172 protein-coding genes, 4 tRNA genes and 3 pseudogenes (2 of these 179 running past the window's edge) are annotated in these 230,686 nt (G+C 42.3%); 84 read left to right on the forward strand and 95 right to left on the reverse strand.

The genetic code is table 11. The features are described from left to right. Positions 1 to 278 carry the 3' end of an endopeptidase La gene (gene lon / locus BQ7394_RS05810; RefSeq protein ID WP_374048198.1) on the forward strand. The gene continues 2,182 nt to the left of window position 1, outside the view, so only the last 278 of its 2,460 coding nucleotides appear in the window; its start codon lies off the left edge, out of view; it ends in the stop codon at positions 276 to 278. A gap of 66 nt (positions 279 to 344) precedes the next feature. Here lon and BQ7394_RS05815 read toward each other — a convergent pair whose 3' ends face one another. The 5 genes from BQ7394_RS05815 to nusB form a co-directional block, all read right to left on the reverse strand. After that, positions 345 to 794, reverse strand: coding sequence for a DUF5606 family protein (locus tag BQ7394_RS05815; RefSeq protein ID WP_075556504.1), 450 nt, complete (start codon positions 792 to 794; stop codon positions 345 to 347). 114 nt (positions 795 to 908) lie between these two features. Then, positions 909 to 1,499 carry a dephospho-CoA kinase gene (coaE, locus tag BQ7394_RS05820; protein ID WP_075556505.1) on the reverse strand — a complete coding sequence of 197 codons (591 nt, stop codon included), beginning with the start codon at positions 1,497 to 1,499 and terminating at the stop codon, positions 909 to 911. Then, positions 1,492 to 2,505: a YbbR-like domain-containing protein gene (locus BQ7394_RS05825; protein ID WP_075556506.1), complete on the reverse strand. Its 1,014-nt coding sequence runs from the start codon at positions 2,503 to 2,505 to the stop codon at positions 1,492 to 1,494. Before BQ7394_RS05825 ends, coaE begins: the two co-directional genes overlap by 8 nt. Positions 2,506 to 2,517: 12 nt before the next feature. Beyond that, positions 2,518 to 2,829: a preprotein translocase subunit YajC gene (gene yajC / locus BQ7394_RS05830; protein ID WP_075556507.1), complete on the reverse strand. Its 312-nt coding sequence runs from the start codon at positions 2,827 to 2,829 to the stop codon at positions 2,518 to 2,520. Between the two features lie 60 nt (positions 2,830 to 2,889). Then, entirely contained in the window at positions 2,890 to 3,816 is a 927-nt protein-coding gene (gene nusB / locus BQ7394_RS05835) for a transcription antitermination factor NusB (RefSeq protein ID WP_075556508.1), read from the reverse strand. Positions 3,817 to 4,040: 224 nt separating this feature from the next. Here nusB and BQ7394_RS05840 point away from each other — a divergent pair, with 224 nt between their 5' ends. Next, the gene (locus tag BQ7394_RS05840) at positions 4,041 to 4,406 is read left to right on the forward strand and encodes a DUF3276 family protein (protein WP_075556882.1); all 366 of its coding nucleotides are present in this window, start codon (positions 4,041 to 4,043) and stop codon (positions 4,404 to 4,406) included. A 94-nt stretch (positions 4,407 to 4,500) separates the two neighbouring features. Here BQ7394_RS05840 and BQ7394_RS05845 read toward each other — a convergent pair whose 3' ends face one another. Then, positions 4,501 to 4,671: a DUF362 domain-containing protein gene (locus BQ7394_RS05845; RefSeq protein WP_007658993.1), complete on the reverse strand. Its 171-nt coding sequence runs from the start codon at positions 4,669 to 4,671 to the stop codon at positions 4,501 to 4,503. Positions 4,672 to 4,782: 111 nt separating this feature from the next. Between BQ7394_RS05845 and porT the strand changes: the two genes are divergently transcribed. Then, a complete protein-coding gene (gene porT / locus BQ7394_RS05850) occupies positions 4,783 to 5,484 on the forward strand; it encodes a type IX secretion/gliding motility protein PorT/SprT (protein ID WP_075556509.1) in 702 nt (233 codons plus the stop codon). Here porT and BQ7394_RS05855 read toward each other — a convergent pair. The 3 genes from BQ7394_RS05855 to rsfS form a co-directional block, all read right to left on the reverse strand. Further along, complete coding sequence (locus BQ7394_RS05855; RefSeq protein ID WP_075556510.1) at positions 5,471 to 6,304, reverse strand: phosphatidate cytidylyltransferase; 834 nt, start codon at positions 6,302 to 6,304, stop codon at positions 5,471 to 5,473. The genes porT and BQ7394_RS05855 overlap by 14 nt on opposite strands. 137 nt (positions 6,305 to 6,441) lie before the next feature. Then, positions 6,442 to 8,475 (reverse strand): ATP-dependent zinc metalloprotease FtsH, encoded by a 2,034-nt coding sequence (gene ftsH / locus BQ7394_RS05860; protein ID WP_075556511.1) that lies wholly within the window; start codon positions 8,473 to 8,475, stop codon positions 6,442 to 6,444. A 29-nt stretch (positions 8,476 to 8,504) separates the two neighbouring features. Continuing rightward, positions 8,505 to 8,864 carry a ribosome silencing factor gene (rsfS, locus tag BQ7394_RS05865; protein WP_075556512.1) on the reverse strand — a complete coding sequence of 120 codons (360 nt, stop codon included), beginning with the start codon at positions 8,862 to 8,864 and terminating at the stop codon, positions 8,505 to 8,507. 226 nt (positions 8,865 to 9,090) lie between these two features. On the opposite strand from rsfS, the gene BQ7394_RS05870 reads away from it, so the two are divergent. Continuing rightward, a tRNA-Gln gene (locus tag BQ7394_RS05870) sits at positions 9,091 to 9,161 on the forward strand. A gap of 39 nt (positions 9,162 to 9,200) precedes the next feature. Here the strand turns inward: BQ7394_RS05870 and BQ7394_RS05875 are convergent. Both BQ7394_RS05875 and BQ7394_RS05880 read right to left on the reverse strand, forming a co-directional pair. Further along, positions 9,201 to 10,154, reverse strand: coding sequence for a helicase associated domain-containing protein (locus tag BQ7394_RS05875; protein WP_075556513.1), 954 nt, complete (start codon positions 10,152 to 10,154; stop codon positions 9,201 to 9,203). Between the two features lie 731 nt (positions 10,155 to 10,885). Then, the gene (locus tag BQ7394_RS05880) at positions 10,886 to 12,379 is read right to left on the reverse strand and encodes an IMP dehydrogenase (protein ID WP_075556883.1); all 1,494 of its coding nucleotides are present in this window, start codon (positions 12,377 to 12,379) and stop codon (positions 10,886 to 10,888) included. Positions 12,380 to 12,557: 178 nt separating this feature from the next. Between BQ7394_RS05880 and BQ7394_RS05885 the strand changes: the two genes are divergently transcribed. Further along, positions 12,558 to 13,265, forward strand: a complete 708-nt coding sequence (locus BQ7394_RS05885) for a pirin family protein (protein WP_075556514.1) — start codon at positions 12,558 to 12,560, stop codon at positions 13,263 to 13,265. Between the two features lie 68 nt (positions 13,266 to 13,333). Here BQ7394_RS05885 and BQ7394_RS05890 read toward each other — a convergent pair whose 3' ends face one another. Continuing rightward, positions 13,334 to 14,620, reverse strand: a complete 1,287-nt coding sequence (locus tag BQ7394_RS05890) for a M64 family metallopeptidase (protein ID WP_075556515.1) — start codon at positions 14,618 to 14,620, stop codon at positions 13,334 to 13,336. 80 nt (positions 14,621 to 14,700) lie between these two features. Here BQ7394_RS05890 and BQ7394_RS05895 point away from each other — a divergent pair, with 80 nt between their 5' ends. Continuing rightward, the gene (locus BQ7394_RS05895) at positions 14,701 to 15,180 is read left to right on the forward strand and encodes a pyridoxamine 5'-phosphate oxidase family protein (protein WP_075556516.1); all 480 of its coding nucleotides are present in this window, start codon (positions 14,701 to 14,703) and stop codon (positions 15,178 to 15,180) included. Between the two features lie 322 nt (positions 15,181 to 15,502). After that, positions 15,503 to 15,880 carry a sensor histidine kinase gene (locus BQ7394_RS26620; protein ID WP_082211668.1) on the forward strand — a complete coding sequence of 126 codons (378 nt, stop codon included), beginning with the start codon at positions 15,503 to 15,505 and terminating at the stop codon, positions 15,878 to 15,880. Here BQ7394_RS26620 and BQ7394_RS05905 read toward each other — a convergent pair. Beyond that, a complete protein-coding gene (locus BQ7394_RS05905; protein ID WP_075556517.1) occupies positions 15,864 to 19,808 on the reverse strand; it encodes a hybrid sensor histidine kinase/response regulator transcription factor in 3,945 nt (1,314 codons plus the stop codon). The genes BQ7394_RS26620 and BQ7394_RS05905 overlap by 17 nt on opposite strands. A 269-nt stretch (positions 19,809 to 20,077) precedes the next feature. Between BQ7394_RS05905 and BQ7394_RS05910 the strand changes: the two genes are divergently transcribed. From BQ7394_RS05910 to rseP, 7 genes are all read left to right on the forward strand, one after another. Continuing rightward, complete coding sequence (locus BQ7394_RS05910) at positions 20,078 to 21,892, forward strand: glycoside hydrolase family 2 protein (protein ID WP_075556518.1); 1,815 nt, start codon at positions 20,078 to 20,080, stop codon at positions 21,890 to 21,892. A 184-nt stretch (positions 21,893 to 22,076) separates the two neighbouring features. Continuing rightward, the gene (locus tag BQ7394_RS05915) at positions 22,077 to 22,679 is read left to right on the forward strand and encodes a DUF4290 domain-containing protein (protein ID WP_075556519.1); all 603 of its coding nucleotides are present in this window, start codon (positions 22,077 to 22,079) and stop codon (positions 22,677 to 22,679) included. Continuing rightward, positions 22,676 to 23,980 (forward strand): UDP-N-acetylglucosamine 1-carboxyvinyltransferase, encoded by a 1,305-nt coding sequence (gene murA, locus BQ7394_RS05920; protein WP_075556520.1) that lies wholly within the window; start codon positions 22,676 to 22,678, stop codon positions 23,978 to 23,980. The genes BQ7394_RS05915 and murA overlap by 4 nt, the downstream gene beginning before the upstream one ends. A gap of 11 nt (positions 23,981 to 23,991) precedes the next feature. Beyond that, complete coding sequence (rimM, locus tag BQ7394_RS05925; RefSeq protein ID WP_075556521.1) at positions 23,992 to 24,513, forward strand: ribosome maturation factor RimM; 522 nt, start codon at positions 23,992 to 23,994, stop codon at positions 24,511 to 24,513. Positions 24,514 to 24,584: 71 nt separating this feature from the next. Then, on the forward strand, positions 24,585 to 25,457 hold the full coding sequence (locus BQ7394_RS05930; RefSeq protein ID WP_075556522.1) for a M23 family metallopeptidase: 873 nt from the start codon (positions 24,585 to 24,587) through the stop codon (positions 25,455 to 25,457). A gap of 6 nt (positions 25,458 to 25,463) precedes the next feature. Next, positions 25,464 to 26,627, forward strand: a complete 1,164-nt coding sequence (locus BQ7394_RS05935) for a 1-deoxy-D-xylulose-5-phosphate reductoisomerase (protein ID WP_075556523.1) — start codon at positions 25,464 to 25,466, stop codon at positions 26,625 to 26,627. A 56-nt stretch (positions 26,628 to 26,683) separates the two neighbouring features. Then, positions 26,684 to 28,018, forward strand: a complete 1,335-nt coding sequence (gene rseP / locus BQ7394_RS05940; protein ID WP_075556524.1) for an RIP metalloprotease RseP — start codon at positions 26,684 to 26,686, stop codon at positions 28,016 to 28,018. Positions 28,019 to 28,540: 522 nt separating this feature from the next. On the opposite strand, the gene BQ7394_RS05945 is transcribed toward rseP, so the two are convergent. From BQ7394_RS05945 to BQ7394_RS05975, 7 genes are all read right to left on the reverse strand, one after another. Continuing rightward, a complete protein-coding gene (locus BQ7394_RS05945) occupies positions 28,541 to 29,260 on the reverse strand; it encodes a tetratricopeptide repeat protein (RefSeq protein ID WP_075556525.1) in 720 nt (239 codons plus the stop codon). A 185-nt stretch (positions 29,261 to 29,445) separates the two neighbouring features. Then, positions 29,446 to 30,552, reverse strand: coding sequence for an alanine dehydrogenase (ald, locus tag BQ7394_RS05950; RefSeq protein WP_075556526.1), 1,107 nt, complete (start codon positions 30,550 to 30,552; stop codon positions 29,446 to 29,448). A 76-nt stretch (positions 30,553 to 30,628) separates the two neighbouring features. Beyond that, the gene (locus BQ7394_RS05955; protein WP_075556527.1) at positions 30,629 to 31,777 is read right to left on the reverse strand and encodes a glycerate kinase family protein; all 1,149 of its coding nucleotides are present in this window, start codon (positions 31,775 to 31,777) and stop codon (positions 30,629 to 30,631) included. Positions 31,778 to 31,861: 84 nt separating this feature from the next. Continuing rightward, positions 31,862 to 35,233 (reverse strand): preprotein translocase subunit SecA, encoded by a 3,372-nt coding sequence (gene secA / locus BQ7394_RS05960; RefSeq protein ID WP_075556528.1) that lies wholly within the window; start codon positions 35,231 to 35,233, stop codon positions 31,862 to 31,864. 111 nt (positions 35,234 to 35,344) lie between these two features. Then, the gene (locus BQ7394_RS05965) at positions 35,345 to 36,934 is read right to left on the reverse strand and encodes an alkaline phosphatase family protein (protein ID WP_082211670.1); all 1,590 of its coding nucleotides are present in this window, start codon (positions 36,932 to 36,934) and stop codon (positions 35,345 to 35,347) included. Between the two features lie 16 nt (positions 36,935 to 36,950). Then, on the reverse strand, positions 36,951 to 38,132 hold the full coding sequence (locus BQ7394_RS05970) for a lipoprotein N-acyltransferase Lnb domain-containing protein (RefSeq protein ID WP_075556530.1): 1,182 nt from the start codon (positions 38,130 to 38,132) through the stop codon (positions 36,951 to 36,953). A 137-nt stretch (positions 38,133 to 38,269) separates the two neighbouring features. Next, positions 38,270 to 38,512, reverse strand: coding sequence for a GlsB/YeaQ/YmgE family stress response membrane protein (locus BQ7394_RS05975; RefSeq protein WP_075556531.1), 243 nt, complete (start codon positions 38,510 to 38,512; stop codon positions 38,270 to 38,272). Between the two features lie 400 nt (positions 38,513 to 38,912). Here BQ7394_RS05975 and BQ7394_RS05980 point away from each other — a divergent pair, with 400 nt between their 5' ends. From BQ7394_RS05980 to BQ7394_RS06075, 20 genes are all read left to right on the forward strand, one after another. After that, positions 38,913 to 39,692, forward strand: coding sequence for a type III pantothenate kinase (locus BQ7394_RS05980; protein ID WP_075556532.1), 780 nt, complete (start codon positions 38,913 to 38,915; stop codon positions 39,690 to 39,692). Beyond that, positions 39,679 to 40,965 carry a BamG family beta-barrel-assembly machinery protein gene (locus tag BQ7394_RS05985; protein WP_075556533.1) on the forward strand — a complete coding sequence of 429 codons (1,287 nt, stop codon included), beginning with the start codon at positions 39,679 to 39,681 and terminating at the stop codon, positions 40,963 to 40,965. Before BQ7394_RS05980 ends, BQ7394_RS05985 begins: the two co-directional genes overlap by 14 nt. Before the next feature lie 31 nt (positions 40,966 to 40,996). Continuing rightward, on the forward strand, positions 40,997 to 42,361 hold the full coding sequence (locus BQ7394_RS05990; RefSeq protein ID WP_075556534.1) for a tetratricopeptide repeat protein: 1,365 nt from the start codon (positions 40,997 to 40,999) through the stop codon (positions 42,359 to 42,361). Between the two features lie 2 nt (positions 42,362 to 42,363). After that, entirely contained in the window at positions 42,364 to 43,032 is a 669-nt protein-coding gene (gene lptC, locus BQ7394_RS05995; RefSeq protein WP_075556535.1) for an LPS export ABC transporter periplasmic protein LptC, read from the forward strand. Between the two features lies 1 nt (position 43,033). Next, complete coding sequence (locus tag BQ7394_RS06000; protein WP_075556536.1) at positions 43,034 to 44,290, forward strand: hemolysin family protein; 1,257 nt, start codon at positions 43,034 to 43,036, stop codon at positions 44,288 to 44,290. 97 nt (positions 44,291 to 44,387) lie between these two features. Beyond that, a complete protein-coding gene (locus tag BQ7394_RS06005; protein ID WP_075556537.1) occupies positions 44,388 to 46,526 on the forward strand; it encodes a peptidylprolyl isomerase in 2,139 nt (712 codons plus the stop codon). A 123-nt stretch (positions 46,527 to 46,649) separates the two neighbouring features. Then, positions 46,650 to 47,681 (forward strand): dual-specificity RNA methyltransferase RlmN, encoded by a 1,032-nt coding sequence (gene rlmN, locus BQ7394_RS06010; protein WP_075556538.1) that lies wholly within the window; start codon positions 46,650 to 46,652, stop codon positions 47,679 to 47,681. 54 nt (positions 47,682 to 47,735) lie between these two features. Continuing rightward, positions 47,736 to 48,773 (forward strand): DUF4837 family protein, encoded by a 1,038-nt coding sequence (locus BQ7394_RS06015; RefSeq protein WP_075556884.1) that lies wholly within the window; start codon positions 47,736 to 47,738, stop codon positions 48,771 to 48,773. Between the two features lie 13 nt (positions 48,774 to 48,786). Then, on the forward strand, positions 48,787 to 49,905 hold the full coding sequence (gene pdxA / locus BQ7394_RS06020; RefSeq protein WP_075556539.1) for a 4-hydroxythreonine-4-phosphate dehydrogenase PdxA: 1,119 nt from the start codon (positions 48,787 to 48,789) through the stop codon (positions 49,903 to 49,905). 78 nt (positions 49,906 to 49,983) lie between these two features. Beyond that, the gene (locus BQ7394_RS06025; protein WP_007658908.1) at positions 49,984 to 50,451 is read left to right on the forward strand and encodes an FAD synthase family protein; all 468 of its coding nucleotides are present in this window, start codon (positions 49,984 to 49,986) and stop codon (positions 50,449 to 50,451) included. 9 nt (positions 50,452 to 50,460) lie between these two features. Further along, positions 50,461 to 51,189: an SDR family NAD(P)-dependent oxidoreductase gene (locus BQ7394_RS06030; RefSeq protein ID WP_075556540.1), complete on the forward strand. Its 729-nt coding sequence runs from the start codon at positions 50,461 to 50,463 to the stop codon at positions 51,187 to 51,189. A 7-nt stretch (positions 51,190 to 51,196) separates the two neighbouring features. Beyond that, positions 51,197 to 52,084 carry a CDP-alcohol phosphatidyltransferase family protein gene (locus BQ7394_RS06035; protein WP_075556541.1) on the forward strand — a complete coding sequence of 296 codons (888 nt, stop codon included), beginning with the start codon at positions 51,197 to 51,199 and terminating at the stop codon, positions 52,082 to 52,084. Between the two features lie 9 nt (positions 52,085 to 52,093). After that, the gene (locus tag BQ7394_RS06040; protein ID WP_075556542.1) at positions 52,094 to 52,921 is read left to right on the forward strand and encodes a lysophospholipid acyltransferase family protein; all 828 of its coding nucleotides are present in this window, start codon (positions 52,094 to 52,096) and stop codon (positions 52,919 to 52,921) included. A 100-nt stretch (positions 52,922 to 53,021) separates the two neighbouring features. Beyond that, a complete protein-coding gene (locus BQ7394_RS06045; RefSeq protein WP_075556885.1) occupies positions 53,022 to 54,206 on the forward strand; it encodes a sigma-54 interaction domain-containing protein in 1,185 nt (394 codons plus the stop codon). Between the two features lies 1 nt (position 54,207). Next, a complete protein-coding gene (locus BQ7394_RS06050; protein WP_075556543.1) occupies positions 54,208 to 54,720 on the forward strand; it encodes an LptE family protein in 513 nt (170 codons plus the stop codon). Between the two features lie 3 nt (positions 54,721 to 54,723). Next, on the forward strand, positions 54,724 to 55,494 hold the full coding sequence (locus BQ7394_RS06055; protein ID WP_075556544.1) for a hypothetical protein: 771 nt from the start codon (positions 54,724 to 54,726) through the stop codon (positions 55,492 to 55,494). A gap of 7 nt (positions 55,495 to 55,501) precedes the next feature. Continuing rightward, positions 55,502 to 55,876 (forward strand): preprotein translocase subunit SecG, encoded by a 375-nt coding sequence (gene secG / locus BQ7394_RS06060; RefSeq protein WP_075556545.1) that lies wholly within the window; start codon positions 55,502 to 55,504, stop codon positions 55,874 to 55,876. 1,244 nt (positions 55,877 to 57,120) lie between these two features. After that, positions 57,121 to 62,925, forward strand: a complete 5,805-nt coding sequence (locus tag BQ7394_RS06065; RefSeq protein WP_075556546.1) for an Ig-like domain-containing protein — start codon at positions 57,121 to 57,123, stop codon at positions 62,923 to 62,925. 246 nt (positions 62,926 to 63,171) lie between these two features. Beyond that, complete coding sequence (locus BQ7394_RS06070) at positions 63,172 to 63,477, forward strand: DUF4491 family protein (protein WP_075556547.1); 306 nt, start codon at positions 63,172 to 63,174, stop codon at positions 63,475 to 63,477. Positions 63,478 to 63,512: 35 nt separating this feature from the next. Further along, entirely contained in the window at positions 63,513 to 63,761 is a 249-nt protein-coding gene (locus BQ7394_RS06075; RefSeq protein WP_075556548.1) for a hypothetical protein, read from the forward strand. A gap of 25 nt (positions 63,762 to 63,786) precedes the next feature. Here BQ7394_RS06075 and BQ7394_RS06080 read toward each other — a convergent pair whose 3' ends face one another. Beyond that, on the reverse strand, positions 63,787 to 65,340 hold the full coding sequence (locus tag BQ7394_RS06080) for a M28 family metallopeptidase (RefSeq protein WP_075556549.1): 1,554 nt from the start codon (positions 65,338 to 65,340) through the stop codon (positions 63,787 to 63,789). A gap of 144 nt (positions 65,341 to 65,484) precedes the next feature. On the opposite strand from BQ7394_RS06080, the gene BQ7394_RS06085 reads away from it, so the two are divergent. From BQ7394_RS06085 to BQ7394_RS06120, 8 genes are all read left to right on the forward strand, one after another. Continuing rightward, positions 65,485 to 65,832 carry a hypothetical protein gene (locus tag BQ7394_RS06085; protein WP_235848678.1) on the forward strand — a complete coding sequence of 116 codons (348 nt, stop codon included), beginning with the start codon at positions 65,485 to 65,487 and terminating at the stop codon, positions 65,830 to 65,832. Positions 65,833 to 65,883: 51 nt separating this feature from the next. Next, positions 65,884 to 66,993, forward strand: a complete 1,110-nt coding sequence (locus BQ7394_RS06090; protein WP_075556550.1) for an efflux RND transporter periplasmic adaptor subunit — start codon at positions 65,884 to 65,886, stop codon at positions 66,991 to 66,993. Between the two features lie 5 nt (positions 66,994 to 66,998). Beyond that, positions 66,999 to 70,109 carry an efflux RND transporter permease subunit gene (locus tag BQ7394_RS06095; RefSeq protein WP_075556551.1) on the forward strand — a complete coding sequence of 1,037 codons (3,111 nt, stop codon included), beginning with the start codon at positions 66,999 to 67,001 and terminating at the stop codon, positions 70,107 to 70,109. 185 nt (positions 70,110 to 70,294) lie between these two features. Beyond that, on the forward strand, positions 70,295 to 71,551 hold the full coding sequence (locus tag BQ7394_RS06100) for a TolC family protein (RefSeq protein WP_075556552.1): 1,257 nt from the start codon (positions 70,295 to 70,297) through the stop codon (positions 71,549 to 71,551). A gap of 47 nt (positions 71,552 to 71,598) precedes the next feature. Then, complete coding sequence (locus BQ7394_RS06105) at positions 71,599 to 72,381, forward strand: EFR1 family ferrodoxin (RefSeq protein WP_075556553.1); 783 nt, start codon at positions 71,599 to 71,601, stop codon at positions 72,379 to 72,381. 10 nt (positions 72,382 to 72,391) lie between these two features. Then, positions 72,392 to 73,375, forward strand: coding sequence for a TlpA disulfide reductase family protein (locus BQ7394_RS06110; RefSeq protein ID WP_075556554.1), 984 nt, complete (start codon positions 72,392 to 72,394; stop codon positions 73,373 to 73,375). Positions 73,376 to 73,377: 2 nt separating this feature from the next. After that, positions 73,378 to 74,007 carry a hypothetical protein gene (locus BQ7394_RS06115; RefSeq protein WP_075556555.1) on the forward strand — a complete coding sequence of 210 codons (630 nt, stop codon included), beginning with the start codon at positions 73,378 to 73,380 and terminating at the stop codon, positions 74,005 to 74,007. A 57-nt stretch (positions 74,008 to 74,064) separates the two neighbouring features. Then, positions 74,065 to 74,922, forward strand: coding sequence for a TIGR01777 family oxidoreductase (locus BQ7394_RS06120; protein ID WP_075556556.1), 858 nt, complete (start codon positions 74,065 to 74,067; stop codon positions 74,920 to 74,922). 82 nt (positions 74,923 to 75,004) lie between these two features. Here BQ7394_RS06120 and BQ7394_RS06125 read toward each other — a convergent pair whose 3' ends face one another. From BQ7394_RS06125 to BQ7394_RS06150, 6 genes are all read right to left on the reverse strand, one after another. Next, positions 75,005 to 78,385 carry a glycoside hydrolase family 2 TIM barrel-domain containing protein gene (locus BQ7394_RS06125; protein ID WP_075556557.1) on the reverse strand — a complete coding sequence of 1,127 codons (3,381 nt, stop codon included), beginning with the start codon at positions 78,383 to 78,385 and terminating at the stop codon, positions 75,005 to 75,007. Between the two features lie 101 nt (positions 78,386 to 78,486). After that, positions 78,487 to 79,041, reverse strand: coding sequence for a DUF3332 domain-containing protein (locus BQ7394_RS06130; protein ID WP_075556558.1), 555 nt, complete (start codon positions 79,039 to 79,041; stop codon positions 78,487 to 78,489). Then, a complete protein-coding gene (locus BQ7394_RS06135) occupies positions 79,038 to 80,534 on the reverse strand; it encodes a TolB family protein (protein ID WP_075556559.1) in 1,497 nt (498 codons plus the stop codon). The genes BQ7394_RS06130 and BQ7394_RS06135 overlap by 4 nt, the downstream gene beginning before the upstream one ends. Next, entirely contained in the window at positions 80,509 to 82,065 is a 1,557-nt protein-coding gene (locus tag BQ7394_RS06140) for a DUF6057 family protein (protein WP_075556560.1), read from the reverse strand. Before BQ7394_RS06140 ends, BQ7394_RS06135 begins: the two co-directional genes overlap by 26 nt. A gap of 91 nt (positions 82,066 to 82,156) precedes the next feature. Continuing rightward, positions 82,157 to 83,821: a RagB/SusD family nutrient uptake outer membrane protein gene (locus BQ7394_RS06145; protein WP_075556561.1), complete on the reverse strand. Its 1,665-nt coding sequence runs from the start codon at positions 83,819 to 83,821 to the stop codon at positions 82,157 to 82,159. 23 nt (positions 83,822 to 83,844) lie between these two features. Beyond that, positions 83,845 to 86,922 (reverse strand): SusC/RagA family TonB-linked outer membrane protein, encoded by a 3,078-nt coding sequence (locus BQ7394_RS06150; protein ID WP_075556562.1) that lies wholly within the window; start codon positions 86,920 to 86,922, stop codon positions 83,845 to 83,847. Between the two features lie 408 nt (positions 86,923 to 87,330). Between BQ7394_RS06150 and BQ7394_RS06155 the strand changes: the two genes are divergently transcribed. The 6 genes from BQ7394_RS06155 (at position 87,331) to BQ7394_RS06180 (ending at position 95,890) form a co-directional block, all read left to right on the forward strand. Continuing rightward, complete coding sequence (locus BQ7394_RS06155; protein ID WP_075556563.1) at positions 87,331 to 88,302, forward strand: alpha/beta hydrolase; 972 nt, start codon at positions 87,331 to 87,333, stop codon at positions 88,300 to 88,302. 36 nt (positions 88,303 to 88,338) lie between these two features. Then, a complete protein-coding gene (locus tag BQ7394_RS06160) occupies positions 88,339 to 90,285 on the forward strand; it encodes an ABC-F family ATP-binding cassette domain-containing protein (RefSeq protein ID WP_075556564.1) in 1,947 nt (648 codons plus the stop codon). Positions 90,286 to 90,441: 156 nt separating this feature from the next. After that, on the forward strand, positions 90,442 to 91,608 hold the full coding sequence (nagA, locus tag BQ7394_RS06165) for an N-acetylglucosamine-6-phosphate deacetylase (protein WP_075556565.1): 1,167 nt from the start codon (positions 90,442 to 90,444) through the stop codon (positions 91,606 to 91,608). A 34-nt stretch (positions 91,609 to 91,642) separates the two neighbouring features. Continuing rightward, positions 91,643 to 92,809 (forward strand): N-acetylglucosamine-6-phosphate deacetylase, encoded by a 1,167-nt coding sequence (gene nagA / locus BQ7394_RS06170; protein ID WP_075556566.1) that lies wholly within the window; start codon positions 91,643 to 91,645, stop codon positions 92,807 to 92,809. Positions 92,810 to 92,981: 172 nt separating this feature from the next. Further along, complete coding sequence (locus BQ7394_RS06175) at positions 92,982 to 93,755, forward strand: hypothetical protein (protein ID WP_075556567.1); 774 nt, start codon at positions 92,982 to 92,984, stop codon at positions 93,753 to 93,755. Positions 93,756 to 93,895: 140 nt separating this feature from the next. Further along, a complete protein-coding gene (locus tag BQ7394_RS06180; RefSeq protein ID WP_075556568.1) occupies positions 93,896 to 95,890 on the forward strand; it encodes a glucosamine-6-phosphate deaminase in 1,995 nt (664 codons plus the stop codon). Between the two features lie 55 nt (positions 95,891 to 95,945). On the opposite strand, the gene BQ7394_RS06185 is transcribed toward BQ7394_RS06180, so the two are convergent. Further along, entirely contained in the window at positions 95,946 to 96,536 is a 591-nt protein-coding gene (locus BQ7394_RS06185) for a DUF4251 domain-containing protein (protein WP_075556569.1), read from the reverse strand. A 235-nt stretch (positions 96,537 to 96,771) separates the two neighbouring features. Here BQ7394_RS06185 and BQ7394_RS06190 point away from each other — a divergent pair, with 235 nt between their 5' ends. Both BQ7394_RS06190 and BQ7394_RS06195 read left to right on the forward strand, forming a co-directional pair. Beyond that, a complete protein-coding gene (locus BQ7394_RS06190; protein WP_075556570.1) occupies positions 96,772 to 97,500 on the forward strand; it encodes a 2-phosphosulfolactate phosphatase in 729 nt (242 codons plus the stop codon). 25 nt (positions 97,501 to 97,525) lie between these two features. Beyond that, positions 97,526 to 98,551: a Gfo/Idh/MocA family protein gene (locus BQ7394_RS06195; RefSeq protein ID WP_075556571.1), complete on the forward strand. Its 1,026-nt coding sequence runs from the start codon at positions 97,526 to 97,528 to the stop codon at positions 98,549 to 98,551. A 196-nt stretch (positions 98,552 to 98,747) separates the two neighbouring features. Here BQ7394_RS06195 and BQ7394_RS06200 read toward each other — a convergent pair whose 3' ends face one another. After that, on the reverse strand, positions 98,748 to 100,013 hold the full coding sequence (locus tag BQ7394_RS06200; protein ID WP_075556572.1) for a DUF3843 family protein: 1,266 nt from the start codon (positions 100,011 to 100,013) through the stop codon (positions 98,748 to 98,750). Between the two features lie 231 nt (positions 100,014 to 100,244). Between BQ7394_RS06200 and BQ7394_RS06205 the strand changes: the two genes are divergently transcribed. The 3 genes from BQ7394_RS06205 (at position 100,245) to BQ7394_RS06215 (ending at position 105,016) form a co-directional block, all read left to right on the forward strand. Beyond that, positions 100,245 to 103,040 carry a TonB-dependent receptor gene (locus BQ7394_RS06205; RefSeq protein ID WP_075556573.1) on the forward strand — a complete coding sequence of 932 codons (2,796 nt, stop codon included), beginning with the start codon at positions 100,245 to 100,247 and terminating at the stop codon, positions 103,038 to 103,040. Positions 103,041 to 103,075: 35 nt separating this feature from the next. Beyond that, on the forward strand, positions 103,076 to 104,428 hold the full coding sequence (locus tag BQ7394_RS06210; protein ID WP_075556574.1) for a hypothetical protein: 1,353 nt from the start codon (positions 103,076 to 103,078) through the stop codon (positions 104,426 to 104,428). Positions 104,429 to 104,542: 114 nt separating this feature from the next. Further along, complete coding sequence (locus tag BQ7394_RS06215) at positions 104,543 to 105,016, forward strand: toxin-antitoxin system YwqK family antitoxin (protein WP_075556887.1); 474 nt, start codon at positions 104,543 to 104,545, stop codon at positions 105,014 to 105,016. A gap of 298 nt (positions 105,017 to 105,314) precedes the next feature. Here the strand turns inward: BQ7394_RS06215 and BQ7394_RS06220 are convergent, their stop codons facing one another. The 13 genes from BQ7394_RS06220 to BQ7394_RS06280 all read right to left on the reverse strand — a co-directional run bounded on the left by BQ7394_RS06220 (position 105,315) and on the right by BQ7394_RS06280 (position 117,986). Further along, a complete protein-coding gene (locus BQ7394_RS06220; protein WP_075556575.1) occupies positions 105,315 to 105,743 on the reverse strand; it encodes an RNA-binding S4 domain-containing protein in 429 nt (142 codons plus the stop codon). An 89-nt stretch (positions 105,744 to 105,832) separates the two neighbouring features. Then, on the reverse strand, positions 105,833 to 106,396 hold the full coding sequence (pth, locus tag BQ7394_RS06225; protein ID WP_075556576.1) for an aminoacyl-tRNA hydrolase: 564 nt from the start codon (positions 106,394 to 106,396) through the stop codon (positions 105,833 to 105,835). Between the two features lie 115 nt (positions 106,397 to 106,511). Beyond that, positions 106,512 to 107,099 (reverse strand): 50S ribosomal protein L25/general stress protein Ctc, encoded by a 588-nt coding sequence (locus BQ7394_RS06230; RefSeq protein ID WP_075556577.1) that lies wholly within the window; start codon positions 107,097 to 107,099, stop codon positions 106,512 to 106,514. Between the two features lie 131 nt (positions 107,100 to 107,230). Beyond that, on the reverse strand, positions 107,231 to 108,082 hold the full coding sequence (locus BQ7394_RS06235; RefSeq protein WP_075556578.1) for an SDR family oxidoreductase: 852 nt from the start codon (positions 108,080 to 108,082) through the stop codon (positions 107,231 to 107,233). Positions 108,083 to 108,084: 2 nt separating this feature from the next. Beyond that, positions 108,085 to 109,311: an NADH:flavin oxidoreductase gene (locus BQ7394_RS06240; protein ID WP_075556579.1), complete on the reverse strand. Its 1,227-nt coding sequence runs from the start codon at positions 109,309 to 109,311 to the stop codon at positions 108,085 to 108,087. Positions 109,312 to 109,368: 57 nt separating this feature from the next. Further along, entirely contained in the window at positions 109,369 to 110,130 is a 762-nt protein-coding gene (locus BQ7394_RS06245; RefSeq protein WP_075556580.1) for a DUF1295 domain-containing protein, read from the reverse strand. Further along, the gene (locus BQ7394_RS06250) at positions 110,127 to 110,825 is read right to left on the reverse strand and encodes a response regulator transcription factor (protein WP_075556581.1); all 699 of its coding nucleotides are present in this window, start codon (positions 110,823 to 110,825) and stop codon (positions 110,127 to 110,129) included. Before BQ7394_RS06250 ends, BQ7394_RS06245 begins: the two co-directional genes overlap by 4 nt. 13 nt (positions 110,826 to 110,838) lie before the next feature. Then, positions 110,839 to 111,396 (reverse strand): STM3941 family protein, encoded by a 558-nt coding sequence (locus BQ7394_RS06255; protein ID WP_075556582.1) that lies wholly within the window; start codon positions 111,394 to 111,396, stop codon positions 110,839 to 110,841. 6 nt (positions 111,397 to 111,402) lie between these two features. Further along, positions 111,403 to 111,696, reverse strand: coding sequence for a PG0541 family transporter-associated protein (locus BQ7394_RS06260; protein WP_075556583.1), 294 nt, complete (start codon positions 111,694 to 111,696; stop codon positions 111,403 to 111,405). A gap of 55 nt (positions 111,697 to 111,751) precedes the next feature. Continuing rightward, positions 111,752 to 114,877, reverse strand: a complete 3,126-nt coding sequence (locus tag BQ7394_RS06265) for an efflux RND transporter permease subunit (protein WP_075556584.1) — start codon at positions 114,875 to 114,877, stop codon at positions 111,752 to 111,754. A gap of 13 nt (positions 114,878 to 114,890) precedes the next feature. Then, the gene (locus BQ7394_RS06270; RefSeq protein ID WP_075556585.1) at positions 114,891 to 115,913 is read right to left on the reverse strand and encodes an efflux RND transporter periplasmic adaptor subunit; all 1,023 of its coding nucleotides are present in this window, start codon (positions 115,911 to 115,913) and stop codon (positions 114,891 to 114,893) included. 40 nt (positions 115,914 to 115,953) lie between these two features. Then, positions 115,954 to 117,336, reverse strand: coding sequence for a TolC family protein (locus BQ7394_RS06275; protein WP_075556586.1), 1,383 nt, complete (start codon positions 117,334 to 117,336; stop codon positions 115,954 to 115,956). A 44-nt stretch (positions 117,337 to 117,380) separates the two neighbouring features. Beyond that, positions 117,381 to 117,986, reverse strand: a complete 606-nt coding sequence (locus tag BQ7394_RS06280) for a TetR/AcrR family transcriptional regulator (protein ID WP_075556587.1) — start codon at positions 117,984 to 117,986, stop codon at positions 117,381 to 117,383. 234 nt (positions 117,987 to 118,220) lie between these two features. On the opposite strand from BQ7394_RS06280, the gene BQ7394_RS06285 reads away from it, so the two are divergent. Then, positions 118,221 to 119,123 (forward strand): helix-turn-helix domain-containing protein, encoded by a 903-nt coding sequence (locus tag BQ7394_RS06285; RefSeq protein ID WP_075556588.1) that lies wholly within the window; start codon positions 118,221 to 118,223, stop codon positions 119,121 to 119,123. A gap of 8 nt (positions 119,124 to 119,131) precedes the next feature. Here the strand turns inward: BQ7394_RS06285 and BQ7394_RS06290 are convergent, their stop codons facing one another. Further along, positions 119,132 to 119,650, reverse strand: coding sequence for an HdeD family acid-resistance protein (locus BQ7394_RS06290; protein WP_075556589.1), 519 nt, complete (start codon positions 119,648 to 119,650; stop codon positions 119,132 to 119,134). A 216-nt stretch (positions 119,651 to 119,866) separates the two neighbouring features. Between BQ7394_RS06290 and BQ7394_RS06295 the strand changes: the two genes are divergently transcribed. The 5 genes from BQ7394_RS06295 to map all read left to right on the forward strand — a co-directional run bounded on the left by BQ7394_RS06295 (position 119,867) and on the right by map (position 123,813). After that, positions 119,867 to 120,892 carry an AI-2E family transporter gene (locus BQ7394_RS06295; protein WP_075556590.1) on the forward strand — a complete coding sequence of 342 codons (1,026 nt, stop codon included), beginning with the start codon at positions 119,867 to 119,869 and terminating at the stop codon, positions 120,890 to 120,892. Positions 120,893 to 121,006: 114 nt separating this feature from the next. Beyond that, on the forward strand, positions 121,007 to 121,633 hold the full coding sequence (locus tag BQ7394_RS06300; protein WP_075556591.1) for a TetR/AcrR family transcriptional regulator: 627 nt from the start codon (positions 121,007 to 121,009) through the stop codon (positions 121,631 to 121,633). Beyond that, a complete protein-coding gene (locus BQ7394_RS06305) occupies positions 121,626 to 122,354 on the forward strand; it encodes a T9SS type B sorting domain-containing protein (RefSeq protein ID WP_075556592.1) in 729 nt (242 codons plus the stop codon). The genes BQ7394_RS06300 and BQ7394_RS06305 overlap by 8 nt, the downstream gene beginning before the upstream one ends. After that, the gene (locus tag BQ7394_RS06310) at positions 122,351 to 122,881 is read left to right on the forward strand and encodes a hypothetical protein (RefSeq protein WP_075556593.1); all 531 of its coding nucleotides are present in this window, start codon (positions 122,351 to 122,353) and stop codon (positions 122,879 to 122,881) included. The genes BQ7394_RS06305 and BQ7394_RS06310 overlap by 4 nt, the downstream gene beginning before the upstream one ends. A gap of 80 nt (positions 122,882 to 122,961) precedes the next feature. Further along, positions 122,962 to 123,813, forward strand: a complete 852-nt coding sequence (map, locus tag BQ7394_RS06315; protein WP_075556594.1) for a type I methionyl aminopeptidase — start codon at positions 122,962 to 122,964, stop codon at positions 123,811 to 123,813. Between the two features lie 61 nt (positions 123,814 to 123,874). Here the strand turns inward: map and BQ7394_RS06320 are convergent, their stop codons facing one another. After that, positions 123,875 to 124,198: a hypothetical protein gene (locus BQ7394_RS06320; protein ID WP_075556595.1), complete on the reverse strand. Its 324-nt coding sequence runs from the start codon at positions 124,196 to 124,198 to the stop codon at positions 123,875 to 123,877. A gap of 356 nt (positions 124,199 to 124,554) precedes the next feature. Continuing rightward, positions 124,555 to 124,627: transfer RNA gene (locus tag BQ7394_RS06325), tRNA-Trp, on the reverse strand. Positions 124,628 to 124,808: 181 nt separating this feature from the next. On the opposite strand from BQ7394_RS06325, the gene BQ7394_RS06330 reads away from it, so the two are divergent. The 8 genes from BQ7394_RS06330 to BQ7394_RS06365 all read left to right on the forward strand — a co-directional run bounded on the left by BQ7394_RS06330 (position 124,809) and on the right by BQ7394_RS06365 (position 138,064). Then, positions 124,809 to 126,311, forward strand: coding sequence for a glutamine synthetase family protein (locus BQ7394_RS06330; protein WP_075556596.1), 1,503 nt, complete (start codon positions 124,809 to 124,811; stop codon positions 126,309 to 126,311). A 375-nt stretch (positions 126,312 to 126,686) separates the two neighbouring features. Next, entirely contained in the window at positions 126,687 to 127,310 is a 624-nt protein-coding gene (locus tag BQ7394_RS06335; protein ID WP_075556597.1) for an RNA polymerase sigma-70 factor, read from the forward strand. 104 nt (positions 127,311 to 127,414) lie between these two features. Continuing rightward, positions 127,415 to 128,398, forward strand: a complete 984-nt coding sequence (locus tag BQ7394_RS06340) for a FecR family protein (RefSeq protein ID WP_082211673.1) — start codon at positions 127,415 to 127,417, stop codon at positions 128,396 to 128,398. 212 nt (positions 128,399 to 128,610) lie between these two features. Beyond that, positions 128,611 to 131,919, forward strand: a complete 3,309-nt coding sequence (locus tag BQ7394_RS06345) for a TonB-dependent receptor (RefSeq protein WP_161951779.1) — start codon at positions 128,611 to 128,613, stop codon at positions 131,917 to 131,919. A 20-nt stretch (positions 131,920 to 131,939) separates the two neighbouring features. Then, positions 131,940 to 133,598, forward strand: coding sequence for a RagB/SusD family nutrient uptake outer membrane protein (locus BQ7394_RS06350; RefSeq protein WP_082211677.1), 1,659 nt, complete (start codon positions 131,940 to 131,942; stop codon positions 133,596 to 133,598). 92 nt (positions 133,599 to 133,690) lie between these two features. After that, positions 133,691 to 135,175: an FAD-dependent oxidoreductase gene (locus BQ7394_RS06355; protein WP_210436521.1), complete on the forward strand. Its 1,485-nt coding sequence runs from the start codon at positions 133,691 to 133,693 to the stop codon at positions 135,173 to 135,175. Between the two features lie 3 nt (positions 135,176 to 135,178). Continuing rightward, on the forward strand, positions 135,179 to 136,459 hold the full coding sequence (locus tag BQ7394_RS06360; RefSeq protein WP_082211679.1) for an MFS transporter: 1,281 nt from the start codon (positions 135,179 to 135,181) through the stop codon (positions 136,457 to 136,459). A gap of 15 nt (positions 136,460 to 136,474) precedes the next feature. Continuing rightward, positions 136,475 to 138,064: an alpha-L-arabinofuranosidase C-terminal domain-containing protein gene (locus BQ7394_RS06365; protein ID WP_075556600.1), complete on the forward strand. Its 1,590-nt coding sequence runs from the start codon at positions 136,475 to 136,477 to the stop codon at positions 138,062 to 138,064. A gap of 45 nt (positions 138,065 to 138,109) precedes the next feature. On the opposite strand, the gene BQ7394_RS06370 is transcribed toward BQ7394_RS06365, so the two are convergent. The 12 genes and pseudogenes from BQ7394_RS06370 to BQ7394_RS06425 all read right to left on the reverse strand — a co-directional run bounded on the left by BQ7394_RS06370 (position 138,110) and on the right by BQ7394_RS06425 (position 145,875). Further along, positions 138,110 to 138,685, reverse strand: a complete 576-nt coding sequence (locus tag BQ7394_RS06370) for a uracil-DNA glycosylase family protein (RefSeq protein WP_075556601.1) — start codon at positions 138,683 to 138,685, stop codon at positions 138,110 to 138,112. Positions 138,686 to 138,698: 13 nt separating this feature from the next. Then, positions 138,699 to 139,048, reverse strand: a pseudogene (locus tag BQ7394_RS26210) (DUF3795 domain-containing protein). Between the two features lie 21 nt (positions 139,049 to 139,069). Beyond that, the gene (locus tag BQ7394_RS06380; protein WP_075556602.1) at positions 139,070 to 139,384 is read right to left on the reverse strand and encodes a cupin domain-containing protein; all 315 of its coding nucleotides are present in this window, start codon (positions 139,382 to 139,384) and stop codon (positions 139,070 to 139,072) included. Positions 139,385 to 139,388: 4 nt separating this feature from the next. Beyond that, a complete protein-coding gene (locus tag BQ7394_RS06385; protein ID WP_075556603.1) occupies positions 139,389 to 139,745 on the reverse strand; it encodes an arsenate reductase family protein in 357 nt (118 codons plus the stop codon). 12 nt (positions 139,746 to 139,757) lie between these two features. Beyond that, on the reverse strand, positions 139,758 to 140,393 hold the full coding sequence (locus tag BQ7394_RS06390) for a hypothetical protein (RefSeq protein ID WP_075556604.1): 636 nt from the start codon (positions 140,391 to 140,393) through the stop codon (positions 139,758 to 139,760). A 63-nt stretch (positions 140,394 to 140,456) separates the two neighbouring features. Continuing rightward, a complete protein-coding gene (locus BQ7394_RS06395) occupies positions 140,457 to 141,119 on the reverse strand; it encodes an MgtC/SapB family protein (protein WP_075556605.1) in 663 nt (220 codons plus the stop codon). Positions 141,120 to 141,138: 19 nt separating this feature from the next. After that, a complete protein-coding gene (gene nhaD, locus BQ7394_RS06400) occupies positions 141,139 to 142,569 on the reverse strand; it encodes a sodium:proton antiporter NhaD (RefSeq protein WP_075556606.1) in 1,431 nt (476 codons plus the stop codon). A gap of 342 nt (positions 142,570 to 142,911) precedes the next feature. Beyond that, a tRNA-Pro gene (locus tag BQ7394_RS25780) sits at positions 142,912 to 143,018 on the reverse strand. Positions 143,019 to 143,214: 196 nt separating this feature from the next. Next, entirely contained in the window at positions 143,215 to 144,606 is a 1,392-nt protein-coding gene (locus tag BQ7394_RS06405; protein ID WP_075556607.1) for a hypothetical protein, read from the reverse strand. A 375-nt stretch (positions 144,607 to 144,981) separates the two neighbouring features. Further along, positions 144,982 to 145,083, reverse strand: a pseudogene (locus tag BQ7394_RS26215) (site-specific integrase); the annotation flags it as partial. Positions 145,084 to 145,131: 48 nt separating this feature from the next. Further along, a pseudogene (locus BQ7394_RS25370) lies at positions 145,132 to 145,686 on the reverse strand (phage integrase SAM-like domain and Arm DNA-binding domain-containing protein); the annotation flags it as partial. 116 nt (positions 145,687 to 145,802) lie between these two features. After that, positions 145,803 to 145,875: transfer RNA gene (locus BQ7394_RS06425), tRNA-Gly, on the reverse strand. 71 nt (positions 145,876 to 145,946) lie between these two features. Between BQ7394_RS06425 and argB the strand changes: the two genes are divergently transcribed. After that, a complete protein-coding gene (gene argB / locus BQ7394_RS06430; RefSeq protein ID WP_075556609.1) occupies positions 145,947 to 146,720 on the forward strand; it encodes an acetylglutamate kinase in 774 nt (257 codons plus the stop codon). Positions 146,721 to 146,767: 47 nt separating this feature from the next. Here argB and BQ7394_RS06435 read toward each other — a convergent pair whose 3' ends face one another. Then, a complete protein-coding gene (locus tag BQ7394_RS06435; RefSeq protein WP_075556610.1) occupies positions 146,768 to 147,436 on the reverse strand; it encodes a 3-keto-disaccharide hydrolase in 669 nt (222 codons plus the stop codon). A 424-nt stretch (positions 147,437 to 147,860) separates the two neighbouring features. On the opposite strand from BQ7394_RS06435, the gene BQ7394_RS06440 reads away from it, so the two are divergent. The 3 genes from BQ7394_RS06440 to BQ7394_RS06450 are packed head-to-tail and all read left to right on the forward strand — an operon-like array spanning position 147,861 to position 152,541. Beyond that, a complete protein-coding gene (locus tag BQ7394_RS06440) occupies positions 147,861 to 149,306 on the forward strand; it encodes an ATP-binding cassette domain-containing protein (RefSeq protein WP_075556611.1) in 1,446 nt (481 codons plus the stop codon). A gap of 12 nt (positions 149,307 to 149,318) precedes the next feature. Continuing rightward, positions 149,319 to 151,070 carry a DUF6057 family protein gene (locus tag BQ7394_RS06445; protein WP_075556612.1) on the forward strand — a complete coding sequence of 584 codons (1,752 nt, stop codon included), beginning with the start codon at positions 149,319 to 149,321 and terminating at the stop codon, positions 151,068 to 151,070. Between the two features lie 10 nt (positions 151,071 to 151,080). After that, positions 151,081 to 152,541 carry a TolB family protein gene (locus BQ7394_RS06450; RefSeq protein WP_075556890.1) on the forward strand — a complete coding sequence of 487 codons (1,461 nt, stop codon included), beginning with the start codon at positions 151,081 to 151,083 and terminating at the stop codon, positions 152,539 to 152,541. A gap of 145 nt (positions 152,542 to 152,686) precedes the next feature. On the opposite strand, the gene BQ7394_RS06455 is transcribed toward BQ7394_RS06450, so the two are convergent. From BQ7394_RS06455 to BQ7394_RS06525, 15 genes are all read right to left on the reverse strand, one after another. Further along, positions 152,687 to 154,255 carry a SusD/RagB family nutrient-binding outer membrane lipoprotein gene (locus BQ7394_RS06455; RefSeq protein ID WP_075556613.1) on the reverse strand — a complete coding sequence of 523 codons (1,569 nt, stop codon included), beginning with the start codon at positions 154,253 to 154,255 and terminating at the stop codon, positions 152,687 to 152,689. 18 nt (positions 154,256 to 154,273) lie between these two features. After that, positions 154,274 to 157,237, reverse strand: a complete 2,964-nt coding sequence (locus BQ7394_RS06460; RefSeq protein WP_082211681.1) for a SusC/RagA family TonB-linked outer membrane protein — start codon at positions 157,235 to 157,237, stop codon at positions 154,274 to 154,276. Positions 157,238 to 157,326: 89 nt separating this feature from the next. Next, positions 157,327 to 157,932: an acyltransferase gene (locus BQ7394_RS26550; protein WP_075556615.1), complete on the reverse strand. Its 606-nt coding sequence runs from the start codon at positions 157,930 to 157,932 to the stop codon at positions 157,327 to 157,329. 123 nt (positions 157,933 to 158,055) lie between these two features. Further along, a complete protein-coding gene (locus BQ7394_RS06470; protein WP_235848679.1) occupies positions 158,056 to 158,949 on the reverse strand; it encodes a sulfotransferase family protein in 894 nt (297 codons plus the stop codon). Between the two features lie 22 nt (positions 158,950 to 158,971). Then, complete coding sequence (locus BQ7394_RS06475) at positions 158,972 to 160,363, reverse strand: replicative DNA helicase (protein WP_075556617.1); 1,392 nt, start codon at positions 160,361 to 160,363, stop codon at positions 158,972 to 158,974. Then, on the reverse strand, positions 160,363 to 160,857 hold the full coding sequence (locus BQ7394_RS06480) for a hypothetical protein (RefSeq protein ID WP_075556618.1): 495 nt from the start codon (positions 160,855 to 160,857) through the stop codon (positions 160,363 to 160,365). The genes BQ7394_RS06475 and BQ7394_RS06480 overlap by 1 nt, the downstream gene beginning before the upstream one ends. A gap of 316 nt (positions 160,858 to 161,173) precedes the next feature. Then, positions 161,174 to 161,623 (reverse strand): hypothetical protein, encoded by a 450-nt coding sequence (locus BQ7394_RS06485; protein ID WP_075556619.1) that lies wholly within the window; start codon positions 161,621 to 161,623, stop codon positions 161,174 to 161,176. A gap of 162 nt (positions 161,624 to 161,785) precedes the next feature. Beyond that, the gene (locus tag BQ7394_RS06490; protein ID WP_075556620.1) at positions 161,786 to 162,772 is read right to left on the reverse strand and encodes a glycosyltransferase family 10 domain-containing protein; all 987 of its coding nucleotides are present in this window, start codon (positions 162,770 to 162,772) and stop codon (positions 161,786 to 161,788) included. 11 nt (positions 162,773 to 162,783) lie between these two features. After that, positions 162,784 to 163,938, reverse strand: a complete 1,155-nt coding sequence (locus tag BQ7394_RS06495) for an OmpA family protein (protein ID WP_075556621.1) — start codon at positions 163,936 to 163,938, stop codon at positions 162,784 to 162,786. A 12-nt stretch (positions 163,939 to 163,950) separates the two neighbouring features. Next, positions 163,951 to 164,868: an alpha-1,2-fucosyltransferase gene (locus BQ7394_RS06500; protein WP_075556622.1), complete on the reverse strand. Its 918-nt coding sequence runs from the start codon at positions 164,866 to 164,868 to the stop codon at positions 163,951 to 163,953. Positions 164,869 to 164,872: 4 nt separating this feature from the next. After that, entirely contained in the window at positions 164,873 to 165,817 is a 945-nt protein-coding gene (locus BQ7394_RS06505) for a glycosyltransferase family 52 (RefSeq protein ID WP_161951781.1), read from the reverse strand. 59 nt (positions 165,818 to 165,876) lie between these two features. Next, on the reverse strand, positions 165,877 to 167,019 hold the full coding sequence (locus BQ7394_RS06510; protein WP_139317681.1) for a glycosyltransferase family protein: 1,143 nt from the start codon (positions 167,017 to 167,019) through the stop codon (positions 165,877 to 165,879). 8 nt (positions 167,020 to 167,027) lie between these two features. Continuing rightward, on the reverse strand, positions 167,028 to 167,696 hold the full coding sequence (locus BQ7394_RS06515) for an acylneuraminate cytidylyltransferase family protein (protein WP_075556625.1): 669 nt from the start codon (positions 167,694 to 167,696) through the stop codon (positions 167,028 to 167,030). A 500-nt stretch (positions 167,697 to 168,196) separates the two neighbouring features. Beyond that, positions 168,197 to 169,168, reverse strand: coding sequence for an Rpn family recombination-promoting nuclease/putative transposase (locus BQ7394_RS06520; RefSeq protein ID WP_075556626.1), 972 nt, complete (start codon positions 169,166 to 169,168; stop codon positions 168,197 to 168,199). Positions 169,169 to 169,285: 117 nt separating this feature from the next. Beyond that, positions 169,286 to 169,528, reverse strand: coding sequence for a DUF4248 domain-containing protein (locus tag BQ7394_RS06525; RefSeq protein ID WP_075556627.1), 243 nt, complete (start codon positions 169,526 to 169,528; stop codon positions 169,286 to 169,288). 241 nt (positions 169,529 to 169,769) lie between these two features. Here BQ7394_RS06525 and BQ7394_RS06530 point away from each other — a divergent pair, with 241 nt between their 5' ends. The 3 genes from BQ7394_RS06530 to BQ7394_RS06540 are packed head-to-tail and all read left to right on the forward strand — an operon-like array spanning position 169,770 to position 170,967. Further along, complete coding sequence (locus BQ7394_RS06530) at positions 169,770 to 170,225, forward strand: HU family DNA-binding protein (RefSeq protein WP_075556628.1); 456 nt, start codon at positions 169,770 to 169,772, stop codon at positions 170,223 to 170,225. A gap of 2 nt (positions 170,226 to 170,227) precedes the next feature. Continuing rightward, complete coding sequence (locus BQ7394_RS06535; RefSeq protein ID WP_075556629.1) at positions 170,228 to 170,674, forward strand: glucosaminidase domain-containing protein; 447 nt, start codon at positions 170,228 to 170,230, stop codon at positions 170,672 to 170,674. Between the two features lie 26 nt (positions 170,675 to 170,700). Then, a complete protein-coding gene (locus BQ7394_RS06540; protein ID WP_075556630.1) occupies positions 170,701 to 170,967 on the forward strand; it encodes a hypothetical protein in 267 nt (88 codons plus the stop codon). Between the two features lie 78 nt (positions 170,968 to 171,045). On the opposite strand, the gene BQ7394_RS06545 is transcribed toward BQ7394_RS06540, so the two are convergent. The 7 genes from BQ7394_RS06545 to BQ7394_RS06575 all read right to left on the reverse strand — a co-directional run bounded on the left by BQ7394_RS06545 (position 171,046) and on the right by BQ7394_RS06575 (position 179,194). After that, positions 171,046 to 171,807, reverse strand: a complete 762-nt coding sequence (locus BQ7394_RS06545) for a glycosyltransferase family 25 protein (RefSeq protein ID WP_075556631.1) — start codon at positions 171,805 to 171,807, stop codon at positions 171,046 to 171,048. Positions 171,808 to 171,816: 9 nt separating this feature from the next. Next, entirely contained in the window at positions 171,817 to 173,547 is a 1,731-nt protein-coding gene (locus BQ7394_RS06550; RefSeq protein WP_075556632.1) for an ATP-binding cassette domain-containing protein, read from the reverse strand. Between the two features lies 1 nt (position 173,548). Further along, complete coding sequence (locus tag BQ7394_RS06555) at positions 173,549 to 174,736, reverse strand: O-antigen ligase family protein (protein WP_075556633.1); 1,188 nt, start codon at positions 174,734 to 174,736, stop codon at positions 173,549 to 173,551. Beyond that, the gene (locus BQ7394_RS06560; protein ID WP_075556634.1) at positions 174,733 to 175,773 is read right to left on the reverse strand and encodes a glycosyltransferase family 4 protein; all 1,041 of its coding nucleotides are present in this window, start codon (positions 175,771 to 175,773) and stop codon (positions 174,733 to 174,735) included. The genes BQ7394_RS06555 and BQ7394_RS06560 overlap by 4 nt, the downstream gene beginning before the upstream one ends. 2 nt (positions 175,774 to 175,775) lie before the next feature. Continuing rightward, the gene (locus BQ7394_RS06565; protein WP_075556635.1) at positions 175,776 to 176,960 is read right to left on the reverse strand and encodes an MraY family glycosyltransferase; all 1,185 of its coding nucleotides are present in this window, start codon (positions 176,958 to 176,960) and stop codon (positions 175,776 to 175,778) included. 632 nt (positions 176,961 to 177,592) lie between these two features. Beyond that, on the reverse strand, positions 177,593 to 178,546 hold the full coding sequence (locus tag BQ7394_RS06570) for a tyrosine-type recombinase/integrase (protein WP_075556636.1): 954 nt from the start codon (positions 178,544 to 178,546) through the stop codon (positions 177,593 to 177,595). 159 nt (positions 178,547 to 178,705) lie between these two features. Next, the gene (locus BQ7394_RS06575; protein ID WP_048318171.1) at positions 178,706 to 179,194 is read right to left on the reverse strand and encodes a Dps family protein; all 489 of its coding nucleotides are present in this window, start codon (positions 179,192 to 179,194) and stop codon (positions 178,706 to 178,708) included. A 462-nt stretch (positions 179,195 to 179,656) separates the two neighbouring features. Here BQ7394_RS06575 and BQ7394_RS25375 point away from each other — a divergent pair, with 462 nt between their 5' ends. The 4 genes from BQ7394_RS25375 (at position 179,657) to BQ7394_RS06595 (ending at position 190,751) form a co-directional block, all read left to right on the forward strand. After that, positions 179,657 to 184,024: a T9SS type A sorting domain-containing protein gene (locus BQ7394_RS25375; RefSeq protein WP_082211687.1), complete on the forward strand. Its 4,368-nt coding sequence runs from the start codon at positions 179,657 to 179,659 to the stop codon at positions 184,022 to 184,024. 12 nt (positions 184,025 to 184,036) lie between these two features. Next, a complete protein-coding gene (locus BQ7394_RS06585) occupies positions 184,037 to 185,125 on the forward strand; it encodes an outer membrane beta-barrel protein (protein ID WP_075556637.1) in 1,089 nt (362 codons plus the stop codon). 151 nt (positions 185,126 to 185,276) lie between these two features. Beyond that, entirely contained in the window at positions 185,277 to 189,650 is a 4,374-nt protein-coding gene (locus tag BQ7394_RS06590) for a T9SS type A sorting domain-containing protein (RefSeq protein WP_075556638.1), read from the forward strand. 12 nt (positions 189,651 to 189,662) lie between these two features. After that, positions 189,663 to 190,751, forward strand: a complete 1,089-nt coding sequence (locus BQ7394_RS06595) for an outer membrane beta-barrel protein (protein ID WP_075556639.1) — start codon at positions 189,663 to 189,665, stop codon at positions 190,749 to 190,751. An 88-nt stretch (positions 190,752 to 190,839) separates the two neighbouring features. On the opposite strand, the gene BQ7394_RS06600 is transcribed toward BQ7394_RS06595, so the two are convergent. The 8 genes from BQ7394_RS06600 to BQ7394_RS06635 form a co-directional block, all read right to left on the reverse strand. After that, positions 190,840 to 192,951, reverse strand: coding sequence for a S9 family peptidase (locus BQ7394_RS06600; protein WP_075556640.1), 2,112 nt, complete (start codon positions 192,949 to 192,951; stop codon positions 190,840 to 190,842). Between the two features lie 26 nt (positions 192,952 to 192,977). Beyond that, positions 192,978 to 195,374, reverse strand: coding sequence for a glycoside hydrolase family 127 protein (locus BQ7394_RS06605; protein WP_075556641.1), 2,397 nt, complete (start codon positions 195,372 to 195,374; stop codon positions 192,978 to 192,980). A gap of 207 nt (positions 195,375 to 195,581) precedes the next feature. Continuing rightward, the gene (locus tag BQ7394_RS06610) at positions 195,582 to 198,035 is read right to left on the reverse strand and encodes a glycoside hydrolase family 127 protein (protein ID WP_075556642.1); all 2,454 of its coding nucleotides are present in this window, start codon (positions 198,033 to 198,035) and stop codon (positions 195,582 to 195,584) included. A gap of 33 nt (positions 198,036 to 198,068) precedes the next feature. Further along, complete coding sequence (locus tag BQ7394_RS06615) at positions 198,069 to 200,066, reverse strand: glycoside hydrolase family 97 protein (protein WP_075556643.1); 1,998 nt, start codon at positions 200,064 to 200,066, stop codon at positions 198,069 to 198,071. A 17-nt stretch (positions 200,067 to 200,083) separates the two neighbouring features. Continuing rightward, positions 200,084 to 201,316, reverse strand: coding sequence for a glycoside hydrolase family 27 protein (locus BQ7394_RS06620; RefSeq protein WP_374048156.1), 1,233 nt, complete (start codon positions 201,314 to 201,316; stop codon positions 200,084 to 200,086). A 116-nt stretch (positions 201,317 to 201,432) separates the two neighbouring features. Further along, complete coding sequence (locus BQ7394_RS06625; RefSeq protein WP_075556644.1) at positions 201,433 to 202,800, reverse strand: DUF6055 domain-containing protein; 1,368 nt, start codon at positions 202,798 to 202,800, stop codon at positions 201,433 to 201,435. 67 nt (positions 202,801 to 202,867) lie between these two features. Further along, complete coding sequence (locus tag BQ7394_RS06630) at positions 202,868 to 204,559, reverse strand: RagB/SusD family nutrient uptake outer membrane protein (RefSeq protein WP_235848680.1); 1,692 nt, start codon at positions 204,557 to 204,559, stop codon at positions 202,868 to 202,870. Positions 204,560 to 204,572: 13 nt separating this feature from the next. Continuing rightward, positions 204,573 to 207,815 (reverse strand): SusC/RagA family TonB-linked outer membrane protein, encoded by a 3,243-nt coding sequence (locus BQ7394_RS06635; protein WP_075556645.1) that lies wholly within the window; start codon positions 207,813 to 207,815, stop codon positions 204,573 to 204,575. A gap of 981 nt (positions 207,816 to 208,796) precedes the next feature. Between BQ7394_RS06635 and BQ7394_RS06640 the strand changes: the two genes are divergently transcribed. From BQ7394_RS06640 to BQ7394_RS06665, 6 genes are all read left to right on the forward strand, one after another. Next, positions 208,797 to 212,837 carry a hybrid sensor histidine kinase/response regulator transcription factor gene (locus BQ7394_RS06640; protein ID WP_075556646.1) on the forward strand — a complete coding sequence of 1,347 codons (4,041 nt, stop codon included), beginning with the start codon at positions 208,797 to 208,799 and terminating at the stop codon, positions 212,835 to 212,837. 6 nt (positions 212,838 to 212,843) lie between these two features. Continuing rightward, complete coding sequence (locus tag BQ7394_RS06645; RefSeq protein ID WP_075556647.1) at positions 212,844 to 213,770, forward strand: hydrogen peroxide-inducible genes activator; 927 nt, start codon at positions 212,844 to 212,846, stop codon at positions 213,768 to 213,770. A gap of 263 nt (positions 213,771 to 214,033) precedes the next feature. Next, on the forward strand, positions 214,034 to 214,879 hold the full coding sequence (locus tag BQ7394_RS06650; protein ID WP_075556648.1) for a prephenate dehydratase: 846 nt from the start codon (positions 214,034 to 214,036) through the stop codon (positions 214,877 to 214,879). Beyond that, positions 214,854 to 216,044 (forward strand): pyridoxal phosphate-dependent aminotransferase, encoded by a 1,191-nt coding sequence (locus BQ7394_RS06655; RefSeq protein ID WP_075556649.1) that lies wholly within the window; start codon positions 214,854 to 214,856, stop codon positions 216,042 to 216,044. The genes BQ7394_RS06650 and BQ7394_RS06655 overlap by 26 nt, the downstream gene beginning before the upstream one ends. 12 nt (positions 216,045 to 216,056) lie before the next feature. Then, complete coding sequence (locus tag BQ7394_RS06660; RefSeq protein WP_075556650.1) at positions 216,057 to 217,124, forward strand: bifunctional 3-deoxy-7-phosphoheptulonate synthase/chorismate mutase type II; 1,068 nt, start codon at positions 216,057 to 216,059, stop codon at positions 217,122 to 217,124. A gap of 73 nt (positions 217,125 to 217,197) precedes the next feature. Next, the gene (locus BQ7394_RS06665; protein ID WP_075556651.1) at positions 217,198 to 217,971 is read left to right on the forward strand and encodes a prephenate dehydrogenase; all 774 of its coding nucleotides are present in this window, start codon (positions 217,198 to 217,200) and stop codon (positions 217,969 to 217,971) included. Between the two features lie 131 nt (positions 217,972 to 218,102). Here the strand turns inward: BQ7394_RS06665 and BQ7394_RS06670 are convergent, their stop codons facing one another. From BQ7394_RS06670 to BQ7394_RS06700, 7 genes are all read right to left on the reverse strand, one after another. Next, the gene (locus BQ7394_RS06670; RefSeq protein WP_235848681.1) at positions 218,103 to 220,607 is read right to left on the reverse strand and encodes a carboxylesterase family protein; all 2,505 of its coding nucleotides are present in this window, start codon (positions 220,605 to 220,607) and stop codon (positions 218,103 to 218,105) included. 112 nt (positions 220,608 to 220,719) lie between these two features. Further along, entirely contained in the window at positions 220,720 to 222,306 is a 1,587-nt protein-coding gene (locus BQ7394_RS06675) for a sulfatase family protein (protein WP_075556652.1), read from the reverse strand. Positions 222,307 to 222,325: 19 nt separating this feature from the next. Further along, the gene (locus BQ7394_RS06680) at positions 222,326 to 223,735 is read right to left on the reverse strand and encodes a sulfatase family protein (protein WP_075556653.1); all 1,410 of its coding nucleotides are present in this window, start codon (positions 223,733 to 223,735) and stop codon (positions 222,326 to 222,328) included. Between the two features lie 105 nt (positions 223,736 to 223,840). Beyond that, entirely contained in the window at positions 223,841 to 224,899 is a 1,059-nt protein-coding gene (locus tag BQ7394_RS06685) for a metallophosphoesterase (RefSeq protein WP_394333690.1), read from the reverse strand. A 55-nt stretch (positions 224,900 to 224,954) separates the two neighbouring features. Further along, positions 224,955 to 226,568 (reverse strand): RagB/SusD family nutrient uptake outer membrane protein, encoded by a 1,614-nt coding sequence (locus tag BQ7394_RS06690; RefSeq protein WP_161951782.1) that lies wholly within the window; start codon positions 226,566 to 226,568, stop codon positions 224,955 to 224,957. Between the two features lie 12 nt (positions 226,569 to 226,580). Further along, the gene (locus BQ7394_RS06695; protein WP_075556656.1) at positions 226,581 to 229,901 is read right to left on the reverse strand and encodes a TonB-dependent receptor; all 3,321 of its coding nucleotides are present in this window, start codon (positions 229,899 to 229,901) and stop codon (positions 226,581 to 226,583) included. Positions 229,902 to 230,097: 196 nt separating this feature from the next. Next, positions 230,098 to 230,686, reverse strand: the 3' portion of a protein-coding gene (locus BQ7394_RS06700) for a FecR family protein (RefSeq protein WP_075556657.1). 392 nt of this gene lie beyond the right edge of the window; 589 of the gene's 981 nt are visible here — the last part of the coding sequence; its start codon lies beyond the right edge, outside the window; its stop codon occupies positions 230,098 to 230,100.

Consider the following 230,686-nt stretch of genomic DNA (forward strand, 5'->3'; position numbering starts at 1 on the left):
CTGCGTTTACCCAGCGTAAAGTGAAAAAGAACCTGGCAATGACTGGAGAAATAACGCTTCGTGGTAAAGTTCTTCCGGTAGGTGGAATCAAAGAAAAGATTCTGGCAGCTAAACGAGCCGGTATCAAGGAATTGATCTTGTGCAAAGAGAATCAGAAAGATATCAATGAGATCAAAGCGGAATATGTGAAAGGTCTGACTTTCCACTATGTGGAGGATATTCGTCAGGTAATAGATCTTGCCTTGTTGAAAGAAAAGGTGGATAATCCGTTGTTTTGATAATACATTATGATATAAAAAAGCGATGCATTTAATTATGCATCGCTTTTTTATGCTGATTTGTTTTTATTCGGCTTTTTCTTCAGCGCTTGTTTCTTCTTCCGCTTTCACTTCTTCTGCTGTCGGTTCTTCTTCCGGTGTGAAGTCGGTAATCTCGGCTCCGATCAGGATATTATACCATGTCAGCAATTTCTTAATATCGCTTGGATATACTCTTTCGCGGTCGAAATCAGGCAATACTTCTGCAAAATAGTTACGCAGTTCTTTGGTATCGGAAGGAACTGTTACTTTTGCTCCGTTTTCTTTATTTTTTACGCTGGTGAGTACTTCATGTAAAGGAACTTCCGTCTCGGTTGTATAAATAGCAATATCACCTAACGAGATTACTTTATCTTTTGCATACGCAGGTACTCTTTTCTTATCTGTCAGCGATTCGACAATCAGCATGTTCTTTCCGTGGGAAACCAATTTAAATAATCCCGGTTTTCCCGAAATAGACAAAATAGTCTTCAACATAATACTTCGTTTTCTAATAGTGTTAAACTTTAAAGCTGCAAATGTAGCATAACTATACGATTTAACCGTTACAATCGGAAAGAAAAATATGAAAGAGAATGTGAATTAAATCACTTATCCGGTTGCAGAAGTTCGGAGAGAGCTCAGAAATTTCTCGATCTGAGGCAATAACGCTTGTCGGTTGTCATTATGGATAACATAATCAGACCATTCCTTTTTTGTTTCATCCGGTAATTGGCTATTGATACGGTTTACGATATCTTCCCGGGAGGTGTTGTCGCGTTGTAAAGCTCGTTCGATACGAAGCCCCAGTGGCGCATATACCATAATGCTTTTATCTACCATTTTATTAAAGCCGGATTCAAAAAGAATTGCAGATTCTATCGCACAGAGTTCAGACGACTGGCTTTTTGCCCATTCCGTAAAATGGCGGTTTACTTCCGGATGTATTATGGCATTAACCTGCTTGAGATGTTCAGGATTTCCGAATATATGTGAAGCTAATAGCTTTTTATTCAATTCTTGTTCTGTATAAAGATCCTCACCGAATAAGTCTATCAACTGTTTTTTGATGATAGGGGATGTGGCTGTAAGTTTCTTACTTTCAGTATCTGCCACGTAGACAGGTATTCCGTATAAGTTGAATAAGGAAGCTACAACCGATTTGCCGCTTCCAATACCTCCGGTTATTCCAATTTTAATCATGAAGATTGTTTTGCTCCAGAATGAATTCTATTTTATCAGGAACAAGTGTCGCGGAACTTACCCAATCCGGTTTTTTTGTCAGGTGAATGGGAAGTGTTCCCGATGCGTTTTGTTCCAGATCTTTAAATGAAAATTTGATTTCAAATGCATCCTCCGATAAATCCTTGAAACGGGATAGCGGGATACTGCATGTTACTTTTGCAATAGCAGGGAAAGTACGCAAGGTGTAATGTGGAGGTAAATCAGTACAGAGTACAGGTATCTCCAGCGTTTTTTCCGTGAATTCTTCGATTGGGATCGTTACAGTAACACTTGTCGGATCATAAGTCGCTTCATCTACTTTTTGTAGCTGTATGGTCTTAGTGATCGTTTTATTTCCTTTTTTTATCTCTGTAAATACAGTTTTTGCCTGATTCAATGTATCCAGCACTACATCACTGGCATATACGCTGATATTTGCTGGGGAAATTGTAATATTTCCGGATATGTGAAACCCAGGATTAGTCTGTATTGCCCCATCGAAGACAACAGGTATCTCTTTTTTTATACGTTTACTATAAGCTGCATCGATATGTTGCGGTTCGAACCCTGTTAAGGAAGTTGTCGCTAACAGTTGTTTTTGGATATCGCTTTGTATTGTCTTTTTGGCGATAGATAAAGAACCACTCTTCTCCGTTTGATTTTTCATATTCGCTTCGATCGGGGCAAACGAACGGCCGAAGGAATAGTTAAGCAAAACACTTCCTTTATCTTTTACTCTTGCAACAACCTCTTGTGGAGGTGTTTCAGTAAAGGAAACATCCGGAGGAATATTTTTGTATCTGACCGGAATACTGATTTCTATTTCATATTCCTGTTGCAGGCTTTGTAATAACCAAAAGCCAAAAGCCAGTAGTACGAAAGAGAAAAAGATTAATGCTTCTTTCCATCTTTGACGACGCAGAAAAGCATTAATCTTCATCCGGGCAGACTTGAATGAGTAATTTATTCTATCAAGCTGCGACATATTTATTGTTTCTTATTTTTGCTGTGCGTCTTCTGAAGAAGCAAAGATAGAAGTCTTATCTACACGTATACGAACACCGTCTGAAATTTCGATTAGCATATAGGTGTCACCGATTTCTTTGATCTTACCATAGATGCCTCCTGCTGTGATTACTTTATCACCGGTTTTTAAGGCTTCGCGTGATTTCTGGATCTCTTTTTGCTTTTTCTGTTGCGGACGGATCATGAAAAAATAGAAGATTGCAACAATAACAACCATCATAAGGATACCTGACCACTGTGACTGGCCTCCGGCAGCCTGTAGGAAAATACTAACTAAGTTCATATACTATATTCGTTTATAAATTTATACCTATTTGACTAGGTACAAATGTAAGTATAATAATTAATCTTTGAGCAATACCTTTTCTTTTTTTAACTCCGATACGATAGAATCTAAAATTCCGTTGATGAAGTTACCACTTTTAGGTGTGCTATAGTATTTTGCAGTATCGATGTATTCGTTTAGTGTTACATTAATAGGGATCGATGGAAAAGTCATGATTTCAGCCAGAGCAACCTGCATGATGATCAGATCCATATTGGCAATACGCTCTGTTTCCCAATTTTTCATATGCTTGTTGATGCGTTCGCGGTATTCGTCACCTTTCAATAATGTCTGGCGGAATAGTTTGATAGCAAAGGAATGATCTTCCAAGTCTTTGAACATTGGTAATAATTCTTGCTTGCTTCCGTTCTTTTCCTCAAATTTTTTGATTGTTTTTAAAGTGAACGTTTCAACAATTTCGATATCATCATTCCAGTAGATACTCTTATCTTCCAGGAAATCTTCGATAACTTCGTTTCCACAAATCAGTTTTTTGAATACGCAACGCCAGAATTCCTTATCTGTTTCATAAGAATCATTCTCGTTGTCAATATATTCACTGTATAAATCAGAAGTCAGAATGATGTCGAGTATATTTTTAATGAACTCTTCATCGTTTGCCCAGGATATGCCTTGCTCTGCCACATACTTCTGAAGTGCTGCGTTTTCGGCAATCTGAGCCGCGAAGCGATTGTCTATCAGACGAGTGTTGGGATTCAACTCCGCATGAGTCGGCATGTACTTGCTCTTTTTAGCGTCAAGTGTCCGCTTCTGTAAATTGGTGACTTCAATAATAAGGAGGAGGAAATAATGATACAAATCATACGATTTCCGTAAGCTGAAAAGCAATTCATTTTCCGCAACTTTGAGGTCACTGTTTCCATTTTGATAGAATGAGTATACTATCTGTAAAACTTTAATGCGGATTAAAATTCTGTTGATCATCGTTTGAAGGAACTACTTGTTATAAATTTAGGCTGCAAAGGTAGTCATTCTTTTGATAAATGAGTTCGGGTTTACTTAATTTTATGTGTGTTAGCTGTTATTTTACAATTTGAAACGTAAAATCATACATTTTGATGCGTTAAAATAGTTGTTGTTTAAAAAAAAATGCACATATTTGAAGCAAGTTATGATAAATGGGTCGGTATTTAACAAAAGTTGGCTATATGGATGAGTCGGTGAAGAAAACACAGGTTGAAGGTGGCGATAAAGAGATTCTGTACTCTAAAGCTATAAAGGCAGGTAAGCGGATTTATTACCTGGATGTGAAGAAGAACTTAAAAGACGATTTGTTTCTGGCTGTAACCGAAAGTAAGAAGGTGCAGCCGAAGAATGGAGCACAAGTGTCTTTTGAGAAGCATAAGATTTTCCTTTATAAGGAGGATTTTGAAAAGTTTATGGAGGGAATGAATGATGTGATCAATTACATCAAACAGCGTAACTCTGACGGGTTGGACGCTAAGACCCCGGATATGGAGGCGAAGGCAGATGATGATTCGGATGATGAAATAAAACTGAATATCGATTTTTGAAGGGGGAAAAATAATAACGGGCAGTTTCTTAAATAAGAAAAACTGCCCGTTATCTTTTATAGGTATCCTTATCGGTTGCCTATTTTACTTCGGTTTATGCAACCGGATGAATTGCTTCAGTAGGACAAGCGTCTGCACAAGTACCACAATCTGTACACATTTCAGGATCGATATGGTAGATATCGCCTTCTGAGATAGCTCCTACCGGACACTCGTCGATGCAAGTACCGCAAGCAATACAATCTTCACTAATTAAATAAGCCATTTTCTTAAACGTTTAAATTGATAACTATTAGTTGGTGCAAAAATAGAGTTTTATTTGTATTTCTGCAATAAGTTCCTATCTTTTTCGTTATAATTCAAAATTGATTGAGAGTTGAGACGTCTATTATTTCTATTATTGGTATGTAGCCTTGCCTTACCGAGTGTAATGGCGCAAAAAGAGAAGGTTAAGAATCAGCCGTATGCCGATTTGAAATGGCTCCATCTGGGGTTTCATGTCGGATTACATGCGCAGGATTTGTTGTTGACAAATACGGGTGTTACAACTGACGGTGAAACCTGGTTCGCTGAAATACCCAGTTATTCGCCGGGATTTAGTGTCGGAGTAATCGGGGATATGTATCTGAATCCCTATTTTAACCTGCGTTTTGTTCCTACTGTCCATTTCGGGGATAAGAAGTTTCTTTTCCGGGAGCAGGCGACAGGAGAGGAGTTTACTACCTCTGTTCGTTCTACCATACTAAGTTTTCCGTTGGATGTGAAGTATTCGGCTCTCCGGTTAAATAATTATCGACCTTACCTGATTGGCGGAGTATATGGAGCCATGGACCTCGGACGTAAGAAAGGAATGCCGATTTTACTTAAAGGAGCCGACTTCGGGTTGGAGTTTGGTATCGGGTGCGATATCTATCTGCCATTCTTTAAACTTTGTCCGGAATTGAAGTTTTGCTTCGGATTAGTGGATTTGTTGGCTAAAAACCGCAACGACCTGACTGATCAGGAACTGATCAAATACCCCAATTCATTATCGAAAGCGACCTCCCGTATGGTGGTATTGACGTTTAATTTCGAATAAAGAGTTCTATATAAATGTAGGCTGCAGGAGCTGCCAGCATCAGGCTGTCGAACCGGTCAAGCATACCGCCGTGACCGGGGAGGAGATTACCGGAATCTTTTACTCCTAATGTTCTTTTTAACAGCGACTCGATCAAATCGCCCCAGGTTCCGAATATAACCACTGTGGCCGATAGTCCTAACCAATTATACCAGCTGATTTCAGGTGCATACCAGGCCAACGCCTGTGATGCCCCCAGTACAACCGCTAATCCGCCAAAGAAGCCTTCCCATGATTTTTTAGGTGATATGCGTTCAAATAATCTCCTTTTACCAATTAGAGAGCCGACCAGGTAAGCTCCTGTGTCGTTCAGCCAAATAAAAATAAAGATAGCCATAACGAACAGTGGAGAGTAAACAATCGTTCCCGGTGTATCGGGTATGGCGGCAATGAAGTTCAACATAGAGAATGTTCCTGCACAATAGATCTGTGCAAAAAAAGTAAAAGACCAGTTATTGATTGGATTCGGGGCTTTATAATACAGTTCGGCTACGAATGTGTATATAAGGAATAATAGGTAAGGGAGAAAAACAATTCCATCTGCCAACTGGTTGGTGTAAATGAAGGTGGCAGCAAATAAATAGACTCCTCCCAGCGAACCAATAAATCGTTTGATGGAAGCATCCTCATAATGTTTTACAAGACCATAAAACTCCCATAACGTTAATCCGGTGATCAAACTGAATATAACAAGGAAAGAGATTGAATGGTAGCATATAGCTCCGACAAGGATTGTGACGAAGATTATACCCGTAAGTGCTCGTATTATCAGATTTTTCAAAGCCGTATTATTTAGTTCGTTTGTTGATTTATTTTTCGTGCAAAGATAAAGAATAAATCCAAATATAAACAGAGAGGCCGGATAGTATCTTTTAATAAAGAACTATCCGGCCTTTTTATTTTTTAGAGAAGAACAGGTCAGACCTTTTTTTCTGCCGTATTGTCATCTGCAGGCGAAACCTGTGTGTCATTTTCGTCGACAGTTGTCTGTTCTTGTTTACTGTTGTTTGCTTTTTCCTGTAATTCCAGAATCTCTTCCGAACGCGAAACCCAGGCTCGTTTTCCAAAAATATGTTCCACGTCTTCTGTATAAATTACTTCACGTTCCAATAATACCTGTGCCAGTTTGTTGTGTCCTTCTGTATTGTCGGACAAAATTTTCTTTGCACGTTCATATTGTTCGTTGATGATCTTCTGTACTTCCTGGTCGATCATACGGGATGTTTCTTCACTATATGGTTTAGTGAATCCCCAGTCTTGACCGGTTGAGTCGTAATAATTTAGGTTAGGAAGATTATCACTCATGCCAAAGTAAACAACCATAGCGTAGGCCTGTTTCGTCACACGTTCCAGGTCATTGGATGCTCCGGTCGATATTTTACCAAGGAATAACTCTTCCGCCGCACGTCCTCCCAGTGTTGCACACATTTCGTCGAGTAACTGTTCGCGGGTGGTGATCTGACGTTCTTCCGGCAAATACCATGCAGCACCCAGCGCTTTGCCTCTTGGAACAATGGTAACCTTTACTAACGGATTGGCGTGTTCAAGCAGCCAGCTTAAGGTTGCGTGGCCAGCCTCGTGATTGGCTATACAATTCCGTTCGTCGGCAGTCGTTATCTTGGTTCGTTTTTCCAAACCACCTACGATACGGTCGACAGCGTTCATAAAGTCTTCTTTCTGAACAAATTTCTTACCACTGCGGGCGGCAATTAATGCCGCTTCATTACAGACATTAGCGATATCGGCACCAGAAAATCCCGGAGTCTGGCGAGCCAAAAATTCCGTATCGACACTTTCGTCTATTTTGATAGGACGTAGGTGCACTCCGAATATCTCTTTACGCTCGTTCAGGTCGGGCAATTCTACGCTGATTTGACGGTCGAAACGTCCGGCACGAAGTAAGGCCTTGTCCAAAATATCGGCGCGGTTAGTCGCTGCCAGAATGATTACACCGCTGTTGGAGCCGAAACCGTCCATTTCTGTCAATAACTGATTCAGCGTATTTTCCCGTTCATCGTTACTGTTCATGTTTACGTTTTTGCCACGCGCACGGCCTACGGCATCAATTTCGTCAATGAACACGATACAGGGTGATTTTTCTTTTGCCTGGCGGAACAGGTCACGGACACGTGACGCTCCTACACCGACAAACATTTCAACGAAATCGGAACCGGAGAGAGAGAAGAACGGTACATCAGCTTCACCAGCTACGGCCTTTGCCAGTAACGTTTTACCTGTTCCCGGAGGACCGACTAATAAAGCTCCTTTAGGAATCTTACCTCCCAATTCCGTATATTTTTCCGGACTTTTAAGGAAGGAAACGATTTCTTCTACCTCTTGTTTGGCTTCAGATAATCCTGCTACATCCTTAAATGTTACTTTCCGGTCATTATCTTTGTCGAATAATTGTGCTTTAGCTTTGCCTACGCTGAAAACTCCACCGGGACCTCCACCTGCACCTCCGGACATTCTCCGCATCAGGAAAATCCATACGGCAATAATAAGGATGATCGGTCCGAATGAAACAAGAAAGTTCCATATGGCATCATCTCCTTCTTCGAAGCGTACTTGGGTGTCAATGTGGTTATCGGTAACCGCTTTATCGTAAAAATCGGAAAATTTGTCTGCCGATGGTATTTTTACATATACCTTCGGGTTTGTTCCTAAAGCTGAACTGTCGCTTTTAAAGACTAATCCTTTTTGTCCGCTTTTGACTGTCGCTTCAACCAGGTTTTTCTTGTTATAGACAACCATTTTGTCAAATACGTTTTCCTGAGCCAGCTTCTGAAATTCCGTCCATCCCAGTTCTTTTGACGCCGAAGAATCGTTAGTCAGATACAAAGCAATAAGCATCATGAAAATTAACCCGTACATCCAGTACAGGTTAAACCGGAACATTTTAGGCTTATTGTTCTTCGGTGTTTTATTAAACATGTCGTTTTTATTTTCCATACTTTGAATTCGATAATATTAATCCGGCTTTAGTCGAGATTCGGAATCTGGGTGACTTTAGCGTCAGACCATAGGTTATCCAGATTATAGAACTCACGTTGTTCCGGCGTAAATATGTGTACAAGAACCGTGCCATAATCCATACCTATCCATAGGGAGCTTTGATTGCCGTCGATAGATAGTGGTTTTTCACCCGCATTTCTACGCGCAAAATCCCATACTGAATCGGACAGGGCTGATACTTGGGTAGGAGTATTACCTTCACAGATAACCATGTATTGGCATACTGCCCCAGATAGCTGGGTTAAATCTACGGTTACAATATTTTTGCCTTTTTTTTCTTGTAGACCTTCTACAATTGTTTGTACTAATTCTTTTGTTTGATCCATCTATTTTTTATTGAATAATATTTCGGAGATGCAAATATACTTCTTAAATTTATTATGTACATGCTTTATCTGTTTAATATATGTATAAACCCTGTAATTTCAAAACAGGGAAAAGAAGAAAATGTTTATTTTGATGAAATTTTTTTGCTGAATATTTGCAGATATGAAAAATGTCCGTATCTTTGCACCCGTAATCGAGAAACATACTACTCGAAACAACAAAAACTGTTCTATGGTGTAATGGTAACACGTCAGATTCTGGTCCTGAAATTCCAGGTTCGAGCCCTGGTAGAACAACAAAAAGGTTTGAAATTATTTCAAACCTTTTTTTGTGTCTTATTCGTTCTTCCCTTTACCCCATTTAAATCCTATACTGTTCAATAATTGGATACGGTCATTGCTTAGTTTTCCTTTTCTTCTCAAGTATGCCATTCTCATCCACCAGGAATAAAGAGGTTTTTCTTCCTCTGTTGTTGTGGAAGGATATCGTTTGTGGGTGGTGATGAAGTCACAAAATTCGGTATATCTGCCAAACCATATTCTGTTTAACTGTTCTTCCGTACGACCATTGTTTGTTACATTGATTTCCCATTCAAAACCTAAGTCGGTTAATTTTTTAATTTGTGAAGAAGTCAGTTTACCGGTTTTGTCTGTTCCATTTTTATAGGCTCTCATTTTACTGCACCATTTGGCTAACCGTGTTTCTTCTGAGTCTGTAGCATGAGCCGGCCATCTTCCGTTGTGGATATAATATTTCTTGACCATGTTGAATGATTCATTCCAGCTTCTTTTTTTTCTGTTTTTATTCCATAAAAATCCGATAGCATCCAACATTTGAATACGTTCATCACTCAAACGACCTTGCAATATACCGTTTCTCACGCTTTTCTGGGTAGTACACCAGTTGTATAGTTTGTTCTCTTCCGGATTTGTTGAACTAGGCAATGGCCAACGTTTCTCATTCTTTACGAAATCTTTCAGTTTATAATAATTATTTTCCCACTGTTCAGTGCTTTTTTGTTGTTTATCGGCATCGATTCTGTCTACCAGCTCAATGATTTTCTCTGGTAATCTTTCGGGAAAATGATTTCTGAGATATCTGATTCGAACGATCCATTGTCCCAAAGGCAGTTCTTTCGGGTCTTTGGCAGTGGGTGAAGGCCATTTGTTGTTTTTTTCAAAAAAAGCAATAGTAGAACGATATTTATTATTTCGTTTTTTACTGACTTTATTTGGTTTACGTGTTTTACGAACTTTGCTTTTTTTATCAATCTTACCTCTTGGTTCCATCTAACCTTTTTATTTTATCAATGTTTTTTATATGAATGATCTGAGATGTTTTTCTCAGTTTTCAAAGATATTCAAATATTTGATTTTTAGATATATGTAGTTCGTGTTATTTTGTTATTTTGACAAAATGATATTTTTACAGGTCTATATGTGCTTTGTATGGATTCTGTTCTTGCTCGTATGTAAATATTTGATTGTACGGTAGTTTTGAAATGTCTTAATGATGTGTTTTTTTTGATGTTTGTAAATAATGGTCGATATTTGGGTTATGGATGATTAATTTGTTTTGTGTTTTGTTTATATAGGTGTGATTATAGTATATTAAAAGAGTACGAGCTTTACTCTGCTCTGGAGAGAGAATATGTTGTTTGGCATAGGTTTTGAGGCGTAAAAGTATGCTTTCTGATTTTTATTTATCTTCTTTTAACATGAAATTCGGCTTAACCAGAATATGATTTCGTTTAAAAGAATTTTTTTTTCGTTTAAAACGAGTTGTAATTTCTTTTAAACGAATTTTATAATGAGTTGTTGATGGCTTATTTGTTAATATATGTGTATTTTCTTTCTCTGGAATGAGATGTTTGTATGTGTGTTGTGTTTTTGTTGCAGGGTTATTTGTAGCATATTGATTGTTGTAGGGGATGTCTTGGTTATAATATGTAAATATAAAACATCCGCAAAATCTCGGGTCAAGAGATATTTGCGGATGTTTTATTAAATATCAAATCTAATTAATTCTGTTCCTTCAGTATTACATCGTGTGCACCGCCTTCTACGATACTGGTAGAAGATACCAATGTGATTTTTGCATTCTTTTGCAGGTCAGGGATTGTAGTTGCTCCGCAGCTACACATAGTAGCTTTGATTTTACCTAAAGTAAGGTTCAGGTTATCCTTCATCTTTCCTGCATAAGGAACGTAGCTATCTACGCCTTCTTCGAATTTGAGTGATTCAGTTCCACCCATATCGTAACGCTGCCAGTTCTGGGCACGGTTTGAACCTTCACCCCAGTATTCCTTCACATAATTGTTTCCGATACGTAGTTTTTTTGTAGGAGACTCGTCGAAGCGGGCAAAATAACGTCCCATCATCAGAAAGTCGGCTCCCATGGCAAGGGCAAGAACCATATGGTAATCATGTACCAGACCTCCGTCGCTGCAAATAGGAATATAAACACCTGTTTTTTCTTTATATTCATCGCGAGCCTGGGCTACATCGATTAGGGCGGTAGCTTGTCCGCGACCGATACCCTTTTGTTCGCGGGTAATGCAGATAGAACCGCCACCGATACCAACTTTGATGAAATCGGCTCCGGCTTCCACCAGATACATAAAGCCTTCCCGGTCTACTACATTTCCGGCACCGACTTTAACTTTGTCACCGTATTCTTTCTTAATCCACTGCAGTGTTTCGTACTGCCATTCGGAATAACCGTCGGAAGAGTCGATACACAGTACATCTACTCCGGCTTCAACAAGAGCAGGTACACGCTCCATATAGTCGCGGGTATTGATGCCTGCACCTACTAATAACTTTTTATCAGCTCCTGACATTTCGTTGGGATTGTCGCGGTGGCTGTCATAATCCTTACGGAATACAAAATAAGCCAGATTCTGATCTTTATCTATGATCGGTAATGTATTCAGTTTATGATCCCAGATAATCTGGTTGGCTTCTTTCAGTGTGATACCAACTTCTCCAACAATCAGTTTAGAGAAAGGGGTCATGAATTCTTTAACCTTTGTACGGGGATCGTCTTTTTCTGCGCGGTAGTCGCGGCTGGTGACAAGTCCCAGCAGTTTACCATTAGGCGTTCCGTCGTCGGTAACTCCGATTGTGGAATGTTCTGTTTTGCTGACCAGGGCGATTACATCGGCCAGTGTGTTTTCCGGTGTCAGGTTTGAATCACTGATTACAAATCCGGCCTTAAATTTTTTCACTCTGCGTACCATATCTGCCTGGCTGGCGATAGGCTGTGATCCGAAAATAAATGAAAGTCCTCCGTTACGGGCTAACTCGATGGCCAGTTCAGGACCGGATACCGATTGCATGATAGCCGAAACAAACGGGATGTTTAGTTCGATAGAGGACTTTTCGTTGACATTATGTTTCACAAGTGCTGTTTTCAGTGAAACGTTTGAAGGTACGCACTGTTTAGTGGTTAAGCCGGGAATAAGCAGGTATTCTCCGAAGGTTCTAGATACATCGTTTAAGTAAACTGCCATATGATTAATATTTACTGGATGAATTTTGTGCAAAAGTACTGAATTCTCTTCAGATATGTTTTTATTTAGGAGCATTTTTCATACTATTTAAAAGGATACTGTCTTGGGGGATATGCAAACCGGAACTTTTTCAATGAGTAATATGTTATATAGATGAATTAAAGAGGAGGAATTATTTATGAAAATGGTAGTAGACAAGGCGAACTCTCGCGGATATGCAAACCATGGATGGCTTAAAACACATCATACATTTAGTTTTGCTAATTATTATAATCCCAAGAGGGTACATTTTGGCAAACTACGCGTCCTGAATGACGATACGGTAGCTCCAAGCGAAGGTTTTGATACCCACCCGCATAAAAATATGGAAGTAATCTCTATTCCGCTGAATGGTTATTTGCGGCATGGCGACAGTATAAAGAACAGTAAAACTATCACTCCGGGCGATCTTCAGGTGATGAGCGCCGGAACGGGTATTTTCCATAGTGAGTTCAACGACAGTGCTGAACAGCAGCTTGAATTTCTGCAGATCTGGGTTTTTCCACGTGAAGAAAATACGGCTCCGAAGTATAATAACTATGATATACGTCCGCTATTGAAAAAGAACGAATTGTCGCTGGTACTTTCGCCGGACGGGGAAACACCTGCTGCGATCAATCAGGATGCTTGGTTTTCGATAGGAGAACTGGATGCCGGGCAGATTAAAGAATATAAGTTCCACCGTCAAGGTATGGGAGTATATCTTTTTGTCATTGAAGGAGAAGTAGAAGTAAGCAATACCGTTCTTTCCAGACGTGATGGTGCCGGTTTTTATGATACGGACAGCATTACCATAGAGGTGTTGAAAGATGCGAAGATTTTGTTAATGGAAGTTCCGATGCAGTAATAGCATCAGGTTAATAATAAAAAAGGTTCCGGTTGTCTGACCGGAACCTTTTTTTATGAAAGATATTTTTAATAACTTCTGTCTGATAAGAAATCAATCATTCGCAAAATAGCACGGCTACATGCCGGGCAGAAAGGAGCGTAATCGCGCATCATGCAATGATCCATCGGGCGATAGATTCCTTCCGAAATATAACCACCTCCTTCAAATACGCCGGCTTTATCCTTATGTGCATCATCAAGTGGTGTCGGGATCGGAGTGTTAGCGGGTAATAGATCTTTCCATTTGCTTTCAAAATCAACTAGTGTCGTAATGTTAGGCTCCCAAGGCTCATATTTCAAATTGTAAAAATCCTGATAAGCCACCTCAGAAGAAAAATATTCATCAGCCAGCCCTGCAAAGCTATGTCCAAACTCATGGACGAATACATGTTGTGTGCGTTCATTATCGGCTGTGCCGATTGCATAGAAATTATACATACCGCCACCACCATAAGTATCGGTATTAACCAGAATAAATATGGCATCACACGGGACATTCCACACAGCATCGCGGATTGATTTCATATCGGGTGTGGTCAAATAACGGTCTACACCGAAAGTGTAATAACCAGAGTTCAATGCCGTATTTTTATATATACCTTTTCCCGAAGTGTCGGTTCCTGCATCTTCAGAAACCAGATTAACCGCCCAGATATTGAAATCTTCCCGGCGTGTTGTGTAAGGAGGTGTATTGAAAAGGGATTCTGTAAATTTTTTTGCATCGGCGACGAACTTTTCCTGATCGGCTGCCGTATATCCTTCTGCAATAAATACCAGGTCCACTTTTTCACTGGAGTCTCCCTTATATTGGATCTGAGTCACCTTATTATCTTTCAGTTTACCGCGGTCAATAAAAATACTGGTCGGGTCGATATCCATTTTAAGCAGTGAATGAAACTGCATATCGGCTTTGTCTCGAGCGGCTATTTCAACAACAACTGTTGTTTTAGGATAGGGAACTGAAATACTGTTTGTCCACGATTGAGTTTCCGTTTTAGCCTGCTCTGTGGTGCGCCATTCTTCAAATAACGTATTGAATCCCCGCGAATAGATCAGGTTGTTACTGTTTTTATCATATATATTTACATAATAACCGCCATAGTTGAACTTGTCGATCAGGTTTTTCACAGGGCCTCCCCATACAGGTTCTTCACGTAATTGTTGTATGGCAGCAGCCTGGAATTCGGAGTTTCCGCTTAGAGCGAAGTCTATCCGAAGACTTTTTTTATTGAAGTATTTATTAAAATCGCTCTGTGCCAGACAACTAAGACTGCAAAGGGCGGCAATTAGAAATAAGGAAATCTTTGTTCTCATATTTTCGTGTTTTATTAGGTGTTCTTTGTACGCACAAATATAATGTATTTTGTAGATTTGTGGTTCTAAAATGTTGTGATATGTTTGCAGAAATAAGAAGAAAAGACAGAATACTGGATAATGAATCTGCTGTCCGGTTATTGGAAACGGGAGAATATGGTTTTCTGGCGATGTCCGGAGCGAATGGTTTTGGTTATGGAATACCGATCAGCTATGTAATGGATCCTAAAGGACATATCTATTTTCATTGTGCCCCGGAGGGATATAAACTGGAATGTATCAGACAGAATCCGAAAGTCAGTTTTTGTGTGGTAGGCAATACTCGGGTTATTCCAAGGCAATTCAGCACAGCTTATGAGTCGGTAATTGCTTTTGGAACGATTTATACTGATCTACCGGATGATGAAAGATTGTATGCTTTGCGTCTGCTTGCTAAAAAGTATTCGCCGGAATACAACACAATAAGTGAAAAATATATAGCCGGTTCTTTCGGGCGGACTAATGTTTTACGATTGGATGTTGAACATATTTCCGGTAAATGTAAGCGGATCAAAGAATAAGGATGGATATAAATAATTAATCCCGGGAATGTTCCCGGGATTAACCCTCTCTTAGTTATGATCGAGGTACCTTGAATTCATCTCATTCGGTAACTCTTATCGCCTTTTTGCCTTTTATCTAACCTATCTCTTTAGTTACTTTCTTCAAAGTTCGTCTATTTCGGGTTCCTCTCCAAACTTATTTGATGGATATAATTTATAATGAAATAGATGTTATCTATAAATAGATGGTTTTTAGGAAGAAAAGTAAAAGTTTCCTGTATAAGTAGTCATTGAATTATAAAGTTTGATTTACTTTGCAATTGCATATAAAAAGGCTGCAATGGAAAATACAATAGTTAAACAGCAATTGTTGACAAATTTCTTCACTTACCATCCTCAGGGAGGGGCTTTGTACGATAGTAACGGGCAACTGGTCGCATTAAACAAAGCCATTAGTGAAAAATTAGCTGTTACAGAAATGTCAGATTTTCTTTACTTTTATGTGTCTGATACCGGACAGGGAATACCAGAAAACGAACTGGAACATATTTTTGGCCGTTTTGTTCAGCTGAAAGGGAGCCAAAACGGTATCGGGTTAGGGTTGGCTATCTGTAAAGGTTTGGTAAATAAGATGGGAGGAGAGATCTCCGTATCTTCTAGGTTGGGCGAAGGTTCCACCTTCCAATTTACGTTACCTTTGCCTAATGTTCTTTCATAAAATCAGTAGGCGATTTCCCGTATTGCTTTTGGAAACAGGTAGAGAAATAGGCCGGAGAAGAGAAGCCTGTCTGGAATGCAATCTCATTTATACGGCTTTCTCCCGTTTGCATCAGTTCCGCGGCTTTTTTCAGTCGGGTTATCCGGATAAACTCCACTGGCGTTAGACCGGACAGACCTTTTACTTTCCGGTACAGACTGGAAGTGCTCATACCCATCTCTGATGCCAGCATTTCAACACTTAAAGCCTCGTTGGCTATATTTTCTTCCAAATAACTGTTGAATTTCCGGAGGAAAATATCGTCGACCGTCGATACTGCCAGTGTGGCAGCCGGAACGGAAGGTGTTTCACGATATGTTTGAGTGAGCATCTCCCGGCTTTTGAGCAGGTTCTGGACCTGAGCTGTCAGCAACTCGATGGAGAACGGTTTCTCCATATAGGCATCTGCACCGTTGTTCAAGCCTTTCAACCGTGACTGGAGGTTATGTTGGGCTGTTAATAGGATGAACGGGATATGGCTGAAGTTTACGTCGTTTTTCACAACATTGCAAAGTTCGAAACCGTCCATTACAGGCATCATCACATCGCTGATGATCAGATTTACCGTATTTCCCTTTAAAACGCTTACTGCCTCTTTACCGTCGGCTGCTTCGAGTACCCGGTAAGTTTCAGACAGTTCTTTTGCAATGAACTGGCGCATATCTGTTTGGTCTTCCACTATCAAAACAACAGACTTTCCGGTATTCTCCTTCTCTGTATTCTGGTCGGATGATTCTTCCGTATTTCTTTCATGTACCAGTTGATAACAATCTTCCTGTTCTTCGGGTAAGGTGAGGCAGAATTGATTTTTCCCATCCGTTGTTTGCTGATAGGCGAGGGTGCCTTTATGAAATTCGGTCAGCGAGCGAGCCAGGGATAATCCGATACCACTGCCTTGCTGGTTTTCTGTTTCTTTTAGTCGGTAGAACGGGTTGAATATGTTTTCCTTTTCGCTGTCGGGAATCAGGTGCCCGTCGTTGATGACAGTAATAGAGAATTCTTTTTTCTCTTCCTGTATCTGCATTTGCAGGGAGATTTGCCGGTCCGAATATTTTATGGCATTCGTCAGCAGGTTATTTACGATTTTAGAAAAGGCTTCCCGGTCTATGTAAGCGAAAAACGGACCATCCGGAATATCACAGATAAATGATTTTCTTTCTTTTTCAATCACCGGGAAGAAGGGTTGCAGAAGTGTATTCAGCCATAATGTCACATCAGTCTTTACATAATTCAGCTTAAACCCGCGGCTTTCGGTCTTTCGGAAATCGAGTAACTGGTTACTCAGATTAAGCAATTGTTGGGTATTTTTCTCAATGATACGTAAGTTCTCCTGGGTGGACGGAGCGCCGTCACCGGAACGGAGTATTTTTTCCAGCGGAGCTTTTATCAACGTAAGCGGTGTACGTATTTCATGTGTAATGAAGGTAAAGAACTGTATTTTTGCATCATATAGTTCTTTTTCCTTTTTACTCTCGAACAAATCCTGGTTGATACGATGCTTTTCTTCCAGCTTGGCTTTCTTATAATTATAAAACAGGACAATAAGAATGCAGATAATCACAGCATAAAAGAAGAACGCCCATCCGGTAGCCCAGAACGGCGGGGTAACGATGATATGCAGTTCCTGTTCGTTATCCTGCCAGATCCCGCTGCTGTTGGTGGATCTTACTTTGAATGTATATTCACCGGGAGAAAGATTGGCAAAAGTAACATCTTTATTTTGATTCATATAGATCCAATCCTTATCTACTCCTTCCAGTTTATAAGAATAGCGGATGGCATCCGGCGATGTATAGCTGAGTGCTATATACGACAGGGTAAAGGTAGATCCGTCATACGGTAATTTGAGTGTTTCCACATTCTCGATGGAAGGAGACGTGAAATCATGCCGCTTCTCTTCATTGTCGGGCACGTTAATTGCTGTGATGTATACCGGCGGTGTGAAAGTGTCTTCTCTGAACTGTGACGGGTTGAACGACAGCATACCATTGATCGTACCCATATAAATGGTACCGTCCGGAGCCTGGTAAGAAGAACTATAATTGAATTGTGTTTCGTGCAGTCCGTCCGTATAGGTGAAGGTACGCATCACGTATGTGTCGGGATTGAAACGGACCAGGCCATTGGCAGTCGATAACCAGAAGAAATGTTCCTTATCTTCCACTATCCGGTAAATAATATTACTGGGTAAGCCGTTTTCAGTAGTGATACGGTTGAACGATTGGGTTTCCGGGCTGAAAAGGGAGAGGCCGTTTACTGTGGTCACCCAGATCCGGCCTTTTGAGTCCTCGAATACGGAAGTGGTGTTATTGCTCCCGATACTTTGCGATTTGTTCGGAGCGGCGGTATAATGCTCGACGGTATTTGTTTCACGCAGATAATGATAGATGCCGTTGGCTGTTGCGGCCCATATATCGCCGTTGCTGTCTTCGTAGATTTGCCGGATCAGGGCATAAATATTATTCCAGCGGCTAAAGGTTTCCGTCCGGCTGTTGTAGGCCATGATGCCGCTACCCGTACCTATCAGGAACTCGTCGTTGCGGGTTTTATAGAAACAGAGGATAAAGTTGTCGTTGAGGGGATGATCGGTACTTTCACGTGAATAATGTTTGACGATTTTCCCTGAAGGAATGTCCAGAACATCGATCCCTTTATTATAAGTGCCGACCCATAAGCGGTTGCCATCGGCCAGTAATCCATGAATATTGGTGGCCGATAAAGGATGCTGCGGATTGTTGTAGGAATAATTGGTGATCTGTCCGGTGGACGGATTATAGCAGTTGATCCCGTTGTCTTCGGTTCCCAGCCACAGGTTGCCGTATTGGTCTGGTACGATTTCGCGGATGGCGTTACCTGGCAACTGGGGATGCGTCTTTCCTCCGATGAAATGATTGAAACGGGTATATTCCTTCGGTAGATAGCTGATGCCACCGAAGAAAGAGCCAGCCCACATGCCCCCTTCGCGATCCTTGGTGATGGAATAGATGGCATTGTCGGCAATGGTATACTCGTTGGTCAGCGATTTACGCAGGTTTATCACTTCCCGGCTCAATACATTATATATATAGATACCCGATTCGGAGGCAATCCAATATGTATTGTTGTTGTAAGGGGTAATGGCGCGAACCTGTATGTCCGGGATGATAGTGGTGACAGATTGATCCTGGTAATTGTAAAGCAGGAGACCTGCCAGGTTTGTTCCAACAAGTATGCCCAGCTCCGGTACTTGGCGGATTGCCTGTATGCTGATCTGTTTACTGATCTGTTGCTCGGTCAGCAGTTCGGTTTTTAAGAAAGCATCGGTTTCCGCTTTGTAGGTATATAAAGCTTGTCCGTTAGAGAAGAGAGGTTCTCCTTCATTGGTCAGTGTGATGAGGTTTGGATAGAAATTCTTTTCTGCCGGATAAACGCGGGTGCTACTGTCAGTAGGATTATAACGTACGATACGGTTATGCCGGATGAACCATAATTGTTGGTTTTTGTCTTCGGTAACGGCAGAGAATGATTCCGGTTCGTTTTGAGCGGAAGAGAGGCGGAAGGGATGAAAAGTATCCGTTTTATGATCGTAGTAACAAGTGCCGGCAGAAGTACAGATCCATATTCTTTCATCCGAACTCTCGAAGAGGAAATTCAGATGGTCGTCCGGCAAACTGTTCGGGTTATACGAATTATGGCGGTATACCTTAAAGGTATGTCCGTCGAAACGGTTTAACCCGTCTTCGGTGCCGAACCACATAAAGCCTCTTTTATCCTGCAAGGAACAGTAGACCGTATTATGTGATAATCCCTGCTTATTATTATAATGCCTGAAATGCAGTTCCTCAGCCAGCCCACCTAAAGGACGCAACAGCGATAGCAGGGTTATGATAAGAAGAGGTATTTGTTTCATATAACCGGATATTTTCGAAATTGAACCAATATGAAGATTCGGTTCACATTAATTTTATTGCTGACAAATATAATGACAAAACAATAAAGTCTTTGCCCTCACTATGGAAAATAACATAATTGAAATCGTTTTTCTTTTATTTCAAGCCCTTTGCATGATTATTGAAAGATTCTGAATGATTATTGAAAGCCTCTCTGTCAGGAATATAATTACTTTGCCACCAGAATAGCAAACGAAATTTCAAAGTAGTAACTTTAAATACAAGTAGCATGAAGAAGACCTTTTTAGTATGTTGCGCTTTGGCCCTGACCCTGGGTGCACAAGCACAGTGGAAGCCTGTCGGTGATAAAATCAAGACAAAATGGGCTGAACAAGTAAATCCCAAAAACGTATTACCCGAATACCCGCGTCCGCAATTGGAACGTACCGACTGGGTAAACCTGAACGGTGAGTGGGAGTATGCCATCAAACCTCGTGGCGGAGCCGAACCGGCAGCTTTCGATGGAAATATCCTTGTTCCTTTCGCAGTGGAATCCTCTTTGTCGGGAGTTCAGAAGGAAGTAGGAGAAAATAATGAATTATGGTACAAACGGACATTCACTGTTCCGGCTAACTGGAAGAATAAGGATATTGTCCTTAACTTCGGTGCGGTAGACTGGAAGACGGATGTGTTTGTTAATGATATCCTGATCGGTTCTCATCAGGGAGGTTTTACCCCGTTCTCATTCAATATCACTCCTTATTTGACAGGTAAGAACAATCAGAAACTGGTGGTTCGCGTTTGGGACCCGAGTGATAAAGGATACCAGCCACGTGGTAAGCAAACATCTAACCCGGAAGGTATCTGGTATACTCCGGTAACAGGTATCTGGCAAACTGTATGGCTCGAACCGGTAGCAACTAACCATATCACTTCTGTTAAATCGATTCCGAACATCGATAACGGTACAGTGAATGTAACAGTTGGAACTTCTGCTCCATGTTGCAACACATCTATTGTAGAAGTTAAGTTGATGGATAAAGGCCAGGTGGTAGCTTCTGCCAAAGGCTTGCAGGGTAAAGAACTTCGTCTGGCTGTTCAGAACCCGACTCTTTGGGATACTTCCAATCCTTATTTGTATGATATGAAAGTATCGTTGATCAAAGACGGTAAAGTATTGGACGATGTAAAATCATATACTGCTTTCCGTAAAATCTCAAGCAAAAGAGATGCTAATGGCGTTATGCGTATGCAGTTGAACAATAAGAACGTATTCCAGTATGGTCCTCTGGATCAAGGTTGGTGGCCTGACGGATTATATACAGCTCCTACCGATGAAGCTTTGTTGTATGACATCGTTAAAACAAAAGACTGGGGATTCAATATGATCCGTAAACACGTGAAGGTTGAACCGGCTCGCTGGTATTATCATTGTGATAAGGAAGGTATCCTTGTTTGGCAGGATATGCCGAGCGGTGACATGGGTAACCAATGGGCTCCTCATACTTATAACGGAGGAACAGATAAAAATCGTTCTGCAGAATCTGTGGCAAACTATTACCAGGAATGGAAAGAGATCATGGATATGTGTATTTCCTATCCTTCTATCGTTGTCTGGGTTCCTTTCAACGAAGCATGGGGACAGTTCGATACTGAAAAAGTGGCTGAATGGACAAAGAACTACGATCCTTCCCGTCTGGTGAACCCGGCCAGTGGTGGTAACCACCGTGCTTGCGGCGATATCCTCGACTTGCATAACTATCCGGGACCGAACATGTTCCTGTATGATCCGCAGCGTGTAACTGTATTAGGTGAATATGGTGGTATCGGTCTGCCGTTGGAAAACCATTTGTGGTGGAACAAACGTAACTGGGGATATGTACAGTTCAAGAACAGCGACGAGGTAACTGCCGAATATGTAAAATATGCCAACGAATTGAAAGGAATGGTAGATCGTGGTTTCTCTGCTGCTGTTTATACCCAGACAACAGACGTGGAAGGTGAAGTAAACGGTTTAATGACTTACGATCGTAAAGAGATCAAGATCAATGAAGCAGCTGTAAAGAAAGCAAATCAAGCTGTAATTAACCAATTATCTAAATAAGCATAAGGTGTAAACAATCACCACAAAAGGGAGTTGTGTTATTTCCCGGGGAGAAAGAGTTTCTCTCCGGGAAATTTTTTTGTTTTAGTGGCTGGAACAAAATTAAATGCCCTTTGTTCACTATATACCTATCTTGTGTAAATCAATTATAATCTGTACATTTGCCGGATAAACGAATATGATAATGAAATATAATACAGAAGAAAAGAAATTGGTTATGCCCGAATACGGACGCAATATCCAGAACATGGTAGATTATTGTGTTGCTATTGAGGACAGAGAGGAACGGAAACGTTGCGCCAATACGATAATCAACATTATGGGAAACATGTTTCCCCACCTGCGTGATGTGAACGATTTCAAACACATTTTGTGGGATCACCTGGCTATTATGGCCGACTTTAAGCTGGATATCGATTATCCCTACGAGATCGTAAAAAAGGAAAATCTGTATGCCCGTCCGCCGCGCATCCCTTACAACAATAACCGTATCCGCTACCGTCACTACGGAAAAACATTGGAACTGATGATCCGTAAGGCAACCGAACTGGAAGCAGGTGTTGAAAAGGACCAGCTAATCAAGCTATTGGCTACCCAGATGAAGAAATCGTTCCTTACCTGGAACAAAGAATCAGTAGACGACCGCAAGATATTCAAAGACCTCGACGAAATGTCGGAAGGTTCGATCGTACTGAATGAAGAAGAACATAAACTGACCGAAAGCCGCGATATCCTCGCCCGGAATAATAATAACACCAAAAAGAATTATCCCCGTAAAAGCCGATGAGTTCATTTGTTATAGAAGGTGGATATAAACTGTCAGGGGAGATTACTCCGCAAGGTGCCAAGAACGAAGCACTCGAGGTGATCTGCGCTGTTTTGTTGACTCCGGAGAAAGTAACCATCCATAATGTACCGGATATCCTCGACGTGAATAACCTGATACAGCTTCTTCGCGATATGCAGGTGAAAGTAGACCATCCGGCAACCGGAACGTATACTTTCCAGGCAGATGCCATTGACCTGGATTATCTGAATACGGATGAATTCATGCGTAAGAGCGGTTCGTTGCGTGGTTCGGTTATGATTGTCGGTCCGTTGGTTGCCCGTTTCGGCAAGGCGTTGATCCCGAAACCGGGAGGCGATAAGATCGGTCGCCGCCGCCTGGATACCCATTTTGTCGGTATTCAGAAGCTGGGTGCCTGCTTTAGCTACGATGCCGAACGCCAGCTTTACGAGATTGAAGCCAAACGTTTGAAAGGTGCTTATATGCTTCTGGACGAGGCCTCTGTTACCGGTACTGCCAATATCCTGATGGCCGCTGTACTGGCGGAAGGAACAACCACCATCTATAATGCAGCTTGCGAACCTTACCTGCAACAATTATCTTCCATGCTTAACCGGATGGGAGCCGATATTTCGGGCGTAGGCTCAAACCTATTGACAATTAAAGGTGTTGATTCGCTGGGTGGAACCGTTCATACCATTCTACCCGACATGATCGAAGTCGGTAGTTTTATCGGTATGGCCGCTATGACCGCATCCGATATCACGATAAAGAATACCGGATATGATAAGTTGGGAATTATCCCCGAGTCATTCCGCCGTCTGGGGATTACCGTCGAGCAGATCGGCGACGATATTCATATCCCTACTCACGACTCGTATGAAATAGATACTTTTATCGATGGCTCCATCATGACCATTGCCGATGCACCCTGGCCGGGACTGACTCCCGACTTATTGAGTGTATTCCTCGTAGTGGCTACGCAGGCCGTAGGTAGTGTACTGATCCATCAGAAGATGTTCGAAAGCCGTTTGTTCTTTGTCGACAAACTGATCGACATGGGGGCACAGATCATCCTTTGCGATCCTCACCGGGCTACGGTGATCGGACTGGGTAACCGTTTCAAATTGCGTGGTTCCAATATGGTTTCTCCGGATATACGTGCCGGAATCGCCTTGTTGATCGCGGCTATGAGTGCGGAAGGAACCAGCCATATCCACAATATCGACCAGATAGACCGTGGGTATCAGAATATCGATATACGTTTGAATAACATAGGAGCCCGTATCACGCGGCTCTGATATTCCCTGTTATGATAAAAAGAGAAGAAGTTTTTAAGATCGGGATGTTTGCCAAGCCCCACGGAATAAAAGGGGAGATTTCGCTCGTGACGAACAGTGACGTGTTCGATGAAGCGGAAGACCCTTGTGTGATCTGTGAGATAGATGGTATCCTGGTACCGTTCTTTGTCGAAGAATACCGTTATAAGACCGATACGGTTATCCTGTTGAAGCTGGAAAATGTGAACGATGAGAAATCCGCCCGTGAGTTTACCAATCGGGAAGCATTCTTCTTGTTGGATGCTGTCGATGAGGAAGATCTGGTAGGCGATATGACGTGGGACAGCTTCATCGGTTACACCGTTATCGACGAACATCACGGCGAGCTTGGTAAAATAACCGATGTAGACGAAACGACGATCAACGTTCTTTTACAGATCGACCATAACGGAGAAGAATTGCTCCTCCCGGCTGCGGAAGAGCTGATTACCTCGGCAGATCATGATAACAAAACGCTTCAGGTTTCCGTGCCCGAAGGTTTGCTTGATTTATAAAAACGTTAATTAGAGTAAACAATGCCCGTGTCGATACGGTTTTTGCTACTTTTGCGTTTTAACATAAAAACATGGCACGAAAACAACGAAAGAATAACAAGAAATCATTCTGGCACCGGATCCGGTTTAAATACAAGCTGTCTTTTTTCAACGAAACGACGCTCGAAGAAGTATGGTCTTTCCGGTTGTCGCAGTTATCCGCTTTCCTTACGCTTGCCTTGTTTGCTTTCTTCCTGATTGCCGTAACCGCATTGATCATTATCAAGACGCCGATACGTAACTACCTGCCGGGTTATCTGGATGTGGAAATACGTAAGGAAATTATGCAAAATGCTTTGCGGGCCGATTCGCTGGAGCGGATGATCTCTATCCAGTCTCTTTATCTGGAAAACGTAGCCGGTATTCTGTCGGGAACGATCGAGCTCGACTCCATCCGTCAGATAGACTCGTTGGCACATGTGGATGCCAACTATGAAATACCCCGTACCAAATCGGAAGAGAAATTCGTGAAGAACTTCGAAGAAGAGGAAAAGTATAACCTGACGGTATTGAATCCCAATCCGGTTCCTACCGACGGAGTCTTTTTCTATAAGCCGGTCAACGGTGTCGTATCTTCTCATTATGAAGCAGACGCCCGTCATTTCGGTGTGGATCTGGTGGCAGCTCCGAAAGAAAGTGTTCTAGCAACGTTGGATGGAACGGTGGTTTTTACCGGGTTTGATCCGAATTTCGGAAATGTGATCCAGTTACAACATAAAAACGGTTTCCTATCCGTTTATAAACATAATGAATTATTACTGAAGGAGATTGGTGACCATGTGGTTGCCGGTGAAGCAATCGCTTTAGTCGGTAATACAGGGAAATTGTCTACCGGCCCGCATCTGCATTTCGAGTTGTGGTATAAAGGTAACCCGATCAATCCTGAAGAATACATAGCTTTTTAAGTATCCATGAAAAGAAGTTTAGCCATATTAGGTTCTACCGGTTCTATCGGAACACAAGCGTTGGAGGTGGTCAGCGAACATGCCGACTTGTTTGACGTTTACGCTTTGACAGCCAATAATCAGGTAGATTTGCTGATTAATCAGGCACGTAAATATATGCCCGAAGTGGTAGTCATTGCCAACGAACAGAAATACCCCGAATTGAAGGAGGCGCTCGAAGACCTGCCTATCAAGGTATGGGCCGGTTCGGATGCTATTGCACAGGTGGTTCAGTCGGAACCGATCGACATGGTATTGACGGCCATGGTCGGATATTCCGGCCTGAAACCGACCATTGCTGCCATAAAGGCAGGTAAAGCGATTGCGTTGGCCAACAAAGAAACATTGGTGGTGGCTGGTGAGTTGATCACTTCGCTGGCCGCAGAATATAAAGTACCGATTTTGCCAGTCGACTCCGAACATTCGGCTATTTTCCAGTGTTTAGCAGGAGAGTGGGAGAATCAGGTCGAGAAAATATTGCTTACCGCATCGGGTGGTCCGTTCCGTACGAAAACGATCGGGGAACTGGCTGTAGTAACTAAGGCACAGGCTCTGAAACATCCCAACTGGAATATGGGGGCAAAGGTGACGATCGACTCAGCCTCTATGATGAATAAAGGGTTTGAAATGATTGAAGCCAAATGGTTGTTTGGGGTTACTCCCGAACAGATACAAGTGGTGGTACATCCCCAGTCGATCATCCATTCGATGGTACAGTTTGAAGATGGAGCCGTCATGGCTCAGTTGGGTATCCCCGATATGAAGTTACCTATCAGTTATGCCTTTTCTTATCCGAAGCGGTTGACGAGTAAAGCACCCCGCCTGGATTTCAATCAATATTCCACGCTTACGTTCGAAGAGCCTGACATGACACGTTTCCGTAATCTGGCTTTTGCTTTCGAAGCGATCCGCACAGGGGGAAATATGCCTTGTATCCTGAATGCAGCCAATGAGATTGTCGTAGCCGCTTTTCTACGGGATGAAATTGGCTTCTTGCAGATGAGCGAGGTCATTGAAAAGACAATGGAAAAAGTATCTTTTATTAAAGTTCCTACGTACGAAGACTATGTAGCGACCGATACCGAAGCTCGCCGGATAGCTACATCAATGATGGAAAGCCTCAGCCGGTAGGAGCCGGAATGATCAGTATGAGTAAAAAGAAATAAATTAATACAGACAAACAATAGATGGAGACATTTTTAATTAAGGCGTTACAGCTCATCCTGAGCTTATCGATATTGGTCCTTGTCCATGAATTCGGGCATTTTATCTTTGCCCGTATGTTTAAGGTCCGGGTAGAGAAGTTCTACCTTTTCTTTGATGCGTGGTTTGCACTTTTCAGATTTAAACCGAAGAATAGCGAAACGGAATATGGCATCGGCTGGTTGCCGTTGGGTGGTTATTGCAAGATTTCCGGGATGATCGATGAGAGCATGGATAAAGAGCAGATGGCTCAGCCTGCCAAACCGTATGAATTCCGTTCCAAGCCTGCCGGCCAGCGTCTGATGATCATGACTGCGGGCGTTTTATTCAACTTCCTGTTGGCTTTGTTTATCTATTCGATGGTGCTTTACACCTGGGGTGAGACATATCTGCCGCTGAAGAATATAACACACGGAATGTTTTACAGCGAAACGATGAAAGAGGTCGGTTTCCAGGATGGAGACGTTCTTTTGTATGCCGACGCCCAACCATTGGAGCGCCTGGATGAATTTGCCATACGCCAGGTTATTGAGGCACAAAACGTAACGGTTTTGCGTGACGGCACAGAGACTGTGATACCGATGCCGGACGATATGATGCAGCGTATGATGCGTAACAAGGATGGTTTTGTAGATGCGAACAACTTTCCGATACCGATGGTAGTAAGAGAACTTCCCGATGGTAATTCGCCAGCCCGGGATGCCGGTTTGCAACCTAACGATAGTATCGTTTCGATCAACGGTGTGATTACACCCACTTATTACGATGCATCAAAGTTATTGGCTGAAAATAAAGATAAAGAAATAGAAGTAGGTTTCTATCGTAACGGTCAGGAAATGTCTTTACCGGTTCATACGAATGCAGAGGGTAAACTGGGCATCTATGCCAAGACTCCGTTGGATTTCTATCAGACACAAACTATTAAATATGGTTTCTTCGAGTCGTTCCCGGCCGGTATCCGTTTAGGAGTGAATACGCTGAAAGGATATGTAAATGATATGAAGTATGTCTTTACAAAGGAGGGAGCCTCCAGTTTGGGTGGTTTCGGTACGATCGGCGGTATGTTCCCGGCCACCTGGGATTGGAGAGTGTTCTGGCAACGTACGGCATTCCTTTCAATCATCCTTGCCTTTATGAATATATTGCCTATTCCGGCCTTGGATGGCGGTCATGTGATGTTCCTGCTCTATGAAGTGATTGCCCGTCGTAAGCCGAGCGACAAGTTTTTGGAATATGCACAGATTACAGGTATGTTCCTATTGTTCGCCTTGCTTATCTATGCAAATGGTAACGATATATTCCGCCTTATCTTCAAATAGATGAGTTTTTAGCATACGCACACTTTTTGCGGAAAACTGCATTCATGCATTCATTAAGAGCTGTATGCCTTGATATGCATAGTATTTGAAATGAACCCACCTGGTTGTATTGCATTCATATATGAACCCAATACAACCAGGTGGGTTCATTTCGTTAAGGGCTTACTATCAGTGATATATGTGCGGAAATGAATGCATGAATGCAAATCGGAGAAAATATTGTATTGTAGAAAGCATGAGAAAGGGATTGTAAAGAACACCTGTACTAATTTGTTTATGTAGTACATCTAACTTGTAGCATACCGGCTGCTAACAGTTAATACCTGACTTACTGACGGTATCCTGTACACCTTGTCGAGTTACCCTGTACACCCTGTTTAAACACCCTGTACAGGATAATCGGCCAGGGTGTACAGGGTAAATTTAATGAGAAAGGATCTTTATTGTAAAAGGTGGTAAGTTATAAATTAATAAGGGGAGACTAATGAATTAATCTCCCCTTAACCTACAAGCGGTAATAACTTACTTAGCTAACGTTTCGTTGATAGAATCAAGGATTTTCTTTGAATTAGCATCGGCTGCATTGACTGCTAATGCTTGTTCCAGATATTCTTTAGCCTTTTTCATCTGTACGTCTGCTTTGTCCTTTTCTGCTTCGTATTTAGCAGGATCGGTAGCTGCTGCCAGGATCTTTGCTCCTTCGTTGTAGTACATAGCTCCTAAGCTATAAAGAGCGTTTCCTTTATATTTTGCATTGCTGACGATCAAAACGTCTTTAAACAGTTCTTCTGCATCGGCAATCTTACCGGCTTTCTGTGCAGCCTGTGCTTGCTTCATGCAATATCCATAAAGTAATTTTTCCAGATTTTCGTCACCCGGTTTTACTTTCAGACCAGCTTCTACTGTAGCAGTAAATTCAGCCGGTTTGTTCAGGTTACGTAATGACATTGCTTTACCTGTATAGGCATCGTCAACGTTTTTATTCTTCTGGATGGCCAGGTCGTAATATTTTACGGCATCTTCATATTTCTTGGCCTGGAAAGCAGCAAAACCGCAATTGAAAACGCGGTCGGCATCTTCGTTGTTCGTTTGTTTAAGGAACGCGTCGTACTTTGTAAAAGCTTCTGCATAGTTTTTCGCTTTTAAAGCTGCATCACCTTCATCACGCAGTTTATCAGCATCTTGAGCAAATAAATTTCCAATACTTAGGCAAAAAGCCAATAACAAAACAATTTTCTTCATGGTTGTTAAACGATTTAAATTTAATTATAAGATGCGCTAAGTTAATAACCATGCTATAAGTATCAAAGGAATTTTACATTTTTTTTGAATTATAAGGGAAAGAGAAATCTTTCGTTTGCGGAGAAAACGCAGATTATACGAGCCTTGTAAGTGAAGGATTTCGTATAATCTGCCTATTTGTTTTACTATAATACAGCCGGATAGCAAGGTAATCCGAAAGCTTCGGCAACAGCCGGATAGACGATTTGGCCTTCGACAATATTCAACCCGAGGAACAGGCTTTTATCTTCTTTACAAGCCGCTTTCCATCCTTTGTCCGCCAGTTTCAGGACATAGGGCAGCGTGGCATTCGTAAGTGCCAGGGTAGAAGTCTGCGGAACAGCTCCCGGGATGTTGGCAACACAATAATGAACGATGTTGTCGACAGTGTAAACCGGATCGGCATGTGTAGTCGGGTGTGAAGTCTCGAAGCAACCGCCCTGGTCGATCGCTACATCTGCCAGTACACTGCCCGGCTTCATCAGTTTCAACATATCTTTGGTGACCAGGTGGGGAGCTTTGGCTCCGGGGATCAATACGGCACCAACCACCAGGTCGGTGACCGGGAGTTCCGTCTCTATATTATGTGTGGAAGAATAGAGTGTCTTTACATTTGCCGGCATCACCTCGTTCAGGTAGCGCAGGCGTGGGAGGGATATATCCGCTATCGTGACATCCGCACCCATTCCGGCGGCCATCAGTGCTGCGTTGTAGCCCACTATGCCGCCGCCCAGTACCAGTACGCGGGCAGGTTTCACTCCGGGAACGCCTCCTAAAAGGATACCTTTTCCTCCCTGGGGTTTTTCGAGGAAACGGGCACCTTCCTGTATCGACATGCGTCCGGCTACTTCACTCATAGGGATAAGCAACGGTAATGTTGCATCCGGATTTTCTACAGTTTCATAGGCCAGGCAGATCGAACCGCTGTCCATCATGGCGAGTGTCAGCTTTTCGTCCGAGGCAAAATGGAAATAAGTAAAGACCAGTTGTCCTTTCCGTACCAATGGGTATTCTACGGCAATCGGCTCTTTTACCTTTACGATCATTTCAGCAATCTGATAGACGTCGTTGATAGACGGGAGGATCTGTGCTCCGGCCTGCTCATAGGCCGCATCAGGAAAACCGCTGTTTTCACCCGCTGTATGCTGTACATAAACGGTGTGCCCTTTTTTTACCAACTCTTTAGCTCCGGCAGGCGTAAGTGCTACCCGGTTCTCATTGTTTTTGATTTCTTTGGGAATTCCGATGATCATAATGTTAGTCTTTAATAGTTATTATGCTGCAATGTACGGAAAAATCTGACTTTATGCTGCTAAAGAATGCTTTTTATTACTTTTTGACAAAAGAAGTAAATGCGTAACAGATCTGTTCGATGGTTCGGCGGATATTTCGGTAGGCGTAGTCGGACTGCATCGCCTTTTCAAGGGAAATGGGAGCCGGATGTATAGGAAAGATGGCGGACAGGCCGGCTTCCCGTAATTCCTTGTCTGCCGTAATATCCAGTTGTCCGGTGATAGCGATCACGGGGATATGTTGCGAGGCAGCTGTACGGGCAATGCCGACAGGGACTTTACCGAATAAGGTCTGCCGGTCTATCTTTCCTTCGCCGGTGATCACCAGGTCCGCTCCACGGATAATCTCATTGAAATGGAGATAGTCCATAATAAGTTCGATGCCGGAAGATATATTGGCTTGTAGAAAAGCGATGCATCCGCCTCCCATGCCACCGCCGGCTCCTGCTCCGGGCAGGCGGCCGATATCTTTCCCGGTCGTTTCGAGAATAAGACCGGCCAGGTGTTTCATCCCTTTGTCCAGTATCTCTATTTGTTCTTCATCGCCTCCTTTCTGCGAACCGAATATATGGGCAGCCCCCTGAGGGCCGTAAAAGGGATTAGTTACATCGGTCGCTATGTGGAAGGTGCAATCTTGCAATTCAGTCAGTTGATATTGTGTATCTATCGACCGGATGGCAGAAAGACTTTTTCCTCCTTTTTCCACTTCATTTCCGGTTTCGTCGGTAAATCGAACTCCCAATGCCTGCATCATACCTATTCCGGCATCGTTTGTGGCACTGCCGCCTACGCCGATAATGAAGTTACGGCAGCCTTGTTTGATCGCATCGGCTATCATTTCACCTGTTCCGAAGGTAGTTGTATGCATGACATTTCCCGGTTTCGGAGGGATCAGGGAGAGCCCGCTGGCAGCCGACATTTCGATGATTGCCGTCTGTCCGTCTCCTGTCATACCATAACTGGCACGGATCGGTTGCATCAAAGGATTGTGTACCGGTAGGGTTATTATTTTACCCCGGGTGGCATCCACCAGTGCTTCAACGGTTCCTTCGCCACCATCGGCTATGGGTACTTTGATTACTTCACATCCGGGCAGTACATTTAATATCCCTTCTTCTACCGCCTCTGCGATAGAGGAGGAGGAGAGGCATCCTTTAAAAGAATCGACGGCGATAACTATTTTCATTTTCTGTTCGTTTGAGGGGTAAAGATACAAAAAAGGGCAGCTTTTTTATGGCTGCCCTTTCCTTATCTGTTATCCTGTCAGGTGTTATAAACCTTGTCCATGACAGTTTTTGTACTTCTTACCGCTTCCGCAGGGACAAAGATCGTTACGGCCTACTCGTTTTTCGGCACGAACCGGTTCTTGTTTGGGTTGTTGCGGGGCGCGTTCTTCCGGATCATTGTTTCCGCTGATATCTGTCTTTTCAGTACGATAACGGCTCATGTCCTGACGTTCTTCCGGACCGGCCTGTCGTACTTCGATACGCTGACGTTCGGCGGCGGCAGCAGCTGCGGCAGCCTGTTGTTGAGCCATAGCCTGTTTCTGTTCTTCAGTCGGTTCTTCGCGAACAGGGATCTGACCACGCATCAGGATAGAGGCGGTCTTACGGTTCATCGTGTCGACCATCATCTTGAACAGGTTGTATGATTCCAGCTTGTAGATCAACAATGGATCTTTGTTTTCGTAGCTTGCATTCTGAACGGAATGACGCAGTTCGTCCATTTCGCGCAGGTGTTCTTTCCATGCTTCATCGATGGTATGCAGAACGATCGATTTCTGGAATGATTTCGTGATCGCTTTACTTTCCGTTTCGTATGCTTCTTTCAGGTTGCATGAAACGTTGTACATGCGTTTTCCGTCTGTTACCGGGATCAGGATGTTTTCGTACATTCCACCCTGGTGTTCGTAGACCTGTTTGATAACCGGATTGGCTACCTGGGTCATACGTTCCATGCGGCGTTTGAATGTCTGTAAAGCCGTCTCGAACAGTTTGTCAGCCAACTGGTTAGCTTTCATGCTCTTGAATTCCTCTTCGGTGAACGGACTTTCGATAGCGAATGTCTTGAACAATTCCAGTTTGAATCCTTCATAATCCAGACCGTCCGAATGTTGTTCGGCGATTGCATTGGAAGTATCGTAGATCGTGTTCAATACGTCCAGACCGATACGTTCTCCCATCAGGGCGTGACGGCGGCGGGTGTAGATCACGTTACGTTGTGAGTTCATTACGTCATCGTATTCCAGCAAACGTTTACGGATACCGAAGTTGTTTTCTTCTACCTTCTTCTGTGCACGCTCTACTGATTTGCTCAGCATATTGTGTTCCAATACTTCACCTTCCTTGAAGCCCAGTTTGTCCATCAGCCCGGCAATCTTGTCGGAAGCGAACAGACGCATCAGGTTATCTTCCAGTGATACATAGAATACAGAAGAACCCGGGTCACCCTGACGTCCTGCACGACCACGCAACTGGCGGTCTACACGACGGCTCTCGTGACGTTCCGTACCGATGATAGCCAAACCGCCTGCGGCTTTAACTTCTGCCGACAGCTTGATGTCGGTACCACGACCGGCCATGTTGGTTGCGATAGTAACGGTTCCGCTCTGACCTGCCAATGCAACGATCTCGGCTTCTTTCTGGTGCAACTTCGCATTCAATACATTATGTTTGATCTTACGCAGGGTAAGCATACGGCTCAGTAATTCCGATATTTCAACGGAGGTCGTACCGACCAGTACCGGACGTCCCGCTTCTACCAATGCACTGATCTCTTCGATCACGGCAGCGTATTTTTCACGCTTGGTCTTGTAGATACGGTCGTTCATATCGTTACGGGCGATCGGCCGGTTTGTCGGGATCACCACTACATCCAGTTTATAGATGTCCCAGAACTCGCCTGCTTCCGTTTCGGCTGTACCGGTCATACCCGACAGCTTGTGATACATACGGAAATAGTTCTGGAGAGTGATAGTTGCGAATGTCTGTGTGGCAGCTTCCACCTTTACACCTTCCTTGGCTTCGATAGCCTGGTGCAAACCGTCTGAATAACGACGGCCGTCCATGATACGTCCGGTCTGTTCGTCGACGATCATAACCTTGTTGTCCATCACTACGTATTCATCGTCTTTTTCAAACAATGTGTAGGCTTTCAACAGCTGGTTGATAGTATGTACGCGTTCGCTTTTTACAGAGTAGTTAGCAAGGATTTCATCTTTCTTAGCCTGCTTTTCTTCTTCTGTGCCCTGGAAGTTTTCCAGCTGTGACAGTTCGGAAGTGATATCCGGCAATACGAAGAAAGTAGGGTCGTCAGAACGGCCGGTCAACAGGTCGATACCTTTATCCGACAGCTCAACGCTGTTGTTCTTTTCGTCGATCACGAAATACAGTTCGTCAGTTGCTTCATGCATGTGACGCATGTTTTCAGACATGAAGTATTCTTCAGTCTTTAACATCTGGGCTTTTACACCCTGTTCGCTCAGGAATTTGATTAACGCTTTGTTACGCGGATATCCCTTGAATGAACGATATAATTGGATAGATCCTTCTTCTACTTCTTTCGGATCGCTGCTGGCCATCTTTTTCTTGGCTTCGATCAGCAATTTTGAACACAGGTCCTTCTGTGCGTTAACAACCACTTCCACATTCGGACGGAACTGTTCGAACAACTGTTCTTCGCCACGGGGGATCGGACCGGAAATGATCAACGGAGTACGGGCATCATCGATCAATACGGAGTCGACCTCATCGACGATGGCGTAGTTGTGTTTGCGTTGTACCAGGTCGTTCGGGCTGATCGCCATATTGTCACGCAGGTAGTCGAAACCGAATTCGTTGTTTGTACCGAAGGTGATATCTGCGTTGTAAGCGGCGCGACGGGCGTCGGAGTTGGGCTGGTGTTTGTCGATACAGTCTACGGAAAGTCCGTGGAACATATAAAGCGGTCCCATCCATTCCGAGTCACGTTTTGACAGGTAGTCGTTCACGGTTACTACGTGTACACCGTTACGGGTCAAAGCGTTCAGGAATACCGGGAGGGTTGCCACCAATGTTTTACCTTCACCGGTTGCCATTTCTGCGATCTTACCTTTGTGAAGAACGACACCACCGAACAACTGAACGTCGTAGTGAACCATGTCCCAGGTAATTTCGTTACCACCGGCTTTCCAGTGATTCAGGAAGATTGCTTTATCGTCTTCGATGCGTACGAAATCATATTTGGTTGCCAGGTCGCGGTCGAAGTCTGTCGCCGTAACGACAACTTCTTCATTTTCAGTAAAGCGACGGGCTGTTTCTTTCATGATAGAGAATACTTCCGGCAGCGATTCTTCCAGAACATCTTCCATCTTATCGGTAATAGCCTTTTCAATTTTATCTACTTCGGCCCAGATAGCTTCACGTTCTTCCAGTTCTTTATCGTCGATGCCTTTGCGAAGCTCTTCAACCTGAGCACGTTCGGCAGCTACATAATCCTGAATACGTTGTTTGATTTCATCTGTTTTTGCTCTCAGTTCGTCGTTCGAGAGAGCTTTGATTGACGGATATACGGCCTTGATCTTATCCACGTATGGAGTAATTTCTTTAAGGTCTCGCTGCGACTTGTTGCCGAACAGCTTCGTCATAAATTCATTAAATCCCATGATGTATATTAATTTATTTTATTTCGTAAAGTGTTTATTTGTTGACGATCGGGTTTCGTTGATCACCGGAATGATATAGTTCTATCAAATTCCATGCCAAACTAAAATCTGTCATTTCTTGGTTGTCAACTCCCAAAGAGGCAGACTCTGGGATGCATTCGGTGGCCGTATCCTCAGCACATGGGTTACCGTAGGGGCTACCTCTGTGGCTTTCACTTCACGGTATATATGTTCCGGTTTGAGACCGTTACCCATAAATACCAATGGGGTAATTACTGCGTTATTACGAATTATTTTAACTTTTTCTTTCGGATTGTCGTTGTTGATGATCCAGCCAGGCTGCAATTCGATGATCAGGTCGCCGCGTTTCAGGTGGTGGGTTCCCTGACGGAACTTGGCAGTCCCTTCGTTCCATTCGCCGGTACGCAGGGCATTGTCGGTGGTAACATGCTGTACACCACTGAACTCCATCAAGAATTCGGCCGCCTTATCCTGTATGGTCGACAAGTCGAGTTTAGCATCTTCAATGGCTTTGCGGTTCAGATATATTTGGTTGTTGTAGAACCCTTTCACCCAACTACTTTGCTGTCCGTACATGGCCATCAGATACATGTTCAACAAGGCTACGCAACGTTTCGGATGGAACTCACCGCCATTGATAAGCAAACCGTCGGCATATTCCTCTTCACTTGTATAATAACCGGAACCTGTAAATACGACCAGTGTATTGGCCAGGCCTATCTTTTTATCGATGGCGTCGAGCAACTGTTCCAGGTCTTTATCCAGTTGATAGTAAGTGTCCTGTATTTCACGGGTATAGTCCTTACTCATCGTTCCTTTATAGTTACCGGCATAGTAGGTGACTGACAGCATGTCCGGACAACTTCGCGTACCGAACGCACCATATTCAAGGAACTGCAAGGCTAACCTGTTTATCTCTTTATTAATGAAAGGCGTTGTTTTCAGCTTCGGGAAACAGTCTTGCGTCTTTTCATTAAAGGTATATTTAAAAGGAATTTCGTCGAGCACGTAAGGGAAAGCATTATACTTTTCCATAGGGAGGGCCGGAGTCCAGATCATCTTATCCAGACGTGCCGATAACGATTCTGTTCCGTTGTTGTAACGGTCTACATACCAGGGAATACCTTTATAATAAGTAGTCGTTGCCCATTTCCCGTTCAGATCGTCCATCCAGAAAGCACCGTTTGCTGCATGGCCGGCCGAAAGGATTGCACTTTCTGCGTCCGGGGCAATGGAGTAGACATCGCTTCTGCCTTTGGAGGCTATTTTCAGTTCGTCCCCGATCGTGGAGCTGAACATCTTTTTAGGAGAGTAATTCTCGCGGGTATAGTTTCCCAGATAATCGGCATCGTAAAGGATGGAAACTTCTTTGTCCTTATCGAAATCGTAGTATTTGCCTCCGCTGATACCGCTAAAGCAAGGGTTACTTCCGGTGAATAGGGTGGCAAAAGCGCTCGCCTGGTCGATATTGGAGAATTCGAATTTGATATTGTTGTATACCAGACCTTCGTTCATCAACCGTTTGAAACCACGTTCGCCGAATGTGTTGTAAAAATATTCTACATAATCGCCCCTCAGTTGATCGACGGTAATGCAAACCACCAGCTTGGGGGTACGTTGTTGTGCCTCCAGGTTAGTGACTACCAGGATCGCGATAAGCGACGTTATTATTTTTCTCATTCGATTGTCCATATCTTCAATTGTGCATCCGCCCTCTGTATATACCGAATCCGGAACGTAGCCAAAGGGTGGCGACAAGCGGAATAAAGGCTATATTTAAATGCTGTGGGATGAAATACCAACCCGCCAACAATAGCGTAAGCGCCGCAAAGTTAATAAAATGATAATAATATGCAGCCTTTCTGAACTTTTTTACTGCAAACAAAATAACAGCAACCAGGTCGAATGGTTGCAACCATACGATCGACCAGTTAGGCCAGATGCAGGGATGAGTCGATATAAAGCAGAGGAAAAACAACACCGTACCTGCCACACCTGCAAGGAGAAAGAGGGTACAATCCACCAAGCGGAAATATGTTTTTTTCTTCCATTCGATATAGGTTGTAAACAGTACCAGCAGGAAAATAAGTATGCTGCAAAACATAGGAGTGAACCACTCTTTATTCCCCTGATCACCGTCTGTCACCTCTTCTGTAATGCGTGTAGTTGATTTTACGAGCTTCCTTTCGCTCCCGTCGGGGTTGACGATCGTTGCCTTTTCGAATTCGTCTTTCAGATATACAGGCAAGAACATCATTTCGTGTGGAGTGGCTACCCGGTCTGTCGGGCTTCCGAGTGCCAGGTCGCATCCGAAAGTAAGCCATGGATTGCTACGCGTACAATAATTAATAAGGTCGCGGAATGTCTGCGGCTTGGGAGGATCGTTATATTTGACTTCCCCATTAACCTGTTCTTCTACGATTGCAACCGGCCGAGTGGCGCAGTTATCGAAAAAGAAATTGTACCGGTAAACGGCATTCTCAGGCTGTGCGTTGGTGATCAGCGCATTCCATATTTTATCGATCTCTTCCGGGGTGAGGTTCAGAACCTGCTCGGTTACTTCGCTTCCCCGCATCTGATATTCTATTATATAATGTGAGAAATTGTATGCAGCCAGCTTGTAATCTGTTTCCCCTTTCGTGAAACGATAGACGAAGTTGGGTTTTGAGAAGTCGAAAATACCATAGTTGAATACAACATCTAGCTTATGCAAAGTATCTATAACCCGTATGGCTGTATGTCCATATAAAGTATATACTTCATCATTGGATGGAGCTGCCGTCAATATGCTGATCTGCGCTTCATCACTTAATCTGTTTTGTGCTTTTGCCGGGATCAGCAAAAGGAACAGGAAAAGCAGAAGCAAACTTTTTTTCATACGATATTTGTTTTACCGTACAAAGGTAGAGCTATTTTTTTAATTGACAATTGGTAACGGTCAATTGACGGTTATTTCATTACAGGTTATATTATATGCTGTACGAAATCTCCGCCAATTATCTTTTTTCTGCCTATCTAAGATCTTTTGAATAGCGAAACGATCCATAATAAAACGATTGCACCGATTGTAGACATGACCAGACTGCCGATCACTCCGTTTACACTGAGTCCGAGCAGGCCGAATATCCATCCGCCTAATACACCGCCTATAATACCTACTATCAGGTTTACTATCAACCCGAATCCACTCCCTTTTAATATCTTCCCGGCCAGGAAACCAGCCAGGATACCGATAATAATCGAACCTATAATTCCCATACTTTTTATTTTATTAGTTTTGTAAATAGAACAAGCGAGCGGCAGGCTTTGTTTTCCCATCTCCTGTAGATATTAAAAGAGCCATCGTAAGCACGAAGCGGACTGTTTGGAATGAAAATCTGCCCGGGTGCGGATGTTTTCTTTGTTCGACCTGTGTCGAACAACTGTCTGACTCGGCTCGAACAGCTGTCCCACAAGTGTCAGACAGCTGTCCGACCTTTGTCGAACGAATATTTCTCCACGAGGTAGGATATATTTCTTCACCGGCTGGTCGGGATAGGATGTGGGAAGTTCGGGTTTTGATCGGGTAGAGTATTTTCGGGATTGTACTCTTTTTTTTAGTTTATCTTTATTGAAAAAGGCGGACTCTCAAAGAAATTTAGCAGGTTATCCTCCGGTTATGCATGTTATTTCGTCAATTTTGTTTTTCTTTGCGGAAAATTTCAGTCACGTGAATTTAATTATAGAACAAGGAAACACCTCTTCAAAAGTTGCGGTATACAACGGATGGCATATGGAAGCCTCCTTTGTGTACAAGAAATTCGATGTTGATGAATTGGAGTCTCTCTTTGGGAAATACGATTTTAAACATGGAATATTGTCGACTGTTATAGGCAAAAATGAAGAGCTGAACGATTACCTCCGGGGAAAACTTCAGCGCTTTATCTTTCTGGATGAAACAGTAAGGTTGCCTATTACGGTTCAATATGAAACGCCCGAAACATTGGGGAAAGACCGGTTGGCTGCGGCTGTCGGGGCTAATTACCTGGAACCGGGAAAAGACCTGCTGGTCATCGACGCTGGCACAGCAATTACTTATGAATTGATTGAAGCTTCAGGCACTTTTCTTGGGGGGAATATCTCTCCGGGAATGACTACCCGTTTCAGAGCTTTGAACTTTTATACAAAAAAACTACCTTTGGTGACGGAACAGGAGGAGATCCCCCTTATGGGCACCAGTACTGAGAGTGCTATTCAGGCAGGAGTAGTAAATGGTATTGTTTACGAGATGGATGGATACATCGAGATGTTACGGATAAAATATCCTAACCTTTTGGTTTTTTTAACAGGCGGTCATTCGTTTTATTTTGAAAGACGGCTAAAAAACTCCATCTTTGCAGACATTAATTTAGTGTTGACAGGATTAAACAGAATCTTAGAGTATAATGTTGAAGATTAATAAGCTACTAATAGCAAGCATTCTTATATTTACGCAGTTGTCGCTAGCGGCACAAAATAACACTAACTCGCCCTATACCCGGTTTGGGTATGGTGAATTAGCTGATCGTTCATTCGGAGCCGGACGGGCAATGGGGGGCGTTGGTGTCGGACTGAGATCGCCGAAACAGATAAACCCAATGAACCCGGCGTCTTATAGCTGTATGGATTCGTTGACATTTCTGTTTGATTTTGGAGCTTCTGGACAACTTTCATGGTTCGATGACGGAATCAATAAGCAAAATAATGTGAATGGAAATGTAGAGTATATCGCTTTGCAGTTTCCAATACATAAACGTTTAGCCATGAGTGTCGGGCTTTTACCTTATTCGTATGTAGGGTATAGTTTCGGTGCACAAAGAACGAATGAGGCCAATCTGAATTATGTGGAAACATATAATGGTTCCGGCGGATTAAACGATTTGTATGTAGGATTGTCTATAGATATATGGAAGAAGCGTCTTTCAGTAGGAGCAAATTTCGGATACTTTTTTGGCAATATTAAGCACGAACAGTATTCTATTGTAGGTACAGGTAATACATACAATGCGAATCGGAGTCAGAATCTGGAAGTGCGGGATTTGAAAATGGATTTCGGAGTGCAGTATACACACCCGATCAGTAAAACTGAAGAGGTAACTCTGGGTTTGACATTTTCACCGAAAAAACGGTTGCATTCAACGTATACCAATACGTCTGTAAAGTATACCGATAATGGAGCTTCGGAGGTTATCAGTTCCGATACGCTGAAAAACCAGGCTTATGATATTCCGAATTCATTCGGTTTTGGTGCCTCTTACGTAAAAAAGGATAAATTGACATTGGCTGCGGATGTATTGTACGAAACATGGGGTAAGGCTCATTTCTACAGTTCGGATAATAACTTTAAGAATCGTGTACGTGTAGCTGCCGGTGGTGAGTTTATACCGAATGCTCAGAATCGTAATTTTTTCAGCCGGGTAAGATATCGTGCAGGTGCCCATTACAGCAATTCTTATCTGATGATAAATAATGAAAATGAAGATCCTGCCTATAAAGGTAACGGGTATAATGAGTATGGAGTAAGCGTTGGTATGGGATTGCCGTTGATTGATAACCGTTCTCTGATAAATGTGTCTTTTGAATACACAAAGATTAAGCCTGGAGGTGTGAACATGATTGACGAACAGTATTTCCGTTTTACTGTTAACTACACATTTAACGAAATGTGGTTCTGGAAGAAAAAAGTTGAATAATTTAAATTGCTAACTTAAATTAAAAACAGATATGAAAATAAAGGTATTATTGATTGCCGCTGCATGTTCCTTAGGAGCATTTGGCGCTCATGCACAGAAAGGAGTAGATAATGGTACACAGTTCGGTTCTGGTGAAGACAGTATCCGTTGTATTACCAATATCAGCTTGTTCGTTCCTTATGCGAAAGCAGGAAATTTTAAGGACGCTTATGATTTTTGGAAAATTGTGTACGATGAATGTCCTGCTGCAACAAAGGATATTTATTTGCATGGTGTGAAGATTATGGCGTGGAAGATCGCTAATGAAAAGGATCCAGCTAAGAAAGCTGCTTTGGTTGACGACCTGATGGCCGTATACGACAAACGTGTGAAATATTTCGGTGACGACAGACGTTACGGAAAAGATTGGATCATTTCTCGTAAAGCACAGGATTATATCCAGCAGATGGGTGACAAAGCCGATTATAAGAAACTCTACAATTGGTTAGGTGAAATTATCAATGAATTTGGTGACAAAACTGAAGCATTAGGTGTTTCTTTATATATGTTCGCATCTTATCAGATGATGGCAGACGACCCTAATCACAAAGGTCAGTATGTAGAAGATTATCTGAAAGCTTCAAAAATTTTGGATGCTCAGTTGCAGGCTGCACAAGCTGCTAACAACGAAAAAGAAGTAAACAACCTGACTACATTTAAAACAAGTGTAAACGGTGCGTTTGCTAATAGTGGTGCTGCCGATTGCGAAACACTGCAAAATCTTTACGCTCCTAAAGTGGAAGAAAGCAAAAATGATTTGGCTGCTTTGAAAGAGATTGTAACTTTACTGAGACGTGTTCGTTGTCAGGAAATCGATGCATTCTTTGCTGCTGCCGGTTATGCTTATCAACTCGAACCGAGTGCTGATGCTGCTATCGGTATTGCAAAACAGGCTGTAAAAAACAAAGATTATGATAAAGCTATCAAGTATTTCGAAGAAGCTGCCAATATGGAAACAGATCCTTCTTCAAAAGCTGAAGACTATTATATGATCGCTTTGCTTAATTATGACCAGAAGAGCTATTCTAAAGCAAGAGAATATGCTTTGAAGGCCGCTTCTACCAATTCAAGCTACGGACAGCCTTATATCCTGATCGGACAAATGTATGCTGCAACAGTAAAGACCGTATACCCGAATGACGGTGTATTGGCAAGAGCTGCTTACAATGCTGCTATCGACAAGTTTGAAAAAGCAAAACAAGTTGATGAAAGTTGTATAGATGAAGCAAACAAATTAATTGGTACCTATCGTGCTCACCTGCCTTCTACAGAAGAAGTATTTATGCACCCGGATCTGGAAAAGGGTAAACAATTCACTGTTGGTGGTTGGATCGGAGAACGCACAACAATCAGATAATTATGACTGAAACGCGTTTTCTTTGTAAAACGGGAAAATATAGCATAACAACTACCTTCGTGGTGGTTGTTATGCTTCTTTTATTTATGGCGTCTTGTGGGAAAGAAAATAAAGAAGTGGTCGAAGTTACATTCGATCCGGAAAATACTTATACTATGAGAACCACTGATGCCACCAGCTTGATCTCCGACTCGGGGATTACTCGTTATCGGCTGAAAGCGAAGGAGTGGTTGGTATTTGGTAAGGCTCAGGAGCCTCATTCTTATTTTCCTCAAGGTGTTTATGTGGAAAAATTTGATTCTTTATTTAATGTAGAAGCTAGTGTAAAGGCTGATACTGCTTACTATTGGGACAAGAAAGGATTATATAAACTGATTGGTCATGTGAGCATATTAAGCCTGGAAGGAAAGAGATTAGATACTTCAATACTGTTTATCGACCAGAAGGAAGATAAAATTCATACGGATGAATATTTTGAGTTGCAGGAAGGAGAGAAGGTTATTACAGGTATTGGTTTTGAGTCTAATCAAAATATGACGAAGTATAAGATATTTAATTCGCAAGGGACTTTCCCTGTAAACGAAACGCCTCGTGACTCGTCGAGAGTGAATACAGCTTCCGATTCGACGGTTGTGGATGTGGCAAAGGCCGATTCAATAAAAAAAGATTAGTGTGAATGCATTGACGTACATATTAATATCATTAGCTTTCTCAGCTTTTTTTTCAGGGATGGAGATCGCATTTATCTCCTCGAACAAGCTGCGGCACGAACTGGATAAAAAGAATAAAACTCTAGCCGGGAAGATACTGGATATCTTTTACCGGAATCCGAACCAGTTTATTTCTACGATGCTGGTCGGCAATAATATTGCATTGGTTGTGTATGGTTTGCAGATGGCAATTATATTGGAGCCATTCATTGCAAGGTTCGTAGACAATGAAGCTCTGATCGTATTCGTACAATCGATCATTTCAACCCTTTTGATTTTATTTACAGGAGAGTTTATTCCGAAAACGGTTTTTAAGCTGAATCCCAACTTTTCACTGAACCTGTTTTCGGTTCCTCTATTCATTATATATATTATCTTATATCCTATCTCCAAGTTTTCCGCCCTTGTTTCATATCTGATCTTAAAGCTGGTGGGGGTAAAGGATGTGTCAGGTTCTACGGCCCGTACGCTGGGAAAAGTGGATCTGGACTTTTTCATACAACAAAGTATCGATGATGCCCCGTCCAATTCGGATATGGATACGGAAGTGAAGATATTTCAGAATGCCCTGGACTTCTCAAATGTGCGGTTACGCGATTGTATCGTTCCTAGAACAGAGATCGTTGCTTGCGATACGACTGTCGATATAGAGGAACTCCGTTCTAAATTTATTGAGACGGGTTTGTCGAAGATATTGATATATAACGAAAATATAGACGATATTATAGGTTATATCCATTCTTCGGAATTGTTTAAGAACCCGGAAGATTGGACACAGAATATAAAAGATATTTCCATTGTGCCGGAAACGATGGCTGCGAATAAACTGATGAAAATATTAATGCAGGAAAAGAAAAGCTTGGCTGTCGTAGTAGACGAGTTTGGTGGTACATCCGGAATTGTGACTTTGGAAGACCTTGTGGAAGAGATATTCGGAGAGATTGAAGATGAACACGACATGAAGTCGTACGTTGCCCGCAAGGTGGCGGATGACGAGTATCTTATATCCGGTCGTATGGAGATCGACTCGTTAAATGAGAAGTTCAACCTGGAGCTTCCGGAGTCGGACGACTATGTGACGATTGCCGGGTATATTTTACATTTCTATCAAAAATTTCCTAAATTGAATGAATCAATCGTAATTGATAAGTATACATTCAAAATAATAAAAGTTACAGCTACAAAAATAGAACTTGTACGAATGAAAGTAGGTGGTTAATGAAAAAAAACAGAATAAAAGATGTAACAAATCCTTTTTTTCGTATCTTCGTGCCCTTAAACTGTAAAATATAAACTTTAAAAATAAATAACGATAAATGGCTACGCTGGAAAAAATCAGAAGCAAAGCAGGACTGCTCGTACTCGTTGTGGGTTTGGCGCTGTTCGCTTTTATCATTGGAGACTTTTTGAACTCCGGTTCTACTTATTTCAGACAATCTCAGGAGAGAGTTGCTAAGGTTGACGGGGAAGTAATTAAAATTCAAGATTATCAGGGACGTATTGACGAAATGACCGAGATGTATAAAATGCAGTCTGGTCAGAGCAGTCTTCCTGAGGAATATATGAATCAGATCCGTCAGTCAGTATTCGATGCGATGGTACAGGAAGTTGTATTGGATGAAGCAACTGATAAATTAGGAATGCAGGTTAGCCCGGAAGAACTGTTTGATATGGTTCAGGGTGAAAACATTTCACCGATGATCCAACAGATGCAGATGTTTGTTAATCCGCAGACCGGACAATTCGACAAAACTGCTTTGTTGAACTTCCTGAAAACTATCGATGACGATAACATCGCAAACTATCCTGCAGACCAGCAGGCACAGTTGATCCAGGCACGTAATTTCTGGCTGTTCTGGGAAAAGAACATCAAACGTCAGCGTCTGGAACAAAAATATACTACTTTGTTGAGCAAGGCTGTTTCTGCAAACGTTCTGGATGCAAAAGAGGCTTTCAATGATGTTTCAGAAAACTCTGACATCGTATATGCTATGCAGTCGTATGCAAGTATTCCTGATTCAACAGTTGATGTTAGCAAGAGCGAAATTGAAAAGCTGTACAATCAGCGCAAAGAACTTTACAAACAAAAAGAAGGTAAAGTTATTAAATACATCGCTGTTGATATTCGTCCGAGCCAGGAAGATTATGACAAGGCTAGTGCAGATATCGAGTCTTTGAAAGAAGAATTTAAAACTTCAGAAAAGGTTGCTGATATTGTAAATGAAAATTCGGAAGTTCCTTATATGGATGCTTTCTTCACTGAAAATGCTTTTGATCCGGAAATGAAGCAGTTCGCAACTACTGCTGAAGTAGGTGCTGTTTACGGCCCGGTATTCGATAATGACAAATACAGAATGTTTAAGCTGGTTGACAAGACAGTGGCTCCTGACTCAGTAAAAGTAAGTCATATCATGTTGGCTAACACGGGTGACGAAGCTCGTACAACTGTTTTGGCTGATAGCTTGATGAACGTATTGAAAAATGGTGGTGACTTTGCTGAACTGGCAAAACAATTCTCTGCTGACCAGGCTGCTGAAAATGGTGGTGAACTGGGATGGTTTACAGAAATCACTGCACTGAGAGGTGTAAACGACGATTTCAAAAATGCCGTATTCTCAACTCCGGTAAATAATGTAGTAAAGGTAAAATCTTTATACGGAACTCACTTGGTAAAGGTTACTGAAAAAACTAATAATGTGAATAAGTATAAGGTGGCTGATATCGATATGACTGTATCTCCTAGCTCTAAAACTTATAGCAACATTTATAATGAGTTGAATCAGTTCATTTCAAAGAACAGCGACCTGGCTAAGTTGGATGAAGCAGCTAAAGAAGCTGGTTATAACCTGATCTCTGGTGTAACTGTAACAGCTGACAATCAGACTTTGGGAAGTATTAAAAATTCTCGTCCGGTAATCCGTTGGGCTTTCCAGAACGATAAAGGTAAAATCTCTGAGATATTCGAATGTGACGATAAGTTTGTTATTGCAGGTGTTGAAGGTACTTTAAAAGAAGGTTACCGTTCAGTTGCTTCTGTTACTCCGGCTTTGAGAGCTGAGATAGCTGCTCAGAAGAAGGGTGAAAAGATCGCAGCCGATCTGAAAGCTAAAAATCTGACATCTGTTGATGCTTATGCAGATGCAATGGGTTCAAGAGTTGACTCTGTTAAGTTTATCAACTTTGGAACACGCCGTATTGCCGGTATTGGTGTAGAACCGAAAATGAATGCAATGGTTTCTATTGCAGAAGTCGGTCAGTTGAGCGAACCTGTAGTTGGAAACAATGGCGTATATGTATTCAAAGTATATGACAGAAACAAAGATGCTAAAGAGTTCAATGAAGCTGAAGAAATCCGCACATTAGATGCTTCTAACGCTTATCGTTTCGGATTCCAGGCTATCCAGTCACTGGTGAACAAAGCTGAAGTAGAAGATAACCGCGTACGTTTCTTCTAATTTGAAATAAAGATAACAAAAGGTAATAACTATACCTTTAATAGAAAGCTGCCGGACTTATTCAGAAAAGTCCGGCAGCTTTTTTTATCTTTGTGCCGGATTAATCGTTATATAAATAAAACAATGCAAGAGAAAAGACGATTGTTGGGCATGACGCTGAACGAACTGAAAGAGGTGGCTGCTGAGGCCGGATTACCCGGTTACGCAGCTAAACAGATGGCTGACTGGCTATATAAGAAGAAAGTAACCTCTATCGCTGAAATGACTAATATTGCGGCTGCCAAACGGACACAGCTGGAAGAGTCTTTTGAAGTAGGTGCCGTTTCGCCTGTAGATTGTATGAAGTCGGTAGACGGAACGATAAAATATTTGTTTGCTGCCGGTACCGGTAACTTTGTCGAGGCTGTTTATATCCCAACAGACGATCGTGCAACCTTGTGTGTCTCTTCCCAGGTCGGATGTAAGATGAATTGTCTGTTCTGTATGACGGGAAAACAGGGTTTTACAATGAATCTTACAGCGAATCAGATACTGAATCAGATACAATCTCTACCGGAATCCGACAGTTTGACGAATCTGGTCTTTATGGGAATGGGAGAGCCGTTGGATAATGTGGACGAACTTTTTAAAGTTCTTGAGATCCTGACTGCTTCATATGGATATGCCTGGAGTCCTAAAAGGATAACTGTTTCGACAATCGGCGTTGCCAAAGGATTGAAACGGTTCCTGGAGGAGAGCGACTGTCATCTGGCCGTAAGCCTGCATTCTCCTTATCATGAAGAGCGATTGTCGTTAATGCCTGTGGAAAAAGCTTATCCGGCACAAAGCATCATCGAATTACTAAAGGGATATGATTTCTCACACCAGCGCCGGGTGTCATTCGAATATATTGTTTTTAAAAATTTAAACGATAGTCCGCAACATGCTAAAGCATTGATTTGTTTATTAGATACCTTGGATTGCCGGGTAAACCTGATCCGTTTTCATGCTATACCCGATGTCCCGTTGGAGAGTTCGGATTTGGCAAAGATGGAAGCTTTTCGCGATATATTGAATAATGCCGGAATAATCTGTACGATTCGGGCTTCCAGGGGGGAAGATATATTTGCTGCTTGCGGAATGTTGTCCACCGCTAAAAAACAACAAAAGGGATAGATGACAAGTCATTTAAAAGAAAAGAATTATATTTGTGTAATAAAACGAATGGGTATGAAAAAGATTTCTTTACTGATTAGCTTATTCATGTTTCTGGTATTGCTGGGATCATGTAGCTCTGGGCCGGTTGGAAAACGGGCTACAGGACTTGCTTATGAAGTCGTTGTTGTAATGAAAAAAGCAAATTGGGATGGCCCTTCGGGAACGGCTATTAAAAAAGAGCTGACCTCCGATGTCCCGGGACTTCCTCAATCTGAACCCGCATTAAAAATAACTTATGTGGATCCTTCTCAATTCGATGGGTTATTGACTTATGTTCGTAATATTCTGATCGTAAATATCGATCCTGCTATTTATACGAAAGCTTCCGTAAGTTATGAAAATGACCGTTGGGCCAAAGGGCAGGTCGTTGTAACATTGAATGCTCCCTCTCCGGAAGCTATCATCGAATATATGGATGCACATCCGAAGGCGTTGGTGGATTTCTTCGTGAAGACGGAAATGAATCGTGCCATGGATCAGTTGCAGAAAGATTATAGTGCGGTTGTTATGGAAAACCTTAAAAATAACCATGACCTGATGCTGAATGCTCCTGCCAATATGACTTATTATCGCGATACGACTGATTTCTTTTGGGCATCTAATAACGCGAATACCGGGCGTACGGATTTAATCGTATATACATTCCCTTATACGGATCCGAACACCTTTACGGCCGAATATCTGATCGCTAAACGCGATTCTGTTCTGAAAAAAAATTTGCCGGGAGCTTTTCCTGAATCTTATATGGCAACCGAAACACGTGCCGATGTAAGTTACACGCCGATAACAGTGAATGGACAGTATTGTGGCGTGTTACGTGGTTTATGGAAAATGGTCGGTGATATGATGGGTGGCCCGTTTGTCAGCCATGTCCGCCTGGATGAAAAAAACAACCGGGTCGTTGTGGCCGAAGGTTTTGTTTTTGCCCCGGAGACGGATAAACGTAATTTCATTCGTCGTATAGAGGCTGCATTGTATACCCTTCGTCTGCCGGGTGAATTTAACAAGTCCGTAGATGAAAAGCTGGATATTCCTGAAAATAAGAAATAAACAAACATAGTACATGGAAGAACGATTGATAAAGGTGGGCATTACCCACGGAGATATAAATGGCATCGGATATGAGGTGATATTGAAAACATTCTCAGATGCCAGGGTAGCAGAACTTTGTACTCCGATCATATACGGTTCGTCAAAGATTGCCGCCTATCACCGGAAAGCATTGGAGTTGCCCCCTGTGAATATGAATATTATCTCTCAGGCAGAGGATGCCGGTGTTAACCGCGTTAATATTATTAACTGTGTGGATGACGAGACAAAGGTCGAGTTGTCACAGTCGACAACTATTGCCGGTGAAGCTGCTTTTTTGTCGCTGGAAGCCGCAGTCGCAGATCTGAAACGTGGTGCTGTCGATGTTTTACTGACAGCCCCGATCAACAAGCATAATATACAAAATGACCAGTTCCATTTTCCGGGTCATACGGAATATTTGGAAGAACGTTTTGGCGGAGTAGGCCGGAAAGCCCTGATGATCCTGATGAAGGATAGTTTGCGGGTTGCTTTGGTGACCGGACATATTCCTCTGTCGGAAGTTCCATCCAGGATAACAGTGGAGGATATTATGTCGAAATTGCGTATATTCAATCAATCGCTCAAGCAGGATTTCGGAATCGTAAAGCCACGTATTGCCGTATTATCTTTAAATCCTCATGCCGGAGACGACGGCCTGCTGGGAAAAGAAGAGGAAACGATCATTATTCCGGCAATGCAAGAGGCAGAGAAAAGAGGTGTAATGTCTTTCGGACCTTATGCCGCCGATGGATTCTTCGGTTCGCAGATGTATGATAAATTTGACGGTGTCCTGGCTATGTATCACGATCAGGGACTGGCTCCATTCAAGACTCTGGCGATGGACGACGGAGTTAATTATACGGCCGGTTTGTCTGTGGTACGTACTTCTCCGGCACACGGTACTGCTTATGATATCGCAGGACAGAATTTAGCTTCGGAAGAGTCTTTCCGCCAGGCTTTGTATGCCGCTCTGGATATTTATCAGAATCGGTTGATCTATCGTGAAGCAACAGCCAATCCGCTTCGTAAACAATATTTTGATAAAGGAGGCGACAATGAAAAGCTGGATCTTACCAAGGAGGACGATGATACGGATGTATGCCCTCAATAATTTACGCTTTTTGACTTCAAACTTTTTTTGATAGGAAAAGTTTACGTAAGTTTGTGGTTTCAAATTGCAACATGAATTATGTTTAAAGATAAAACGATCGTATATACCTCCGGAACGTTTGATATGTTCCACTATAATCACCTGCGGATGATCAATTATGCCCGTAGTCTGGCTGATATTCTTATTGTAGGTGTAAGTACGGATGAACTGGTCTCTTCTTATAAGGCAAATCCTATTATTCCTTTTAATGAACGTCTTCAGATCATTGAAGCATTGAAAACGCCTGATATTGTGATACCGCAACATACTTTGGATCATACGGAGATAGTAAAAAAACTGAATATCGATGCATTTGTTGTGGGTGACGACTGGTTCGGTAAATATGATTATCTGAAAGATTTGGGTGTGCAGGTCTTTTATTTCCCTTACGGAACAGGAGTGTCTTCTTCTAACCTGAAGAAAACGATCCATGACTCTTATGAGGAAAATCTGAAATATCAACGACATGCTAAACCTGCAACTGTAAAAGGCAAAGGGGAGGAATAAAAAAGACTCATGGAAAAATATGCTTTAATTACCGGTGGTACGAAAGGTATAGGTAAAGCGGTGGCTTTCTGTTTAGGTAAAGCCGGGTATAACCTTGTGCTTACTTATGCTTCCGATCCGAATACTGCAGAACATACCAGAGAGGAATTGCAGCAGCAATTACAAATAAAAGTGTTTGTATTGCAGGCTGATGTAACAGACAAAGATTCCATAGAAAAAATATATACTTATTTGCAGGAAAGAGATTTGCAGCTTGATGCAGTGGTCTTTAATGCCGGTCTTACCTGTCGTGACTCTTTTGAAAATTTGTCACTGGAGGATTGGGAACGGGTATTTTTTGCCAATGTACATTTTCCTGTATTCTTTCTGCAACGCATTGTCGGACGCATAAATAAGGGAGGGAGTGTCGTATTTACCGGCTCTCTTATGGGAATTCAACCTCATTCGGTGTCTTTGGCTTACGGTGTAACAAAAAGTGCCGTACATGCCCTTGTGAAAAATCTGGTTAAGTTTCTTACGCCTTATGAGTTGCGTGTGAATGCAGTGGCTCCCGGATTTGTAGATACGGAATGGCAGAAAACCAAACCGGCAGAGATACGTCGGAATATAGAAAATAAGGTTTCTCTCGGTCGTTTTTGTGATCCGGAAGAGCTAGCCGAAGTATATAAGATGTTAATTGAAAATAGTTATTTTAATGGCGAAGTGGTCGTTGTAGACGGCGGTTATTCGTATAAATAATAGATAGATGAGTAATTTGGATAAGGAATACGAAGCATCGCTGAAATCGATAGAAACAGAAAATGTTGTCGATCGGGCATTCTACCGTCCGATAGGTTTCCGTATAGCTCGTATGTTGCGTGGCACAGGAATTACCCCGAATATGGTAACGGTAATTTCTATATTTGTTGGGGCGGCCGTTGGTTTTATGTTTTATCATGATAATCTGGTCTATAATATTTGTGGTATATTATTATTGATTTTTGCCAATATCCTGGATTGTGTAGACGGTCAGTTGGCTCGCCTGACAGGTATAAAATCGGCTATCGGACGAATACTGGACGGGTTTGCCGGTGATATCTGGTTTGCATCTATCTATGTTGGGTTCGCTTTACGTTTATCACACGATTACGGAACACACTGGTTCTTTGCCTTAGCTGTCTTATCCGGACTTTCCCATTTGGTACAAGCAAATATTACCGACTACTATAAAACGCTTCATCTTTATTTTATCAGCAAGGATAAGGGTGCCGAGTTTCAGTCATTGGAGCAGGTTATAGCCCGGCACAAAGAGATGAAGATGGGAATCAACAAAACATTTTATTTCCTTTACAGGGGATATACTTTACTTCAGGTAAAGGCGACTCCTGCTTTGCAGCGTATGCTGCATAGCCTGCATGCCAAGTACGGGGATGATATTCCGGAAAACGTGCGGGTGGCTTTCCGTAAACAAAGTCGTGAATTGATGCGTTATATAGATCTACTGACATTTAACGGACGTACAATTGTTATGTTCATTGTGGTGTTGATAGGTGAAGTCTGGATTTATTTCCTGTATGAAATAATCGTGTTGAACATAGTCTTGCTATTGGCTATGCATAAACATGAAAAGATGTGTGCATCGTTTATAGAATAAATACAAAGTATGAAAAAGAGCGTAGTAGACATTAATGATTTGCAGGAAGCTGCCCCGTTCTTCAAAAGCCGTATAGGCACCTTCCTGGGCAAATTATTGATTAAAGGGTTAAGTGTTGATAAAGTAAACAGGGTACATGCCAATAATTGTCATCTGCGCGGTTCTGCATTTACATCTGCGCTTCTGAGTGATCCGCTGATCGATATCAAGTATAACCTGCATAATGCGGAAATACTGGATCATTTACCAGAAGGTGCATTTATCACAATCTCCAACCATCCGATCGGATCGGTAGACGGCATTATGTTGATCGATATAATGGCGTCCCGTCGTCCTGATTTTAAAGTGATGGTAAACGGTGTCCTGACTAAGATCGGAGCCATGCAGGATAATTTTGTATCGGTCATGCCGGACTCGACAGGTAACGGGCCGAATCCGGCAAATATCAATGGTGTCCGTTATTCCTTACAGCGACTTAAAGAAGGTCATCCTATGGGCTTTTTCCCTGCAGGAGCTATCTCTTTTTATAATAAGCAGGATAAAGCGATCCACGATTTACCCTGGACGCATAGTGTGATCCGGTTGATAAAAAAAGCGAACGTGCCTGTTTATCCTGTCTATTTCGACTTTCTTAATTCCCGTTTCTTTTATTGGCTGGGAAGCATAAGTTGGAAGATTCGTACTTTGCGTATTCCGGCAGAAGCTTTTAATAAAAGAGGAAAAACTGTCGATGTATATGTCGGTGAACCTATCTCTCCGGAAGAAATAAAGAAATTTACCGATGATACGGCACTTGCTGAGTTCTTGTTCAACAAGACTTATGGTGCTAAAAAATGAGAAACCGCAGATAGAATCTACTTCGGATAGCTGGAATTTGAATTAAGATTTGTAATTTTGGCAGACAAACTGAAATAATTACAGATATTCAATAGATATGATGATTAAGCTAGACGTCCAGCAAATAAAGCAACGTTTTGGAATTATAGGAAATAGCCCGGGCCTAAACAGGGCTATCGATGTGGCTCTTCAGGTGGCCCCGACAGATTTATCTGTCCTGATTACCGGTGAGAGTGGTGTCGGTAAGGAGACATTTCCACAGATTATACATCAGAACAGTCCGCGTAAACATGGACAATATATAGCCGTAAACTGCGGTGCTATTCCTGAAGGAACAATTGACTCGGAATTGTTCGGACATGAGAAAGGTTCTTTTACAGGAGCATTGGCAGACCGGAAAGGATATTTTGAAGTGGCCGACGGTGGTACGATCTTTCTGGATGAAGTAGGGGAATTACCTATCCCAACACAAGCCCGTTTGTTGCGTGTGCTTGAAACAGGAGAGTTTATTAAGGTCGGTTCTTCCAAAGTGTTGAAGACAAATGTGCGGATTGTAGCTGCTACGAATGTAAATCTGATACAGGCTGTTGCCGATGGGAAATTCCGTGAGGACCTGTATTATCGTTTGAATACTGTTCCTATTCAGATTCCCCCTTTACGAGAACGTCCGGAAGATATAATTCTTTTGTTTCGTAAATTTGCGGGTGATTGTGCAGAGAAATATCGTATGCCACCCATCCGTTTGGATGATGAAGCACGTCAGTTGCTTACTTCGTACCGCTGGCCGGGTAACGTCCGCGAACTGAAGAATATAACAGAGCGCATTTCTGTGATTGAAGAGAACCGTGATATAACGGCAGATGTTTTACGTTTGTATCTTCCTGATCTGAATGTGGAAAAATATCCGGTATTGGTTAAGCAGCAGGATAACGATCAGAAGTTTTTCAATAGTGAACGTGAGATCCTTTATCAGGTTCTTTTCGATATGAAGAAAGACGTAAACGATCTGAAAAAGCTGGTTCACGATATTATGGGAGGAAAGATGCAGATGCCTGTTGCAGAAGATACAACCTATGCACATCCTATCCATCCGGTTCATTCTTCTTCTATCCAGGAAGTGGAAGAAGTAGAAGAGGAAGAAACCTTGTCACTGGAAGAAGTGGAAAAAGAAATGATCCGTAAAGCACTGGAAAAGCATAACGGCCGCCGTAAGAATGCTGCTGCTGATCTGAAAATTTCGGAACGTACACTTTACAGAAAGATTAAAGAATATAATTTGGAATAATATGTTTAAGAAAAATGTGATCTGGCTTTGCCTGTCGATAGGATTGGTGCTGACAGCCTGTTCCATTTCGTACAAGTTCAATGGAGCTTCTATCGACTATACGAAGGTGAAAACCATCACGATAAAAGATTTTCCCAACCAGGCACCCTTGGTTTATCCGCAGCTTTCGCAGGAGTTTACCGAGGCACTGAAGGATATATACATTCGTCAAACACGTCTTCAGCTGGTCAATGATAACGGCGACCTGGAGCTCGAGGGTGAGATCACCGGTTATCAACTGACACCGATGGCTGTCAAGGAGGATGCCTGGTCTTCACAAACCAAATTGACCATTACGGTACGTGTGCGTTATTCAAACCGGACAAATCCTGATGAAGATTTCGAGCAGACTTTCTCTGCTTATCAGGAATTTGATGCGACACGAATGCTGCAGGATGTAGAACCTGAATATGTACCGCTCATTATAGAAGAAATTGTAGATCAGATTTATAATGCGACAGTAGCAAACTGGTAGATTATGAAAGCGGCAGATTTATATCAACTGATAGAAAATCCCTCTCTGCTGACAAAGGAGACACTTCCTCAACTGAAGCAGATAGTGGACGAATATCCTTATTTTCATATAGCACGGATGCTTTATCTGAAGAATCTGGCTGTATTGAATGATATGCGTTTTGCTGCCGAACTAAGGAAAATGGCTGTCTATATACCGGACAGGAAAAAATTGTTTACATTAATTGAAGGGGAACGTTACGGCATGCATCTTAAAACTGCGTCGGGCGAAGAAGCAGAAACGGCCGACGCCTTTTCTCTGATTGAAGCCTTTCTTGCCGACCGTGAGGGTGAAGGAGAGCAACAAGCTTCAGAGCCGACATTACTATTCCAACCATCCGTATCATCGGATTATATTTACTGGTCTTTGACAAAAGATTCCGAAACGCAAGAGGAGGAAGAATCGTCTGTTAAATTACAGCATCACGATCTGATCGATTCATTTATTAAAAATGATGAACAGCGGGCACCAGGAAGTGGTTTTGGTATCAACCTCGAACCGGGTGAAGAAGGGCAATCTTCCGCCCTGAAACCGGAAGAGGAGGAACAGGCTCGCTCTCTGGATGATGATTCTTATTTTACCGAGACTTTAGCACATATTTATGTTAAACAGAAACGGTATGAGAAAGCGTTGCAAATTATTAAAAACTTATATTTGAATTATCCAGAAAAAAATGCTTACTTTGCAGACCAAATAAGATTTTTGGAAAAATTGATTATTAACACTAAAAAATAAAACTAAAATGTACGTATTTATTTCTATTTTGATCCTGATTGCGTCATTACTATTGATTCTGATAGTACTGATTCAGAACTCAAAAGGTGGAGGTCTGGCTTCAGGATTCTCTTCTTCTAACCAAATTATGGGTGTACGTAAGACCACAGATTTCCTGGAAAAAGCAACTTGGGGCCTGGCAGGTTTCGTTATCGTTTGCAGTATCGTTATTACTGCATTCATTCCCAGAGCAACAACAACCACTCAATCTGAAATCAAAAAACAGGTAAACGAAGCAGTAACAATCGATCCGAACACGGTAGCTCCTAACTTCGGTACTGCTCAACAACCGGCTACTGCACCGGAAGAAGCTCCGGCAGAAGAACCTGCACAAGCACAATAAGTTAGATATTTATCAAATATTTAAATGCATATAAAAAAGCATTCCGCAAGGGATGCTTTTTTTATGGATATAAGCCTGCTTACTATATTGTTTCGGTAAATTAACTATCATACTATCACGAATTTGTTTTGCGCTATAATAATCAAGTATTGTGATAGTGATGGTAGCTGTTTTCAACTATCACTCATCTATCACTAACTATCACAAAATGCCTTGTTTTAACTGTATATTAACTTATTGACAGCGTTTTTACCTCTCAAAAACATCGTTAAAAGGAGATTCTTTCCATCTGTATATTCATCTTCCCCTTATATATTTCCACTGAATAGGTAGGTTTTTTTTAATAAAATACTTACTAATTGTTTCCAAAACCCCCATTTCAACCTGTTTTACACCCCCATGTTGACGATGCTAACACCCGGGTATCAGGGTGGTTGTGACCCGGGTGTCAAGCGGTATTTATAACTATATCTCTGATAATTAGTAGTATACTTTGTGTAAAAAGACAGGCATGTATTGTTTTTCTGGATAAGTCAAGTGATAGTTGGTGATAGATGAGTGATAGTTAAAAACAGTAACCATCACTTCTGTAAATATTGATTATTATGGTATAAAGTAGAATCGTGATAGTATGATAGTTGTTTTTTCAAAATATATATAATAAATATTATCGGTTTACTTTTTCTGATAAATACACCTGTTTATTCTATTGTTTGGCCAAAGCAATGATTATACCATCGCTTCCTTGTTTTCAATGGATGTATAAAAATGTTTCACTTTTGTTTGCATAACCGGATGCTTCTCTCTACTTTTGCTCCTGCACACTAGTATAGCGATACATGGTTGTGCATCTTATTGATTACGAGAAGCGTTTAAAGATATTATCCTTATAGTGAAACTTCGACACTTTCATAATTGCTGGATAATAGACAATTGAACGCTCACGTACCTTTCCTTGTTATGTACACTCATGCCAGTCATGCGTATAGACAAGATAAAAGGGCGTGGGCTGTTGTTTATATCAGCAATTAGGGCAGTCGAAGGCCTCACTATAAGATATATTCAACAGTTCCTGCGCCTTCTTTTATTTTTATAACCATCCACTCCGGGAATTGATGGAGCTCAAGTTGTATTGCCTATGAAATAAGAAGAAACGAAAGAGAAGAACCCTGTTTTATGTAACCTTATTGATTACAACTCAAACGAGTATAGAAAATTTATATTTATTATTAAGATACAAGCAAATGAATAAAATATTACTAACAGTATTTGCCGTTATTCTAAGTGTAACGACAAATAGCGGATGGGCGCAAACATCTCCTATCTATCAATCCTGTACATTAGGAAGTTGGGAAAATGACCGGACAGAACCTCTAAGCTGGAATATCTCAGGCGACTGGATCACATTCTCTACGAAAACTGAACCCCATGACAACTGGTTTTCATGGCATGGAAAGACAACACAAACCAATATGACCATGACCGACAATTGGGTTGTCGAAACACAGTTGAAGTTAACCGACGAGTTATTAACACGAAATGGTGTAAGAACATCTTTATGGCTAAATGTCTTCAATGAAAAGGGGGTGAACGCTGATTGGTCGATCCTGCAATTTAATATCGACAACAATACCCATACAAAAGGATGGCAGTACTGGGTATCGACAGGTGACGGGGAGTGGAAAGATATCCCTGCCGATAAAAACATACCTGTTATTGCCGGTACTTATACGATAAAAATAAGCTATCAGAACGGAAAGATCATACAATATATTAATAATGTAGAAGTCAACAGCTATGATGCACCGGGCTGCAAAATGTCTTATGTAAAAGGAATTATCTTCAATTCATTCAGCTTTGGAGATAGTTACACAACTACATGGAAAGTACCATCGGTTAAGTTTGTTGCCGGAAAAAGTATGGTATCGACAAGCGAGGAATTGAAGAAAGCAGTTGCAGACGAGAGCGTTTCTTCCATCACCCTGGCAAAGGGAAACTATACCGCAGACCTGACTATCGACAGAGCGATCGACATTGTTGGAGCAGGAAGCGGGGAAAATGGAACAACAATTATCGGTATTATGAATATAACAGCAACCAATGGAGCAAAAGTAAATCTGTCGGAATTGCATCTAACCCCTAATAATATCAACAATAAAGCAATAACGGTGGGTACTGCATCTGGTACAGAAACTCCGGTTGTTACTGCAACAAATTGTGTGATAGACAAGGCTCAAAGAGGATTTAATATATTAAGCGTTGGTGCGCAAGTCTATACAAAGAGTACAAATATAGATGTAACTTACTATGCAATCAGTCTTTGTAATGAAAAACAAAAGATAAGTATTGAGGGTGGTACTATACAGGGATGGGCGGCCATTATGACAACAGCTAACGGAGGGTTAAGTAGCCCAAAAGGGGACATTGCCTCTACTGGAACAGAAATAGTTGTTAATAATGCTACATTGATAAGTAAGATACTTTCTAATGAAAACTATGGAGTAATAGTTTTGCAGGAAAAATACAATGGTATTAGTGCTACAATTACAAACAGTACGCTAACAGCGGTTGGTGACAATCAAATTACCCCTCAATATTCAGCAATATTGGATATCCGTTCCTATAATAACGTAGTAACCGTCACCAATTCGGAACTCAATTGTACAAATGGAGCGAATGAAGCAGGAGGAGCAGTAGTTTCTTTAGGATGGAGCCATGCTGATTTTGGTAGAGAGTATGAGGAAGATGTACATTTCTCTCAGGTAAAAGACTACTCCATACCGACTACTAATACGGTCACTATCGGTAATGATTGTCGGATTGCGATGAAAGAAGGAGAAAAACTTGTTGTAACTTTCAGAACAACTCCAAATCAAGAGATGGACAAATTGACAATCAAAGGTGAAATATATACCGTATCTAAAGGGAATGTATATCGTCAATATCAGGAAGGATACGTCGATAGCAAGTGGGTGACAGTCGATGACGAAGGATCGCCTATGGCAACCGATGCCAAATCGCTGAAAGAACAGATAGAAAAAGCCACCCCCAATGCGACAATCAATTTATTGCCGGTTACATACAAATTAGAATCACCTTTGCAGATAACAAAAGCGATTAAGTTGACTTCTGTCAATGCCAGTCAAAAGGCTACTCTCGAAGGTAACATTACAATTGAAACAGATGGCGTAATACTGAATAACTTAAATATTGAAACCGAAAGTACCGGTACCAAATACTGGCAAAAGAATGCAGTTAGTATAATCGCCCAAAAGGCAACTATCACAAACTGCGACTTCAAAGGTAGCGTTCAAGCCGGACATGGTAACGAATGGATAGTAAACGGTATCGTCCTGTTTCCTACTAATGCAAATTTAACATATACTGTTACCGGCAATACTTTTACGATGTTTAAAGGGGAAACAGCCGATAAGAAATGGACCGCTACAGCTATTATCATGGCTGACGGGTATACATTAGATAAAAAAGAAAATGGTCAAGTTGTTCTACCTGTTGTTAGCAACTTTAACGAAACGGCTATTGCTAACGCAAACACTTATACCGACTGTTTTGCCGATTATATCCATATGACGAACAGTAAATATGTATATAGCCGTACCCAAAGTGCCGATGGTGTTGCCGATGCATGGCTTTCGATGAATAAAGGAACGATCGAGGCTCCGGCTGTAACCAATAGCGATGTATTGACAGCTCTTAATAAGACAACTAAACCGGCCCTTACCGATAAAGCTATTGCGATCAGATGTAGCGATGCCTGGTTGGTGACTAATGAAAACCTGGCAGGAAACGACCTTCCGGTATTGGTTATCACAAAAGCTGAGGAGGGGGATTATGAAGTTGTACGAAAGACGGTAGCTCCGACAATCGATAATACTACGCTGACTGCTTCTACCATCGAAGCCGGACAGACTCTGTCCGCTTCCGTCCTAGCCGGAGGTAAAGCGATAACTGTAACAACCGGTGATAAAACTGTTGAAATAGCCGGAACATTTGCCTGGGAGGATCCGAAGACTGTTGCAGCCGAAGGTGAGCATACTTATCCGGTGGTCTTTACTCCTAATGACTTATCTACTTATAGTGTAGCAAAGACTACATATACTTTCTCTGGTAAGAATGCAATTAAGCAGTATTATACAGTTACTACCGGTAAATGTGAGAACGGTAGTGTGGAAATAAAAGAGGCGAATGCTGCCAATCGGTATCTGAAAGGTAGTACGCTGACTCTTCTGTATCATCCGGATGCGAATTATCAAACGAAAGCCAATGCTACACTGGAGGTTGCTGAAGATAAGGTGCTTACAACTACCTTTGACGCAATTATGCATACGGTTGCAATTAAAGTTGGTGAAAACGGAAGTGTTTCGGTGAATGGAACAACTTATACCGGAAACTCGAATATTTCCGTACAACAAGGCTCCGAACTGACCGTACAGGCGATACCATCTGACAATTATGTCGGTTCGCTGACTTGTTCTGACAGCAAGGTGATAAGCAATGGCGTTGTCGTGGTAGACAAACCTTTTACAATCAATGTTTCATTCACGGAAAAGCCTAAAGAGCAGTTTGTAGTATCGGTTTCTGCTGTTCAGAATGGTAAGATACTATTGTATGATAAGGCCGGTAATGCGATCGATGCTGGTTCATCGGTTGTTTCCGGTACGGAAGTCAGTGTGTTGGCTGTTCCTGATCTGGGATATAAGCTGACAAACGAAGGTTTAAAGAATAATGGTACTCCATTGAGCGGTGGTAAAATAGCAGTATCTGCTACTGCTTCTATCACGGCTGCTTTCGAAAAACAAACATTTGCCGTGACAAAGGCTGGGGATCATGCGACAATCGATCTTGCGCTCGCAGTTGAAAAGTCTGGAGGGGTGAGTTTGGACCAGGTAGAATATGGTACAAAACTTACAGCCAACGTTACGCCTGCCGATGGTTACAAGCTGCTTTCTTTAGTCGTGAACGGCAAGGAGATTGCTAATGGTGGAACCTTTACTGTAACAGCAGATACAAAAGTTAATGCCGTTATGCGTCAATTGGCAACGATCGTTATCGATAAGACACCGCAGACGTTTGTTTACGATGGAAATACGAAAGAATTTGTCGTAAAGACAATTCCGGCAGGTATCGGTGGATTTACTGTGGCATACGATGCTACTCCTAAAGATGCAGCCGAACATGATAAGAAGGCTTATAAGGTTACCATAACCCGTAAGGCTGATGATGTATATGCAGCAGTGTCACAAGAAATCAATGATGGACTTGTTATTCTGGCTGCCGAGATGAAAGGGGTTGCTATACCGACGGCTAGTGAAGGTAATTTAGGCAGTAATCCAAATTCGGATTTAGGTAATTATGCTTGGGATGGCAGTGTAGGAAGTGACGAACCTATCCACGATGCTATCTTTACCCCGACAAGCGAAAACTACAAAAAGGCAACATTCTCTATTCTAACTGGTAAAGGTACGACTCCGGCAGAAGTAACTCTTGACTGGGGAGGTTTGAAAACCCGCAGTACAACTCCGAATGTAACATTCTCAGTAAATGGCGGTTCATTAACAGCCCTGAATGGTAGCGCCTTGCTTTCTTCCGGTAGTACTTTGTATGCAGAACAGAAGATCCGTTTGGTAGCTACCCCGGATGCTACACATGCTGCTAAAGTAAAATGGGCTGTTACCAATGGTACGCTTAGCGACGAAACAGATACGGAGGCAACGCTGACTTTGGCTGCGAATACTGTTGTTACTGCTACTTTTGCAGATAAGTCTTCTCCTAAATTCCCCGGATTGTCTGGTTTAGAAAACGTTGTTTATGATGGGACAATTTACGGAACAGGAACACCTGTTATAAAAAGTGGTAATGATGCGGTAACAGATAACTGGTCAATAACCTTCAAACAAGGCGGTGTTGCCACTTCTACTCCGATTAATGCCGGCACATACGATATTTATGTAAGCCGTCCGGCAGATGCAATTTATAGTGCAGTGATCGATCAAAAGGTCGGTTCCTTCACGATTGCTCAAAAACAGGTTACAGCCAGTGTTACTGCTGCAACTTCAGTCTTGAAAGGACAATCTTTAGCACAGTCCGTTCTTTCCGGAACGGCTGATGTAGACGGTTCGTTCGTATGGATCGACTCGACTGTTCTGATGACAGCAACAGGTAACCAGAAAGCTAAATTCGTTCCAGCCAATATCAATTATAAGGAAAGCGGAGAGTTGACAGCGAATGTAACAGTCAACGAAGCTACCGGTGTAACCTTACGTACCTTGAATGTCACTATAACAAATCCGGAAAAGGGTACTGTTACTATGACGTTGAACGATAGAGAGGTTGTGGCTGGTGCCAGTGTTACTAAAGATGATAAACTGATTGTTACTTATACAGCGACAGCAGCTAATTATAAGGCATCGGCAACCATTGGCGGAAGTGATTACAAGAGCGGGACAGAATATATAGTACCTGAAAGTGGTAATGTGGAAGTTGCAGTTTCCTTTACCTGGAATAATCCGGGTACCGGCACTGATCCTGAGCCAGGTACTCCCACAGTAGATGTAACAGGAATTACCTTGGAGCCGACTAGCCAAACATTGGGCATAAATGAAACATTAGCCCTGAAAGCAACTGTTGCTCCTGCTGATGCAACAGACAAGGGAATTAGCTGGAGCAGCAGTGCCCCGGATATTGTTTCCGTAGATACAAAAGGAAATCTAAAAGCACTGAAAGTCGGAACTGCTACGATTACGGCAACAACTAATGACGGTGGCTTTACTGCTACCTGCAAAATTACCGTATCTGTTCCGACAGGAATCGAAGATATCCTGAGCGGAACCCGCGTCTATGCAAAAGATGGTTCTATCGTTCTGGAACCAGCGATGACTGTACAGGTACTTGTTTCCGATATGACCGGCCGTGTGATCTGGCAAGGTAAACTGTCTGAAAAGAAACAGATGGCTGTTTCGGCAGGTGTTTATATTGTCAGATTAAGTAACGCTAACGGAGTACAAACACAAAAGGTTATCGTTCAGTAACGGTTTATCACTCCTTCCGAAAGGAAGCTGACTAATACGAAAGGCTGTATCAAAAGGACTTTGGTTCCGGCTGATCCAGCCTTTTTCTTGATATTTAGTTCTTTTGTGATGCGGTAATCTGTTAGCAGATCTTTTTGTATCTGTATGTTTTATGTCCGGATAGATATATTTTATGAGGAATCACGGTTGATTTTTGTATCTTTGTTGGGACAGATCAAACTGTTTTATATTAAATAATACAATTGTATGGATATGATAAATTTCGACGGTCTATTGATCGGGATCGCTACTTTTCTGATAATCGGGTTGTTCCACCCGGTAGTTGTGAAGGCAGAATATTATTGGGGAACCAAGTGTTGGTGGATCTTCCTCGTTTTGGGGATTGTCGGAACGGTTGCTTCCTTACTGATCGAGAGTGTTTTTGTCTCTGCTATCTGTGGAGTTTTCGCTTTCTCTTCGTTCTGGACGATCAAAGAAGTATTCGAACAGGAAGAGCGTGTATTGAAAGGTTGGTTTCCGAAAAATCCGAAAAGACAATATCCGGAAAAATAATTGTACCTTTGTGGCTGTAATTAAATAGTACAGCTATGAAGAAAAAAAAGAAAGTCTCTCCGTTGGACGAGTACATCAAGGCGAACCGTAAAGGGAGCCGGGAAGCGGAAATAGAGAATCATGGACGTCCGGTAAGTTATAACCGGATACATGTATCGAAAAAGGTTTATAATCGTAAAAGAGATAAGGCAGATGCCCAGGGGCGTCTGCCTTACTTGTTTCTATGGCCTGCGCAGGTATTTTCTGCCGGCTGTGCAATGCCTGTAAATTCCTTGCGCAGGTAATACCGGCTACCTGCGCGGACAGTTTTTATTCTTCTTTCAGGTAAAGGCCTTCGCGTGACAGCTGATGATCCAGGTTGGCAACTCCCAGGCCGACGATAGCCATAACAGTAGCCGCGTGTTCTTGGTATTCCGGGATACTTTTAGTATAAAGGTCACGTTCGGTATGCCATATTTCGTCATAGCTGAAGTTGTATCCTTTGAAATCCTTTTCCATAAATCCGATAGTCGGTACTCCTTCTATCGCAAAAACGGAAGCATCTGTACCACCTGGTGTTTTGGGCTGTCTGCGGGGTTCGGATTCTTTCACTTCAAATGGATATTCCGGATTGATCTTCTGAATAGGAGCGCATATTTTTACGAAATCGTTATACATCGCTTTCGGTACGCTGATACCCACCGGAGGAGTAGGACCGCCGTCGCGGTTGAAGAGATTGGATATCTTATCCAGTTTCTTCGGGTTACCTTTTACCCAAGCCGTTGCACCGAGCAAGCCGAATTCCTCACCGGCAAAGGCACAGAATAACATCGTGCGTTTCGGTTTGGCACCGGAAGTAGCGATCAGGCGGGCTGCCTCCATGACAGGAGTAACACCTGAGCCGTCATCAACGCCTCCCGTGCCTACGTCGAACGAGTCGAGGTGGCCGCTAAGCATGACGTATTCGTTGGGATATTGGCTTCCTTTTATCGAGCCTATTACATTATAATATTTTACAGGGCCAAGGCGGAAATGATTACGGATGTCGAACTCCAGCATAAAAGAACGACGCTCCTTCACCATCTGTTTAATAATGGCATACTGATGCTCGTCCAATTTGATATCGGGTACGGTCGGTAATTTATCAATGGTCATTTCTTTATCGAATACGACATCTTTATCATAAAGGGCACGTAGAGGCACAGCGGCCGACTGGATGAAACCTAATACCCCGGCCTCACACATCTCTTTATAAAACAGTGCCGGAACATCTTCTTTGAGGGGTAGTAGCGGGTTGTTCGTCCTGTTCTCCCAGTTACCGATCATTATTTCCCGGTTCTTTTTGGCTATCTCATTATTTTCAGCAATGATAACGGCACGACTGGAATCGGCAGAAGAAGAATGGGCGATCGGCCATCCGACATTATTTCCGTTGACCAACACCCAAGCTCCTTTCAACTGGCCTTTCATGCGGTCGAACTCTTCTTGCGTGCGGGGTTCCAGAAGAACATGGCCGCGTTGTAATCCTTTTGTACCGGAAGTATAGGAAGGTGTAACGAAATGAAGTTCCATCCCTTGCTCTCCAAGAAGTTTACCGAACCATGGACCCCGGTTGAAACCGACGGGCAGTGTTCCGGCTTCCTGCAATTCTACTTCCAGGCCCCATTCTTTAAACTTGGATGCTACCCATTCGGTGGCATTGTCGTAGGCATCGGAGCCGATAGGGCGCCCACCGAAACGGTTGGTCAGGATATCCAAATGGTTCATTACCAGGTTATCGGTACGTCCTGTTTCGATGATTTTGTTTACTGCGGCATCCTGTGCCGGCAAGGAAGATGCAACCATACAAGCCATAGTTGCAAAAAGAAGTATAGTCCTTTTCATTTTAGTGTTTGTTTAAGTCTTACAAATTAATGGATAAAAAAAGCTCTTACCAAATGAAAAGAGAAAAATAATCATTGAATCGTTACATAAATGTAAAAGTATAACCAAAATAAATAAATACCTTTGCAACAAAATCGGGAGCGTGTGAAATCTATCTGTAATGCCATAGCAAAATATCTGCTGGTAGTACTCTTTATGAGTTACTACGTGGGGGGCACTGCGTTTACTCATACCCATTATTTCCCGACCTATTCGATTACTCACTCTCACCCGTTCCTACCGGGAGCGGACGGATTACCGCATCATACGCATAGCTCTGCTGCATTCAATACCATTCAGGAACTGGATGATCTCCTGATGGAGGCGGCGACCTTGTGTCTTGCCTTGGTGACGGCTTGGGTACTTCTCTCTGTGTTTATTCAGAAACATCAGTATACAACCCCTGTACGTCTTGTACGTAATGTCAGTCTGCGTGCCCCGCCATTGTATTAAATAATCTATTCGCGACGAAAACAGAATTATTTAATACAACATAACAACAATATGAAACAATTACTTATGCTATTGCTTCCGGCAATGGTATTGTGTTCCTGCAACTCAAACAAGCAGGACGATGAGGTTGCTATTGCCGTAACTTTGCGGGGCGACACGATACAAATAGGGGATAAATCACCGATCTTATCCCGGTTGGAAACCGATGTGGTGAAAAAAGAAGCCTATCGCCTGGAATTTACCACTTCGGGAGTAGTAAGGGCCATACCTTCCGATTATGCTGAGATCGCTTCGCCGTTTGCCGGCCGTATCTCCAAGTCGTTTGTGAGATTGGGGCAGAAGGTGATGCCGGGCAGCCCGGTCTTCGAGATCAGTTCACCTTCTTTCTTTGAAACGGGCAAAGCTTATTACCAGGCCAAACAGGAGATGGAACTGGCTTTGAAAAGCCTGAAACGTGAAAAAGACTTATTACAAAATAAAGTCGGTGTGCAGAAAGAACTGGAAGAAGCCGAAGTGAACTACGAACTGAAGAAGAAAGACTACGAAAATACTGTCGCTGCTCTGAAGGTCTTCCAGATAGAACCCGAAGATTTGGTACTGGGGCAACCGCTTGTTGTCCGCTCACCGATAGCCGGAGAGGTGGTGACCGACCGTATTGTGATCGGCCAGTATATTAAGGAAGATGCTGAACCGGTAGCTGTCATAGCTAATCTGAATAAAGTATGGGTAGCCGCCCATGTCAAGGAAAAGGATATGGGAATGATACAATCGTTGGATAGCGTGGAGATCCGTCTGGTCGCTATGCCTGACCAACCGCTTCCGGGAAAGATTTATCATATCAGCGAAATGCTGGATGAGGAAACCCGTTCGGTGGAAGTACTGATCGAATGCGACAACAGTTCCCACCTGATGAAACCAGCTATGTACGGAACAGTCCGATTGTGCGATCGTAGCGCTGAAATGATCCGTATCCCGGATTCAGCCATCCTTCAGGAAGAAGAGAGTGCTTATGTACTGGTTTCGCTCGGGAACAACAGTTACCGTAAGCAAAAGGTATCGACTTCTGTCAGCGAAGGAGGGAAAACGGTGATCCTTTCCGGCCTTGTTCCCGGTGATACGATCGTGACGACCGGAGCTTTTTATTTACTTGATGCCCGGTAACCAGTATGAAAAAGATAATTTATACTGCGATACATCGGCGTGGACTGATGTTCGTGCTATTCCTGTTCCTGGCCGTAGTAGGATATTATTCATGGACAAAGCTGGCGATCGATGCTTATCCTGATATTGCCGATACCACCGTACAGGTAGTAACACAGGTGCCTGGCCTGGCCGCCGAAGAGATTGAACAACAGATCAGTATCCCTATCGAAAGGGCCATGAACGGTATGCCGGGACTGAATGTGATGAGAAGTAAAAACACCTTCGGCCTTTCGACAGTCGTACTGGTGTTTGATGACGGTATCGATGATTACTGGGCCCGTCAGCGGGTACAGGAACGTTTGGTAGATGTGGAACTTCCGTATGATGCGGTACCGGGACTTAACCCGTTGACTTCGCCGACAGGTGAGATCTTCCGTTATGTACTGGAAAGCGACCAGCTGGATATACGCGAACTGACCGATTTGCATAAATGGGTTGTCATTCCTCGCCTGAAACAGGTAACGGGAGTGGCTGATGTCAGTAACTTCGGCGGTATCACTACCCAGTACCAGATAGAGGTGAACCCGCATAAGATGGAACAATATAATGTGACACTGGGCGATATCACCGAGAAGATTGAAAAGAACAACGTAAACGCCGGCGGCAGTATGTTGAGCCGTGGCGACCTGAGTTATGTGATCCGCGGTATTGGCCTGGTGAAAGACCTGAAAGATCTGGGACGTATCGTTATCAAGACCGAAAATGGAGTCCCTGTCTATCTCGACGATCTGGGAACCTTGAAATACGGTAATCTGGAACGTAAGGGCGTATTAGGTTTCTTCGATGGCGTGCGTGACTATTCCGATGGTGTGGAAGGTATCGTGCAGATGCTTCGCGGAGAGAACCCATCCCAAGTGCTGGAAGGTGTGCATCTGGCTGTGGACGAACTGAATAACGAGACCTTACCCAAAGGAACCCATTTGCATGTCTTTATGGACCGAACGAATCTGGTAGATACGACTTTGCATACGGTATCCCATACTTTGTTCGAAGGAATGGTGCTGGTTGTGCTGGTACTGATCCTGTTCCTGGGGAATTGGCGCGGAGCTTTATTGGTAGCGCTTACCATTCCGTTGTCGTTATTGATCGCTTTTATCCTGATGCAACTGACCGATATTCCGGCCAACCTGCTCTCTCTGGGAGCTATCGACTTCGGTATCCTGGTGGACGGGGCGATCGTGATGATGGAAACCGTTCTGAAGAAACGTGAGCGACATCCGGAAGAGGAGTTGACGGAGGACTCTATTTTGCGGCGTACCACAGAAGTCGCCCGCCCGATCTTCTTCTCTACATTAATTATTATCACTGCTTATCTTCCCCTGTTTGCTTTCGAACATATCGAAAAGAAACTGTTTACTCCGATGGCTTACACCGTGGGCTATGCCTTGTTGGGTGCTTTGGCTGTCGCTTTGTTCCTGATACCGGGGCTGGCTTTTTATGCCTATCGTAAGCCACGGAAGATCTATCATAACCGTTGGCTGGAGAAGATGGGAGAGATTTATCATAAGCAAATCATTGCTCTATTGGATAAACCTAAGCGGGTATTGATGCCGTTGTTCGTTATTTTGGTGGCAGCCGGTGTGCTAAGTTATACAGTAGGGAAAGATTTCCTGCCGCCCCTTGATGAAGGAGCGATCTGGATACAGGTTCAGTTGCCTCCGGGTATTTCTATCGAGAAGTCGAAAGAGATGGGAGCCGAACTGCGTAAAACGGTGAAACAGTTTGAGGAAGTATCTTATGTAATGACTCAGGTAGGACGCGATGACGAGGGAGCCGAAGCTTTCTCTCTTTCCCATATCGAATGCGGGGTCGGCTTGAAACCGTATGATACCTGGAAGTTCGGTAAGACAAAAGCAGACCTGATCGAGGAAATGTCGGAGAAGCTTTCGGTCATGCCGGGCTATACCGTCAGTTTCTCGCAGCCGATCATCGATATGGTAATGGACCAGATTGCCGGTGCACACAGCGACTTGGCTATCAAGGTCTATGGCGATGATATCACTGATACCCGTCATATCGCCGACAAGGTGGTGAATGTATTACGAACGATCCCGGGAGCCGCAGACGTGGCCATCGACCAGGAACCTCCGTTGCCTCAGTTACAAATCATCGCCGACCGTGACCGTATTGCGCAGTATGGCCTCAACTTCTCCGACGTAGCCGATATGATCGAGTTGGCCATTGGGGGAAAAGCTATCTCGCAGATCTTTGTCGGCAGTAAAAGTTACGATGTGATCTGCCGCTTCGACGATGCCAGCCGTAACTCGCCCGAAAGCATCAGCAACCTGTTGTTGACGAACGGAGCAGGGGCGAAGATACCTCTTTCTCAGGTGGCTGAAGTGAAGATGACCACTGGTGCCAGTACGATCTCACGTGAGATGAATAAACGTCACCTGACGATCCATGTCAACCTTCGTGGCGTAGACCTGACCGAATTCCTGAATAAGGCGAACCGTCTGATCGATAAGGAGGTGAAGTATAATCACGACACCGTACACCTGCAATGGGCAGGACAGTTCGAGAATCAACACCGTGCCTATAACCGCCTGGCGGCTGTCGTTCCTCTTGCTTTGGGTATTATGTTGCTCTTGCTGTTTGCCGCCTGTGGAAAGTTCCGCCAGGCCGCCTTGATGATGTGTGTGGTACCATTGGCTCTTTTCGGTGGTATGCTGGCATTGAATGTCCGGGGAATGACGCTGAATGTATCTTCTGCCGTCGGTTTTATTGCGTTGATCGGTGTGGCTATCCAGAACGGTGTGATTATGATCTCTCATATCAATAACCTGCGTAGTCGTGACCGTGGTTTCAAGCAATCTATCATTACAGGGGCAAAACACCGTTTCCGGCCGATCCTGATGACGGCGACGGTGGCTGTGCTCGGTTTGCTGCCTGCTTCTTTGAGTACCGGTATCGGTTCGGATGTGCAACGTCCGTTGGCAACCGTTATCGTATATGGCCTGCTGTTTGCAACCGTTATCACCCTCTATGTGCTTCCTGCTTTATATTATCTGGTAGAGAAGCATTATTTAGATGAAGATACGGCATCTGTTAACCCAAAAGAGCCGACTGATTAGATGAAAGGTCGTTACTTCTTATTAGTTCGACAGCTGTCGGTTTATAAAACCACAGTTGTCGATCTGTAAGCCGACAGTTGTCGGTCTATGGGCTGGCAACTATCAAACTAAAAGAAAGTAAGGACTAATGATCTAGTATATAACGAGGAAAGAATTAGACAATAACGAGAAAAAGAATAAAAGATATGCGACAATATATTACGATGTGCCTGCTTTGCGGATGCCTTTCTGCCGGGGCACAACAAATGATTCCTTTATCTTACCGCAGTTATATGCAGAAGGTGACGGAAGATAATCTGGAGTACGCGGCCGAACGCCTGAATGTGGATATGTCAGAAGCGGAAGTGGTTGCTTCAAAGGTGTTTAACGATCCAAACCTCTCTGTCTCTTATTTCAATAACGAGAATAACAGCCTGCAAATGGGAGAAGGGGTAGAAGTGGAGTTGAGTAAGACGTTCTCTTTCGGAAAGCGTGGGGCCAATATCGCCCTGGCCCGTAGTGAAAGTGAACTTTCGAAAGCATTACTTGCCGATTATTTCCGTAATTTGCGGGCAGATGCAACAGTCTCTTATCTGGAGGCCTTAAAGCAATATGAGTTATATAAGGTAAAGCAGAACGCTTACGAGAATATCCGCCAGCTTGCAGAGAGCGACAGTGTACGTTTTACGTTGGGGAAGATCATGGAGATAGATGCCATACAAAGCCGTTTGGAAGCCGGTATCCTTAAAAATGAACTGTTACAAGCGGAAACCGATCTGCATAATGCCTTTTCCAACCTGAACCTGTTGACCGGCTCGGTAGCCCATGATACTTTATATGTGCCTGATGCCTCTTTACATCTGTCACCCCGTGATTTTGTACTAGCCGACCTGATTTCTACTGCCTCGGAGAATCGTACCGACCTGGTGGCTGCCCTGAAGAATAAAGAAGTAGCTTCCCGTGCATTGAAAGCTACACGCCGGGAACGGAATACGGATGTCGATCTCTCTATCGCGGTGAGCAAGAATGCCCGGGTATATAATGAAGAAGCTCCGGCTCCTCCCTTTACCGGAGTGACGGCGGGTATTGCTATCCCATTGAAGTTTTCGAACTTTAATAAAGGAGCTGTCCGTGCCGCCCGTTTCCGGGAACAACAGGCGGAAACACAATATCAGCAGGCCTTGTTGCAAGTACAAACCGAAGTGATGCAGGCTTACCGTAGTTATCAATCTTTGACGCAGCAGGTCGGCCATTACGAAAATGGTATGCTCCATGCTGCCCGTGAAGTGATAGACGGGAAGGTGTATAGCTATAACCGGGGAGAAGTTTCCCTGTTGGAAGTTCTGGATGCCCAGCGAACCTATGATGATGTACAGGCCCAATACATTGAAACACTGTTTAATTATAGTACCGCGCTTGTAGAGTTGGAGAAGAGTGCCGGGGTTTGGGATGTGGAGATGTAATAATTCTGAATTATATTTATCTTTGTGACCAAATAAGAGATACGCGTATGATATTTTACTTTTCAGGAACCGGCAACTCCCGTTGGGTAGCGAATGCGTTAAGCATTGCTTTGGGAGAGCCTGTTGTTTCGATAGCAGAGGAGTTAAAAACAGGTAAAAAGGAATTTGTCTGCCCGCTCAGGGAAGACGAAAAGGTACTGTTTGTTTACCCGGTGCACTCCTGGGGACCGGCCGTTCCTGTAACTCGCTTTATCTCTGGTCTGAAGCTGGCCGGATACGATAAACAGCCGGTTTATTCCATCTCTACCTGTGGCGACGAATGTGGCTACACGGCTGATATAATGCGGAAAGTACTGGGGAAGATAGGTGTCATGTTAACCGATAGCTATTCAGTCATTATGCCGAATAACTATATCCTTTTGCCGGGCTTCGATGTAGACAATAAAGAGGTGGAACAAGAGAAACTGAAAGACGCACCTTCGGCTGTCAACGCTATCATTGCCGCTATCCGTGAAGGTAAAAACGTTAATTTATACAAGAAAGGAAGCCTGCCCGGGCTGAAGAGTTACTGGATATATCCTCTTTTTACTAACTTTGCCATAGGGAAGAATTCCTTTCGGGTGACGGATGACTGTATCGCCTGTGGCCTGTGCGAACGAGTTTGTCCGACCGGAACGATCACGCTGACCGACGGGAAACCTGTCTGGTCTGATACCTGCGTACAATGTGTCGCTTGTATCCATCGTTGTCCGGTACGTGCCATAGAGTATGGTAAGATCACCTTGAAGAAAGGAAGGTATCATCATCCCGATGTCAACAATAAAAAATAAACAACGTCAAATGAAGCAATTATTAATGATGGTTATGGCCATCTTCCTTTTGGCAAGTTGCCAGGAAACGCCTAAAGGCTATGTGATAAACGGAGTCGTGGAGAATATGCCGGATGGTGAAATCTACCTGAAATCATTCCGTAATAAAATGTTCTTCGATGTGGATACTGCTGAGATCAAGAACGGTAAGTTTACATTCAAAGGTGAAGTCGACCAGCCGCTTCTGTATGGCCTGGCAACCGAGAATATGAATTATCCGGTGCAACTCTTTATAGAGAATACCAATATGGATGTAACGATCGGGAATGATGGCGAGACAATTATCGTACAGAACTCTCCGGTGAATGCCATCTTCCAGGAAAACCAGAGTAAAGTTTTTGAAGAAGGTTTCGATATCGACAGCCTGATCAGCAAATACCCGGACTCTCCGGCAGCTGCTTTCTATCTGTATCGTTACTTCACCTATCAGTTGCCCCTGGACGAGTTGAAAGCGACCCGTGCAAAGATATCTCCGGCATTGGCAGACTGTCCTTATGTAATAGACCTGGACGGTATCATCAAGCAACTGGAAAATGTACAGATCGGTAAAACGGCTCCTGAGTTCTCTCTGCCGGATACTGCCGGTGTTGCTGTTTCCCTGGCCGATTTCCGGGGTAAATATGTTTTACTGGACTTCTGGGCTTCCTGGTGTCCTCCCTGCCGTCGCGAAAATCCGAATGTAGTGAAAGCATTTCAGGATTATAAAGATAAGAACTTTACTATTCTGGGTATTTCCCTGGATAATAATAAAGACAAATGGTTGAAAGCAATCGCCGACGACAACCTGACCTGGACACATGTTTCCGACCTGAAGTACTGGGACTCTGAAATACCCGCTTTATATGGCGTCCGTGGTATCCCGGCCAATGTGTTGCTCGATCCTGACGGTGTGATTATAGCAAAGAATATCACCGGCGAAGAGTTACATAATAAATTGAAAGAAGTAATCAAATAGGCATGAAGCGAAATCTGCTTATATCCTTTTTCTGTCTTCTCTGTCTGTGGGGTTCTGCGGCAGAGAAGACAGACTTTGAAAAAGCGGTTCGCCAGGCAGTCGAACGCCAGATGCAGACGTATCCCAAGTCGACATTAAAAGACCTGTATAAAAACTTTTTCCAAGATAAGTTCGGACCGGGACATATTGTCAGCGACACGACTGCAGCCGCTAATTACTTGCGCCGTGAGATGGCTTCTTATACGGAAACAGAAGGTGATATCGCAGAACCGACCGGTTGGGAAGGTTACTTTTACCGGGTGAACCTATCCGTCATAAAAAAGGGGCAGATCCCTTATCCCGTCTATTTCGATGCTTTTATCCGTAGCGTGAATGGTATCCGTCCGGTAACTGTGGTCGAGTGGCAAAAGGAATGGAACCGGATAGAAGCTATTATTTACTCCATGAACCTTTCTCTTCCTGGCTATGAAGAAGACAAAAAAGAGATCGACGACCGTTTGGATCGCGGTGAATATGTCGGTCATCACAGTAAGATATTCGAAGACAATTACTCTCCGCATTACCGTATCATCAGTAAAGCAATTTTTGAAGAAGAATTACAACCTTTAATACAATCCTCCCAAATCGATTAAAACAAACGACTTTCTCCGGTTGTTCTACTAGAAAAGCAAAATAGATAAAAAAAGGAGATGAAGATCGCAATTAGTGGTAATTCCGGTTTTATAGGACGGCACCTGACGGATTTCTTTTCTGACAGGGGAGATGTTGTTGTCCCTTTGAAACATTCGATGTTTCGTCTCAAGACTGACGATAAATTGAAAGAAGCACTAATCGGATGTGATGTTGTAATCAATCTGGCCGGGACGACAATCAATCAACGTTGGACCAGCAAGGCTAAGCGTAAAATAAAGAATAGTCGTGTTTATACGACACGGCGATTGGTATCGATCCTGAATGAGATGCCTGTTAAGCCTAAGTTATTTATTTCAGCTTCTGCAGTAGGTATTTATCCGGATAAAGGCATTTATTCGGAAACAAGTACGTCGGAAGGTACCGGTTTTCTGGCTGATGTCTGTATTCGATGGGAAGAAGAGGCTCAGAAATTGTCGCGGGATATACGATTGGTCGTGGCCCGTTTTGGTGTAGTTTTGTCGAAGGACGGTGGGGCTCTGCCGAAGATGCTGCTTCCGTTCCGCTTCTTTGTCGGTGGAAAGATCGCTTCCGGTAAACAGGGATTTTCGTGGATTCATATAGATGATGTGTTATATGCCATCCAGTTTATTATTGAACATGAGGATCTGTCAGGTGTCGTGAATCTGGTTTCTCCCCAACCGTTGACGAATCGGGCTTTTACCCGTGTTACCGCTGACGTATTACATCGCCCGGCGTGGCTGACTATCCCCGGAAAAGTGTTCCACTATCTGTATGGGGAAGGAGAAGAGTTGCTGACCAGGGGGCAACAGGCTTATCCTGCCCGCCTGCTTTCTGCCGGCTATGTGTTCCGTTATTCGGATATACGGTTGGCCTTGTATAGTTTCCTTATGTGAAATGGATAGTTACACATTGATAATAAATAGAAAAGCGATCCCTGATTAACAGAGATCGCTTTTTCATATAACAGTGTCTTATTTATTTATAGCTATAGCCAGCTTTCTTTTGTGCACTGTTGGCATTTGCTGACGGAATGATGGTGAAGCCCCACTTGTATTCTTTGTCGGCAGGTAATGTGTATTCAGGTTCCGGACGGGAATACCAGCTATCGTAACCGGCCAATCCCTCTTGTTTCAGGTCGACACATACCTCGACGAAATTACGTGGAGTGATATCGTTGATGTGTGTCTGGCGAGGTTTGTCGTACGGGCCGATATTCGGACGGTTGTTTATTTCTTCCTGCGTGAAGTTGTTCCATTGATATGGACGGTTGGTTGTCTTACCGGCATCAAAGTCTTCAACAGAGTTGCGCATTGCATTGAATTCCATTTCGTCGTCGGCTACGATCAACAGGTTTTTACCCTTACCACCCAGTGTGATCCAACGGGTATCGCAATGGTGACCGTTTTCCTGCGGACGGACATAAGGGAAGTATTGATCTTCTGCTGTGCTCTTGTATTGTCCGATCATATAACCGGCTTTACGATCCCAATAGTTTTCTAACGGACCGCGTCCGAAGTATTCCAGTTGGTCCATAGTAACCGGCAGGCGGAAACGTACACCGATACGGGGAACGACCATTTTATCACGGTCGCTAACCTTATCACGGCCCGGTGAGAAAGTCGCAGTAGCAGTCGCTTCAGAAATTTCAATCTTCTTTCCATCCAGATGAGCCGGAGTGAAATGAGTTGCCACATTCATAACACCGTCAGGATAGATCTTATAAGTGATCAGGAACTGGTTGCCGGCAGGTAATTTATAGTCGACGTTTACAATCGCATTGCCATCGACTATTTCAGCGGAGGCATTCGTTACATTGAAGTTACGGCTTGACAGTTCCCATATTTCCAAACGTTTCGGGTCGCCACTACCATAATCGTTATCGTTGGGTGCACGCCAGAAGTTCGGTTGGATACCGAAACCTTCATTGAAGTACTCTGTTCCGCCCACTTTATAGGAAGTAACAACTCCCGCTTTCTTATCGAATACGAAGTTAACCTTGGAAGATGTAACTTTCACATTGTCTCCTTCTTCTGATACCGTTAGTTTAGGGCCACCGGCTTTATAAGCAACTTTATCTGCTTCAATGGGCAAACGGAACTGATCCTGTGCGATATCGTAACCGGCGGGAACCAGACCTTCTTGCTTGGTTGATGTAACGACGAAGTTGACCAGATAATCCGTGCCTGCCTGTGGTTTCAGATCGGCTACCGGAATAGTTATCTCTTGTGAGGTCTGTGGAGCAAGATCAAGTGACACTTTATTGCTCTTGATTACTTTATTGTTCGCTTTCACTGTATAAGTAATCATATAATCCTTCAGATTAGTGAAGTAAAAGCGGTTAGTGATCTTGAATACACCATTGGCTACATTTACAGCTTCGAAACCTATATTCTGGTGAGTAAATTTTACCTCTTCCATTGCCGGGTGCGGAGTGCGATCCGGATTAACAAGACCGTTGCAAAGGAAGTTACCGTCGCTAGGCATGTCTATACCAAAGTCGCCACCATAAGCATAATAGTCTTTTCCATTCTCATCTTTAACAAGTAACCCCTGATCTACCCAGTCCCAGATCCATCCGCCCTGCAGGTTCGGATATTTATAGATCGCCTGCCATTGTCCCCAAAGGTTCCCCGTAGAGTTACCCATCGCATGTGCATACTCCGACGGAGCTACCGGACGGTCGCTACCTTCTTTTCCAATTTCTTCCAGCCATCCTGCACTCGGATATTGAGGAACATACATATCCGTATTCCATTCCCACAAAGCACGTTCGTAGTTTACGGGGCGGTTCATCAGTTCTTTATCTTTATTTTTAACATACAGATAAGTCTGGTAGAAGTTGTAACCGTTTCCGGCTTCGTTACCCAGCGACCAGATAGTTACTGACGGATAGTTCTTGTTTCGTTCGTACATATTCATTGTACGATCCATGTGCGGCAACAGCCATTCCGGGTTATTACCCAGTGAGCCGCCTTTGCTCAGGCTATAATACATACCATGTGACTCCACATTCGCTTCATCATACACATATAAACCATATTCATCGCAAAGTTCATAGAACTTACGGTCTTGTGGGTAGTGGCATAAGCGAACTGAGTTGATATTATGCTTTTTCATGATCTCGAAGTCCTTACGCATCAGTTCTTCCGTTACATAATGTCCGGTCAGCGGATTATGTTCATGAATGTTCACTCCTTTGAACTTGATCGGTTGTCCGTTGAATAACAGGACTGTGTAAGGCTTTCCGTTACCGGCGATCTGATCGATCGGCTTGATTTCGATACGGCGGAAACCAACGTTATAAGGAATAACTTCCGTTACTTTACCGTCTTCTTTTACTGTCATCAACAGTTTGTAAAGGTTCGGATGTTCGGCACTCCAGGTTGCGATGTCATTCAGGTCTTTTGCGAAAGAGACTGTTTTGATATCGTTGGCACCAACCCATAGCTTATTATCGGCTGTTGCAACAGATTGACCTTTTGCATCCAGTAACTCGTAAGATACGGTAATGTCTTTTGCTTCTTTGGTGTGGTTCTTAATATCCACAGCCAGTTTGAAGATACCATTTTTATATGTATCGTCCAGTGTGGAGATCACACGGAAGTCATTGACTGCCACCTTCGGTTGCGACCATAGGAATACGTCACGTTCAATACCGCTGATACGCCAGAAGTCCTGGCATTCCAGATAAGAACCGGTACTCCATCTGAATATCTTCAGTGTAAGTACGTTTTTACCCGGTTGCAGATATTTGTTGATCAGAAACTCTGCCGGGTTTTTAGAATCTTCGCTGTAACCGACTTCCTGGCCGTTCACATATACGTAAAGGCCTGATTTGGCTCCGGCAATATGGAGATAGACATCGCGTCCGTCCCAGCCTACCGGCACTTCGAAGTCGCGGCGGTAAACACCTACCGGGTTAGTTTCCGGCAATAGCGGAGGTTGCGGATTACGTGGCTTGAACTCATAACCGTGGTTTGTGTAGATAGCTGTGCCATGTCCCTGTACTTCCCAGTTGCCCGGTACGGTAATATCGTCCCATGATGCGGTGCTGGCAGAAGGATCTGTGATATTAGCGGGAAGATCTTTATAAGAGTCTACGTAGAAGAACTTCCATGTACCGTTCAATAATGAATAATACGGGCTTTTTTCAAAGCGGGAAGTGAGAGCTGTCGAACGGTCACCATACGTCATAAATGAGGTGCGTGGATGCTCTTTGTTTACAGCAACGACTTGAACGTCTTGCCAATAGGGCTTCGTGGTCTGGGGCGTAGTCGTACCGTCAGCCAGTACGGACCCCAATAGGAAGCAACTGAATGCTCCTGAGAGCACGGCTTTTTTGATAGAGTGTTTCATCTGTATTTATTTAGATTGGTATAGCTTAATAAAAGGGTATAGCAAAAGTCCGTATGATAGCACGTATACTTTTGGTACACCCTTATGAATTTAGATGCAGCTTATTTTGCTGCGTAGAAAGAATATCCTTCAGCCACCTGACGGAATGCCAGAACACCGGCCTGATTCAGCTCAACGTTCATTTCTTTACCGTCGGGCAGATACATAACGACTTCGTCGTTGTCTTTGAACTTCAGTAATTTGGTTGTTTCACCATCTGCTTCAACGCTCCAGCTCTTGTCGGTTTCGTCGAATACCAGGTCAATTGCTTTTTCTTCACCTTCTTTCTGGATATGGTATCCGTCAGTTTTCGTTTCAACGGTGTAAACCCCATCTTTACCTTCTATTGTTTTAACAGTACCGGCATCTGCAACAGGGTTGTTTCCACTCCAGAATTCAATGGAGTTGAGAACCAGAATGTCGGCAAGTGCAGATATTTCGTAAACGGGAACAATCCAGAAAGCAATAAATACTAATTCGTTTACAAACTTACTGTCGATATTTCTATTCCAGTCCAGAAGCTTATTAGTTAAACCAAATGATCCGATACAAGAGGAAAATAATACACTGCTGGCTAATGTGGTCGCCACTAATAATGTTAATCCTTTTTTCTTCATGAATTATTGAAATTGATGTTAGTAGTTAATTGTGGGCGAAGATAGTAATTATTTCGGTATCCGCCAACCAGTTCATCTCTGTTTTCTATGGGATTGGTAATCAGTTCCGGTAGGTTGAATGTCTTCGTGAAATCAAGGTAGAAATCAGGATCTTCCTGGGGGAGAATGAAGGGTTTTCCGGCTGTGCCTGTCTGACTGTCAAAGCTTGCTATATAAGGGTGTGCCCATAATCCGTCCAACCGTTTACTGCTGAAAACAAACCATTCCCCGGTGGACGACCATGTGTGAAAACTTTCCACATTGTTGCTGTTTACTTCCTCCATATTACGTATATTGTTTGTTGCCAGATTGAGTAGATATAATTCACTTTCCGGATGCCAGATAGAGAAATTTCCATAGTCGGAACAGGTAAACATCAGGAATTTTCCGTCTGGTGAAATACGAGGGAAAGAGACGCTTTTACCCGTTTCGGACGCTTTGAATACACACTCGGGAGTACCGAAACTCTCATCTTCTACATGAAAAGGAATCCGGTACAGGTCGTAACGGATACTATCGAGCGGAGTTTTTTTGTCTATTGCTTTACTACGGCAATAATATAACATATCTCCGGCAGGGTTCCAGGTCGGAAAGGTCTCCATCCACTTTTCACCGTAGATGGCAGTATCTGTGATAAGTGAATTTGTTTCCGTATCCAGTATGACCAGATCCGACTCTGAATCGGATACTTCTACTGCTTTAGGGCCGGTAGAGTGGAAATACTGCTGAATTTCGTTGACGGAAAAGGCCAGGTATCTGCCTCCCGGATGCCAAGATGCATAGGCTCCGGAGTTACTCATTCCTGGTGCTTTGACTTCTGTCCTGTTTATAGTCCCTTGCCGGTAAATTAAGGTGCCTCCTATCTCTCCACGTATATGTATCATCATCGTTTCCGGAGAATTTTTACAGAATGTATGGCAGTTTAAGCAACCTTTTTCTATGGATTGGTTTTCGATGAGGGGAGTTTCCTCGTAGGAGGTCAGGTTGCGCTGATAAATACCCATTTGGTTCCACAGTTCGTAACCCGGATAGAGTAGCCGGTAGACGAGGTAAGGATCTATGGCTGATTGTATTATCACATTGGTAATATCTGGATATTGAGTCCATTTACCGTTTTGGAGGATGCATATCCGGATATAAAACGTGTTGCCGGCTACTTGTTTAGTCAGTTCTTTCCATCTGTCGGGAGGGATAATTACGGATGACCGACTGTTCCGGATCGTGATGTAAGCTTTGTCTTTGCTTCCTATTTCCGTGTAATATTCTTCTCCGTCTTCCTGTATCCTGAAGTTGGGAGGAGCTATATTGGAAGGGAAGGTTACTCCGGTGTAGTCGGGGAAGATGGAGACTGGTTTATCAGTCTGTACTTCCGGGATTATGCGGGATTGAGTACAGCTGCATACTATGACTAATAGTAATAGGAGCAGGCTATTTGTTGATGATTTTGTTTCCATAAGGGCTGAGAAAGTTGAGGTAATACCAGTAAGTGTTGCCGAACTTGTTTTTTAGTTCTTGCATATCCTTTTTCTGATAAAGGGAATAATAAGTTTTAAATCTCTCTTCTGTGGCAGGGCTGATTTTGAAACCCAGTTTGTTGAAGGTTTCTTCATCCACTCCCAGACGGTAGGTATAGAGTGCTTCCTCGTATATCCGGGGAAATTCCGGATAGGAGAAAGCCCGTATTCTTTTCAGGTTTTCTGCAAAACGGATTAACTGGTTGCTGAGTAACAGGTCGCTCATCAGATACTCGAATGCCATCCGGTTAGTAGAGTCTTTATCACATAAATAATTGAGCTCAGGGCCTATGTTCAGTATGTTGGCAAAACGAACTTTCTCTGTTTTATCGTAGGAGAGCGCTTTTAATCCGGGTAACTCTCCGGAAAAAAGATGTTTTTCTAATTCTTCTGCTTGTTTACGGTAGAAAAGAGAATGCTTTAATTTTCGGATAAAGCGCATGGCAACTTTCGGGCGGTGGTTGACGATGTTATAACGGATCAGATTAATGAGGTTCGGAGCTGTTTCGCCGAATACAACCATGGCTTCAAAGGCCCAGCGGTGCGCTTCGTTGATGTAGCCGAGTTGCTCATATACATAATGTCCGTATTCCGTTTGGCGACTGTCGCTTTTCCAGGGCAGGTACAACGATTGTACTCCCATCGTTTGTGGATAGTCGAACAGATTGTATGCTATTTTTCCGGTGTGGTAAAGGGCGAGGTTGTTAAAATACATGACCAGTTGGTTCTTGCCCCGGTATCGTCGGCAACAGTCTGCAACCTGTTCCCATTGCCCGGCTTTGAGATGCATTTCTGCTTCAATAATCAGCCGTTCACGCATGTTATATGAAAAAATAAAAAAGTAGAATGTTCCTCCCGCATAAACAAGTAAACTTAGGATAATGAAGGAGATACGGTATTTCTTTTTTATATATTGAGTCACAGATAAAGCAGAGAGTGCTGGAACAAGTATAATGGCAAGTGTAATAACCGGATACATCCATCCGCATATAAGATACAGCATAGCAATCGCCGGAATAAGCAATATAAACTTTAACCGATTGGAGGTAATAGAACTTATACCCAGGAAAACTAGTTGACAAACTATCAGTCCGACCAGATAAGTCACCGGAAAGTCGACAGACAGATATTGGATCAGTAACCAGAGGGAAGGGAATAGGGAGAATAAAAACAGATCGTATTTTTTTGTTAGTCTATGGTAAATCATGACGTTCAAAAGATAAGGGAGAGCGAGTAATAATGCGAACCAGGCTTTTCCGATATGAGGCAGGTAAAAGAACTGTATACAGAAATCGGTCAGGTAATCGAGCGGTTGTCCCGGCGTGGAAAGATGGCAATTCAAATAGGTTTGGGTGAAAAGGAATAAATGGTGTTGTTCATGATAGTAAGGTATATAAAACATCGGTCCTTCCAATAAAAGGAAACAGGTGAGAAAAAGTACAGGGCAAATAATATATTGGATATATTTCATGTGTACAATCGGTTATTTAATCGAAGAAAAGAGGAGGGAATATTTAACATCCCTCCTCTGACATCTGTATTATAGATCTAAATAAACAAGATTACTTCGTAGGGTAACCCGGATTTTGTCCTAAGGCTGGGTTCAGGTCGAGTTCAGACTGTGGAACCGGGAACAAATAGTTATGATCTTCATATTTGCTGCCTGTCAGCTTGATGTTTTCTCCCTGATACAGGATACATACTTTACCTTCATCTTTCGGGTCCGCATTAGCCGGATCATCTACCATTTTGTATTTCATCCCCAGGAACGGAGCGTTTAATACATCTTTGGCAATACCCCAACGGCGGATATCCCATTTACGCTTGCTGCCTTCAAGAGCGAATTCTACACGCCATTCGTTACGAATACGCTGACGAAGGGCATCCTGGGTTCCGCAATAAGTGGGTTTGCTCGCATCAGAGTTTTGCAGATCCGGCATACCTACACGGCGACGTACCTGATTGACTGCATCGAAAGCGGAAGCGTCCAGTCCGGCAAGTTCGTTTTTCGCTTCAGCATACGTAAGCAATACTTCTGCATAACGGATTACATGCCAGTCTTTACCCATGTTCCATCCATCCGATTGTGGGTCGATACTCGGGTCGAGCCATTTCTGTTGATAATATCCGGTTGCCGTAGCGTCATTGTGTTGAGCAACTCCGGTGCTACCGCTTGATTTCAAAGGTGCTGTTTTTACCGTTACGTTATACATGGTTTCTCCGTCATGCAATACACAAACTTCCAGACGTGGATCGCGATCCTTGAACGGATTCGTTTCGTCATATAAAGGAGATTCAGCGATGGGAGCGCCATCGATACATTCGAATGCATCCACCAAGCTTTGTGTCGGGTTAATACCGCCCCATCCCAATGTTGGGAATGCTTCCCAACCGATGATATAACATTCGTCATCCTTTTTACCGGCTATGTTTTGTCTTACCAGGACTGCTTCCTTGCAAGCTTCCTGTTCTTCCCAGAATAGTTTGGCATATTGTCCGGTATTTGCTGCATCAAACAGTTCATATTCACCGGAATCCATCACTGCTTTTGCTGCATCAGCGGCTGTGTCATAATGATGGAAATAAAGAGCAGCACGTGCTTTCATTGCATTGGCAGCCCCTTTGGTTGCACGTCCATAGTCGCTGCTCCCCCATTGTGCCGGAAGATGGGCGATAGCATAATCGAAATCTTCTATTATTTTGGCGTATACCTCTTCTGCAGGAGTACGTGTTATACTGCCCATATCATGCAGGTCGAGCGTTCCTTCTACATACGGTACATCTCCAAACGTCTGTATCAAACCAAAATAGATATATCCGCGCATAAAGCGGGCTTCTCCTATGGTAGCCTCTTTATCCGCCTGATCATAATCGGGTATGAGGTCGATTTTCTCCAGTAGGACATTACATGAGCGAATCGCTTTATACTCGTCTGTCCATGCCATATCTCCCGGATCGTAAATACCTTTTGAAACATTACCGGCAGCCCATTTGATACCGTGTACGGCATTGTCAGAATCGATATCGCCATCGATATCACCGGTCCATTTTCCAGGCAGGATCTGCCTGTACACATCGGCTACAAACATTTTGGCATCATTCGGCGTTTTCCAATAGCTGCCATCGGATAGTTCATCCTGCGGTATTCTATCCAGAAAATCGCTGCAAGAAGTAAAACCCAGAAGGCTTACTGCTGAAATGGCTATATATATAAAACTCTTTTTCATATTTCTGATTGATAAACTGTTATTTAAAATCCAACTTTAAGACCTAACGAGATCTTTCTTACGTTTGAGTAAAGACCTCCGCGAGAACTGCTTGGTGCAGATTCCGGGTCGAGGCTATCCATGCCTGTAATTGTAAAAAGGTTTTCACCACTGATAAATACTTTTACTCTTGTCAGGTTGATTTTACTCAACAAAGCCTTCGGTAGGTTGTAGCCGAGTGTCAGGTTTTTCAGACGTACATAAGATGCATCTTCCAGCCAGTATGAAGAGAACTGGTAGTTGATCTGGTCAGACATCGTAATACGGGGGTAAGAAGCATTATGGTTGGTCGGAGTCCAACGATCCAGATGGCGTTCCAGCACTTTACCGCCGTTGAAGAATGCATAAGCCGCTTCACCATTCACATAAGCATCCACATCGAATGCACCCTGGAAGAATAACGACAGGTCAAAATCTTTGTAATATAAATTGACACCTAAGCCGGCTGTCCAGCTCGGAAACTCTTTACCGATAACGGTACGGTCGTTAGCCAGGTCGATCTTTCCGTCACCATTCAGGTCTTTGTATTTGATATCACCCAGTTGTTCTGTTCCGGTACGTTTCGGAAGGCTCTTTAATTCCTCTTCTGTATTGAAATAACCGTCGGCTACATATCCGTAGTAAGAACCGATAGGATAACCTTCCAGGTACCAAAAGTTACCTCTTCCGTCACCCGGTTCCTTACCTTCTGTACCTTTTAAGTCTGTCAGTTCATTATGTACATACGCCAGATTGAACATGATATCATATCTGAAATCTTTATTTATCACATTGTTATGGAAGATACTCAGGTCGAAACCTTTATTCTCCACCTTTCCGGCGTTCTGACGTGGTGCGTCCATACCGAAGATACCTTGTACGGGAAGGTACAGCAACATATTGTTGGTAGTCTTCTTGTAAGCAGCCAGTTCGAAACCTAATTTGTTATTCAGGAATGAAGCTTCGATAGCGCCTTCCCAGCTGGTAACGGTAGCCCATTTCAAGTCTTTGTTAGCGAAGCGGCTTTCATATGTCGTAGCATACAGATTATTACCTAATATATATTCCTGATATGCATATGAAGGAACGGTCAGATATACTTCTTCATCTTTAAGTTCTTCGTTACCGGTCTGTCCCCAGCCGAGGCGCAACTTCAGGTTGCTTAACCAGTTGATATCGGCATTCTTCATAAACTCTTCTTCCGTGATTCTCCAACCGGCAGAGAAAGCAGGGAAGGCACCCCAGCGATTGTCGGAAGCAAAACGGGAAGAACCGTCGATACGAACGTTGGCTTCAAACAGATATTTATCGGCAAAGCCGTACTGTGCACGGGCAAAATATGAACGGTGAGCTACTTCGTACCTTTTTTCCTTATTCGTTTGTGTAGAGGCATCTAGTGTACTTAATGATTCCTGCAGCTCATTATTGCCACCACCTTTACGTTCGGCTTCCAGTCTTTTATAAGTATGTTCGATTTGTTCGAAACCTCCCAGTAAACCTAAGTCGTGCTTACCCCAGGTTTCGTTATAGTTAATTAATACCTGTGTCGTGTACCAGTTCCACCAAGTCTGTTTTTCGTAAGCCTCGCGGAGACCTGTTGTTGCTTCATTTTTAAGACCGTAATTTACCTGAGACTTAAATCCTTCTTCACTTCTTTCATCGTTACGAACAGAGAATAAGGCTTTAGCGGTCAGATTCGGTAGGACATTTACCTGCGCATACACAGTTCCGTTTACCTGTTGGTTCATGTCTCTTCTGAAACCGTCGCGTCCTAATAAAGCAACCGGATTATCTTTACCGTGATACAGGAAAGTTCCTTCTTCGTTGCGTATAGCTTCTACGGGAGTGGCACGGTTTGTAAACTGAGTCATACCGGAAACGCGATTCCAGCTATCCATTAAAGTTCCTCTGTAACCGGATAAATTCAACCCTGCAGAGAACCATTTGTTGATTTGTGAGTCGACACTGGTACGTGCATTAAAACGCTTGTAGTTATTGGCGTCGATCAAACCGTTCTGTTGGGTATAGCCGATTGAAGCGTTATAGCTGGTTTTTTCCGAGCCTCCGCTGATTCCCAGGTGATGCATCGTTTCGATGGCATTTTTGTTCATTGTTTCTTTGTACCAGTCTGTATTGGGGTGTCCGTAAGGATCTGATCCGTTACGATACAACTCAATATCTTGATCTGTGAAACGAAGCGGGTTGTTGGGGTTATCGTTCAGGGTTGCTTCGTTATACAGCATTGCATAATCGGCAGAGCCCAGGAACTTCGGGCGCATAGTTGGAGTAGACCAACCGACGCTACCGGAATAGCTAACACTGGCTCTTTCTCCTTTTTTACCTTTCTTGGTCGTGATCAGGATTACACCGTTGGCGGCCTGCACACCATAAATGGCAGCCGAAGAGGCATCTTTCAAAACAGTCAGGCTTTCGATGTCAGACGGATCAATCGTGTTCATACTACCCGGAACACCGTCTACGATAACCAGCGGACTGGCTGCATTTACAGAGTTCTTACCACGAATAGTAATAGAACCTGTCTGTTCACCGGGTTTACCGGAACTTTGAATTGCAGTAACACCAGGCATCTGTCCGGCCAGGGCCGCTGATACGCTCGAAACAGGGCGGGATTCTATGGCTTCTGCTTTAACTGTTGCGACAGACCCCGTCAAGTTAGCTTTTTTCTGGACACCATAACCAACAACAACGACTTCATCGAGAGCCTGTGAGTCTTCTGCTAGTGTGATTTTTCCTTTGGCTGCTTCAGAAGCTTTAATCTCTACGGTTTTAAACCCGATGCTACTGATTACCAGAATGTCATTAGGATTGGCTTCCAGTGTGAATTTTCCGTCAAGATCGGTAACTGTACCGTTTGTTGTTCCTTTGACAACCACATTCGCTCCAATTAGTGGCTCGTTCATTCCACCATCGAAAACGATTCCGCTTATGGCTTTTTTCTGTTGGGTAATAGATACTTCTGCTGTAGTGGCATACAGGGAAGATGTGGTTACTGAAACAGGAAAAGCAAGTGCGATTAAAAGCAAAGAGATTTGATTTTGCTTTAAAATAGACCTGTAATTCATGTGCTTTTTGATTGATAATTAATACTAGTGTTGTTGTTAACATAGTCCTAGCAGAACTCAGGCTTAATCACAACTTGTAATCACCAGTACCTTAGTGTGTTAATTGTGGTTGGTTAAAAAAACAAGAAAATGAATTAACTTTATCGAGTAATTAATAATTAACAGATCGGGCTGTATAGATTGTATTTAGTGATCAATTTTAATATATTTATTCATTGATAATAAAAAATATACTATATTTGCAGTGTCGTTTTTAAATAGTTCTGCTAGAACGATGTTATCCTTGATTTCTTCTCCCTTTAATAAATTCTTCAATTTATTTCTACCCTATAGATTACTTTGGTGAAAATGGATGAATTATCATTTTGTTTTCTTAGATTTGTCGGATATAATATAATTCAATTGTATATGCGACGTGAATTTTACCGAATATTGATATCGTTTTGTTTGTTGTTTTGGGGGGGGGCTATTTCTGCCCAGATGCCCGTCCGGTTAAATGAACGTCCAATTAGCCTGAGTACTTCATCGGGAAAGATCAATGGAAAGATGATAATTCCGGGAACAGCTACTTTTCCGTTAGTTTTGATTATTGCAGGTTCAGGACCAACCGATATGGATGGCAATTCGGCTGTGGCTGGTATGAAGAATAATTCGCTGAAATACCTGGCTGAAGAGTTGGGTAGGAGAGGTATTGGTTCCCTGCGTTTTGATAAACGAGGTATTGCATCCAGCACAGGTGCCGGGAAAGACGAGTATTCCATGCGTTTTGAAGACGGTATAAAAGATGTACGCGAATGGATTGATCTTTTATCCCGCGATCGTCGTCTGAGTGGTATTTATATAGCCGGTCATAGTGAGGGAGCACTTGTTGGAATGCTGGCCAGCCAGGATAATCCGAAGGTGAAAGGATATATTTCGCTGGCAGGAGCGGGACGGCCTATGTCGGATCTGTTGGAAGAACAGATGGCAGGACAGCCTGAAGTGATACGGAAAATGGTGGTATCTATCAACGACTCCCTGAAAGCAGGTAAGCTGGTTCCGAGTGTGCCCCTGGGATTGCAGGCTTTGTTTCGTTCTTCCGTTCAGCCATACCTGATCTCTTGCTATAAATACGATCCGCAGAAAGAGATAAAGAAACTGACTATTCCTGTCCTGTTGTTACAGGGGAAAACAGATATACAGGTCTCTGTAAAAGATGCAGAATTATTAAAACAAGCATTACCTTCTGCCGAAATGCATTTGATAGACGGTATGAACCATGTATTAAAGGATTGTGCTACGACAGACCGTCAGGCTCAGATGGCTGTTTACAACGATCCTGACCTTCCTGTCGATGAGAACTTGCTCTTATTCATTGAAAAGTTTGTGAAGAAGCCCTGAACAATTGTATCTTTGTGCCTGTAAATAGAAATAAATATGATTTCAGTTGAAGGACTAACAGTTGAATTTGGTGGTTTTACGCTTTTTGATGACGTATCGTTTGTAGTAAATAAGAAAGATCGTATCGCACTGGTCGGAAAGAACGGGGCGGGAAAATCTACGATGTTGAAGATCTTTGCTGGTTTGCAATCTCCGACATCCGGTACGGTCAGTGTACCTAAAGAGACAACGATCGGCTATTTACCACAGCAGATGCAGTTGACGGATACACGTACCGTCAGGGAAGAAGCAGAGTTGGCTTTCGGACATATCCGGGAAATGGAAAAGGAGATCGAACGTCTGAACCTGGAACTGGCTGAACGTACTGATTATGAAACGGAATCTTACCAGAAACTGATAGATAAAGTGACACATCTTTCCGAACATTTTCAAATGATGGGAGGAAACAATTATCATGCGGAACTGGAACGTACGTTAATCGGACTAGGATTCAGACGTACTGACTTCGACCGTTCGACATCTGAATTCAGCGGTGGTTGGCGTATGCGTATCGAGTTGGCAAAGTTGTTGCTTCGCCGGCCGGATGTGTTACTGCTCGATGAGCCGACTAACCACCTGGATATTGAATCAATCCAGTGGTTGGAAAACTTTATTGCTACCCGTGCCAATGCGGTGATTCTGGTTTCTCACGACCGTGCTTTTATCGATAATACGACTTTCCGGACGATTGAGATCGAACTGGGCAGTATATATGATTATAAAGTCAAATATTCCGAATACGTGGAGCTCCGTAAGGAACGCCGCGAACAACAACTTCGTGCTTTCGAGAACCAGCAGAAGAAGCTGGCCGATACGGAGGCATTCATCGAACGGTTCCGCTATAAAGCTACCAAGTCTGTACAGGTACAATCACGTATCAAACAGTTGGAAAAGGTAGAGCGCATCGAGGTGGACGAAGTGGATAGTGCTATGTTGAACCTGAAGTTTCCTCCGGCTCCCCGTTCCGGTTCTTATCCGGTAATTATGGAGGATGTGGCAAAGAGTTATGGTGACCATCTTATCTTCCAAAATGTTACTCTAACGATCAATCGTGGCGATAAAGTGGCTTTTGTGGGGAAGAACGGGGAAGGTAAGTCTACTCTTGTCAAATGTATTATGGATCAGATTGATTACGAAGGTAAACTTCAACTGGGACATAATGTGAAGATCGGCTATTTTGCACAAAATCAAGCGCAGTTGCTCGATGATAACCTCACTGTATTCGATACTATCGACTATGTGGCAGAGGGTGATATACGAACAAAAATACGTGATATACTAGGCGCTTTTATGTTTGGTGGCGAGGCCTCCGACAAGAAGGTGAAAGTCTTATCCGGTGGTGAGCGGAGTCGCTTGGCAATGATCCGGTTGTTGCTGGAGCCCGTAAACCTGTTGATTCTCGATGAGCCTACGAACCATTTGGATATGCGTTCGAAAGATGTATTGAAGGATGCTTTGCGTGAGTTCGACGGAACGGTGATCGTTGTTTCTCACGACCGTGAATTTCTGGATGGACTGGTAGATAAGGTTTATGAGTTCGGTAATCAACGTGTGATTGAACATCTGGGTGGTATTTATGAATTCTTGGAAAGGAAAAAGATGGATAGTCTGCGCGAACTGGAGCGTACTGCTCCGTCTGTATCTTCTTCAAGTGAAACGGAAGATCAGCCTACCCAGAATAAATTGTCGTATGAAGCTCGTAAAGAACAAAGTAAGGCGATTAAAAAAGTAGAAAAGTCAGTGGCTGAAGCCGAGAAGAAAATAACTGAACTTGAAACTTCAATAGCAGAAATCGAAGCCAAACTGGCTACACCGGAGGGCGCTTCCGATACCTCTTTATACAGCGATTATTCTTCTTTGAAAAAAGAACTGTCAGATACCATGGATACATGGACAGAACTGACCATAGAGTTAGAAGAATTAAACGAAAAAGCGTCCCGGTAATCCGGAGACGCTTTTTTTGAAAGATATTGATTAGAGAAGGATATCAATTAAATAAAAGTATTTACTTTTGCTCTCTGACTGGCTTTGATCTGTTATATTATGGAATAGAGCTGATTGATAAATAACAAACGCCTAATTTATTATAGACAAAATATTATGTTAACTCAAATTATTAATGGTCGTATCCTGACACCACAGGGCTGGATGAAAGATGGTTCTGTATTGATCAGTGATAATAAGATCCTGGAAGTAACGAACTGTGACCTGGCCATAGTCGGTGCGAATTTAATTGACGCTAAAGGAATGTATATCGTTCCGGGCGGTGTGGAAATCCATGTGCATGGCGGTGGCGGACGTGACTTTATGGAAGGTACGGAAGAGGCATTCCGGGTAGCAGTTGCAACTCACATGCAACATGGTACTACAAGTATTTTCCCCACATTATCTTCTTCGACAATCCCGATGATTCGTGAAGCGGCAGCTACTACGGAAAAATTGATGGCGGAAAAAGATAGTCCTGTTCTGGGGTTACATTTGGAAGGTCATTACTTCAATATGAAAATGGCTGGCGGTCAGCTTCCGGAAAATATCAAGAACCCTGATCCGGAAGAATATATCCCGTTGCTGGAAGAAACCAACTGTATCAAACGCTGGGATGCAGCTCCAGAATTGCCTGGTGCTATGCAGTTTGGTAAATATATTACATCTAAAGGTGTATTGGCATCTGTCGGTCATACACAGGCCGAATACGAAGATATCCAGACTGCTTATGAGGCAGGTTATACTCATGCTACACATTTCTACAATGCAATGCCCGGTTTCCATAAACGTCGTGAATACAAATACGAAGGTACGGTTGAAAGTATCTATCTGATAGATGATATGACGGTCGAGGTTGTAGCCGACGGTATCCATGTTCCTCCAACTATTCTACGTCTGGTATATAAGGTGAAAGGGGTAGAACGTACATGTTTGATCACAGACGCATTGGCTTGTGCTGCCAGTGACAGTCAGGTAGCTTTTGATCCTCGTGTGATCATCGAAGACGGAGTGTGTAAGCTGGCCGACCGTTCTGCTTTAGCAGGTAGTGTCGCTACGATGGACCGCCTGATCCGTACTGTTGTGCAGAAGGCTGAAATACCTCTGGAAGATGCTGTTCGTATGGCTTCTGAAACGCCGGCCCGTATAATGGGGGTTTACGACCGTAAGGGGTCTTTGCAGCGTGGCAAGGATGCGGATATTATGGTCTTGGACAAAGATCTCAATGTAAGAGCTGTCTGGGCTATGGGGAAATTGGTGGAAGGCACTAATAAATTGTTTTAACGGGTAGAACAGGAATAGAAATATAGTAGAATTTATGTTAACACAAATAATAAACGGACAGATACTCACGCCACAGGGATGGCTGAAAGATGGTTCTGTCTTGATCAGCGATGGTAGAATACTGGAAGTGACGAACAGCGACTTGGCTGTGATCGGTGCAACTATAATCGATGCCAAAGGTATGTATATCATTCCTGGTTTCGTGGCAATGAATATACACGGAGGGGGAGGATACGATTTCAAGGAATGTACGGAAGAAGCATTTCATGGAGCGGTAAATGCTCATATGAAGCATGGTGCAACTTGTATTTTCCCAACGTTGGCGCCACTTCCGGTTACTGAAATTCAGAAAGGAGTTGCTTTATGTGAAAGCGTGATGGCTGAGAAAAATAGCCCTGTCCTTGGCTTGCAACTGGAAGGCCCGTACCTGAATCCTAAAATGGCAGGTAGTCTGTTGACGGATGCCTTGAAAAATCCTGACCCTGCCGAATATAAATCTTTACTCGATAGCACCACTTGTATTAAACGATGGGATGCCAGTCCGGAGTTGCCGGGTGCGTTGGATTTTGCCCGTTATGTCCGTTCGAAAGGCCTTTTAGCTGCGGTTTCGCATACAGAAGCAGAATTTGATGATATCAAGGCCGCTTATGAGGCTGGTTTTACGCATGCCGCTCATTTTTATAATGCGATGCCGGGGTTCCATAAGCGTCGTGAATATAAATATGAAGGGACGGTAGAAAGTGTATTCCTGGTTGATAATATGACAGTAGAGGTTATTGCCGACGGACGCCATTTACCGTCGACGATCCTTCGTTTGGTTTATAAACTGAAAGGAGTAGAACATACCTGCCTGACCACCGATGCATTGGCTTATGCTGCTAATGAAGGAAAACCTGTTGACGATCCCCGTATTATCATAGAAGACGGCGTTTGTAAGTTGGCCGACCATTCTTCATTGGTAGGAAGTATTGCCACGATGGATGTTCTGGTTCGTACGATGGCGCAGAAAGCCGGAGTACCTTTGGCTGACGCAGTCCGTATGGCTTCCGAAACGCCTGCCCGCCTGATGGGTGTAGACGATCGTAAGGGTTCTTTGCAACGTGGTAAAGATGCCGATATTGTTATTCTGGACCGCAAGTTGAATGTCCGCTCTGTTTGGTCGATGGGACATTTGGTGGAAGGAACGAATACATTGGCCTGAGAGTAGTTAAAGTATATAGTCTGATATTTTTAGATCAGGCCTTAAGCAATAAAACATAAATTTGAACAGAGTGTATGAATTTTCTGGGAAGATGTTCGTTACACTCTGTTTTATTTTTTCATACCTTTGTTTCATTCGGATTTATCTGTATAACCTGTAATACGACAAAAATATGAAAAAACAGAAAGATATTTTACGAATTCCAACTTTGCTTCTTGGCTTTGTTCTAATTCTTTTAGGTGGGTGTGGTGACAAAGATGATACTCTTAAAACGACCTTCGATCCTTCGTTGCTGATTGGTAAAACATTTATAAGTTCCAAAGTAGAAAGTCTCCGGTATCCTACTGACGATGTGATAACTTTTGTTTTTAATTCAGACGATCTGTTGACAGTCGGTATGAATAAGTGCATTGTCAACCAGCGACCTGAAAGGTATGAGCAATCTGTCAGGTATACAATTAAAGGTGATAGTATTATCGGTCATAATAATGAATTCGACTTGCGTGGTAAGGTTGAAAGCCTGTCGGAAAAAGAGCTTGTCTTCAACGTCACTTTTACTGTAGACATGATCCCTATACAGGTGAAATGTATTGCGAATCATTCTGATATCAATTATTCGGAAGCGATCTTGGGTACTTGGAGGTTAGAAGACGATTTTAAGCTGCGTTTTATCTATACTGCTGATGGGGTTGTTAAAAGGCAGATATTTACTCTTGGGGTTTGGGGAGATGTAGAAGATGGTTTTTGGGGTGATCCTGTTCCAGGGCTTTATTATTTGAATGGTTACCATATAGGACAGAATCTCGGTGAAACTGATAAGCCAGGTTATAATACATATACTTCTGTTTTTATCTCGATCGAAGGTGATTGGATGCACATGAAAGGTTATTGCTGGCAAGGAGGAGAAGGTTCTAAGATCGATACTTACTTTATACGCTTGAAGTAATTTTATTTGTATATGTGCCGGATTTAGTACCAACTAATAGGTAAATAGATATTTTTGATTGCTTCCGTTAATCTTTATTTGCCGAAGAATTGTTATATTTGTAGTTCAAGTAAAAAAGTTGTACTAAATCGTAATTAAACATGAAGACGAACCTTAGTTCTCAAATTACCCTGACGCGTATACCGCTCAGGTATTACCGTCCGGAAAACGCTTACGAGCAATCAGTTTTGACTCGTTTTGAAAAGATTCCGACAAACATCTACGAATCGGCAAATGAAGGTTCTTTCGCGATCGCAAAGGAACTGGCATCACAAATACGCAAGAAGCAGGATGCCGGCGAGCAGTTTGTTCTGGCCTTGTCCGGTGGACGCTCTCCTCAGAGTGTCTTTAAAGAATTAATCCGTTTGCATAAGGAAGAGCAATTGAGCTTCCGTAATGTGATTGTATTTAATGTATATGAGTTCTATCCTTTGAGTGCATCGACGAATAGTAATTTGACTTACCTGAAAGAATCGTTCCTCGATCAAGTGGATATCGATCCGAAAAATATTTATTCGCCGGACGGTTCTATCCCTAAAGATGACATCTTTGAGTTCTGCAGACAATATGAACAACAGATACAGGCTGTAGGCGGTATCGATTATATCCTGTTGGGTGTCGGTCATGCAAGTAATATCGGCTTCAATGGTCCGGGTTCTTCGGTAAATGTAGGTACTCGTTTGGTGCTGTTGGATAACGATGCCCGTAAGGAAGCAGCCAGAACATTCAAGTCTATCGAGAATGTTCCTGCCAGTGTAATCACTATGGGTATTTCTACCATCCTGCGTGCTAAGAATGTTATATTAATGGCTTGGGGTGAAGATAAAGCCCGTATTATTGCTAATACAGTCGAAGGTAAGGTTAGCGAAGCGGTTCCATCTACTTATTTACAGAATCATATGAATGTAAAGGTAGTTATCGACCTGTCTGCTGCTTACGAACTGACAAGAATCAGCCATCCCTGGTTGGTTACTAACTGCGATTGGGATAACAAATTGATCCGTCGTGCTATCGTTTGGTTGTGCCAGTTGACTGGTAAACCGATCCTGAAGCTGACTAATAAAGATTATAGCGAACATGGTCTGGGTGAACTGTTGGCATTATATGGCTCTGCTTATAATGTGAACATCAAGATATTTAATGATATCCAGCACACAATTACCGGTTGGCCCGGTGGTAAGCCGAATGCAGACGATACGAATCGTCCGGAACGTGCTACTCCGTATCCAAAGAAGGTGATCGTGTTCAGTCCGCATCCCGATGACGACGTGATCTCTATGGGTGGTACGTTGCGCCGTTTGTGTGACCAGCACCACGATGTACATGTCGCTTATGAAACATCTGGAAATATTGCCGTAGGCGATGACGAAGTAATCCGCTATTGCGAATACCTGCGTGATGTTTGCGATAAATATTCTCCTAATGATACAGCCGTTAAGGATAAAGCAGAAGAGATCATTAAATACCTGCGTTTCGAAAAGGTAGAAAATGGCGAACCTGAAAAGAAAGACGTTTTGTTTATGAAGGGTACTATCCGTCGTGAAGAAGCTCGTCACGGTTGTCGCTATTCAGGTGTGAAGGATGAAAACGTTCATTTCCTAGATCTGCCATTCTACGAAACAGGTCTTGTTAAGAAGAACGATCTGGGTGAAGCCGATGTAGCTATTGTAAAGAAACTGTTGCAGGAAATTCAACCGGATCAGATGTTTGTTGCCGGTGACTTGGCAGACCCGCACGGAACACATAAGGTTTGTCTGGATGCTGTATTGGCTGCTATCGATGAACTGAAAGACGAAGAATGGCTGAAGCATTGCCGTGTTTGGATGTATCGCGGAGCATGGGCAGAATGGGAAATGGACCACATCGAAATGGCAGTTCCTATCAGTCCGGAAGAATTACGCTTCAAACGTAATGCGATCCTGAAACACCAGTCACAGGCAGAAAGCGCACCGTTCCTGGGTGACGACGAACGTTTGTTCTGGCAACGTGCTGAAGATCGTAACCGTGCTACAGCTGAATTGTACAAAGAATTGGGGCTGGCCTCTTACGAAGCAATCGAAGCATTCGTACAGTATATGATTCCGTTTGAGAAATAAGAATAGTATTCTAAAAATAGAGAAGGTATCCCGAAAAGGATACCTTCTTTTTTAATTAATAGGTTGTACCCTGGAAAATGTTTGATTGAGAGTATGGGATCAAGGTACCGACCATAGTCAAGTCTCTTCCTGAGAAGTTCGGGTCTACTGTAACAGTGGCCCGGTTACTACCGTTCATAAGAACCAGATTGACGGTGGCGGAGATGAAGATACCCTGTACGCTCATGGACAGGTAAACGTTACCGTCTTTATCCTGTTTGCTCTGTATATTAGATGCGCTACCCTGTACGGTAACACCACCTAAACCATTAGGACCTGGATACGGAGAGTTGGAAGCGATCTGAACCATTGCCTGTCCGTCGTTCAAAGAGACGAAGTTTGTGTTAGAGTTCACATAGTAAACCATTCCGTTCATTGGTTGTACGGAGTTAGCTTCCAATACAAAAGACTGGTCAGTTATAGCTTGCAGGGCTGTGTTGAATTCCTGTTCGTCCATGACGGCATCTCTTGCTTCTCTAGCTTCTTTTTTTTCTTTTCTTTCTAACTTTTTCTCTGCTTTTTCAGCGGCTTTACTCTGAGCCTGTACATGTGTCATTCCCCCCATAATTAGAGTGAAAACGACGATAAAAGATACAATTCTTTTCATACGAATTTAGTTTAAAACGTTTTCAAAATGTAATAAAAAAACAAGCAAAGGGTGAAAAGGTTTCTGGCAAATAGGAGAATACAGATACTATAACATTCTAATATAGTTATTTGGTTAATCCTCGTATTTATTAAAGAAACTTTTATATTATAGCAGGTTAGGCGGCTTGTCGGCTAGGTATTCAGCAAATTATCCAGTACTTTTGTAGGAATGTTGAAGATAAAAACGAGAAGATATGAAGATAGATGTTTGTTTCTCGCCGGCCTTGTACCCGGTATATCATAATCCGGAGGCGATTGTCGTAGTAGTGGATGTGTTTCGTGCAACGACGACGATGGCGGCAGCTTTTAAGAATGGAGTACGCAGTATCCGCCCGGTGGCAACCGTGGAAGAGGCGAAGGAATATAAGGAAAAAGGCTGGCTGGTAGGAGCTGAGCGTAATGTGAAACGTTGTGATTTTGCGGACTTCGGTAACTCACCGTTCGACTATACTCCGGAGATGGTTTCAGGCAAAGATATCATCTTTACAACAACGAATGGAACGCGGGCTATCACGATCGCCAAATCGGCATACCGTGTTGTAACGGGTGCTTTTGTTAATCTGCAGGCGGTGGCCAACTATTGCTTGTTCCATAGGCGTGATGTTGTGGTTTTGTGTTCAGGTTGGCAGGATAAGGTGAATATAGAAGATACTTTGTTCGGTGGTGCTTTAGTAGATGCCCTTACTTTTACAGGTAAATACGAACCGGCTTCTGATGCCGCAATCATTGCCCGCGATATGTGGATGAATAATAAAGAGGACCTGATCGCTTATCTTGATCCGACCGACCATATGGCTCGCCTGAAAGCAAACGATCTGGCAGATTCAGTACCTTACTGCCTGACGCCGGATAGTGCAATTGTTGTGCCGGAATTGGTGATAGAAGGGGATACCTTGGTTTTGAGAAGAGTGGTTACGAATTAAATAAATAGAGGAAAAACAGAAAGGAATGGCTACGATAAATAAAATACGTTTCGGAGTAGTCGGAACGAACTTTATAACAGACTGGGTGATTGCCGGTGCACGGGAGGATGAGCGTTTTGAATTGGTGGCAGTCTATTCGCGTACCCAGGAAACGGCGGATGCTTTTGCAACCAAACATCAGATACCTTATACATTTACATCTTTGGAGGAAATGGCACAGAGTCCATTGATCGATGCGGTATATATTGCATCACCCAATTTCCTTCATGCTTCACAGAGTATCCTGTGCATGAAACATGGCAAACATGTATTGTGTGAGAAGCCTTTCGCCTCCAATGCGAGAGAGGTGAAGGAGATGATTGCCGTTTCCCGGGAGTACAACGTGACGCTGATGGAGGCAATGAAGCCCACGCTAACCCCAAACTTTCGAGCCGTTCGTGAGAATATACATAAGCTGGGGACGATACGCCGTTATTTCTCCTGTTATTGCCAGTATTCATCACGTTATGATAAGTTCAGGGAAGGTATAGTATTGAATGCTTTTAAGCCGGAGTTATCGAACGGTGCGATGATGGATATTGGTATTTATACGTTGTACCCGATGGTCGTACTGTTCGGTCGCCCGCAAAAGGTGGAAGCGACAGGTGTGGTCCTTTCTTCGAGGGCAGACGGGCAAGGGGCAGTTAATTTCGTGTATGAAGGGATGAATGCAACTATCCTTTATTCAAAGATTGCTAATTCCTATCTGCCTACGGAGATACAGGGTGAGGAAGGAAATATCAATCTGGATCGTATAAATATAATAGGAAAGGTTACTTATACTCCCCGCATCCCGGCGGGTGCAGGAAAGACAGCTGTTTCTGAACCGATAGATATAAGTGCGGTGACAGATAAAAATGAATATTATTATGAGGTGGCAGAGTTTATGGATCTTATACAGACCGGAAAACGCGAGTCGTCTATTAATAGCCATGATAACTCATTGATTACCCTGGAGATTATTGACGAGATACGGAGGCAGTTGGGGATTGTTTATCCGGCTGATAAGTAGTGGAGGGGGATTCACTATTTATCAGTTTAGATTGTTTCAGTTCTTGTCAGATGTGAACCAGTATGACCGTCCTTGTAGGGGCAGGTTCCAAACCTGCCCGTTGTGACAATGATTACATCCTGTCGATATTGGGCGGGTTTAGAACCCGCCCCTACGAGGTCTGTTATTTAGGTTCAATATTTTCTAATAATTATTCTTACACCTCTCTCAAAAAATACTTCGCCAGGAACTCCCAGTTCTCATGAATGATCGCTTTCCCGCGTTCCGGGCTATGCAAGCTTTTGGTCTGTGCATCGGCTAGCATACCTCGTTCTTCGAGTGCTTTCAACAGATCCATGCTACAATGTTTGACGATGAAGAAGCCGAGGCCTTGTTCAGAAGCTTTCTTTTCGTCGTAGAAGGGATTCGCTTCGTCTTTGATGAATTCGATACCGTCTACTAAAAGCTGCAATCCCTCTTTGGGGGAAGCATATACGGCAAATTTGTCGAATTCGATGCAATCGGCCAACGGGGTATATTCGCTTTCTTCCAGTTTCAACTGTTCGGAGGCGAAGTCGATAAATTCCTGTTTGCTCTTCATGTAAAAGAGCAGTTTGTCGTTTGCGATCTCTGCGAATTTCTTATAGATATTTTTGTTGCTTTCTTCCCGTTCCTGAATAGCTGGGTCGACAAAACTTTCTGCACTTTCCGCACTTTCAACGAAGAAAGCATGATTCGGGTGTGTTTCCGGCAGGATCAGCGACAACCATTTCGGTGACGTGTAGGCCAGGAAAGCACTCCGGTCGATATATGACATTGAGTTATGGATGGCCATAAGCGCTTCGGAATTGCTTCTGTTTTCCGGGCTCTGGCTCCAGTATTCCTTAAGCGTCTCACTCAAATTGAACTTTGCGTCGACGGACAGGTAACTGTCGTAATGGAACCAGTGCAATAGCGGAACGTATTGCTCCGGTGTTTCATAGGATGTTTCCGGTGCGAAGAGCATCTGCATCTTGGTATTTTCGGGAGCGGTAGTCCATTCCTGGCAAAACAGTTGGTAGATGAGGCGTGCCGTCTCTTCGGTGGTAGGGTTATCCGGGTTGACAAAGGTGCCCTTTTTTACACCGTGATACTGTTGGAGATAATGCCAGAGGAGGAAACGAACGTCCTCGAAGTTGGCTTCATCGTCGTAATAATGGTCGCTGACAGTATAGAAAGGGACATAGTTGTCTGTTAGTTCCTTATACTGTGTGATAAACGCTCGCCAGATATTCAGGCCGGAGATAACATCTTCGAAGTAAGCAGCCATACGCATACTTACCTGTATCGCATCTTCCTTTTCAAAGGAGTTTACCAGGTCGGTATGTTCCAGTATTTCGTGTATCTGGTTGGCGATACGTGTATAATAAAGGTCGGTAGGACCGGATTGTTTATAGGGATGCAATTGCAGCCAGTCTTTCGGATAGATTTTAGTGTTCTTCATATAATAACATTTATGTCTTGTTTTAATAAAGGCACAAATGTAGTAAAAATTCGATAGCGATATGCGTCTGTGTGTTTCTACTGAAAGATATTTTAAGAGGGGATTAGTCTGTCTTTCGTATGTTGTCAACGAATTGTAATAACCGTTGTCGCATTGTCACATATTTTAAATTTACCTGAAACATCGCACCTCTACTTTTGCGGCAAATATAATGTAACAACAAGTAAAAGAATGAGAAATAAGCGTGAAAAGAGAGGACTGTTGATGCTGGTCCTTCTGCTGTTCGGAAGTTTTCTTGCGCTGACGGCCCAGGCACAGACGGGTGTTATCTGCGGAACCGTGACAGATATTAAATTTAAAGAACCGCTGATCGGTGCCACTGTCTCTATCGAAGGAACGACAATCGGAGCCATAACGGATATAGACGGGAATTTCCGTATTGAAAAAGTACAGCCTGGCAAGTATACACTGGTTGCATCTTACGTATCTTATAAAACGCAAAATATAAAAGATGTGGCGGTAGTAGCCCATCAGGAAGCAGTCGTACGCATCGAACTGTCGGATGCCGACCTCCAATTGCAAAATGTCGTGGTAGTAGCCCAGAGGAAACTAGGAACGGAGACTGCCGTATTGAACACAGTCCGCAAAAGCCTCCCCGTTGTAAGCGGTATATCCGCCCAGCAGATCAGTAAGACGCAGGACAGCGATGCAGCCGAGGTACTTCGCCGTATTCCCGGTATCACGATTGTGGACGACCGTTTCATAGTAGTCCGCGGCCTGGCACAGCGTTATAATAATGTATGGCTGAACAATGCCACCACACCGTCGAGCGAGACGGATAGCCGTGCTTTTTCCTTCGATGTATTGCCTTCGTCGCTGATCGATAATATGATGGTCTATAAAAGTCCGTCGGCTGAACTGCCTGCCGATTTCTCAGGTGGTTTCGTACGCCTGATGACGAAGAATGTACCGGAGGGGAATACTTTCAATATCTCTTATCAACTGGGCTTTAATACGAATGCAACTTTCCGTGACTTCCAGTTGACGAAAGGGCATGCGATCGACTATCTGGGTTTCGGTGCCGGTAAACGTGCACTGCCTTCCGGTACACCTGCCCACCTGAACGATGTAAGCACTTCGGATGCCGCCGCCTTTACCCGCCGGGTGAATACGGGGTGGGACATCAGTCATTTCACCGCACTGCCGGAACAGAAGCTGACCTTTACCATGAACCGTCTGTTCAATATCGGCGATTGGAAGATCGGAAATATTACCAATGTGAATTATAGTACGGGATACGATTATTACGAACTGAAGAATAACAACTACCTGTCGTATGATATGACGAACGACCAGTCGTCTTACCGTTATAAATACGACGATGTGCAATATAAGAATACGACCAAGCTGGGCGCTTTGTTCAATTGGTCTTTCCTGAAAGGGAACACGAAATATGAGTTCCGCAACTTCTTCAACCAGCGCGGTTCGTCTTCCCTGACGCAACGCCAGGGTACGGATTATTATTCGGAAGAAAATATCCGTAAATGGGAATCGCTCTACACCGGACGTACTACCTATGCCGGTCAGCTGGCCGGTGAGCACCGCTGGAATGACGACGTCGACAAGGTGGACTGGACGGTCGGTTATGCATACGCTGCTTACAACGAACCCGACCGCAAAGTGGTGAAGTCGATGGAGCGCAAACAGGACGGCGAACTGAAGTATTACGTATCCGACCCCACCCGCTATTATCAGGATCTGAAGGATAACAGCTTTTCCCTGGCAACCAACTACGAGCACATCTTTACCGTGTCCGATCTGTTCAAACCGACCTTGAATGCCGGTGTATACGGTGAATACAAGAAACGCAATTTCGATGCCCGCCGTTTCGTCTACAACCTGTTGGGTAACGGATACAACCGCTTTGCCGAATGGGATTACAGTTCGATCTTCTCGGACGAGAATATCTCTGCCGACCGTATTTATCTGAAAGAGAGTACGAACAAAAGCGACTCTTATACTTCCGATAATCTGTTGGGAGCGGGGTATGTGTCTGCGAAGCTGAATTATGGGGAGAAGTTGAATGCAAATGTCGGCGTCCGTATGGAGTACTACCAGTTGAAGCTGGACGGCTACGAGTCGGATGGAATTAAACCGGTGCACCTCGACCAGAGTTCGACCGAGTTCTTCCCTTCCCTGAATGTGGCTTACAGCCTGACGGACAAGCAGCAGGTGAGGGTGGCGTATGGCCGCTCGGTGAACCGTCCCGAGTTCCGTGAGGTCGTCCCCTATGTGTATTACGACTTTGCTCTCGATGCCAATATCACCGGAAATGTAGATTTGAAGAATGCGTATACCAATAGCGTAGATCTGCGTTACGAGCTGTATCCTTCCCCGGGCGAGACGGTGACGATAGGCGGTTTCTATAAATACTTTGCCGATCCGATCGAGCAGACCTACCGTGAGGCGGGTTCGGGTTTGCAGTATACCTATCACAATGCCGATCATGCCAAAGCGTTCGGAGTGGAAGTGGATATTAAGAAGCACCTGGACTTTATCGGGCTGAAAGACCTGAGTTTCGTCTTCAACGGTGCTTATATCCATAGTAAGGTCTATTTCCCTGAAGGTTCTTTCGAACGCGACCGGGCCATGCAGGGACAATCGCCTTACCTGATCAACACAGGGCTTTTCTATCAGAATGATGCGAAAGGGCTGTCGGCCTCGGTTCTTTACAACCGGATCGGCAAGCGTATCGAGACGGTGGGTGTACCGGCGCAGAATCCGAACGACGATATCCCCGATATCTATGAGATGCCCCGCAACTCGCTGGACCTGAGTTTCTCGAAGAAGCTGGGTAACTATGTGGAACTGAAAGCCGGTGTCAAAGACCTGTTGAACTCGAAGATCGAGTATAAACAATTCCTGGAGCTGACAGATGCAGCCGGAGCGAAACGCGAAGTGGAACAGTTGGTCCGCAGCTACCGCCCGGGCGTGACGGTCAACGTGGGAGTATCCGTTAAGTTTTAATTGAAATCACTTATACAAACTAAATTAGTTTTATTATGAACAAGTTTTTATTGAAAGGTGTGGCTGCCATGTTGTGTATGGCCACGATGTTTGGAAACGTAGCTTGTAGCGACGACGATCCTGTACAAGGAGGTGAAACTCCGGAAGAAAGCAAAGACGTTGTACTGGAAAACGAAATTACTTCGGATATGACTTTGAAAGCAACAGATAACAATCTGCTGAAAGGTTTTGTATACGTAACAAAAGGGGTGACATTGACGATCGAACCGGGTACCGTTATCAAAGGGGAAAAGGCGACTAAAGGTTCTTTGATCGTTGAGCCGGGTGGTAAGATCATTGCTGAAGGTACAGCTGAGAAACCGATCGTCTTTACTTCCGACCAGGCTGCCGGCTCGCGTGCTTATGGTGACTGGGGTGGTTTGATCCTGTGTGGCAACGCTCCTGTGAATGCCAATGAACCGCAGATCGAAGGTGGCCCGCGTACCGTGTACGGAGGGGATGATCCAGCCGACAATTCAGGTACTCTGAAGTATGTACGTATCGAGTTTGCCGGCTATCCGCTGGAACCGAACAAGGAGATTAACGGTCTGACTTGCGGTGGTGTAGGTAGTGGAACTACCCTTGAATATATCCAGGTTTCTTTCTGTGGTGACGACTCTTACGAATGGTTCGGCGGTACAGTGAATGCCAAACACCTGATTGCTTACAAAGGTTGGGATGATGAGTTCGATACGGATTATGGCTTCCAGGGCAAACTGCAGTATCTGTTGGGTGTTCGTGATCCGAAACATGCCGATACTTCTAAATCGAATGGTTTCGAATCTGATAATGACGCGAATGGTTCGGGCAATGAACCGCTGACCAAACCGATCTTCTCGAATGTGACATTGATCGGCCCGTTCTATGGTGAGTCTGTCGGCAAGGCGGAAAGCGAAATTCTTTATACAACGGATGATGCTGCTAATGGTGCGAAGGGCGGACAGTTCCAGGCTGCTATGCATATCCGTCGTAACTCTTCTTTGAATGTGTATAATTCTGTGTTTACGGGCTGGCCTTATGGTCTGTATCTGCAGGCAGCGAATGCCGGTGCTACGGTGAAGAATGTGATCTTCGCCGGTATGTGGGAAAACTTTAAGGATGATGCCAGCAAGAGCTATTTCGAAACAGAGGGTTTGAACAATCAGGTATATGCTTCCAGCAACGACCTGATCGCTACAAATGCTGATTATTCTTCAGTGGTAGTCGACAAGATCGGTGGTGCGGATTTCTCCGATTCTGTTTTCTCCGACAGCTTCTTCGATAAGGTCACTTACAAGGGGGCTTTCGACGGAACAAACGATTGGACTGCTGGTTGGGCTAACTGGGATCCGCAGAACACGGCTTATTAATTTACTTCTGTTGCTTATCGTAATTAAAAAATAATGGAGGAGGGGCCGGAATATGTAACAGTTTCCGGTACCCTTTCCCTGTATTAGGATGGTAACAATAATAAATACATGCAAATGATAAAGAAATTATTACTGACCTCTACATTGGTTGCCGGCTCTGCTCTGACTATTCATGCACAGGATCTCGTCCTCAGCGAAGGACAATATTATACGGATGCCACACAAACCACCCCATACACCGGACGTTACACCGAATTCTACGATGACGGTATGTTGAAGATGGAGTTGTTTTTGAAAGATGGACGTCCCGAAGGCACATACGTTATCTATTATCCGGACGGAAAGATTGCCGAAGTGCGTTCTTATTACCACGGTGTCTTTCACGGGGAATGGCGTACTTATAACGAAAACGGACAGTTAGTGGGGCTGGCCAGTTATAAAGATGGTCAGAAAGACGGTCCTTGGCGTATCTGGAATGAAAAGGGAGTTTTGCGCTTTGAAATGTTCTACACCAAAGGCAAGAAAAGCGGTATCTGGCGTACCTGGAATGATGAGGGAGATTTGCTGACGGAAGAGAAGCAGTTCTAGAAAAGATATGAGTCTTTTTTATGAGGCGTTGCCTCATGCCGCAGACTCTCTTTTGCCGTCGGTTTTTAACCGACGGATAGATTAAATACTCCGGCTTTGCCGGATTCCTCTGTGGGTTTTAACCCCTTTAGGTATATAATGGTATCCCTTGATTTAAAGGGACTTAAGCCCACAAAGGAAGAGACTTTGTCTCCTGTCTTTTATATCCGTCGGTTAAAAACCGACGGCAAAAGAGAGCCAGCGGCACAAGGCAACGCCTTGTAATGAGAGATAGCTCATATCTGACAATATCCAAACCTTATTCTTCCCCTTCTTCCAGACCGAAATCGAAATCAAAGTCAAATCCGTCGCCTGCCGGGTCAGTAAACTGTTCCAGTTCGCGGCGGTCTTTCTTTGTCGGGCGACCCATACCTCTGGCACGGTCTACAAAGCCGGAGATACGATTCATTTCCAGTATCTCATATTGGTCCGGAGTCGTTACATTCTCCATGTAGTCGGGAACCAGCTTGGCACCCATGCGGCGTTCTGTCAATGCCAGTACTTTGAAAGAGAAGGTGATAGGCGGTTTACGAACCTGTATCACATCACCTACCTTTATCATACGCGATGCTTTTACATTTACGCCTCCAATCATTACCCGGTTCTTTTTGCAGGCTTCGACTGCAATGGTCCGGGATTTAAAGATGCGGACAGCCCACATCCATTTATCTATTCGTACTTCGTTCATAACTTTTTCAGTTGACAGTTGACAAGTGACAGTTGGCAGTTAATTGGCGATAGGAGTGCGAAGCCTATCTGTCAACTGTCATCTGTCAACTATTTATTATTGTATTGGTTCATAGTGTTCTGTACACCAGCCAGGCAAAAGCTTTTAATGATCTCTGCTGCACGTTTCATTTTTTCGGGCATAATCTCCAACTCTTCGGGTGGGAATTTCCCCAGTACATAGTCGATCTGTCCTCCGCGGGGAAAATCGCTTCCTATACCGAAACGCAGACGACAATATTCCTGTGTGCCGAGAAGCTGCTGTATATTCTTTAATCCATTGTGACCGGCATCGCTTCCTTTGGGCTTCAAACGTAAGGTACCGAAGGGGAGAGCCAGGTCATCTACTACTACCAACAGGTTTTCGACAGGAATGTTCTCTTTTTGTAACCAGTAGCGGACTGCATTACCACTCAGGTTCATGAACGTATTCGGTTTGAGTAGTATCAGTTCGCAGTTTTTTACCCGCATCCGGGCAATCGCTCCATAGCGTTCTTCCCTAAAGGGGACGCCGGCTTCTTCGGCCAGGGCATTCACGACACGGAAACCGATATTGTGACGTGTCCCCCAATATTCAGGGCCGATATTACCGAGTCCGGTTATCAGATATTTCATAATTCTTACATTTTATAATAATAAAGGGAAGAACATTCAGCTGAATATCCTTCCCTTTTATTTCGTTATTAAAGCCGGACCTTCCTGGGAACGACCGGAAACTTTAATTGACTAATTAGTTCGCTTTAGCCTGAGCACCACGAGCGGCACGAGTCAACTGAACAGCGCAAACAACAGCGTTCTTTGCATTCATCAGTTCCAGACCTTCGAAGTGTAAAGCACCTACCTGCATAGATTTACCTAAGCCCAGGTGATCAACGTTGATAGTCAGTTTTTCAGGGATCTGAGTGTAAACAGCTTTTACTTTCAGCTTTCTCATACGCAATGTCAGCTTACCACCGGCTTTAACACCTTCAGCGTGACCAGTCAGAACAACTGGAACTTCCATAGCTACCGGTTTGTTTTCTGAAACTTCCATGAAGTCCATGTGCATGATTGCGTCAGTTACAGGCTGGAACTGGATGTCTTTAACAACAGCCATAGTTTTTGTTCCGTCGATGTTCAGTTCTACAACGAAAATTTCCGGAGAATAAACCAACTTACGTACACTATCAGTTGTGATTGTGAAGTGAGTTACTTTTTCGCCACCGTATAATACAGCAGGGATTTCCTGATTTTTACGCAAAGCTTTCAAAGCTCTTTTCTGATCGGCTGAAGTAGCAGCTACTTCTCTTCCTTTTCCTTCTAATTGGAATGTCTTCATTTTCTTAATTTTTTGTGTTACTCAAAATTAGTTTTTATGCTTCCTAATTTCCCATCACACGTACGGGGGTTAAAAGCGGTGCAAAGGTATGTTTTTTATCAATATGTTCCAACTGTCCTGTGTATATTTTTTTAATCCAGTAAATTATGGGAGCGGAGCAATGCATCCGTATCGTCCCAGAGTTTACTTTGTGCCGGATGATTCAGGATACGTTCCGACAGTTTTTTCTCTTTGCAGTTGGCATAGCAGCCGCCGCTTTTACCATTCACATCTTCCGACAAGGCAAGGTGTATGGCTGTTGCCGCTCCTTGCAGTGGGGTTTTGATGAAAGGGCGGAACAGAATATCTGTCAGCGGGTCGAACCAGGCATTCATCGTGATCATATTTGTACTAACGATACCGGGATCGGAAGCATTGACGGTGATTCCTTTTTCTTTTACCCTTTTTGCCAGTTCGCGTGTAAAGAGTAATAAGGCCAGTTTAGTATTTCCGTACACCGATATCCGGTTGAAACGTCCATTCTTCCCTTTGATGAAAAAGTCGGATTCTATTTTACCGATGGCGTAGGTGCAGGATACCGTATTGACGATGCGGGTTCCTTCATGCATCAGGGGAAGTAACAATCGGGTAAGTAGGTAGGGTCCGACATAATTCACACTGACAATCGTTTCCAATCCGTCTGTCGTTGGGCGAATGTTAGTGGTCAGGACTCCGGCATTATTCATTAACCGGCTGACCGGGTGGCCTTCCGCCAATATTTTTTGTGCGAAAGCATAAACGGATGATAAAGAGGAGAGGTCTATCTCACGAACCTCTATTTGTTCATTTCCACTTTCTTTTTTTATACGTTCGCAGACCGGGCGTGCTTTCTCTGGTTCCTTGCACGCCATGATGATCTGAAAACCGTCTTTAGCCAGTGCCAGGGTGATCTCTTGTCCCATGCCACCGTCGGCACCGGTTATAATGGCTATTCCTTTTTCCATTATTATTTATACTCCAGTTTTTCTATTTCTTTGACAATACTTTTGGGTAGATTCTGCATATGTTTGTGGCAAGCCATTTCCAGCGAATACATGCGGGCAATGCAGTAGTTACTGTGTCCGCAATCGCAACGGGCCTGCTCGTCTTCTTTCATGCGGTTGACGAATGCCGGATCGTTCAGGAGTGCACGTGCCATACTGACAAACTCGAAACCTTTTCCCAGCACTTCGTCTATCTTTTCCCGTGAGATAAGACCGCCGACATATACGAGAGGCATTTTCAGGGCTGCCCGGAACTTGAGAGCATCTTCCAGGAAATAGGCCTCTTTGAACGGTTCGGTCGGTATCATCAGGTGACCGGCCATTCTTACGCCGAGGGGTAACCAACCGGCCGGCATATAATGTGTCATTGTACGGATAGGCATGGCTCCCCGCATGACGTACATCGGGGCACGGCTTACAAATCCACCGCTGAGTATCAGGGCATGTACGCCGCATTCGTTTTGCAGGGTACGGGCCACTTCCAGTGTCTCGTCGATTTCCATTCCGCCTTTGAAACCGTCGCGCATATTCGTTTTAACCAGGACTGCCATATCGGAACCGGCCGCTTTCATTACTTCCTCCATACACATCTTCATAAAGCGCATCCGGTTTTCCAGACTTCCGCCGTATTCGTCTTTCCGGTGATTGGTATAAGGCGAAAGGAACTGGCTGATCAGGTAGCCGTGCCCGGCATGTACTTCTACAGCATCCATTCCGGCTTCGCGTGCCAGACGGACGGCCTGCCCGAATGCTTTGGCCATCGCGGCTATCTCCGATTGCTTCATGCCCCTGACAAAAGTGGGTGAATAGAGATTGAAGCCGCTCGATGCAGAAATAGGGGTACATCCGCAAATATTCTTATGAGACATGTTTCCGCAATGTCCGATCTGTATGGATGCGGCAGCCCCTTCTTTATGGATTGCATCGGTTATCTTTTTCAGTCCTGGGATGATATCGGGACGTAGCCACAACTGGCGCTCGAAAGAAAGTCCGCTCTGTGTAACGGCTGCATAAGCGAGTGTCGTCATACCGATTCCTCCGGCAGCAACGGAGATATGGTAGTTATAAAGCATTTCCGACGGGGCGTTCCCCGGGCACATACTTTCAAAGGCAGCCGCACGTATCGTACGGTTTCTGAGTGTTAACGGGCCAATTGTGGCGGGGGTGAATAGTAGAGATTCCTTGTTCATAATTGCTTGTCTGTTTTTCAGTATCTATAATATTGTATAATCAGTCAGCAAATATAATCAATATATAAATGGAATGATCCGTTTTCTGTTTCCGACCTCCTTTCCGAACATGGTTTTATATTTGTGCCAGATGGTATTGGCACGAGGCACGAGGTTCGCGAATGTCCACCAGGCGAACAAGGCACCGCTGGCACTCCAGGTCAGGATCGCAAAACCACACCACTCTACCAACTCTCCGAAATAATTGGCTGAGGTGACGTAGTTGAACATACCTCCTTTCGGAAGATAATGGTTGGTATCGCCCGGTTTACGCAGATGACGAACGATATAGTCGGAACGCCAGTTGATATACATACCAGTAAAGAAAAGGATTGTTCCGATGATAAATTGAGGAGTGCATAACCAATCGACTGAATACATACTTTCGGGGGAGAGGTGAAATATCCACATGCCTTGTATATATCCGTTCAGTAGGTTGAATACGATACCCATGATCATGATCCCGGCCGGCATCTTACTTTTTCCTTTGATTAATAGAGGGAAAATGAATGCCCGCTGTAAATAATGCAGTTCAAAGAAGAGGAAAAAGAGTAGGGGAACTGTTTCAAATTGTCGTCCGGACTGGCTCCATAATAGAAGCATGACCAGGAAAACCGGAGCTTCCATACATATCCAGGCAATCTTGTTGGGGATGGGCTTTCCCCATTTCTTATCGAACAACATGCCGTATCCGGCTTCTACAAAATAGAGGGTGATGAAAACAATGGCGGCAATCACTGCCATTGCTATCAGTAATATATTGAAATATTCGTTTGTCATTCCTGTGTAGCTTTAGTCACTAGTTTGTATCCTTTTCCATGTACGTTCTCGATCCTGATGGTCGGGTCGGCTTTCAGCAGGTGACGTAGTTTGGTGATATACACATCCATACTGCGTGCATTGAAATAACTGTCGTTTTTCCATATCCTTTGTAGTGCGGAACTTCTGTCGACCAGTTTGTTCGGGTTCTGACACAATACTTTGAGAAGGTCAGACTCTTTGGTGGTCAGTTTCTTCTCTTCTTCACCTATGGATAACGTTTGTGTATGCGTGTTGAAGGAGAAAAGGCCGAATTTGTATATAACGATCGGTTTTTGCTGATCGGAAACAGAGCGTTTCATTATAGCGTTGATGCGGGCCTGCAATACTTCCAGGCTAATAGGTTTCCGCATCAGATCGTCTGCTCCCATCTGGTAGACTTCTACAATATCTTCTTTGGTCGGAGAATTGAATAAGAAGATCAGTCGTGTTTCATTTCGTACGGCTTTGAATGCAGCGGCCAGGGTGATTTCTTCCTTATCGGCGGATACATCCATGATACAAAGGTCTGAGCCAGCGGTACAAAAGAAATCGTAGGCCTCTTCTGCCTGGGAAAATGTTTCAGTGGCATATTTATCAGTCTTCAGACATTCTTTGAATAATGCTCCCAGGTTTTCGTCTTTAGTAAAAATAAGGATCTTAAGGTGTTTGTCCATTGTAAAAAAGATTCTATGCTTCTTCGTGAGAAGCTTTATAAAGGTTATATCTTTCGAATACAGCCTGTTTTAATTCTTCGAAAGTACAATCCAACGCGCGGTTGGAAATACAAATAGGTGATCCGTAGTATTGAAGCCTTAGCTCCATGGAACGTTTTTTACTACGTGCGGGTTCACGGTCAATATATTCGTTCGGATTTTTGACCTTTAACACAATGTATTTGCGTTTCAGGTTGCTAATATCGTCCATAACTTTGATATTTTCAACATCTTTCCATAAAATAGTACCAAATCTGTTTCCGGTGGATATGTCATTAACACCTTCTTCTGAAACATAGATAGCTGTAAATTTTTCCCGTGTGAGGTAATAATAGCTTATGCAACAAAACACCGTGGTCAGCAACGAGAAAAATCCAACCAGGAGAAGGAGGAAACGTCCTTCGCCTAACTTCAGCTCGTGAGAGAGTGTAAGGGAACCTATGCCGATCAGGGCAGAGAAGAGGGTTGTAAGGAACAACCCTCTCTGCTTTTTCCTGCTCAATTTAAATGTTGTTACAGAAGGTGTATTCATGTATATTTAAATTGTTTTTTCAACATTCCATACAAACGCACGCAGACCTTGTGCTTCCGTTTGCATATCCATTTTATGTAACAGATCGAGGAAATGGTCTACTTTTTCATCGTCTACCATAGCCAGTATGGCGGAGTTCAGTGTAGGCCATGCGTGACTGCCGTAGTGGGGTTCGCCGTTTTTGCTACCGCGTCCCTGCACTTCATCCCAGTAGGTGAAGCCACGGATGTTGTTACGATCCATGACACTTAAGATCATTTCGTAATAGGCCTGATTGAATGATATGAATATAGCTTTCATTGTTCTTTCTATTTTATGTTATAACCGGGAACTCAGGGTTCCCGGTTTCTATGTTTTATAATTGTTCCAGTTGGTTTAACTTGGCGATCTTACGACGACGGCGTTTCACTCCGTTGCCGGCAAATACGCAATATACTACCGGTACGATAACCAGCGTAATCAAGGTGGAAACCGAAAGACCCCAGGCAACTGTCATACCCATCGAACGCCACATTTCAGCACCTTCACCGGTTCCGATAGCCATCGGGATCATACCCAGTACGGTAGTCAATGTAGTCATTAATACCGGACGGAGACGGGACTTACCGGCAGCTACGGCAGCTGTAAGAATACTCATACCACGTTCGCGGCACAGGATGGTGTAGTCGATCAATACGATACCGTTTTTAACAACGATACCCATCAACATGATCACACCGATCAAAGCCATTACACCCAGCGGCGTTTGTGTGATCGACAATCCGAGGATAACCCCTGTAAAGGCAAACGGAATGGAGAACATGATCACGAACGGGTCGGTCAACGATTCGAACTGGGCGGCCATCACAATGAACACGAGGATGATGATCAATACCATTAACGTTCCCAGATCCTGGAATGTATCCTGCTGGTCTTCGAATGTACCACCCAACTGCCAGCTTACTTCGCTCGGGATATCCATCTGTTTCAATTCGCCACGTACGGCAGCAACCAGGTCACTCAATGCAGCACCCTGACCTACGACGGCTGAAACAGTGATAATACGTTCACGGTTCTTACGTTCGATGGTAGGCGGTGTCATACGTTCTACTACTTTGCCGACATCGCGGATACGAACACCTTGTCCGGCATTATTGTAGATCAGGATATTCTCGATGTCCTCGATAGACTGGCGGAATTCCGGAGCATAACGTACCTTGATATCATACTCGTCACCGTCTTCGCGATATTTGGAAGCAGTAGAACCGTTGATGCGGTTACGCAGATACAAAGAAGCTGTTGCTACGTTCAGTCCGTTCATAGCCAGTTTTTCGCGGTCGAAATCCACCTGGTATTCCGGGATATAGTCTTTACGGCTGATGTTTACCTGCGAACAACCTTTCAATGCTTCCAGGCGTCTTGCCAGGTCGGCTGCCACAGCATCGGTCTTGGCAAAGTCGAAACCGTAGATTTCTATATCCACAGCATTTTCACCACCCATAGAACCCGACTGACCTCCGGCTAATACCTTATACTCTTTGATCTCCGAATATTCGGCCAGGTCTTCACGCATCATATCACAAATCTCGATAAGGCCTCTTTCACGATCACCGACACTACTCAGGTTGATGTTCATTTCGATGATGTGCGAACCGTTATCGCTCAGCTGTGCAAATGTGTTGTCCGTATCGGCCTGTCCTTCGGTGAAGTTCAGAACAAGGATTTCCGGATATTTCTCACGGAACTGTTTGTCGATACGTAGAGCCAGGTCACGTGTTATTTCCTGGCGGGTACCGATCGGTAGTTCGATAGTAATACCGATACGGGCATTATCCTGTGTCGGGAAGAACTCAGTTTTTACAGTCGGTATCAATAGCATACTACCAAAGAATACCAATGCAGCACCTGTGATAACCGTTTTGCGGTGGCGGACAGCCCAACTCAGGAAGCGTGCATAAGCTACATCCAGTGCATTCAGTGCTTTTTCGATCGGTGTGAAGAATAATACATATAAACGACCTTTCTTCGGATCGAGACGTAACAACTGGGAACAAAGCATCGGAGTCAGCGTCAAGGCACCTATGGTAGATACGATCATAATGATACTAACGATCCATCCTAACTGTTTGAAAAGGATACCGGCCATACCAGTAACCATGGTCAACGGCAGGAATACTGCCAACATGGTCAGCGTAGAAGCGATAACAGAAATAGCCACCTCATTGGTTGCATGTACTGCCGCCTGTTTCGGTTTACTTCCCCGCTCGATATGCGTCGTGACGTTTTCCAATACTACGATGGCATCATCCACCACCATACCGATTGCAATGGACAGTGAACTCAGAGAGATGATGTTCAATGTGTTTCCTGACGCCAACAAGTATGCGAAGGCGGCGATCAACGAGATCGGGATAGTCAGAATAATAATAAATGTCGCTCTCCAGCGCCCCAGGAAGATAAATACAACCAACATAACGACAATGAAGGTGATCATGATCGTTTCCTGCAAACTGTCGATCGTGTTTAAGATGTTTGTAGAAGTATCCATAATTGCCCCTAGTTGTACATCCGACGGTAAGCTAGCCTGTATCTCCGGAAGTTTCTCGTGTACCTTTTTGGCGATGTTTACCGAGTTTGCACCGGATTGTTTCTGGATAACGATCATACCCCCTTTACCTCCATTATTGAAGGTTTCCTGAGCACGTTCTTCTATATAATCATCTACCCGCGCGATGTCACGCAGATATACATTTCTGCCGTTGTTGCTTCCCACTACGAGGTCGAGCATCTGTTTGGCATTGGTAAACTCGCCCTGTACACGTAGCGTGTAGGTGTTCGAACCGATATCGATGCTACCCCCCGGAGTGTTACGGTTTTCCTGGGCGATGACTGTTGAAATGCCTTCGATAGTCAGTCCGTAAGCCTCCAGTTTGTAAGGGTCGCAATATACCTGTACCTCGCGGATCGGTGCTCCTGAGATAGATACCGCACCCACGCCGCTGATACGTGCCAGTGGGTTCGATACTTTATCGTCCAGGATCTTATATAAGGCGTTGGTACTTTCTTCTGCTGTCACGGAAAGCAACAGGATAGGAATATCGTCGGTACCAAACTTAAAGATGATCGGATTTTCTACATCATCCGGCAGCGACGACTCTACGATGTCCAGTTTATCCCGGACGTCGTTGGTCGCGACATCAATATCGGTTCCGTATTCAAATTCCAGCGTAACGATAGAGATGTTTTCGCGAGATTGTGATGTGATGTGCTTCAGGTCACTCACACTGTTCAACACGTTTTCCAATGGCTTGGATACGTTCATTTCAATATCTGTGGCACTGGCTCCGGGATAGGCCGTCATGACCATGATCATGTTGGTCTCGATCTCCGGCAGCAAGTCTACTGATAATCGGGTTAGGGAAAAAAGCCCCATAATTACCACTGCCACAAACACGAGGGCGGTGGTTACCGGCTTTTTGACCGCTGTTGCATATAAACTCATATAGTGTTATTTCTTACTTGTCAATTTCTACTTCCATTCCATTAGTCAAACGGTTCTGACCGGTTGTTACCACCTGGTCGCCGTTCTCGACACCTGATATAATTTCGTATTTGTTACCCATACGACGTCCCAGCTCTACCTTCTGGTAAGATACTTTTCCATTCTTATATACATAAATGTAGCGGTCGCCTGAACCGGACTGTTTAACGATAGCCTGGTCGGGGGTGACAACGTGATTTCTTGTACCGAAGTTCATTGTTGCACGGGCAAACATTCCCGGGCGTACGCGTTCGTCGGTATTTGCAATCTTGATCTCGACAGGGAAAGTACGGCTTGTTGCATCGATAGTCGGATAAACCAGACTCACTTTACCTTTGAATACTTCGTCGCCGTAAACATCCAACTTGATATCTACTTCATTCCCTTTCTTAACCTGGGTGAAATAGCTTTCGGAAACATTCACGAGCAGTTTGACCGGACGAATCTGTTCGACGGTAAAGATCGGATCTCCACCGCTATACATATCGCCGTTATCGTAATTACGGGCAGTCACGATACCACTGATCGGGCTTAGTAACTGGGTATTTTCCTGCAAGTTCTTGTAACTTTCACGGCTTATATCCAACTGGGTTTTCTGAGCATCCCAGGCTGATTTCGAAGCACCGCCTACTTTATATAGTTCGTCGATACGCTTGAACTCCACTTCCTGATTGTCCAACTGGACTTTGGCTTGTTTCAGGTTGTTGGCATCCATTTTGACCAATAGCTGGCCTTCTTTCACATGGTCGCCTACTTCTGCGAACAGTTTCTCAATACGGACCGGCGACTGAGGGGCTATATTATTCTTTATATTTGCTTCCACAGTGGCTGTAAATTCTGCTATCTGGTCTACATCCTGAGCTGATACCTGTTCTATTTTCACTTTCACCTTTTCATCAACGGCCTGTGTTGTTGCGTCTTTCTTCTCACCCGAGCAGGACATCAGCAAGGCTAACGTAACGAGTGGTACAACTTTCAGCATTTCACGTGTTTTCATATTGTAAACTGTTTTTATTTTTATTCTCATTGCTAGTTAATTAGTAATTTTGTTGACCCAGTACTTTCTCCAGATCTGATTTAGCTACCATATAATCGTATATGGCTTGATTGAAATTCAACTTCGATTGCGTGAGTGCCAACTCGGCATCATTCATTTCCAATAGTGTTCCGGCACCGGTGTCATATCGCTTCTGGGCGATAAGATATCCGCGGTTTGCCTGTTCCACCCCTTTTTGTGCTGCATCGAACTTCTTGATGCAAGTGTTCATATTATCCATATATTGTTTGATAGACAGTTGCAGGTTACGTTTTGTATCCTCGCGCTGCAAATCCATCTGTTGCATGGATACCTGTGTCTGTTTGATCTTATGATATTTGCTTCCTCCTGAAAAGATAGGAACGGTCAGCGTTACACCGATCATTGAATAAGGGTTCCATTGGTAGTTCTTGAACTTGAAATCATTATTCATGGACGTCCACTGGTAGAGACCGGTTAAAGACAGTGTTGGCAGATAATCGAACTTCTGCATCATCAATGTCTTTTTCAGTTGTTCGGCTTGTAAATCGATCTGTTTCAAATCCGTGTTCTCGGAAAGTGTTGTGTCGGTCGATAAAAAGTCTGCGAATAACTCGGTTTCATAGTCAACCAGCGTACCTTCGCAATCGATCTCTGTTTCCAGGTCCATTCCTAATAATGCTTTCAGTTGCCATTTAGCAAGTGTTAATGAGTTTAATGCCTGTAACATATTGGGTTCGCTGTTCTTTACAGTAACATCGGCACGGATCAGGTCGTATTCGGCAACGGTTCCCTGTTCATATTTCTTCTTGATGTCCAGATAATTCTCCATTGCGTTGTCGTAACTGTCTTTGAATACACGGTATGAATCGTTGGCCAGTAATACACTGTAGAAACTTTTCTTTACCTGGTTCACCATAGATATTTTGGATGAACGTGCTTGTTCCACCGATAGTTCGACGTCCAGAGCCGATATGCTCAGGCTCTTCCATAAAGATGCATTTACCAGCGGCATCGAAGCGTTAAATCCGAGACTCCAGTTGTTATCGCGTCCAACTTCGATCCCTTTACTCATATCCGGCACTTCTGTTCCTTCGGGAATTTCCGAACTTCCCATATCGAAGCCATCCATATACATTACCTGTTTTTTCAGTGTCCGGTTGTAGTCGGCAGCAAAGCTAATATCTGGGAACAGGGCGGCATACGAACCCTTTTGCGCATACTTTTTCTTTTCGATTTCTTTGTCTGCGACTTTTACGGTTGGGTTCTCACTCAGCGCAATCTCCAGTGCTTTACTCAGGTTCAGCTTCAGGACATCCTGTGCTTTGGCTGAAGTAAAGGCCAGAGATGGTAGCAACATCAAAACTACCCACATCATCTTTTTCCTAACTAATACTCGTTTCATTTAAACTAGATTTGATTTTGAATATAATACCTATTATAATTCTCTCACAATAAATTCTGTGATTGTTTCAATGCGTATCTGTCTAATATTGCAAGACCTTTTTCTGTACATATCCCACGTAAGAAAGTAAATAAGACGGTCTTGTAGACTTCCGATACAGAATGGTTCAGGAATGCACCTGTGGGGCGTATCATTTTGATCTGTTCTTTTGCCAGCAGAGTTACAATTTCAAAATTTATACCTTTCTGAAAGGCTCCTTCTTTTACACCTCTGGAAAAAAGCTTCATGCATTTCTTTGAAAATTCAGCTTTATTTTTTTCATTTAATTCCAGGGCCTTCGGATATCGTTTCAGATCATCATAGAATTTCCGGTTATACCACCGGGGACGCTTCATGCATTCTTCATAAAATAAGATGATCTCTTCTACAACAGAGTAGGGACCTTCTTCCAGCTCGGTCAATACCTGCTTCATCTTTTTATGATTGTATTCGATGCCTTTCACCAGAAGAGTTTCTTTATCTTCGAAGAATTCATAAATTGTGCGCTTTGATATCCCCATGTTACGGGCGATATCATCCATGCTCACACTTTTTATTCCGTGTTGCGAGAACAAGTCAAGCGCAGTCATCATTATCTGTTCTTTATTCATATATATTTTTGTATTCTCGATAATTATGTACGTTGGCAAAGGTCTGCTTAATTTAGAAAACCGAAAAGGTTTATTCCGTTACATGATTGGTTTGAAACGAAATCTTATAGGCTTTAAAGAATCTCTATCGGGCGAAATTGTGTTTGAATTGGTAAAAAATGAAACAAAAAATGTTGCAGGTATAAATAAAAGGCTATCTTTGCACTTACTACGATTGAGTAAATAAAGAAAATTATGGAAAATCTTCCTTTAATAGATTTGGCTGAGTTGAATAGGGGTATTGTTATTCGTGACAGCTTTCAGGATATTTTTTCAATAGCGGATATCGATGGAACCCGTGATATAGATGGTTCTGATGTAAATGAATATACAACTCCGATGCGCTTGGATGCGCTTCTGATGGTTTTGGCATTAGAAGGCTCGTCAGAAATTTATCTGGATTATGTACCTTATGTGTTAAAAGCAAACAGTTTCGTTATTATTATGCCTACGCATACGATGCAGTTGAACAAAGTCAGTAAGGATTTTAAAGGGAAACTGTTGGTTGTTTCAAAATATTTTCTGGATGAGTGCAATCCAGCCAAGCGTAGTCCTTCCATGGCAAACTATATGCAATTGAAGAAGAATCCATGTACCACTTTTGAACCGGAGGAAACGGAATTAATAAACGACCAGATAGAATTACTGAGAAAGAAAATAAAGAACCGCTCTCATTTCTTCCAGAAAGAGGTGATGCAAAATGCCTTTGTCGGTTTTCTATTGGAGATAGCCAATATCCTGATGGGTAAAAAAGACGGAATGTTGGTGCCGGCCCTTTCACGTAAAGAGGAGCTTTTTGAACAATTCCTGCAGTTATTGTTTGAACATTGCAAAGAACAGCATGTGGTAACATTTTATGCAGAGAAACTGTTTATCACTCCTCAGTATCTGTCTCTTATCTTAAAAGAACTGACCGGAAAATCAGCGAATAAGTGGATCGACGATGCTTTGATCGTGGAAGCGAAGATTCTGTTGAAAGCTCCGCAGGCAACTGTACAGCAAGTCGCAGATATTCTGCATTTTTCCGATCAGTCGACATTTGGGAAATTCTTTAAAAAGCATATGGGTATTTCCCCGATGGAATATCGTAAGTCGTAACCTTCGGTTTATCTTTGGCGGAACTTGTACCAGTTCAATAATTCTATGACTCCATAGAAAATACTGGCGACGCCAAAGATGACAAATGTATTTGCCGCTGCTCCAAACGGGTAAGCGATGATCATGATGCCGGTCAATAAGATAAGTGCTGGCATTACATAAAAGCCGAACGGCACGATATTCCACTTACGTGCCGAAACCAGCATTATGATTTGCTGGACTCCGGCTATAACCAGTAAAGCTCCCAGTATATACATTAATATATTCACAAAAAACGCCGGCATAATCACCAGCCATGCTCCGAATAGAATACTTCCGGCGCCATCGATAGGGAACATCGGTGAAGGTTCTCCCTTTACTTTTTCCCGTGTAAAGTAACTGAGTAAAGAAAAGATCCCGGGTAGTATAAAACAGATACCTATGGCGATAACCAGATAGGTGACTGCGGCTTCCGGCCATAAAACCAGTACGAATCCTAATATCATAGCAAAAGCACTGCGCAGAATTGAATTGTTTACTTTTTTCATCTGAATATATTTTTAGTCGTTCTTTTAATATATAACAACGAAGGTACGGTATTTTCTTTGTTAAATATAACAGGCATAAAGTTATAATTAAAATGACTTAATCTTAACAACTGTGCTGATAAATTTGTTTTATTAGAAAGGATAGGAATCACGATCGGAAACATTTGTGATCAGCCGTTGTTATTAATGAGGTTAAACATTCTATTATAAACGAATATGAGCTTGAAAGAATCGTACTGGAAGTATTCCCTAATTACAATCATCCTGGTCATGGGGATAATACTTTTTATTGAATTTATGCCATTCCTGGGAGGGATACTCGGAGCATTCACCATCTATATATTGCTAAGAAAACAGATGCTGCATCTTACGGAAAAGAAACATCTGAACCGCAGCCTGGTAGCTATACTTCTATTACTCGAAACTATTTTATGTTTTCTGATCCCTCTCTCTCTGGCCGTATGGTTGTTTATCAATAAATTACAGACGATCAATCTCGATCCGACCGTACTGGTCAGCAGTTTTGAGCATATTGCTGATATTGTCCGTCAGAAAGTAGGATATAATATATTGGATAAAGGCAATATCGCATCGATCGTCTCCGTACTACCTAAGATCGGACAGGCGTTGATGGGAGGTATCAGCGGTTTTGCTATCAATGTAGCCGTACTGGTGTTGATACTTTATTTTATGTTGATCGGTGGCAGCCAGATGGAAGCTTATATTTATGACATCCTGCCTTTCAACGAAAGAAATAAGAAAGAAGTCCTGAAAGAGATCAATATGATCGTAACATCCAATGCAATAGGTATTCCTTTGCTGGCTATTATCCAGGGACTGATCGCCATGCTGGGCTATTGGATATTTAATGCACCGAGTGCTTTCCTTTTCGGGTTTCTGACCTGCTTTGCAACTATAATTCCTGTTGTCGGAACCGCTATTGTCTGGCTTCCCCTTGTCGTATATATGGCATTGACCGGTGATTGGGTAAATGGGTTGGGATTGGCCGCCTATGCACTGATCGTGATTACGAACGTAGATAACCTGATCCGTTTTATGTTACAGAAGAAAATGGCGGATATACATCCCTTGGTAACTATTTTCGGTGTCATCATCGGTCTGTCCTTATTCGGATTTATGGGAGTGATCTTCGGACCGCTTCTAATCTCGGTTTTCATGCTTTGCTTCAATATGTTCAAGAAAGAATATTTGCATAGCAAGAATGACACACCGACCGGTTAATCCTATTCATATTTCTTCCTGATCTCTTAATAAAGCAAAAAAAGAGAACTTCCTTATCCATGTTACCGATGGGTAACTTACTTTTGTGACCAGTTGGTAACAAAGTAATAACATATGGAAAAAGAAGAAGTTATAGTAAAACCAAGTAAAAACAGGGAGTTGACAGAGCTTGCCTTGTTGAACGCTGTCAATACCCTGATAGAGGATGAGGGTTTCGAGAATTTAGGCGTCAATGCGGTAGCTGCCAAAGCCGGAGTTTCAAAGATGCTGATATATCGTTATTTTGACTCGCTGGACGGATTGATCGCTGCTTATATCCAGAAATATGACTACTGGATCAACCTGGAGCCGGAACTGCCGGATACGGAACACCTGGGAGATTTTATAAAGGATCTTTTCCGTAATCAAATCAGGATGCTCCGTAGTGACTATACTTTACGGCGATTATATCGTTGGGAACTTTCCGCAAAGAACAAGGTGATAAAAGAATTGAGGGAAAGACGGGAAGCCAAAGGTATGTGGCTGGTCGGTGCCGTAAGCCGGTTGACAAACAGGCCGGAGTCGGAAATATCGATCATGGCGACAATCCTTTCAGCTTCTATCAGTTACCTAGTGCTGTTGGAAGAGACTTGTCCGGTATATAACGGCATCAAGTTACAGTCTGAAGACGGTTGGGAACAACTGGAGAATGGCCTGGACAAAATAATAGATAACTGGATAAATAACGGAAACCATGAATAAAACAACCATCCTGGCAGGTCTCGGAGCCGTTCTATTAACCTGCTGCTCCTGCAATAACGATTTAGTGGAATATGAGAACAACGATCTGAAGATAACGGTCGAGAAAGGAGACTCCTGGCTACACGACTTTCCTTTGTTCCTGGGCATAAGTAAAAAGAATCCCCCGCAGATCGCTATCTGGTTGGAAGATACGAAAGGAAATTATCTTTCCACCGTATATGTCACCCATAAGATAGCCACGCAAACCTGGCTGGCATCCGGTAAGAACAGAAGAAAAGAGGCTCTGCCGCATTGGTGCTATTCCCGTGGAGTGGAATATGAAGACGGTCTTTATCTGCCGACAAAGAAATCTCCCTTTATCGACGGTCTGACCGGTGCAACTCCCCATTCGGGCTTTGATGTAAAGCTACATCCCGGCAATGAACTTAAACAATTCAGAGTCAAAATAGAGATCAACCACTCTACCGACTTTAACGACAACTATCCGAAGTCGGCAAAAGAAGGAGACAGCAACTACTCCGGAGGAAAAGAGGGAAGTGGACAACCAGCCGTTATTTATGCAATAGATATAGACCTGGCATCCGACCGGAAAAAATATACCGCAGAACTGATCGGTCATAGCTCGACAGACGGTAGCGACGGAGCGATCTATCCGGAAACCTCTTCTCTCACTACCGCCTTACAGATCATTAAACAGATAACAATAATAGTACAGCCATGAAACCATTCATATTCATCAGCCTTTTGCTGTTAGTCCCTTTTCTATTGAAGGGACAGGAGAAAAACAAGCCGGTCTGTTATCAGGTAACAGTCGGTACGGGCATCCCCATGAGCTCTCCTTCTACGGTTCCGTTCTCTTTGCAGGGAGAAATCCTGTATGCATTCAACAGCCGTTTGATGGTTGGGGCCGGAACAGGATTTTCACTTTATGATAAAGAAGTCCTGATTCCGTTGTTTGCCGGTATACGGTATAATCTTATAAAACCGGCCCGGTTCACTCCTTATCTGGATTGTAGTGCTGGATATTCTTTTGCCCCTTCGGGAGATGTGAACGGCGGCTTTTTTCTTTCACCGGCCATAGGTGTGCAAACCTCCTTGTTTTCAAAGTGTACGGTTTTACTGGCTTTGGGATATGAGTTGCAGGAACTGGACCGTCTGAAAGAATACACAACCTCCTCTTTCGTCTCTTCCTATCAGGAATCCCTGAGCCATCATAGCCTTTCCTTAAAGGTTGGAGTCGTTTTTTGAACTTTATTAAACTCATTTTCTCTTCTGTAAAAGAAAACAAACGTACCTTTGTTTCTTCTAAACGATAAAAGTAAAGACGTATGAGAAGAAGAAATAATTGGCAGATCATCAAAGGCCAGCCACTAACGGAATTCGATAAAAAGATACTCTATCTCCAGAATAAAGGTCATTTGGTTCCTTCCCGAAAACTGATTAAAACAGAAGAACAGATCGAAGGCATTCGTAGAAGCGGAGTCGTAAACTCTGGTATCCTTGATTTGGTTGCAAAAGAGATCAAGGCAGGAATGTCGACAGCCCAGATCGATAAGCTGGTGTACGATTATACGACGGATCACGGTGCTATTCCGGCTCCGTTGAACTTTGAAGGCTTTCCGAAGAGCGTATGTACTTCGATCAATGAAGTCGTTTGTCATGGTATCCCCAGCGAAAAGGAGATACTGAAGGAAGGTGATATTATCAACGTAGATGTATCTACCATCCTGGACGGTTATTTTTCGGATGCATCCCGTATGTTTATGATCGGTAAAGTTTCTCCGGGGAAAGAGAAGCTGGTTCGTGTGGCGAAGGAATGTCTGGAAGTCGGCATGGAGGCAGCCAGGCCTTTTGGTTATGTCGGCGATATCGGACATGCCGTTCAGAAGCATGCCGAGAAGAATGGTTTTTCGGTGGTTCGCGACTTATGCGGTCATGGTGTCGGATTGGAATTCCATGAAGAGCCGGAAGTGGCTCATTTCGGTCGTAAGGGAACGGGGATGCTTTTGGTTCCGGGCATGGTTTTTACCATCGAGCCGATGATCAATATGGGAACTTATCGCGTTTACATCGCCGAAGAGGATGGATGGACCGTAATAACAGACGACGAACTTCCTTCTGCACAGTGGGAACATACCTTTGTGATGCGGGAGGACGGCCTGGAAATATTATCTGACTGAATATTGCAGCAGGTTCAGTCTTTTTCATTAGCTGAACCTGCCGGCTCTTTTTGCACCAATATTATTTATCCGAACAATTATCCTTGCATTTGTTAGGTTGTAAATAATCCCATTCCTGAAGTTTCCCGTCAAGCAGTCGAAGTTGATAAATGCCATCCTGAAAATCTGGAAATCCGAGTGTTTCCCGGTAACCATTAGCCGTTTGTTTGACTTCCAGTCTTTTATAGGTACTCCCCATAATGTTTATAATCTCCAGTTTGCTCATTCCCAGTTCTAGTTTCTGAATGTTTTTATCTGCCGCCACAGCATTGGAGTAAGTAGCCCCACAAGAAGTTAACAGGCAAATCGTACCTCCCAGTAATAGTGTATATTTAATTATATTCATAGTACGCTTGTTTTTATCCGTTGATTTTTAGCTAGTGATAAACTACGTGCAATATACGATTATTACTCGATACTAATCATAGGATAACTAATCTTTTATAATTTCTCATCACGATTAAAAACATTTTTCCTGCCGACATATTCTTTGTTCGACCTTCGTCGGATAACTGTTCGACAAGGGTGGGACAGCTGTCTGAGCCAGGTCGAACAGCTGTCCCACGAGTGTCAAACAAAGATTTCATCGGCACTAATGTAAAAAAACATGCCGTTGTAAAAACAATAAGAAGGGGTATGGATGATTTCTGTTCGGGAAGGAATAAAAAAAGGCAACACATCCGATGAATGTATTGCCTTGTGCACGGAAGGAGAGGCTCGAACTCCCGACACCTGGTTTTGGAGACCAGTGCTCTACCAACTGAGCTACTTCCGTATTGCGGGTGCAAAGGTAGCTTTTTGTTTTTAATATGCAAGGCTTTTTGAAGAAAAGTGAAAATAATAATTTTCTTGTATGATAAAATTCAAGGAAAACAGGGCAGTCGAAGTTTCTTTTTCTATCTTTGGGAACGATAGAATTGATAGTTAAATCTATACTGTAAAACAATCAACGAAGCATGAAAAACGAATTAGAAATGAACTCCAACCTTTTGGTTGAGTTTCTGCAAAAACCTTCTTCCCAATTTACAAAAGCGGACATTATTTCTTTCATCCGCGAGAAGGGAATCAAAATGGTAAACTTTATGTATCCGGCAGGCGATGGCCGGTTGAAGACATTGAATTTTGTTATAAATAACGCTGCCTACCTCGATGCAATTCTAACCTGTGGCGAACGTGTGGACGGTTCGAGCCTGTTCTCTTTCATCGAAGCCGGTAGCAGCGACCTGTATGTGATCCCTCGTTTCCGAACGGCTTTTGTCGATCCTTTTGCCGAATTACCGACAGTCAGTATGCTCTGCTCTTTCTTCAATAAGGACGGGGAGCCGTTAGAAAGCTCACCGGAATATACTTTGCATAAAGCAAGTAAAGCTTTTACCGAAGTGACCGGAATGGAGTTTGAAGCCATGGGTGAACTAGAATATTATGTAATAGCAGAGGAAGAAGAACTGTTTCCGGCAACCGACCAACGAGGTTATCATGAATCCGGGCCTTTTGCCAAGTTCAACGAGTTCCGCACCCAGTGTATGCACTATATCTCACAGGCAGGCGGACAGATCAAATATGGTCATTCCGAAGTAGGTAATTTTACCTTGAACGGGAAAATATACGAACAGAATGAAATAGAGTTTCTTCCGACAAGGGTGGAGGATGCTGCCGACCAGCTTGTTATTGCCAAATGGGTTATTCGTAACCTGGCTTACAGTTATGGATTGGATATTACTTTCGCTCCGAAGATTACGGTAGGAAAGGCCGGTTCCGGTCTGCATATCCACATGCGCATCATGAAAGAAGGTCAAAACCAGATGCTGAAAGACGGGGTATTGTCTGAAACAGCCCGTAAGGCGATTGCCGGTATGATGCAGTTGGCATCTTCCATTACTGCTTTCGGAAACACGAATCCGACTTCTTACTTCCGTTTGGTTCCTCACCAGGAAGCTCCTACGAATATCTGTTGGGGTGATCGTAACCGTTCCGTATTGGTTCGTGTTCCGCTGGGTTGGGCTGCAAAGAAAGATATGTGTTCACTCGCTAACCCGTTGGAACAGGATAGCCATTACGACACGACACAGAAGCAAACCGTAGAGATGCGTTCGCCGGATGGTTCGGCCGACCTGTATCAGCTGCTTGCCGGATTGGCGGTTGCCTGCCGTTATGGTTTTGAAATAGAGAATGCCTTGGAGATTGCAGAAAAGACGTATGTCAACGTCAATATTCATCAGGAAGAAAATAAAGACCGCTTAAGTACATTAGATCAATTACCCGACAGTTGTGCCGCTTCAGCCGAACGTTTGCTGAAACAACGGGCAATCTTTGAAAAGTACAATGTATTTAGTCCGAGTATGATCGACGGCATCATTAAAAAGTTGCAATCATATAACGACTTCTCCTTGCGGGATGACCTGAAGAGTGATCCGGAAGGAATGATTCGCTTGGTGAATACGTATTTCCATTGCGGATAATATAGAAAAATGTGTGAAACATTTTTTAGTTGACAGATGACAGTTGACAAGTGACACTTGTCAACTGTCATCTGAAATAATTCTGTCTATATGAAAAGGACCTTGTTTTTTTACATTTGGAATACTCTTTTTATCGGTGTTATTGGGTAGTTATGGGCAGGACAAGCAAGATTCTCTGCATGTGCTCTTTATAGGGAATAGCCATACTCATTTATTCTGCACGATCTCAGACAAAGGAAAACCCCGGATGTCCTTCGGAACAGGCTGAATCTATTTAGCAAGTGTCCCAACAAACGGTACTTAATAATTTGAAGTTACTGAATATTGAAAAGTAAATAGTGAGTAACAATATAAGGTCTCTTGAATTATTTTATTATGTTTGTTGCGGAAAAGAAAAGGAAATTGAGCAGCAAAACGATAGATATAAAGAACTTGCTTACCCTGTTGTCTGAAGATAACAGGTTGGCTTTTAATTTGTTTTATGATCTGTATTACGATCAGGTTTTTCGTTTTGCTTACTATTTTCTGAAAGATACTGAAGCCTGCCGTGAGGTGGTAGCCGATGCCTTTTTCTCTGTCTGGCAATCCCGCTTAAAATTGAAAGAGATTGGAAATATCAAAACGTATCTGTTTATTGTTGTACGGAATGAATCTACCCGTTATTTGACACGGGTATCGAGGGATCGTTTTGTCTCGTTGGAAGAGGCTAAGCTTCAATTGGAAGTCAAAGGCGGAATATCTCCGGAAGATGAATTGCTGACAGCCGAAATAGATAACCTGTTGAATCAGGTAATCAATAGTTTGCCCGAAAAATGCCGTATGATTTTTTTGCTGGCCAGACAGGAAGGACTGAAACCGAAAGAGATAGCCGAAAGATTGTCGATCAATGAAAGTACGGTCCGTGTACAAATGAAAATCGCGATTGATAAGATTGTAACTAGCCTGAAACCTCATTTCCCGGATATTACATTTGCTCTATTTCTTACCTATATTGCTTGACAGCAGTTCTTTACTACTTGTTGAAGAAAAAAATATCAAAAAAGTTACTTTTCCTTTAAACGAAATTAGCTCTTACCTCCTCCTTAGAGTAATAGGAGGTAAATATGGAAGAATCAAAAAATAACATAGATCGTATTAATGACGAGTTACTGAATGAGTTATCAGTAGGGGATCAGGAATGTTTAGACAAATGGTCGACGGAGCATCCCGATCATGCGAAATTACTCGGATTACTTAATGGTATCGAGCTATCTCCCTCTGTGATTGCTAAAGGAGAAGATATGCGAAGGGGGATTCTAACTCAGTTAAACCGAAAAATAGATGGTGCTATTCGTCGCAGACTTTGGTTGAAGATTGTTTCGGCTGCGGCTTCAATCGCTGTTTTGCTGGGAATAACCGGATATTTTTCTTTCCAGCAGGGGTATAAGGAACTGAACAGCCAGCCGATAGAATTGGCCAATCCTTTGGGAATGAAGTCTACCGTTACATTACCGGATGGGAGTAAGGTTATTTTGAATGCTGGTACCAAGTTATGCTATCCAACAGCCTTTGTTTCTAAAAATAGAGTGGTGACGGTTTCTGGAGAGGCTTTTTTTGAAGTCGTTTCAGATCCTTCCCGCCCATTTATTGTAAAAGCGGAAGATGTGAATGTACAGGTGTTTGGCACTAAATTCAATGTGAAAGCTTATGAAGAAGAGAATTCCATAGAAGTTACTTTGACTGAAGGAAAAGTCGGAGTCCGGCTGGAAAATCAAATGAATGTTTTGCAGTTGACCCCGGGACAGCAAATCAGTTATGATAAAGTAAATAAACGTATATCAAAGCGGGATGTGAATTTGAATTATTATACTTCATGGAGAGAGGGTAAATATTACTTCAATAGTATGACTTTCGAGAATATAGCCCGTCAGTTGGAGAGAAGTTTCAATGTCGATATCCATATTGCATCCGACGAATTGAAAAATATTATTATCACGGGAGATTTTATCCGTGGCGAAAACCTGGAACAGATCATGCGGGTTATGACTGCCGATAAACGTATGAAATATATGATAGACGGCGACCAGGTCTACATATCTGAGAAATAAAATAATGTATTAACAATAAAATGATGTATGCCTATGAGGAATAACTGAATAAAAGAAAAACGGAAAATGCGACCAACATTTTCCGTTTAGAAGACTTTAGTCGAATTATTGCAACACAATTACAAATCTAAAATCAATACAAAAGTATGAATTTATTTTCAAATTCAAGGCAAACTATACCTGTTTGTCTCCGTAATAAAATCTTTAATATTATGAGATTATCCGTAGTATTATGTTTGTTAACCATTTTTTGTGCATCCGCCAATGTTAGTTATTCACAGGTAGCAGAGATATCTCTGGATCTGAATAATGTAACTCTCAAACAGGCGTTGGATGAAGTAAAGCAGCAAAGCGAATATTCTTTCTGGTATAGGGATAAAGAAATTAATTTGAATAAAAAGGTTTCTGTTCGGCTTGACAGGCAGAATATCAATGTCGTTTTAGAGAACTTGTTGGCCGGTCAGGGATTGGCTTATATGATTGATGAAAAACATATTATCATTTATAAGAAGACAGATGAGGCTGTCGTTGGAAAGAACCTGCAACAAATAAAAAGGATAACAGGTAAAGTTGTCGATTATAAAGGAGAAACAATTATCGGGGCCAATATTCTTGTTAAACATTCAGAGAATAATGGTACGGTAACTGATATAAACGGTCATTTTAGTTTGGATGTTCCGGCTAACGCTACGATACAAGTTTCTTATATCGGTTATGTGGAACAGGAAATAAAAATAGGAAATCAAACGGAACTGAAAATCGTATTACAGGAAGACAGCCGTGCTTTGGATGAAGTTGTGGTTGTCGGATATGGTACACAGAAAAAGGTAAATCTGACGGGTGCCGTGACTGCCATCAGTAGTGAAGTGATCAATAAGCGCCAGGTAGGTCAGGCTTCACTGGCTCTTCAGGGAACGGCACCCGGGGTAACGATTACACAACGTTCCGGACAGCCGGGATTGGATGAAGGTGATATTAAGATCCGGGGGATCGGAACATTGAATAATGCGAACCCTTTGATTCTGGTCGATGGGATAGAGATGGGATTAAACAGTCTGGACGTTTCGACGATCGAATCTATTTCTGTATTGAAAGATGCGGCATCTGCTTCAATCTATGGTTCGAAAGCTGCTAATGGGGTTATCCTTGTAACAACCAAACGGGCTGCGGAAGGAAAGTTTAATATTTCGTACAGTGGATATGTGACAAAGCAAAGTCCGACTAACATGCCTAAGAAGTTAGGGGCGATAGATCACATGATGCTATTAAATGAGTCGAAGTTAAATGCCGGTGCCGGTGCTGTTTATACCGATGAGCAAATAAGAGACTGGCGAGAAAAAGGTCCTTCCGATCGGGATCATTATCCTGATACAGACTGGCAGGACGCTATATTGCAGGGAAACGGTATTCAGCACAATCACAGTTTGACGATGACAGGTGGCACGGATAAATTGAAAGTGTTGGCTTCCATCGGTTATTTAGGTCAGGGAGGTATTATAAAGAATGTTGACTTTGAGCGTATATCCTTACGACTGAATACTGATTTTATCTTTTCGAAGTATTTCTCTTCTTCATTGGATGTTTATCTTTATAACTCTAACCGGAATTCGGTAGCGAAGTATAATAGTGAATCTTCCAATGGTTCAGGTATCGGGTACATTTTTTATCTGATGAATAAGTTGCCGGCAGTGCAGGCCTGTCAATATGCTAATGGAAATTACGCAGAGGGACAAAATGGTGAAAATCCTGTGGCTAGTATTCATGAAGGAGGCTTTACAAATGAGAAGTCTACGCCGATGATGGGTAATTTGTCTTTCAAATGGACTCCTATCGATGATTTTTGGATGCAGGCAGCTTTCTCTCCTTCTATCTCCTATCCGCAATCGAAGGCTTTCATCAATCGGGTCACGACTTATAATCTGGATGGAAGTGTTTTCTCCACTTTACCCAGTAAGTCTAATCTGACCATGCAATCCGATTATAACCGGTATCTTCAGTTTAGGAGTACGGCTAATTATAAGAAAACCATAAAACAACATACGATTGCCGCTTTAGCCGGTTTCCAATATGAATCGAATTACAGTTCTGGTTTTAATGCTTTCAGGGACGATTATCTATTCCCGGAATATACGGTTTTACAGGCCGGTTCTGTAGAGAATATGAGAAACGACGGTTGGGCTGGCGAGAGCGTACTGATGTCATGGTTCGGTCGCATAAATTATGACTTTAACAGTAAGTATCTGTTTGAAGCAAATATTCGTTATGACGGATCTTCTAAGTTTGGGAAGGGTAATAAATGGGGAGCTTTCCCGTCTTTCTCGGCTGGCTGGAGATTATCGGAGGAAGTGTTTTGGAATAACCTGAAGGAATATGTTTCAAACTTTAAGGTAAGGGCATCGTGGGGAACACTCGGAAATCAAAGTATTAATGACAATTACCCGTTTTCTTCCAATATCGATATGACGACGAAATATATTTCGGAAGATAGATTGATGGATGGTGCTGCTGTCCTGACAATGAACAATCCAGATATTACCTGGGAAACGACTCAGATGACCAATGTCGGTGTAGATTTTAATTTAATCGATAAAATCAGTGTGTCTTTCGACTGGTATTATAAGAAGACGAAGGATATTTTATTGAAACTGGATATTCCCCGGACTATGGGATTACTAGCAACTTACCAGAATGCCGGTACCGTTGAAAATAAAGGGTATGACCTGAATATCACTTATTCGGATAAAATAGGGGATTTTGATTTCGACCTTTCTTTTAATTTATCGGATGTAAAGAATAAGATCCTGGACTTAAAAGGTATAAACGGAACCGGACTCGTGACAAACAGGGAAGGATATTCTATTAATTCTTTATACATGTACAAATCTTTGGGTATTCTTTCTGATAATGATTTTGAGGCAGACGGTACTTATAAATGGACTCGCCAGATACGTAGCCTGGCTCCGGGGGATTTGAGATATGAAAACAGTAATGACGATGATTTGATAAATGATGATGATCGCCAAGTATTAGGTTCGACGATCCCCAGATATACTTATGGCATTAATTTTGCTGGACGTTATAAAGGATTTGATTTAAATATTTTATTACAAGGCGTAGGCAAGGTGGATGGTTATCTGACTCAAATAGCGATGTATCCGTTCCATATGGGAGGTACCGCTTTTGAGATTCATAAAGATCGTTGGACAACTGAAAATCAGAATACTGGAGCGACTTTTCCACGGTTATACTTCAACGACTCGAATAATTATCTGAATTCAGACTTTTATAAGAAAAGTGCAGCTTATCTGAGGTTGAAGAATGTTCAGCTGGGGTATCGTATCCCTGAAGCTATTTCCAAAAAGGCTTTGATTGAATATCTGAGATTCTATGTGTCGGGCGAAAACCTGTTGACGTTTACGAATTTCTGGAATGGCTGGGATCCGGAAGTATCTCCAGCTCAGGGAGGCCAGTATTATCCTCAAGTAAAAAGCATTGGTTTTGGTGTAGATATTCGTTTTTAATCATTTAGATCATTACAATTATGAAAACAAAAAAGAATATGATAAGTCTGTTTCTTGTATGTATATTGTTGTTTACATCTTGTGAAGGCGTTTTAGAAAAGTATCCGTTGAATCTTCCTTCTACAGAAACCTTTCTGGAAAATGAAGATCAGATAAAAATGGCGATAGTCGGGATACACTCTCCACTCTATCTGATGTATGACTGGATCCCTTTTATGATCTATTTCGATAATGCCTCGGATATTGCTGCTGAGAGAGATGTGAACCCCGAACAATTGTATCATAATCCGAGTGCCTGGCAATTGAAAGATCTTTGGACGTATATGTATAATGGCATTTCAAGATGTAATTTTGTTTTGGATAATATCAACCGCTCCGAAGGAAAGGTTTCAGAAGAGAAGATCAATCAGTACAAAGCGGAAGTAAAGACTATGCGTGCTTATTATTATCATGTATTGGTATCTATGTTTGGTGATGTTCCTCTGATTGAACATGTACAGACAATAAGTGAAGCCTATGTCTCTCGAGATGCAAAGGATAAAGTCGTGGATTTCATTATTTCGGATTGTGAAGAAGCGGTACCTTTCCTTTCCCAGAAAAATGCACCGAACACAATGGCCATAACAAAAGGTTTTGCCTGGGCTATTGTGGCGCGAACTGCTCTATATAATAACCGTTTGGAGGTCGCGGTCGACGCTTGTCGTAAAATAATGGAACTGGAAGGTACTGAATATATTCTCGACGATAGTTATGAGAATCTGACAAAGATTGCCGGAAAAACTTCAAAAGAAATTATTTGGGCTGTCCAGTTTAACCAGGATGATAAAACGCAGTTGATGCCTAAACGTTATTTATCTCGTTTAGGGGGCGGTTATTCGAATAAAATGCCTGTTCAGGCACTCGTTGATTCTTATGAATGTATCGATGGCCTTTCTATCGATAAATCCCCTCTTTACGACCCTCTACATCCCTGGGAAAACAGAGATCCGAGACTGGGGTATACGATTGCTTTACCCGGTACGGTTTTTCTCGGTTATCAGTTCGAAACGAATAAAGACAGTATAAAATGCTGGAATTATAATGTGACCCCGGCTGTAAGGATTGATAATTTGGATGCAACACATACGTATGCCAGTTTCTCCGGATATTGTTGGAGAAAGTATGTCGATGCTTCCGAATATCGAACGGACGGTGCTTCTTCTATCAATGCGATCGTATTCCGTTATGCAGAAATATTGTTGACTTATGCGGAGGCCAAGATTGAATTGAATCAATTGGATAATACGGTTTATGAGTCTATAAATAAGGTGAGAGCCAGAGTTGGGATGCCGTCTGTTTCCAATGGCAAGAGCCAACAGGAGTTGAGGGCTATAATCAGGAAAGAACGGAAATATGAATTGGCAGGCGAAGGTGCCCGTTTATTTGATATACGTCGTTGGGGGATGGCAGAAAAGGTAATGAACGGAATGTGTTATGGTCGTGTACCGACAGGCTATCCGTCTACTGCTCCTTCGATTGATGAATATGGTAACCCGGATTATTCAAACTATCCAGATAAAGATAAATTGGGGACAAAATTAGGCATACGTTATTTTGACCCGGCGAAGCATTATTTGTCTCCTATTCCTTTTGCGGAAATCCAGACAAATAAGAACCTGATCCAGAATCCTGGATATTAATAGAGCTAGAGTTTAATAATTAATCATATCCGGGTAACGAAAGATGTTTCATATATCTATTCGGTTACCCGGACAAAAGAACTATGTGCAAAATGAAGCAAATTATAGAGAAACAGAGAGAAACAAAAGTGATAGCGACACCGGATGTTTTAGTGGTAGGTTCAGGGCCTGCTGGTATCGGTGCAGCAATTGCTTCTGCAAGGATGGGAGCTAAGACTTTATTGGTTGAAAAATATGGTTTTGTCGGTGGTAATATGACTGTGGCAATGGTGAATCCGATGTTTACATTTCATGACATAAACGGCAGGCAGGTAATAAACGGTATTGCCGGAGAGTTTGTTTCCCGTATGGTGGCAGATGGTGTTTCTGCCGGACATGTCACAGATATGACATTCGATAATGCGTCGATGACTCCTTTTGATCCAGAAGGATGTAAGGTACTTCTCTTTAAAATGTTGGAAGAGGCTGGCGTTCAGATTCTACTGCATAGCCTGGTTGTTGGAGCGCAGGTGGAGAAAGGGAAAGTATCGGCCGTTATTATTGAAAGCAAATCGGGTAGAGAGGCGATTTGTCCCCGTTATGTTATCGACTGTTCAGCGGATGCAGATGTTGCCGTTAGTGCGGGTGCCGATTATATTGCCGGGAGAAAAGAAGATGGAGCGATGCAACCGGCAACTCTCTATTTTAGAATAGGTGGGGTCGATAATCTCGATTTACGTCGGTGGATGAAAGAAAATCGAAATCTGTTGAAAGACGATCCGACTGACGAAGAAATCGATAGTCAGAAAGCAATGGCTTTCTTAGGTTTGAATGAACTGATAAAAAAAGCTGTAGAAACAGGTGAACTGGATGATGAGGTCGCTCCACGGATTTTGATGTATGAATTACCCCACGGACAATTTTCGGTGAATACGACTCGGTTACAAAATGTCGATGGAACTAATACTGCAGATCTGACGCGTGCGGAAGTGCTGCTTCGTAAACAAGTAATACAAATATTCCATTTCCTTAAAAGACATATAGGAGGTTTTGAAAACTCTTTCATTATCGATTCGGGAATACAAGTAGGAATAAGAGAAACCCGGCATATCGTAGGTGATTATACTTTATCCGAAAATGATATTTTAAATGGTACGGCTTTTTATGATGGCATCGCTTGTGGAACTTTTGCAATCGATATTCATCCTCCTTATGGAAAACAACAGATTTTTACAGGTTCCGGAAAAGTCGTTTATGAGATTCCGTATCGTTGTTTATTGCCGGTCGGGCTTGATAATTTATTAGTGGCAGGCCGTTGTATTTCTGCTACGCATATTGCATTTGGTTCTATAAGAGTTATGGCTACTTGTATGGCTATGGGACAGGGAGCCGGGGTTGCGGCTGCTCTGATCGCTCAAAAGGGAATCTCTACACGTGAAATAGATACAACTGAATTGAGACAGGAATTATTAAGGGAGAAGCAGTATCTTCTGAATGGAGAGCAGGAGGATAGTATAAACGAGGCTTTGATTCTGAAACGGAAAAATAGTAATGGGAAAAATGCCGGTCATTATAATCCCTTTTTAAAACGGGAATAAGAGATGGGAGAGGTTATAAGAATAAAAAATGTCCGGTGGAGAATAGCTGTATTGCTATGTTTGGTTTCAGGTTTAAACTGCTTGGACAGGAATACCTTGGCAATTCTGGCTTCTACAATACAAAATGATCTTCATTGGACGGATGCTGATTATGCAAATATCACTGCTGTATTTGTGTTTAGCTATACGTTGATGTATGCATGCAGTGGCAGGGTTATCGACCGGATTGGAACCAGGAAAGGGTTTGCCATATTTGCCGGCGGTTGGTCTTTGGTCAGTATGTTACATGCCTTTGCCGGATCTATTACTCAGTTTGCTATTGTTCGCTTTTTACTAGGAATTACTGAATCCGCTAATTTCCCGGCAGGAGTTAAAGCTTGTAGTGAATGGTTTCCTCTGAAAGAGCGTGCTTTAGCCATTGGGTTATTTAATGCAGGAACGGCTATCGGGGCTGCATTGGCTGTTCCGATCGTCTCTTTTCTGGCGTTTCATTTTGGATGGCGACTATCTTTTATAGTGACGGGGTTCTTAGGTTTTATCTGGTTGTTTTTCTGGTTGAAATATTATCATTTGCCTCAGAAACATCCGGATATTTCAGAAGAAGAAAAGAATTTGATTTTATCTGGTGATGAAAGTGCGGAATCGGGGGAACAGGCTAAAGTCAGCCTCAGAGATTTATTGGCGAGGAAGGCTACTTGGGGATGTTTTTCAGCCCGTATATTCATCGATCCGGTAACTTATTTCTTATTGTTCTGGATTCCAAAATATTTGCAGGATGTACAGGGATTCTCCTTAACCGAATTGGGTGTGACTGCCTGGTTGCCTTATACTGCTATGGGGATTGGTACCATATTAGGAGGAGTATTACCTAAACTTTTGATTGATAAATATAATTGGTCGTTGAATAAAGCCAGAAAGACTGTGATGTTTATTGCATCTTTGCTTATACCTGTGTTGTGTTATTTATTATTTTCCGGAGCTACGCCTTTTATTGCTATAGGTTTGATATCCGGTATAATGCTGGCTCATGGCCTGTGGGCGAATATAACTATTCCTTCCGAGATCTATCCTAAAAGCGTACAGGCGACTATCACTGGTATAGGAGGCACATTGGGAGGAATAACGAGCGTGGTCTCTCAGAAAATAATAGGAGTGACTATCGGCGTTTACTCTTATTTACCAATCTTTATTTATATAGGTGCTGCTTATATGGTCAGTTATATATTGGTCTCTCTTCTGGTAGGTCGATTAGGAGAAATAAAACAATTTAAAAATGTTGAATAGTTTAAGAATAAAAATATGAAAGTAGAAAGAAGTTTATTAGTTATACTGTGTGTGTTATTGTTCGGTTTTACATCTTTTGTGTCAGGACAGAGTGTCGTTCATATTTCGATACCGGATCGACTAGAGGCCATCGATCCAATGATTTATGGTCAGATGCTGGAAGATTGTAACGATAGTGTGATTTATGGGGGATTGATCAGGGGAGACGGTACTGAGCATCCTGTCGTGAACGAACTGCTGAAACCTCTTAATATGCCGATTGTTCGCTGGCCGGCGGGAACTTATATACATGAATATAATTGGGAAAATGGAATTGGTCCAAAAGAAAGTAGACCGACTGTCGATTGTATTTGCTGGGGTGGACAAGATACGAATATATTTGGGACGGATGAGTTTCTTCAATGGTGTAAAAAAATAGGGACGGTCCCTTATATTAATTTTAATATGAGTAATAATCCTAAATATGCCGGTTCATTGGGAGATGCATTAAACTGGCTCGAATATGTCAATGGAGCTGAAAATACGGCCTATGGAATGAAGCGGGTTCAAAATGGGCATGCACGGGCGTATGATGTGAAGTACTGGTGTATTGGAAATGAAAATTATGGTCCCTATGGAGTACATAAAGCGGAAACTGCGGAGGTCTATTCTGAGAAGTTGTATAAGTGGGCAAAAACAATCCGTGGTCTTTATCCTGATTTGAAGTTGCTTGGAGTTGGTCATTTATATGGTTGGAACGATACGGTTCTTTCTAAGAACGGAGCTTTAATTGATTTTTTGACATTACATTATTATATGGGAGCTCGGATGAAGGATGATGTTCTTATCGATCCGTTATATACGATCTTTGCTCCTGCAAAGGTTGAGGCAAATATAAAGAGAAGTGCAGAATTATTAAATGAGGAAAACCGACGTTTGGGGAGAACTGGTAAACCAATACGATTCAGTATCGATGAATGGAATAATAGGCATGCTGTTTATGATGGAGTGAAGTTTGGCTTTACAAGAAAAGACAACAGGAGATTATTCGACGTTACAACTGTTGCCGGAATGCTGAATGTTTTCATCAGACAAAGTCCTGTTGTCGGGATGGCAAATTATATATTTCCGGTGAACGGACATGGTCTGATTAAAACCTCAGGTGATGACGATGCTTATAAAACGCCTGTTTATTATGTGTTTGAATTGTATCGACGCTATATGGTTGGAGAGAAGATCAATGTAGAAGTTGATGGACCGGGATTATCGCTTCCGTTAGGAAGGTTAAGAGTAGAGGGAGATATGAATAGTGACGTGAATGGAGAAACACAAGAACTGAAATTTATTGATGGTGCTGCGGTTTTAACGAAAGACGGAAATATAAATATAGCTTTAATAAATCGTTCTCATGAAAGCGGGCAAAAGGTTCGTTTAAATGTTCCTGAAGGATATTATGTGAAGAATATATGGAAACTTGAAGCGGACAATATTAATGCAGCGAATTCAAGTAATGACAGAAATCGGATTGTACCTGAGAAGAAAGAATTTAGTTCTAAAAAGTCTCAGATAGATTTAGGTATATCTCCTTGTGGTTTTTCTTTGATACAATATTCAAAAGAAAAATAACCAATAAGGCCATTGTCTCTGTAGTAAGGAAGACAATGGCCTTATTTATAGCATTTCTAAATCTTCGAACATTTTCCTGTAAACCGCTGCTTTCTCTTCCAATGGTTTGGGATAAGCGCGGGAAGAAGAAGGCATGCGATATAATCTGAATACTCTACTTAGTAAAGTGAACGTAGAAAAGGAACCGACCTTCGGTTCTTCGGTAGGAGGTAATACGGATAAAAGTGTATCCATCGCCTTTTGGCCGGTTACGACAATTGCTTTACACTCCGGAATCTGCGACAAGACTTCTTCCGGATCGATCGGTTTGATAACTTGCAGGAAGTTGTCGGAAGCATTGTTCTTCAGACGGATGATCTCGATAGCCGTATCACCGATGCCGATACCTTTTTCCTTACAAAACAGTTTGGCCTTTTCTTCACTGAAAGCTTTCTTTGTCTCCAGGAAATACTCTTTATTATTATAAAATAGTAGTCCCAGGATACGCCACATATCGTTCTGGATATTCGGATAGTAGAAGTTCATCGACCAACGTTGCATGGGAGGTGGGAAGCTACCCAGCATAAGCAGTTTAGTCTGTTCGGGTAGAAAGAACCCTAGCGGATGTAATTCTGATACCATTGGCTTTTGTTATTTATCTTTTTATTGTCTGTTGTTTTTTACTGTGCATTTCTTCGGCAAAAGCATCGTATCCGATGGCTTGTATTCTTCTGATACAGGCAGCACGATCCGAACGGAAAAGAACAGCGAAAACCTTTCCTATGAAGTTGTTGAACATCTTGCATTCCTCAATGGAACTGATCGTACAGTCCGCACAACTCTTATAGTTATGCTCGATATTGCAAGACCGTATTTTGCACCATGCTGCTTTTGTATTCGACTTGCATCCGGGACATTGTTTTTTACAAATTTACGGCAGGCTCCGCAATATAATCCGCAAGCTGCAACATAGTCTGCACTGGGTTGATAGGTAAGATTTTCCATTCGAAAAGTAAATTAAGATGATTATTTGTCTTTTACAGAGATACCGATCATAACGGTTGTTCCGTCAATATTATTCCATACGGAATGGGGAATACTTCCTTTTACCAGAAACGACTCGTTGGCATTCAGTATTTTTACTTCGCTGCCCAGCTCGATACGTGCCTGCCCACTGGTCACAATAAACAGATGGTTATGTTCGTGTGTATGCAATGAAGTAGGCCCACCACCTCCTTTTTCCAGATAAGCAATGGAACCGTCGATAATTTCCCCGCAATCAGCAAATAGCTTCTTTGCCAGGAAATGAATATGATCGGGAGGGGTGATGAACTCTTTCATAGGACTATTTTACTAAATCTTCCCATTCGCCGGGTTTAAAACCAACCAGTACCTGATTTTCGTTTACCAGTAATGGGCGTTTAATCAATTTCCCATCGGATGCCAGCAATTCAATCTGTTCTTGGTCGCTCATGGAAGGCAGTTTGTCTTTCAGTTGCATCGCTTTATATACCAGACCGCTAGTATTGAAGAAGCTTTTCAAAGGAAGCTTGCTCCGTTCAATCCATTCAGTCAACTCTTCAACAGAAGGATTCTGGTCGATTATATGACGATCATCATAGGATACCTTATGTTCATCAAGCCACTTTTTTGCGTTCCGGCAAGTACTGCATTTGGGATATTCTAAAAAAAGATATTTCATATCATTCAATCTTTATTTGTCTTTCTTGCGTTGGTTCTTTGCATCTTCTTTGGCGAGAAGGACAACGTTGTAAACAAAATCAGTCATCCATTCTTCCGAGTAACCAAGTGTTTCTTTGTATTTACGAATACTCCAAGCTGTTTTTTGTACGCTAACCTCTTTCCATTCCGAACGGGTTACGATCTCGTGGATTGTTTTAGCTGTCTGGTTGTATAATAGCTTTTTTACCAGCATGGAGAAACGGAACTTCCACTTCATCAGGTTGTCTAACAAAGAAAATAGGTCATTGCAGAAACCCTGGAACAGGAAAAAGTACGATTTGATATCGTTTTGCGATTTACAGTTCTTTTTAACCGATGCCTCAATCTCTTTAAAGAAGCTTTCTTTCATGCCGTAGTCTTGCATCAGGATTTTACGGACACGTGATTTTTCGGCGATACCCGGTTTGTTATTTTGTGTTGGGATTTTCAACATCCGTTTGAATAGCGCCATATCCGATAGCATATTGATGTTGGTTATACCCAGTTGTACAGCCATTACTGCCTGATAATAAACGCGGATCAGAGAAACGAACTCTTCAACGGAGCCCTTTGAGGAAGCTTCTGTTTCTTCTTTCTCTTTCTTAAAAAGTCTAGAAATTATGTTCATGTGTATTTGTTATAAATAATTACGGGGACAAATATAGTAAAACTTGTCCCCGTTTCAGTAATTCTATTCAATTCTCTCGACTGTTATTTCCGGAAACTCTTCCATAAACAGGAGTAATTTGTTGTCATCCATACTTTTTTTCGCTTTTATGACTATTGTAACGATGTAAGTGTCGGCATTCGAATGATTGACTTTTTCCATTTGATAGGAGACGAGCATATAGCCTCTGTCACTCAGCACCCGGGTAACCTTTTGTATAATGTCTTTCTCGGTGGTCGAAAAGATGATCATCGAGCTTTTCATCCCCAGACTTTTAAAGATGAAACTTAATAGCTCCAGGCCGATTAAAGTCAATATTGTCGCTGCTACACCGACACCATACATCCCGGCTCCGATGGCCAGTCCAATCCCGGCGGTAGCCCAGATACCCGCGGCTGTTGTCAGTCCGCGAACAAACTGTTTCTGAATAATAATCGTTCCTGCACCGATAAAACCGATGCCACTTACCACCTGCGCCGCAACACGGCTGGGATCGAGGGAAACACTGTTTTCCTGTATGATTTGCTGGAAACCATACTGAGATACAATCATGATGAGAGCACTACCTAATGAAACCAGGAAATGAGTACGATATCCGGCTTCTTTTGCCCTGTATTCCCGGTCGAGACCAACTACAGCTCCCAGAAGACCTGCGATAAATAATCTAAGTATGAAATCCCATAACATAATTGTATCCTCCTTTTGTTTATAATCCCAGTACTACGTTCTGGATAATATAGACTCCGGCCCCTGCCAGATATCCAAGGAGTGCAAGTAACGAAATATTTTTGAGATACCAAATGAAATTGATGCGTTCCAGCCCCATAACTACAACTCCGGCAGCAGATCCGATGATCAGCATACTACCTCCAACACCGGCACAATAGGCTAAGAATTGCCAGAAGATGCCATCTTGAACGAAGTTTGCCATATAAACAGGATCGGCAGCAGATGCAATCATAGCTTCTGTTGCTACCGGATACATACCGATTGCACCGGCAACCAAAGGAACATTATCGACGATAGCAGATAAGGTTCCGATAATCAGGTTTACAGCATATACATTACCTACTGTATCATCCAGCCATAAAGCGAAATTGGAGAGAACACCACTACAACGCAAGGCGTCTACAGCCAATAGAATTCCAAGAAAGAATAATAAAGTTGCTCCGTCTATCCGGCGAACTATTTTTGATAAACGGAGTTTTATATCTTCGTTTACGATATTCCGTTTATACATTAATTCTGTATATATCCACAAAATGCCGACACCCATCAGAATACCCATGAATGGAGGCAGATGGGTGACTGTCTTGAATATAGGTACGAATACAAGGCAGAAAACGCCAAGAATTAGTATCGAAAGTTTTTCTTTATTCTTCAGTTCTTTGAGGAGTTCATCATTCTCATTGTCAGTAAATGCGTCGGGAGGTGTTACCTTTCCGTGCAGGAAGCGCATCATGATCAATACAGGCACTGCTGCTGAAACCAAGCTCGGCAGGATGAGGTGAGGAATGGTTGAGGATGAAGATATATTACCTCTAACCCATAACATGATCGTAGTTACATCGCCGATTGGAGACCAGGCGCCACCACTGTTGGCTGCAATAATAATGACGCTACCAAACACCCAACGTTCTTTGTAGTTGCCTAATAATTTTCGCATCAACATAACCATAACGATTGAAGTAGTCAGGTTATCAAGTATGGCAGACATGAAAAATGTTATACAGGCAACTAATACCAGTAACTTTTTTTTCTGGTTTGTCTTAATGCGGTTTGTGATGAACATGAACCCTCCGTGGGCATCGATCAGTTCAACGGTAATCATTGCTCCGATCAGGAAGATCAGTGTTTCTGCAATTTCACCGATACTATCCAATATCTGGTGTTCGACGACAAAGCGGGTACTTTGTTCCACGAAAGGGAGAGCTGCTATGCCAGGATGCGAATCCAGGAACTCTTTAAAGGCTTCGGCAGAAGCTATAGGAATAAGATCGGGTGCCCCGAAGGTATATAAAACCCAAAGTATAGTTCCGGTGAGTAGGGCCGTTCCGGCTTTGTTTACTTTCAGTGGATGTTCTAAAGCTATACATAGATATCCAACTAAAAAAACCAAAATCATCACTGTTAACATGGCTGTTTTCTCTTTTTCTTTTTAAATTTAGTTAATAGTCGCAAAAGTAAGAATAATATAGGATTAACACTCATTTTTAATGAAATGTTTTCAGCTATGAAAACTATTCTTTAATAAATATGAATATGGATAGGAAAGTATATTGCTTTATTATATTTCCCCATTATTTTATCAGCACTGGGGAACTTTCCCCATATAATTGGGGAAGAATGCCCATAGCTGTGGGCTAAAATCCCCATAGGTGTGGGGAAATTCCCTTTGTAATGAGAGTAAGTTGCTTTACTCTGTGTGGTAAAAAATAAAAGGTATTACCCGGAGAAGGCAATACCTTAAATAAAAGTGAGCGGTAAGCGAGACTCGAACTCGTGACCCTTAGCTTCCCCAAGCTAATGCTCTCCAAGGCTGCCAAAAGCTTCGCTTTCGTCTGCCACCAACTGAGCTACAACCGCTTACGTCATCTTTAGAAGATTTCTTTGTTTTAAATTATTATCTGGTTTACGTGTTGGTTTACATCCTGTTGTAAATCAAGATTGATTAATGAATTTGTTAATTATCTCTTTCGCAATACTATATCGTATAAAAAAGAATAGTAAGACACGAACTTGAATAAATTGTAGATGATATTCAAATCCGTGTCTTTCTAGATTAGTTAGAAATATTGTTGATACTAGTCGGTGTTAGTGTGCCCATTTCAATATCTATTGAAAATATATATTCTTTTCTCTCTGCTTTTATGTTATATATCCATGGGTTAGAACTAGTATCAACAGAACCCTCAACTTTTGCATGAATTGGTATTTCATTCAGATTTTCCCAAGAAATGCACCAAATAGATTCTCCTTTTTTATAATCGTAACGTTCTATAAACCAATTGAGAGGAAAATAGCCAACGCCCGGAGAAAGAACAGACCTAAAGCTAATTGCTTCCGTATAAGATATTAAAATACTATTAGTCTGTTTTATTGAGTCTTGCGGTGAAATTGGGGCAATATCATATCCTACTAGTGAACCAATGGATTTGTACTTCTTCAATTTAACTATTGATTCTCCCTTTGGTGAAATAACAACACTGTCGTCTAGTAGAATGCTTCCTTGATACCAATCTCGACAAGTCATTTTTTTGCTGTTTGCAATATTTCTAGAATACCAATAATGAAAATTATCCGTATCGAATATCATTATGTCTCGATAATATTTATTACCTTTTTTGTCTATATAAACAGGGGTGAAACCTTTACCCCAAGGTGTTTCAAATTGACTTTCAATTTGAAATTTATCAATCTTGACATTTTGTATCTCTTCTCCAATAGCAACTTTTATATTACGTTCAATAGTCTCTTTTCCAACAAAATTTTGCCATTTATCATTTTCTGACAAATATAAACCAATCCACATTTTGTCATTTCGAAAGGCAGAAACAATTGTAGTATCTTTATTTAGATCAGTAACTGTTACATTCTCTATAATATTTTTATCTGTAATTAAATATGTATCAGAAAAATCAGAAGGAGTTGCATTTGGAAAAAGCCCGCTTTCGCTGTCATCCCAATAGATATAAGTATATCCACCAGCGTTTTGAATATGAGGAACAGAGTAGTTGGTGGTTTCATAAACCATATTAACATTATTCCCCTTTATTTGGAGTATATAAAATTTTGTTTTTCTTGTAAAATCAGATTCTGGTCTTTCCCATGCAACAAAAGCATACCCTCCAGGCATTATGATAGGACTAGTAATAGTATTGATAGATAGATTCTGAAGTAAATTCCACTCATTTAGCTTTTCTTTAGTTGCTCCATTGAATAATCCTAACCAAGGTCTACTATTTTTTAGGCCAAATATCCAAGTATTTCCATTTTCATCTGACTTAAGAACTAAACTTCCTTCATCAAAATCTTTAAGGTTTAAACTTTTTTCCCAGCCGGTCCAAAAATTATTATCAGAAATCTCATTCCCAGGAATTTTATTTAAAGGTTCTTTGCTGCACCCGGTTAAAAGACTAATTAAGAATAATAGAAATAGTGTTTTTGTATTCATAACAATTTAAATTTTATCCTCCCTGTTCCCACCGTTTGGATTAAAAAAATAAAAGGTGTGGGAACTGTATTTGTTTTATCCTACATTCAGGCCTTCGCATTGCCTTTGGAATAGATAAAACAACAGCAACCCACACCAATTTAGTATATAATTTACCCTCATAGGTAAGTTTAATACAAATGATGCGGGTGCTATTGCTATCATCTTCATTCCAATATCAAAGTTGCGAAGTTTGAATGTAGAAGATAATTTCAATAACACCTTTCGTTAAACGTATGTCCTCTCATGTCATCCTATCGCTTTAGGCGTATGAGATTGCTGCAAATGTACGAAAAGTGTTCTATTTTCCAACTGCTGAGACTAGATATTCTCCATCTAAAAGGATAAAACATCATAAGCCTGTAATATTTTTTCTTGTCTTAATCTTAAATATCGTTTAGTAGTCGCTACACTGGAATGATTAAATAAATCCATCAGCTAAACCAATGCCAATTTTAAATTCTTAATTTGTATTTGGCTTTAAGTAGCTTTATTGTAAGCACTTCTCAAAGTCCTAAACATTAGGCTAATAGTTGTTTCCTTATTCTTTTTGGAACGTAACCATGTTTCGTATCGTTTAAGCCAATCTGTATCAATATCGCTGAATAGAATATCAAGCCTCCCCTTTGTGAATGTCATTAATGAGTTGTAGGAGCTTTTATATATGTGCCTGTTTCCTCTTTTGTCTATACTCTCATAATAGGAAATAAGCCCTTCGTAAAATTCTTTTATGGTTTAGACTTTAAATGATTGTTTATTGAGAAGAGTTTCGGGGGTATAATCTTTTTGCTCAGAATTAAGTTCAATAATTTGTTTTTGTATTTCTGTCTGCTTATCCAATATGATTTTTTGTATATGCTCATAATTGGGGCAAACAGGTTTAAGTTTGTTTTTGGTGAAATCCCAATATTTAGGATTGATCGACAAGCCTAGGCTTTTGTATTTTCGCTTTCCATCTTTATTTATTTGTAACATCAAAGGATTTTCGCCATTTGATAATGTTTTTGATGTGTAGCAAACTGCTGAAATAGAGGCATTCATGATGTGATTTCTGGTTTACATATTGGTTTACATGGTATGCTTAAAACTCACTAAAACCGTAATATATAAAACAAAATCAAGCAATCATCTTTTAAGATAACTGCCTGATTATTAGGAGCGGTAAGCGAGACTCGAACTCGTGACCCTTAGCTTGGGAAGCTAATGCTCTACCAACTGAGCTACTACCGCGTTAGACTATGCAAAAGTATGTAAATCTTTTCTTTTTTAGTACCTTTGGCGCAAAAAATATTTTGTCAGATATGAAAAAAGAAAAGCTTACGCTGATTAAAGTCGGTGGAAAGATCGTGGAGGAAGCAGAAACACTGCAAAGTTTGCTTCGTGATTTCTCTCAGATAGAAGGATTTAAGGCGTTGGTACATGGTGGTGGCCGTTCTGCTACTAAACTGGCCGGCCAATTGGGTATCGAAAGCAAGATGGTTAACGGACGCAGGGTGACAGATGCTGAAACTTTGAAAGTGGTTACTATGGTATATGGCGGTTTGGTCAATAAGAATATTGTTGCAGGTCTGCAGGCATTAAATGTAAACGCATTAGGGTTAACCGGTGCGGATATGAACCTGATGCGCTCGGATAAGCGCCCGGTAGCAGAGGTGGATTATGGTTTTGTAGGAGATGTAAAAGAGGTGAATGCTGATCTGTTGGCTTCTCTTATCCATCAGGGCATTGTCCCGGTGTTGGCTCCGCTTACTCATGATAAACAAGGGAATATGTTGAATACCAACGCCGATACCATTGCCGGAGAGGCAGCAAAAGCATTAGCCAAACATTTTGATGTGACATTGGTATTTTGTTTTGAAAAGAAAGGCGTATTGAAGGATGAAAATGATGACGAAAGTGTTATTCCGGAAATTGATCGTACGGCTTTCAAGCAATTGGTAGAACAGGGTATTATACAAGGAGGTATGATTCCTAAACTGGAAAATTCATTTCAGGCGATTGATGCAGGAGTCAGAGAAGTCATTATAACCCAGGCTTCTGAAATTCATTTGGGCAAAGGAACGAAGGTTTCTTAAAATAAAAAGAGGAAAGCTGTCACAGACTTTCCTCTTTTCTTTATTTATTACAAGCTTCTTACTTTTACATTGCGGAACCAGATAAGTGAATCACCATGTTTTCCTTGCAGGCCTATATAACCTTTTGTCGGTAATTCTGCAAAAGGTTTGGGTAGCCAACTGGGAATTTCGCTTCCATCAGGATTTATTTTGCCTGAGGTCCATTTACTCATATCCATTTCAGTTACTTTTTTACCATTCAAAATAACTGTGATGCGTTGTCCGGCACATTTTATACGCATGTGGTTCCATTCTCCGGGCTTTTTTACAACTTTATCTTTATTCGCTCCCAAGTGGCCATAAATAGCACCACATTTTTCATAGGGTTTTCCATTTCCCCATTTTTCGCAATGATCGTCAGCGATTTGTATTTCTACAGAATTGGGGATCCAGTCTTTGGTGTCCGTACAGTAAATAACGACGCCACTGTTTGTTCCTACATCTGTTTTGAAATCCAGATCCAACTCAAAATTTTCATATTCGGTTTTGGTCCATATTGATTCGTCCTCCACAGCTGCAAGTACGCCATTAGTCATGCTCCAGACCTCCGGGTTATAACTGGCATCCGATAGATTTGCTCCAAATAGAGGCTGCCATTTGTTTTTATCGGCTGCAGAAACATTGAGTGTGCTGATAATGCCCAGCAAAAGAATTGAGAAATAAAATAATCGTTTCATGTTATTGGATTTTTAAGATAAAATAATTAGAAATCAAAGATAGATATTCTCTTCAAAATTATAAGATGAAATCTTGCTAATTTTAACAAGGGTTTTTGATTGATAGTAAAACGGTGGCTTTTGTGTAAAAAATAAAAGATTAGGTTGTTGTTTTGTTTTATTTTATTATTTTTGTCTCATAAAGGTGGGTAGTCTATCAGACTGAATTAAGTGGAATAGAACGTAATACAATAAAATATATTGATTAAGTTGAGTTGGGAAATTACAGGCATTATAATAACTAATTTGTAAGAATTTTATAGACATACCACGCCTGTATATATATAAGGGATTGCTCGTGATGAGTGATCCCTTCTTCTTTCTTGTTGATATATTTAAGTTTTATAAAGAAACTGTTTACCTTTGGGCGTATAAATAAAAGACGATGAAAGGGAATAATACAATAGTTAACCTGCAGAATGTGGTTACCCGTTTGCCGGAACTCCGTTTTACAGAGCCGTTTAACTGGTCGGTCAAAGAAGGGGAACAATGGGCTATAATAGGTCCGAACGGTTCGGGGAAAACATTGATTGCGGATATGATGCAACGTAAGTTTGCATTGAAAGAGGGAGAAATAACTTTCGGTTATGAAGATAAAGTAAGTAATCTTGTCAAGAGCATTGCTTTCAAAGATATTTATTCATTGGCGGATTGCCGGAATACATATTATCAGCAACGCTGGCATTCGACGGAAACAGATGAGGTGCCGACAATTGAGCAAATCCTTGAAGAATATGCCGGTACGGAAAATTTGCGCCAGGTACTTTCTTTCTTTGGTATAGAAGATTTACTACCCAAACGTTTGATCTTTTTATCCAGCGGTGAACTACGTAAATTTCTGATTGTCCGTTCGCTCTTGACACGACCTCGCATACTGATCCTTGATAATCCGTTTATTGGTTTGGATGCTTCTTCACGGGATGTCCTGGTCGACTTGTTACAGCAGATGACAAAATTAGAAAATGTACAGGTAATTTTGCTTCTGTCTAATCCGGATGATATACCGGAAATGATAACACATATTTTACCCGTACATAACCGGACGGTTTTTCCATCGGAAACACGGGCAGAGTTTATTACACATACGGATTTGCTTACTCATCTTTTTCCGGATCATTCTTCGGATGTCCCATTACCAATATCAGAAAAGGAGCCTTCCACTCATGATGTTACTTTCCGTATGGAACATGTTTCTATTAAATATGGAACCAGAACCATTCTGAAAGAACTCGACTGGGAAGTACGAAACGGAGAAAAATGGGCTTTATTCGGTCCGAATGGAGCAGGAAAGTCAACTTTATTGAGTTTAATTTATGCAGATAATCCTCAGTCTTATGCAAATACATTATATTTGTTTGACCGGAAGCGCGGATCAGGAGAGAGTATCTGGGATATAAAAAAACGGATAGGCTATGTTTCTCCTGAAATGCATCTTTATTATATGGAGAATGTTCCGGTGTTGAACATTGTCGGTTCCGGATTTTTCGATTCGATCGGATTATATCGTAAATGTACTGCGGAGCAGGAAGTAATAGCTTTGGACTGGATGCGTGTTTTTGGGATCGAGACATTAAAAGACCGCTCTTTCCTGACATTATCATCAGGTGAACAGCGGTTGGCATTACTGGCTCGTGCATTCGTCAAAGATCCGGATTTGATTATATTGGATGAACCTTTACACGGCCTCGATATCAGTAATAAGAAGAGGGCGGCACAGATAATAGAACAGTTCTGCTCCCGGCCGGGTAAAACGTTGATCTATGTGACTCATTATCCACATGAGCTTCCGCAGTGTGTGGATAGACGTTTTGAATTGGTAAAACATGCTTAAAACCACAGTACCATGAAATTGAAAGTTGTAGCTTTCTGGCTAGTCGTATTTACTGCTTTGTTTGTCTTTCTGCAGACATATAGTAAATATCATTTTTACTTTATTGAGCAGACCCAGTTGTTTCAGTTTTCGGGGGAATATATCTCGGATAAATTGCTTATACCCGGTGGATTTACTTTAGTTCTGTCTGAGTTTTTAGTTCAGTTTTTTATTCTGCCATATGCCGGAGCTGCTATTACTGCAGGATTATTACTTATTGCTGGGCTTGGGGTAAGAGGAATTGTACGCCGTATTGTGCCGGATACAAATCTGTTTCTATTTTATCTTATTCCGGTCGTTTTGATTATGTTCATCCATTTTGATTTTAATTATCTGGTATTCGGAACGGTGGCCCTGGATATAATGCTTTTAGTCGTATGTCTGTGTTTGCGTATTCCGAATGACAGGTGGCGGATAGGAGTGGAAGTGTTACTTACACCTGTCCTTTATGGTATGATAGGATCTGCAGCTTTTTTGTTTTCCATATTAGTAGCCATTTATGAACTATTAAACAGAACGCCCCAATATTATTGGGCTTTGCTGTCTTGCGTATTGGCTGTTTTATGTGGAATATGCAGTGTGTATTTTGCTGCTTTAGGTGAATATCGTTTTGCTTTTTTGCCTGATGTCTATTATCATACAGCTTTGGAGCCGAAATTTGTTATTTATTTTTCCTGGATGTCGCTTCCTGTTATTTTAATTATATCGTTCTGGTTAAAACGTAAGCAGAAGCCGATAAGTAAAAAGTTTTTGATTGCAGGATGCGGCGTACAAGTTTTAATATTGTTTCTTTTATGTTGGTGGGGAATTCCTGAATACGGGGATAAAAAATCGATTAAAGTTAAAGAATTGGACTATTATGCCAGAACGGAACAATGGGATCAAATAATTGAAGCAAGTAAAGGGCCGCTTACCAATTACCTGAATCTGTGTTATCTGAATTTGGCTTTGGCGCATAAAGGACAGTTGGCAGACCGGGCGTTTAGTTTTGATCAGAAAGGGCCCTTAGGATTAATGGTTGGCTGGAATCAAACGGAGCAGATCTCTATTTTGCTGAGTGAAGTTACTTTTGTTATGGGAAATACAGCATTGGCGCAAGAGATGGCGTTTGAAGCTTTTGCAACCGCAATAGGAGAGGGCAATCCCCGTATATTGAAAAGACTGGTACAAACTAATCTCATTTATGGGGAATATCCGGTGGCGGAAAAATATATAAATGTACTGGAAAGGACTAGTTGTTATAGCTCTTGGGCGAATGAGCAACGTCCTTTTTTATATAATGATGCCGAGGTAGAAAAAGACCCGGTCCTGGGGCCTATGCGTAAAAGTTTACCCAAAGATAATTATTTGTCGGAATTGAATAATATGGAGAAAGATTTGCGGGTTATAGCCGAAACTAATCCATCAAACAGGAATGCAATTGAATATCTTGGGCTTTTTTATTTGATGTCCAAGGATATGGCCGGCTTTAAGGGTATGGTGGAGCATTATTATGGTACAGATGTTTTACCAGCATTGCCTAAATCGTTTCAGGAAGCAGTGATTACCTTATCGGAGGCTGAACCTGATTACTGGAAGCGTTTTAATATTTCTCCTTCGGTAGTGCAACGTTTTGCTGAATATAAAAAACAAGTTTTGGCAAATAGGAGTAATGCGAATGCACTGCCCGGGTTAATGCGAAGAGCCTACGGAGATACTTACTGGTTTTATTTTATGTTTAAATAATCGGATGAATATGAAGGGAAATTATAAGTATATCATGTTGCTGGCTATGTTTATGTCCTGTTCGGATGCGGTTCAGGTTAGCGATAGGTTAAGTGAAAAGCCTGCAATTAGTCCGGATTATACTGATGTTACTATTCCGGCGAATATCGCTCCATTAAACTTTTCATTGACAACTCAATATGAAGAGGCACGTATGATTTTATCTTCGGCTGACCGGAAGATTGAGGTTAAAGCCAAAGGAAATCAGTTTGTAATTCCTTCTTCCAAATGGAAGACGCTTTTACAGTCTACCGCCGGTAATGCGGTAGATGTGATCGTTCAGGCGAAAGAAAAAGGTAAGTGGATCGAATATGCTCCTTTTAAATTATATGTGGCAACGGACCCCATCGATCCTTATATTGCCTATCGTTTAATTGCCCCTGGATATACTTTGTGGAATAGGATGGGGCTTTATCAGCGTAATCTGGAAAACTATACGGAAACAGCCATCATTGAAAATAAGATGAGTGGCCGGAATTGTGTGAATTGCCATTCTTTCTGTATGCAGAATCCGGATAAGATGCTTTTCCACATGCGTGAAACGTATCCTGGAACCATACTGGTTGACGGAGATAAAATAGAAAAGTTGAATACCAAAACGGAACAAACCGTTTCTTCATTAGTATATCCCTCCTGGCATCCTTCGGGAAAATATGTCGCATTTTCTGTAAATAATACAAAACAGGGATTCCATATGAACGACAGGAACCGGATCGAAGTATTTGATGAAACTTCGGATGTCGTAGTGTATGATGTGGAAAAGCACGAGATAGTGACTACCGGAAAGTTATTTTCGAAGGATGCTTTTGAAACTTTCCCCACTTTTTCTCCGGATGGAAAAACACTTTATTTCTGTACGGCTGGTGCACGTCCTATTCCGCAGGAGTATTCTGAGATCAAATATAGCTTGTGCTCTATTTCTTTCGATCCGGATACCCGGAGCTTCGGTTCTGTAGTAGATACATTATATAATGCAAATATAAAAGGGCAAAGTGCTTCTTTTCCACGTGTCTCACCGGATGGAAACTATTTGATGTATACGGTATCTGGTTATGGTAATTTTTCTATTTGGCACAAAGATGCTGACTTGTATATGGCGGATCTTGCCACAGGCGAAAGTATACCTTTAGATATATTGAATAGTGATGATGTGGAAAGTTATCATTCCTGGAGCAGTAACAGCCGTTGGGTTATATTCAGTAGTCGTCGGATTGATGGGTTATATACACGGCCGTATATCGCTTATGTCGGTAAGGATGGAAAAGCCTGTAAGCCATTTTTATTGCCTCAGAAAGATACAGAGTTTTATGATCAATTTATGATGTCATATAATATTCCGGAGTTTATCACCGGAAAGGTGAAAGTAGGAGGTAGGGTATTAGGTCTGAAGGCGAAAGAAGATAAAGGGATTGATGTGAAGTTTGCGAAATAATTTACGACTGGCCGTAACAGTCCGTTTACGATGGTTGTATAAACGAAGATACGATGACCGTATGAACTAATATACGACCATCGTATCTTCCCTTATAGGATGACCGTATAAGCTAATATATGGTCATCCTGTTTTTTGTAGAAACTTATCGGCTACCGCCTGCCCACCAAACGGGTTCTGTATATACATACTGACCGTCACCATAAGCAGCTTTTACTTCCGGATTCGTAGTCGTGTCGCTGTTACCGTACGGACAACGCAGGGGGAATTTAGCTTTGTTTTTTAATGTGATGAGTTCTTCACCCATTGCTTTCAGACGACGGACGTCGTTATAAGCTTCAACGGCTTCACCATTAGCACCCCATAAAGCGATGTATTTCTGAATCATTGTTTCTTTCAACGGATTTGTTGTAAATAAAGCTTTCACGTTGTTGTCAAAATAAGCTTCAGCGTCAGCTGTCGTAATAGCGGGAGCAGCGTTTGTAAGATCTTCACCCATATATTTTTCTGCTGACTGGATAGCAACTTCTGCATTTGCGATACCGGCTACAACGGCATCTTTCAATGTCGCTTCTGCTTCATCGATGCGGTTTAATCTGCACAATGCTTCAGCTTTTAAGAACAACACTTCGTGATAACTTAACAGTATACTCGGAGCTGTTTGGGCGAACATATACATAGATACACTGTATTTGTCTTGCGACTCTACCGGTGTACCGTTCGGAGCCAGCAACTCTTTGTCTTTCTTTAGATCTGTGATCATTTCGTAGCTGTCGCCGACTGTAACGAATGCGCGGTTCATACGCGGGTCGTTTCTTTCGATCAGCTTGTCTGCCATGCTTTGGCTACCGGCAAGGGCCCAGCGTGCATCGAAGAAACCGAATAACGGGTTGATGTTATTGCTGCTGTAGATATTGAATGCAGCCTGTTCTCCGGCAGATGTAAATGATTTGGATACATATTCCAATACTTTTTCCATATCTGCATTTACACTGCTTGAGCGATTGATCAGATGCATAGTGTAACGGGCTTTCAAACCATAAGCCAGTTTTAACCATTTTGCAGCACTAGCCTGATAAAGTAAGTCATGGTCTCCCATAGGGCCGGATGCGTGCAGGTCTTTTCCCTGTAAATCGGCGATAGCATCGTCCAGGCTTTTCATCACTCCGGCATAGATATCTTCCTGTTTGTCTACTTTGGGGTTCATGTATGTCGGTGTTCCGTCAGGATTGATCAAAGCAGCTTCACTCCAGGGAGTATCACCGAACATATCGGCCAAGATGGCTGAATTGTAAGCAACCAGAACTTCTGCAATACCTTTGGTAACCAAATTTCCTTCCTGTTCTCCACCTTCCGAACATTTGTTGACAGCAATACGTGCATTTCTTAAAGCGGTATAAACGTTCGACCATACATTATTAAATGTTGCAGATGCCGAAGGTTCTCCGTTACGTATTTCTGCACGGTATAACTGATTGTGCACTCCGACTTCCTGTTCGATATATGCAGAACCGTAGATGGAAAAATCACCGCCTACATTTGAGAATGCAGTAGATGTAATTACATCAGCCAGGATAAATTTAGCCTGTACATTTTGTGTGTGGTTCGGGTCTTTATTCACCTTATCCATCATATCTTCCGAACAACCAGTCAGAGAAGCCAATAGAATACCCGCACCCAAGAGGCCTTTTGATATATTATTTAATGTTTTCATATTCTATCTTTTAAATAATTAAAATTTGACATTCAGACCGAATCCATAGCTGGCAGTACCCGGTAGTGAGAAACGCTCGAAAGCACCGGCCATATTGTTGTTACCCTGAGTCGCTTCCGGGTCAAATCCTTTCAATTGTGACCAAACGATGATGTTACGTGCAAATACACTCAGGTTGACTTTCAACCAACTCTTGTCTAATACCGGATAACTTACTGCTAGTTCGCGTAACTTGATGAATGAGTTGTCATAGATCATAGACTCGTCAACATTATTTATTGCAGAGAAATAATCGGCTGCATCTTCACCTTTGATCTGAATGTCGTTAGGAGCATATCCGGTTACATTACCGTTGGCATCTTTCACTTCTTTCACTGCAGGCAGTTCGAATAAGAAAGATTCTGAACTACGGAAATCGCCAGACTTTTTGCTGGTTCCGTAATAGTCGAGCATACCGGCAGTACCGCAATACATTTGTCCACCCTGTTTCCAGTCGAATACAGCAGATATACGGAATTTATACAATTCGATATTTGTATTGAAGCCCAGGCGGAAATCTGGAGCCACTTTACCGATAACACGTTCTTCACCTGCCTGTGGCATACCGTTTTCGTCCACGACAATCTGTCCAGCTTCGTTACGCAAATATCCTACACCGTAAACAACCGGGAACTTATCGCCGATGCCGGCACGAACCTGCGGTGTAACGAAACCACCCAACATGATGCTATTTACACCCGGAGCCAACTCATCGACATAGTTGTCGATTTTAGAGAAGTTGAATGCAAAGTCAAGTTTGAAGTCTTTCGTATTAACCGGAGCTACGGTCAATGTAAACTCATGAGCATTGGTATGTATTTTACCACCATTTGTCATCAAGCTGTTGGAACCTGTTGATCCGGCCAAAGGAACTTCAAATATTTGGTCTTTTACGTTCTGGCGAGAGAATGTATAACTCAAGCCGAATAGACCGTTCAGGAAAGTCAGGTCGGCACCCAATTCGTATGATTTTGTATTCTGAGGTTTCAGATTCGGATCATACACTCTGTAATGCGGAACATAAGCCATTACGCCTCCCAGCGGATACATGATCGGTGTACCTGAGAAGAAGCCGCCACCGTATGATGGAGTATAATAGTAAGAAGGCATATAATCGCCTGCCTGTCCAACTTCAGCATAAGAAGCACGAATCTTACCGAAAGTCAGGATATCATTTTTCAGCGGTTCCAGTTCGGTGAATACCCATCCGAGAGAAACAGAAGGATAGAAGAATGAGCGGTTGTCGCGAGGCATAGACGATACGATATCGTTACGTCCTGTTACATTCAGGTAAAGCATATTTCTCCAGGCTAACGACAAGTTACCGAAGAAACCGACTGTACGGTTCTTTTTGTATTTGTTTTCAACAGATACGGAAGAAGCATTATTGATATGGTTCCAACCCGGGAAGTTGAAAGGTGTTCCGTAAGAATAAGAATAGTTTGACTTACGTTCTACGATTTCATTACCAAGCAAAGCGTCAAATACAAGTTCTTCATTGATATTCCATGAATAAGCAGCAGTTAACAATGAGTTCATTTCATTGATTGAATAATGATATTCGCTGGCTTCACCTTGTCCGGCTGCATGTCCGTAACCATAAATATCAGAATAGTTGGTAGTGTAAGCATCGTCTCCCAGCTGATATTTAACATCCAGTTTATGATTTTCAGTATCAAACTTTGTAGAGTAATTCACATAAGCGTTACCGAAGAAACGTTGTGTACGCTCTGTAAATTTGTTGTTGTCGCAAGCCCAATAACCTTGGTCGAACGAACCTTTGCGATAGTTGTTCTGTGTATAGGGGTCACCTTCTACATGAGACGGGATTCCTGCCAGGTCGTAGCTGGGAGGTGCCGGATAAACGGTTGCAGTAATACCAGTATTGGCTCCTGATTGTTTTCTGATCTTTGAAGCAATGAATGTACCGCTGAAACCGGTAGTCCAGTTATTATGCAATTTTGCTTCGGCAGTCATCTTGGCATTGTAGCGATCCATACCTGTGTTGGGAACGATACCGTCGTTTGTCGTGTTACCCAAAGAGAAAGAGTAGTTTCCTTTATCAAAGCCCTGAGCAACGTTTACAGAATTACTCCATGTAACACCTGTGCCAAAGAAGTCCTTTGCATTGTCGTAAGCCTGCGGTGTAGCCCATGGATCCAGTCCGGCTGCAGCACGCTGTGGAACATAGTATTGTCCCTGGTGTAATCCGTTTGCAGTGTAGCTGTTGTTTACATTACCGCCATAAGTCGGGTCATTCGGTAATTCTGAAATTTTAGGACCCCAGCTTAAAGAAGATGTAGGGGAGAAGACACCACCGCTACCCTGTGCATACTCTTTCTGAGCTTCAGGTAAGGTAGAAACAACATCAAAAGCAACGCTTGTATTGAATGTCACTTCCGGTTTTCCTTTACGTGCGCCTTTACCGCTTTTGGTTGTAATAACGATAACACCATTGGAGGCACGCATACCATACAATGCGGATGCAGCCTGACCTTTCAAGATATTGATACTTTCAATATCATTTGGATCAAGGTCGACAGCACGGTTGGCATAGTCTGTACCACTTACACTACCATTGTTCATGACGTCTGTATCAATATCAGACGTTGATGTGATAGGCATACCATCGACAACATATAACGGTGTATTGTTTCCTGTGAAGGAACGTGAGCCACGGATAGTGATTTTAGAAGATGCACCTGGCATACCTGAAGATGGAGTAATATCAACACCGGAAACTTTTCCTTGTAAAGCATTCGCTAAATTAGTACTGGATGCTTTCGTTAATTGATCACCTTTTACATCTTGAACAGCATATCCCAATGCCTTTTTCTCTTTCGAGATACCCATTGCTGTAACAACAATTTCGGAAATGTTCTGAGTATCAGATGCTAATCTGATATTTACAACAGGTTGAACAGAAACTTCTTGGCTTTTCATACCTACGTAAGAAATTACCAGAGTCTTTGCAGAACTAGGTACATCCANCCTGCAATCTTTTTAAAAACAAGCCATAAATTCTTGATTTTTCAACGTCTCCAATATACATTTTCTTTTAACACTTTGGCTGGTACACCAGCAGCCAAAGTGTTTGCAGGGATGTCCCTGCAAACAACTGCCCCGGCAGCAATAATCGCGCCATCACCAATATGTACCCCCTTTTGTATCATTGCATTAGAACCTATCCAAACAGAATTGCCTATTTTTACCGGCAAACATCTTTCTCTTTTTCCGAAGGTATCCCCATGATCATGACCATCCGAATCACGAATAGTTACATTTCGTCCTATCAGCACATTATCCCCTATTGTAATATTTGATTCACACTCCAGATAGGTTCCATCATTCATCATACAATCGCCTATTACTAATCTTGCACCCGAATGAACCACTATATTTACGTCAGCAATCCACAATGTATCAATAACTAAATCACCTGCCAGCCAAATATTACATGACGACCTTTTTTTAAAGGCAGACCTATTTATCAATTCTTTTTCTACAGACAAAAAACCATTTTTAGCAACGGTTATTGTTGATGATTTAGATATCAAAATTTTTTTCCCTGACTTATAATAAGTCCACATTTTAAAAATCGAGGCTATATATAAATACCGTTTAAATCTGGTTATCATATTCGACATGATTAATAATTAGTATATTAATAGAATCTATCTAGATGTTGTATTTCTCGGCACGGTAAACAAAAATGACCACATCGGCTATCTGTAATCTTTTCAAGACAAGCCATTGATGCTTCACCAATCCATACGATACCCTATCAAATCAAAGAATTTATCATTCCATGGCTTGAAAAACTGGGTTAAAGATTGTTTACATTCAACAGGAATCTGTTGAATGTAAACTCCCACATGGGAGTTTTTCAATTCATCTTCTTTCCATGAAAAATGAGAGATACCCAAAAAATCTTCTATTCGATGTAAAGTCTCCTTTTTATGTTTCTTCAATTCTACATTTTCTATAATCAAAATTTGTTCCGGATTAAAATACTGATAATAACGTTCCAATTGATCACTATATAAACCACGCCGTATAAAATCCGGATAGTTGAATGCTGACGGTAAATAAGAACCTGTTTCTCTGATCTTCCGAAATTCTTCTTCTATAAACCAGGAAAAGGGATATTTTACAGGATCTTTCAAATAATCTAAATATTCCTGATCAGGATCTTCTCTAATAGTTATTTTTTTCTGTGCTAACAGACAATGCATATTATATTCAGAAAAAGCACGACTAACTGGTTCACGTACTAAAAAAATCAAACGAGCTGCCGGGTTATGACACCAAATACGTTTCGGAACTTCATCCCGATATACATTTATAGGAGTCGCTTCGAAAAATAAATGCTTCCGGTTCGATTTAAAGACTTTCCTGCCTGAAAACAAAGCTCGTATTTCATTCTCAGTCGGATCTCTATAATTTGCCTTGGTAAATAATAAACTTTCTTTACGAACAGTCCCCACACAATCAGGATGCTTATCCAAATATTCAAACAAAGCTGTTGTTCCAGATTTTTGTGCCCCGATAATAACAAAATCTATCTTTTTTGCTTTTCCACTCAATAGTAAAGACAAAAAGGAGACTTTATTTATTACGATTTTACCGGCACGAAACAGAAAATTCATTCTCATAATCTTATTCTTATTTTTTAATTTATATCACCCTCGGATCATAATCCGTCAGGCAAGTCATCGCCGGGTTATACCGGAACTTGGCCACCCCTGTTGCCCCGTTACGATTCTTTGCCACCATCAGCAGACCTATTCCACGAAGATCTTCCTTCGTTTTCGGATCATAGAAAATGTTGTATTTCTCGGCACGGTAAACGAAGATGACCACATCAGCTATCTGTTCGATCGCTCCCGAGTTGCGCAAGTCGCTCAAAACAGGGAAATGGGGAGCCTGACGATGGTCGCTCTCACGGTTCATCTGTGCCAGCAACACGACAGGGATCTGCATCTCTTCAGCCATCAACTTGATCTTACGGGTTATGTTACCCAACGCCAGATCTGTTGTTTCCTGCAAGTTCGTTTTCGATACCACGATATTGATCAGGTTCAGATAGTCGATGAAAAGCAACGCCAGTTTATTCTGTTTATACAACACCTGCGCCTTGGCACGAATATCTTCCACCGTATCCGAACCGCAATACTCGATCGTGATCGGCAGATGGTCCAGCTCTTTTCGAGCAGCTTCCAGACGAATACGTTCCGATTGGTTCGTTCCTTTAAAGCGTATACGATCGGCATCGATCCCGCTGAGCATCGACAACAGACGCATCACATTATCCTCCTTGCTCATCTCCACACTGAAGAAAGCAACCGCTTTACCCTGGCGGGCTGCCTGTAACGCCATCCACAACGCGACAGCCGATTTCCCCATCGAGGGACGGCCCGGTATCACGATCAACTCGCCCGGATACAAACCGCCTGTCAGCGTATCCAAGTCACGCAGACCGGTACGGATTTGCTTACTTATGCCCGCTTCGCGTTCCGTCTGCTCCTGATATGATTTTTCCAATACGCGGGCGGCCACCTTCCCTGCATCCTCCATCGAAGAGGAACGGGTGAGTTCTCCACGCAGGGAACCGGCAAGCTCCTCCACACCTGCAAGCAACACAGCCACGTCCGCCGAAGGCTGTACAGCCTGCACTTCTTTCTCTCTCAGTCCGTTCACTAGTTGGCGCAGTGTATAACAGCGCACCAGTTCATCGGTATGGATACGGATATGGCTGTCATTGCGCACATCGAGCAACATCTCCGACAAGAATAAAAGTCCGTCCAGCTTTCCATACATGGCAGAGTCCAACCGCCGCATTTCATCTTCAACCGTCAACATATCTACTCCCTTACCGGCTTCTACCAACGACAGGATCGCTTCGTACACAAAGCGGATCCCGCTGTGGCTGAACATCTCTGCACGCAAACGGTCGCGCACGTCGAAGATGGCATCCGGGCTGCTCAGTAGTCCGGCTATAACCGCCTGTTCCATCGGGAGATTCACATTCGGAGTGATCTCCCGTTTTGTTTTCTGTGTGCTTTCCATCAGTTCACCAGTCCTTTCTGTCCGCTATTCGGTTGATAAAAATTCATCGCCTGGCTAAAAATATCTTCACCGGCTTCACTCTCCAAAGGCTGCGCCGGTACCTGCAACTTACCAGCTTCATTGAAAACCGGTATCAACGGCTCATAATCGGTCAGGCAGATCAGTTTATAGCCTGTAAGTTCTTTCACCTGCAAAAAATGACCGACTTCCAAACGTTCCAGGCATTTCTTTACCGACTTGCGACACAAACCCGTCAGACCGGCAATCTCCGAAAAGGTGGTAATCCATTCGCCCGGACGGCAGACATACGTAAATTCATTCAGACAAACCATCCCTTCACGGAAATAAGCAAACGTCTGTACACAAAGCAACACCTGAGCCAGGTGACGCTGTTCCTTGTTCGTGCCGAAAGAAGCTTTCATCACATTTCTCCCTACCCGCAGATAACCGCCCTTACGATAACCCGGTGTCATGTTTTCATTACATTTCGTCATGATTTCTTCGTTTTTTGTGAATAATTAAAGTGTCACAGGCAAAGTCGCACTAAAGTCACATCTGATAGTTATTGATATTCATAACATTCGATCCGGTTACGATCAGTAAGGATTACACCCCCGGTTGCACTCTCTTTAATATAGAATTAATATTATATATAATAAATACAAATAGGGCTGATCAAAAAAAATTGAAAGACTCGCTTGTCCGTTTACCTGATGCCGACAAATATAACGGCAAGCCGCGGTAAGGCGGTTTTGAGTTAAAATCAAGGAAAACAAAGAAAGAACAGCTCATTTCCAACCGATTAATTATTTATTTTTTGAATTGCTTTTGAGAGTATCTCTTAAATAACTCTAAAACATCCTCATATTCCAATAAGTCGCCGTACAAGCCTTGTTGTATACCCAAAAGTTCCATACTCAGATCGAAGGTCAGATACATCATTATGGCCAGTTCGGGAGTCGAACAACCGAACATGTCATTCTTCTGCATGGCTGCCATTATGGCTATAAACAACGGTTTATTATTTACTTTTATCAATGGGATATCAGGAATATCCGGCTGATAACCGAAAAAACTTAAAATGACCGGTTGGTAATATTCGAAAAAGCTTGTTGAAAACTTTTTCCATGACTTTTTTCCTTTTATCGATTCGGAAGTTCGCAAAAATATTGCACATTCAAGAACCTTCGTTTCATAATCGGGCAACTCTGCGATATTTACCCGAAAAACAGGAAAAGACAACTGATCTCCTCCCGACATGACATAAAAATTTTTTATTCATACAAATTTATTTTTATGGTCGGAAACGAGCTGCTTTATTTCATTTTAACAGATTATTTCTGGGAAAAAAGTCCGGTCTTTTGATTTTAAAAGTCCCTTATTTTGAAATCAAAAGTCCCGTCTTAACATTTCAAAACACCCTTATTTTATCCGTCTGTTGAGGGTTGTTAATTTTCTTTCAACCTTTCTATATCCTTTACAAACAGGACTATTATAGTATGATACCATTGATTTCTTTAAAGCAATATAGCCTCGATTGCAGCCGTATTCCGTATGTCGATAAGCTTCGTCGATCGGCTGATCAAAAATATGACGAAAAAAGGCTTTCTCCTTTTCCATTTCAATCTCATAAAACTCTTCGAAACTATTCCCATACGGCCAAAACGGAGTCATTACTTTCTCCAGATAAGCCGTATCGTCCTTATCCAAACGGATAATCTCTTCTACGGCTTCTTCAACAGAAGAAAATTGCATAAGATTAACAAACGAGTTCGGATGGTAATCCGAACTGATATTGGGGTTGCCCCAATAAACCGGCAACGATTGAGCCAGAAAAGGCTCATATATTTTTTCTGTCGTATATCCCCGGATACTGGAATTTTCGATCGCCAATGAAAACTTATACTCTCTTTGAAAAGAAAGCTTATCTTTTACTCTCTCTCCCATATTGTTCAGAAAAGCGCCTCCGGAGTCGATCCGCTTATATTTAGATAATTCCTTGAATATTCTTTCGCGATAAGGAAAAGCATTGTCGTTATTGGAATACACGAAATTACAAAATTTGCGATTCAACAATTCATCCGGTGTCAGATTAAATTTAACAGCATTTCTACCCTTCTTATACAATGTCAGATAATGATGATAAATCCGGTCTCCGGCTTGAATATCCGAAAGGCAAACGGCATAATCGCATAGATTCAGATCCGGAATTATATTTTCACCGCACCAGAATATTTTTATACAATCGGTATAGAATAGATGATTGTTTCCGAAACAAGAAAAAAATAAATAATCAGGATGTTCTCTATCGATAATAATATCATACTCATCCAATAAAAAGCCTAAATGATATTTGTAATCAGAACCTTCCCAAAAATCAGTAAAATAGCAACGTATCTTCTGTTTCATATCCGTAACCTTTACTTCTCTAAAACAGACATATTCTCACGTGCCAGACGTGGATTCAGTGGCATATACTTGCGAAAGTAAGCAATGGCTGTTTCTTTGTCTCCATCCATCAAAGCCAAAACACCTAAATTATTATAGGCCCGCTGATCTCCTTCCACCTGATTAAAAAAGTAACGGGCCGATTCTTTATCTCCCTGCGACAAGGCAGCTGCTGCCGCATTCAATTGGGCTATTTTACAAGTAGGATAAGTATAGGCTGCTATTTCATATATTTCACGATATTGTTCCGTGCCGGGACGGTATAAAGCGGCTACGCGAAAGAAATCGGAAAGAGAGACTTTGTCCGGTTGGCTATATACTTTTTCGATTAATAGAGGATCATTAACGGATACTGTTTCCGACTCTGTTTCAACAGCTAATTCCATTCGTCGCAAACGGCTGAAAAAGCTCTTCTCGATGTCTTTGTAAACTGCTCCGTTATCTATCGCTTTGATTTGTTTACGGCGGCTGTCCGGATCATCGGTCAGCTGAAAGATAGAAAGTACACGACTGCTATATTTTTTATCCGATCCGGCAATAAGGCGTTGCAGGCCTTCCCAGTCTTCTCCTACCCAATCGACTGATACCGGATAACCGGATGGCATCTTGAACTGCTTCTGCAGATAGTTTTTAAACTGGATGGCACGGTTACCCGCCAGACGCTCATTTTCTTTCGTGTTGCCGTCGGGAGAGGCATATCCCATGATCCGGATATTCTTTACTCTTCCACCGGCTGATTGCAACAGGGCTTTCAGGTGTTCTTCGAATTTTGCCAGTTCGGCACGGTTGTTCCCATATTTCGGATTGACCTGAATGCCGTTGGCAGGAAAATCGATATAGGCGGTCAGCTTCTCCACCGATACTTTCGGTGCCAGTTCTTCGTCCGGTGTAATGTAGTTGATCATCCGGCTATAGACCGACTGGGCGTCTACCTGCAGCTGAGGAATCTGCATGCTTCGGGTGAACGATGACACAGGCTGCTGAATTTCCTGCTCCGATACGGTTGATACGGTACCCGCCGCAATTGCATAGAGGTCGGCAGAGGGTGCTTGCTTCTGTGTGTGGCAAGCCGGTAGGACAGCCAGCAAACCGAGGCCGGCTATTCCTTTTAAAAATCTTTTTTGCATGATTGGTTATTATTATTTTCTTATTATTGATTTTTTCAATGAAGAGATAATCCTTTTTAAGCGATCTCTTGTATAACTATATCTATTATTTATATAACGGCATCCACCATATATATAACAACGTCCACCATAGAAATAATAATCAAATTCTCCGAAAGGAACAGGGATCCAATTCTTCGGACATAAATCGCTAGTATTAAATCTCTTCTTATTTTTAAGACAAAACCCAAACCAAGGATCCGGATATAACACTTTTTTATCCGGATTAGGATTCAACCAGGCTCCCCACCATGAAAAAGTTGAATTACTAATAATATTATGCGTACACATTGACTGCAAATACAGGTCGATTAAGGGAGGCTCATTTTCAACAAAATAAAAGTTATCCCCTTTAAAATGCGTTTTACACCACTCTATGTCATCACTTATAACCAAAAAACACATCGTCTTATCAAAATAACTTATTGCCTTATTAAAATAGGACATCCTACATACAGGATGCCTATATTCCAATTTCAAATAATCTCCTCGACGAACATTTATAGCTACAGTTTTTCTTTGAAATATAAAACCATAGTTATCACGTATATATTTTTCAGTAATTTCATCTATCTTGAATAAATCATACACAAGATCCTTGTCAAAATATTTTTCCGATTGAAAATATCCATTCAATAGAAGATTATCTTGCAATGGTAACATTTCATACGAAGAGCCGGTTTCATTATATTCTGTAACATTTTCCGGATAAACATCTTGAAAATCGATTTTGGATAAAATCGATTTTCGGAAGATTTGTAAATCTGATAAATGATGATAATCGCATATCAAAGCCTTATAAGAGACTCCTAACTTCTTAGCCAAAGAGACTCCCGCAGCAATCTCAAATAAACAATTTCCTAATCGTCCATTCAAACATGTATATATCATTATATTATTTTTTTTTATTCGTTGTAAGCTTATTTGAAATACCGTTGTAGATATCACGTCGTTTGGCTTCTTTTATCAATGCAGGAGTGACATCGTAACCGGTAATTATTTTTTCTATCTGATCTCCCAGGCTATATACTGCTGTCGAATTAACGGTTATGACTCTGTGCAAAGGTATATCCAACAACACAAGCAACTCCATCGGGCAGGGAACTGTCAGGATTTTTGCAGAAGGGAAATAAGCAGCATAATCTGTTGTTTCTGCCGGATGAACTTTTATCAATGCATTCGATTCATCATAACCTGACAGCAACCGACGATAGACTTCTATTTTATCTGATTCTGAAAAATTATTTTCCGAATATTCACTGAACGGTTGAGTCAATAAAAGGGTATCACAACCATCAAATAATTTTAAATCGATCCCCTGAGGTAAAAACACATTTACTATTTCTTTTTTCTGATCAGGATTCTTTTGTTGCCATAAGGCATGTAAGTCGATGAGTTTTACTTTTTTCAAAATGATATCCGGAATAGGTAAAATACCGGTCAAATAAATACATTCAACATTATCGGCTAATCCCAACTGGGGGTATGTATTCCCCCATACCCATCTGCGCCGTAAAATCTTTTCTCTTTTAAAATTTTGAAATTCAGGAAGCAAAACAGATTCATAAGAAGCAGTTCCGTCTTCCAGATAAAAAATATGTTTAAAGAACCTCAAAAATGAATTAGAGAAAATAATCCATCCCCCTAAATAAACCGGAATATTACGATTACGTAAAGCATACCAATAAACAAGTAACAATGATCCATAACATTTTTTTCGATTTTTGTCATCTAAGATTTTTGCACCCGGTACACAACGAACAACAGACAAAGGGAATCCTCCATGAAAAAGAAACAAAGTATCCTCAATCCGGTAAGGTTCTAACAGGTAATACTGCAATAATGTATACGGAGTAGGCAAATAAGCGATTGCCTTATATTTTCTGAATAGTTTCATTTTTATAAATTTCCAATAATTTTATCAGGATCAGAAATACTCTTATCATACTTAAAGAAAAACAGATGAGGGCCAAAATAATATCTGTCATTCTTTATTAATCCGGATTTAAATAAATCATTTATTTTCATCTTTCTAAAATCATCATAGCATTTGCCTAATGATATAGATTTCTTATCAAATTCACGAATATCAGCAAACTTCATATGAAACCAATAAAATCCACCATGCACTATTTTAGAATTACAATGAAACGTTTCAATTATACGATAAACTGTATAAACCGGATTCCATCTTATAGTATCCGATTGATCAGACTCCTTAGGTGATTGATAAGCAGGTGTATAAAAACTTTTATCAGAAACTGTAAAAACAAAAAGGTCTCCACATCCATTAAAAACTAAAGGATGTGTACTTCCTTCTATAAAAACAGGAATACCCCATTCTTCACCATCCCTATACAAGTTTATACCGGACAGAGAAACCGATAATTTAGTCTTATACACCAATCTATATAAATAAGAACTATAAAATTCCATCATATTTCCGTTTACAGGAAACTTATCTATTATTTTAACTACCCAATAAATGTGGCTATGCAATCTATAAAAAAAACGGATAAAATAATAAGCCATACATTCTATTAAAGAGTATTCATAGACACCAATACCCCTGTACGCATCACATAACTTCGATAAACGATCAGTAAAGTAAATCTGATCCGCATCCATCTTAACGACATACTTATATGTAGTCTTTGATAATGCATAATTGCTATAATTACTAAATAAATGAATTGAATCTTTCGGTAAAGAATATGCATACCAAAATTCTTCTTCTGACAAAAAATCAAAATATACTTTAGGAGCATAAAAAAAAACTTTTATCTTATCCGGATACTGTTGTTGTTTTTGTTCAATGATAGTGGCAGTTTCGTCAATCGATTCCTGATAGCAAATAATTAATTCATCCAAAGCCTCGATACAGGAATCAATACTTAGTGCTAACCAACGCCCCCCATTTCTCACCCGCATCAAACCACTGACTCCTACTGGCCGTTCTCTTTTTAGTTCAGACAAATCAACCTGAAACTCTGAAGGATTATAATTCCCTTGACTACATAAAGGACATGAGCATGTTTGCATTTCTTCTCCTATTGATATTTATACATATAATATTCCACCAGATCAAAATCTTCTTGCGTATCGATATCCAAAGATCCGAACGGGTGGTCGACAATCAACGAATACAAGGAATCTCCGCGAATACGTCCGTTCAGTATCAAATCACGATGGCTGATATATAAAAGACCGTCTTCAAAATAAAGGGGTTCCATATCCTGGCTGCGCTGGCCGAAAACAAAATTCCAGGGAACAAACTTCCCATCCACCAAACGACCTAATTTCCTTACCAGGGGAGTAACGGCAAACAAGCTGTCATATTTACCGGTCTCTATCACCTGCAACGCTTCCTTCATCATCCCGTCCGGACGAAGCGGATTGGTGGCTTGTAATAAAATCATATAATCGAACTCCTTTCCTGCCGAAAGGAGTTCGATGGCAGCATGCTGCAAAGCCGAATCGGTAGTAGACAGATCTCCGGATAATTCAGCCGGACGCTCTATCACTCCTGCCCCATACTCGCGGGCCACCGCTGCTATCTCTTCACTGTCGGTCGACACATAAATTTCAGTATCCGGCAAAACACGCCGGGAATAGAGGATGGAGTGAGCCAACAAAGGCTTTCCGCATAACGGGTACAAATTTTTACCCGGGAAACGCTTCGATCCGCCGCGTGCCGGAATCAACATTACGTATTTCATCTGATTTGAATTAAAATAATCTGTTTACTGGCAAACAGATTCATTTTTGTATTACAGGATTATAAACTCCAATACCGAAGCTGGCTATTCATTGCAGTGCAAAGCATATAAACCTCCGGCAATTTATTGATTTAACTTATATCGATTGATTTATAGTTGTTATTTTGTTGGGTAAAGGTTTTGGCAGTTTCACTATTTATCAGTTTTGAGTTATCTTTCTTTACAAGGCAACGCCTTGTGCCGCAGGCTTTATTTTGCCGTCGGTTTTAACCGACGGATATAAAAGACAGGAGGCAAAGCCTCTTCCTCTGTGGGCTTAAGCCCCTTTAAAGCAGGGACTACCATTATATGTCAAAGGGGTTAAAACCCACAGAGGAATCCGGCAAAGCCGGAGCATTTAGATATCCGTTTGCTGAAGCAAACAGCAAAAGAGAGCCTGCGGCATGAGGCGAGCCTCATAAAAGACTCCAATATTGCTCCTACTTGAAGCTCACCTTTTTTTATAACATCTCTATCTCTTCTGCCGGCAATCCTGTACATTTTGCTATATCGGCTGCTCCCATTCCCATACGTTTCATGTTGGTCGCCGCTTGGCGTAGAGCTTCGAGCTTTCTGACTTCCCCTTTAGCAAGACCTTCAGCTTTCCCTTCAGCAAGACCTTCAGCTTTCCCTTCGGCAAGTCCTTCCATGCGGCCTTCCCATTTGGCAGTGTCGAGGACGTCGTTCTGGATCATGATTGTGTCCAGATGTTTATCGTAGGCATGACGTTCCTGGGTTGACATGGAGTAATATTTCAGTTTCTCTCGCGCTTCACGAAGGCCGGGCGCCGTCGTGTCGGGACGGATCGTACCGTCCTTCAGGTACGTGATCCATTCGTCGAGCGGCGTGGTGGCCACTTTGTCGAACTCGTTCACGCGAACCAGAATGTATTCAGGAAAGATCTCTGCCGGCAGGCGGGTAACGATGGCGTCGCGATCGCGAGTGTTAATACGCAAACGGTCGCCGGTATGCACGCCGATGAAATGGTTCTGGCCGTGATAGATATAGTCTGTTCCCACACCCAGATCAAAATAAAGGATACTGATGGAGTAGACTTTCTTTACATTCTGATAGCCTTCACCCAGCGAGATATGCTCGGTGATAGCTTTAGCTACACCGTATAGGATACGTTCGAGATAATGCACTTCGCGGGTGTTCTGGATCTCGACGATGATAATTTCGCCTTTACTGTTCAACGCCTTGATATCGACACGATTGAACTTGTCGTCGGCACTCTCCTGATTGCCTTCGCTTTCGAGAATTTCGAGGATCTTCACCTCTTCCCGCAACATAACGGTCAGGAAACCGTTGAGCACACCGAAGTTAGCCTTCTGGCGCAATAAACGCTTTATGGCCCAATCAAATCGAATATATCGATCTTGCAGCTCTTGTTTTTCATTTTCTGCCATGATTTTTGGATCTAATTTTTTCATAATTAAGTGTTTTATGTGTTACGCAATTCGCAAATATACATATATTAATGGATGAACAGGCACAGTTAGTTCAATATTTTCTACGTTCGATTGTAATCTTTCGGATTCCTAATCTTCTCAAGGTTCTCCCAAAAAACGAAATATCTGCGCAGTCTGCAGCGGGGTAAACTTTCGTTGTCCTTTGCGCCAACCGGCTTCCTCAAGGGCGGCTGTCAGGCCGGCGTTGAAGGCGATCCAGCGTTTGATCGCTTTGGCTGCCGAATCGGGCTGCAAGGTCGGATTATATAACAATCCTAATTCAGTAACTCCATAGCTTCGTATCGGCACATGTGTTTCCGACTGTTCTGTTTCCTTATTCATAACGCATTCTTTTTGATTGATTTATGCATTAAATTTACAAAATATCCTGCAATAAAACAAGCTCTAACCACTTATTTTTCAATGAATACAAAACAATATCCGGACTTATCGGTACTTATCCGTCAATAACCGTACAGAACCGGAATTAACCGGAAACGCCCCTTCCCTCCTGTCGTATCTTTGACATGTTATCGATAACCAACAAATAATTTTCAATTATCAACTTTCAATTATTAAAATTATGGCTCTGAATTTCCATCTAGTAAAACGTCCCGACATGCGTAAAGACGCTGCCGAAGGTTCCGAACTGTATTATGCACAGGTTCGCGCTTTGAAAAAAGTCAGTTTCGAAAAACTCTGCAGCATGATCGCCATGCGAAGCACCGCGTTTATCGGTGATGTCATGCTCGTTATCGAAGATTTGCTTTCCGTCATGCAGGAACGCCTTGAAGAAGGCGATATCATCTGTATGGGGCGCCTGGGCAATTTCCGCATGGTGGCGGGAAGCAAAGGAGTACCGGTAAAAAAGGATTTCGATACCTCTCTCTTCAACGATGCGCGCATCGTATATGTTTCGGGCACTATGCTGGCCGATATCAAGAAAAATGCCAAGTTCGAAGAATTGAAACCGATCAAAGATCCCGACGCAAAAACCGAAGGTGGTAGCGGAGAAGATGATCGTCCTGTAATAGAATAGATATGAACAAGCAAGCATTCTTTAAAAAGTTCCTTCCGGCGGCAAAAGCTGCCGGGGAACATTTCAAACTGAATCCGCAGATGATCCTCGCACAAGCTGCCGTTGAAAGCGGCTGGGGTGAAAGTGTTCTCTGCACAGTGTACAACAATTATTTCGGCCTTACCGGTTACGGGCAACCCACCCTCTACTGGAAAGGGGCGAAAACACTCAAAGCGGAAGACGGTGGTATTTCTCACCTTCAATTTCGTATCTATGAATCTGTTGAACAAAGTTTCTTCGATTTTGCACGCTTGATCCGTTTTGTCTATCCGACTGCCGCAACTGTCAGTTATTATCCCGAGGCTTATGCCAAAGAGATCGCTTACAGCCGTTACATCAGCGAAGCGAACGGCGACAACCGCGAAGCTTACCGGCAGATGCTCATTAAAATCTGTCAGTATATCAAATAATATTGGCACATTAAACAATTATCCCTATGAAATATCTTGAAATAATTCTCAACTTCCTGACAACGATTGCCCGTTTGTTTTTTCGGGGCAAAAGGAAACATAAACCTGATCAGCCTGTGGCTGACGATCCTGGCAATTCTGGCATTGATCCTCCGCAACACCGAAGTGGCACTGGCGGCTATCGGAGCGATACTATCGATCTCCCGAAGAACACCCCCTCACCCGAAAACATGATGGGATGGGCGTTGATCGTTTGTGCATTGAGCGGGTATCTGATGAAACTGTTAAACTAATCATTCTGAGGATGGCGTGTCAAAATTCCGTTTTGTCATGGCGGACTTGACCCGCCATCCCATACTAAACACGGATTATCAGAGATGCATACTTTTAATTATCCCGATTCTTTTTTTTATCAGATAATTTATTCTATTATAAGCCAAACGACATTCAATCCGGGAATGAGGAAAAATCCTTTTCTTACTCTTACGCTGTTCTTCCATAATAGAAGATTTCAATTTATCCCTTTGTTGTACGACTACAGATGGATATAAAGAATAAATATCGACACCCCAGCCTCGGAAAAGGAACCAGTCATCTGCTACCCAATAAATAGATCCTTTTGGCAACAACAGACGGGCCGCATTTTTATTAATCAAATACCCAGTAGCAAACAGAGCACTATATATATTGCATACGCTATACTTCTCACAGAATATTTTTTTCTCACCAGTATATTCAAAAGATGCATGTAATAGTAAAATTCGAGGGATAGAACTGTTCATCAAATCATGTACAGACTTCATAAATTGTTCTGTTATTTCGCTATCGACAAAATGGGCATCATCTTCCAGGATGAGAGCATAGTTAAGATCTGTCTCCAGTAAATGTTTATAACACATTTGATGGCTCAATACACAACCTATTTCACCCGGCAACAATGCACGTCCGTAATATCGGGTATATTTCTTACAATCAAATAAATTATTTTTTTCTTTATCTGATAATTCTTTCCCATAAACGGCCTCGATCATTTCAATATCCAGACAGGGAAATTGCCCCGTTTCTTTCAATATACTTTCCCTCCGGTCCAGGTCTTTTGGCAAATTGATCACATACGTCTTTAAACGATCCATCTTTCGTATTTATTTTTCATGTTGTTGTATATTACATATATCCACAATCCTGCGACATACAGCCAACGATTCCGGGCGATGGGAAATGACCAGCAGCGTAAGTCCCGGACATTCTTCCGACAGTCGGATAATCGAATCGTTGATAAGATGTTCGGTCGTTTCGTCCAAAGAGGAGGTCGCTTCGTCAAACATCAGTATCTCAGCCTTTTTATATAAAGCACGGGCTATCCCCAGACGCTGACGCTGACCTCCGGACAGCAGACTGCCACCTTCACCCACCAGAGTAAAAACACCTTTTGGAAGCGTTGCTACAAAGCGATCCAGCGAAGCCAAACGCAACACATGTTTTATCCGTTCCATATCCGGATATTTGTCGATTCCCATAACGATGTTATCGAGCAACGTGCCTTCTATCATAAATAATTGTTGTGATACATATCCGATTTTATTTCGCCAGGATGCCAGCTTCCCGGACGACAGTTCAATTCCATCGATATAAATTCCCCCGGAATCCGGCTTCAGGAAGCCTAATATCAAATGAAACAAGGTAGATTTTCCACAACCGGATTCTCCCCGGAAACCGACGAAATCTCCTTTATGAATATCCAGAGAATAATTATTAAATATCTGTTTTTCTTTGTCATAAGAAAAACAAAGATGACGAATTGATAGCGATTCTTTGAACTCCACAGGATACTGTCCTACTGTTTCTACCGCCAACTGCTCCGATTCGAGAACGGACAATATATCGAATGCAAACGAATTTCCTCTCATCTGGAATATGTATCCTGTACTTTTAACAATACCGGGCAGTACCCTGTAAACAGCAATGGCAAATACGCCTACGATCAGACCTAACGCCGGAAGTTCAAACAATTGGGTAGCCACAATCAAAACAACAACGGAACTGACAATGGCTATTTCCAACACTTTCTGCAAAGAACTATTCAACAAAAAATTACGAACAGACAAACTGTTCTGCTCTTTTAACAAACCGGTAAATCGTTCCAGGCTCTGCGGAAAAGTATTACTCATTTCCATATCCGTAAATCCTATAAATGTTTGTTGCAATAACTTCCCTTTTTGAGGAGCCAGCAAGTAAAGTCTTTTACCGTATTCTTTTATTCGGGTACGGGAACAACGATAATAGGTCAATGTTATCGGAACGAAAGTCAATATTATCAATAGAAAAACATAGGCATTAAACGAAATCAATCCGATCAGGATAGAAAGCATAACAAATATTTCGCATGCCAATTGTGAAAAAGGGACAAAATAACCCTGAATCAAATTAGCGGCAATACCATTTACCTGATTAATCAATTTATGACTGTTATTCTGCTTGATAAACAAATATCCTTTTGAATAATAACAGCAATACAACCGGATAGAGAGGTAAGAAGAGATGGAGAACAATCGCTGATTTTGTTTGTATAGCAGCCAGGTCGATAAGCATACGCGAACGATTGAAAATAACAAAACAAACATACAAATAAAAAATATAAAAGACCGGGGACTCCCAAGATCCATCCAATTGTAAAGCAAAGACATATAACGATTTTCCAATACCATTTTTTCATTCAGAACCAGTAACAAGACCGGTAATAAAACTCCGGTACCTAATAAATCCAATATGGCCATTAGAAAAACAGATATACAGACTCCCCATAAACGCAACCGGTAGGTATGGGGTAACAACTTATACAAACGCTTTACTTCTAAAGGTATCAACGATTTCATATCAACTTATTTTATTTGTAATCCTGTCACACTCAGACAACAACAACCATAGAAAAAAACAGAGATAACCACCTGCCGAAATCAGATATCCTTCGAAATAGAGATGAAAAAAAAACAAAAACAATAATGCTCCCAGAAAATATCCGTTTAGTCCTATCGTTTCTCTTCTGAACAATAGATATAAAGTATGCGTATATGGAATAAAAAATGACAAGAATCCAACCACTCCCATCGAAGACAACAAAAAAAGCCATCCGCTTCCCGGTTCTACCGTACCACTTTCCTCATTTACTTTACTCTTAGTTGTTATATACTCCATATTCACTGTTGCAAACCCAACGCCAAAAACCGGAAAAGCCTTGAATTCTCTCATGCGGTCATCCCATAAATTATCTCGCGAACTTGTCAGGCTTCCTGATTTTTTGCTGGATGTCATCTTATCCCGTAATCGTTCCGTATAAGGCCACCAAATAGCAGAAGTCAAAACAGCCAGACACAGAACAGTAAAAAAAATCCTCCATAATCTTGTTAGATGATGACGATAAATCCGGGTATAAAAAAAAGCGACCCCCAGCATACTACTAGCTAATGCAGAACGAGAACCTGCCAATAACAAGACAACAGCCGACAGAAGTACCATCGCAATCTCCTTATACCGGCTTCCCGGACCAGACTGTAAATAATACCGGTATAAACTATATATAAGAGAAATACCGCTTAATGGCCCCAACAACATCGACTGATTAGTTACTCCTTTAAAGCCACTATACCCATGTACAAAATCCAAACGAAACAGCCAGCCTAAAAATGAAGCCAATACAATCCATCTGATCAGAACTAGCGTATACGTAAAAGCTAAACGCCTCCATTCGGTTAAAAAAGGACTAACCACCAAAGGCCCCACAGCCAGAATTAAAGATAGAAAGGCTACGAAGCGAAACCATACATTAAAAAAAACCGGAATATCGTTGACCCAAATCGAAATGAGAGCTGCCAATAAAAAAAGAAAGTATTTATATGATATAGCCAGGCTTCCACGTAGCATAAGCCATACGAAGATACTGATAAAACCACTATAATAAACGGCATTAGGTAAGGATGGTAAAAAAGGAATCACCTTCGTCAGAGTTATCAGAAGGACATAGGGTAACAAAGCATACGCTATAAAATCCAAACGATCCGTCCTCATTCCAATATCGATAAAAGAGTATTTGCAACCATAGTCGGAGTTATTTGATTCGATAATTCCCTGCTAATTTTTCCCATTTCCAACCATTCCGACTCCTGCAGAGAGATAAATTTCCCTATTGCCTGACCAATAGATTTCCTGTTTCCCGGTTTAAATAAAAATCCGTTCTCTCCATTTTTTACAAAACAACTTACAGCTCCACAACGTTCGGAAGCAAGTATCGGCAATCCCGCACAGGCAGCCTCATGGATCACCAAAGCCCAAGGTTCAAATACCGATGGTAAAATAAATGCACCGGATTGTTCGAGCTCTATCATCAATTCCTTCTGAGGCATAAAACTCTTTATCTCTACATCCGGATAGCCTTGCAGCTTCGCGTATTCCGGTCCATTACCTATCAGGGTTAATGTCCATCCCTTACGATCCGGTATCGATTGCCAGGCTTTCAATAAAAAAATAAGTCCTTTTTCTTTCGCAAACCGACCGATATATAATAAACGCCGGGGATATTTTCTTTCGCGGATCTCTGTATCCACCTGATGAAACAAATTCACATCCGCAGATAAATTATGCATCAATATCTGTTTGGGTTGAAAACCTAATTTTAAAGCATACACAACCTGTGGGGCACCCGAAACAAACAGATGGCTGAACCATTTCTGATGACGAAAAGAAGCAGTTAAAACATTTAGCCATTGTTTTCCTCCTCGCCATTGTGTATCGCTACCGGCAACCACCGGAATATGATAATCATTACGTACCCGAGCACAGACTTCATTATATATAGGATCTACCCAACCTGATGTCCAGATCAAATCGGGATGTATCTTTTTTACAAATGTATAGAGATGGTCGGCATTCCAGAATGTAGAACGATTGTAATAAGTAATTCCTTTTTCTATTGGAGGATAATAGGACGTTTTTTTATTTTCATCCCATAGAACAACATGGACTCTACAACCATTTTCCACCAAAGCCTTTAAAACAATAACATTGTAAGGCATCAACTCCGTATATAAAACTAAAATCGCATGCATTTTTATTTTGTTATTTTAAAATCAAAGGCTTTTGCTTCTGCACTTTTCCTTTGTTTTATTTTTACGTTCAACAGATAATTCATCAGAATGGCCAGCAGGATATTGATAATCAATACCATGTTCAGGTCCATCATTTGAGTGAATTTAAGATTCACAAACAGCATGATTATCATATAACTTATTAACAATAAGGTTGATTGTAAATGGGTTAATCCTGCTGCCAGACATTTATGATGAATATGATTGCGGTCGGCCAGAAACAACGGATGATGTTGATAATAACGGACTATCATCACACGCAAAGCGTCGAAAACCGGAATAAAAAGAAGAGATAACGGAATGACCAGGCAGCACTTATTCATTCCATGCTCCGGTATATACATTGCGTATTTAATGGCAAAAAACGATAATAAATATCCGATAGACAAGGAACCGGTGTCACCCATGAACAGTTTTGTTCCATGTTTGGCTGATCCCCAGATATTATAATACATAAACGGGAGCAAACATCCCACAAAAGCAAATGCCAACATAGAATATATCCACTCCTGCTTAAGAATATATAATATACCGAATGCCAAAAAAGAGATTAAACCACCTCCGGCAGCCAAGCCGTCTATACCATCGATCAGATTTATCGCATTCGTTATAAAAACAACCATCACTATCGTAAACGGAACTCCTATCAATGGAGAAATTTCATATATACCGAACAGACCATACATATTGTTTATATATAACCCCGACAAAGGGAACAGAAAAGCGACTAAAAACTGCGCCAGAAATTTCTTACGGTAACGGACTCCCACCAAATCGTCTTTTACTCCTACAAAATATAAAAACAGACTGCCTGCTACCAGAAACAATAATTCCAGCAACGTATATCCTGTCAAAGATGAATTAAAAGGAAAATCGATCAGAAAACGAAAAGCCGTTGAAAACGACAAAGCGATCAGTACAGACGGGATAAAAACCAAACCGCCTAAACGTGAAATAGCTCCCGAATGACTTTTACGTGCATTCGGATCATCATACAAGGATTTCCGTTTGGATATAAGAATTATGCGGGGAAGCACAAATAACGAGAACATAAAAGACAAGAAAAAACAAAGTGAAATGATGATTTCTGCTTTTGTCACTTCCCCCTTTATTGGAAGTAAAACTACTGACATTGAATTAGTTGACATTTCTTTATGATTTAGTTTTTTGCATAACAATGTTCGTCAGTCCCATTTATATAGATGACATACTAGTGTGTTTCCGTTTGACCCTTATTTATAGAATAAGGGTCATTGAGTATAAACCACTATATATCAGGATATATACAGCAACTAATTAAAGGTAAAAAGAATAAATAGACATATTTTTTATCCGGTTGGAGGTAAAAACTAATTCTGAAACAACTCACTTTATAAGAAATAAAAAGGAGATAAGAACCAAAATGATATAGTAGTGTTTATTTAGTAAAATAATATTTCAAAATCCCGAATTCGTTAAATAAACGTCAAAAGAAGAGCTTTTGATTATTTTGTTGTTCTGCTAAGGTCAGTTAATGATTTTTTTAGCGGCAGACATTGATTTTTATAACATATTCATTTATAGCTATTTCAACATCACTTTTTCATGAAAATAAACGGACTTGTTATAATTTTAATCTTTTTTAAGACGCAAAATTTCTTCCGACTAAAGTTTTATCGATTTAATTTTTTTACTTTTGCCCTGTCTTAGATTTTCAAGCCTTTTGTGGTATAGGGATAGATTTATAAATGATTTTTCACCACTAGTTTTAAGGCAATGACCCTTATTCTATAAATAAGCGTCAATTTCTAAATTGATTTTCTTCAATCCATTTTTCTACAAAGCCAATGATTTTCAAATTAATCCGATCAATCACCGATTGATCCAGATTACTCAGATAAAAACGAGTCGTTTTCTCTGAAGTATGTCCCAAAGCCTGCCCTATTACTGCCACTGATGCGGATTTCTCTTTTGCACACATTGCCCAGGAATGACGGGCTACATACGAAGTCAGCTTTACAGGATTAGAAAGTTTGTCACCAATAGCTCCTAAACGACGGTTGTAGGTACGCAACGCCACTTTATAAGATTCATAAGATGCATCTTCCGATTTCAATATAGGGAATAACAATACAGAATTTTCTTCCATATATTTATCAAGTAAACGACGCATTCCCGCAGTAATCGTCACACGAATCTCTGTTTTAGTTTTGACACGATAATAAACCAATACATTCCCATGTAGATTCTTACGGGTCAGATGGGCCAGATCGACAAAAGCCATCCCGCAAGCCATAAAGCTAAACAGAAACAGGTCGCGTGCAAAACCCAGGCGTTTATTACCTTTCAAATTCATTTGTGTCATTTCCTTTATCACATTCATCCCTACTGAACGTTTATAAGATGGAACCGGTCGTAAACGTAGCTTTTGAAAAGGATTTTCCTTTGGAACAATTAAATTTTCAGATACTGCACTATTATATACAGTCCTGAGTATACTGGTATAGTTACTTATCGAATTACGACTCAGGCATAAGGATTGCAGATAATCGACAAAATCATTTACTAGTTGGGTATTCACCTTCTTTAAATTCAATTTACGTTGACCGAGAAATAATGCAAACTGGTTACGGGTTGCCTTGTATAAGCCGGCAGTTCCCTTTTTACCGGATGCATATTTATCTTTTTCAAGATAATCCATATAACTCAACACTCCTTTATGAGTTGTCTTTTCTTTCTTTCGCATTGTTTCCATAACATTGATTTTTTAATAAGATAATTAGTAACAAAAATAAAAGAATTGTGGTTCTCATAAAAGTTAAAACGGTTGATATACAAAACAAAAGAGGATACCTCACGGTATCCTCTTCCCTAACGCAACGAATGAATTATTAATACTTATACTTATTTCTCATTACTTCTTGCAATCGCAAGTGGAATAAGCTACTAACATCCAAACTAATTTTTCCTGTTCTTTCAGATAATCGCTCATCAACGCTACTGTAGCTTCATCACCGGCTTCTGATGCAAGTGAAAGAAGTTTACGCTCTTCGGCGATAAATTGTCCGTAAGTATTCAGGATATTTTCCAGCGCTTCATCACCACAAGAAACACCTGATACTTCTTTTACTCTTGCTACTTTCAGATATTCACTGAATTTATTTACCGGTACACCTCCTAACATCAGGATGCGTTCTGCCAGTTCGTCTACCTTTTCGGCTGCATCGTCATACATTTCTTCAAATTTACTGTGAAGGACAAAGAAACCATGTCCCTTAATGTTCCAATGGAATCCGCGAAGGTTTGTATAGAATACCTGATAGTCGGCTAATAACTGCTGTAATGCTTCTACTACTTTGTTTGCTGCTGATGCATCTAAATGCAAATAATCTAATGTTTTCATAATTCTTATTTTTTATATGTTATACGTTTTTATTTTTCTTGTACTGCAAAGATACAGCATATGTAACTATCTGTCAAACAGATAATTTTTATATATTAATAGATTCTATCTATCAAACTTCCAGCAGAGTAATAAAAAACCTCTATTCAAACATTGAATAGTTCAAAAATTTCAATAAAGAATAAGAGTATTTATTCCTCTTTTTAAAAAAAATTAAATAATACAAGAATTTCAAAAGTGTTTATTCTTTAGACACAAAGTAGCATTATTTCACATAGCCTTTGAAGTTTCAAGCCTGGATTATTTGTATACATATCAATCATTTATGTTTACATTACGATCACATCGGATTTACCAAACAATAAATTTCATAATCTGCGTTAATCACTACTTTAACATTTGTGCGCAAAAAAAGTTTAATATACATTTGAGATAAATTACTATACCACTAATTTTTTTAACATGATACGAAAGAACTTTATTTTATTACTGCTACTTCATCTAGCAGGGGTACTTTTTGCACAATTATCAATTATCCCCAACGGCTCACCTTCAATACCGGAGGGGAACAACGTCAATTTGGGAAGCCACTTCAGTACTAGTGGAGGAACTCCTACCAAATGGACTTTAGACGGCAAAGAAATTACTTTAAACAGTGTTACTCTATCTTACAAAGATGATGGGAAATTATTGCAATGTTTCGACGGAACAGTATCCAGCAATCTGGTACCGATCAAAGTGATCGGAAAACCGACTATTACAAGCTTGACAGGCATGCCAAGTGGAATTCTAAACGAAGGAGATCAAATCACATTGACCGTAGAATTCAAAGCGAATGGTTCTACAGGACATACCTACAAGTGGTATATCGGTAGCCAAGAGATAGCCGGTCAAACAAGTGCGACATTGAATTATACATTCAAAAAAGAAGATCACGGCAAGACAATCAAGGTTGCTATTAAAGCTGCAGAAATAGCGGAAGCCACTGAAGCATCTACAGGTGTAACTTTTGACGGAACAATGGTGACGGACAAAAATCCTGCGCTACCGGCTGGGGCAAAACTGGATAATACGACATTTCCTGTGACAGTTGGAAAAGCCGTTAACGAACCTACGATTAATTATAATGGAACACAAAATTATTTTATAACTCAAGACGAACAATATACAAATGGTGCTGAACATACAGTTACTTATAATGGACAAGGATATACTTGTACTATTGAACGAGTAACTGCGACTAGTTATGGCTTTGGTTCAAACATTGCAAATGCTGCCCGCATTCCATCTAAGCTTCTACAACCTAACTATACTATCTTTTTTGATTCAGGAATATATGTACCAACAGAAAACACAGGAGAATCTTCATTTTATAAAGATGGATTAAAACTTATTGGAACAGGTAATAAAAATATTGAATCAGAAGCGACAATAATAGGTCCCAATTATGCATTTTGGAATGGTGTATATAGTAAAAACAAAGGTCACATTAAATATAAATTTCTAGCGAATACAGTTGTTGAAAACATCGTATTTGACGGAGGAAATATGCCATTTTGGGGACATGTAACCAAACAAGATAATGGATCAACCAATTCCGGATCCAATCAGAAAAACAACTACTATTTTATTACAATCAATTCTTTCGACAATATTATTCTAAAAGATATCATATTCAGAAATATTGGAGATGGTACTTCGAGTTCACACTCTGTCTTAAATCTGGTAGAAGGTTTTGATAAAATTGCAGACGATAATAGAAATCCTAATTATAAAAGATATTACATAAATCTTACAATAGAAAGTGGTCAATTATATCGTAATTACGCCCCTATTAATATAAACCTAGGCGATGGACATTATTTTAAAAATCTTAAAATAAACAACATAGGGGACTTTGCATATTATATATCCATAACAGGTTCTAGTTCTCATGCCAATAAAAATCCAGGAAGTAGAAATATTGTATTTGACGGAAAATTAGACCTGCCAGAAGGGAAAAAAATACGCTTATGGAAATACAGTAGTACTGGAATATCTTTTCCTAATGATTATAAATACCTGGAACTCCGTGCTAAGCCTAATGCCAATAGCAGTTCATATTATGATGTTATTGTATCAAAAGAACTAGCAAATCCTCCGGTTGCATCTCCTTCTGCTTATAACAATGACCCTGTATATATGGATGCGTCGACAGGAGCATATCTTGTATTTAATTCAATGAGCGATCCGTTTAAAAACTTAAATACCTTATTTGCCGGAGCTGCTAAAGATAGTTGTACATTGCCGGAACCTAAGCTTATTAAATTAATAAGTAAGGATAATCAGGTAGGCGGTTTCACTATTCCGAATTATTTCAGCCAAAAACAAACAAACATTGTTGCTGTAAATTCCGTAGAAGATCCGATCATCCAACGAGCCGAAGGTAGTTTGATTAAGTACAATGGAAGTAAGATTAATCTACCGGCAACCAACCCGGAATATATAAGATTACACAATATCGATTTCTCCGACGAATATTCGATCTATGATGCGATTGAAGATGATGGAAATAATGTTACAAACTCCAATTACGGAAGTTTCTACAATTGTAAATTCAAAGCACCTAAACCGGGTGATCCGTTGATTGTAGAGGGAGATTTGGAAAAACTTCAATGGTCGGTATCTAAAACGACTAATGAACTGTATGAATTTAACGATGTAGAAACTAACAGTACTACAACGGTAATGGAAGGAACACCGGTCTATGTACAAATCCGTCCGGTAAATCTTAATAGTATCGATTATGATACCTGGGCGATTGAATATGTAGCCACTCCGGCAGATTTCCATAATCCTATGAGTGAATCCATATCCAAAACAGTACGTTATGATTTCAACAAAGGAGAAGCTCACACGTTACCTGGAACTTATTATTATAATGTAACAAAGCTAATCCTCTACAAGGATGGAACAGAAGTTGCCAACTATAATTATCGCAATGCATCTTGCACACACACAGTTGTTATCCAAGCGAAGCCGGAAATAAAAACCCCAGCATTGCAATGGTCTGTTTCCACCGTTACCCACGAGTTGCCTTATTTTAAAGATGTGAACGACCAGACTACGACATCCGTGAATTACGGTACTCCTGTCTTTGTACAGATTCGTCCGGTTGGATATGATGGTGTCACTTTCGAACGTTGGGATATCGAATACTCGGTAACTCCGGTAGAGCATTATTACGGAATGAATCCGATTATCAAGACAGAACGTCATAGCTTCAACAACAAAGAAGCTCATACTGAAAAGGGAACTTATATTTATACAGTAACCAAACTGACATTATATGACCTGTATGGTAACCAGATAATTGAAACATACGATTATAATGATTCTCCGTACAAACATACAATCGTGATCGGTGACGGTGAAGGCCCAGGTCCGGGACCAGGCGGATCGTTACAATGGTCGGTATCTACCGCTTCCAATAAGCTTGAAGACTTCCGGGATGTGGACAATCTGACTACAACCGCTGTTATCAAAGGAACACCGGTATATGTACAGATCCGTCCGGTTGGTTTCAACAATGTGACCTACGATAGTTGGGAAATTGAATACACTGCTACTCCTGTCGGTTATCACTATCCGCTGGAAGAAGCGGTTCCAAAAACAGTTCGTTATACCTTCAACAAGGGTGAAGCGCATACGTTAGTCGGAACCTATGTTTATACGGTAAACAAACTGACACTCTACAACGGAGGAAGTATCGCAACAGAACAATATTATACCCAACCGGCATATATCCACACGATCATCATCCGCGACGGAGGACTGATCGGCCTGGGTAAAATCGCTCCTTATTGTAGCGTAGAAGGTGAATTCAGAATACCTGTTCAATTGCTCGACCCGGACAATATCCTCGAATACTCTGTCCGTTTCTCCGATGAAGCCCTCAATGCCGGCTTCAAGGATACGGAATACAGAGACGTAACTCCGAATTACCTTACAGTTCCTGTTAATAATATCATTGCAAAAGGTATCTATACAGGAAATGTGTATGTACGTAAGAAGAGCGATCCGGGTCTGGTAGAACTTCATCCGTTTGAGATCGAAGTAATGCAGACAACTATGATCACCCGCCAGCCTCAATCGATAAATGTCTGTGATGGCGACGCCTTCACGTTATCGGTCGAAGCTATCGGTATTAACCTGAGCTACCAGTGGTTCTTCAACGAAGAGGCTATACCGGGTGCGACTTCCGACAGCTACACGGCAGCATTGACTCCGGATAAGGAAGGAATCTATTATGTAGACGTATACGGTGACTGCGGAATGGAGAGCAGCCGCACGGTGACGGTTAGCAAAAATGGATTGCGTATCCTGGTGAAATGGAACGAATTCCTCTACATCACCAATCAGGATAACGAATTTGTACGCTTCCAGTGGTATAAGGATGGACAGAAGATCGACAAAAACGGAACTTCTATCTATTATTCCGTACCGGAAGGATTGCTGGGTACCTACTTCATACAGGCATATCGTGCCGATGATACATACGTGGTAAGCTGTCCGATCACATTCGAGACACTGACACAGTTCCAGAGTACCCGTGTTTATCCGACGATGGTCAACAAGAACACACCGATCACAATCCAGACAGGAACACCGGATGAAACTCCTGAATCGGCTGTTGTAGAGGTATACAACCTGAACGGACAGATCGTGAACAGACTGGAGATGAAGACATGGGAAACTACCCTGTCTACCGATATGGCCTCAGGAAGCTATATCGTCAAAGTTACGACCGAATCCGGAAGAACAACAACTCACAAAATTATTATCAAATAAAAGAACCTGAATATGATCAAGATGATTTCCAATATAAGAAAAACAGTTTTATTACTTGCCACCGGCTGCCTGGTCAGCACCGTTTCCGCTCAGCAGGGAACGGGGGGCAGAGAACGTAGCCAGTATAACAACAACCAGCAGCAACAGCGTCAGCAGCAGCGTGAATATCGTGAAGAACAACGCGATACAACAAAGACTAAAACGTCCTACCTCACCATCTCCGGCGGTGTGGGTTCCTCTTCCTTACGCTATGATCTGAATTATCAAATCGAGGGCTTTCAGGAAAAAGGTAACCGCGACAATAAACTCGGTTATGAAGTCGATATCCGTTACAGTTACTTTTTCAATCCCCACTGGGGCGTTGCTACCGGCGTAGGTATCTCCCGTTATGCAACCGTAGGCAGGCTAAGAGGCGATATGTCGGACGACAAATATATGAAGCTGGGCAACATGATAGATGACGATGACTTCTCCGGTCACCCGCGTGAGTTCGAACTGCGTGCCCGACTGAAAGGCCTGGAAGAAAAGCAAACAGCTTTTCTTCTGGATATACCTTTGATGGCAATGTATCAAACGCGTTTCGGCGAAGAAGAAAACTGGGGAATGTATGCCGGGCTGGGTGTTAAACTACAAATCCCTGTCCAGACAAAATACAAAGTACAGAGCAACACAGCCAGTGAACTGAATGTATCGGGATATTACCCACATATCCCGTCTGATGTAGGTTCTCCCTCCGAGTCACCGGTACCTCACCATGGATTCGGCACGATCAATGATCCAGGTAGCCAACTCGACTGGAGCGGCAAGAACAAACTGAAGCTGGGCGTAGCAGGAACGGCTGAATTAGGTTTCCTGATATCATTGAACGAAGACAAAGATATCGACTTGCTATTGGGTGGCTATATCGATTACGGTTTTACCAACATGAAAAAGAAAAAAGACCAGGGATTACTCTCCTCTCCTGCTTCTTATCATCCGGAAGGGAATAAGATCGTTGGACAAGGTATTCCTTACAACGGCATGTTGAATTCGAATGTAACCGATAAGGTGAAAGTGATGTCGTTCGGTGTAAAACTAGGGTTACGGTTCAAGCTGAATTGATAATTCCGGTTTGCACGCAATAAGCGTGTTATACCTATCCCCGTAAAGGAAAAGGTAGTTATATAAAACTTTATTTTATTAGAATTAACTAAGTGAAGGGGTACCCCTTCACTTATCTGCTTATAAGCAGATTTGAACAAAAGAGAGGAACATGAGAAAAATTTTATTCATACTATTTCAGATAGTATTATGGACTGCAGTGCCCACCATAGCACAAACAAACACAAATGTAAATTCAGTTACAGAATTACAGACTATGGTCAGTGCAGCATCCACAGATAGTAAGTTTACGCTGACAGACGCTTTCGTCACTGATTTTAACAGCCAGGCTTCTGCCATAAGTTTAATAATAAATTCATCGGCAAAGATAACGGTAGACGGAGCAAATTTAACACTGAAAGCAGCAGTCGGTAAAGATCATTTCAGTATCGGCGGATCAGGGGAAGGCACACTGACCATTCAAAATATAATCCTCACCGGATTAGTGGAAGATACGGACCTGATCAATGGGGAGTTTCCAAAAGACTGGAGTCCGAATGCTTCTAAAATCGGCGGTGGAATAACAGGAGGTTTCTCCGGATATTTGAAAGTCGAAAACTGTCTCCTATCCAAAATGAGACCCGTATCGTGTGGTTTAAGTGTTACTGCTAAAAAAGTGATGGTCAAAGAGTCGTCATTCATCTCACTGGGAGTAACAGATGTATATGGCGGGGCATCTGCTATTTATACCAGAGGATCTACATCTTATGAGATAGAGGATTGTACATTTGCTTACAATTTCGCCAGAGGCTCCTGGGCAAATCCGTCCGGTGTCATTTACATTACAGTCAACGTTGCAGAGATCATTTCATTTAAAAACAGCCGGTTCTACAAGAATACGAACTGTACAGCTGTTAAAGATGGTGCAGCAGGAGGTGGTGCTATCGCGGTGAAGGATGCTTATCCTGAAAAATTCATTGTCGAAAATTGTGAATTTGTTGAGAATGAAATTGATTCGTTTGGTGAACTTGGAAATACTGCAGACGGAGGTGCAATCTATTTTTACCATCATAACGCCGGAGGCAGTTATCCGAACAGACCTAAGATCAATATATCAAACAGTACATTTACAGGAAACAGTGCCTTTGATGAAGGAGGAGCAATCGCATTTGTCGGACAATATCTGGTCAATGCTGAGGTGAGAAATAATACATTTTACGGAAATACAGCAAGAGGTGATCAACGCAAAGGGACATATACAGCTGATGGTTTTGACGGAGGTGGAGCCATAGAAGTCGATACAAAAGCTACAGTTATATTCGAAAATAATACAGTTATTAAAAATATAGCGCTAAAAGGAACAGCCACTTCCGGAAATGCCGGAGGAGGTATTTCCGTATATGGCAGTGGAAAGGCTACCTTAAGAAACAACATTATCAGTGGAAATGAAAGTACGTATAGTTATTCCGGTGGATATCCTGATATATATCCAGCTATTACATCCGCTTCATGGACATCTAAAACAGGGAGAAATATCATCGGAGAACCCCTGGTTAATATTTTCGGATTAGCCGATCCGAAGCCAATCGCCTATGGTAATAAAAAGGCAGGAGACCCACGATGGGACGGAACAAATGAGAATCTTTATAGTGTTATTAGAACAATCCCGATCTTACCGAATGATAAAAGCCTGGTAGATATACTACCTAGTGGCCTCGCAGACGATACTGTCGATAACTCAACTTTAAGCGATCTGTTAAATAAAGACCAAAATGACAACACACGTATTACTGCTAATGACGATTTTTCCGATTCCGGTTCTATCGAAATTCTTTGGGTTCGCTTCAATGCTAACGGCGGAAACTGGAAAGATTTAGGAGAGAACAATTACGTTGGTACCGATTACTATAATCTGGAAGACGGTAAAACGACCTATTATTATAAAGTGACCAATCACGGGGGCAAAGTTAGCAGTCCTACCACTGCTGCAGACAAGCTTGTTCATCCCGACGGAAAACAGTTCCACAAGTGGGTAACAGACGATGCAGAAGAGAAGGACTGGGTAAGTTCGGCTGTCATAACGGAAAATAAAAAATATAAAGCGTTATGGAAAGAAGATGCTTTAGAGGTAACCTATCATTCTAATTTCGATCCGGATAAAACGTATAAACAAACTTATGACGAAGGTAAAGTAATAACTGCCACTTATCCGGCTACCGGTCTACCGCAACGTCCGAACCACATCTTTATTAAATGGACAACTAATGCCGATGGAACCGGTACAGCTTATCAGCCCGGAGCATCCTTCACCATTACTGAAAATATCGACCTTTATGCCCAGTGGGAATCTAGCTCCACACTGAAATTACAATGGTCGGTATCTAAGACGACTCCGGAAATCTATGAATTCAACGATGTGGAAAACAACTCCACAACAACTGTTATGGTGGGAACTCCTGTCTATGTACAGATTCGTCCGATTGAACTCGATCATATAGACTTCGATACCTGGTCGATTGAATATGCAGCAACACCTGACAGTTATCACTATCCGATGGACGAAGCCATAGGTAAAACAGTACGCTACGATTTTAACAAAGGAGAAGCCCATACATTGGAAGGTACCTATTATTATAATGTAACCAGGCTGATATTGTATAAAAACGGATTAGAGGTTACCTCTTATATTTATCGTAATGCCTCCTGTACGCATAAAGTGATTATTTTGTCCGAACCGGTTGTAAAAGACCCAGTCCTGCAATGGTCGGTATCCACCATTACGCACGAACTACCTTATTTCAAGGATGTGGACGACCAGACGACAACTTCCGTGAATTACGGTACTCCTGTCTTTGTACAGATCCGTCCAGTCGGATATGACGGTATCACCTTCGAACGCTGGGATGTCGAATATGCCGTAACGCCTGTGGAACATTACTATGGCATGAATCCGACACTGAAGACAGAACGTCACAGTTTCAATAATAAAGAAGCACATACTGAAAAAGGTACGTATATCTATACAGTAACCAAGTTAACATTGTACGATTTGTATGGCAACCAGATCGTTGAAACATACGACTATAATAACTCTCCGTATAGACATACCATTGTTATTTGTGACGGAGAAGGTCCAGGTCCGGGACCGGGAGGTGCTCTGCAATGGTCGGTATCTACTGCTTCCAATAAGCTTGAAGACTTCCGGGATGTGGACAATCTGACTACAACAGCCGTGAATAAAGGCACACCGGTATACGTACAGATTCGCCCGGTTGGTTTCAACAACGTTACTTATGACCGTTGGGAGATTGAATATACAGCCACACCTGCAGACTATCATTATCCTCTGGAAGAGACTGTTGCCCGTACCGAACGTTATACCTTCAATAAAGGTGAAGCGCATACACTGGTAGGCACCTACGTCTACAATGTTTACAAGCTGACACTCTACAACGGTGAAAGTATCGCAACAGAACAATATTATACCGAACCGGCATACATCCACACGATCATCATCCGCGACGGAGGACTGATCGGCCTGGGTAAAATCGCTCCTTATTGTAGCGTAGAAGGTGAATTCAGAATACCTGTTCAATTACTCGACCCGGACAATATCCTCGAATACTCTGTACGCTTTTCCGATGAAGCCCTCAATGCCGGCTTCAAGGATACCGAATATAGAGACGTAACTCCGAATTACCTTACAGTTCCTGTTAGTAGTATCATTGCAAAAGGGATCTATACAGGAAATGTGTATGTACGTAAGAAGAGCGATCCGGGGCTGGTAGAACTTCATCCGTTTGAGATCGAAGTATTGCAAACGACTATGATTACCCGCCAGCCTCAATCGATAAATGTCTGTGATGGCGACGCCTTCACATTATCGGTCGAAGCTATCGGTATTAACCTGAGCTACCAGTGGTTCTTCAACGAGGAGGCTATACCAGGTGCGACTTCTGACAGCTACACGGCAGCATTGACTCCGGAAAAGGAAGGGATCTATTATGTAGACGTATACGGTGACTGCGGAATGGAGAGCAGCCGCACGGTAACGGTTAGCAAGAATGGTTTGCGTATCCTGGTGAAATGGAACGAGTTTCTATACATCACCAATCAGGATAACGAGTTTGTACGCTTCCAGTGGTATAAGGATGGACAGAAGATCGACAAAAACGGTACTTCTATCTATTATTCCGTACCGGAAGGATTGCTGGGTACCTACTTCATACAGGCATATCGTGCCGATGATACCTATGTGGTAAGCTGTCCGATCACATTCGAGACACTGACACAGTTCCAGAGTACCCGTGTTTATCCGACGATGGTCAACAAGAACACACCGATCACGATCCAGACAGGAGCACCGGATGAAACTCCTGAATCGGCTGTCGTAGAGGTATACAACCTGAACGGACAGATCGTAAACAGACTGGAGATGAAGACATGGGAAACTACCCTGTCTACCGATATGGCTTCAGGAAGCTATATCGTCAAGGTTACGACAGAATCCGGAAGAACAACAACTCACAAAATTATTATCAAATAAAAGAACCTGAATATGATCAAGATGATTTCCAATATAAGAAAAACGGTTTTATTACTTGCCACCGGCTGCCTGGTCAGCACCGTTTCCGCTCAGCAGGGAACGGGGGGCAGAGAACGTAGCCAGTATAACAACAACCAGCAGCAACAGCGTCAGCAGCAGCGTGAATATCGTGAAGAACAACGCGATACAACAAAGACTAAAACGTCCTACCTCACCGTCTCCGGCGGTGTGGGTTCCTCTTCCTTACGCTATGATCTGAATTATCAAATCGAGGGCTTTCAGGAAAAAGGCAACCGCGACAATAAACTCGGTTATGAAGTCGATATCCGTTACAGTTACTTTTTCAATCCCCACTGGGGGGTTGCTACCGGCGTAGGTATCTCCCGTTATGCAACCGTAGGCAGGCTAAGAGGAGATATGTCGGACGACAAGTATATGAAGCTGGGTAACATGATAGATGACGACGACTTCTCCGGTCACCCGCGTGAGTTCGAACTGCGTGCCCGACTGAAAGGCCTGGAAGAAAAGCAAACAGCTTTTCTTCTGGATATACCTTTGATGGCAATGTACCAAACGCGTTTCGGCGAAGAAGAAAACTGGGGAATGTATGCCGGGCTGGGTGTTAAACTTCAACTCCCTGTCCAGACAAAATACAAAGTACAGGATAACACGGCCAGTGAACTGAATGTGTCGGGATATTACCCGCATATTCCGTCTGATGTAGGTTCTCCTTCCGAATCGCCCGTGCCTCATCATGGATTCGGCACGATCAATGATCCGGGCAGCCAACTCGACTGGAGCGGCAAGAACAAACTGAAGTTAGGCGTAGCAGGAACAGCTGAATTAGGTTTCCTGATATCATTGAACGAAGACAAAGATATCGACTTGCTATTGGGTGGCTATATCGACTATGGTTTTACCAACATGAAGAAGAAAAAAGACCAGGGTTTACTCTCCTCTCCTGCATCTTATCATCCCGAAGGAAATAAGATCGTCGGACAAGGTATTCCTTACAACGGCATGCTGAATTCGAATGTAACCGATAAGGTGAAAGTGATGTCGTTCGGTGTGAAATTAGGGTTACGATTCAAACTGAATTGATAAAGTTCAGAGAACCTATATTTAATATGTTAAGCGATCAAAAAAGGCCGGAAGTTATTTTCCGGCCTTTTACTTATCAGGCAATTACTTATTTTTCATTCTTTACTGGGGACCAGTTATTCCAGTCGGGAGGAGTTACTCCCAGTAAATGTTTTACAAAGAAATCCAAACGTTTCCGGTCTCCATATTCACCTCCCAGCGTATGGTTGCTTCCCGGTACGACTACCAGTTCAAATTCTTTCTTTGCTTTTATAAGGGCATTGACAACCTGCATGGTTGTAGCCGGATCTACATTATCATCCATCTCACCGACCATCAGCATCAATGGCCGCGTCAATAAATGGGCATTTTCCACATTACTACAAGCCACATAACTGCTATCGACCGGATATCCCATCCACTGCTCGTTCCACCAGATCTTATCCATCCGGTTGTCGTGACAGCCACATCCGGCATAAGCAGCCTTATAGAACTCAGGATGGAAAAGTACAGCAGCCATTGCTTCCTGACCTCCGGCCGAACCACCGAACACACCTACCTTATCGATATCCATATAAGGATATTTTTGTGCTGCCGCTTTCATCCAGGCAATACGATCCGGGAAACCTGCATCTTTCAGATTCTTATAGATAATACTTTCAAAGGCTTTACTACGGAAAGATGTTCCCATCCCGTCGCACTGGACAACGATAAAGCCTAATTCGGCGATTTGCTGATGGAACCAGTAGAATGACCGGAATTCCTTCGGTGTATAGGCACTTCCGGGGCCGGCATAAATATATTCGAGTACCGGATATTTCTTAGACGGATCGAAATTGGTCGGACGGAAAATGACACCCCATATATCCGTTTCGTTATCGCGTCCTTTAGCTACGAAAGGCTCAGGAGCAATCCATCCGCGTTTCTTTAATTCTGTCAGATCGGATTCTTCAAGCGGCATGACCACCTTTCCATCTTTGGCACTGCGCAAAACAGATTTAGGAGCCTTGTCGACCTTCGACCAGGTATCGACCAGGAACTTATTATCAGCCGAAAACCAGGCTGTATGAGTGCCTTCTTCCGGAGTCAGACAAGTAAGGCCGGTACCGTCCATATTGATACGGTAGTAGCGTACCAGGTAAGGGTCTTCATCTTTCACCATTCCACTGGCGGCAAAATAGATCACGCGGTTTGTTTCATCCACCTCAACCACATTACGCACATACCATTCGCCTTTGGTGATCTGTTGTTTTACCTGTCCTGTTTGGCGGTCTATCAGATAAAGATGGTTCCAGTTATCGCGCTCGCTCATCCAGATCAGTTCATTCCCGTTAGCCAAGTCTTTGCGGAAATAACGGGTGTAATTGACAAAGGTGTTGCTTGTTTCTTCTACGATAGGGCGAACTTTACCTGTTTCGGCAGAAAGTTCCAATACCCGGTAAACCTGATGCCCGCGCTGATTATATTCAAAAAGAAGTGACCGGCTGTCCTTATGCCAATCCAGTCCGTGTACATCGAACTGGGAGGCAAAGAGTTCAGTCGACGGTGCTTTCACCTCTCCTGTCTCCACATTAAAAATATGGGGAACACGGAAAGGAAGGGCATCACCGGGTTTGGCATATTCCCGTTTATGCAGTTTGGGTTGTAACTGGTCTTTCGGTGATGACTCTACGAAATAAATATATCTCTTTTCTGCCGGACGGATCTTCATAGAAGCCACTTTCCGGGAGTCGGGCGACCAACTGATATAGGCAGAGTAATACTCACCGGGAGCACCATCCAGGCTCAGGGCTTTTTCCTGTCCGGTGGCTACTTCCTTTACATAGACATTGCTATTTTTAACGAAAGCAATCCTTTTTCCATCCGGAGAAGGGATGGAATCGCCTGTACGTTCCTCATCCGTTTCCGCCCAGTAGCGGTTAGGCCAATGGCGGGTATTTTCCGTGAGCAGGCGTTGCTTCATGGTGTCGGGCATGGCAATACGTGTTTTTTTATCAGCATCGACAATCACGTACTTTTCACCTTCCGGGGTGTTGCGTACATACCAGAAACGATGAGAGTCGCCTATCCAGCGAGGATTCATGTTCGAATAAGGAACAGCATCTTTAAACTTCTCAGGTAAAGAAAAGGCACGGGCATAGTCGTCTGCCGTGCCTTGAGCCCTGAGGGCACCGGCAAATAATCCGGTACCCAGAGCTACTAGCAATACTAATCTTTTCATTATCTACTACATATAAAAAATCCAAACTATTCTATAGTCCATTCAAAAAGGCCTGCAGAGTTTTTCTCCGGTTGTACCACTTCCAGTTTAACTGCTGAAGTTTTTACCGGTGTAAAACGGACTGTATTAGGATCTCCCTTGGCTACTCCATATTGAGTGGAGTTTTCTACGGGTTGCCAGTTACCGGAAGCATCTTTATAATAAATTTTCCAGCTTTGTGGGATACGGCAACCTCCCCAGGGGGCATCATCATACCAATAAACAGTAGTGGAAGAGACTTCCTGCGGTTGTTCAAACTCGTATGCGATCCATTCGGTAGTACCTTCCTGAGGCCACCAATGATAATAAGGGACAGTACGGTCGTTTTCATCCTTCGGGGTCAGACCGTCATTAATAGCAGAAATCGATTTTACCATATGAGAGGCTGTGATTTTTGCTTTTGAAGCGATCGTCGGAGGCATTACCGGGCGGGTTGCACTTACATCCTGCGGCAACCAAACGGACATTTCACCGGTACCGCGATGTGCCCAGGCATAATAAGGGATCATGGTCAGGGTGACATCTTTGGTAACCAGGCGACCGTTTTCATCGTACCCCAACGTTTGTGCTTGTGTTTTCAGTTCGTCGATACCATACAGAAGTTCCGGTTTACGTTCTACCGTGAATTCCGGTTTACGATTCATAAATACGCTCAGTACACTGAAGTCGTTATCAGGCCATTCGGCACAATAAACGAGCGGACCACGTTCAACAGAGATCTTTCCCCGGTCGGCTTCTACTTTCGAGTTGGCTTTTACGGTACGCGGTTCCATATCGAAATGAACTTCTACGACATCCCCTTTTTTCCACAGACGGTTTATAGCAAAATAACCCTTATCGAGATTACTTCTGAATGTTTCTCCATTCACTTTTACAGAATAATTCAACTGCTTATTATCAGTAAATGAATATAGATTGCTCGGAACGACTTCACCCTGTACCCAGCCCGGTATACGAATCTTTAAGGTGAAGTTTTGTTTTCCTTTCGGAGAAACGGATACGCGGATATCGCCGTTCCAGGGATATTCGGTAGTCTGGGCCAAGGTCACTTTCTTTCCTTCTACATTCAGCTCAGATGTGTTACTCATAAACAGATTGACATATACATCCTTATTGTGTACGGCATAAACATATCCGGGTAAAGAAGGAATAAAACGGCAGATATTAGACGGACAGCAGGCACATCCAAACCAGGGCTGACGCTGATGCTGACCGATAGATTCCAGCGGGTTCGGATAGAAAAAACCGCCTCCATCCAAAGATACTCCGGAGATCAATCCGTTATACAAGGAGCGTTCCAATACATCGTAATATTTAGATTCGCCGTGAAGGAGGAAGAGACGATAGTTCCAATACACGTTACCGATCGCTGCACAGGTCTCGCAATAGGCAGACATATTAGGCAACTCATAATTTTCACCGAATGCTTCACCGTGGCTGGTAGCACCGATACCTCCGGTAACATACAATTTCTTGGTTACTACATTATCCCATATCTTGTCAATGGCATGTACATATCCGGTATCACCGGTCAACGCGGCAACATCTGCCATCCCTGAATACATATAGGCAGCACGAACGGCATGGCCGACTGCCTCATCCTGTTCCAAAACAGGCTTATGAGCCTGACTATAAGCATCGGTACGGGTAGTATATCCACGTTTATCGAGGAAGAATTTAGCCAGATCGAGATATTTCTGTTGTCCCGTCACCAGATATAATTTAGCCAGTGCCATCTCTGCGATCTGATGGCCGGGAACGCGAACGAGCTGTCCGGGCTTATCCCCTATTTCCCGTTCCACGCAATCGGCATACTTGATGGCGATGTTAAGGAAGTTCTTTTTTCCGGTAGCCTGATAATGGGCGATAGCACCCTCGATCATGTGTCCCAGATTATAAAATTCATGGCTCAGGTCTTCCACTTTTTCCCAGCGTTTACTACCGGCCCATTCATGCGGATGCTCGGGGTTCATAGTACGAGAGGTATATAAATATCCGTCGGGTTCCTGAGCGGCTGCAACTACCGTCAATACACTGTCGATATATTTGGCCAACTTTTTGTCCGGATAAGTTTGCATGGAGTAACTGGCACCTTCAATGGTCTTATAAACATCCGTATCGTCAAAAGCCAGGCCACCGACCTTATACTCGCTACTGGGATGAGCCGCTTTATAGAAGTTATCATAACGGCCGGTTTCTTCACATTTACTGAATGCTAAAGGTATTGTCACTTCACGACTGGCTTTCAGACGTTGTCCCCAAAAGCTGTCGGTTACTTTCACGGAAGTGAACGGAACAGGAGTGATCGGATATCCCCCGTCATGTGTTTGTGCACTTCCTGCCAGACATAAGCCGGCTAGTGTTATTACCAGGATACTTTTCATGTTATTAGTTATTAAGTGTATGTTTTCATACTTATTCTATCGTGGTGTAAAATTAACACCATACAATTAACTTTGTATCTGAAATGGTATGTTGTATAACAGACATTTAAACTTTCAATGCAGGCACTGACCTCACGTCAAGCCTGCATTGTTCTCAAATCAAATACTTAATCTACAAAAAGTGTGTGTATAACAGTCTATGATGTTTTAGTTAACTTTCCATTCGATCACACCGCCCGATTCACCTTTCTGTAAGTTGATTACAAGTTTCAGACCGGAAGTTGTGACGGGTTCGAAGTCGACCGAATTGTAACAATCTTTCTTACAACCGTATTCACCTTTAGCCTTCACGTCTTTCCAGGTGTTTCCTTCCTTATATTGCACTTTCCAGTTAGCCGGAACGCGATAGTTACCGTCGTAATGATCGAATTCAAGCCAGTAGACTTCTACATTCTTTACTGTTTCAGGCTGATTGAATACATATTCGATAGCTTCTTCCGAACCTGTCTTCAACCAGAAATAATGATAGGGTTTCGACATATCGTCCGAGCTCTTCGGATCCCACTGATCGTTTACACCATAACAATACTCACGACGTTCGATAGGCAGACCATCCTTCTGGATCGGTGCACTGACAATGGTAAATGACTGGGCACGGGAGGCGATGCTTGGTTCCGGAGTCGGTTTTGCATAATCGGCAGACGCCGGTATCCAGACAGCCATCTCTGCATTACCGCGATTGTTCCAAGTTGAATAAGGGATTAGTTTCACCGGTACGTCTTTTTCTTCGATAGTACCGTCGTCATTACGATTCAACTCTTTGGCTGTACCTTCCAATTCTACGATACCGTTCAATTTGTCCTTTTCAAATGTATAAGACAGAGAGGCATTTTCCGGAAGATACTTATTGAAGACATGGTGGTCTGACTGATCCACTCCTTCGAGGCAATAAACGACCGGACCACGTTCGATAGCCAACAAACCTTCGTCTGCTTTCACTTTCTCATGTGCTTTGACACGGCGAACATCCATCGGCAGAGATATTTCTACTACATCACCGGCATTCCACTGGCGTTCGAGAGAAACATAGCCGTCATACGCTTTGCTTTTAACAGCCTTACCATTCACTTTCACCTGATATTTATCCGATTCTTTGGATGTAAAAGTATACAAGTCGCTTCCGGTAACAGGTTCATTTTCAGCCCAACCCGGTATACGCAGTTTTAATGCGAAATTAGCAGCAGTTTGCGGTGTAACTGTTAATTTAACCGTTCCATCCCATGGATATTCAGTTTCCTGATCCAATTCAACTTCATTTTCACCCAGTTTCACTTTACTGTTGCTACCGATGTACAGATTCACAAAAATGCTATTTTCCTGAGTGGCATACATATACATCGGAACAGAGGCCATAAAACGGGTTACATTACCCGGACAGCAGGCGCATCCGAACCAAGGAGCACGTTCATGCTGTCCCATCGATTCCAGCGGATTGTCATAGAAGAATTTATCTCCACTCAAAGAAACACCGGAGATTACACCGTTATATAGAGCACGTTCCAGTACATCCACATATTTAGCATCACCGGTTGCCAGGAACATACGTTGATTCCAATATACATTGGCGATAGAAGCACATGTTTCGCAATAAGCACTGTGATTATGTAATTCATATTCCGGTCCGAAACCTTCACCTTGTGCTCTCGAACCGATTCCACCGGTTATATAAAGTTTTTTGGTTGCCATATTATTCCAGATACGGCAGATAGCGTTAAAATAAGCAGAGTCTTTTGTCAAAGCGGCAACGTCGGCCACTCCGGAATAAAGATAACCGGCACGTACGGCATGACCGACAATCTCTTCCTGCTCCAGGATAGGCATGTGATCCTGGCTATATGCATTTAATCGATGACCGTCTGTACCGCGTCCTGCTTCTTCCACAAAGTAACGGGCCATATCCAGATATTTCTGGTCACCTGTCACTTTATACATTTTAGCCAGCCCCATTTCAACAATAGGATGCCCTGACGGAACACGCTTCTGCCCTTCATTCGGACCGAACACCTGACAAACCAGATCCGCATTTTTTATAGCGACATCCAGTAAAGCACGTTTACCGGTAGCACGATAATGAGCTACGGCTGCTTCATACAGGTGACCGCAGTTATAGAGTTCATGGCTGTTTAGTTTTTCCCAACGTTCCTTCCCCCACCAACGCGACAGCCGTTCACATTTATTCGTTACGCAGGTAGTCAGATAGCCATCCGGTTCCTGGGCGGCACCAATCAGTGTGATGACACTATCCAGATAGGCATCCAATTGAGGATCATATTTAACTGCCAGAGAATAAGAGGCTCCTTCAATGATCTTGTACGGATCAGTATCATCGAACGGAAAATCGCCTTTGTGTTCGCCTTTGATAAGTCCGCCGGCAAGGGCAAAGTTATCGAAACGTCCGTTCAACTCACATTGTTTGAATGCAGACGGGATAGATACAGTCCGGTTTACTTCGATACGGGGAGCCCAGAAATTATCTGTCAGATGTACTTCAGTAAACGGGACCTCTACGATCGGCTCTGTGGATGTATATTTATCCGGAATAGACTGACAGGCAAACAAACCGATAATAGGGATCGATGTAAATAATAATTCTTTCAGCATAACGCAAATATTTTGTTTTTGACTAATCCTACACTATTGTTGTTGTTTTAATGAAATAGCGAAACCTCCTCCTGGCGCCATCGACAGTTTTAGTTGAGTTTGTGAAGTAACTGTTTTTACTTCTTTTTTATAATCAGTAGCCTGCTTGGCTGCGTTCACTCCATCTTTAAATATGGTAGCTGTATAGTTACCGTTACCAAGAAAAGAGAGATCCAAAGTAACTTCACGCGAATCCCAGTTTGTCATTCCACCAATGTACCAATCAGTTCCCACACGACGGGCCGATACGATATATTCTCCCATCGTGCCCTGGAGAATACGAGTTTCTTCCACTCCGGTATTAGGAATACTGACTATAAAATCGGTACACTCTTTTTCTTTCCGATATATAGTCGGGTTATCAGCCAACATTGTCAATGGCGAGTCGTGTACGACATAGGCTGCCAACTGATGACAACGTGTACCCTGGCTCATCGGGTTATAGTAAATATCTTTGAAATCTTTTTTAGAAGCATTCCTCATCGCTCCGGGAGTATAATCGACCGGGCCAGCCATCATACGGATATAAGGCATTATCACATCATATTGCATCATATCTTTTTCAACTGTACTCCATTTCATTTCTTCCATACCGAACACACTTTCAAAATTGATAATGTTCGGATAAGTACGGTTAAGACCTGTCGGTTTATAGATTCCATGCAAATCGAGCGACAACTTATATTTAGCAGTTGCTTCAGCAATCCTGTAAACCATTTCTACTGCTGTCTGGTCATCCCGATCGAGAAAGTCGACCTTGAAACCACTGATTCCCATTTCCGAATATTTCTTGCATGCGGCTTCCAGCTGTTCATCGAGAACATTAAATACAGTCCACAAAATAATATCGACCTGTTTACTTTTAGCATAACGAACAAGTTCCGGCAAATCAAGATCGGGAATAACTGTCAACATATCTCCTACTTTCGGATCATACCATCCTTCGTCGAGAACAATAAATTCTATATTGTTTTCAGAAGCAAAATCGATATAATACTTATACGTATCCATATTGATACCGGCTTTGAAGTCGACACCGGAAATCCCCCAGTCATTCCACCAATCCCAAGCCACTTTACCACCTTTCACCCAGGAGCAATCACCGATACGATTGGGAGAAGCCAAAGCATAAACCATATTGTTGACCGGCATTTGAGTATCTTTTTCCGAAACGGCTAGAATACGCCAGGGGAAACTTCGTGTTCCGGTTGATTTTGCAATGTAATCACTACGTTCGGCAACATAACTCATATGTCGCCACGGATGATAATCCATGCGGGAAGGATACGGAGCAAACTCGCCTTTCAATGACGTTGTCTGGCCGTCTCCTTTTATAAACATACCCGGATAGGCTTCCAGATCCGATTCTGTTATTGTCAGTTTCACTCCATTATCATAATCTACTGTTACCGGAAGAAATGCTACATTTTCCGTATCGAAGGAGGTTAATGGAGCCTTCACATACAAGTTCTGAAAAGCCATGGCATAGGGATCTTTTCCTTTAGCAGCAGTGGAATAGGCCATATAAGTCGTATAATCTTTATCAAAATTAAACTCAGCCAATTCCCCCTGAATGATCATGGATTTCTTCCCCGCTGAATAAAAACGATAGGCTACACCTTCATTATAAGCACGGAATAGAATTCCATAATCCCCCTTCATCTTCAAATCTAATTCATTACAGACTGATTGAAAAGAAGGCAACCGATAGTGCGGCGATACAATTTTTTCTGAAATATTTTTACGTTTCTGCGAACGGATATGTGTATCGGTCCCCCATTGGGTTCCATCTTCCAATCGCATACCCAATCTACTGTCTTTCAGTAAACACTGGTCTGCCCGGTAAACAGAATAGGCCAATAGTCCGTTTTCTGTTCGTATCTCCACCTTCAATATTCCATCCGGAGATAATAAAATTAACGGTTTTTCTGCTGCATTTACACAGAAGATACCTAATAGACAAAGACATACAGTCAAAAAAGTGTTTTTCATATCAGATCATTTTTTAATTATTTCTTTGGAGAAAGCCGTACCATCAATACTCCATGGCCCGGTATATCATATTTTGTATGTTCTTTAGTCGTTCCCAGATCTTTATGTTGCCATAGATCACGTACAACATATTCCTGTTTATGTATATTCACGTCATTTGCAAAATAGATCGTCTGCCGTTTCCAGTCATGATCCAGTTTCCAGACTTGTTCGGTACGATTCAGAAAACAAACAGCCAATTCACCGTTAGCCAGCGGTTTAGCCCAAATCTCTTTCTCTCCCATATCCATAAAACGACGTGCCTGCTGCCCTAACGAATCCTGGTTAACGGCAATAGCTTCTTTGTTCGTTAATATTTCACGGGTTTCGGTATCCATTTTACGTAAATCATTACCTGCCATCAAGGGAGTTGCCAACATGCACCACATGGAAAAATGGGTGATGTTTTCGTCATGTGTCATACCTCCGTTACCGACTTCCAGCATTTCGGCATCATTCCAGTGTCCCGGCCCTGCATACGGATATAATTCAGCCATAATATCGATAATGTCCAGCACTCCGACACCTCCCCAATCAAATTTACATTGATAACAGTCGCGTATATCAGCCGTCACACGCCAGAGGTGACCAATACCTTTCCCCCATGTCCAGGGTTCATTTTCACCCCATTCGCAAATGCTGAATACAATAGGGCGACCACTTGCTTTCAAAGCATCACTCATCGTACGATAAGCAGCTTCGGCTTTTTGTCCTTCATTCGAACACCAGTCATATTTCAGATAATCGACGCCCCATGCCGCATATTGGCGTGCATCCTGAAACTGGTATCCACGACTTCCCGGCCGGCCCTGACAAGTATATGAACCGGCACAGGAATAGATTCCCAGTTTAAGACCTTTACCATGTATATAGTCGGCTAATACTTTCATACCACTTGGAAAACGTACAGAATCGACCTGGATATTTCCCTGTTCATCACGTCCAACCTGCCAACAGTCATCAATCACAATATATTCATAACCGGCATCTTTCATACCCGATGTCACCATAGCATCCGCTATTTCCTTCAACAGGCTTTCACTGACATTACAACCAAACTTATTCCAGCTATTCCACCCCATTGGCGGAGTTTGTGCTAATGAATTAAACACAGAATCCGCAACTTGTTTCTTTTCTCCAAAAAACATCTGGGCAGAAGTTTCAGTCCAAAATGCCAGTAAACATGCTACCAATAAAAAAAATTTCATCATATCTATCTGCTGATAAGTCTATACATAGGTTTAAGATATAGATAAAAGGGAGATACCTTATAACAAGCGAGATAAAATTCAGGTATCTCCCCGTAAAAAAAGTAATTCGTATACTTTTATTCGATATTAGTACCCGAAACCTTTATTTTATAAGGCCATTGGGCATCACTTTCCGTCGAGGAATTCATCCAGTGTTCTGTGGGTGCTCCCATTACAACGAGCCACAAATAGGATAGTTTTGTATCGGTTGGAGTTGTAAAAGAAACTTGCCCTTCCGCATCACGCCCAACAGTACCCAAAACAGATTTTCCATCCGCCGTAACACCGACAAAACCATAACGCCATCCGGCTTTATCCGCATGAACCAGATTATATCCAGTTGCATCAGATAAACCTTTGAAATCGACTGTAACCGTTTGGTTCGTTTCCGGAACTTCCAATTTAATGGCATTGAATCCATAATTTTCAGGACACACTTCCTTCACAACCTGCAACCAGCCGTTACCATCATCTTTCAGGTTTGCTTTAAACGGAGCAAACGAGTTGGCCCATTGCCGGGTGATATCATAAACGCGGTCGTAGTCAAGATTTACCAGATGTAAATAGGCATCCATCATTTCGTCATTGAACTGTTCCTGGGTCATTTCATGCATCCTTTTATAAGTAATGACGGGGTCTTCCCCTTTCAAACCTTGCCGGAACATTTCTGCGATAACCGGCAATCCATGTTTTACCCCCCAATATTCCAGTACATAAGGGGAATGATAGATATTATCGACATGCAGAAATGCTTTGTGTGTCAATTCTTTGAAAGCAACCCAATGATAGTTTTCATCTTTCATCCAATCTGGATTTACCTGCCAGAGCATCCATTGGGAGGCCATTTCATAAATACCGTTTCCTCCCCAGGCCTCGCCTTGTCCGTCAGCAATGATCTGTAATTGGAAGCTATGACCAAGTTCGTGAGCCACGGCATTCAGTTTTTGATCCTGCAAACGATTCGGTGCCGCCCAAAATGCACCGATTTTGTTATCATAAGTTCCTCCATAGGCTGTTCCTTCCAGTGAATACATGATCATAACCATCATCCGGTATTTTTCACTTAAGGAACCCGGCTTCACGAATTGCAGTTCATCACGAAAATAGGTATAGAATGTTTCCAACTTCTCTTTCAAATTATCCAGATCCACCTTCATTGACTTTCCTTCCAATTCCGGAGGGTTGGCCAGACCTTCTCCAAAACCTTTCTGCCAATAGATAACTAAATTATCGGTATAAGCCATCCGGTTATAAGAATAGTCGTTATCATTTGTCCACCAGTCTTGTCCGGAAAAATCTTCAGGCCGATAGAGTTCTTTACCCTCAGGAAGCTTTCCCGTTTTCCCGGTATCAGTATCATCACCGTCCTTACTGCACGATGAACAGGCTGCTAATAAGATAAAAGCTGCAACTGGGATGTATTTGAAATATTTAATTATTCCCATTACTGTTTTCTTTATTCTAAAGGCAAAAGGGCTTTTCGCCTCCTGCCTTTAGAGTTATATATTGTGTTTATTCGTATGGAAGTAAGTCAATCAGTGGAGCCTTTTCATGTTCTTCACGCATAACCGGCATCCAATAATTTTTCTCACCATTGAAAGTCATTGTACGGATCGGTTCAGTATCTCTTACATATCGCTTTGTTCCATCTGCATATTTATAAATTGTCATACTGTATCGGGGATGTGAATACACTTCCTCCAGTTTTTTCCAACGACGCAGATCAAACCAACGTTGTCCTTCAAAAAGTAACTCCATTTGACGTTCATACTCATATTCAGCACGTATATCCTTACCTGTTGCAGCAGGTTGTAAAGCACGTTCACGTACTAAATTGATATACTTTAAAGCCTCTGCATTATTACCCAGTTCAATTAAACATTCAGCATAATTTAGATAGACCTCTGCTAAGCGAAAGACAAACCAGGGAGTTGAATTCGATAAAGTACCACTTGTATCAAAATTAGGGTCCAAAAATTTACGCATACTAAAGCCTGTTATTGTGGCATTCCAGTAAGAAGGCCCTCCACGGCTATCCAAACCAGCAACAACACCGTTTTCACCAGGCATAAAATATTCAACTTCACGCTTGTCAGCACCATATCCCCACTTATCTCCATCGACCAGAATATTAGCTTTCAAACGAATATCCCGATTATTCCACGGATATACATTATCAGCTTCGATTTCATATTCTGTACCATCAGAGCACTGAAAACGATCGACTATTTCCAGCGTCGGCTGCATTGTTCCCCAACCGCCAAAACCACTACCGGTACCACAAGGAGACTGGTGAAGAAACGAATTATTAGTTTCAGTAACTTTTGATTGTGTATCATACAATTTTTCAAAAATCACTTCCGGATTATTCTGGTCCAGAAATAAATCAGCATAATCATCTGAACTGGAAACTGATTTCAAGTTGTATACACCCAGATCAATCACTGCTTTATTGGCATCAGCGGCCTTCTGCCACTTTTCAGAAGAAGGAGTTCCAAACAACGGACTTGCCATATATAACAAAGTACGCCCTTTCAATGCCAATGCCGCCCCTTTAGTTGCACGTCCTAAATCGTCTGCAGAACTATAAAGTGCGGGCAATAACATAGCCGCACTATCACACTGTGAAACAATATAGTTAGCCACATCATCCAAATCAGCACGTGTTTCAGTAAATTCAGAATCCAGGTCATGTGTGTTGGTTACCAAAACTACACGCCCATACAAACTATACAACATGTGATAGAAATAGGCACGGAGGAAATATCCCTGTCCTTTTAGTTGATCTTTCCATTCTTCGTATTCTTCTGTGCCTGCAGGAACATTATCAATATGCTCCATGAAATAATTTATATCTTTAATGGCGGAATAATAGAACTCCCACATCCGATACTTACTTGTATCATAACCGATTGCAAAATACGGATAATCGGTACCCAATGTTCCATCCAGTGCATGTTCTGTCCAGTAAGAATGCATTTGATGTACTTCGTCTGTCAAACTTGCAAATCGGCTACCACAAGAGTTTTCAGCTACGATATCAGTATAACTATTGTTCAAATATGTCTCAGCTAACGCCAAATCATTCCATACTGCTTCATCCGTAAATGAATCAGTCGGTGCAACGTCTAATACGTCACAAGAAGATATCCCTAACAGTGCACCTAATAAAGCTACACTACATATATTTTTTTTCATCTTCATAATTTCTTATTAATTAAAAGGTTACATTCACTCCAAAATTGATTGTCCGTTGTAACGGATATCCCAAAATACCACCGGAAGAAACCAGATAACCATCGTCATTGTAATAACTTGCCGCTTCCGGGTCAGAAACCTTAATATGATCTAATGTAAATAGATTATTGGCATTTAAATAAACACGGGCACGTTCAATACCGATAGTCTGCAAAAGATGCTTAGGTAGTGTATATCCTATTTCAACTGATTTCAAACGAAGAAATGCGGAATTTCTTAACCACCAAGTAGAAGAGACTCCATTAACATCATCCATATAACCAGAGTCATTGATACAAGCACGCGGCCAACGAGCTGCTGCGTTTTCTTCAGCACTGTTTGTTGCAATCCAACGCCCTTCATAAAAATCTGTCAACATATTCATAGTCGGTGTAATCAATTGATGAGCCATAGCCTGTCCCTGGAAGAATACATTTAAATCCAATCCTTTCCAACCTCCGTTTAAAGTGAAGCCATAAATAATCTTAGGAATAGCAGAATAATTGTCATAATATTTCATGTCATCTGCTGTAATTTGTTTATCTCCATTCAGGTCTTCATACTGTAAATCTCCAACCTGAGTTCCAGCCAAATGTGGTGAATTATCAATCTGTTCCTGAGTTTGGTAAATACCTATTGCATTATAAAGTTCCAACCCACCATAAGCATGACCAGTCACTCTTCTCCAATCGACTTTATTCGTTGCTTCATCGGAATAAACCACCTTATTCTTTGCGAACGTAAAGTTCCCAGTCACTCCCCAGGATATTTCATCATTCCGATCCTGATAAGAAGCAATGAACTCAATACCCTTATTATTCATCTTTCCAATATTTTCAGATGGTAGTTTTAATCCTGAATATAAAGGAATGGATGCATTACGAGTAATCAAAATATCACTACGTTTTGAAATAAAATAATCTACATCCAAACTAAACTTTCCATTCAAAAATTGAGAAGAGAAACCTACGTTTGTAGTACGAGCCGTTTCCCAGGTGACCAATGGATTAGCAGTACGGGACAGATACATACCTTTATTTTGTGAGCCGAACTGTATGCTGCTTTCATTGAATAAATACTGGGATAAATATTGGAAAGCTGTGATATCATCATTACCCATTTTTCCCCAAGAACCTTTTAATTTGAAAAAATTGATTGTCGGTTTCAAATTTTCCCAAAATGATTCCTCAGACATTACCCAACCTGCAGAGAAGCCAGGGAATAATCCCCAGCGATGGCCGGGCGCAAAATTCATAGATCCGTCGTAACGCAGCGTCACTTCTGCCAGGTATTTATCTTTGTATCCATAATTAATACGTCCAAAAATATTCTGACGGGCCGTCTTTGTGGAATAACCGCTATTAGACTGATCTTCCGGGTCATCACTACCTGCATTGATTTCCGGAATCTCTGTTGAAAGAAAATTTGTACGGTAAGCTCCTAAACTGCTAAAATCATATTTACTTTGTTCATAAGCGACAAAAGCATCCACTTTATGATCCTCATTGAATGTATGGCTATATCCTAAACGGGCATTCAATGTTATACGGGTAGAATTGTCAGACCATTGATTGACGCTAATTGCACCAGTTTGATCGCGCTGATTCTCATATTCTCCCCATATACCGGCCTGTTCTTGTCCCGAAGATACGTATTTATATACGTCATAGGGATGATTAAGTGTTTTCCCATTACGGAACGTAAAGTCCATAGCTGCATATCCTTCAAAATACAATCCTTTCGTAATGAAATCCATATCAACACGTATAGTCGGTTTCACATTCAAATAATTGTATGTATATTTTGTTTCACCCGGATCTTTTGTTACCATTACCGCCGGATTTGTTGATGCATATTCCATACCGACCAACGGATATTGACCATCAGGAGAATAAGCTCCGTAAATCGGTTTACACTTCATCAAAAAGTCAAATAAATAGTTTGTCGAGAACACACCACGTGTACGTTTTTCCTGACGTCCCTGGATATCCAAACCGACCTTAATATATTTACCAACCTTTGCATCAATATTAGAAGTTAACTGATATTGACCATAATCCTGAGCTGCATTCTTATAAATAGCATCTTGCCACATATACTGTGCAGAGGTATAAAATGAAATCTTATCATTACCTCCGTTTACCGATACACTGTGTTCTGTTTGTGTTGCCCAATTTTTAGATACCGTATCCCACCAGTTTGTACTCGGATATTGATAAGGATTCTCACCGTTCTGTGCCCAATTTATTTGATTTTCTTTAAAAGTGGTTTCTAATCCATGTCCCGTCTGGTATTCATTAATATAAGTCATATACTGATATGAGTTCAGCATTTCCGGAACTCGCGTAGGTTGTGAGAAACCAACACGGCCACTATAAGATAAAGTTGTCTTTCCTTCCTTACCACGTTTTGTTGTCACCAAAATAACGCCATTAGCAGCACGTGCACCATAGATGGCAGCAGAAGCGTCCTTTAAAATAGAGATAGATTCAATATCTTCCGCATTCAAACGGCTAAAACTACGGTCAGCAATACCATCCACAACAATTAACGGACTGGTACTACCAAACGTACCTTGACCACGAATCTGTATCGTAGCCCCATCTTCACCGGGTTCACCCGAGCGTGTATTAGCAATTACACCGGCTGTCTTACCGGCTAATGTATTACTCAAGTTGACTGCTGCTATTTTTTTCAGTTCATCACCTCCTACAGAAGAGATAGATCCGGTCAAAGTAGCTTTTTTTTGTGTACCGTAACCAACTACGACTACTTCATCCAATCCGATATTATTTTCCGTCAAAACTATATTAAATACAGTCTTGTTACCAACCACTATTTCCTGAGATTGCATACCTATATAAGAGATTACCAAAACTGCCCCTGATGGCACCTCCAGTTCAAAATTACCATCTATATCGGTCACTGTACCGATCGTTGTGCCCTTAACCTGTACAGCGGCACCCGGCACCGAAATACCTTGCTGATCGTTTACTGTACCGGTTACTTTCTTTTCTTGTTGCAAGTTTTCCACAACTTGTATACCATTATTCATCTGATGTGACACATCAGATGCGGTAGCGTGCGCTACAAAAAATACCGGTGATAGGCCAAGCAATCCCATTACCACCAGCTTCGCTTTGTTCTTGTTAAAGCAGCTCGAGCTTTCTACAGGAAACAAAGGATACAAATTTTCCAATTTGTTTTCTTTTACTTTTTTCATACTAATAGATTATTAGATTTATAACCCGTTTGTTACATACAAAGGAAAAGAGAATGTAATATTTATTATGAAAGAATTAAACAATTCAGGCAAAAAATAGTCCAAAACAGACTTTTCCAAATAAATCAAACAATCATTGACATTCAATACATTAAACAATACAACCATACTATTTTTCTATTTATATAGACAAAATTTATATTTTACCATAGAGATTCCATAACAAAAATTACAAACTATCATATGATTGAAAGTCCAATGTGTCAAAATGCTATTTCATCCTATCTCTGGTTTGGCTGTACGAGGGGAAGACCGGAATGGATGGATTTTACGAGATTCTCCGGAGGTTTAGTATTATCAAAAGAGTATTTTATAACCTGGACAATACAACAGATAGATATTTTTTTCTGCTTATTACATCCGTTTATTTCTCAAAATCAATATTCATATTGTTTATGACATTTTAATTTCATCCATTTTTACAGATAACCCAAAGACAAAAGCTGCTAAAAAACACACAATTCGAGCTCTAAAAAGTGTCAGGCCATTTCATTTATAATATGTTTTAACATTTTTTCCACCTTAAACAAACCACCACTTCGTTTAAAACAAAAAAAAATTCGTTTTAAACGAAGTGATAATTTCTTTAAAACGAGTTTCTGAAAATGATTTACGGGGATATCTGTTAATTATTGTAACAATAAATACTCCAAAAGCATTATTCTGAAATATTCGAGCGTTATCTATCCATCAAAAAAACAGACATATTAACACAAATATAATGGATTAGAAAACATTTTGTCTCAATTTATTTCGGCAAATAGAATAACCTATAACCATCTATAATTTACACTATATGAAACCTTCAAATCAGGCAATGCATTTAATCCCCATTTAGAAATAGTGTATTTTTTACCTGCACCACTAAGATATTCTATATATTTTCTACCTTTGTATTCAATACTGTATCTTCAAAATAACATGAGAGCACTATCTATTGTCCGATACATTAAGATTATTATAGTATTCCTATTATCCTACCAATGGATTTATGCGGAACAATTCAAGTTCATTCATTATGAAGTTGAAAACGGATTATCTTCCAATACAGTCCGCAGTATCATTCAGGATAGTCGGGGATTTATGTGGTTTGGCACGGAAAACGGATTAAACAGATTTGACGGTTATCATGTGAAAGTTTTTAAGAATATAATAGGCGACTCTACTTCTATTGGCAATAACTATATATATTCATTATTAGAAGATTCCAAAAAAATATTTTGGATAGGAACAGATGAAGGCGTCTATATCTACAATCCGGAACTGGAACAATTCAGATACTTTGCTATTCAGACAGACAATGGGACAAAAATCAAGAGTAACATAACAGCTATTGCTGAAGCCCCCAACGGAAATATCTGGTTTGCAACATTAAGTCAAGGTGTTTTCTGCTTCAACAAACAAACACAGCAACTAAAACAATATGAATCCATATCGGATAAAAGCAATTCACTGATTTCAAACACAATATTATATTTACACATCGATAGTCAAGGTTCGATATGGGTTGCTTCCCAACAAAACAAAGGAACCATAAATCGCTATGACCCGGAAAACGATCAGTTCATCACATACCAGATAGCGAAGATGAACGGAGAGTCTTGCGACTTGCGGATCTATGCCATTGAAGACGGAGACGAAGATAATCTATGGATAGGAACCTGGAATCATGGCATTTGTCAGCTAAACAAAAAGACATTAAAAATAGAATCATTCCTGGTTCCGGGAACACCGAACGGAATCTCTCACGTTCACTATATCACCGAATATCAACCGGGTATTTTATTAGTTGGCTCCGACGACGGGCTTGCTTATTTTGATACAAAGACGAAGAAAGCAGAAGTAATGACTGCCACCGAATTAAAAAACAGTAGCCTTTCCAATAAATTTATCTATCCCATCTATAAAGACAGGGAAGGAGGTGTTTGGGTCGGTACTTATCATGGCGGTGTCAACTATGCCGCTCCGATGAAAGGAATGATCAACGGATATACCCATTCGGATTATAGTAATTCTGTCGGTGGAAATATTATCAGTTGTTTTTGTGAAGATCCATCCGGTAATATCTGGATCGGTTCAGACGATGGCGGCCTGAGTTATTTTAATACGCAAAACAAAAAATTCACGAATTATCAGCCGGATCCGAACCGTAACAGTCTATCCTACCATAATATCCACGCCTTATTCCTGGATAATGAGAATTTATGGATCGGAACCTATTCCGGTAATCTGAATATACTAAATACCCGAACCGGTAAATTCTCCCAATATTTCGCCGACTCAACCGATAAGATTCCCTCGGATATGAGCAGTGTGTATTCTATCTATAAAGACAAACAAAACAATATCTGGGTGGGAACCATGCAGAGCATCCTGCGTTATGACCGCCCAAACGATGGTTTCAATAAAGTCAAAGAAACAGGAACAACTACCAGTTGTATATTGCAGGATTCAGACGACAATATATGGTTTGCCACACTGGGTAAAGGACTCTTTTGCTTTAACCCGAAAACAGAAAAATGGGAACAATATACATTAAACCCTGATGATAAAAACACCTTATCGACCAACCAGATAAATAGTCTCTGCCTGGATGACAAACAACAATTATGGGTAGGAACCGATAACGGAATATGCCGGTTTGATAAAACAATCGGAAACTTCGTACGTGTACCGCTGAATATATCACAAGCAGCCGTTACCGGTGTCGTTTTTAATCTGGGCTATTTATGGATCAGTACGATTAACGGGCTTATATCTTACTGCCTAGAGACCGGAAAACAACGGATCTTCTTTAAGAGCGATGGACTACAAAGCGACCAATATGGGGTCAATGCCGTCTTACTGGCATCCTCAGGACTTTTATATCTGGGAACCACCAACGGTTTCTGCGAACTCGATACTCGTACCATCACCTTTAATACTTATATACCGCCGGTAGTAATTACAAACCTGCAGGTATTCAATAAAGATGTAAAAATCGAAGAGAAAGGTATCCTTCCTCAATCGACGACCAGTATTAAAGAAATTGAACTCTCTTACAAACATAATGTATTCAGCATCGAATATGTGAGCCTTAGTTATAGTGTACCGGCCAAAAACCAGTATAAATATAAACTGGAAGGTTTCGACAAAGACTGGAACTTTGTAGGTAACCAGCGAAAAGCGACCTATACTAATTTACCGGCCGGTAAATACAAGTTCCATGTAATGGGTTCAAATAACGATGGCGTATGGAATGAAGAGGCTACAACCGTAGATATAATCATTCATCCCCCCTTCTGGCGTTCACATTTGGCCTATTTCATTTATATCATATCAATCATAGGATTGGTATGCTACATTATATATGCAATGAAGCTACGAACAGAAAAACGTCATAAAGCCCGCATGCTTCAACTGAGTGTGGAAAAAGAGAAGGAACTGCATGATGCCAAGATCAATTTCTTTACCCTGATCGCCCATGAAATACGAACACCGGTCTCTTTAATTATCGGACCGCTCGAAAAGATAATGGAAACCTCATCAACTCTTCCTACAACGATCCAGAGTGCATTAAATATAATCGATCGCAACAGTCAGCGACTCCTGTCATTGGTCAATCAGTTGCTGGATTTCCGGAAAGCGGAACAGGGAGCATTCGTGATCAACTTCTCCGAACAAAATATGTACGAATTACTCCAGAACCTGTATGATCGTTTCAAACCGATGATCGAACAGAAAGGTATCGCCTTTTCTTTTGATATGCCGGATAAAGGAATTATGGCCATTGTCGATCCCGAAGCGATAACTAAAGTCATCAGTAACCTGCTCACCAATGCCACCAAATACGCTTCCGGCAAAATTACGATGACCTGCGGGATTCATAATAGAGCTGTTATCATCAAAGTCTCGGATGATGGCCGGGGAATATCCGAACTGGAACAGAATAATATATTCCTTCCTTTCTATCAGATAGCCCAGAGCCATAAACCAGGTACAGGACTCGGACTTTCGCTGGCTAAATTACTGGTAGATGCCCATCATGGCATGATTGAAGTAGAAAGTACAGCAGAGCAAGGAACAACATTTACTGTTACAATACCATTGGAACAACCCAATGTTGCTCCCGCAAAATCTAAAAAGGATATAGTGACCGACTATACGGTTCCCGAAGAGGAACCGTACACCAAAGATGCTACCAGTCAACTAATCGCATCTTCCGGCCGCCCCACATTATTGATCGTAGAAGACAATACCGACATGAGGAGCTTCCTCCATGACAGTTTCAAAGAGACATACAATATTCTATTGGCAGAAAACGGTCAGGAAGGATTAGAACAGCTGAAAAAACAACCTGTCGATCTTATCATAAGCGACGTGATGATGCCGGTTATGGATGGTTTCGCATTTGCCAAAGAGGTAAAGGAAAACGTTTCTTACAGCCATATCCCATTGGTATTGCTGACTGCGAAAACCGATAATATATCGAAAGTAACCGGTATAAAGTCCGGAGCAGATGCCTACATCGAAAAACCTTTCTCGACACAGGTATTACGTGCCCAAATCGAGAATTTGCTCGAATCGCGGAAAAAACTGAGAAAGAAGTTTTCAGAAATGCCGTTCGTTCCTCTGGATAGTGTAGCTGTCAATAAGGCTGACGAACAGTTCTTGTCGAAGATGAACGAGATCATTGAAAAGAATATATCGAATGTCGACTTCTCCATCGATGTATTGGCAGAACAATTATGCATCAGCCGGTCGGGATTGTTTGCCAAAATAAAAACGCTGGTAGAAATGACCCCGAATGAACTGATACAGCTTGTCCGTTTAAAGAAAGCGGCAGAGTTGTTAGCAACACAGAAATATCGTATCAACGAAATATGTTACCAGGTTGGATTCAACAACCCTTCTTATTTCTCCAAATGTTTCCAGAAACAATTTGGAGTTTTGCCGAAAGATTTTATGAACAAAAAAAACTAAAGCAGTATGAATATACAGCAACTCGAGTACATCCTGGCGGTAGACACATTCCGCCACTTTGCAAAAGCTGCAGAACATTGCAGAGTAACACAACCTACTCTCAGTATGATGATCCAAAAATTGGAAGACGAACTGGGTATTAAATTATTCGACAGAAATATGCAACCGGTCTGTCCTACTCCGGCCGGAAGGAAAGTGATCGACCAAGCCCGTACCGTATTATACCAGGCCTCCCTGATAAAAGATATCGTGAATGAAGAAGAACAGTCGCTGAAAGGAACTTTCCGCCTGGCCGTTTTACCAACGATTGCCCCTTATCTGCTTCCCCGTTTCTTCCAGCAGCTATCAGAAAAACATCCCGACCTGGATATCCGTATCCTGGAAATGAAAACAGCCCCGACAATGTCTGCCATATTAAACGGAGAGATCGATGCAGCCATCATTGCCAACCAACCGACCGAGACACAACTGCAAGGCGATACATTATATTACGAACAGTTCTTCGGCTATGTAGCCGAAAACGATCCGGTATTCAAAAAAGACCTGATCCGTACAGCCGATATCAGCGACGAACACCTCTGGCTATTGGACGAAGGACATTGCTTCCGCGACCAGTTGATGCGTTTCTGCCAGATGGAGAAAGTAAAACTCCGCCAGGCAGCCTACCGTTTGGGAAGCCTCGAAACATTCATGCGAATGGTTGAAAGCGGTAATGGTGTCACGTTCATTCCCGAACTGGCTACCCTGCAACTCAGTGAAGAACAAAAGAAACTGGTACGTCCTTTCGCTATCCCTAAACCGGCACGCGAAATTGTCTGGATCACCCGTAAAGATTTTATCCGTCATACCATTGCAGGCATGTTGATCGAGAGCATTAAAAAGTCCGTACCGAAAGAAATGTTGACGCTTCAGGCTGGATTAAAAGTAGTCTGAACATTATTTTTACTGCATGGCGAAAAATATTATTACTTTTTGCTTGTAGTTTCCAAAAAAGCGTTACTTTTGCTGCGTATTTAAAAACAAACGAGACAAATGAATCGATTTAGCTTTACATATTTCTTTTATTACTTTTACTTTAGCAGAGTGAAGGCAGGAATTTGTATGTAAAGCGTTGATGATAGAAAATATGTATCAATAAAATATATGAAGTCCTGCCGGTTACGGTGGGACTTTTTTTATGACTTTAAGACAGAAAGATGAAAAAGAGAGTAGCAATTCAGGGAATAGCCGGTTCGTATCACGATATCGCAGCCCGTAGCTTCTATGAAGGTGGAGAAATTGAGATTGTTGGATGCAATACATTCAGAGATGTAATCACGACCATCAAGAAAGATCCGGCGATACTGGGTCTGATGGCCATCGAGAATACGATTGCAGGAAGCCTGCTGCAGAATCATGAGCTGATACGCGAAAGCGGTTTGCGGGTGATCGGTGAATACAAATTGCGTATTTCGCATTCGCTGGTTGCACTGCCGGGAACGACGATACACGAAATTACGGAAGTCAACTCCCACCCTATCGCGCTGATGCAATGTACCGACTTTCTCGATACCCTGCCGAACGTGAAGATGGTAGAAAAAGAAGATACCGCCATGAGCGCCCGCTGGATTTCCGAGAATAAGCTGAAAGGACACGCCGCCGTCTGCGGTAAACTGGCTGCTAAGATATACAACATGGAAATCCTTGCCGAAGGGATAGAGACAAATAAACGCAACTTCACCCGCTTCCTGGCCCTGGCAGACCGATGGACGGCAGAAGACTTGCTCGAAAAGACAGAAATCAACAAATCATCTCTCGTTTTCGCTCTCCCCCACACCTCCGGCAGCCTTTCCAAAGTGCTTTCTATTCTTTCTTTCTACGACATGAATCTTTCCAAAATACAATCGCTCCCGATCATCGGCCGCGAATGGGAATATTTGTTCTATATCGATCTGACATTTACTGATTATACCAGATACAAACAAGCATTGGATGCAATCATCCCATTAACAAAGGATTTAAAAATATTAGGCGAATATGCAGAAGGAAAACAAAGTGTGTAACATCACACCTGCCGACCGTGTCGGTAGCGTACAGGAATACTACTTCTCAAAGAAACTGAAAGAGGTAGCCGAAATGAATGCCGCAGGCAAGAACGTAATCAGCCTGGGTGTAGGTAGTCCCGACCTGCCTCCTTCGAAACAGACAATCGAAACGTTGTGCGAACATGCCCATAATGCCAATGAGCACGGTTATCAGCCGTATGTGGGTATTCCGGAATTACGTAAAGGTTTTGCTGACTGGTATAAGACCTGGTACGATGTGGAACTGGACCCGAAGACGGAGATCCAGCCGTTGATCGGTTCCAAGGAAGGTATCCTGCATATCTCGCTGGCTTTTCTGAATCCGGGAGACGGCGTATTGGTTCCCAACCCGGGTTACCCGACCTATAGTTCTGTCAGCAAATTGGTACAAGCCAACCTGATATCTTATGAGTTAAAAGAAGAATTAGGATGGCAACCGGATTTCGAAGCATTGGAAAAAATGGATCTTTCCAACGTAAAACTGATGTGGGTAAATTACCCCAATATGCCGACCGGAGCCAATGCGAGTATGGAACTTTTCGAGAAGTTGGTTGCTTTCGGACGTAAGCACGGTATTATTATATGTAATGACAATCCGTATAGTTTTATACTAAACGAACATCCATTAAGTATTCTCAGCGTACCGGGAGCCAAAGATATTTGCATCGAGATGAACTCGATGAGCAAGGCACACAATATGCCGGGTTGGCGTATGGCTATGTTGGCTTCGAATGCACAATTCGTTCAATGGATACTGAAGGTGAAAAGCAATATCGACTCAGGCCAATTCAAACCGATGCAACATGCAGCAGTGGAAGCCCTCAAAGCTCCGAAAGAATGGTACGATACTATGAACCGAACTTACCGCAGTCGTCGCGACCTGGCAGGACAAATCATGCATGCCATAGGATGTATATATGATGAAAACCAGGTAGGAATGTTCCTTTGGGGAAAGATACCGGCAACAGCAGAAGGTAGTGAAGCACTGGCAAACAAAGTATTGTACGAAGCCAATGTATTTGTCACTCCCGGATTTATCTTCGGAAGTTGCGGTGAACGTTATATCCGCATTTCCCTTTGTTGCAAGAATGAAGCATTACAGGAAGCATTAGATAGAATCAAACAATTAGAAATAAACAAATAAAAGTATACAATCATGGAAATGGAATTAGAATCGATCTTATTACCCGGTGTAGACCCCCAGCGTCCTATCATCATCTCCGGCCCGTGTAGTGCCGAAACAGAAGAACAAGTAATGGAAGCCGCTCATCAGCTTTCGTCCAAAGGAGTTAAAATATTCCGCGCCGGAATTTGGAAACCCCGTACTAAACCGGGAGGTTTCGAAGGTATTGGAGCAGAAGGTCTGCAATGGTTGAAACGCGTGAAGAAAGAAACCGGAATGTATGTCGCTACCGAAGTGGCAACAAAAGATCATGTATTCGAAGCCTTGAAAGCCGGTATCGACATTCTGTGGATCGGTGCACGTACCACCGTAAACCCATTTGCCGTACAGGAAATCGCAGACGCATTGAAAGGGGTAGACATCCCCGTACTGATCAAGAACCCGGTAAACCCGGATTTGGAATTGTGGATCGGAGCTTTCGAACGTCTGTACGGAGCAGGTATCCGTAAATTGGGTGCTATCCACCGTGGATTCAGTTCATACGACAAAAAGATGTACCGTAACCTGCCGCTGTGGCATATTCCTATCGAACTGCGCCGCCGCATGCCGAACCTGCCGATCTTCTGCGATCCCAGCCATATCGGTGGTAAACGCGAACTGATCGCTCCGCTGTCTCAACAGGCTATGGATCTGAGTTTCGACGGTTTGATGATCGAATCACACCCATGTCCGGATTGTGCATGGAGCGACGCTTCACAGCAGATCACTCCGGATGTCCTGGATTATGTTGTCAACCTATTGGTTATCCGTAACGAAACACAGACAACAGAAAATCTTGCCGAACTGCGTCGCCAGATCGATGGCATCGACGAACAATTACTCGAACTGCTGGCTAAACGTATGCGTATCTCACGCGAAATCGGGGTGTATAAGAAAGAGCATAACATGCCTATCCTGCAGTCACCGCGTTACAGCGAGATTCTGGAAAAACGTTCCGATATGGGACAGACAATGGAACTGAACGTGGACTTTGTAAAAGAAATATTGAAAGAGATACATGAAGAGTCTGTTCGTCAGCAGATGATCATCATGAACGAGTAATAAGCGTCCGCTTGCGTCGTGATGTGATGCTGTGTCACATCACGACGCAAAATAAAAACAAAAAGAATAAGAAATGAAGATATTAATATTAGGTGCCGGAAAGATGGGTTCTTTCTTCACCGATTTGCTTAGCTTTGACCACGAAGTAGCCGTATTAGAGAGTGATCCGAAAAGGATGCGTTTCATTTACAATGCTCTTCGTCTTCAAAAACCGGAAGAGGTTGCAGAGTTTGCTCCTGAATTGGTCATCAACTGTGTGACATTGAACTATACGATCGAAGCATTTAAAGCTGTCCTTCCTTACCTTCAACCGTATTGTATTATTTCGGATATAGCATCCGTAAAAACCCATCTGAAAGAGTTCTACGAAACTTGCGGCTTCCCGTATGTTTCCACTCACCCGATGTTCGGCCCTACTTTTGCCAACCTGGGACAGTTGGAGAAAGAAAATACAATCATTATCTCCGAAGGTGACCATCTGGGAAAGATTTTCTTCAAAGATATTTATGCCAGTCTGCGCCTGCATATCTGCGAATACACATTCGAAGAACACGACAAGGTGGTAGCTTATTCATTAGGTATTCCTTTTGCGTCGACAATGGTATTTGCCGCAACGATGAAACATCAGGATGCACCGGGTACGACATTCAAGCGTCACATGAAGATCGCACGCGGACTGTTGTCGGAAGACGATTATCTGTTGACTGAAATCCTTTTTAACCCGCGTACACCGAAACAGATCGCTCGTATCCAGGAAGAGCTGAATATTCTTCAGGATATTATTAAGGATAAAGATTCGGAAGCAATGAAAGGTTATCTGACCAAGATTCGTAAAAACATTGAATAACAATCATCACTACCCGCGCAGGTAGTCGTAATTACCCGCACGGCTGTTTTTCATTCCCCGCGCAGCTAATCGTCACTACCTGCGCGGGGAATTTTATCTTTATAACTATATTTATCAGTCAAATCGCAATCTTATTCAGTAATGAAATGACCTTGTCCCACACTCCAGTCGTTACCGAAGAAACCGGATACCTCAACTCCATGAATACCATCTTTCAGGACATCCACATTAAAGATCAATAAGTCGGGAAAACCGGTAATGCCGGAGATATAATCATTCGGATAGGTTGCTTTCATTCCTTCGATACCAGTTCCGGCCACTACGCCGACGCTGGCTGTACGGCTATCGGGACGGGGATAGACGAAATAAGTACCCAGATTATTACCCTTCATTACTTTTTCTCCCATCCGTATCTCACCTTTCAGAACCTGTACCGGAGCATTCTTCAAAAGCTTATTCCAGGCTTTGTTGTTCGCTGCATTTCCATAAAGCACAACATTCCGGTCGGCATAGGCAGACGGAGCAAAGTCTTTATCGGCAATCACTTCGATAGAACCGTTTCCTCTGTAAAGGAATGTTTCCGCATCGAACCGTGCTTTATTCTGATACCATGCATTTTCTTCTTTATTCCCCCCGGTGGCATATACAAATACCACATTATTGTCGAAAGCCTGCTTGAAACCTCCATAACGTGAAGGATATTTCTCCGTTACCGATACCTCATCGATCAATGTCCATTTACCGGAAACTTTCTTCAAGACAGCCGGTTTACTTCCATCTGCACGAAGCGTTTCATTGTCGATCGTTATTATTGCTTCCGTTGGAAGTTTCAAAGCAGAAAGATCAAATGTGAGGGAAGCCACATTCGAGGTTGTTCCTTCAAGTCCTTTGTCGGTTTGCTTGAAAGATAAAGAAGAAAAAGCGTAAGCGGTATCCTGCTGATTTATGGTTACCCAATAATCTTTAGCGGAAATAGCAGGAGAGGCCGTATGAAATTCCAGTTGCTTCACTTCGCCGGCTGCCGGAACTTTATGCCAACGGAAATAATCGAAAATAGGTTTCCAGTCTACACTCTCGTTGCTGTACCAATGCGAACCGCCGGGATATTCATAATAACAGAAGTCCGGATGGAAAGTACCCAATAATTCACGCATCTGGCGTACCTGCTGGATCGGAACCACATTGTCGGAGTCGCCATGCAGGATATAGATACCCGATTGCAGGAAGTTTTTCTTCAGATCCAAGACACGTCCGGCATTAGCAGCCCGGCAAATCATATTGAAATGCTTCTCTCCCACATTGGCAGCATCGGCATTCGGCCGGGAGTACCGGGCAATATCCGGATAACTGGCACAGGGAGCGATAGCAGCAAAACGATCGGGATAAGTAACACCGAGGAACCATGTCCCGTGTCCACCCATCGAATGACCGGTCAGATAGGTATGCGACGGATCGGTTTTTAATACATTCTCTGCTTCGGCAAGAACTTCCATTGCGTCGACACGTCCCCACTCTTCCCAGTTGAAACCGAAGGGACGGCGGTTGGTCGGAGCGACGATATGTCCCCAGTCTTTCGGAGCATAAGCACGGGCCTGATTGCGGGCTTCCACAGATGCACCGTGAACAGAGAGGAATAATGCCTGATTATCAGCCTGAGTCGTGGATGGAGTCACACTATAATATTGCACGCTACCATCTACATTACTGATAAAAGTCCGTTCATGAATGGAAGAAGCGTCTTTTTGCTGCAAAGCGATTTCGGTGCGGTCGATCTCTTTTCCTGACTTATCCAATAGAGTAACAGTAGCCTTCGTTTCTCCTTTCTTTGTGGAAACGGCTGCCGGAACCTGGAATTTTACCTTACGTACCATCATAGGCATGATATCGTCCGTTGCAATAGTAGCTACCTCACCGCTTTCCAGTTTACACTGTATCTTTAATCCGGACAAATTCTTATCCTGCGCATTGACAACACGGATGGCAGCCCATTTCTCTCCCGTTTCTCCATTAATAATGTCCGGCAAGGTCATATCCCTTTTAGTTAACATCACCGGTTTAGTTGGAATTATCAACTTGGCTTCTACCCGACCGAAACGTCCCGGAGTGAAGATAAATTCGTTATTCCCCTTTTGCAAACGGAAAGGGATCAGCGTATAAGCAAAATCATAATGATCACCTTCGTGTGGCATACCATTGATAAAAGTACGAGTGTTTCCACTCGATTCGAGTAAGGCAATCTGGGGTTTATCCGCTTCATAAGCGGTATAAACATAAGCACGACGTAAGGCACGATTAGCAAACTTTCCGGTAGAGTCGGCAGCGATCGGAGTCCATTGTACGGCTTCCCGGGTACGTCCATAGTTCGTTGCAGTCAGGTCATTTTCCGAAGGAGTACGGAATTTGCCGGTTGCCATCTCCCATCCGAGACCGTCGGAAGTAGCAAATAAATAACCGGAAGGGGCTGTCACCGGAACATAATATCCCTGTTTGAAGGCATGGAGTATGATACCTTCGTCTACACGTTCCACTCTCTCTTTTCCAAAATACTCGACAATATTACCCGTCGTTTGTTGTGCTATCAGCGGAGCCATACTTATAAACAGCCCGGTAGCAATCAGAATGTACATTTTCTTCATGTGAAATAAATTAGTGGTTGTAAAATTGTTTTGACGAAAAAAGGAGACTGTGTTATCTGAGGGCTATTCAGTCCTTTTATCACAGCCTCCTTTACTATAAAGTGAATTGTTATTACATCCAGTAATATTGATCCATTATTTCCTTCATCCGTGGCGTATCGGCATCGGTATCTCCTACTTCCTCACGAAGTTTCAATAATTCCTGCTTCATTTCCTTGATGATATCTTTATACTGAGGATCATTATACATGTTCTTATCCTCCTTCGGATCTACCTGCAAATCATGGAATTCCCATGCCGGAGTGGTCGGCGTTTCTTCCGACCCCGTAGCATTCAGGCGGTCACCATACAGGAACATCAGTTTATAACGCTCGTTACGTATACCCATATGAGCAGGACGGATGGAATGATGTGTCCAGTAGCGATAATACATTTCTTTCCGCCAGTCGGCAGACGTCTCCCCTTTCAGATTCTTCCGGAAGCTTTTACCTTGCGACAAATCCGGTGCTTTTACTCCGGCGTAATCGGCCAGCGTCGAAGCAAAGTCGACATTCAGGATAATATCTTTATTACGTGTTCCGGCCGGAATTTCTTTCGGGTAACGGATCACAAAAGGCATGTGCAAAGGTTCTTCGTACATCATCCGCTTATCGAACATGCCATGCTCACCCAGGAAATACCCCTGGTCGGAAACATAGACTACGATTGTATTCTTACTCAGTCCTTCTTCATCGAGCATCTTCAACAGACGGCCGATATTATCGTCGATTGTAGCGCCACAACGCAGATAGTCCTTAATCATCTTCTGGTAAATCTTCTTACGGGCGGCAACCTTATCCATGCCTTTTGTAGAGAAAGGTAGTTCCGGATAACGACACCACCAGGCATCCGGATCCTTCGAAGCGGTCTCCCAACGCCAACCCATATTCTCCAACTGCTGTCCTTTGAAAGCCCTGCCCGACTCTTCCGGACCGAACTCCATCATACTTTCAGGTTCAGGGAATACCACATCGTCATAAAGATGCTTCATCCGTTCGGGGAAATCCCAGGGTTCGTGGGTTGCTTTGAAATGGCAACACATCATGAAAGGTTTGTCCTTATCACGGTTGCGTATCCACTCCATGGTCTGATCGGTAACGATATCAGTCGAGAAGCCTTTTACCTCTACCCCCTGTTTTCCTTTATCGTCGTCCACCCAGTTTTCGGCAGTTTTGAAAATAGGATTGACATATTCACCCTGATCGTGGAACACATTAAAATGATCGAAACCGGCAGGTTGTCTCTTCAAATGCCACTTACCGATCAAGGCTGTCTGATAGCCACCGGCCTGCATTTGTTTCGCAATATTATCGACAGCCGGCTCCAATCCATCCTCCAGGGTATACACACCATTACGGTGGCTGTATGCTCCGGTCATGATAGCGGCACGGCTCGGTGCGGAGATCGAGTTGGTACAGAAACAGTTATCCAACACACAACCTTCGTTAGCCAAACGACGGATATTCTCATTCTTTACATAGTCAGCCAGGATACCCCCATAGATACCCCATGCCTGACCGGTGTGGTCGTCAGACAAAATAAAGAGGATATTCGGACGTTCCTCCGCTTCTTTCTCCGTCTTTTTGTTCGAGTTGCAACCAATGATAGGCAAGCATGTTGCTAACATACCTGCCTTTAAAATTAGATCAGCGTTTTTCATTATCTATATAATAATCTTGTTATTTCAGTTTTCCTGGTTCGCGACGTCCTGTTCCCTTCACACGTGTCAGATTATCTCCCAGATCCTTACGCATATCATCAGCGATCTTCATCAATTTGGCCGCCTCTTCCGGATATTGGGATATGACATCGTAACGTTCTCCCGGGTCACGGCGCAGGTCGTACATTTCAGCCTTCTTCAGTTCCAGGTTTGTCAAATTACCCGGCTGCCCGTCATTGCCCGGCGCGTAAGCACCATAGGTGACATATTTATGTGGGAACACAAGTTTAAATTTACCGTCTGTTACAGCCTCCAAATCGTTTTTGTGATAATAATAAACGAATGACTCACGTGGATTAGCGTCCTTTTCTCCTTTGATAAGGGGAACGATACTTACACCGTCGATCTTACGTTGGGGAAGCGGGGCACCGCTGAGTTCTGCCAATGTCGGCAACAGATCTATATTGGATGCCAGTTTATTACAGGTTGTACCCGGCTGAACGGTTCCTTTCCAGTACATCACACACGGGATACGGTTACCACCATCAAAAGTAGTAGCTTTAGCTTCGCGAAGCCCTCCGGCTGAACCGGCGTGGTTTCCATAGTTAGCCCACGGACCATTATCGGAAGTAAGGACGATCAGGGTATTTTCTTCCAACCCCTGTTCACGTAATGCTTTCAATACTTCACCAACACTCCAGTCCAGTTCCATCATTACATCACCGTATAACCCCTGTTCACTCTTTCCTTTAAACTTATCGGAAACAGCCAGTGGAACGTGCGGCATAGAATGTGCCAGATAAATAAAGAACGGTTTATTTTTGTTCTTCTTGATGAAGTTTACCGTACGATTCGTATAATCGGTTGTAAATTGAGTCTGATCGGTGTTATAACCTACTATTTCGTTTCCATCGTAAGTCGGCAGATCCGGGAAATTGAATACTTCCCCCTGTTGCGGGTGGAAAGGCCACATATCATTAGAATAAGGCAACCCGTAATATTCATCGAAACCATTCTGCAAAGGAAGAAATTGTTTGGCGTCTCCCAAATGCCATTTACCAAAAACAGCCGTACTATATCCTTTTTGTTTCAGCAACTCTCCTATCGTCATTTCATCAGGACTGATACCATAATCAGAACCTGGACCAGGTGCTCCGGCAAAACCGATACGGTTCGGATAGCAACCGGTCAGCAATCCGGCACGCGATGCACCGCTGATAGGTTGTCCGGCAAGGAAATGAGTGAAACGGACTCCCTCGGCAGCCATACGGTCGATGTTCGGCGTTTTATATCCGTAGGCTCCGTTATAGGAAAAGTCTCCGTAGCCTGCATCATCGAGGTTGATGATAATGAAATTAGTGTAGTTTACGGCCACACCAGCCATTGAAAATGCAGATGTAGCAGCTAATAAGAATAGTTTACTGTTCATGATATTATGTTTCTTGTTAAACTTTGCGAACTTTAAGAGTAGACAAAGTTCGCAAAGTTTTCTAAAGAAACAAATAATATATAGGAGTTTTCTTCCTATAAACGCTTAGGGTTCAATCACGATATCGAATTCGTCACAGTCGCCGGTACGCCAGGCAAACGACTCCGTTGTCGGAGAAATACCAAACAAAGGAGAATAAGTTTTTACCTTGATCGTTTTCCCATCCGGCATAAATTCCAGGATACGCAACCAACCGTCTCCCCCGTTCCCATGCCAACCACCTCCGGCTGTCTGAGCGTTGAACATCATTTGGAATACACTTTTCCCTGCTACATTCTTATCCGTACGACGTCCTACATTGTGGCAGAAATCATCCACCAGACAATAGTGACCACAAATCAGCATACGGATATTGGAAGAGGGATACAACAGTTTCTCCCAAATCGCTTTCCCATAATTAGCCGGAGATACTTTATAGTTTTCGGATTCGATCACCGTTCCATCCCACCGCAAATAGGAATGTGTCAGTACAAAAACCTTATGATCGGCAAACTTCTTACTGGCAGCTAAATCTTTCGCCCATTCGAGCACCTCATCACGGGGAGCAAACTCTGTCGTAATAACAAGAATTTTACCCCAATGAGGTTCATCGAATGCAAAAGCCGCATTCTCCAATGTCGGTAATCCGAATGCATTATTGCAAACGCTGACTAATGAGTTTTTCCATGTACTGTTACGCTCCACCGGGAAATATTCAGGGAATCGGCACAAGCGGTTCTCCGAACGGGTATATCCGTAATCATGATTCCCTCCACAAATGATATAAGGGATCTTATTATCTAACTTAGCAAAGGCATTGGAAGCTGCTTTCCATTGCTGGGTACTTGTCTGGTTTCCATTTACATTATCCGGAACGATATATTCGTTTTGTTCTACCAGATCACCGGTACATAACACAGCCTTCACCGACAGTTTGTCCAGATTAGCAGCCGTCCATGCAGTCATCAGGTCGAAAAGCGGCTGGTTGGTATCGAACTTGGTATAACTCTGCGGGTCCGGTAAAAGGATCATTGAAAACGATTCGGTATCCGTCAGTTCCGGCTTTCCGGCTCCCGGTTGTCCGCTTTTATTCTGAGCTGTTGCCATCAGAAATGGCAACAGCATACATATACAAATAAGCTTCTTCATGTTATTTATCTATTCATTAAAGATATACACATCAGTTGCCCCAACCGGAGTGTTGTTGCAGATTCTTATTGGAATTCAATTCATCGGCCGGATAAGGCAGATCAAACAATTTTTCATCCCAAGCAAATCCGCCGACACGGGGCCATTCTTCCTTCAATGTTCCCCAACGTTTCAAATCATAATACCGCATGCAGTCTACTGCAAAAAGTTCTACTCTCGATTCGTAGTTTATCGCATTCATGGCTTCCTGTCCGTTGGTGATTGTGAACGGCGGTAATACATCTTTATCGGCCATTCCTTCAGGTATATATTTCTCCGGATTAGCTAATGCGAACCGACGGGCACGGGAACGGACTTTTTCTATATATTCGGAACATTTGGCATAATCAGGAGCCGACTTTAACGCATACGCCTCCGCAATATGCAAATAAACTCTCGGTAAAAGCATTAAATGGATATCCGTTCGTTTATTCCAGGTGTTCTCTCCATACCATACTCCCCTTTTCTGAACATCATAACCGGTTGCCGTATTGACAAGCCAGTCCTGTTTCCATGTCATCTGTTTTCCGGTTGTTGTTTCGACTTCATCCATGATAGTGAAAAATGTCGCATCGAAACGCGGATCACGGTTTTTCCAACTCTCAGTTGCTTTATAATAAGACGATTCATTTATCGGTTTACCGTCTATCGCTTCATAGAAATCAACCAGCTCACGGGACGGATAAAAATAATCGCCGGAATAGGTATCACCACGCATAATACGCCCGTCTTCACCCAAATCTTCTATAGTACCCCAATAGAACTCCCGGTATGTTTCCACACCACTGCCAAAACCTACCGAGAAAATGATCTCCGGACATGCTTCATAATCTACTCTCAACACATTCCCCGGATTTTCTATTAATGAATAACCGTATTTCTCAACCTGTTCACCGGCTTTTATCGCATTCTCATACTCCTTTTCATACAGATAGACTTCGCATAAATAAGCATAAGCTGCTCCTTTCGTTGCCCGGTTCTGATATTTATCCTCCCAGGCATCCGGTAAATTCTGAGCGGCAAATTCAAGATCAGGAAGAACAGTCTGCTTAATGATCTCATTCTTGGGAGTCGCTGCTAATTGTACATCATCCCCATTGGTCGGGTCTGATACAGAAACGGAACGCAAAGGAACATCCCCGTAGAACTGAACCAGGCGAAAATACCAGAATGCCCGGATAAAGAACATCTCTGCCAGGTGTTTATTGCGGGTATCTTCATCGATGATATCGGCAGGCATATTCTTCACTCCTTCGATATTTTTATTACAAACAGCTATCCCCTGATAAGCACGCTGCCAGATACCTTTCACCAGATTCGATTCATTCGGATTAAATGATCCGACATAAAAAGGTTGGGCATCTTTAAAACCGGCAGACGATAGATCACCAGTCATTCCCAGTTCCAATTGAGCGTCCGCCCAATGGGCATTCAGCTTCTGCAACTTGGCATAGCAGGCCATAGCCGCCAGGTTAGCATGCTCCTTCTGGGTAAAGAAAGTCGTTTCGTCAATTGAACCATAAGGATTCCGGTCCAGGAAATTATCCATACAGCTTGTTGTCAGTATACACAACAAGATCAATAATCCTATTATATTCGATTTCATAACCATCTTCTTTTAAAATGTTAAATTCAAACCTACCAAAAATATTCTCGGAGTCGGGAAGTCGTCTCCCCAGTTCGTATAATGTCCTACACCGTTACCATTCTCCGGATCGAAGCCGTCAAACGATTTACTATGGATCGTAAAGAGGTTCTCTCCGGATACGAACACGCGTGTTCTGAACGATTTTACAGGAACAGTATAACCTAAAGTCAACGAGCGCAATTTCACGAATGACGTATTGGCAACCATCAGATCTGTCATCTCTTCATACGATTCGGACTGGATCAGTGCCGGATATTTCCCCTCTGGATCAGCCCCCAACGTCCAGCGGTTATCATACCAGTGACGGCTCATATTACGGTTGGGGAAACGGTTCTGGAACGACATCGGTGCATGTTGCTTCCTTCCGAAGACACCGGCAAACACGGCATTGAAATCAAATCCTTTCCAGTCGGCAGAAAGGGTAAGACCGGCACTCACCTTGGGGATATAGCTACCTAAGATTGTACGGTCGTCACTATCGATCTTGCCATTACCATCCAAGTCTACATATTTCAAACGTCCGATCTTGGCATTCCCCTGCCCCATCGCTTTATATTTATCGGCTTCTTCCTGGGTCGTGATAACACCTCCGGTCTTATAACCATATAATGCATCAACCGGCTCACCGACACGATTGATCGTCACGCCACCGTAACTACCGATAGAGGTAACTTCTTCCGTTACACCTTCACTCAACTTCTTGATTTCATTATGCAGGAAAGAAACGTTTCCGGAGACACTAAACGTGAAATCCCTTACCTTGCCGTTATATCCTACTTCAAGGTCAAAACCACGGTTCTGAACTTTTGCATAGTTCACGTTCGGTGCAGTCATACCCACAGAGAGCGGTAATACCATGCTGCGCAAAATACCATCCGTACTCTTGATAAAATAATCGGCTGTCATAAACAGTTTACCGTTCAGTAACCCCAGATCGACACCGATATTGGTCATCGTTGTCGTTTCCCATTTCAGTTTCCTGTTAGACAAAGCAGTCTGGCTGTATCCGTAATATAAAATCTGGTTATTTCCGCCATTACCCAACATCACTTTCTGGCTTTCCACCGCAGCAATGGTCGGATACCATGAACCGATCGACTGGTTTCCTAATTGTCCCCACGATGCTCTCAATTTCAGAGAACTAATCGACTTCACCGAGAAGAAATCTTCTTCGGAGATACGCCAGGCACCGGAGAAAGAAGGGAAAACACCCCAACGTTCGCCCCCTTTGAAACGGGAAGAACCGTCAGCCCTTAAATTGACAGAGAAAAGATATCTTCCGGCATAATCGTAATTGACACGTCCGAACCAGGAAGCCAACGCCAGCTGGCTCTTTCCTCCCTCCAACGTCCGATCGATAGAGTTTGTACCTCCATTGATCACATGCATATTATCTACTTCGGAAACAAAATCCTTTACGACACCTTTCAGGTTATCCTTCGAAAACAGCTGCTGGGAAAAACCGCCCATAGCATTGATTGTATGTTTACCAAAGACCTTGTCAAAATAGAGCAAATAATCCGTTACCCACATAAACTCCTTCTGACGGTTCTCCGAATAGCTATTCTGGTTATTGGTCTGTCCCCCGTCACTGAAAAGAGGCATAAATGCTTTATCTTCCGAATAGACCATATCAATACCTCCATTAAAACGGAACTTTAACCAGTCGGTGAACTTATATTCCACGAATAGATTATCCAATACGCGGTAATTATCGTTCGTAGGTGTGTTCCAACCCACTTCGGCGATGGCATTCTTGGAACTGGTATAGGCCGGATCGGGCTCTCCGTAGCTACCATCCGCATCATAAGCCGGGATGATCGGCGCATTGAAAATAACGTCGGAGTAACGGTTGTCTTTACTGCCTTTCGTGTTGCGGTATGCCAGATGCACATTGTTACCGATTGTCAGGCGACTATTGACCTGTCCTTCTATATTGGCACGTAAAGATGCTTTCTGGAAACCGGTATTGATGGCAATACCATCCTGATTCAGATATTCGGCAGAAAGATAATAACGAGTTTTTTCACCTCCTCCCGATACACTGGTATTTATATTATAAGTTGGTGCCGAGCTATAAATATAATCACTCCATTTGGTTCCTTTACCGAATGTCGAAGGATCGATACCATCAAACTTGGTGGTCGGACTTCCTCCGTCGATCGCTTGTTTATTATCACGCATTTCCTGAATGGCTGAAACAAATTCTTCCGCAGTCAGCAGATCCATAATATTGGAAGCTGTTTGCATACCCCATGTTGCATTAACGGAAACTTTTGCTGCACCGGTAGAACCCTTCTTGGTTGAAATCAAAATAACCCCATTGGCTGCACGTGATCCGTAGATAGCAGCAGAAGAAGCATCTTTCAAAACGTTCACAGTTTCGATATCACCGGGATTCAAAGTCTCAAAACCGGATGTAACAGGAACCCCGTCAATAATGATAAGCGGATTACTGTCGCTACCGCTACCGAAAGTCCCGACCCCACGTATCTTGATAGATGTCTCAGCTCCGGGGAAACCGCTGTTGCTCAGGACAGACATACCCGACATCTTTCCCTGTAAAGCTCCTCCGACTGAAATATTCGAATTGGTAGCCAGATTTTCACCGCTCAGGACAGAAGCAGCTCCCATCAAATCTTTTTTCTTCATCGTGCCATACCCGACAACTACGACCTCTTCCAGGTTCTGTGCATCGACCTGCAACTTAAGATTATGGACCGTTTTATTACCCACTTTTATTTCCTGCGGAAGATATCCGATATAAGAAACAAGCAGGACATCATCATTACCGGCCTCAATTGCATACTTTCCGTTCAGGTCTGTGACCGTACCGTTCGTTGTTCCTTTGATAACAATATTCGCGCCAATGACAGGTTCCCCGTTTTCATCAACTATTATCCCGGAAACAGGACGTAATGATTGAGAGGAAGAAGATGCAGGTCCTCCTACCGCTTTCTTACTAACAGAAATGGTATTATCCGTTCTGTCGAAATGTAATCCGGCCTGCTTCGTTATTTCTGCCAATACAGTAGAAAGGGAAGCATCCCGAAAGTTTAAACTTAGCGATTGATTCGCTTTAAGAACTGTTTCTCCATAAAAGAATTTTAAGCCTGTCTTTTCGGATATCTCCTTAAAAATCTTTTCTACAGGCTGATTCTGTACTTGAATTGTTATTTTCTCTGACTGGTTCGGTTGGGCGGCCAAAGGCTGTAAACACAAAATTGCTAAAAAAACAAAATGTACGAAATAACCGGCCCAGCGATACTTCTTATTAGTTAGGAAGTTCATAACTTTGGGAGTTTAATTGTTGTTTTAAATAGAAATATTAAAAACGACTCCGTATAAAATAATACCGGGAGTGGACGCTTGGTATTATTTTACAGGAATTTTGAAAGGAAGGTCTGCTGCAGGTCTTCCTTTTCTTTGGTGCTTTTTCAGGTTGTATCTTTCATAACATTTTCGATTAACAGGTTAATAATAGACTTTATTTATAGAGTATAATTTTATCGCCCTCCTTGCGGTACTTTATATCCGTAGAATACTGGATAGACTTAAGAACCGATTCCAGACTTTTATTATCATGTTCTCCATATACATAATTGTCATAAGGTACATTGCCGGAAAACTCAATCTTACAGTTATACATTCGCTCCAGTTCTTTTGCAACGCTACGGATCGGCGTCTTGTTAAAATACAGACCTCCATCGATCCAGACTGTTGCATGACGTGCACTTTCATTCCGCTTCTGTATCTCCCCGTTTTTCCTGGAAAAGACAAGCTGCTCATCCGGTAACAAACGCATCATAGCATCCGTCATATCCACCTGCACTTTCCCGGATCGTACACTCACCAGGATCTGTTCGTCAGCATCATAGGCTTTTACATTGAATGAGGTACCCAATACCTTTACACTGGCATCTTTAGTGGAAACGATAAACGGTTTATCTTCGTCATGCTCCACTTCGAAAAAGGCCTCCCCATCCATTTCTATCCGACGGAAATCTTGTGTAAACCGTTCCGGATATTTCATAAAAGAGCCGGCATTCAATACGACTTTCGTTCCATCCGGTAGG

The organism is Parabacteroides timonensis, from assembly GCF_900128505.1.
Taxonomy (GTDB): Bacteria; Bacteroidota; Bacteroidia; order Bacteroidales; family Tannerellaceae; genus Parabacteroides; species Parabacteroides timonensis.

Excerpts from the sequence above, each read along its gene's own strand:
- BQ7394_RS05815 (WP_075556504.1), bottom strand. The coding sequence starts at position 794 with ATGTTGAAGACTATTTTGTCTATTTCGGGAAAACCGGGATTATTTAAA.
- coaE (WP_075556505.1), bottom strand. The coding sequence starts at position 1,499 with ATGATTAAAATTGGAATAACCGGAGGTATTGGAAGCGGCAAATCGGTT.
- BQ7394_RS05825 (WP_075556506.1), bottom strand. The coding sequence starts at position 2,505 with ATGTCGCAGCTTGATAGAATAAATTACTCATTCAAGTCTGCCCGGATG.
- yajC (WP_075556507.1), bottom strand. The coding sequence starts at position 2,829 with ATGAACTTAGTTAGTATTTTCCTACAGGCTGCCGGAGGCCAGTCACAG.
- nusB (WP_075556508.1), bottom strand. The coding sequence starts at position 3,816 with ATGATCAACAGAATTTTAATCCGCATTAAAGTTTTACAGATAGTATAC.
- BQ7394_RS05840 (WP_075556882.1), top strand. The coding sequence starts at position 4,041 with ATGGATGAGTCGGTGAAGAAAACACAGGTTGAAGGTGGCGATAAAGAG.
- BQ7394_RS05845 (WP_007658993.1), bottom strand. The coding sequence starts at position 4,671 with ATGGCTTATTTAATTAGTGAAGATTGTATTGCTTGCGGTACTTGCATC.
- ftsH (WP_075556511.1), bottom strand. The coding sequence starts at position 8,475 with ATGGAAAATAAAAACGACATGTTTAATAAAACACCGAAGAACAATAAG.
- rsfS (WP_075556512.1), bottom strand. The coding sequence starts at position 8,864 with ATGGATCAAACAAAAGAATTAGTACAAACAATTGTAGAAGGTCTACAA.
- BQ7394_RS05875 (WP_075556513.1), bottom strand. The coding sequence starts at position 10,154 with ATGGAACCAAGAGGTAAGATTGATAAAAAAAGCAAAGTTCGTAAAACA.
- BQ7394_RS05880 (WP_075556883.1), bottom strand. The coding sequence starts at position 12,379 with ATGGCAGTTTACTTAAACGATGTATCTAGAACCTTCGGAGAATACCTG.
- BQ7394_RS05885 (WP_075556514.1), top strand. The coding sequence starts at position 12,558 with ATGAAAATGGTAGTAGACAAGGCGAACTCTCGCGGATATGCAAACCAT.
- BQ7394_RS05890 (WP_075556515.1), bottom strand. The coding sequence starts at position 14,620 with ATGAGAACAAAGATTTCCTTATTTCTAATTGCCGCCCTTTGCAGTCTT.
- BQ7394_RS05895 (WP_075556516.1), top strand. The coding sequence starts at position 14,701 with ATGTTTGCAGAAATAAGAAGAAAAGACAGAATACTGGATAATGAATCT.
- BQ7394_RS26620 (WP_082211668.1), top strand. The coding sequence starts at position 15,503 with ATGGAAAATACAATAGTTAAACAGCAATTGTTGACAAATTTCTTCACT.
- BQ7394_RS05905 (WP_075556517.1), bottom strand. The coding sequence starts at position 19,808 with ATGAAACAAATACCTCTTCTTATCATAACCCTGCTATCGCTGTTGCGT.
- BQ7394_RS05910 (WP_075556518.1), top strand. The coding sequence starts at position 20,078 with ATGAAGAAGACCTTTTTAGTATGTTGCGCTTTGGCCCTGACCCTGGGT.
- BQ7394_RS05915 (WP_075556519.1), top strand. The coding sequence starts at position 22,077 with ATGAAATATAATACAGAAGAAAAGAAATTGGTTATGCCCGAATACGGA.
- murA (WP_075556520.1), top strand. The coding sequence starts at position 22,676 with ATGAGTTCATTTGTTATAGAAGGTGGATATAAACTGTCAGGGGAGATT.
- rimM (WP_075556521.1), top strand. The coding sequence starts at position 23,992 with ATGATAAAAAGAGAAGAAGTTTTTAAGATCGGGATGTTTGCCAAGCCC.
- BQ7394_RS05930 (WP_075556522.1), top strand. The coding sequence starts at position 24,585 with ATGGCACGAAAACAACGAAAGAATAACAAGAAATCATTCTGGCACCGG.
- BQ7394_RS05935 (WP_075556523.1), top strand. The coding sequence starts at position 25,464 with ATGAAAAGAAGTTTAGCCATATTAGGTTCTACCGGTTCTATCGGAACA.
- rseP (WP_075556524.1), top strand. The coding sequence starts at position 26,684 with ATGGAGACATTTTTAATTAAGGCGTTACAGCTCATCCTGAGCTTATCG.
- BQ7394_RS05945 (WP_075556525.1), bottom strand. The coding sequence starts at position 29,260 with ATGAAGAAAATTGTTTTGTTATTGGCTTTTTGCCTAAGTATTGGAAAT.
- ald (WP_075556526.1), bottom strand. The coding sequence starts at position 30,552 with ATGATCATCGGAATTCCCAAAGAAATCAAAAACAATGAGAACCGGGTA.
- BQ7394_RS05955 (WP_075556527.1), bottom strand. The coding sequence starts at position 31,777 with ATGAAAATAGTTATCGCCGTCGATTCTTTTAAAGGATGCCTCTCCTCC.
- secA (WP_075556528.1), bottom strand. The coding sequence starts at position 35,233 with ATGGGATTTAATGAATTTATGACGAAGCTGTTCGGCAACAAGTCGCAG.
- BQ7394_RS05965 (WP_082211670.1), bottom strand. The coding sequence starts at position 36,934 with ATGAGAAAAATAATAACGTCGCTTATCGCGATCCTGGTAGTCACTAAC.
- BQ7394_RS05970 (WP_075556530.1), bottom strand. The coding sequence starts at position 38,132 with ATGAAAAAAAGTTTGCTTCTGCTTTTCCTGTTCCTTTTGCTGATCCCG.
- BQ7394_RS05975 (WP_075556531.1), bottom strand. The coding sequence starts at position 38,512 with ATGGGAATTATAGGTTCGATTATTATCGGTATCCTGGCTGGTTTCCTG.
- BQ7394_RS05980 (WP_075556532.1), top strand. The coding sequence starts at position 38,913 with ATGCATGTTATTTCGTCAATTTTGTTTTTCTTTGCGGAAAATTTCAGT.
- BQ7394_RS05985 (WP_075556533.1), top strand. The coding sequence starts at position 39,679 with ATGTTGAAGATTAATAAGCTACTAATAGCAAGCATTCTTATATTTACG.
- BQ7394_RS05990 (WP_075556534.1), top strand. The coding sequence starts at position 40,997 with ATGAAAATAAAGGTATTATTGATTGCCGCTGCATGTTCCTTAGGAGCA.
- lptC (WP_075556535.1), top strand. The coding sequence starts at position 42,364 with ATGACTGAAACGCGTTTTCTTTGTAAAACGGGAAAATATAGCATAACA.
- BQ7394_RS06005 (WP_075556537.1), top strand. The coding sequence starts at position 44,388 with ATGGCTACGCTGGAAAAAATCAGAAGCAAAGCAGGACTGCTCGTACTC.
- rlmN (WP_075556538.1), top strand. The coding sequence starts at position 46,650 with ATGCAAGAGAAAAGACGATTGTTGGGCATGACGCTGAACGAACTGAAA.
- BQ7394_RS06015 (WP_075556884.1), top strand. The coding sequence starts at position 47,736 with ATGAAAAAGATTTCTTTACTGATTAGCTTATTCATGTTTCTGGTATTG.
- pdxA (WP_075556539.1), top strand. The coding sequence starts at position 48,787 with ATGGAAGAACGATTGATAAAGGTGGGCATTACCCACGGAGATATAAAT.
- BQ7394_RS06025 (WP_007658908.1), top strand. The coding sequence starts at position 49,984 with ATGTTTAAAGATAAAACGATCGTATATACCTCCGGAACGTTTGATATG.
- BQ7394_RS06030 (WP_075556540.1), top strand. The coding sequence starts at position 50,461 with ATGGAAAAATATGCTTTAATTACCGGTGGTACGAAAGGTATAGGTAAA.
- BQ7394_RS06035 (WP_075556541.1), top strand. The coding sequence starts at position 51,197 with ATGAGTAATTTGGATAAGGAATACGAAGCATCGCTGAAATCGATAGAA.
- BQ7394_RS06040 (WP_075556542.1), top strand. The coding sequence starts at position 52,094 with ATGAAAAAGAGCGTAGTAGACATTAATGATTTGCAGGAAGCTGCCCCG.
- BQ7394_RS06045 (WP_075556885.1), top strand. The coding sequence starts at position 53,022 with ATGATTAAGCTAGACGTCCAGCAAATAAAGCAACGTTTTGGAATTATA.
- BQ7394_RS06050 (WP_075556543.1), top strand. The coding sequence starts at position 54,208 with ATGTTTAAGAAAAATGTGATCTGGCTTTGCCTGTCGATAGGATTGGTG.
- BQ7394_RS06055 (WP_075556544.1), top strand. The coding sequence starts at position 54,724 with ATGAAAGCGGCAGATTTATATCAACTGATAGAAAATCCCTCTCTGCTG.
- secG (WP_075556545.1), top strand. The coding sequence starts at position 55,502 with ATGTACGTATTTATTTCTATTTTGATCCTGATTGCGTCATTACTATTG.
- BQ7394_RS06065 (WP_075556546.1), top strand. The coding sequence starts at position 57,121 with ATGAATAAAATATTACTAACAGTATTTGCCGTTATTCTAAGTGTAACG.
- BQ7394_RS06070 (WP_075556547.1), top strand. The coding sequence starts at position 63,172 with ATGGATATGATAAATTTCGACGGTCTATTGATCGGGATCGCTACTTTT.
- BQ7394_RS06075 (WP_075556548.1), top strand. The coding sequence starts at position 63,513 with ATGAAGAAAAAAAAGAAAGTCTCTCCGTTGGACGAGTACATCAAGGCG.
- BQ7394_RS06080 (WP_075556549.1), bottom strand. The coding sequence starts at position 65,340 with ATGAAAAGGACTATACTTCTTTTTGCAACTATGGCTTGTATGGTTGCA.
- BQ7394_RS06090 (WP_075556550.1), top strand. The coding sequence starts at position 65,884 with ATGAAACAATTACTTATGCTATTGCTTCCGGCAATGGTATTGTGTTCC.
- BQ7394_RS06095 (WP_075556551.1), top strand. The coding sequence starts at position 66,999 with ATGAAAAAGATAATTTATACTGCGATACATCGGCGTGGACTGATGTTC.
- BQ7394_RS06100 (WP_075556552.1), top strand. The coding sequence starts at position 70,295 with ATGCGACAATATATTACGATGTGCCTGCTTTGCGGATGCCTTTCTGCC.
- BQ7394_RS06105 (WP_075556553.1), top strand. The coding sequence starts at position 71,599 with ATGATATTTTACTTTTCAGGAACCGGCAACTCCCGTTGGGTAGCGAAT.
- BQ7394_RS06110 (WP_075556554.1), top strand. The coding sequence starts at position 72,392 with ATGAAGCAATTATTAATGATGGTTATGGCCATCTTCCTTTTGGCAAGT.
- BQ7394_RS06115 (WP_075556555.1), top strand. The coding sequence starts at position 73,378 with ATGAAGCGAAATCTGCTTATATCCTTTTTCTGTCTTCTCTGTCTGTGG.
- BQ7394_RS06120 (WP_075556556.1), top strand. The coding sequence starts at position 74,065 with ATGAAGATCGCAATTAGTGGTAATTCCGGTTTTATAGGACGGCACCTG.
- BQ7394_RS06125 (WP_075556557.1), bottom strand. The coding sequence starts at position 78,385 with ATGAAACACTCTATCAAAAAAGCCGTGCTCTCAGGAGCATTCAGTTGC.
- BQ7394_RS06130 (WP_075556558.1), bottom strand. The coding sequence starts at position 79,041 with ATGAAGAAAAAAGGATTAACATTATTAGTGGCGACCACATTAGCCAGC.
- BQ7394_RS06135 (WP_075556559.1), bottom strand. The coding sequence starts at position 80,534 with ATGGAAACAAAATCATCAACAAATAGCCTGCTCCTATTACTATTAGTC.
- BQ7394_RS06140 (WP_075556560.1), bottom strand. The coding sequence starts at position 82,065 with ATGAAATATATCCAATATATTATTTGCCCTGTACTTTTTCTCACCTGT.
- BQ7394_RS06145 (WP_075556561.1), bottom strand. The coding sequence starts at position 83,821 with ATGAAAAAGAGTTTTATATATATAGCCATTTCAGCAGTAAGCCTTCTG.
- BQ7394_RS06150 (WP_075556562.1), bottom strand. The coding sequence starts at position 86,922 with ATGAATTACAGGTCTATTTTAAAGCAAAATCAAATCTCTTTGCTTTTA.
- BQ7394_RS06155 (WP_075556563.1), top strand. The coding sequence starts at position 87,331 with ATGCGACGTGAATTTTACCGAATATTGATATCGTTTTGTTTGTTGTTT.
- BQ7394_RS06160 (WP_075556564.1), top strand. The coding sequence starts at position 88,339 with ATGATTTCAGTTGAAGGACTAACAGTTGAATTTGGTGGTTTTACGCTT.
- nagA (WP_075556565.1), top strand. The coding sequence starts at position 90,442 with ATGTTAACTCAAATTATTAATGGTCGTATCCTGACACCACAGGGCTGG.
- nagA (WP_075556566.1), top strand. The coding sequence starts at position 91,643 with ATGTTAACACAAATAATAAACGGACAGATACTCACGCCACAGGGATGG.
- BQ7394_RS06175 (WP_075556567.1), top strand. The coding sequence starts at position 92,982 with ATGAAAAAACAGAAAGATATTTTACGAATTCCAACTTTGCTTCTTGGC.
- BQ7394_RS06180 (WP_075556568.1), top strand. The coding sequence starts at position 93,896 with ATGAAGACGAACCTTAGTTCTCAAATTACCCTGACGCGTATACCGCTC.
- BQ7394_RS06185 (WP_075556569.1), bottom strand. The coding sequence starts at position 96,536 with ATGAAAAGAATTGTATCTTTTATCGTCGTTTTCACTCTAATTATGGGG.
- BQ7394_RS06190 (WP_075556570.1), top strand. The coding sequence starts at position 96,772 with ATGAAGATAGATGTTTGTTTCTCGCCGGCCTTGTACCCGGTATATCAT.
- BQ7394_RS06195 (WP_075556571.1), top strand. The coding sequence starts at position 97,526 with ATGGCTACGATAAATAAAATACGTTTCGGAGTAGTCGGAACGAACTTT.
- BQ7394_RS06200 (WP_075556572.1), bottom strand. The coding sequence starts at position 100,013 with ATGAAGAACACTAAAATCTATCCGAAAGACTGGCTGCAATTGCATCCC.
- BQ7394_RS06205 (WP_075556573.1), top strand. The coding sequence starts at position 100,245 with ATGAGAAATAAGCGTGAAAAGAGAGGACTGTTGATGCTGGTCCTTCTG.
- BQ7394_RS06210 (WP_075556574.1), top strand. The coding sequence starts at position 103,076 with ATGAACAAGTTTTTATTGAAAGGTGTGGCTGCCATGTTGTGTATGGCC.
- BQ7394_RS06215 (WP_075556887.1), top strand. The coding sequence starts at position 104,543 with ATGATAAAGAAATTATTACTGACCTCTACATTGGTTGCCGGCTCTGCT.
- BQ7394_RS06220 (WP_075556575.1), bottom strand. The coding sequence starts at position 105,743 with ATGAACGAAGTACGAATAGATAAATGGATGTGGGCTGTCCGCATCTTT.
- pth (WP_075556576.1), bottom strand. The coding sequence starts at position 106,396 with ATGAAATATCTGATAACCGGACTCGGTAATATCGGCCCTGAATATTGG.
- BQ7394_RS06230 (WP_075556577.1), bottom strand. The coding sequence starts at position 107,099 with ATGAAGACATTCCAATTAGAAGGAAAAGGAAGAGAAGTAGCTGCTACT.
- BQ7394_RS06235 (WP_075556578.1), bottom strand. The coding sequence starts at position 108,082 with ATGGAAAAAGGAATAGCCATTATAACCGGTGCCGACGGTGGCATGGGA.
- BQ7394_RS06240 (WP_075556579.1), bottom strand. The coding sequence starts at position 109,311 with ATGAACAAGGAATCTCTACTATTCACCCCCGCCACAATTGGCCCGTTA.
- BQ7394_RS06245 (WP_075556580.1), bottom strand. The coding sequence starts at position 110,130 with ATGACAAACGAATATTTCAATATATTACTGATAGCAATGGCAGTGATT.
- BQ7394_RS06250 (WP_075556581.1), bottom strand. The coding sequence starts at position 110,825 with ATGGACAAACACCTTAAGATCCTTATTTTTACTAAAGACGAAAACCTG.
- BQ7394_RS06255 (WP_075556582.1), bottom strand. The coding sequence starts at position 111,396 with ATGAATACACCTTCTGTAACAACATTTAAATTGAGCAGGAAAAAGCAG.
- BQ7394_RS06260 (WP_075556583.1), bottom strand. The coding sequence starts at position 111,696 with ATGAAAGCTATATTCATATCATTCAATCAGGCCTATTACGAAATGATC.
- BQ7394_RS06265 (WP_075556584.1), bottom strand. The coding sequence starts at position 114,877 with ATGAGTTTATATGCAACAGCGGTCAAAAAGCCGGTAACCACCGCCCTC.
- BQ7394_RS06270 (WP_075556585.1), bottom strand. The coding sequence starts at position 115,913 with ATGAAAACACGTGAAATGCTGAAAGTTGTACCACTCGTTACGTTAGCC.
- BQ7394_RS06275 (WP_075556586.1), bottom strand. The coding sequence starts at position 117,336 with ATGAAACGAGTATTAGTTAGGAAAAAGATGATGTGGGTAGTTTTGATG.
- BQ7394_RS06280 (WP_075556587.1), bottom strand. The coding sequence starts at position 117,986 with ATGAATAAAGAACAGATAATGATGACTGCGCTTGACTTGTTCTCGCAA.
- BQ7394_RS06285 (WP_075556588.1), top strand. The coding sequence starts at position 118,221 with ATGGAAAATCTTCCTTTAATAGATTTGGCTGAGTTGAATAGGGGTATT.
- BQ7394_RS06290 (WP_075556589.1), bottom strand. The coding sequence starts at position 119,650 with ATGAAAAAAGTAAACAATTCAATTCTGCGCAGTGCTTTTGCTATGATA.
- BQ7394_RS06295 (WP_075556590.1), top strand. The coding sequence starts at position 119,867 with ATGAGCTTGAAAGAATCGTACTGGAAGTATTCCCTAATTACAATCATC.
- BQ7394_RS06300 (WP_075556591.1), top strand. The coding sequence starts at position 121,007 with ATGGAAAAAGAAGAAGTTATAGTAAAACCAAGTAAAAACAGGGAGTTG.
- BQ7394_RS06305 (WP_075556592.1), top strand. The coding sequence starts at position 121,626 with ATGAATAAAACAACCATCCTGGCAGGTCTCGGAGCCGTTCTATTAACC.
- BQ7394_RS06310 (WP_075556593.1), top strand. The coding sequence starts at position 122,351 with ATGAAACCATTCATATTCATCAGCCTTTTGCTGTTAGTCCCTTTTCTA.
- map (WP_075556594.1), top strand. The coding sequence starts at position 122,962 with ATGAGAAGAAGAAATAATTGGCAGATCATCAAAGGCCAGCCACTAACG.
- BQ7394_RS06320 (WP_075556595.1), bottom strand. The coding sequence starts at position 124,198 with ATGAATATAATTAAATATACACTATTACTGGGAGGTACGATTTGCCTG.
- BQ7394_RS06330 (WP_075556596.1), top strand. The coding sequence starts at position 124,809 with ATGAAAAACGAATTAGAAATGAACTCCAACCTTTTGGTTGAGTTTCTG.
- BQ7394_RS06335 (WP_075556597.1), top strand. The coding sequence starts at position 126,687 with ATGTTTGTTGCGGAAAAGAAAAGGAAATTGAGCAGCAAAACGATAGAT.
- BQ7394_RS06340 (WP_082211673.1), top strand. The coding sequence starts at position 127,415 with ATGGAAGAATCAAAAAATAACATAGATCGTATTAATGACGAGTTACTG.
- BQ7394_RS06345 (WP_161951779.1), top strand. The coding sequence starts at position 128,611 with ATGAGATTATCCGTAGTATTATGTTTGTTAACCATTTTTTGTGCATCC.
- BQ7394_RS06350 (WP_082211677.1), top strand. The coding sequence starts at position 131,940 with ATGAAAACAAAAAAGAATATGATAAGTCTGTTTCTTGTATGTATATTG.
- BQ7394_RS06355 (WP_210436521.1), top strand. The coding sequence starts at position 133,691 with ATGAAGCAAATTATAGAGAAACAGAGAGAAACAAAAGTGATAGCGACA.
- BQ7394_RS06360 (WP_082211679.1), top strand. The coding sequence starts at position 135,179 with ATGGGAGAGGTTATAAGAATAAAAAATGTCCGGTGGAGAATAGCTGTA.
- BQ7394_RS06365 (WP_075556600.1), top strand. The coding sequence starts at position 136,475 with ATGAAAGTAGAAAGAAGTTTATTAGTTATACTGTGTGTGTTATTGTTC.
- BQ7394_RS06370 (WP_075556601.1), bottom strand. The coding sequence starts at position 138,685 with ATGGTATCAGAATTACATCCGCTAGGGTTCTTTCTACCCGAACAGACT.
- BQ7394_RS06380 (WP_075556602.1), bottom strand. The coding sequence starts at position 139,384 with ATGAAAGAGTTCATCACCCCTCCCGATCATATTCATTTCCTGGCAAAG.
- BQ7394_RS06385 (WP_075556603.1), bottom strand. The coding sequence starts at position 139,745 with ATGAAATATCTTTTTTTAGAATATCCCAAATGCAGTACTTGCCGGAAC.
- BQ7394_RS06390 (WP_075556604.1), bottom strand. The coding sequence starts at position 140,393 with ATGAACATAATTTCTAGACTTTTTAAGAAAGAGAAAGAAGAAACAGAA.
- BQ7394_RS06395 (WP_075556605.1), bottom strand. The coding sequence starts at position 141,119 with ATGTTATGGGATTTCATACTTAGATTATTTATCGCAGGTCTTCTGGGA.
- nhaD (WP_075556606.1), bottom strand. The coding sequence starts at position 142,569 with ATGTTAACAGTGATGATTTTGGTTTTTTTAGTTGGATATCTATGTATA.
- BQ7394_RS06405 (WP_075556607.1), bottom strand. The coding sequence starts at position 144,606 with ATGAATACAAAAACACTATTTCTATTATTCTTAATTAGTCTTTTAACC.
- argB (WP_075556609.1), top strand. The coding sequence starts at position 145,947 with ATGAAAAAAGAAAAGCTTACGCTGATTAAAGTCGGTGGAAAGATCGTG.
- BQ7394_RS06435 (WP_075556610.1), bottom strand. The coding sequence starts at position 147,436 with ATGAAACGATTATTTTATTTCTCAATTCTTTTGCTGGGCATTATCAGC.
- BQ7394_RS06440 (WP_075556611.1), top strand. The coding sequence starts at position 147,861 with ATGAAAGGGAATAATACAATAGTTAACCTGCAGAATGTGGTTACCCGT.
- BQ7394_RS06445 (WP_075556612.1), top strand. The coding sequence starts at position 149,319 with ATGAAATTGAAAGTTGTAGCTTTCTGGCTAGTCGTATTTACTGCTTTG.
- BQ7394_RS06450 (WP_075556890.1), top strand. The coding sequence starts at position 151,081 with ATGAAGGGAAATTATAAGTATATCATGTTGCTGGCTATGTTTATGTCC.
- BQ7394_RS06455 (WP_075556613.1), bottom strand. The coding sequence starts at position 154,255 with ATGAAAACATTAAATAATATATCAAAAGGCCTCTTGGGTGCGGGTATT.
- BQ7394_RS06460 (WP_082211681.1), bottom strand. The coding sequence starts at position 157,237 with ATGAAAAGCCAAGAAGTTTCTGTTCAACCTGTTGTAAATATCAGATTA.
- BQ7394_RS26550 (WP_075556615.1), bottom strand. The coding sequence starts at position 157,932 with ATGATAACCAGATTTAAACGGTATTTATATATAGCCTCGATTTTTAAA.
- BQ7394_RS06470 (WP_235848679.1), bottom strand. The coding sequence starts at position 158,949 with ATGAGAATGAATTTTCTGTTTCGTGCCGGTAAAATCGTAATAAATAAA.
- BQ7394_RS06475 (WP_075556617.1), bottom strand. The coding sequence starts at position 160,363 with ATGGAAAGCACACAGAAAACAAAACGGGAGATCACTCCGAATGTGAAT.
- BQ7394_RS06480 (WP_075556618.1), bottom strand. The coding sequence starts at position 160,857 with ATGACGAAATGTAATGAAAACATGACACCGGGTTATCGTAAGGGCGGT.
- BQ7394_RS06485 (WP_075556619.1), bottom strand. The coding sequence starts at position 161,623 with ATGTCGGGAGGAGATCAGTTGTCTTTTCCTGTTTTTCGGGTAAATATC.
- BQ7394_RS06490 (WP_075556620.1), bottom strand. The coding sequence starts at position 162,772 with ATGAAACAGAAGATACGTTGCTATTTTACTGATTTTTGGGAAGGTTCT.
- BQ7394_RS06495 (WP_075556621.1), bottom strand. The coding sequence starts at position 163,938 with ATGCAAAAAAGATTTTTAAAAGGAATAGCCGGCCTCGGTTTGCTGGCT.
- BQ7394_RS06500 (WP_075556622.1), bottom strand. The coding sequence starts at position 164,868 with ATGATATATACATGTTTGAATGGACGATTAGGAAATTGTTTATTTGAG.
- BQ7394_RS06510 (WP_139317681.1), bottom strand. The coding sequence starts at position 167,019 with ATGCAAACATGCTCATGTCCTTTATGTAGTCAAGGGAATTATAATCCT.
- BQ7394_RS06515 (WP_075556625.1), bottom strand. The coding sequence starts at position 167,696 with ATGAAATACGTAATGTTGATTCCGGCACGCGGCGGATCGAAGCGTTTC.
- BQ7394_RS06520 (WP_075556626.1), bottom strand. The coding sequence starts at position 169,168 with ATGAAAAAATTAGATCCAAAAATCATGGCAGAAAATGAAAAACAAGAG.
- BQ7394_RS06525 (WP_075556627.1), bottom strand. The coding sequence starts at position 169,528 with ATGAATAAGGAAACAGAACAGTCGGAAACACATGTGCCGATACGAAGC.
- BQ7394_RS06530 (WP_075556628.1), top strand. The coding sequence starts at position 169,770 with ATGGCTCTGAATTTCCATCTAGTAAAACGTCCCGACATGCGTAAAGAC.
- BQ7394_RS06535 (WP_075556629.1), top strand. The coding sequence starts at position 170,228 with ATGAACAAGCAAGCATTCTTTAAAAAGTTCCTTCCGGCGGCAAAAGCT.
- BQ7394_RS06540 (WP_075556630.1), top strand. The coding sequence starts at position 170,701 with ATGAAATATCTTGAAATAATTCTCAACTTCCTGACAACGATTGCCCGT.
- BQ7394_RS06545 (WP_075556631.1), bottom strand. The coding sequence starts at position 171,807 with ATGGATCGTTTAAAGACGTATGTGATCAATTTGCCAAAAGACCTGGAC.
- BQ7394_RS06550 (WP_075556632.1), bottom strand. The coding sequence starts at position 173,547 with ATGAAATCGTTGATACCTTTAGAAGTAAAGCGTTTGTATAAGTTGTTA.
- BQ7394_RS06555 (WP_075556633.1), bottom strand. The coding sequence starts at position 174,736 with ATGAGGACGGATCGTTTGGATTTTATAGCGTATGCTTTGTTACCCTAT.
- BQ7394_RS06560 (WP_075556634.1), bottom strand. The coding sequence starts at position 175,773 with ATGCATGCGATTTTAGTTTTATATACGGAGTTGATGCCTTACAATGTT.
- BQ7394_RS06565 (WP_075556635.1), bottom strand. The coding sequence starts at position 176,960 with ATGTCAACTAATTCAATGTCAGTAGTTTTACTTCCAATAAAGGGGGAA.
- BQ7394_RS06570 (WP_075556636.1), bottom strand. The coding sequence starts at position 178,546 with ATGGAAACAATGCGAAAGAAAGAAAAGACAACTCATAAAGGAGTGTTG.
- BQ7394_RS06575 (WP_048318171.1), bottom strand. The coding sequence starts at position 179,194 with ATGAAAACATTAGATTATTTGCATTTAGATGCATCAGCAGCAAACAAA.
- BQ7394_RS25375 (WP_082211687.1), top strand. The coding sequence starts at position 179,657 with ATGATACGAAAGAACTTTATTTTATTACTGCTACTTCATCTAGCAGGG.
- BQ7394_RS06585 (WP_075556637.1), top strand. The coding sequence starts at position 184,037 with ATGATCAAGATGATTTCCAATATAAGAAAAACAGTTTTATTACTTGCC.
- BQ7394_RS06590 (WP_075556638.1), top strand. The coding sequence starts at position 185,277 with ATGAGAAAAATTTTATTCATACTATTTCAGATAGTATTATGGACTGCA.
- BQ7394_RS06595 (WP_075556639.1), top strand. The coding sequence starts at position 189,663 with ATGATCAAGATGATTTCCAATATAAGAAAAACGGTTTTATTACTTGCC.
- BQ7394_RS06600 (WP_075556640.1), bottom strand. The coding sequence starts at position 192,951 with ATGAAAAGATTAGTATTGCTAGTAGCTCTGGGTACCGGATTATTTGCC.
- BQ7394_RS06605 (WP_075556641.1), bottom strand. The coding sequence starts at position 195,374 with ATGAAAAGTATCCTGGTAATAACACTAGCCGGCTTATGTCTGGCAGGA.
- BQ7394_RS06610 (WP_075556642.1), bottom strand. The coding sequence starts at position 198,035 with ATGCTGAAAGAATTATTATTTACATCGATCCCTATTATCGGTTTGTTT.
- BQ7394_RS06615 (WP_075556643.1), bottom strand. The coding sequence starts at position 200,066 with ATGAAAAACACTTTTTTGACTGTATGTCTTTGTCTATTAGGTATCTTC.
- BQ7394_RS06620 (WP_374048156.1), bottom strand. The coding sequence starts at position 201,316 with ATGATGAAATTTTTTTTATTGGTAGCATGTTTACTGGCATTTTGGACT.
- BQ7394_RS06625 (WP_075556644.1), bottom strand. The coding sequence starts at position 202,800 with ATGGGAATAATTAAATATTTCAAATACATCCCAGTTGCAGCTTTTATC.
- BQ7394_RS06630 (WP_235848680.1), bottom strand. The coding sequence starts at position 204,559 with ATGAAGATGAAAAAAAATATATGTAGTGTAGCTTTATTAGGTGCACTG.
- BQ7394_RS06635 (WP_075556645.1), bottom strand. The coding sequence starts at position 207,815 with ATGAAAAAAGTAAAAGAAAACAAATTGGAAAATTTGTATCCTTTGTTT.
- BQ7394_RS06640 (WP_075556646.1), top strand. The coding sequence starts at position 208,797 with ATGAGAGCACTATCTATTGTCCGATACATTAAGATTATTATAGTATTC.
- BQ7394_RS06645 (WP_075556647.1), top strand. The coding sequence starts at position 212,844 with ATGAATATACAGCAACTCGAGTACATCCTGGCGGTAGACACATTCCGC.
- BQ7394_RS06650 (WP_075556648.1), top strand. The coding sequence starts at position 214,034 with ATGAAAAAGAGAGTAGCAATTCAGGGAATAGCCGGTTCGTATCACGAT.
- BQ7394_RS06655 (WP_075556649.1), top strand. The coding sequence starts at position 214,854 with ATGCAGAAGGAAAACAAAGTGTGTAACATCACACCTGCCGACCGTGTC.
- BQ7394_RS06660 (WP_075556650.1), top strand. The coding sequence starts at position 216,057 with ATGGAAATGGAATTAGAATCGATCTTATTACCCGGTGTAGACCCCCAG.
- BQ7394_RS06665 (WP_075556651.1), top strand. The coding sequence starts at position 217,198 with ATGAAGATATTAATATTAGGTGCCGGAAAGATGGGTTCTTTCTTCACC.
- BQ7394_RS06670 (WP_235848681.1), bottom strand. The coding sequence starts at position 220,607 with ATGAAGAAAATGTACATTCTGATTGCTACCGGGCTGTTTATAAGTATG.
- BQ7394_RS06675 (WP_075556652.1), bottom strand. The coding sequence starts at position 222,306 with ATGAAAAACGCTGATCTAATTTTAAAGGCAGGTATGTTAGCAACATGC.
- BQ7394_RS06680 (WP_075556653.1), bottom strand. The coding sequence starts at position 223,735 with ATGAACAGTAAACTATTCTTATTAGCTGCTACATCTGCATTTTCAATG.
- BQ7394_RS06685 (WP_394333690.1), bottom strand. The coding sequence starts at position 224,899 with ATGCTGTTGCCATTTCTGATGGCAACAGCTCAGAATAAAAGCGGACAA.
- BQ7394_RS06690 (WP_161951782.1), bottom strand. The coding sequence starts at position 226,568 with ATGAAATCGAATATAATAGGATTATTGATCTTGTTGTGTATACTGACA.
- BQ7394_RS06695 (WP_075556656.1), bottom strand. The coding sequence starts at position 229,901 with ATGAACTTCCTAACTAATAAGAAGTATCGCTGGGCCGGTTATTTCGTA.